The 226,863-nt window shown below is 63.2% G+C and carries 214 protein-coding genes, 3 tRNA genes, 1 other RNA gene and 3 pseudogenes; 89 read left to right on the top strand and 132 right to left on the bottom strand.

Annotated features, from left to right (window positions below; genetic code table 11):
• Positions 1–73 precede the first annotated feature (73 nt).
• Positions 74–943 (top strand): alpha/beta fold hydrolase, encoded by an 870-nt coding sequence (locus CDQ92_RS12435; protein WP_088442229.1) that lies wholly within the window; start codon positions 74–76, stop codon positions 941–943.
• 18 nt (positions 944–961) lie between these two features.
• Positions 962–1,711 carry an energy transducer TonB gene (locus CDQ92_RS12430; protein WP_229667082.1) on the top strand — a complete coding sequence of 250 codons (750 nt, stop codon included), beginning with the start codon at positions 962–964 and terminating at the stop codon, positions 1,709–1,711.
• A 28-nt stretch (positions 1,712–1,739) separates the two neighbouring features.
• Here CDQ92_RS12430 and CDQ92_RS12425 read toward each other — a convergent pair.
• Positions 1,740–1,831, bottom strand: a tRNA-Ser gene (locus CDQ92_RS12425).
• 242 nt (positions 1,832–2,073) lie between these two features.
• Between CDQ92_RS12425 and CDQ92_RS12420 the strand changes: the two genes are divergently transcribed.
• Positions 2,074–2,847 carry a DUF1134 domain-containing protein gene (locus CDQ92_RS12420; RefSeq protein WP_088441731.1) on the top strand — a complete coding sequence of 258 codons (774 nt, stop codon included), beginning with the start codon at positions 2,074–2,076 and terminating at the stop codon, positions 2,845–2,847.
• 1,269 nt (positions 2,848–4,116) lie between these two features.
• Here the strand turns inward: CDQ92_RS12420 and CDQ92_RS12410 are convergent.
• Genes CDQ92_RS12410 through petA form a run of 4 tightly spaced genes read right to left on the bottom strand, consistent with a single transcriptional unit; the run spans position 4,117 to position 7,398 of the window.
• A complete protein-coding gene (locus CDQ92_RS12410; protein ID WP_088441730.1) occupies positions 4,117–4,671 on the bottom strand; it encodes an adenine phosphoribosyltransferase in 555 nt (184 codons plus the stop codon).
• A gap of 28 nt (positions 4,672–4,699) precedes the next feature.
• Positions 4,700–5,509, bottom strand: a complete 810-nt coding sequence (locus CDQ92_RS12405; protein WP_088441729.1) for a cytochrome c1 — start codon at positions 5,507–5,509, stop codon at positions 4,700–4,702.
• 31 nt (positions 5,510–5,540) lie between these two features.
• A complete protein-coding gene (locus tag CDQ92_RS12400) occupies positions 5,541–6,827 on the bottom strand; it encodes a cytochrome b (protein ID WP_088441728.1) in 1,287 nt (428 codons plus the stop codon).
• 13 nt (positions 6,828–6,840) lie between these two features.
• Positions 6,841–7,398: a ubiquinol-cytochrome c reductase iron-sulfur subunit gene (gene petA / locus CDQ92_RS12395; RefSeq protein WP_088441727.1), complete on the bottom strand. Its 558-nt coding sequence runs from the start codon at positions 7,396–7,398 to the stop codon at positions 6,841–6,843.
• Between the two features lie 222 nt (positions 7,399–7,620).
• Between petA and CDQ92_RS12390 the strand changes: the two genes are divergently transcribed.
• Positions 7,621–8,079 (top strand): tRNA (cytidine(34)-2'-O)-methyltransferase, encoded by a 459-nt coding sequence (locus CDQ92_RS12390; RefSeq protein ID WP_088441726.1) that lies wholly within the window; start codon positions 7,621–7,623, stop codon positions 8,077–8,079.
• Positions 8,076–8,936 carry an oxygen-dependent coproporphyrinogen oxidase gene (gene hemF, locus CDQ92_RS12385; RefSeq protein ID WP_088441725.1) on the top strand — a complete coding sequence of 287 codons (861 nt, stop codon included), beginning with the start codon at positions 8,076–8,078 and terminating at the stop codon, positions 8,934–8,936. Before CDQ92_RS12390 ends, hemF begins: the two co-directional genes overlap by 4 nt.
• A gap of 60 nt (positions 8,937–8,996) precedes the next feature.
• On the opposite strand, the gene CDQ92_RS12380 is transcribed toward hemF, so the two are convergent.
• Both CDQ92_RS12380 and CDQ92_RS12375 read right to left on the bottom strand, forming a co-directional pair.
• Positions 8,997–9,869 carry a hypothetical protein gene (locus CDQ92_RS12380; protein ID WP_088441724.1) on the bottom strand — a complete coding sequence of 291 codons (873 nt, stop codon included), beginning with the start codon at positions 9,867–9,869 and terminating at the stop codon, positions 8,997–8,999.
• A 56-nt stretch (positions 9,870–9,925) separates the two neighbouring features.
• Positions 9,926–10,672 (bottom strand): glycerophosphoryl diester phosphodiesterase membrane domain-containing protein, encoded by a 747-nt coding sequence (locus CDQ92_RS12375; RefSeq protein WP_088441723.1) that lies wholly within the window; start codon positions 10,670–10,672, stop codon positions 9,926–9,928.
• 173 nt (positions 10,673–10,845) lie between these two features.
• Between CDQ92_RS12375 and CDQ92_RS12370 the strand changes: the two genes are divergently transcribed.
• The 3 genes from CDQ92_RS12370 (at position 10,846) to CDQ92_RS12360 (ending at position 13,074) form a co-directional block, all read left to right on the top strand.
• Positions 10,846–11,991, top strand: a complete 1,146-nt coding sequence (locus tag CDQ92_RS12370) for an ISAs1 family transposase (protein ID WP_088441722.1) — start codon at positions 10,846–10,848, stop codon at positions 11,989–11,991.
• 78 nt (positions 11,992–12,069) lie between these two features.
• The gene (lipB, locus tag CDQ92_RS12365) at positions 12,070–12,723 is read left to right on the top strand and encodes a lipoyl(octanoyl) transferase LipB (RefSeq protein ID WP_088441721.1); all 654 of its coding nucleotides are present in this window, start codon (positions 12,070–12,072) and stop codon (positions 12,721–12,723) included.
• A gap of 9 nt (positions 12,724–12,732) precedes the next feature.
• Positions 12,733–13,074 carry a hypothetical protein gene (locus tag CDQ92_RS12360; RefSeq protein ID WP_088441720.1) on the top strand — a complete coding sequence of 114 codons (342 nt, stop codon included), beginning with the start codon at positions 12,733–12,735 and terminating at the stop codon, positions 13,072–13,074.
• 3 nt (positions 13,075–13,077) lie between these two features.
• On the opposite strand, the gene queE is transcribed toward CDQ92_RS12360, so the two are convergent.
• The 8 genes from queE to CDQ92_RS12320 form a co-directional block, all read right to left on the bottom strand.
• Positions 13,078–13,710, bottom strand: a complete 633-nt coding sequence (queE, locus tag CDQ92_RS12355; protein ID WP_088441719.1) for a 7-carboxy-7-deazaguanine synthase — start codon at positions 13,708–13,710, stop codon at positions 13,078–13,080.
• A gap of 3 nt (positions 13,711–13,713) precedes the next feature.
• Positions 13,714–14,406 carry a 7-cyano-7-deazaguanine synthase QueC gene (gene queC / locus CDQ92_RS12350; RefSeq protein ID WP_088441718.1) on the bottom strand — a complete coding sequence of 231 codons (693 nt, stop codon included), beginning with the start codon at positions 14,404–14,406 and terminating at the stop codon, positions 13,714–13,716.
• A gap of 184 nt (positions 14,407–14,590) precedes the next feature.
• On the bottom strand, positions 14,591–14,995 hold the full coding sequence (locus CDQ92_RS12345; RefSeq protein WP_088441717.1) for a DUF3617 domain-containing protein: 405 nt from the start codon (positions 14,993–14,995) through the stop codon (positions 14,591–14,593).
• 116 nt (positions 14,996–15,111) lie between these two features.
• Positions 15,112–16,029 carry an Hsp33 family molecular chaperone HslO gene (gene hslO, locus CDQ92_RS12340; protein ID WP_229667080.1) on the bottom strand — a complete coding sequence of 306 codons (918 nt, stop codon included), beginning with the start codon at positions 16,027–16,029 and terminating at the stop codon, positions 15,112–15,114.
• Between the two features lie 10 nt (positions 16,030–16,039).
• The gene (gene argF, locus CDQ92_RS12335; RefSeq protein ID WP_088441715.1) at positions 16,040–16,966 is read right to left on the bottom strand and encodes an ornithine carbamoyltransferase; all 927 of its coding nucleotides are present in this window, start codon (positions 16,964–16,966) and stop codon (positions 16,040–16,042) included.
• Positions 16,967–16,994: 28 nt separating this feature from the next.
• Positions 16,995–18,182, bottom strand: coding sequence for an aspartate aminotransferase family protein (locus tag CDQ92_RS12330; RefSeq protein ID WP_088441714.1), 1,188 nt, complete (start codon positions 18,180–18,182; stop codon positions 16,995–16,997).
• A 105-nt stretch (positions 18,183–18,287) separates the two neighbouring features.
• On the bottom strand, positions 18,288–19,274 hold the full coding sequence (locus tag CDQ92_RS12325; protein WP_088441713.1) for an LLM class flavin-dependent oxidoreductase: 987 nt from the start codon (positions 19,272–19,274) through the stop codon (positions 18,288–18,290).
• A gap of 127 nt (positions 19,275–19,401) precedes the next feature.
• Positions 19,402–19,854, bottom strand: a complete 453-nt coding sequence (locus tag CDQ92_RS12320) for an Lrp/AsnC family transcriptional regulator (protein WP_169714564.1) — start codon at positions 19,852–19,854, stop codon at positions 19,402–19,404.
• Between the two features lie 73 nt (positions 19,855–19,927).
• Here CDQ92_RS12320 and CDQ92_RS12315 point away from each other — a divergent pair, with 73 nt between their 5' ends.
• The 3 genes from CDQ92_RS12315 (at position 19,928) to CDQ92_RS12305 (ending at position 22,127) form a co-directional block, all read left to right on the top strand.
• The gene (locus CDQ92_RS12315) at positions 19,928–20,518 is read left to right on the top strand and encodes a LysE family translocator (RefSeq protein WP_088441712.1); all 591 of its coding nucleotides are present in this window, start codon (positions 19,928–19,930) and stop codon (positions 20,516–20,518) included.
• Positions 20,519–20,581: 63 nt separating this feature from the next.
• Positions 20,582–21,598, top strand: a complete 1,017-nt coding sequence (locus tag CDQ92_RS12310) for an aldo/keto reductase (RefSeq protein ID WP_088441711.1) — start codon at positions 20,582–20,584, stop codon at positions 21,596–21,598.
• Between the two features lie 61 nt (positions 21,599–21,659).
• Positions 21,660–22,127 carry a DUF411 domain-containing protein gene (locus tag CDQ92_RS12305; RefSeq protein WP_088441710.1) on the top strand — a complete coding sequence of 156 codons (468 nt, stop codon included), beginning with the start codon at positions 21,660–21,662 and terminating at the stop codon, positions 22,125–22,127.
• Positions 22,128–22,172: 45 nt separating this feature from the next.
• Here the strand turns inward: CDQ92_RS12305 and CDQ92_RS12300 are convergent, their stop codons facing one another.
• Positions 22,173–23,042: a dienelactone hydrolase family protein gene (locus CDQ92_RS12300; protein ID WP_088441709.1), complete on the bottom strand. Its 870-nt coding sequence runs from the start codon at positions 23,040–23,042 to the stop codon at positions 22,173–22,175.
• Positions 23,043–23,218: 176 nt separating this feature from the next.
• Positions 23,219–23,890, bottom strand: coding sequence for an HAD family hydrolase (locus CDQ92_RS12295; protein WP_088441708.1), 672 nt, complete (start codon positions 23,888–23,890; stop codon positions 23,219–23,221).
• Between the two features lie 59 nt (positions 23,891–23,949).
• On the opposite strand from CDQ92_RS12295, the gene CDQ92_RS12290 reads away from it, so the two are divergent.
• Positions 23,950–24,138, top strand: coding sequence for a hypothetical protein (locus tag CDQ92_RS12290; RefSeq protein WP_088441707.1), 189 nt, complete (start codon positions 23,950–23,952; stop codon positions 24,136–24,138).
• Positions 24,139–24,146: 8 nt separating this feature from the next.
• Here CDQ92_RS12290 and CDQ92_RS12285 read toward each other — a convergent pair whose 3' ends face one another.
• Genes CDQ92_RS12285 through glmU form a run of 7 tightly spaced genes read right to left on the bottom strand, consistent with a single transcriptional unit; the run spans position 24,147 to position 29,384 of the window.
• Positions 24,147–24,560 carry a GFA family protein gene (locus CDQ92_RS12285; protein ID WP_088441706.1) on the bottom strand — a complete coding sequence of 138 codons (414 nt, stop codon included), beginning with the start codon at positions 24,558–24,560 and terminating at the stop codon, positions 24,147–24,149.
• Positions 24,557–26,380 (bottom strand): glutamine--fructose-6-phosphate transaminase (isomerizing), encoded by a 1,824-nt coding sequence (gene glmS, locus CDQ92_RS12280; protein ID WP_088441705.1) that lies wholly within the window; start codon positions 26,378–26,380, stop codon positions 24,557–24,559. The genes CDQ92_RS12285 and glmS overlap by 4 nt, the downstream gene beginning before the upstream one ends.
• 18 nt (positions 26,381–26,398) lie before the next feature.
• Entirely contained in the window at positions 26,399–26,779 is a 381-nt protein-coding gene (locus tag CDQ92_RS12275; RefSeq protein ID WP_088441704.1) for a PIN domain-containing protein, read from the bottom strand.
• Positions 26,776–27,150 carry a ribbon-helix-helix domain-containing protein gene (locus tag CDQ92_RS12270; protein WP_088441703.1) on the bottom strand — a complete coding sequence of 125 codons (375 nt, stop codon included), beginning with the start codon at positions 27,148–27,150 and terminating at the stop codon, positions 26,776–26,778. The genes CDQ92_RS12275 and CDQ92_RS12270 overlap by 4 nt, the downstream gene beginning before the upstream one ends.
• 31 nt (positions 27,151–27,181) lie before the next feature.
• On the bottom strand, positions 27,182–27,496 hold the full coding sequence (locus CDQ92_RS12265) for a hypothetical protein (protein ID WP_088441702.1): 315 nt from the start codon (positions 27,494–27,496) through the stop codon (positions 27,182–27,184).
• Positions 27,493–28,032: a GNAT family N-acetyltransferase gene (locus CDQ92_RS12260; RefSeq protein ID WP_188682251.1), complete on the bottom strand. Its 540-nt coding sequence runs from the start codon at positions 28,030–28,032 to the stop codon at positions 27,493–27,495. Before CDQ92_RS12260 ends, CDQ92_RS12265 begins: the two co-directional genes overlap by 4 nt.
• A 5-nt stretch (positions 28,033–28,037) precedes the next feature.
• Positions 28,038–29,384: a bifunctional UDP-N-acetylglucosamine diphosphorylase/glucosamine-1-phosphate N-acetyltransferase GlmU gene (glmU, locus tag CDQ92_RS12255; RefSeq protein WP_229667078.1), complete on the bottom strand. Its 1,347-nt coding sequence runs from the start codon at positions 29,382–29,384 to the stop codon at positions 28,038–28,040.
• Between the two features lie 162 nt (positions 29,385–29,546).
• Here glmU and CDQ92_RS12250 point away from each other — a divergent pair, with 162 nt between their 5' ends.
• Positions 29,547–30,212, top strand: coding sequence for an HAD-IA family hydrolase (locus tag CDQ92_RS12250; protein WP_088441699.1), 666 nt, complete (start codon positions 29,547–29,549; stop codon positions 30,210–30,212).
• Here the strand turns inward: CDQ92_RS12250 and CDQ92_RS12245 are convergent.
• From CDQ92_RS12245 to CDQ92_RS12210, 8 genes are all read right to left on the bottom strand, one after another.
• The gene (locus CDQ92_RS12245) at positions 30,209–31,237 is read right to left on the bottom strand and encodes a nucleotidyltransferase domain-containing protein (RefSeq protein WP_088441698.1); all 1,029 of its coding nucleotides are present in this window, start codon (positions 31,235–31,237) and stop codon (positions 30,209–30,211) included. The two genes, CDQ92_RS12250 and CDQ92_RS12245, sit on opposite strands and share 4 nt — an antisense overlap.
• Positions 31,219–32,082 carry an HprK-related kinase A gene (locus CDQ92_RS12240; RefSeq protein WP_088441697.1) on the bottom strand — a complete coding sequence of 288 codons (864 nt, stop codon included), beginning with the start codon at positions 32,080–32,082 and terminating at the stop codon, positions 31,219–31,221. The genes CDQ92_RS12245 and CDQ92_RS12240 overlap by 19 nt, the downstream gene beginning before the upstream one ends.
• On the bottom strand, positions 32,079–32,360 hold the full coding sequence (locus tag CDQ92_RS12235; protein WP_088441696.1) for an HPr-rel-A system PqqD family peptide chaperone: 282 nt from the start codon (positions 32,358–32,360) through the stop codon (positions 32,079–32,081). Before CDQ92_RS12235 ends, CDQ92_RS12240 begins: the two co-directional genes overlap by 4 nt.
• Entirely contained in the window at positions 32,353–32,799 is a 447-nt protein-coding gene (locus CDQ92_RS12230) for a MarR family winged helix-turn-helix transcriptional regulator (protein WP_088441695.1), read from the bottom strand. Before CDQ92_RS12230 ends, CDQ92_RS12235 begins: the two co-directional genes overlap by 8 nt.
• A 163-nt stretch (positions 32,800–32,962) precedes the next feature.
• Positions 32,963–35,008 carry a TonB-dependent receptor gene (locus CDQ92_RS12225; RefSeq protein ID WP_088441694.1) on the bottom strand — a complete coding sequence of 682 codons (2,046 nt, stop codon included), beginning with the start codon at positions 35,006–35,008 and terminating at the stop codon, positions 32,963–32,965.
• Entirely contained in the window at positions 35,005–35,637 is a 633-nt protein-coding gene (gene maiA / locus CDQ92_RS12220; protein ID WP_088441693.1) for a maleylacetoacetate isomerase, read from the bottom strand. Before maiA ends, CDQ92_RS12225 begins: the two co-directional genes overlap by 4 nt.
• 141 nt (positions 35,638–35,778) lie before the next feature.
• Entirely contained in the window at positions 35,779–36,747 is a 969-nt protein-coding gene (locus CDQ92_RS12215) for an SO2930 family diheme c-type cytochrome (RefSeq protein ID WP_229667072.1), read from the bottom strand.
• 56 nt (positions 36,748–36,803) lie between these two features.
• A complete protein-coding gene (locus CDQ92_RS12210) occupies positions 36,804–38,015 on the bottom strand; it encodes a parallel beta-helix domain-containing protein (RefSeq protein ID WP_088441691.1) in 1,212 nt (403 codons plus the stop codon).
• Between the two features lie 149 nt (positions 38,016–38,164).
• Here CDQ92_RS12210 and CDQ92_RS12205 point away from each other — a divergent pair, with 149 nt between their 5' ends.
• Positions 38,165–38,527 carry a DUF2147 domain-containing protein gene (locus tag CDQ92_RS12205; protein ID WP_144035766.1) on the top strand — a complete coding sequence of 121 codons (363 nt, stop codon included), beginning with the start codon at positions 38,165–38,167 and terminating at the stop codon, positions 38,525–38,527.
• 108 nt (positions 38,528–38,635) lie between these two features.
• Here CDQ92_RS12205 and CDQ92_RS12200 read toward each other — a convergent pair whose 3' ends face one another.
• The 6 genes from CDQ92_RS12200 to CDQ92_RS12175 form a co-directional block, all read right to left on the bottom strand.
• On the bottom strand, positions 38,636–39,334 hold the full coding sequence (locus CDQ92_RS12200; protein ID WP_088441689.1) for an aspartate/glutamate racemase family protein: 699 nt from the start codon (positions 39,332–39,334) through the stop codon (positions 38,636–38,638).
• Between the two features lie 122 nt (positions 39,335–39,456).
• The gene (locus CDQ92_RS12195; protein ID WP_088441688.1) at positions 39,457–40,959 is read right to left on the bottom strand and encodes an NAD(P)(+) transhydrogenase (Re/Si-specific) subunit beta; all 1,503 of its coding nucleotides are present in this window, start codon (positions 40,957–40,959) and stop codon (positions 39,457–39,459) included.
• A gap of 1 nt (position 40,960) precedes the next feature.
• Entirely contained in the window at positions 40,961–41,242 is a 282-nt protein-coding gene (locus CDQ92_RS12190) for a proton-translocating transhydrogenase family protein (RefSeq protein WP_088441687.1), read from the bottom strand.
• A gap of 165 nt (positions 41,243–41,407) precedes the next feature.
• The gene (locus tag CDQ92_RS12185) at positions 41,408–42,031 is read right to left on the bottom strand and encodes a fasciclin domain-containing protein (protein ID WP_088441686.1); all 624 of its coding nucleotides are present in this window, start codon (positions 42,029–42,031) and stop codon (positions 41,408–41,410) included.
• A 245-nt stretch (positions 42,032–42,276) separates the two neighbouring features.
• Entirely contained in the window at positions 42,277–43,395 is a 1,119-nt protein-coding gene (locus CDQ92_RS12180) for an NAD(P) transhydrogenase subunit alpha (RefSeq protein WP_088441685.1), read from the bottom strand.
• Between the two features lie 10 nt (positions 43,396–43,405).
• Positions 43,406–43,528, bottom strand: coding sequence for an aa3-type cytochrome c oxidase subunit IV (locus CDQ92_RS12175; protein ID WP_088441684.1), 123 nt, complete (start codon positions 43,526–43,528; stop codon positions 43,406–43,408).
• A 269-nt stretch (positions 43,529–43,797) separates the two neighbouring features.
• Between CDQ92_RS12175 and CDQ92_RS12170 the strand changes: the two genes are divergently transcribed.
• Positions 43,798–45,201, top strand: a complete 1,404-nt coding sequence (locus CDQ92_RS12170; protein ID WP_229667070.1) for a sigma-54-dependent transcriptional regulator — start codon at positions 43,798–43,800, stop codon at positions 45,199–45,201.
• A gap of 18 nt (positions 45,202–45,219) precedes the next feature.
• On the top strand, positions 45,220–45,936 hold the full coding sequence (locus CDQ92_RS12165) for an SDR family NAD(P)-dependent oxidoreductase (protein WP_088441682.1): 717 nt from the start codon (positions 45,220–45,222) through the stop codon (positions 45,934–45,936).
• Between the two features lie 5 nt (positions 45,937–45,941).
• On the opposite strand, the gene CDQ92_RS12160 is transcribed toward CDQ92_RS12165, so the two are convergent.
• The 8 genes from CDQ92_RS12160 to glmM form a co-directional block, all read right to left on the bottom strand.
• Positions 45,942–46,325: a host attachment family protein gene (locus CDQ92_RS12160; RefSeq protein ID WP_088441681.1), complete on the bottom strand. Its 384-nt coding sequence runs from the start codon at positions 46,323–46,325 to the stop codon at positions 45,942–45,944.
• Between the two features lie 87 nt (positions 46,326–46,412).
• A complete protein-coding gene (folP, locus tag CDQ92_RS12155; protein WP_088441680.1) occupies positions 46,413–47,543 on the bottom strand; it encodes a dihydropteroate synthase in 1,131 nt (376 codons plus the stop codon).
• 115 nt (positions 47,544–47,658) lie between these two features.
• The gene (locus CDQ92_RS12150; RefSeq protein ID WP_088441679.1) at positions 47,659–48,798 is read right to left on the bottom strand and encodes a site-specific DNA-methyltransferase; all 1,140 of its coding nucleotides are present in this window, start codon (positions 48,796–48,798) and stop codon (positions 47,659–47,661) included.
• 390 nt (positions 48,799–49,188) lie between these two features.
• On the bottom strand, positions 49,189–50,085 hold the full coding sequence (locus CDQ92_RS12145; RefSeq protein WP_088441678.1) for an oxidoreductase: 897 nt from the start codon (positions 50,083–50,085) through the stop codon (positions 49,189–49,191).
• A gap of 16 nt (positions 50,086–50,101) precedes the next feature.
• The gene (locus CDQ92_RS12140) at positions 50,102–50,656 is read right to left on the bottom strand and encodes a ribonuclease HII (RefSeq protein WP_088441677.1); all 555 of its coding nucleotides are present in this window, start codon (positions 50,654–50,656) and stop codon (positions 50,102–50,104) included.
• Between the two features lie 133 nt (positions 50,657–50,789).
• Positions 50,790–51,932 (bottom strand): bifunctional hydroxymethylpyrimidine kinase/phosphomethylpyrimidine kinase, encoded by a 1,143-nt coding sequence (thiD, locus tag CDQ92_RS12135; RefSeq protein WP_169714563.1) that lies wholly within the window; start codon positions 51,930–51,932, stop codon positions 50,790–50,792.
• A gap of 106 nt (positions 51,933–52,038) precedes the next feature.
• On the bottom strand, positions 52,039–52,263 hold the full coding sequence (locus CDQ92_RS12130) for a DUF1272 domain-containing protein (protein WP_088441675.1): 225 nt from the start codon (positions 52,261–52,263) through the stop codon (positions 52,039–52,041).
• Positions 52,264–52,297: 34 nt separating this feature from the next.
• Positions 52,298–53,635 (bottom strand): phosphoglucosamine mutase, encoded by a 1,338-nt coding sequence (gene glmM / locus CDQ92_RS12125; protein WP_088441674.1) that lies wholly within the window; start codon positions 53,633–53,635, stop codon positions 52,298–52,300.
• Between the two features lie 175 nt (positions 53,636–53,810).
• Here glmM and CDQ92_RS12120 point away from each other — a divergent pair, with 175 nt between their 5' ends.
• Together CDQ92_RS12120 and CDQ92_RS12115 are read left to right on the top strand one after the other, a co-directional pair.
• On the top strand, positions 53,811–55,061 hold the full coding sequence (locus CDQ92_RS12120; protein ID WP_088441673.1) for a dicarboxylate/amino acid:cation symporter: 1,251 nt from the start codon (positions 53,811–53,813) through the stop codon (positions 55,059–55,061).
• The gene (locus CDQ92_RS12115) at positions 55,058–56,053 is read left to right on the top strand and encodes an aldo/keto reductase (protein ID WP_088441672.1); all 996 of its coding nucleotides are present in this window, start codon (positions 55,058–55,060) and stop codon (positions 56,051–56,053) included. The genes CDQ92_RS12120 and CDQ92_RS12115 overlap by 4 nt, the downstream gene beginning before the upstream one ends.
• A gap of 144 nt (positions 56,054–56,197) precedes the next feature.
• Here CDQ92_RS12115 and CDQ92_RS12110 read toward each other — a convergent pair whose 3' ends face one another.
• From CDQ92_RS12110 to CDQ92_RS12090, 5 genes are all read right to left on the bottom strand, one after another.
• Positions 56,198–56,749, bottom strand: coding sequence for a DUF1003 domain-containing protein (locus tag CDQ92_RS12110; protein ID WP_229667068.1), 552 nt, complete (start codon positions 56,747–56,749; stop codon positions 56,198–56,200).
• Positions 56,750–56,754: 5 nt separating this feature from the next.
• Positions 56,755–57,447: an NnrU family protein gene (locus CDQ92_RS12105; RefSeq protein WP_308423584.1), complete on the bottom strand. Its 693-nt coding sequence runs from the start codon at positions 57,445–57,447 to the stop codon at positions 56,755–56,757.
• Positions 57,448–57,597: 150 nt separating this feature from the next.
• The gene (locus CDQ92_RS12100) at positions 57,598–58,932 is read right to left on the bottom strand and encodes an amidohydrolase family protein (protein WP_088442227.1); all 1,335 of its coding nucleotides are present in this window, start codon (positions 58,930–58,932) and stop codon (positions 57,598–57,600) included.
• Between the two features lie 113 nt (positions 58,933–59,045).
• Positions 59,046–60,455 carry an amidohydrolase gene (locus tag CDQ92_RS12095; RefSeq protein WP_088441669.1) on the bottom strand — a complete coding sequence of 470 codons (1,410 nt, stop codon included), beginning with the start codon at positions 60,453–60,455 and terminating at the stop codon, positions 59,046–59,048.
• Positions 60,456–60,458: 3 nt separating this feature from the next.
• The gene (locus CDQ92_RS12090; protein ID WP_088441668.1) at positions 60,459–62,042 is read right to left on the bottom strand and encodes a peptide MFS transporter; all 1,584 of its coding nucleotides are present in this window, start codon (positions 62,040–62,042) and stop codon (positions 60,459–60,461) included.
• Between the two features lie 188 nt (positions 62,043–62,230).
• On the opposite strand from CDQ92_RS12090, the gene CDQ92_RS12085 reads away from it, so the two are divergent.
• Entirely contained in the window at positions 62,231–62,812 is a 582-nt protein-coding gene (locus tag CDQ92_RS12085; RefSeq protein WP_088442226.1) for a nitroreductase family protein, read from the top strand.
• A 71-nt stretch (positions 62,813–62,883) separates the two neighbouring features.
• Positions 62,884–63,231, top strand: a complete 348-nt coding sequence (locus CDQ92_RS12080; protein ID WP_088441667.1) for a GntR family transcriptional regulator — start codon at positions 62,884–62,886, stop codon at positions 63,229–63,231.
• A 181-nt stretch (positions 63,232–63,412) separates the two neighbouring features.
• Here CDQ92_RS12080 and CDQ92_RS12075 read toward each other — a convergent pair whose 3' ends face one another.
• The 4 genes from CDQ92_RS12075 to CDQ92_RS12060 are packed head-to-tail and all read right to left on the bottom strand — an operon-like array spanning position 63,413 to position 70,142.
• Entirely contained in the window at positions 63,413–65,257 is a 1,845-nt protein-coding gene (locus tag CDQ92_RS12075; RefSeq protein ID WP_088441666.1) for a tetratricopeptide repeat protein, read from the bottom strand.
• Positions 65,258–66,640 (bottom strand): PEP-CTERM-box response regulator transcription factor, encoded by a 1,383-nt coding sequence (prsR, locus tag CDQ92_RS12070; RefSeq protein WP_088441665.1) that lies wholly within the window; start codon positions 66,638–66,640, stop codon positions 65,258–65,260.
• Positions 66,637–68,775 (bottom strand): XrtA/PEP-CTERM system histidine kinase PrsK, encoded by a 2,139-nt coding sequence (gene prsK, locus CDQ92_RS12065; RefSeq protein ID WP_229667066.1) that lies wholly within the window; start codon positions 68,773–68,775, stop codon positions 66,637–66,639. Before prsK ends, prsR begins: the two co-directional genes overlap by 4 nt.
• Entirely contained in the window at positions 68,754–70,142 is a 1,389-nt protein-coding gene (locus tag CDQ92_RS12060) for a TIGR03013 family XrtA/PEP-CTERM system glycosyltransferase (protein WP_088441664.1), read from the bottom strand. Before CDQ92_RS12060 ends, prsK begins: the two co-directional genes overlap by 22 nt.
• A 127-nt stretch (positions 70,143–70,269) precedes the next feature.
• Here CDQ92_RS12060 and CDQ92_RS12055 point away from each other — a divergent pair, with 127 nt between their 5' ends.
• Positions 70,270–71,316 carry a mannose-1-phosphate guanylyltransferase gene (locus CDQ92_RS12055; protein WP_088441663.1) on the top strand — a complete coding sequence of 349 codons (1,047 nt, stop codon included), beginning with the start codon at positions 70,270–70,272 and terminating at the stop codon, positions 71,314–71,316.
• 9 nt (positions 71,317–71,325) lie between these two features.
• On the opposite strand, the gene CDQ92_RS12050 is transcribed toward CDQ92_RS12055, so the two are convergent.
• Positions 71,326–72,615 (bottom strand): HD-GYP domain-containing protein, encoded by a 1,290-nt coding sequence (locus CDQ92_RS12050; RefSeq protein ID WP_088441662.1) that lies wholly within the window; start codon positions 72,613–72,615, stop codon positions 71,326–71,328.
• A 187-nt stretch (positions 72,616–72,802) separates the two neighbouring features.
• Here CDQ92_RS12050 and CDQ92_RS12045 point away from each other — a divergent pair, with 187 nt between their 5' ends.
• Together CDQ92_RS12045 and CDQ92_RS12040 are read left to right on the top strand one after the other, a co-directional pair.
• Positions 72,803–74,947 carry a catalase gene (locus CDQ92_RS12045; RefSeq protein WP_088441661.1) on the top strand — a complete coding sequence of 715 codons (2,145 nt, stop codon included), beginning with the start codon at positions 72,803–72,805 and terminating at the stop codon, positions 74,945–74,947.
• A 105-nt stretch (positions 74,948–75,052) separates the two neighbouring features.
• Positions 75,053–75,421: a RidA family protein gene (locus tag CDQ92_RS12040; protein WP_088441660.1), complete on the top strand. Its 369-nt coding sequence runs from the start codon at positions 75,053–75,055 to the stop codon at positions 75,419–75,421.
• 15 nt (positions 75,422–75,436) lie between these two features.
• On the opposite strand, the gene CDQ92_RS12035 is transcribed toward CDQ92_RS12040, so the two are convergent.
• The gene (locus tag CDQ92_RS12035) at positions 75,437–76,825 is read right to left on the bottom strand and encodes a helix-turn-helix domain-containing protein (protein ID WP_088441659.1); all 1,389 of its coding nucleotides are present in this window, start codon (positions 76,823–76,825) and stop codon (positions 75,437–75,439) included.
• Between the two features lie 139 nt (positions 76,826–76,964).
• Here CDQ92_RS12035 and CDQ92_RS12030 point away from each other — a divergent pair, with 139 nt between their 5' ends.
• Positions 76,965–78,557 carry an isocitrate lyase gene (locus CDQ92_RS12030; protein WP_088441658.1) on the top strand — a complete coding sequence of 531 codons (1,593 nt, stop codon included), beginning with the start codon at positions 76,965–76,967 and terminating at the stop codon, positions 78,555–78,557.
• A gap of 146 nt (positions 78,558–78,703) precedes the next feature.
• Here the strand turns inward: CDQ92_RS12030 and CDQ92_RS12025 are convergent, their stop codons facing one another.
• Together CDQ92_RS12025 and CDQ92_RS12020 are read right to left on the bottom strand one after the other, a co-directional pair.
• Complete coding sequence (locus tag CDQ92_RS12025; RefSeq protein WP_088441657.1) at positions 78,704–79,690, bottom strand: TerC family protein; 987 nt, start codon at positions 79,688–79,690, stop codon at positions 78,704–78,706.
• Between the two features lie 73 nt (positions 79,691–79,763).
• Positions 79,764–79,946 (bottom strand): hypothetical protein, encoded by a 183-nt coding sequence (locus tag CDQ92_RS12020; RefSeq protein ID WP_088441656.1) that lies wholly within the window; start codon positions 79,944–79,946, stop codon positions 79,764–79,766.
• 248 nt (positions 79,947–80,194) lie between these two features.
• Here CDQ92_RS12020 and CDQ92_RS12015 point away from each other — a divergent pair, with 248 nt between their 5' ends.
• Positions 80,195–80,962 carry a crotonase/enoyl-CoA hydratase family protein gene (locus CDQ92_RS12015; protein WP_088442224.1) on the top strand — a complete coding sequence of 256 codons (768 nt, stop codon included), beginning with the start codon at positions 80,195–80,197 and terminating at the stop codon, positions 80,960–80,962.
• Between the two features lie 167 nt (positions 80,963–81,129).
• Here CDQ92_RS12015 and CDQ92_RS12010 read toward each other — a convergent pair whose 3' ends face one another.
• Entirely contained in the window at positions 81,130–81,969 is an 840-nt protein-coding gene (locus tag CDQ92_RS12010; protein ID WP_229667064.1) for a helix-turn-helix domain-containing protein, read from the bottom strand.
• A 331-nt stretch (positions 81,970–82,300) separates the two neighbouring features.
• Here CDQ92_RS12010 and CDQ92_RS12005 point away from each other — a divergent pair, with 331 nt between their 5' ends.
• The gene (locus CDQ92_RS12005) at positions 82,301–83,317 is read left to right on the top strand and encodes an MlaA family lipoprotein (protein WP_088441655.1); all 1,017 of its coding nucleotides are present in this window, start codon (positions 82,301–82,303) and stop codon (positions 83,315–83,317) included.
• Positions 83,318–83,419: 102 nt separating this feature from the next.
• The gene (locus tag CDQ92_RS12000) at positions 83,420–84,496 is read left to right on the top strand and encodes a sensor histidine kinase (RefSeq protein WP_201792060.1); all 1,077 of its coding nucleotides are present in this window, start codon (positions 83,420–83,422) and stop codon (positions 84,494–84,496) included.
• Positions 84,497–84,519: 23 nt separating this feature from the next.
• On the opposite strand, the gene CDQ92_RS11995 is transcribed toward CDQ92_RS12000, so the two are convergent.
• The 5 genes from CDQ92_RS11995 to CDQ92_RS11975 form a co-directional block, all read right to left on the bottom strand.
• A complete protein-coding gene (locus tag CDQ92_RS11995) occupies positions 84,520–85,845 on the bottom strand; it encodes an amidohydrolase (protein WP_088441654.1) in 1,326 nt (441 codons plus the stop codon).
• 147 nt (positions 85,846–85,992) lie between these two features.
• A complete protein-coding gene (locus tag CDQ92_RS11990) occupies positions 85,993–86,646 on the bottom strand; it encodes a DUF4893 domain-containing protein (protein WP_088441653.1) in 654 nt (217 codons plus the stop codon).
• Between the two features lie 63 nt (positions 86,647–86,709).
• The gene (locus tag CDQ92_RS11985; RefSeq protein ID WP_088441652.1) at positions 86,710–87,495 is read right to left on the bottom strand and encodes a 3-hydroxybutyrate dehydrogenase; all 786 of its coding nucleotides are present in this window, start codon (positions 87,493–87,495) and stop codon (positions 86,710–86,712) included.
• Between the two features lie 28 nt (positions 87,496–87,523).
• Positions 87,524–88,681: a patatin-like phospholipase family protein gene (locus CDQ92_RS11980; RefSeq protein WP_088442221.1), complete on the bottom strand. Its 1,158-nt coding sequence runs from the start codon at positions 88,679–88,681 to the stop codon at positions 87,524–87,526.
• 97 nt (positions 88,682–88,778) lie between these two features.
• Positions 88,779–89,924 (bottom strand): ISAs1 family transposase, encoded by a 1,146-nt coding sequence (locus CDQ92_RS11975; RefSeq protein ID WP_088439421.1) that lies wholly within the window; start codon positions 89,922–89,924, stop codon positions 88,779–88,781.
• A 162-nt stretch (positions 89,925–90,086) separates the two neighbouring features.
• Here CDQ92_RS11975 and ypfJ point away from each other — a divergent pair, with 162 nt between their 5' ends.
• The 7 genes from ypfJ to CDQ92_RS11940 all read left to right on the top strand — a co-directional run bounded on the left by ypfJ (position 90,087) and on the right by CDQ92_RS11940 (position 101,091).
• Positions 90,087–90,995 (top strand): KPN_02809 family neutral zinc metallopeptidase, encoded by a 909-nt coding sequence (gene ypfJ, locus CDQ92_RS11970; RefSeq protein WP_088441651.1) that lies wholly within the window; start codon positions 90,087–90,089, stop codon positions 90,993–90,995.
• The gene (locus tag CDQ92_RS11965; RefSeq protein ID WP_088441650.1) at positions 90,968–92,251 is read left to right on the top strand and encodes a metal-dependent hydrolase family protein; all 1,284 of its coding nucleotides are present in this window, start codon (positions 90,968–90,970) and stop codon (positions 92,249–92,251) included. Before ypfJ ends, CDQ92_RS11965 begins: the two co-directional genes overlap by 28 nt.
• A 189-nt stretch (positions 92,252–92,440) precedes the next feature.
• Positions 92,441–94,507 (top strand): S9 family peptidase, encoded by a 2,067-nt coding sequence (locus CDQ92_RS11960; RefSeq protein ID WP_088441649.1) that lies wholly within the window; start codon positions 92,441–92,443, stop codon positions 94,505–94,507.
• Between the two features lie 150 nt (positions 94,508–94,657).
• Positions 94,658–97,474 (top strand): valine--tRNA ligase, encoded by a 2,817-nt coding sequence (locus tag CDQ92_RS11955; RefSeq protein WP_088442220.1) that lies wholly within the window; start codon positions 94,658–94,660, stop codon positions 97,472–97,474.
• A 259-nt stretch (positions 97,475–97,733) separates the two neighbouring features.
• Positions 97,734–99,095, top strand: coding sequence for an MATE family efflux transporter (locus tag CDQ92_RS11950; RefSeq protein ID WP_088442219.1), 1,362 nt, complete (start codon positions 97,734–97,736; stop codon positions 99,093–99,095).
• 98 nt (positions 99,096–99,193) lie between these two features.
• Positions 99,194–100,360, top strand: coding sequence for a sensor histidine kinase (locus CDQ92_RS11945; RefSeq protein ID WP_229667611.1), 1,167 nt, complete (start codon positions 99,194–99,196; stop codon positions 100,358–100,360).
• Positions 100,360–101,091 carry a LytR/AlgR family response regulator transcription factor gene (locus tag CDQ92_RS11940; protein WP_088442217.1) on the top strand — a complete coding sequence of 244 codons (732 nt, stop codon included), beginning with the start codon at positions 100,360–100,362 and terminating at the stop codon, positions 101,089–101,091. The genes CDQ92_RS11945 and CDQ92_RS11940 overlap by 1 nt, the downstream gene beginning before the upstream one ends.
• A gap of 60 nt (positions 101,092–101,151) precedes the next feature.
• On the opposite strand, the gene CDQ92_RS11935 is transcribed toward CDQ92_RS11940, so the two are convergent.
• The gene (locus tag CDQ92_RS11935) at positions 101,152–101,505 is read right to left on the bottom strand and encodes a UrcA family protein (RefSeq protein WP_088441648.1); all 354 of its coding nucleotides are present in this window, start codon (positions 101,503–101,505) and stop codon (positions 101,152–101,154) included.
• 246 nt (positions 101,506–101,751) lie between these two features.
• Between CDQ92_RS11935 and CDQ92_RS11930 the strand changes: the two genes are divergently transcribed.
• The gene (locus CDQ92_RS11930; RefSeq protein WP_144035765.1) at positions 101,752–102,243 is read left to right on the top strand and encodes a hypothetical protein; all 492 of its coding nucleotides are present in this window, start codon (positions 101,752–101,754) and stop codon (positions 102,241–102,243) included.
• A 4-nt stretch (positions 102,244–102,247) separates the two neighbouring features.
• Here CDQ92_RS11930 and CDQ92_RS11925 read toward each other — a convergent pair whose 3' ends face one another.
• Positions 102,248–102,661: a hypothetical protein gene (locus CDQ92_RS11925; RefSeq protein ID WP_144035764.1), complete on the bottom strand. Its 414-nt coding sequence runs from the start codon at positions 102,659–102,661 to the stop codon at positions 102,248–102,250.
• A gap of 133 nt (positions 102,662–102,794) precedes the next feature.
• Between CDQ92_RS11925 and CDQ92_RS11920 the strand changes: the two genes are divergently transcribed.
• Positions 102,795–104,327: a BCCT family transporter gene (locus tag CDQ92_RS11920; protein ID WP_229667612.1), complete on the top strand. Its 1,533-nt coding sequence runs from the start codon at positions 102,795–102,797 to the stop codon at positions 104,325–104,327.
• 17 nt (positions 104,328–104,344) lie between these two features.
• Here the strand turns inward: CDQ92_RS11920 and CDQ92_RS11915 are convergent, their stop codons facing one another.
• A complete protein-coding gene (locus CDQ92_RS11915) occupies positions 104,345–106,420 on the bottom strand; it encodes a M13 family metallopeptidase (protein ID WP_088441644.1) in 2,076 nt (691 codons plus the stop codon).
• A gap of 233 nt (positions 106,421–106,653) precedes the next feature.
• Between CDQ92_RS11915 and uvrA the strand changes: the two genes are divergently transcribed.
• Positions 106,654–109,545, top strand: a complete 2,892-nt coding sequence (gene uvrA, locus CDQ92_RS11910; protein ID WP_088441643.1) for an excinuclease ABC subunit UvrA — start codon at positions 106,654–106,656, stop codon at positions 109,543–109,545.
• A gap of 142 nt (positions 109,546–109,687) precedes the next feature.
• Here the strand turns inward: uvrA and CDQ92_RS11905 are convergent, their stop codons facing one another.
• From CDQ92_RS11905 to CDQ92_RS11895, 3 genes are all read right to left on the bottom strand, one after another.
• Positions 109,688–110,239, bottom strand: coding sequence for a hypothetical protein (locus CDQ92_RS11905; RefSeq protein ID WP_088441642.1), 552 nt, complete (start codon positions 110,237–110,239; stop codon positions 109,688–109,690).
• A 114-nt stretch (positions 110,240–110,353) separates the two neighbouring features.
• Positions 110,354–111,562, bottom strand: coding sequence for a sensor histidine kinase (locus CDQ92_RS11900; RefSeq protein WP_229667613.1), 1,209 nt, complete (start codon positions 111,560–111,562; stop codon positions 110,354–110,356).
• 362 nt (positions 111,563–111,924) lie between these two features.
• Positions 111,925–112,233, bottom strand: a complete 309-nt coding sequence (locus CDQ92_RS11895; protein ID WP_088441641.1) for a putative quinol monooxygenase — start codon at positions 112,231–112,233, stop codon at positions 111,925–111,927.
• Positions 112,234–112,656: 423 nt separating this feature from the next.
• Between CDQ92_RS11895 and CDQ92_RS11890 the strand changes: the two genes are divergently transcribed.
• The 6 genes from CDQ92_RS11890 (at position 112,657) to phoB (ending at position 118,738) form a co-directional block, all read left to right on the top strand.
• On the top strand, positions 112,657–113,718 hold the full coding sequence (locus CDQ92_RS11890) for a substrate-binding domain-containing protein (protein WP_088441640.1): 1,062 nt from the start codon (positions 112,657–112,659) through the stop codon (positions 113,716–113,718).
• A gap of 166 nt (positions 113,719–113,884) precedes the next feature.
• Entirely contained in the window at positions 113,885–115,261 is a 1,377-nt protein-coding gene (pstC, locus tag CDQ92_RS11885; protein ID WP_088441639.1) for a phosphate ABC transporter permease subunit PstC, read from the top strand.
• Positions 115,254–116,510, top strand: a complete 1,257-nt coding sequence (pstA, locus tag CDQ92_RS11880; RefSeq protein WP_088441638.1) for a phosphate ABC transporter permease PstA — start codon at positions 115,254–115,256, stop codon at positions 116,508–116,510. The genes pstC and pstA overlap by 8 nt, the downstream gene beginning before the upstream one ends.
• 2 nt (positions 116,511–116,512) lie before the next feature.
• Positions 116,513–117,295 carry a phosphate ABC transporter ATP-binding protein PstB gene (gene pstB / locus CDQ92_RS11875; RefSeq protein WP_088441637.1) on the top strand — a complete coding sequence of 261 codons (783 nt, stop codon included), beginning with the start codon at positions 116,513–116,515 and terminating at the stop codon, positions 117,293–117,295.
• 25 nt (positions 117,296–117,320) lie between these two features.
• Positions 117,321–118,040: a phosphate signaling complex protein PhoU gene (gene phoU, locus CDQ92_RS11870; RefSeq protein ID WP_088441636.1), complete on the top strand. Its 720-nt coding sequence runs from the start codon at positions 117,321–117,323 to the stop codon at positions 118,038–118,040.
• The gene (gene phoB, locus CDQ92_RS11865) at positions 118,040–118,738 is read left to right on the top strand and encodes a phosphate regulon transcriptional regulator PhoB (RefSeq protein ID WP_088441635.1); all 699 of its coding nucleotides are present in this window, start codon (positions 118,040–118,042) and stop codon (positions 118,736–118,738) included. Before phoU ends, phoB begins: the two co-directional genes overlap by 1 nt.
• Before the next feature lie 167 nt (positions 118,739–118,905).
• On the opposite strand, the gene CDQ92_RS11860 is transcribed toward phoB, so the two are convergent.
• Entirely contained in the window at positions 118,906–120,261 is a 1,356-nt protein-coding gene (locus CDQ92_RS11860) for an OprO/OprP family phosphate-selective porin (RefSeq protein WP_088441634.1), read from the bottom strand.
• Positions 120,262–120,462: 201 nt separating this feature from the next.
• On the opposite strand from CDQ92_RS11860, the gene CDQ92_RS11855 reads away from it, so the two are divergent.
• On the top strand, positions 120,463–121,365 hold the full coding sequence (locus CDQ92_RS11855; protein ID WP_088441633.1) for an SDR family oxidoreductase: 903 nt from the start codon (positions 120,463–120,465) through the stop codon (positions 121,363–121,365).
• Positions 121,366–121,603: 238 nt separating this feature from the next.
• On the top strand, positions 121,604–122,677 hold the full coding sequence (locus CDQ92_RS11850) for a hypothetical protein (protein WP_088441632.1): 1,074 nt from the start codon (positions 121,604–121,606) through the stop codon (positions 122,675–122,677).
• Here CDQ92_RS11850 and CDQ92_RS11845 read toward each other — a convergent pair.
• The 7 genes from CDQ92_RS11845 to eno form a co-directional block, all read right to left on the bottom strand.
• Positions 122,655–123,002: a DUF2794 domain-containing protein gene (locus CDQ92_RS11845; protein ID WP_088441631.1), complete on the bottom strand. Its 348-nt coding sequence runs from the start codon at positions 123,000–123,002 to the stop codon at positions 122,655–122,657. The genes CDQ92_RS11850 and CDQ92_RS11845 overlap by 23 nt on opposite strands.
• Positions 123,002–123,712 carry a serine O-acetyltransferase EpsC gene (gene epsC, locus CDQ92_RS11840; RefSeq protein ID WP_088441630.1) on the bottom strand — a complete coding sequence of 237 codons (711 nt, stop codon included), beginning with the start codon at positions 123,710–123,712 and terminating at the stop codon, positions 123,002–123,004. The genes CDQ92_RS11845 and epsC overlap by 1 nt, the downstream gene beginning before the upstream one ends.
• A gap of 83 nt (positions 123,713–123,795) precedes the next feature.
• Positions 123,796–124,488, bottom strand: a complete 693-nt coding sequence (locus tag CDQ92_RS11835; protein ID WP_088441629.1) for a hypothetical protein — start codon at positions 124,486–124,488, stop codon at positions 123,796–123,798.
• Between the two features lie 47 nt (positions 124,489–124,535).
• Complete coding sequence (locus CDQ92_RS11830; protein WP_088441628.1) at positions 124,536–125,924, bottom strand: pyruvate dehydrogenase complex E1 component subunit beta; 1,389 nt, start codon at positions 125,922–125,924, stop codon at positions 124,536–124,538.
• Position 125,925: 1 nt separating this feature from the next.
• Positions 125,926–126,996: a pyruvate dehydrogenase (acetyl-transferring) E1 component subunit alpha gene (gene pdhA, locus CDQ92_RS11825; protein WP_088441627.1), complete on the bottom strand. Its 1,071-nt coding sequence runs from the start codon at positions 126,994–126,996 to the stop codon at positions 125,926–125,928.
• 256 nt (positions 126,997–127,252) lie between these two features.
• On the bottom strand, positions 127,253–127,579 hold the full coding sequence (locus CDQ92_RS11820) for an FtsB family cell division protein (RefSeq protein ID WP_088441626.1): 327 nt from the start codon (positions 127,577–127,579) through the stop codon (positions 127,253–127,255).
• Between the two features lie 69 nt (positions 127,580–127,648).
• Positions 127,649–128,923: a phosphopyruvate hydratase gene (gene eno / locus CDQ92_RS11815; protein ID WP_088441625.1), complete on the bottom strand. Its 1,275-nt coding sequence runs from the start codon at positions 128,921–128,923 to the stop codon at positions 127,649–127,651.
• A gap of 201 nt (positions 128,924–129,124) precedes the next feature.
• On the opposite strand from eno, the gene CDQ92_RS11810 reads away from it, so the two are divergent.
• From CDQ92_RS11810 to CDQ92_RS11790, 5 genes are all read left to right on the top strand, one after another.
• Complete coding sequence (locus CDQ92_RS11810; RefSeq protein ID WP_088441624.1) at positions 129,125–129,670, top strand: hypothetical protein; 546 nt, start codon at positions 129,125–129,127, stop codon at positions 129,668–129,670.
• A gap of 7 nt (positions 129,671–129,677) precedes the next feature.
• A complete protein-coding gene (locus CDQ92_RS11805; RefSeq protein ID WP_169714562.1) occupies positions 129,678–130,142 on the top strand; it encodes a phage holin family protein in 465 nt (154 codons plus the stop codon).
• A complete protein-coding gene (locus CDQ92_RS11800) occupies positions 130,126–130,533 on the top strand; it encodes a hypothetical protein (RefSeq protein WP_229667614.1) in 408 nt (135 codons plus the stop codon). The genes CDQ92_RS11805 and CDQ92_RS11800 overlap by 17 nt, the downstream gene beginning before the upstream one ends.
• The gene (locus tag CDQ92_RS11795; RefSeq protein WP_088441623.1) at positions 130,517–130,870 is read left to right on the top strand and encodes a hypothetical protein; all 354 of its coding nucleotides are present in this window, start codon (positions 130,517–130,519) and stop codon (positions 130,868–130,870) included. Before CDQ92_RS11800 ends, CDQ92_RS11795 begins: the two co-directional genes overlap by 17 nt.
• Before the next feature lie 69 nt (positions 130,871–130,939).
• The gene (locus CDQ92_RS11790) at positions 130,940–131,155 is read left to right on the top strand and encodes a DUF4170 domain-containing protein (protein ID WP_088441622.1); all 216 of its coding nucleotides are present in this window, start codon (positions 130,940–130,942) and stop codon (positions 131,153–131,155) included.
• Positions 131,156–131,245: 90 nt separating this feature from the next.
• Here the strand turns inward: CDQ92_RS11790 and CDQ92_RS11785 are convergent, their stop codons facing one another.
• The 4 genes from CDQ92_RS11785 to CDQ92_RS11770 form a co-directional block, all read right to left on the bottom strand.
• Positions 131,246–131,524 (bottom strand): ETC complex I subunit, encoded by a 279-nt coding sequence (locus tag CDQ92_RS11785; RefSeq protein ID WP_088441621.1) that lies wholly within the window; start codon positions 131,522–131,524, stop codon positions 131,246–131,248.
• A gap of 69 nt (positions 131,525–131,593) precedes the next feature.
• The gene (hrpB, locus tag CDQ92_RS11780) at positions 131,594–134,056 is read right to left on the bottom strand and encodes an ATP-dependent helicase HrpB (RefSeq protein WP_088441620.1); all 2,463 of its coding nucleotides are present in this window, start codon (positions 134,054–134,056) and stop codon (positions 131,594–131,596) included.
• Entirely contained in the window at positions 134,056–134,436 is a 381-nt protein-coding gene (locus CDQ92_RS11775) for a DUF1801 domain-containing protein (RefSeq protein ID WP_229667615.1), read from the bottom strand. Before CDQ92_RS11775 ends, hrpB begins: the two co-directional genes overlap by 1 nt.
• A 146-nt stretch (positions 134,437–134,582) precedes the next feature.
• Positions 134,583–135,596, bottom strand: coding sequence for a polyprenyl synthetase family protein (locus tag CDQ92_RS11770; protein WP_088442213.1), 1,014 nt, complete (start codon positions 135,594–135,596; stop codon positions 134,583–134,585).
• A gap of 108 nt (positions 135,597–135,704) precedes the next feature.
• Here CDQ92_RS11770 and CDQ92_RS11765 point away from each other — a divergent pair, with 108 nt between their 5' ends.
• Entirely contained in the window at positions 135,705–135,989 is a 285-nt protein-coding gene (locus tag CDQ92_RS11765; protein WP_088441619.1) for a chorismate mutase, read from the top strand.
• Positions 135,986–136,681, top strand: coding sequence for a glutathione S-transferase N-terminal domain-containing protein (locus tag CDQ92_RS11760; protein ID WP_088441618.1), 696 nt, complete (start codon positions 135,986–135,988; stop codon positions 136,679–136,681). Before CDQ92_RS11765 ends, CDQ92_RS11760 begins: the two co-directional genes overlap by 4 nt.
• A 52-nt stretch (positions 136,682–136,733) precedes the next feature.
• Here CDQ92_RS11760 and CDQ92_RS11755 read toward each other — a convergent pair whose 3' ends face one another.
• The 13 genes from CDQ92_RS11755 to CDQ92_RS11695 form a co-directional block, all read right to left on the bottom strand.
• Entirely contained in the window at positions 136,734–137,639 is a 906-nt protein-coding gene (locus CDQ92_RS11755) for an OmpA family protein (protein ID WP_088441617.1), read from the bottom strand.
• 161 nt (positions 137,640–137,800) lie between these two features.
• Positions 137,801–139,105, bottom strand: a complete 1,305-nt coding sequence (locus tag CDQ92_RS11750; RefSeq protein ID WP_088442212.1) for a sensor histidine kinase — start codon at positions 139,103–139,105, stop codon at positions 137,801–137,803.
• A 113-nt stretch (positions 139,106–139,218) separates the two neighbouring features.
• The gene (locus CDQ92_RS11745; protein WP_088441616.1) at positions 139,219–139,884 is read right to left on the bottom strand and encodes a response regulator transcription factor; all 666 of its coding nucleotides are present in this window, start codon (positions 139,882–139,884) and stop codon (positions 139,219–139,221) included.
• Between the two features lie 116 nt (positions 139,885–140,000).
• The gene (locus CDQ92_RS11740; protein ID WP_088441615.1) at positions 140,001–140,309 is read right to left on the bottom strand and encodes a hypothetical protein; all 309 of its coding nucleotides are present in this window, start codon (positions 140,307–140,309) and stop codon (positions 140,001–140,003) included.
• An 87-nt stretch (positions 140,310–140,396) separates the two neighbouring features.
• Positions 140,397–140,471 (bottom strand) — tRNA-Val (locus CDQ92_RS11735).
• 189 nt (positions 140,472–140,660) lie between these two features.
• The gene (locus CDQ92_RS11730) at positions 140,661–140,933 is read right to left on the bottom strand and encodes an HU family DNA-binding protein (RefSeq protein WP_088441614.1); all 273 of its coding nucleotides are present in this window, start codon (positions 140,931–140,933) and stop codon (positions 140,661–140,663) included.
• A 167-nt stretch (positions 140,934–141,100) separates the two neighbouring features.
• Positions 141,101–143,497: an endopeptidase La gene (gene lon / locus CDQ92_RS11725; protein ID WP_088441613.1), complete on the bottom strand. Its 2,397-nt coding sequence runs from the start codon at positions 143,495–143,497 to the stop codon at positions 141,101–141,103.
• A 123-nt stretch (positions 143,498–143,620) separates the two neighbouring features.
• Positions 143,621–143,956: a YbaB/EbfC family nucleoid-associated protein gene (locus CDQ92_RS11720; RefSeq protein ID WP_088441612.1), complete on the bottom strand. Its 336-nt coding sequence runs from the start codon at positions 143,954–143,956 to the stop codon at positions 143,621–143,623.
• Positions 143,953–145,656 carry a DNA polymerase III subunit gamma/tau gene (locus CDQ92_RS11715; protein ID WP_188682452.1) on the bottom strand — a complete coding sequence of 568 codons (1,704 nt, stop codon included), beginning with the start codon at positions 145,654–145,656 and terminating at the stop codon, positions 143,953–143,955. The genes CDQ92_RS11720 and CDQ92_RS11715 overlap by 4 nt, the downstream gene beginning before the upstream one ends.
• Positions 145,657–145,660: 4 nt before the next feature.
• Positions 145,661–146,227 (bottom strand): hypothetical protein, encoded by a 567-nt coding sequence (locus CDQ92_RS11710; RefSeq protein WP_088441611.1) that lies wholly within the window; start codon positions 146,225–146,227, stop codon positions 145,661–145,663.
• Positions 146,228–146,271: 44 nt separating this feature from the next.
• An RNA gene (ffs, locus tag CDQ92_RS11705) (signal recognition particle sRNA small type) lies at positions 146,272–146,369 on the bottom strand.
• Positions 146,370–146,511: 142 nt separating this feature from the next.
• The gene (locus CDQ92_RS11700) at positions 146,512–146,850 is read right to left on the bottom strand and encodes a 2Fe-2S iron-sulfur cluster-binding protein (RefSeq protein WP_088441610.1); all 339 of its coding nucleotides are present in this window, start codon (positions 146,848–146,850) and stop codon (positions 146,512–146,514) included.
• Positions 146,847–147,938 carry a cysteine desulfurase family protein gene (locus CDQ92_RS11695; RefSeq protein WP_088442210.1) on the bottom strand — a complete coding sequence of 364 codons (1,092 nt, stop codon included), beginning with the start codon at positions 147,936–147,938 and terminating at the stop codon, positions 146,847–146,849. The genes CDQ92_RS11700 and CDQ92_RS11695 overlap by 4 nt, the downstream gene beginning before the upstream one ends.
• 207 nt (positions 147,939–148,145) lie before the next feature.
• Here CDQ92_RS11695 and CDQ92_RS11690 point away from each other — a divergent pair, with 207 nt between their 5' ends.
• Complete coding sequence (locus tag CDQ92_RS11690) at positions 148,146–148,802, top strand: alpha/beta hydrolase (RefSeq protein ID WP_088441609.1); 657 nt, start codon at positions 148,146–148,148, stop codon at positions 148,800–148,802.
• 102 nt (positions 148,803–148,904) lie between these two features.
• On the opposite strand, the gene CDQ92_RS21365 is transcribed toward CDQ92_RS11690, so the two are convergent.
• Entirely contained in the window at positions 148,905–149,069 is a 165-nt protein-coding gene (locus CDQ92_RS21365) for a hypothetical protein (protein WP_169714561.1), read from the bottom strand.
• A 113-nt stretch (positions 149,070–149,182) separates the two neighbouring features.
• On the opposite strand from CDQ92_RS21365, the gene rpiB reads away from it, so the two are divergent.
• The 7 genes and pseudogenes from rpiB to CDQ92_RS11655 all read left to right on the top strand — a co-directional run.
• Positions 149,183–149,635, top strand: coding sequence for a ribose 5-phosphate isomerase B (rpiB, locus tag CDQ92_RS11685; RefSeq protein ID WP_088441608.1), 453 nt, complete (start codon positions 149,183–149,185; stop codon positions 149,633–149,635).
• Positions 149,632–150,939, top strand: coding sequence for a serine hydroxymethyltransferase (glyA, locus tag CDQ92_RS11680; RefSeq protein WP_088441607.1), 1,308 nt, complete (start codon positions 149,632–149,634; stop codon positions 150,937–150,939). Before rpiB ends, glyA begins: the two co-directional genes overlap by 4 nt.
• A gap of 4 nt (positions 150,940–150,943) precedes the next feature.
• Positions 150,944–151,162 (top strand): hypothetical protein, encoded by a 219-nt coding sequence (locus CDQ92_RS11675; RefSeq protein ID WP_088441606.1) that lies wholly within the window; start codon positions 150,944–150,946, stop codon positions 151,160–151,162.
• Positions 151,163–151,165: 3 nt separating this feature from the next.
• Entirely contained in the window at positions 151,166–151,630 is a 465-nt protein-coding gene (gene nrdR, locus CDQ92_RS11670) for a transcriptional regulator NrdR (protein ID WP_088441605.1), read from the top strand.
• A gap of 2 nt (positions 151,631–151,632) precedes the next feature.
• A complete protein-coding gene (locus tag CDQ92_RS11665; protein ID WP_088442209.1) occupies positions 151,633–152,382 on the top strand; it encodes an RNA methyltransferase in 750 nt (249 codons plus the stop codon).
• A 33-nt stretch (positions 152,383–152,415) separates the two neighbouring features.
• Positions 152,416–152,640 (top strand): hypothetical protein, encoded by a 225-nt coding sequence (locus CDQ92_RS11660; protein WP_088441604.1) that lies wholly within the window; start codon positions 152,416–152,418, stop codon positions 152,638–152,640.
• A 190-nt stretch (positions 152,641–152,830) separates the two neighbouring features.
• Positions 152,831–153,283 (top strand): annotated as a pseudogene (locus tag CDQ92_RS11655) (IS5 family transposase); the annotation flags it as partial.
• Between the two features lie 14 nt (positions 153,284–153,297).
• On the opposite strand, the gene CDQ92_RS11650 reads toward CDQ92_RS11655, so the two are convergent.
• Positions 153,298–154,521, bottom strand: a complete 1,224-nt coding sequence (locus CDQ92_RS11650; protein WP_088439555.1) for an IS256 family transposase — start codon at positions 154,519–154,521, stop codon at positions 153,298–153,300.
• Positions 154,522–154,580: 59 nt separating this feature from the next.
• On the opposite strand from CDQ92_RS11650, the pseudogene CDQ92_RS11645 reads away from it, so the two are divergent.
• Together CDQ92_RS11645 and CDQ92_RS11640 are read left to right on the top strand one after the other, a co-directional pair.
• A pseudogene (locus CDQ92_RS11645) lies at positions 154,581–154,988 on the top strand (IS5 family transposase); the annotation flags it as partial.
• A gap of 77 nt (positions 154,989–155,065) precedes the next feature.
• Positions 155,066–155,317: a hypothetical protein gene (locus CDQ92_RS11640; RefSeq protein ID WP_088441603.1), complete on the top strand. Its 252-nt coding sequence runs from the start codon at positions 155,066–155,068 to the stop codon at positions 155,315–155,317.
• A 9-nt stretch (positions 155,318–155,326) separates the two neighbouring features.
• Here the strand turns inward: CDQ92_RS11640 and CDQ92_RS11635 are convergent, their stop codons facing one another.
• On the bottom strand, positions 155,327–155,641 hold the full coding sequence (locus tag CDQ92_RS11635; protein ID WP_088442208.1) for a chorismate mutase: 315 nt from the start codon (positions 155,639–155,641) through the stop codon (positions 155,327–155,329).
• Positions 155,642–155,867: 226 nt separating this feature from the next.
• Here CDQ92_RS11635 and rpsD point away from each other — a divergent pair, with 226 nt between their 5' ends.
• Entirely contained in the window at positions 155,868–156,479 is a 612-nt protein-coding gene (rpsD, locus tag CDQ92_RS11630) for a 30S ribosomal protein S4 (RefSeq protein WP_088441602.1), read from the top strand.
• Between the two features lie 131 nt (positions 156,480–156,610).
• Here rpsD and CDQ92_RS20870 read toward each other — a convergent pair whose 3' ends face one another.
• A complete protein-coding gene (locus CDQ92_RS20870; RefSeq protein ID WP_144035763.1) occupies positions 156,611–156,898 on the bottom strand; it encodes a hypothetical protein in 288 nt (95 codons plus the stop codon).
• Here CDQ92_RS20870 and CDQ92_RS20865 point away from each other — a divergent pair.
• From CDQ92_RS20865 to aguB, 4 genes are all read left to right on the top strand, one after another.
• Positions 156,898–157,395, top strand: a complete 498-nt coding sequence (locus CDQ92_RS20865; protein WP_144035762.1) for a hypothetical protein — start codon at positions 156,898–156,900, stop codon at positions 157,393–157,395. The two genes, CDQ92_RS20870 and CDQ92_RS20865, sit on opposite strands and share 1 nt — an antisense overlap.
• Positions 157,350–159,044 (top strand): M28 family metallopeptidase, encoded by a 1,695-nt coding sequence (locus CDQ92_RS11615; RefSeq protein WP_088441599.1) that lies wholly within the window; start codon positions 157,350–157,352, stop codon positions 159,042–159,044. Before CDQ92_RS20865 ends, CDQ92_RS11615 begins: the two co-directional genes overlap by 46 nt.
• A gap of 133 nt (positions 159,045–159,177) precedes the next feature.
• Entirely contained in the window at positions 159,178–160,161 is a 984-nt protein-coding gene (locus CDQ92_RS11610) for an agmatine deiminase family protein (RefSeq protein WP_088441598.1), read from the top strand.
• A gap of 137 nt (positions 160,162–160,298) precedes the next feature.
• Entirely contained in the window at positions 160,299–161,150 is an 852-nt protein-coding gene (aguB, locus tag CDQ92_RS11605) for an N-carbamoylputrescine amidase (RefSeq protein WP_088441597.1), read from the top strand.
• 15 nt (positions 161,151–161,165) lie between these two features.
• On the opposite strand, the gene CDQ92_RS11600 is transcribed toward aguB, so the two are convergent.
• The 3 genes and pseudogenes from CDQ92_RS11600 to CDQ92_RS11590 all read right to left on the bottom strand — a co-directional run bounded on the left by CDQ92_RS11600 (position 161,166) and on the right by CDQ92_RS11590 (position 164,280).
• Complete coding sequence (locus CDQ92_RS11600) at positions 161,166–161,780, bottom strand: PilZ domain-containing protein (RefSeq protein WP_088442207.1); 615 nt, start codon at positions 161,778–161,780, stop codon at positions 161,166–161,168.
• A gap of 520 nt (positions 161,781–162,300) precedes the next feature.
• Positions 162,301–162,489 (bottom strand): annotated as a pseudogene (locus CDQ92_RS11595) (IS3 family transposase); the annotation flags it as partial.
• 135 nt (positions 162,490–162,624) lie between these two features.
• Complete coding sequence (locus tag CDQ92_RS11590; protein ID WP_088441596.1) at positions 162,625–164,280, bottom strand: acyl-CoA synthetase; 1,656 nt, start codon at positions 164,278–164,280, stop codon at positions 162,625–162,627.
• Between the two features lie 232 nt (positions 164,281–164,512).
• Between CDQ92_RS11590 and CDQ92_RS11585 the strand changes: the two genes are divergently transcribed.
• Positions 164,513–165,292: an SDR family NAD(P)-dependent oxidoreductase gene (locus CDQ92_RS11585; RefSeq protein WP_088441595.1), complete on the top strand. Its 780-nt coding sequence runs from the start codon at positions 164,513–164,515 to the stop codon at positions 165,290–165,292.
• Here the strand turns inward: CDQ92_RS11585 and CDQ92_RS11580 are convergent.
• From CDQ92_RS11580 to CDQ92_RS11495, 18 genes are all read right to left on the bottom strand, one after another.
• The gene (locus tag CDQ92_RS11580; protein ID WP_268239161.1) at positions 165,289–166,320 is read right to left on the bottom strand and encodes a LacI family DNA-binding transcriptional regulator; all 1,032 of its coding nucleotides are present in this window, start codon (positions 166,318–166,320) and stop codon (positions 165,289–165,291) included. The genes CDQ92_RS11585 and CDQ92_RS11580 overlap by 4 nt on opposite strands.
• A gap of 37 nt (positions 166,321–166,357) precedes the next feature.
• Entirely contained in the window at positions 166,358–167,419 is a 1,062-nt protein-coding gene (locus tag CDQ92_RS11575) for an MBL fold metallo-hydrolase (protein WP_201792058.1), read from the bottom strand.
• Positions 167,352–168,209 carry a hydroxymethylglutaryl-CoA lyase gene (locus tag CDQ92_RS11570; protein ID WP_229667420.1) on the bottom strand — a complete coding sequence of 286 codons (858 nt, stop codon included), beginning with the start codon at positions 168,207–168,209 and terminating at the stop codon, positions 167,352–167,354. Before CDQ92_RS11570 ends, CDQ92_RS11575 begins: the two co-directional genes overlap by 68 nt.
• 52 nt (positions 168,210–168,261) lie before the next feature.
• Positions 168,262–169,050 (bottom strand): enoyl-CoA hydratase-related protein, encoded by a 789-nt coding sequence (locus CDQ92_RS11565; RefSeq protein WP_088441591.1) that lies wholly within the window; start codon positions 169,048–169,050, stop codon positions 168,262–168,264.
• 4 nt (positions 169,051–169,054) lie between these two features.
• Positions 169,055–170,206, bottom strand: a complete 1,152-nt coding sequence (locus CDQ92_RS11560; RefSeq protein WP_088441590.1) for a CaiB/BaiF CoA transferase family protein — start codon at positions 170,204–170,206, stop codon at positions 169,055–169,057.
• 299 nt (positions 170,207–170,505) lie between these two features.
• Positions 170,506–171,366 carry a fumarylacetoacetate hydrolase family protein gene (locus CDQ92_RS11555; protein ID WP_088441589.1) on the bottom strand — a complete coding sequence of 287 codons (861 nt, stop codon included), beginning with the start codon at positions 171,364–171,366 and terminating at the stop codon, positions 170,506–170,508.
• 60 nt (positions 171,367–171,426) lie between these two features.
• Positions 171,427–171,852, bottom strand: coding sequence for a hypothetical protein (locus tag CDQ92_RS11550; RefSeq protein ID WP_088441588.1), 426 nt, complete (start codon positions 171,850–171,852; stop codon positions 171,427–171,429).
• A 107-nt stretch (positions 171,853–171,959) separates the two neighbouring features.
• Positions 171,960–172,712 (bottom strand): SDR family oxidoreductase, encoded by a 753-nt coding sequence (locus CDQ92_RS11545; protein ID WP_201792057.1) that lies wholly within the window; start codon positions 172,710–172,712, stop codon positions 171,960–171,962.
• Between the two features lie 39 nt (positions 172,713–172,751).
• Positions 172,752–173,381 (bottom strand): VOC family protein, encoded by a 630-nt coding sequence (locus CDQ92_RS11540; protein ID WP_088441586.1) that lies wholly within the window; start codon positions 173,379–173,381, stop codon positions 172,752–172,754.
• The gene (locus tag CDQ92_RS11535) at positions 173,381–175,471 is read right to left on the bottom strand and encodes a PQQ-dependent dehydrogenase, methanol/ethanol family (RefSeq protein WP_158213834.1); all 2,091 of its coding nucleotides are present in this window, start codon (positions 175,469–175,471) and stop codon (positions 173,381–173,383) included. Before CDQ92_RS11535 ends, CDQ92_RS11540 begins: the two co-directional genes overlap by 1 nt.
• Before the next feature lie 126 nt (positions 175,472–175,597).
• The gene (locus CDQ92_RS11530; RefSeq protein WP_088441584.1) at positions 175,598–177,781 is read right to left on the bottom strand and encodes a TonB-dependent receptor; all 2,184 of its coding nucleotides are present in this window, start codon (positions 177,779–177,781) and stop codon (positions 175,598–175,600) included.
• A 161-nt stretch (positions 177,782–177,942) separates the two neighbouring features.
• Positions 177,943–179,472: a class I adenylate-forming enzyme family protein gene (locus tag CDQ92_RS11525; RefSeq protein WP_144035761.1), complete on the bottom strand. Its 1,530-nt coding sequence runs from the start codon at positions 179,470–179,472 to the stop codon at positions 177,943–177,945.
• Between the two features lie 43 nt (positions 179,473–179,515).
• Entirely contained in the window at positions 179,516–181,003 is a 1,488-nt protein-coding gene (locus CDQ92_RS11520) for a spinster family MFS transporter (protein WP_229667418.1), read from the bottom strand.
• 190 nt (positions 181,004–181,193) lie between these two features.
• Positions 181,194–183,569, bottom strand: coding sequence for a TonB-dependent receptor (locus CDQ92_RS11515; RefSeq protein WP_088441581.1), 2,376 nt, complete (start codon positions 183,567–183,569; stop codon positions 181,194–181,196).
• 199 nt (positions 183,570–183,768) lie between these two features.
• On the bottom strand, positions 183,769–184,188 hold the full coding sequence (locus CDQ92_RS11510) for a nuclear transport factor 2 family protein (RefSeq protein WP_088441580.1): 420 nt from the start codon (positions 184,186–184,188) through the stop codon (positions 183,769–183,771).
• 2 nt (positions 184,189–184,190) lie between these two features.
• Positions 184,191–184,685, bottom strand: coding sequence for a nuclear transport factor 2 family protein (locus tag CDQ92_RS11505; protein ID WP_088441579.1), 495 nt, complete (start codon positions 184,683–184,685; stop codon positions 184,191–184,193).
• A gap of 58 nt (positions 184,686–184,743) precedes the next feature.
• The gene (locus CDQ92_RS11500) at positions 184,744–185,328 is read right to left on the bottom strand and encodes a hypothetical protein (protein ID WP_088441578.1); all 585 of its coding nucleotides are present in this window, start codon (positions 185,326–185,328) and stop codon (positions 184,744–184,746) included.
• An 80-nt stretch (positions 185,329–185,408) separates the two neighbouring features.
• Positions 185,409–186,086, bottom strand: a complete 678-nt coding sequence (locus tag CDQ92_RS11495; protein WP_088441577.1) for a nitroreductase — start codon at positions 186,084–186,086, stop codon at positions 185,409–185,411.
• Positions 186,087–186,214: 128 nt separating this feature from the next.
• On the opposite strand from CDQ92_RS11495, the gene CDQ92_RS11490 reads away from it, so the two are divergent.
• Positions 186,215–186,643, top strand: coding sequence for a MarR family winged helix-turn-helix transcriptional regulator (locus tag CDQ92_RS11490; RefSeq protein WP_229667417.1), 429 nt, complete (start codon positions 186,215–186,217; stop codon positions 186,641–186,643).
• Positions 186,644–186,653: 10 nt separating this feature from the next.
• Here CDQ92_RS11490 and CDQ92_RS11485 read toward each other — a convergent pair whose 3' ends face one another.
• From CDQ92_RS11485 to CDQ92_RS11480, 3 genes are all read right to left on the bottom strand, one after another.
• Entirely contained in the window at positions 186,654–187,016 is a 363-nt protein-coding gene (locus tag CDQ92_RS11485) for a DUF1330 domain-containing protein (protein ID WP_088441576.1), read from the bottom strand.
• A 70-nt stretch (positions 187,017–187,086) separates the two neighbouring features.
• A complete protein-coding gene (locus CDQ92_RS21165; RefSeq protein ID WP_158213833.1) occupies positions 187,087–187,245 on the bottom strand; it encodes a hypothetical protein in 159 nt (52 codons plus the stop codon).
• A gap of 465 nt (positions 187,246–187,710) precedes the next feature.
• A tRNA-Leu gene (locus tag CDQ92_RS11480) sits at positions 187,711–187,795 on the bottom strand.
• Positions 187,796–188,565: 770 nt separating this feature from the next.
• On the opposite strand from CDQ92_RS11480, the gene CDQ92_RS11475 reads away from it, so the two are divergent.
• The 4 genes from CDQ92_RS11475 to CDQ92_RS11460 all read left to right on the top strand — a co-directional run bounded on the left by CDQ92_RS11475 (position 188,566) and on the right by CDQ92_RS11460 (position 204,676).
• The gene (locus tag CDQ92_RS11475; RefSeq protein ID WP_088441575.1) at positions 188,566–189,555 is read left to right on the top strand and encodes a hypothetical protein; all 990 of its coding nucleotides are present in this window, start codon (positions 188,566–188,568) and stop codon (positions 189,553–189,555) included.
• A 794-nt stretch (positions 189,556–190,349) separates the two neighbouring features.
• Positions 190,350–190,817, top strand: coding sequence for a T6SS effector amidase Tae4 family protein (locus tag CDQ92_RS11470; protein WP_088441574.1), 468 nt, complete (start codon positions 190,350–190,352; stop codon positions 190,815–190,817).
• A 150-nt stretch (positions 190,818–190,967) separates the two neighbouring features.
• Entirely contained in the window at positions 190,968–198,677 is a 7,710-nt protein-coding gene (locus CDQ92_RS11465) for a hypothetical protein (protein ID WP_088441573.1), read from the top strand.
• Complete coding sequence (locus tag CDQ92_RS11460) at positions 198,674–204,676, top strand: hypothetical protein (protein WP_088441572.1); 6,003 nt, start codon at positions 198,674–198,676, stop codon at positions 204,674–204,676. The genes CDQ92_RS11465 and CDQ92_RS11460 overlap by 4 nt, the downstream gene beginning before the upstream one ends.
• Positions 204,677–205,184: 508 nt before the next feature.
• Here the strand turns inward: CDQ92_RS11460 and CDQ92_RS11455 are convergent.
• Genes CDQ92_RS11455 through CDQ92_RS11445 form a run of 3 tightly spaced genes read right to left on the bottom strand, consistent with a single transcriptional unit; the run spans position 205,185 to position 207,308 of the window.
• Entirely contained in the window at positions 205,185–206,105 is a 921-nt protein-coding gene (locus CDQ92_RS11455; protein WP_088441571.1) for a HEPN domain-containing protein, read from the bottom strand.
• Positions 206,106–206,163: 58 nt separating this feature from the next.
• Positions 206,164–206,418, bottom strand: a complete 255-nt coding sequence (locus CDQ92_RS11450; RefSeq protein WP_229667416.1) for a sigma-70 region 4 domain-containing protein — start codon at positions 206,416–206,418, stop codon at positions 206,164–206,166.
• Positions 206,415–207,308, bottom strand: coding sequence for an ArdC family protein (locus CDQ92_RS11445; protein WP_088441570.1), 894 nt, complete (start codon positions 207,306–207,308; stop codon positions 206,415–206,417). Before CDQ92_RS11445 ends, CDQ92_RS11450 begins: the two co-directional genes overlap by 4 nt.
• A gap of 552 nt (positions 207,309–207,860) precedes the next feature.
• Here CDQ92_RS11445 and CDQ92_RS11440 point away from each other — a divergent pair.
• A complete protein-coding gene (locus CDQ92_RS11440; protein ID WP_088441569.1) occupies positions 207,861–208,322 on the top strand; it encodes an Lrp/AsnC family transcriptional regulator in 462 nt (153 codons plus the stop codon).
• Between the two features lie 255 nt (positions 208,323–208,577).
• Here CDQ92_RS11440 and CDQ92_RS11435 read toward each other — a convergent pair whose 3' ends face one another.
• A complete protein-coding gene (locus CDQ92_RS11435; protein WP_144035760.1) occupies positions 208,578–209,321 on the bottom strand; it encodes a LuxR family transcriptional regulator in 744 nt (247 codons plus the stop codon).
• A 306-nt stretch (positions 209,322–209,627) separates the two neighbouring features.
• Here CDQ92_RS11435 and CDQ92_RS11430 point away from each other — a divergent pair, with 306 nt between their 5' ends.
• The 14 genes from CDQ92_RS11430 to CDQ92_RS11370 are packed head-to-tail and all read left to right on the top strand — an operon-like array spanning position 209,628 to position 222,198.
• Entirely contained in the window at positions 209,628–210,410 is a 783-nt protein-coding gene (locus CDQ92_RS11430) for a lytic transglycosylase domain-containing protein (RefSeq protein ID WP_229667412.1), read from the top strand.
• The gene (locus tag CDQ92_RS11425; protein WP_084758227.1) at positions 210,398–210,763 is read left to right on the top strand and encodes a TrbC/VirB2 family protein; all 366 of its coding nucleotides are present in this window, start codon (positions 210,398–210,400) and stop codon (positions 210,761–210,763) included. Before CDQ92_RS11430 ends, CDQ92_RS11425 begins: the two co-directional genes overlap by 13 nt.
• Positions 210,764–210,768: 5 nt before the next feature.
• A complete protein-coding gene (locus CDQ92_RS11420) occupies positions 210,769–211,113 on the top strand; it encodes a VirB3 family type IV secretion system protein (RefSeq protein ID WP_158213832.1) in 345 nt (114 codons plus the stop codon).
• A 19-nt stretch (positions 211,114–211,132) separates the two neighbouring features.
• The gene (locus tag CDQ92_RS11415; protein WP_088441568.1) at positions 211,133–213,523 is read left to right on the top strand and encodes a VirB4 family type IV secretion/conjugal transfer ATPase; all 2,391 of its coding nucleotides are present in this window, start codon (positions 211,133–211,135) and stop codon (positions 213,521–213,523) included.
• 18 nt (positions 213,524–213,541) lie between these two features.
• Positions 213,542–214,249, top strand: coding sequence for a type IV secretion system protein (locus CDQ92_RS11410; protein ID WP_088441567.1), 708 nt, complete (start codon positions 213,542–213,544; stop codon positions 214,247–214,249).
• The gene (locus CDQ92_RS21160; RefSeq protein WP_158213831.1) at positions 214,246–214,503 is read left to right on the top strand and encodes a hypothetical protein; all 258 of its coding nucleotides are present in this window, start codon (positions 214,246–214,248) and stop codon (positions 214,501–214,503) included. Before CDQ92_RS11410 ends, CDQ92_RS21160 begins: the two co-directional genes overlap by 4 nt.
• A 26-nt stretch (positions 214,504–214,529) precedes the next feature.
• Positions 214,530–215,525, top strand: coding sequence for a TrbL/VirB6 family protein (locus tag CDQ92_RS11405; RefSeq protein ID WP_158213830.1), 996 nt, complete (start codon positions 214,530–214,532; stop codon positions 215,523–215,525).
• 12 nt (positions 215,526–215,537) lie between these two features.
• Positions 215,538–215,858: a hypothetical protein gene (locus CDQ92_RS11400; protein ID WP_144035759.1), complete on the top strand. Its 321-nt coding sequence runs from the start codon at positions 215,538–215,540 to the stop codon at positions 215,856–215,858.
• A gap of 5 nt (positions 215,859–215,863) precedes the next feature.
• Positions 215,864–216,550, top strand: coding sequence for a VirB8 family type IV secretion system protein (locus CDQ92_RS11395; protein WP_088441564.1), 687 nt, complete (start codon positions 215,864–215,866; stop codon positions 216,548–216,550).
• A complete protein-coding gene (gene virB9 / locus CDQ92_RS11390; protein WP_088441563.1) occupies positions 216,547–217,413 on the top strand; it encodes a P-type conjugative transfer protein VirB9 in 867 nt (288 codons plus the stop codon). Before CDQ92_RS11395 ends, virB9 begins: the two co-directional genes overlap by 4 nt.
• Complete coding sequence (virB10, locus tag CDQ92_RS11385) at positions 217,413–218,603, top strand: type IV secretion system protein VirB10 (RefSeq protein WP_088441562.1); 1,191 nt, start codon at positions 217,413–217,415, stop codon at positions 218,601–218,603. Before virB9 ends, virB10 begins: the two co-directional genes overlap by 1 nt.
• A complete protein-coding gene (gene virB11 / locus CDQ92_RS11380) occupies positions 218,603–219,613 on the top strand; it encodes a P-type DNA transfer ATPase VirB11 (protein WP_088441561.1) in 1,011 nt (336 codons plus the stop codon). The genes virB10 and virB11 overlap by 1 nt, the downstream gene beginning before the upstream one ends.
• Positions 219,585–221,423 (top strand): type IV secretory system conjugative DNA transfer family protein, encoded by a 1,839-nt coding sequence (locus CDQ92_RS11375; RefSeq protein WP_088441560.1) that lies wholly within the window; start codon positions 219,585–219,587, stop codon positions 221,421–221,423. Before virB11 ends, CDQ92_RS11375 begins: the two co-directional genes overlap by 29 nt.
• The gene (locus CDQ92_RS11370) at positions 221,413–222,198 is read left to right on the top strand and encodes an LPD7 domain-containing protein (RefSeq protein WP_088441559.1); all 786 of its coding nucleotides are present in this window, start codon (positions 221,413–221,415) and stop codon (positions 222,196–222,198) included. Before CDQ92_RS11375 ends, CDQ92_RS11370 begins: the two co-directional genes overlap by 11 nt.
• A gap of 290 nt (positions 222,199–222,488) precedes the next feature.
• On the opposite strand, the gene CDQ92_RS11365 is transcribed toward CDQ92_RS11370, so the two are convergent.
• Genes CDQ92_RS11365 through CDQ92_RS11350 form a run of 4 tightly spaced genes read right to left on the bottom strand, consistent with a single transcriptional unit; the run spans position 222,489 to position 225,868 of the window.
• Positions 222,489–223,511: a hypothetical protein gene (locus tag CDQ92_RS11365; protein WP_201792056.1), complete on the bottom strand. Its 1,023-nt coding sequence runs from the start codon at positions 223,509–223,511 to the stop codon at positions 222,489–222,491.
• On the bottom strand, positions 223,508–224,299 hold the full coding sequence (locus CDQ92_RS11360) for a hypothetical protein (protein WP_188682376.1): 792 nt from the start codon (positions 224,297–224,299) through the stop codon (positions 223,508–223,510). Before CDQ92_RS11360 ends, CDQ92_RS11365 begins: the two co-directional genes overlap by 4 nt.
• A gap of 28 nt (positions 224,300–224,327) precedes the next feature.
• Entirely contained in the window at positions 224,328–224,954 is a 627-nt protein-coding gene (locus CDQ92_RS11355; protein WP_088441558.1) for a hypothetical protein, read from the bottom strand.
• Entirely contained in the window at positions 224,954–225,868 is a 915-nt protein-coding gene (locus tag CDQ92_RS11350; protein WP_088441557.1) for a hypothetical protein, read from the bottom strand. The genes CDQ92_RS11355 and CDQ92_RS11350 overlap by 1 nt, the downstream gene beginning before the upstream one ends.
• 131 nt (positions 225,869–225,999) lie before the next feature.
• Between CDQ92_RS11350 and CDQ92_RS11345 the strand changes: the two genes are divergently transcribed.
• Positions 226,000–226,509 (top strand): hypothetical protein, encoded by a 510-nt coding sequence (locus CDQ92_RS11345; RefSeq protein WP_088441556.1) that lies wholly within the window; start codon positions 226,000–226,002, stop codon positions 226,507–226,509.
• The last annotated feature ends 354 nt before the right edge of the window (positions 226,510–226,863 follow it).

The raw sequence follows: 226,863 nt of genomic DNA, 5'->3' as shown, positions 1-226,863 counted from the left end.
TGTGCATAATGCGGGGTTGACGGATTGCGATCAGTCGCCTTTTGAAACTGGAACAGACAGCAAGGACGAACCGATGGCAAGTGCCGGCCCCACCTCGAACAGCTTCATCTCGCAGCGGCTGAAGCTGCACTATGTCGATTGGGGAAATCGCGGCGCGCGGCCGCTGCTGCTCGTCCATGGCGGGCGCGATCATTGCCGCAACTGGGACTGGGTCGCCGAAAAGCTGCGCGACCGATATCACATCATTGCTCCCGATCTGCGCGGCCACGGCGACAGCGCTTGGTCGCCCGACGGCAATTACGCGATGGACGGCTTCGTGTACGACCTGGCACAGCTGGTCCACCAGCTCGATCTGGGACCGGTGAGCATCGTCGCGCATTCGATGGGCGGCAATATCGCGTTGCGCTACACCGGCCTCTATCCGGAGAACGTCCGCAAGCTCGTTGCGATCGAAGGACTTGGCCCCTCACCCAAGATCATCGCCGAGCGCGCGGCCAAACCTTATGCCGAACGCGTCCGTAAATGGATCGACGACAAGCGCCAAGCCGCCGGGCGCACGCCGCGGCGCTACGCCACCATTGACGACGCGCTCGCGCGCATGATGGGCGAGAACGGCTATCTGACCGAGGCGCAGGCGCGCCACCTGACGATCCACGGAATCAGCCGCAATGAGGATGGCAGCTGGAGCTGGAAGTTCGACAATTATCTCAACGTCTGGCCCGCCTTTGACATGCCGCAGGAGGACATTGCGGCGCTGTGGGGCGCGATCACCTGCCCCACTCTGCTACTCTATGGCGCGAACAGCTGGGCTTCGAACCCCGAACGCGACGGACGCCTCGCGTCTTTCAAGACCGCCAAGGTGATCGAGTTCGAAAACGCCGGCCACTGGCTGCACCACGACCAGTTCGACCGGTTCATGTCCACGCTAGACGATTTCCTCTAAGCCAGCCGCGGTAGGCGCGTGACGACGCGCATTATGGGGCGAGCGATGGCCTATACCGGGCAGATTTCCAAGCGGCAACGGATCGTGTCGGGCGGCGGCGCTGTGCTCGCAGTCGTTGCGGTCGGATTCGGCTTGGCCAGCGGCCTTGACCTCGACGTCGTTCGCAAGGTCAGCGAAGCCATCTCGTCCGTCGCCATTCCCGCGCCGCCGCCGCCTGAGCCACCACTACCGCAAGCCGTCGCTAGCGACGCCGCGAGCGGCAAGGCTTCAGCGGCGAACCAGCACGCGAAGGCAGCGCCGGTCGCCGCCCCCAAACACCAGCTGCCGCCGATCATTCCGCCGATCACCGCTGCGTCGCTGCCGGGTACGGGCAATGAGGTATCGGCGGGCGCCACGCCCAACCCGGGCGTCGGATCAGGCGCAGGCGGGCGCGGCGACGGTGCTGGCGCCGGTGGCTCGGGCAGCGGCACCGGCGGCGGTAGCAAGGCGGTATGGCAAAGCGGCACCATCCGCGACCGCGACTATCCCGCCGCCGCCAGTCGCGCCCGCGTCGGCGGCGAGGTCGAGGTCCGCTTCACGATCCAGCCGACGGGCCGCGTTACTGGATGCCGCGTGTCACGCTCCAGCGGCGATGCGGCACTTGATGCCACGACGTGCCGCCTGATCGAGGACCGCTTCCGTTTCAAACCCGCGACCAATGCCGCAGGCGATGCCATCACAAGCGCCTATGGCTGGCGGCAAAGCTGGTGGCTGGAACCGCGCCGCTAATTGCGCGAAGCCAGCATAGAGAAAGAAGTGGCGGAGACGGAGGGATTCGAACCCTCGGTGCCGCATTCACAGCACGACGGTTTAGCAAACCGTTGGTTTCAGCCACTCACCCACGTCTCCGCATGGTCTGTCGCGCTAACGACAGTTGGCCTAGGCGGGTCGCTATAGCCATGCACTTCGCGCCCCGCAACGCCTAAGATTTCGCTGGATTCGGCGACAACCCCGCATTTTGTCGTGCAATCGATTCGGTCTGGCGCAAAATCGACTCGGGTCATCGCCGGTTCATTGCCCGCCGCGCAAACCGAGTCATGATTAACGCCGGTTTCGGTGCGCACGCACCGTTCGAATTTTGGGGGTCAGACATGCGAAAAACGTTCACCAGCTTTGCCTTGGCGGCGGCAGCCGCTTTGGGCTTGGCGCTATCGCCGGTTCCTGCCGCAGCCCAGATGCGCGAATTCGATCCGAACACCGCGATCGATTCCGATCTCGACAACCCCACCCCGCCCCCGCCGGTGTCGAGCGATGCCACCGACGAGGTCATCAATTACGACAGCGACCTGGCCACCGGTGACCAGCAGACGAGCGCGGCTCCCGCCGACGGCACCGCGACCCCCAGCGATATGACAACGACCACTGTCATTACCGAGGATACCGCCACTTATAAGCAGGACGACCTGATCGGCGCTGCCGAGGGCGTGTTCGGCAAGGGTGCGCAGGGACTGGCCGGGCTGATCGAGGACATCCTCAAGAAACAGGGCGAGCCCAACGCCTATATCGTCGGCCGCGAAGCCGGCGGCGCGCTGGTACTTGGCGTGCGTTATGGTTCGGGCACACTGCATCACAAGATCGAGGGCGAGTTACCCGCATATTGGACCGGCCCGTCGATCGGTTTCGACGCGGGCGCGAACGCCGGCAACACCTTCGTTCTCGTCTATAATCTGTTCGACAGCGAAGAGCTCTACAAGCGCTATCCGGCAGGCGAAGGCGCCGCCTACCTGCTCGGCGGCTTCAACGCGAGCTACCTGCGCCGCGGCGACGTCGTCCTGATCCCGATCCGCGTCGGCGTCGGCGCGCGACTGGGTGCGAACGTCGGCTATATGAAGTTCCGCAAGAAGCAGAATTGGGTGCCGTTCTGACGGCCCGGCAATTTTGACCGAAACAATGGCCCGCGCTCCGGCGCGGGCCTTTTTTGTTGCGCTATCGACCAAAACCAGTCGTCGCCCCCGCGAAGGCGTTAGGCGATTCACACATTTCCTAGTCTCCATCTGAGCGCGATGGAACGGAAGTGTTGGAGGCCATGGCGGAAAGTGATGGGGCCTGGAGGTTTTGATTTGGGATATCCATCCCATCCGCCGAGTTTTGCGATGATCCATGCGGCCCATGCTAGGGATCGAGGGGGGTGGGGATTTTTCTGGAGGGCGGTTTAGCCTTCGAGTTCTGGCAAAAGCGCTCGTAACCCGCGCGAAACGCGTTTCCAGATCGGCGGTGCGGGCTGGGCGGCCGGGTCGCGCGCGAAGCTCGATCGAAGCTGTGCCCGCCAGCTGCAGCGGCGCTGCCGAAAGCTTGCCGCCACCTTCCTCGATCGGCCGATCGTGCATGGCGCGGGTTAGAATATGGAAGTCAGGCTCCGGAACATACGCCCATTTCTCGTAAAGATCGCTCTCACGATCGCTGACCTCCGTCACCATTGACGCCTGACGCAGGACGGACTTCGCCGCCTGCGCGGTGGTCAGCCACCGCCCCGATTCCTTCTCCGACAGGGGACGGAGCTTGTGAGGGCGCATGGCCGATTCGCTACGCGTCCAGATCCGTCCCCATGCCAGGCCCAGGATCCCGCCCGTTTCGGCATCCAGACCCAACATCGCGTGAAGCAACACACCGCGCCCCGTGCCTTTGCCGATCGCCCCAAGACCGCGATCTCGCCCTTTCGTCGTGGTGAAATTGATCTCGCTGGTGTCCTGGATCGCCAAAACGTGCAGACCCTGGCAAGAAGCCGCAAGCTCTTCTCCCCAGCCATCGATAACGGCTTCCGCCGTCACCCGTCGGTTCGCGAGAAAACACGAAAATCCCACAATGCCACTGCGGCTGCCGCCTGCCAGCCGTCGAAGGCAGATGCTCTCATGCGCGACCATTCGGTCGAGCAGAAGACCCCCCTTTTTGACAGCCGCTCGTCTCCAAAATCGCCCGCAAGCACCGATGATGTCGTCATTCTGTCCGCTCTCTACCAAGGAAAGCTTCATCGAATCAGGCCATCACTTCAATGTCAACAATCACAAACCAAATGTGTGCATCCCTTAGCGCGAAGGCGGGGCCGTTGTCGGTTTGCGCGGCGACGCAGGAGAAGGCCGATGGCGACCCCCGCCTTCGCGGGGGCGACGATTGTCCGCTGCCCAGCCTGAAGCAGCCTAATCCCCGTCGAAGGCGATCAGCGTCTCGCAATGCAGCCCAACCGCCGACAAGCGTTCCGAACCGCCCAAATCGGGTAGGTCGATGACGAACAGCGCCGCCGCCACCTCAGCCCCGACGTTGCGCATTAATTCTGCGGTCGCGAGGATTGTGCCGCCGGTCGCGAGCAAATCGTCGACCAGCACGACGCGATGCCCCGGCAGCACCGCGCCTTCGTGCAGTTCCAGCCGGTCGACGCCATATTCGAGTTGATAATCGACCCCGATCGTCACGCCGGGCAGCTTTCCCGCCTTGCGCACTGGGACAAGCCCCAGCCCCATCGCCGTCGCCATCGCCGCGCCAAACAGGAAGCCGCGCGCTTCGACCGCGACAATGAAGTCGGGGCGGTGGGCCGAGGCCAATGCGCTCAAACGGCGCACGCATTCGGCAAACCCGGCGGCGTCGCCGATCAGCGTCGTGATGTCACGAAACTGGATGCCCCGCTTGGGAAAGTCGGGAATGGTGCGGACCAGCGACGCCAGGTCGAGGTCGGGTTGGGGCGGCAGGGCGATCATGTGGTTACAATCGCCCTGCCCTTATGCCTCAATGCTTCTTGTCGGCCCAGATGTTGCGGTACGACAGATAGGCCAGCACGGTGAAGATCAGCAGGAAGAAGAATACGGCCCAACCGACCTGCACGCGCTTCACCAGCTTCGGCTCCGCTGTCCAGACGAGGAATGCGGTGACGTCCTTCGACATCTGATCAACGCTCGCCTTGGTGCCGTCGGCATAGGTCACCTGATTGTCCGCAAGCGGCTTCGCCATCGCGAGATTCAGGTTCGAGAAATAGGGGTTGTAGTGGAGCCCCGTTCCCGGCTTCAGCTCGGCAGGCAGGTTCGCGGGCGGGTTCTGATAGCCGGTCAGCAGTGAATAGATATAATCCTTGCCGCCTTCGCGTGCCTTGGTGATCAGCGACAGGTCGGGCGGGATCGCATTGTTGTTCGCCGCGCGTGCCGCAACGTCATTGGCGTAGGGCGCCGGGAAATGATCCGACGACAAGCCATCGCGCGTTGCAACTTCGCCCGTATCGGGGTTGATCGACGGCACCTGGAAGCCCTTGGCAAAGGTCTTCACCTGGCCTTCGGTATAGCCCAGATCCTGAATGTTGCGGAACGCGACGAGGTTCAGGCTGTGGCAGGCCGAGCAGACCTCTTTGTACACCTGCATGCCGCGCTGCAACTGCGCCTTGTCCCAGTGCGGCACCAGGCCGTCACTCGCCAGCTTCACATGGCGCGGGTGCTTGACGAAGGAATAGGCGACATTCGGCTCATTGCTGAGCGGCGTCGTAAAGATCGCGAGCACCAGTGCGGCAATGAAACCGAGGCCGACGAGAAATCCGAGCGGGCGAACCATGGCTGTATCAGCTCCTGTTAAAGTCTGGCGCTCAGGCCGCTGCTGGACCCGACACGGTGTCGGGGGCATGTTTGGCAAGGACCGCTTCGGTGATCGAGTTCGGCATCGGCAGCGGACGTTCGATCCGCGAGACGATGGGTAGAATGACCAGGAAGTGGGCGAAGTAATAGATGGAACCCAGCTGGCTGAGGATCACCCACGGCTGTTCGGCAGGCATCATGCCGCACACCCCGAGGAGCAACACGTCGGCGACGAGGACCCAGAAGAACCAGCGGTACAGTGGGCGATAGGTCGACGACTTGACCGGCGAGCTGTCCAGCCACGGCAGGAAGAACAGCAGTGCGATCGACGCGAACATCGCGATAACGCCCCAAAGCTTTGCGTCGATCCAAAGGAAGTTGAAGGTGAAGGCCTTTAAAATCGCATAGAAGGGCAGGAAATACCATTCAGGAACGATATGCGCCGGCGTCGACAGCGAGTTCGCCGGGATATAGTTGTCGGCGTGACCCAGCATATTCGGGCTGAAGAAGGTCAGCGCGACAAACACCAGCAGGAAGATGCCAAGCCCGAAGCCGTCCTTTGCGGTGTAATAGGGGTGGAACGGGACGGTGTCCTGTTCGTCCTTCACCTCGATGCCCGTGGGGTTGTTCGACCCCGGAATGTGCAGCGCCCAGATGTGGAGGATGATCACGCCCAAGATCACGAACGGCAGCAGATAGTGCAGCGAGAAGAAGCGGTTGAGCGTCGCATTGTCGGGGACAAAGCCGCCGAGAAGCCACTGGCGCACCGGCTCGCCGACGATCGGTATCGCCGAGAAGAAGCCGGTGATCACCTGCGCGCCCCAGAAGCTCATCTGGCCCCACGGCAGCACATAACCCATGAACGCGGTCGCCATCATTAGCAGGAAGATCACCACACCGAGCAGCCACACCATTTCGCGCGGCGCCTTGTACGAACCGTAATAGAGGCCACGGAAAATGTGCAGATAAACGACGATGAAGAACATGCTCGCGCCGTTCATATGCGCGTAGCGAATGAACCAGCCGGCGTTGACGTCGCGCATGATATGCTCGACCGAATTGAACGCGACCCCGACATTGGCGGAGTAGTGCATCGCCAGCACGATACCGGTGATGATCTGGATCATCAGCGCGGCGCCGGCAAGGACGCCGAAATTCCAGAAATAGTTGAGGTTGCGCGGGACGGGATAGCCGGGACCGGTGGCGTTATACACCAGACGCGGGATCGGCAGCTTCTCGTCCATCCACTTCATTAGCGGATGCTTCGGCTCATAGGGTTTGGCCCAGGGAAAGCTCATCTTATCTCGCTCCTCAGCCGATCGTCACGACAGTGTCGCCGGTAAATTCATAAGGCGGCACGACCAGGTTGGTCGGCGCCGGGCCTTTGCGGATGCGCGCCGCGGTGTCGTAGTGCGACCCGTGGCACGGGCAGAAATAACCGCCAAAATCGCCCTTGTTCTCGCCTTCGGCAGCGCCAAGCGGCACACAGCCCAAATGTGTGCAGACGCCCAGCGTGATCAGCCAGTTTTCCTTGCCCACTTTGGTGCGGTCGGCCAGCGTCTGCGGTTCGCGCAGGTCGCTCATCGGAACGGCATTGGCTTCAGCGATTTCTGCCGGGGTCAGATTGCGCACGAACACCGGCTGCTTGCGCCAGCTGGTCTTGATCGCCTGTCCGACCTGGATCGCCGAAATGTCGATTTCGGTCGTCGACAGTGCCAGCACGTCGGCCGACGGGTTCATCTGGTTGACCAGCGGCAGCACCACCGCCACCGCGCCAACCCCGGCAAAACTCACGGCCGCAATATTGATGAAGTCACGGCGACGCACGCCATCTTCGATGCCGGCATTGAGTTCGGATTCACTGGCCATTCGACTGCCCTTGCATGGGTGAACTGACAAAGTTCTCGGAAAGTCGGGTCGCCCTGTTGCGCGCGCACGAAAGGACGCGCCCCGGCGGCCCCTCCGGGAATTGCGGGCCTGATAGCCGCACATCCGGGGCTTGCCAACAGGCAATTTCCCCTTCTGGCACCCCATTGTCGCGACGCAGCAAAGCCCCTCGATTCCCACCCCCCGCCTCGCTATGGCAATATGATGGAAATCGCCCTGTTTCAGCCGGATATCGCCGGCAATGTCGGTACGACCTTGCGCACCGCCGCCTGTTTCGGCGTGCCGGCGCATATTATCGAGCCGTGCGGTTTTCCCTTCTCCGACGGCGCACTGAAGCGCGCTGGGATGGACTATGCCGTGCGCGCCAATGTCCGCCGCCACGCCGATTGGAACAGCTTTCGCGATTGGAGCGCGGAGGCTGGTCAGAGACTCGTGCTGCTCACCACCGCGGGCGCGACACCCCTGCCCGACTTCGCCTTCACGCCCGACGACGTCCTGCTGCTCGGCGCCGAATCCTCGGGCGTCCCGCCTTATGTCCATGATGCCGTAGCGGCGCGGGTCGCAATTCCGATGCAGTCGGGCTTTCGCTCCTTGAATGTCGCGGTCGCGGCTGGCATCGCGCTCGCCGAGGCGCTCAGGCAAACGAAAGGCTTTCCGGCATGATCTCGCTCGACCCGCAACAGCAGACCGCGCGCAACTGGTTCGCATCGCTGCGCGACCGCATCTGCGCCGAATTCGAGAGCATCGAGGCGGAAGCAGGCAGCGATGCGCGCTTTGCCTATACGCCGTGGGACCGCGAGGCCGACGGCCTGGCAGTCGGCGAAGGCGGCGGAGGGGTGCGGGGCGTGATGACCGGCAAAGTGTTCGAAAAGGTCGGGGTCAATGTCTCGACCGTCGGCGGCCAGTTCGCCCCCGATTTTGCCGCGTCGATCCACGGCGCCGGCGAAGACCCGAGCTTTTTCGCCACCGGCATCAGCCTAGTCGCGCATATGGCGAATCCGCATGTCCCCGCGGTGCATATGAACACGCGCTTTTTGGTCACGACCAAGCGCTGGTTTGGCGGCGGCGCCGACCTCAATCCACCGATTCCGTATCAGGAGGATACCGACGCCTTCCACGCGCGGCTGCGCGCCGCCTGCACACCCTTTGGTCCCGACGTTTACGAACGCTACGCCAAATGGGCCGAGGATTATTTCTATATCCCGCACCGCGGCGTCCACCGCGGCGTCGGCGGCATCTTCTATGACCATCTCGAATGCGGCGACGATGCCGAGTTCGATCGCAATTTTCAGCTGACGCAGGCGGTCGGCGAGGCTTTCCTCGACGTTTTCCCGCAAATCGTCCGTCGCCGGATGACCCAGAGCTTCACGGATGCCGACCGCGAGGAACAGCTGATCTGGCGCGGTCGTTACGCCGAATTCAACCTGGTTTATGACCGCGGCACTCTGTTCGGACTCAAGACCGGCGGCAATATCGACGCGATCCTGATGAGCCTGCCTCCGCTCGCCAAGTGGAGCTGAGATAGCAAAAGGGCACCCCGTTTCCGGAGCGCCCTCTCATTTTTGCTTCAAATCACGCGCTCAGGCGAAAACATCACCCGATGCGCGCGGCGCAATCGCGCGGTAAATGCCAATCGGCATCGAGAACGAGAACATCATGATCGGGAGATAGACGACTGCCGCCATTACGATCAGAGACAGCACCGCGCCAACCGCTGAACCGCCCAGAATCGCGCCGAGGATGCCGCCAAAGATCAGGCTGGCGACGAACATATAGGCGAGCATCGCCAGCGTGAAGAGCAGGAAAAACCCGACAATCTTCCACTGCGACGCCCCGGTGATCCGCCAGGATTCGGCAAAGCCGGTGACCGGATTGCGCGTCAGACGATCAGCCATCACCGGACCCGCCACCGAAAAGCGCGCCTGCACCCAAAGCATCAACACCAACACGGCGATGTACAGGATGATCATCACAAAAATCGCACCGCCGCCAACCGCGCCCGAGGCCAAGGCTTCAGGTGACATCGACCCCATGCCGCCCAACGCAGCGCCAAAGACCAGCCCAAGGATCAGCATGATCACAATGATCACGATATAGGCTGCGATCATCACGACGAACGTCCCGAAAGCAAAAGCCGGTCCGGCCTGAAACGCCCACGCAAAATTGGGCGCTTCGCCGGGGTGCATCCCGCCGCGCCAGATCAGCATGCAGACGCCGTAGAGAATGACCGAAGCGATCAATGCGAAGAGGAAAATCTTGCCAAGCGCGCCAAACGCTGCGGAGGGATCGCCCGCCGACATCGCCATCGCGGTAAATGTCGATCCGAGGAACAGATAGCCGAGCAGCCCGACGACAACCAAGGCGCCGCCAACCCACAACAGCATTTGCATCCAATTGGCCTTCAGAAACGCAAAGGTTTCCGAAAAGGCCGCCCCTATGCTCATCTTTATCATGTCACTTCCCCCGTTGTTAAACCCCATTCCCCAAAAGGTCGTCCTGCAAGCTGGTGCTACTGGAACACGTCGGTCGGCGTCCGCGTCGCAAGCTGGCGATACGCCGCTGCCGATATGGCAACCGACACCAGGCTGCCGATCGCGCCGAACCCGGCCTCGACCACGCCGCCCAGCATCCGGCCAAATCCATCGCCGGTCCCGGCGATGGCGCCGACGATCAGCCCGACAATCATCGCCGCGATAAAGATCACGATCGTGACCAGAAACAAGAAGAAGAAGATCGCCCAGCCATTGTTGCGCGTCAGTTCCCAGCTGGTTTTCAGCGCTTCGAAGGGATTGTACAGGCTGCGATCGGCGACGCTAGGCGCCGCCAGCGTCAATCGTCCGACCAGATACAGGCCGGGGATGATCAGCAGGATCAACCCCAGACCGATCGCGAGACCCGACAGAAACTGCACCGCGAACAAGGTCGGAAAGAACATTAGTCCGAATGTCAGAGCCTCACCGACGCTGATCCCGCTCCGCGCCAGCCACAGCCGCAGGATTGCCGCCGATCCGACGATGGTCGTTAGTGCCACGATGATCTGACCGGGAATCATTTGCCGAAATGTTTGCTGAAGCGCCGCCATCGACTGTTCGACGCTTGCGCCCGCGGGCGGCTCGATCGGCACCGGGCCGAACCAGGCCACCGCGAGCGCCGGCAGGAAAAAGAAAACGCCCGCGATCGTCCCGATCAAAGCGGTGTGCGATTTCAGCAATTGGACGCTGTCGTCCCACGCCGCGCCCATGTCGAATTTTACCATTGATACCCCGTCATTTTTCGATGTTCCGATTATCGGCGAAGGTGCCGCTGTTCGGCGCTTCTGTCCACCCCTGTCGGCGAGCCGTCCAGGGCAATCGGGTGAAAGAAGGGGCGACAAACGCGTGAATTGCTGAATCTATGCAAATCCTCAGATTTGGACGCGGGGATATTGTGATGGACAGTGGTGATCAGTCGAGCGGAGCGCTTGGCGAAGCGGTAGTTTTTCTGGATCATTTCCGTGACTTGGTCGATGGTCGCCAACTGGCGAAGGTGATGTATCCGCTTGAGGAGATATTGCTTTTGGCGCTGCTGGGCGTTTTGGCGGGTGCGGAGACATTCGTCGACATCGCCCGCTTTGGAGAGAAGAAGCTGGATTTTCTGCAGCGATTTCGTCCCTTTGCTGCCGGCACGCCCTCGCACGATCACCTTGGTGACATCTTCGCGACGCTCGATGCCGAACAGTTCCAGCAGTGCATTGTGAAGTGGGTCGCCTCGCTCACCGGGACCTGTGCCGAGGTCATTGCAATCGACGGCAAGACATCGCGTCGTTCGCACGACAAGGCGGGCGGCAAGGCAGCGATCCATATGGTCTCGGCATTTGCCGCTCGCCAGCGGTTGGTGCTGGGCCAGGTCAAGATCGACGAGAAGTCGAACGAGATCACTGCTATCCCCCGATTACTGGCCATGATGGATATCGAGGGTGCCGTCGTGACAATCGACGCTATGGGCTGCCAACGCGTGATTGCTCAGACGGTCCTCGACAAGAAGGCCGAGTATGTCCTGGCGCTCAAGGGGAACCAGGCGGCTCTGCACGAGGATGTCGCGCTGTTCGTAGCCGAGCAGAAAGAGCGCAACTTCCATGAGTGCAAGATCAGCCAAAACACGACGGTCGATGGCGACCATGGCCGCATCGAGACCAGGGCGACCACCGTCATCCACAATCTCGACTGGCTTCCCAAGGACCATGGATGGCCCGGCCTGAAGGCCGTCATCATCGTCGACAGTATCCGCGAGACAGGCGACAAAGCCACCCACGAAACCCGCCTCTACCTAACCTCGGTGCAGCTGCCCGCCGAGCAGCTTGGTGCCATCGTGCGCCATCACTGGGCGATCGAAAACAGTCTCCATTGGGTTATGGATATGGTCTTTCGCGATGACGAATGCCGGGTGCGCACCGAGCATGCACCTGCAAACTTCACCACCATAAAGCACATGGCGCACAATCTACTGCGATCCGCTCCGGGAAAAGACTCGATGCGGCTCAGAAGAAAAGTCGCAGCTTGGGATGATGACTTCCTCGCCGCAATTATCTCACGATGACTTGTTCACCCGATTCCCCTGGCGAGCCGTCCGCAGAGCCTTGCGCAGCGCGTCGCGGCAAGGCAGGAAGCCCGCCTTATGAGCAACCTGCCGCCCCCCGAATGGATCATCTCCTCTCGCCTGACCGACTATGCCCAAGCGCTGGCGGACATGGAGCAGCGCGCCGCCGCGATCCACGCTGGCGAAGGCAGTGAACGCATCTGGCTGCTCGAACATCCGCCGCTCTACACCGCCGGAACCAGCGCCGATCCTGCCGAACTGCTCGATCCGCGCTTTCCCGTTTACGACGCGGGCCGCGGCGGGCGTTATACCTATCATGGCCCCGGCCAACGGGTTGGTTATGTCCAGCTGGACCTGACGCAGCGCGGGCGTGATGTTCGCGCTTATGTGTCGGCGCTCGAAGGTTGGGTGATCGACGCGCTGGTGCTGCTCGGGGTCGAAGCGCGCCGCGCCGACGGCCGCATCGGCATCTGGACCGACGACCAGAACGGCCGTGAGGCGAAGATTGGCGCGATCGGGGTGCGGGTGAAGCGTTGGGTAACGCTGCACGGCTTTTCGCTCAATGTTGCGCCCGATCTAGCGCATTTTGGCGGAATCGTGCCCTGCGGCATTGCCGAATTTCCGGTCACCAGCCTCGCCGCGCTCGGCAAGACCGCTTCCTTTGCGGATGTCGATTCGGCGCTGGCCGACACGTTGCCCGCTTTTCTCGACAAGCTTCGGCCGAGCGATTAGGACCAGCCGATGACCCGTATCCTTCTCGCATCACTCCCACTCCTCGTCCTCGCCGCCTGCGGCAGCGGTGATCAAGGGGGCAAAACGACCACCAAGCTCGACGCTGTCGAAGTACAGCCCGGGTCGGTCAGCGATTCGATGATCATCCTCGACGACGCCAGCGTCGATGGCACCGCGGTCGACAACAGCGTACCCGACGACGGCACCAAGAAAGAAGCGGCCAAAACCGACGCCGATAGCTCAGACGATGAAACCGCAGACGCCGAGGAAGAAGAAAATCCCGACGCCGTCCCGGCCCCTGCCGCGAAAAAAGCGATCACCACCGAAAGCGCCGCAAAAAAGAGCGACTGATCCCTAGCGCAATCCCAAGCTTTTGTGCGTCTGGAGCGACAGCCGCCAGCGCGGATCAGCCATCACCAGATCGATGCAGTGCTGCACACTATCGGCGGCGTTTGGATCGTCGAGCGGCTGGACCAGCCGGTGCGTGAAGTCGAGCGCCGCGAGCCGTTCGACATCGCTGCCCGGCTGCGGCCACACCAGCTTCAACTCATCGCCGCTCAACTGCACCAGCTCGCTGCCCGCTTTAGGGCTGACGCAGATCCAGTCGATGCTTCGCGGCACCGCGAACGTCCCGTTGGTTTCGATCGCAATCGTAAAGCCCTGTTCGTGCAGCGCGTCGATCAACGCCGCATCGACCTGCAACATCGGCTCGCCGCCGGTCAGCACGACATAGTGCTCGTCGCCGCCCGGTCCCCAGCATTCGGCAATCACCGCCGCGAGCGCCACGGCATCCGCATATTTGCCGCCCAGCGTCCCGTCGGTGCCGACAAAATCGGTGTCGCAAAATTTGCAGATCGCCTTGCCGCGATCCTGCTCGCGCCCCGTCCACAGATTGCAGCCCGCAAAGCGGCAGAACACCGCGCGGCGCCCCGCCTGCGCGCCCTCGCCTTGCAGGGTCAGAAAAATCTCTTTGACGGCGTAAGTCACCGGTCAGGGACCGACCGCATAGCGCGTCGGATCGGCCAGCCCCGCGTCGGCGAAGCCTTTGCTCCGCAAGCGGCAGCTGTCGCAATAGCTACAATGCAACCCCTCGGGCGTCGGGTCATAGCACGACCAGCTCATTCCTGCGTCCATCCCCAGCCGCGCTGCCTCGGCGGCAATGTCGGCCTTGGTCATATGCTGTAGCGGGGCGTGGATGCGGAAATCGACGCCTTGGTCGCCGTCGCGCGTCGCGAGCCGCGCCAGATCTTCGAACCCGGCGATGAAATCGGGACGACAATCGGGATAGCCCGAATAGTCGAGCGCATTGACCCCGATGACAATGTCCTGCGCGCGCCGCGCTTCGGCGAGTCCCAGCGTCAACGACAGAAAGATAAGGTTGCGCGCCGGGACATAGGTCACCGGCACAACGCTGCCGACCCCGTTCTTCGGCACGTCGATGTCGGCGGTCAGCGCCGAGCCGCCAAAACGGCGCAGGTCGAGCGGCAGGACGATATGTTCGGCCGCGCCGACCTCCGCCGCGATCCGCGCTGCGGATTCCAGCTCAACGCGGTGGCGCTGGTTATAGTCGATCGTCAACGCGACGATGCGCGCGCCGGCTTCGCGCGCGAGCCCCGCGCACACCATCGAATCGAGCCCGCCCGACAACAGGACGATCAGGGTTTTTCCGGCAACATCGTGCATCGGCGCCCGATACGCCCGCTCGGATAGCCGCGCAAGAGGCGGCTTGCTGCGCCGCACCAAAAGAAACGGGCCGCGCGACGTTGGTCACACGGCCCAGTGCGGCATGAAAGCCGTTAGGGAGAAGGACACACATCAGCGTGTCACAACTCCCGATTAGCGCAAGATGGTTAACATCTGGTTAGCGTTAGCACGCCCCCGCGCGACGCGCTTCGATCGCCTGCGAGAATGGCTTGCCGTCGGCGATGCCCTGCGTGTCGATCTGAACCAGCCGGTTGGTCTCGCTGCGGATGCTGGTGCGGCCGTGCCCCGCGCCGGGACAGGTGTAATGCACCGTCACCGATTTAGGCGTGTCCTCGATGATATAGCGCGAACAGTTGGCCCGCGGATGCTGGATCTGGATCATCCGTCGCGCGTCGCCGACGCACACCGTCTGCAACACCGCGTCGCTGCCGCGTTCGCGCAGCTGCCAGCTGCCCTTTTCCAGCCCGTCGAGCATCGCCAGCGACGGCGCCTGTGCCGGCACCGCGGTGGCGCCAGCGAGCGAGCACGCGCCAAGCAAACATCGAAACAAGGGAGCAGAGATCGCCATTTTCACCTATCCATCGGGCGCCCATATTTGGGCTGATACGCGACCCCGTTTCGATAGAGATAGCAATCGCGCGCGGCGATTTCAACCGCTTGGCGCTGGACTAGACCGTTTCGTCGTCAATTCGGTGCAGAAATCTCGCCCAGCGGGATCGGGAAAATGCGCGAGCAAAAGGCGCAATCGACGACGATCCGTCCGCTGTCGTCGGCCATATCGACCCGCTCGGTCTCCGGAAACTGCGCAAGCACACCAGCAAAATAGTCGGTGCTGCACCGGCAACCGCGCGATACGATCACACCCGGCTCGACCCGCACCTCATCCTCATGGAACAACCGCCACGCCAGCGTTTCCAGCGAATGCGCCGGGTCGGTCAGCTCTTCGGGTTTCAGCGTGGCCGCGACCGTGCGCGCATGGTCCCATTCGGGCGTATCGTGGCGGACGTGCAGCCGATCGCGACCGACCTCACCCTCGGGTAGATGCTGGAGCAACAGCCCGCCCGCGACACAGCCAGCCTCATGGTCGTGCCGCGCGGCGAGCCGGATCAGGCTCGAAATCTGTTCGGACTGCTCGAAATAATGCTCGGCCGCCTCGCCGATCGATGCGCCTTCGAGCGGGACGATGCCCTGATAGCGCTCGTCTGTCGTCGCCTGATCGAAGGTGATCGCGAGGAAGCCTTCGCCGAACAAAGCGAACAACGTCGGGTCGGGACCGACCGCCGCCAGCCGCTCAGCGTCGAACTTGAGGTACCCGCGCAGCTCGCCGCCGCGATAATCGCAGACCAGCAATTCGATCGGCCCCCCGCCCGTCTGCGCCTGCAACGTCATCTGGCCGCTCTCGTCCTTGAGCGTCGAGCCGAGCAGGACGGTCAGCACCAACGCCTCGCCGAGCAGCTTTTCCGCCACCGGCGGGTAATTATGCGCCGCGATGATCGTGTTCAGCGTCGGCCCCAGCCGTACCAGCCGCCCGCGCACATGGCGCGCGGCAATGGTGAACAGCAAAGGCTGGTCGAACCAGGTTTCGATAATTTCGTCGCTCACACTATCAAACTCACAGCTTGCCGAGTGCCCACAGCAGAATCGATTTCTGCGCATGGACCCGGTTCTCGGCCTCATCCCACACCCGCGATTGCGGCCCGTCGATCACCGCATCGACAACCTCGTCGCCGCGGTGCGCGGGCAGGCAGTGGAGAAAAATCGCGTCGCTCTTGGCTCCCGCCATCAACCGTTCGTCGACCTGGAACGGCGCCATCGCCGCGACCTTGTTGTGGGCATGATCCTGCCCCATCGACACCCAGGTGTCGGTGACGACCAGATCGGCGCCCGCGACCGCTTCGCGCGCGTCGGTCATGATGTCGATGCGAACGCCCTTGGCACGCGCCGCTGCGACGAACGACGCATCGGGTTCATAGCCCTGCGGACAACCGGCGCGGACATGGAAACCAAACAGCCCAGCGGCCTCGATCAGCGACGACAGCACATTATTGCCGTCGCCGAGCCAGGCGAGCTCCAGCCCGGGCAGCGCCTTGCCCTGTTCAACGATCGTCAACAGGTCGGCGACGATCTGGCACGGGTGCGACAGGTCGGTCAGGCCGTTGATCACCGGGACGCTTGCAAATTCGGCGAGCTCCTCGATCTTAGCATGATCGTCGGTGCGGATCATGATCGCATCGGCATAGCGCGACAGGACGCGCGCGGTGTCGGCGATCGTCTCGCCGCGGCCAAGCTGGGTCGTCCCCGCGTCGAGGATCATCGGCACCCCGCCAAGCTGGCGAATGGCGATATCGAACGACGCGCGCGTCCGCGTCGAATTCTTCTCGAACACCATCGCCAGCACATGAGCGGCGAGCGGCGCATCGGCGTCGGCTTTCGCCTTGGCCCAACCCGCGCGCGCCGCCTTGCGGTCGATCGCGTCGGCAATCATCGCCGCAACGGCATCGCCGCCCGCGTCGGACAGATTCAGGAAATTGGGCATCAAGCCCTCCGTTCTGCAGGAACGGAAAACATCAGGATTCAGGCGGCGTATAGCTCGCCGCGCCCGCTGACAATTTCTCGATAAACTCGTCGATATGGCTCTGCTCGATGTTCAGCGGCGGCAGCACGCGGACGACATTTTCGCCCGCCGCGACGGTCAGCAGCCCGTGATTATCGCGCAAATGCGCGACAAAGGCGCGGCTGTCCGAGCGCAGCTTGAGCCCGAGCATAAGCCCCATGCCGCGCACGCTTTCAAACAGCTGGTCATGGTTCGGGATCAGCTGCTCGAGCGCCCCGCGCAGCCGTTCGCCGGTCGCCTTGACACCGTCGAGAAAGCCTTCCTCCAGCACGACGTCGAGCACCGCTTGCCCCGCGGCGCACGCCAGCGGGTTGCCGCCATAGGTCGATCCATGGGTTCCGATGACCATGCCGCGCGCCGCTTTCTCGGTCGCGAGGCACGCGCCCATTGGAAAGCCGCCGCCAATGCCCTTGGCGCTCGCCATGATGTCGGGGGTGACCCCAAATTCCTGATAGGCGTAGAGCGAGCCGGTGCGCGCCACGCCGCACTGGACTTCGTCGAACACCAGCATCAGGTCGCGGTCGTTACAGATGTCGCGCAGCCCCTGCAGGAAGGGCTGCGACGCCGGACGGATGCCGCCCTCGCCCTGGATCGGTTCGATCAGGAAGCCCGCCGTATTGTCATCGACCAGATCAAGCGCGGCGTTGAGATCGTCGAACGGCGCGTAGGCGAAACCGGGAAGCAGCGGGTCGAAACCCTTGCGCAGCTTTTCCTGATTGGTCGCCGAAATCGTCCCCAGCGTGCGGCCGTGAAACGCATTGTTGAAAGTGATCAGATTATGCTTTTCGGGATTGCCCGCGCTCGAATGATAGGCGCGCGCCGTCTTGATCGCGCATTCGACCGCTTCGGCGCCCGAGTTGGTCAGGAAGACCGTGTCGGCAAAAGTGTTTTCGACCAGTCGCGCCGCATAGGCCTCGCCCTGCGGGCTGCCATAGAGGTTCGACACGTGCATCAGCGTCGCCGCCTGCTCCTGAATCGCCTTGGTCAGGTGCGGATGGCCATGGCCCAGCAGGTTCACCGCAATGCCGCTGGCGAAATCCAGATAGCGCTCGCCGCGCTCGCCGATCAGATACGCACCCTCGCCCCGCACCGGACGCACACCGCACCGGGGATAAACGGGCATCAGCGGCGTGATCGACATGGCAGGCACCTTTCAGGCAAAAGTAAAAAGGCGACCCCGATGGGCCGCCCTTGGTCGGGCCGCCCCTATACTGCCGCAGCGCAAGGTGCGTCAACACGGCGGCGTTCAGAGCGCCTTCGCTGCGCTCATCGTCAGCGCCAGCGAGTGCTTGCGTGCGTCATGATCGTACATCGATGACGCGATGACCACCTCATCGACGCGGGTCCGCGCAACAAATGCCCGCAACCCCGCGGCAATATCGTCGGCAGTGCCAACCGCCGAGCATTGCAGCACATGGTCGAGGATCGCGCGCGCGTTCGGCGGCAGGCTGTCCTTATAGCCCGCGAGCGGCGGCTTCATCTTGCCCGGATTGCCGGTGCGCAGCGCTACGAACGCCTGCTGCTGCGACGAAGCAAGAAGCTCGGCTTCCTCGCGCGTATCGGCGCCAAAGCTATTGAACGCCGCGGCGACATAGGGCTCCGCGAGTTGCGCCGAGGGTTTGAACTGGCGCCGGTAAATGTCGAGCGCTTCGTCGAGCGCGTCGGGCGCGAAGTGGCTGGCAAAGGCATAGGGCAGCCCGAGCATCGCCGCGAGCTGAGCGCCGAACGTGCTCGATCCCAAGATCCATAGCGGGATATGGGTGCCTGCGCCCGGCACCGCGGTGATGCCAAGCTGCTCGTCACCCGCCAGAAAAGCTTGCAGCTCCAGCACATCCTGCGGAAATTGCCGCTCATCGCTGGCGAGCGTGCGGCGCAGGGCGTGCGCGACGCGCTGATCGGACCCCGGGGCGCGCCCGAGGCCAAGATCGATGCGCCCCGGAAACAGCGCCTCCAGCGTCCCGAACTGCTCGGCGATCACCATCGGCGCGTGGTTCGGCAGCATGATGCCCGCCGACCCGATCCGGATCGTCGACGTCGCCTGTCCGATATGTGCCAGCACGACCGCGGTCGCCGCGCTCGCGATTCCCGCCATGCCATGATGCTCGGCGACCCAATAGCGCCCATAGCCCAGCGCTTCGGCGTGGCGGGCGAGATCGGCGGCGTTGGCGAGCGACTGGGAAATCGTACCGGTGTCGATGACGGGCACGAGATCGAGGAAGGAAAGTTTCGTCATGAAACGGATATGCGGTGGCGGGGGCTAAGGTTCAACCTCTCTCCGTCATTGAGAGCGAAGCGAAGCAATCCAGGGCGGCTTGCCACACCCTAGATTGCTTCGCTTCGCTCGCAATTACGAAATGTCGTTACGCCCGCTCATCCTTGGTCGAATCCATCACCACATAGGTGCTGATCGAATGCACCTGCGCCAGCACGCCGAGCACCTCGGTATGGAAATGCTTGTACGCCGCCAGATCCGCGGTCTCGATCCGCAGCAGATATTCGATCGCGCCGGTGATATTGTGGCATTCGCGCACTTCGGGCGCCCCCGCTATTGCCGCCTCGAAATCGGACTGCGCCTTCTTGGTGTGGGTCGACAGCCCAACGGTGACATAGGCGAGAAAGCCCATCCCCAGCTTTACGGGATCGATGGTGGCGCGATAGCCGGTGATCACCCCGCTCCGTTCCAGTTCCTGCACCCGCCGCAAACAGGCCGAGGGCGACAGCCCGACGCGCTCGGCGAGTTCGAGGTTCGAGATTCGCCCATCCTGTAATAACTCGCGCAATATCTTGCGGGCAATATCGTCCATCTTACTCATAGATTGCGTATGATAGGCGATCTGCGCCATTCTTTGCAACCCGCCCGCCGACAAAGCGCATTATGTTGCACGCATGAACCAGACCACCCTTCTCGCGCTCTCCGCTTTCGCCCTCGTCTCGTCGATCACGCCCGGGCCGAACAATATGATGCTGATGGCGTCGGGCGCCAATTTCGGCCTCCGCCGCACGGTCCCCCACGCACTCGGCGTTGGCATCGGCTTCACGCTGATGATCATCCTCGTCGGCCTCGGGATGATGGGGTTGTTCGATCTTTTCCCGATCCTCAATACCGTGCTCAAGGTCGTGAGCGTGTTCTATCTGCTGTGGCTCGCGTGGAAGATCGCCAATGCCACGGCCCCCGACACCGAAACCGGCGCGCGCGGCAAGCCGATGACCTTTGTTCAAGCGATGCTGTTCCAATGGGTCAACCCCAAGGCCTGGTCGATGGCGCTCACCGCGATCGCGCTCTACGCGCCCGACCGCAATCTGGGCGCGGTGCTGCTCGTCGCGGTGAACTTTGGCCTGATCAACCTGCCCTTGACCAGCCTGTGGGCGGTGATGGGCCAAGTGCTGCGCGGGTGGCTGTCCAGCCCGGCAAGGCTGCGCGCATTCAACTGGACGATGGCGGCCTTGCTCGTGGGATCGCTCGCGCTGCTGATCTGATTGCAAGGTTGCATCCCGCAACCTAAAGACGGCGCTCCCCTCTTCTGACCGGAGAACAGAGCCATGCAGAGTCGCCGTCTTGGCAAAAGCGCTATCCATGTGTCCGACATCTGCATGGGAACGATGACCTTTGGTAGTCAGACCGACGAGGCCGCGGCGTTCCGCATTCTCGATCGCTGCTTCGATGCCGGGATCAACTTTTACGACACCGCTGAGGGCTATCCGGTGCCGCCCGATGTCAAATGGGTCGGCCGCACCGAAGAGATCGTCGGGCGCTGGCTGATGACCAAGCCGCGCGACGCGATCATCCTTGCGACCAAGGTATCGGGACCGAGCCACGTCTGGTTCAATTCGCCGTGCCGCAACGGCATGACCGCGCTGGACCGCAAGAATATCTTTCAGGCGATCGACGATAGCCTGACGCGGCTCCAAACCGATTATGTCGACCTTTACCAGACGCACTGGCCCGACCATGACGCGCCTTATGAGGAGATTATGGACGCGCTCGACGAACTCGTTCGCATCGGCAAGGTCCGCATTCTTGGCTGCTCGAACGAAACGAGCTGGGGGCTGATGAAATCGCTCGCCGCGTCCGAGAAACTGGGCGTCGCGCGCTATCACACGATCCAGAATAATTTCAGCCTCAACAACCGCCGCTTCGAGGATGAACTGAAACAGGTGTGCCGACAGGAAGGCGTCAGCCTGATCCCCTATTCGCCGCTCGCCGGTGGGGTGTTGTCGGGCAAATATCAGGGCGGTGCAACGCCCGAGGGTGCGAGATTCTCGCGCTACCTCGCGATGGAGGGGCGGCAGGCCGCGATGGGCCAGCGGTTCGTCAACGAAAAAAGCCTCGCCGCGACCGCGCGCTATTTGCAGATCGCCGAGGATGCCGGGCTCCACCCGGTGACGATGGCGACAGCCTGGTCGAAACAGCATGACTTCGTCGCCTCGACGATCGTCGGGGTCAGCGCCGATGACCAGCTCCAGCCGATTCTCGATGCGAGGGATCTGGTACTGAGCGACGAGGTGATGACCGCACTGCATAAAGTGAGCAAAGACATTCTTTATCCGATGGGCTGAACCGCTTGTGCGGCGCGCCGCGGCTGCTAATCTTCGTCCGAATTCAGCAAGGAACACTGCCATGTCCCCCGCCCGCCGCGTCTTCTTCGGCCTCGCCGCCTTCTCGGCCACCATCGGCGTCGCGCACGCCGCGAACCCGACGATGTTTCGCGATGCGGGCTGTGGTTGCTGCCTCAAATGGCTCGAACAGGTGAAGGCATCGTTCGGGCAGAAGGCGGTGATCGTCAATTCGACCGACATGGCCGCGATCAAGGACAAGCAAGGCGTGCCGCAGGCGCTGCGCAGCTGCCACACCGTGCTCGTCGGCGGCTATGTGATCGAGGGGCATGTCCCCGCCAAGGAAATCGCTCGCCTGCTCCGCGAAAAGCCCAAGGGCGTGAAGGGTCTCGCGGTCGCCGGGATGCCGATGGGTTCGCCGGGCATGGAGCATGGCGACCACCGCGAAGCGTATAAGGTCATGACCTTCGGCAGCGGCGGCCAGCGTGTTTATGCGAGCTATGCTGCAAGCGGCGGTACGCACGCGCATTGATCGGCAAAATCTAACTCCTTTTCCGTTCCTGTCGAGCGGTGACCGTTACAAACTCGCCTTGAACAACTCCAGCATCCGGCCCCACGCCTTTTCGGCCGCTGCCTCATTATACGCGCGGCCATCGGGCGGGCACCAGCCGTGCATCGCGCCTTCATACACCTCGACCTCATGCCATTGCTTGCGCGGTTCGAGCACGGCTTTGAGCAAGACCTTTTCGTTCGGCGCTTCCTTGTCGTCATTATCGGCGATCGCGAACAAATAGCCCGCCCGCGTCCCGGGGATCAGCAGATGCGGACTGTCGGGCTTGTCGGTGCCGACCCCGCCGCCGTGAAAGCTTGCTGCCGCACCGACGCGGTCGGGCTTCAACGCCGCGGTGTATATCGTCATCGGGCCGCCCATGCAGTAACCGGTGGTGGCCAGCTTGCGCGTCTTGTCGACCTCCTTTTGCGTGTCGAGGAACGCGAGATGCGCCGCGGCGTCGGTTTCGACCACCGGTTTGGTCAACTGCTTCAGATAACCGAACAGTTTTTCGCGCACCGCGGGATTGCCCCAGTCATTCGCGGCATCGACCACCGGCGATTTCTGCCAGCGGTAAAAAGGATTCACACACAGCACCGCATAACCTTCGCCCGCCAGCCGGTCGGCCATCTGGCGAAAGGCGGGGCGCAGCCCGCGGATGTCGGGCCAGATCAGCACCCCCGGATGCTTGCCGCTGGTGGGCGCCACAAAATAGGCGTCGCAGATGCCCGCCGCGGTCGTAATCTCGACATCGCGGCCCTTTACCGGCTTCCCCGCCATTGCCCGCGCCGGCAGTGCCGCGATCAACGCGCCGACCCCGGCCAGCGCGGCAAAGCTGCGGCGACCCACCGCCATCCCGGCGCGGTCCAGATCGGCTTCGGTGTCTTCGGTACACATGGCGCTCTCCTTGGGGCGGTTTCGGCAAAGCCGCAGAAAACTGCGCAACTTCACTCGCGATTTCATATTTCGTCCCGTGATCGGGATCGAACAGGGGACAACGCTAATCCAGCCGGATTTTGTAGGATAGCGTTTTTTGCTGAAAAATCCTCCCTGTCGCGAAGCCATGGGGAGGATTATCGTGCGACGACTGTCAGTGCCCCGATCTCACCAAAGGTCAGCGCCACATGATGCACCCCGACCGCGCGCAACATGTCGCCATGCGCCGCGCGATCGACGATATGCCCGGCTCCGCAAAAGCCGACCACGGTCATCCCCGCCGCCAAGGCTGCCTGCGCCCCGGTTGGCGAATCCTCGATCGCCAGACATAGCGCCGGATCGACACCTAGCCCTTTGGCGGCGGCCAGGTAGATATCGGGATACGGCTTGCCGCGGTGCCAGCCATCGGCGCTGTACACCTGCTCCGCGAAATGGTGCCCCAACCCGAACAACCCCAGCGCCCAGCCGATATATTCGGCGCGGCTCGACGACGCGATCGCGCGCGGCAGCGGCCCGAGCGTAGCGAGGAAATCCGCGGCACCGGGGACGGCGTCGAATCCCTCCATGAACCGACCCCGCGCCCGTTCGCGGTGTTGCTCACGAAAATCGGCGGGCAACGCCCGCCCGAACCGCGCCTCGATCCGTCGCTGCGTCTCCTGCCAGTTGTGGCCGTAATAGTCGCGCAGGCACTCGTCATAGGTCGACGGCATCCCCGCCGCGATCAGGCTCTCGGCGAGCGACAGGTTCGCGCGCACCTCGCTGTCGGCGATGACGCCGTCGAAATCGAAAATGATCGCGGCGAAACTCATGGCAATCCTACAATCTTCATATTTCGTACCTAGAGCCTGGGCGAACAGGAGACATCGGCATGAAATTCATCGAACTCAAGTCGCGCGGTGGCAATTATCTGGTCGTCGCCGAAAATGTCGCCTGGCTCCGCGACTATGAAAATGGCCAGACGCAAGTCGGCATGGTCGGCGGCGCGCCGCTGCTGGTCGCGGGCAAGATCGAGGACGTTGCGGAGTCGATACTGGCGCAGGCAAATGCGGTCAGTTAGCCGTCCGATCAGGGCATAATAGCCGCATCGCGGACAAATCCCCACGGCCCCTCACCCGACCAGCCGCGCCCGTCGGGAAAGCTGAGCTTCAAACCGCTGAGCTGTAACGGGTCGAACAGCCGCATGTTGACGCCCATCATATCGACCTCGCCGCCCATCCGCTCGATCAGCCCCGCGGTCGCCGACCAGTGTGTGGTGCATCCGCAGGTCGCGCAGAAATGCAGGTCCGAATTGGGGTTTGCACGGTCGGCGCGATTATAGGTCCGCGTCGCACCCTCGATCACCACGTCACGCGGCGAATAATAGGCCCAGAGGATGCCATGGGAAAAGCAGAGCGAGCAATTGCACTCGCCAATTTCCTCGGGCGCTTTGGCGAGCCGCACACAGACGGCGCCGCAGTGACAGGTGGTTTCCCAGCTCACTCAACCGTCACCGACTTCGCCAGATTGCGCGGCTGATCGACGTCCGTCCCCTTCGCCACCGCGACATGATAAGCCAGCAACTGCACCGGCACCGCGTACACCAACGGCGCGATCAGCGGGTGGACTTTGGGCATTTCGATCGTCGCCATGCAGCCGTCGCCCGCTTCGGCGATGCCGTCGGCGTCGGAAATCAGGACGACCTTGCCGCCGCGCGCCATCACTTCGTGCATGTTGCTGACGGTCTTTTCGAACAGCGGCCCGCTGGGCGCGAGGACGATCACCGGGACCGATTCATCGATCAGCGCGATCGGGCCGTGCTTCATTTCACCCGACGCATAGCCTTCGGCGTGGATGTACGAGATTTCCTTGAGCTTGAGCGCGCCTTCCATCGCCAGCGGATAGTCGGGGCCGCGGCCCAGATACAGCACGTCGCGCGCCGGGGCGATCAGGTGCGCCATTGCGGCGATGTCGTCGTCGTGGCTCAGCGCGGCGTTGAGCGCGGCGGGCGCTTCGATCAGATGCCTGACGATCTCATGCTCCTCGTCGGCGCTGAGCTTGCCCTTTTTGAGCGCGAGATGCGCCGCCAGCGCGGCAAGCACCGCGAGCTGGCAGGTGAAAGCCTTGGTCGAGGCGACGCCGATTTCAGGACCGGCATGGGTCGGCAGCAGCAGGTCGGCCTCGCGCGCCATGCTGCTGGTCGGGACGTTGACGACGACCGCAATCGTCTGCCCGTTCGCCTTGCAATGGCGCAGCGCCGCGAGCGTGTCGGCGGTCTCGCCCGACTGCGAAATGAACAGCGCGAGGCCGCCGGGTTGCAGCACCGGGTCGCGGTAGCGAAACTCGCTCGCGACATCGATGTCGACGGGGACGCGCGCGAAGGTTTCGAACCAATATTTGGCGACCATCCCGGCATAGAAACTGGTGCCGCACGCGACGATCGTGATCCGGTCGATCGCGCTCAGATCGAAATCCATCTGCGGCAGCGCAACGGTCTGTTCGAGCGGGCGGATGTAGGAGGAGAGCGTCTGCGCGACCACGGTCGGCTGCTCGAAGATCTCCTTCTGCATGAAGTGACGGTAATTGCCTTTTTCGACCGCGGCCGCGGTGACGCCGCTGGTCGTGATCTCGCGCGTCACCGGGTTGTTCGCGCTGTCGTAAATCTGCGCGCCGTCCCGCGTGATGACGACCCAGTCGCCCTCGTCGAGATAAGCGATCTTCTGCGTCAGCGGGGCGAGCGCGAGCGCATCCGAACCGAGATAGGTTTCACCCTCGCCGTAACCGACGACGAGCGGCGAGCCGAGCCGCGCGCCAATGAGCAGATCGGGATGCTGGCGGAACGCGATGGCAAGTGCGAACGCACCGCGCAACTGCGGCAGCACCGCTTGCACGGCGTCGGTCGGCGACTTGCCCGCTTCCACCTGCTCGCTCACCAGATGCGCGACCACCTCGGTATCGGTCTCGCTTTCGAAGCTGCGCCCGCGCGCCTGCAGCGCCTCGCGCAGCGGCTTGAAATTTTCGATGATCCCGTTGTGGACCAGCGCAACCTCGCCCGTCGCATGCGGGTGCGCGTTGCTAGTCGTCGGCGCGCCATGGGTTGCCCAGCGGGTATGGGCGATACCGACAGTACCCTGCGCGGGGTTGCCCGCGAGCTCTTTGACCAGATTGCCCAGCTTGCCCTCGGCGCGGCGGCGAATCAGCTGGCTATCCTGCACGGTGCAGACGCCCGCACTGTCATAGCCTCGATATTCCATCCGCTTCAGTCCGTCGACGAGGCGATCGGCGACCTGATCCTTGCCGATAATTCCGATAATTCCGCACATGAGGGTCTGGCTTTCGTCTTAGAGAATATAGGGGACACGGATGCCCGGCATATTGGCCGGGAAATCCTTGGTATTGCGGGTGATGAGAACGCGGCCGCGGGTTTGGGCGGTGGCGAGAATGATGGCGTCTGGCGACTTCAAGCGTGGCCGGTTGCGGCGTAGCGCCGCCGCCCGCGCAGCGATTTCATCATCGATTTCGTCAAGACCGAAGTGCGTTAGAAAGGCCATGACTTCGCTCACCATGCGCTCGTCGCCTTTGGACAGCACTTCGATCCACGCCATGCGACTGATCCAAGGTCGGACGCCGTTGCGCGTCGCGCGTAGAATCTCGGCCCTCGCTGGCGGATAACCGGCGAGTGCATCGATGACGATATTCACGTCGAACGTATAACCGCTCACTTGGGGTGCGGGCTTTTGGGTTCGGGATATTTCCCGGCGATTATATCCAGATAAATTTGCCGCTGACGATCATCCTCGGCGTCGAACATGTCCGGCGATTCTGCGCGCACTTCCTCATAATCGTCATCCCAGGACCGCGTCCATTCGGCTCGGCGCTTCCGATCATAGTCATGCGGATCAACTGAAATGCCGTGGCGTGACCACAGCCCGAAACCGCGTTCAATCCAATCGCCGTCGCCCTGAGCGGGCTGCGCCTGATAGGCGGCAACGGCGTCGCGCAGCACCTGCGCCCGGCTTTTGCCCTGTTCATGGGCGATGCGGTCGAGACGTTTAATCTCTTCATCCGGCAGGTCGACAAGAATGCGGGTCATTGATATACTGATATCATATCATGATATCATGTCAATCTTTCTGAAGGTTCTTGTCGACGAACAGATAGGCGAATTGCACCGGATCGGGCGCCGTGCCGTTGCCGTGTTCAAACCGCGCCTTGCCGTCAGTCCAGATCTTGCGAATCTGTGCGGCCAGTTCGGGGCCGAATTTCATCTGTTGTTCGACGATCCGTTCCCAGCTGCCCTTCAAACCGAAACTCTGTTCGAGCTGCGGCACCATTGCCTTGCAATAGGTTTCGGTCGCAGGATCCAGATGCCCGATCGCCTTTAGCACCCAGGCATCGACAAAGCGCAGGAACGGCTTGTCGGTATAGCGGTCGGTCACGGCTTTTTCTCCATTGCCCATTCGTCGCGCAGCAAGACAAAAATCAGCGAATCACGCACGCCGATATGCGTTTCCCACTCTCCGCGCAGACGGCCTTCATATTGAAAGCCAAGACGTTCGAGCAGCGCGATCGATCCGCGATTTTCCGGATCGGTGTCGGCAAAGATGCGCCGAAGCTTCAGTTCGGCAAAGCCATAGTCGATGACGCACGCCACGGCTTCGCGCGCGACCCCGCCGCGCCAATGGTCACGGTGCAGAATATAGCCGATTTCTTTGACGTCGGGCTTGCCGTCGATCAGGATCACCCAGCCGATTGCGACATCGTCGTGCAGGGTGATCGCCCAGCAGGCGAAGCCCTGTCCTTCTTTCGCATTCGATGCGACATAGTCCGCCGTCTCGGCAAGCGACTGATGCGGGCCGCTCGACCACCAATTCATCACGTCGGCATCGGACAGCACCGGAAACAGCGCGGCGGCATCGTCCGCGCGAATCTGGCGCAGCACGAGCCGCGGGGTGGTCAGCGTCGGCACAGGCATGATCCCTACTTGCCCGCCTTTTTCTTGAGCATCGCATCGTGGAAACGGTCGGCCCAGCCGGGTTTGACCATTTGTTCGGCCCGGACCATGCGCAGGTCGCCCGCCGCGACGTCGCGCGACACCGCGCTACCCGCCGCGACAATCGCGTCGCGGCCGATGGTGACGGGGGCGATCAGCGCGCTGTTGCTGCCGATGAAGGCGTTTTCGCCGATCACCGTCTGATATTTGAAATACCCGTCGTAATTGCAGGTGATCGTCCCCGCGCCGATGTTCGCGCCAGCGCCGACGGTCACATCGCCAAGGTAAGTGAGGTGGTTCGCCTTGGCGCCCTTGCCCAGCACTGCTTTTTTCGTTTCGACGAAATTGCCGATCTTGGCCTTTTCGCCCAGTACCGTGCCGGGGCGCAGACGCGCGAAGGGGCCGACCTCGCAGCCGGTGCCGATGGTGGTGCCCTCGAGATGGCAATTGGCGCGGATCTTCACATTGTCGGCGACGGTGACGCCGGGGCCGAAGAACACATTGGGCTCGATCAGGACATCGCGACCGAGCTGCGTATCCCAGGCGAACCACACTGTGTCTGGCGCAATCAGGCTGGCGCCGTCGGTCATCGCAGCCACACGCCGCCGCGCCTGCCACTCGGTTTCCATCGCTGCCAGTTCGCCGCGGCTGTTGATCCCGGCGACGTCATAGGGATCGGTGACGACCACCGCACAATGCCGTCCGTCGGCGTTTGCAATATTGACGATATCGACAAGGTAATATTCCTTCGCCGCATTGTCGTCGGTCACCCGCGCCAGCAGCGGGAAGAGGTCTGTCGACTTCGCCGCCATCAACCCCGAATTGCACAGCCGCACCGCGCGCTCGGCGTCGGTCGCGTCTTTATGCTCGACCATCTTGGTCACGCGGTCGCCTTCAGTGATGACGCGGCCATATTGCTGCGCATCGTTGGGCTCGAACGCAAGCACGACGACCGCGGGCGCATCATCGGCGTTCAGCCGGTCGATCATCGCTTGCATCGTGGCGGCAGGTACAAAGGGAACGTCGCCGTAAAGGATCAGCACATCGCCATCGAAACCCGCGAGCGCAGCTTCGGCCTGCTGCACCGCATGACCGGTGCCCAGCTGCGGATCCTGCACTGCCAGGTCCGCGGTGCCCGCCAATGCGGCCTCGAGCTGGTCGGCCTTGTCGCCGACGATGACGACCTTTTTCGCGGGGTTCAGCGCGTCGACGCTGGCCATCAGGTGCAGCAACATCGGCCGCCCGGCGATCGGGTGCAGTACCTTGTGCAGGTCGGACTTCATGCGGGTTCCCTTGCCTGCGGCAAGGACGATGACGGCGATAGGATTGCTCATGCCCGCTGCCATGCCAGCAAATCATTGCGGTTTCCAGAGCGTCGCGCCAATGCGCTTCCTCAAATTCGTTCGCTTCGAGCGCAGTCGAGATTCCTGTCGTCCATGCCCGCCTTATAGGTGTCTCGACTTCGCTCGACACGAACGGAAATCAGGAGGTGCCGTGTGAGTTTTCCTTTCGCGACCGTCGGCTTCGACCTTGACGGCACGCTGGTCGATACCGCGGGCGACCTGACAGCCGCGGTCAACCTGGCGCTGTGCCTCGCCGCGCGGGCGCCGCTGCCCGAGGCCGAGGTGCGGCCGATGATCGGGTTGGGCGCGCGGCATATGCTCGAACGGGGATTCGCCGCAACCGGCGGCATTCCGGGCGGCGATTTCGAGCGTCTCTATCGCGAATTGCTGCGGTTCTACGAAGCACATATCGCAGTCCAAAGCCGCGTCTTCCCTGGCTTGATAGCCGCGCTCGATCGGCTCGATACGCTCGGGGTGAAGACCGCAGTGGTCACCAACAAGCGCGAAGATATGGCGCGTAAGCTGCTCGGCGAGCTCGGGCTGGTCGACCGGATGGCGACGATCATCGGCGGCGACACGCTCGGGCCGGGCAACGCCAAACCCTCCCCCGCGCCGATCATCGAAATGGTCGCCCGCTGCGGCGGCGGACGCGCGGCGTTTGTCGGGGACAGCATCTATGACGTGATGGCCGCGAACAGCTCCGGGGTGACCAGCATTGCGGTCAGCTTCGGCTTTCTGGATCGGCCTGCCGACGAGCTTGGTGCGGATCATGTCATCGACCATTTTAACGACCTTGTGCCGCTGTTGACGCGCCTCTAACGCTTCCGCCATTTCGTCCACAAATGCTGCGCCAGCATCATCGGCGGCATCCGCAGCCAGTGCGAGCGGATGTAGAAGGCTTGCTCAAGTAGCGGTCGGGTCACCCGTCCCCAATCGTCGCGGGCGAAGAGGCGCTGGCGAAACCAACGGTCGCTCGCCTCCTGCCCGTTCCATCCTGCGGCGACCACCGCGCCGTACAGATCCCGCGACAGCCGCGCCGCACGCTGCACCGCATCCTGCAAGCCATGCAGCCGCGCGCGCCGATCAAGCTGCTCCCAAAACCGCGGATCGGTCGCGGCAAAATCGCGCGTCATCAGGTGAAAATCCCACAGATTGCGCAGGCCACCCTGCAAATCGCCGTCGGCCAGCATATGCGCGGCGCAGTGGCACGCCATGTCAGCGGGGTTCAGCACCGCAAAGCCGTCGGCGCTCGCCACCGCATCGCTGACCAGCGCCAACGCATCAGGGGTAATCCGGTGGGTGCGCGGTAGGATGGCGTGGTGGACGTCGATCATCCGGTCGCGCGACTTGTGGATCAGCGGCGGCAGTTCGTGCATATGCTCGCGGTAATAGAAATCGTCATAGGGGTCGGATTTGACCCATTCCCACCCGGCATTGAGCAACGCATTCTCGGCGCGGCGAATGTCCGACGCGAGCACCAATATATCGAGATCGCCGATCTGACGCCCTGCCGCACAAGCCATCCCCGCCGCGGCATAAGCGGTGCCCTTCAGCAGCACAAACTCGATCCCTTGCGGCGCCAGCGCGCGGCGCGCCATCTCGGCCTCCCACAGCGCCTGCTGCTGTGCAACCGCGGCGGCCGCGCGCTGGTCTGCGAACAGCGCCGCGACGCTGGGTGGCAGGTCGGCGCCCTCCAGCCGGTGCGCGAGGGTCGCCAGCATCGCCTCACTGCGCGCAACGCCGATCACGCCGTCCCAGTCGCGCGGCGCCAAAGCGGAGGCCTCGCGGCGCCCGGCGAGCAGGTCGACGAAGATCCGGACCGCGCTCACTTTGTTTCTGCCCATAATTGCTCGACCAACGCGATACCGGTCGCGCTGTCGGGATAGGAAATGCCGAACGCGGGCGTCTCGCGCACCAGCCGCGTGAGCGCCCCAAACCCCGCCTCGCCCAGCGCGACATAATTGGTCGACGCCTCGGTCAGCCGCACAAACGCCTCGCCTTCGCCCATCGGCTCGATCGCCGCCGCCCCGCCAAAACGCGGGAACAACAACAACGCCGGACGCGCGGGCTCGTGCATCGCCGCGATCGCGGCGGCGCGCGGGATCAGGTGGCGGATGTCGCCCTTGGGCGTCCCCGCCATCAGCGGCCCCAGCCGCGCGGCGTCGACCTGCGCCGCTACCGCAGCAATCGCCTCATTCTTTAGGCTGACCGCACGCGGGAAGGCCAGTGCATCGCCGCTTACCGGATCTATGAGCGTGAATTCATCGCCCATCAGCCGCCATTCGCCTTCGCCAAGCAACGCCGCGAGGGTCGATTTACCTGACCCCGATTCGCCCGACATGATCAGCGCGCGACCATCCCGCGCCACCGCACTCGCATGGAGCAGCATATGCCGCCGCCACCCCAGCGCGACCTGCAAATTCATCCCCATTTCGGCGGCAAGCAGCCCCATCGACAGCGGCAGCGGCAACGCGGCGGGAACGACAAAATCGCCGCCGCTATGCACCGAAGCCCGCACCCAGCGCCGCCACGACCGCGCCGCGAACAGGCAAACCGTAGCGTCGGCGGGGCGCGCTTCGTCCTGCGGATAGCCCGCGTACAATTGCTCCAGCGCGGCAATCGGTTCGGGCCAGTCGCTGCCGATACGAAACTGCACCGGGCCGACCGCAATGCGCTTGCTGTGCCTCACGCGCGCGCCACCAGCCCCATCGCCGCCAGTTCGCTCAGCCGCTCGGCGAGGATCGACTGCACATCGTCCGCGCCGTCGAAGTCGAAGCTCTCGGCAAGCCGCGCCGCGAGGGTCGCAGTGTCGCAATCGGCCGCGCCCATCGCCGCCAATATTTCGGGCATCGGCGATACCACCAGATGCGTCTGCATCGACCGGCGATCGAAAATCGCGGTCAGTTCGCCCAGCGGCTCGACGCGCAGCGCGCCTGGCGGTGCAGCGCGATAGACCAGATCAGGCATAATCTTCGGCGGCGGCGGTCAGCTTGGCTAGGATCGCCATCATCGTCGCGCGTTCGGCGGCGGTGATATTCGATTCGAGCTGCGTCTCGCTCGCCAGCGCCGCAGGGACGATCGCGTCGTAAAGCGACCAGCCCGTCTCGGTGAGCTCGAGATGGTGCGACCGCCCGTCGACTTCATGCGCCTGCCGCGCGATCAACTGCCGCTCGGCAAGCGCCTTGGCGGCGCGATTGACCGTCACCTTGTCCATCCGCGTCGCCTCGACCAGTTCACGCTGCGTTTTCGGCTTCCCCTCCCCCAGCACCGCCATCAACCGCCACTCGGGAATCTTCAACCCGAACCGGTTTTGATATTCCGCCGCGATCCGTTCGGATAACGCGTTCGACGCAATCGACAGGCGATAGGGCAGAAAATTGTCGAGGTTCAGTTTTTTGGCGGCCATGGTCTAACCTTATCGACTGTTTGTCGTCTGTGAAGCCTCGTCATACAAAGTTTCTGGAACGATTCTCGCTTCCGAATCCGTCATTGCGAGCGCAGCGACGCAATCCAGAGCGGTTTACGCCACGCTAGATTGCTTCGCTGCGCTCGCAATGACAAAGGGGGTGTTAGAATTCCACCCGCGCACCGATCCACAAGGTCCGCGGCGTCGCGCGCTCGACGATCCCTGCTGAGGAGAACGACGCAGGCACCAGTTCGTCGAACAGATTTTCGCCGCGCGCCTCGATGCTCACCCGATCAACGACGCGCCACGTCAGCCCGGCGTCGAGCGTCAGCGCGTCGTCCAGAACCAGCAAACCCAGATCATCCTCATTCTGTTTGCCGATATAACGAAGCGTCGCGAAACCCTGCACGGCGTCCATTGTGTTGCTGCGCAGCGAAACACTGCCGCCATGTTTCGCGATCTGCGCCGGACGGCGACCATCGAGCGCCGCCGCCCCGCGCGACGCATCGACCGTGGCGTCGGTCAACGCATAGGTCGCGCGCAGCGTCAGAAATTCGATCTTCTGTTCACCGCTGATCTCGACACCCTTGGTGTCGATCGCGTCGAGATTCTGCCGCTGGCTAAGGTTCGGTGCCAAGGTCACATTGGCGATAGCGTTGGTCAGGTGGTTGACGAACAGGGTCGCCGACAGCTTGGTATCGTCGCGGTTCCAGTCGACCCCGACCTCGCCGCCCCACAACCGTTCGGGCTTCAGCATTTCGTTCGCCGTCGTCACCTCAGCCCCGACGCGGAACGGGCGGTAAAGCTCGTTCAGCGTCGGCAGGCGCCAGCCGCGATAGCCCGCGGCGCGAAGCGATACGAAGTCCGACGACCAGCGCACGGCTGCGCGTCCGCTGCCTTCCCAACCCTGCCGTGCGGCAAAGCCAAGGTTTGTAATCGTCGTGCCGCCGATATTGCGTTCGAGGCGAAAGCCTTCGCCGAGCCACCAGCGATCGACGCGGCCGCTGAGCGTCCAGAGGAAACCGTAACCAGCGTCGCCCGTGGTCCATTCGGCGAAGGCGCCGACGGTGTCGGCGCTGCCGCCCGCGAAGCGGTGGCGGCCGGGAACGGTACCCGCGAAGAAGAAATCCTCCTCGGTGCGGCCGGTCGTGCGGCGCCAGTCGACGCCGGCGCGGAGCGGGTTTGCGCCGCCAATCGCCAGGCGAAGTTCGAAGCGCGCGCCAAGGCCGGTCGCGGGAACGCGCTGAAAAAGCGCGGGAGCAACACTGTTCCGACCCGCCGCAACGCTCGCGAACCCGCTCTCGAAATCGCGCAGCTGGATATAGGCGAGCGCCAGCCATTGCGTCGTCGCCACTGGATCATGAACGACCCGCACGCTGGCATCGACGCCGTCGACCTTGCTGGCCGAGAAGTCGGTCCCCCGGTCGCGCCGGTCCGAAAAACCGCGGAGGCTTGCCTCGATACGACTGTCGTCGCCCGCGTCGAATCGCAGGCGCAGCCCTAGTCCGCCCTGCTCATAAGGTGCCGCTCGATCAACCGCGCCGCGCTGGCCCTTGGCGACGGGGATGAAGCCGTCGCCACGGCTGTAGCGGCCGTCGACCGCGACCTGCCCATGACCCAGCTCGCCCCCTGCACTCGCCGACATGTCCCAGCTACCGCGGCTGCCATAGGCGGCGCTCGCGGCAATCCCGTCGGTCATCGTCGAATGGAGGCCTATGGTGCCCGCCAGCGCGCCGGGGCCGTCGGCGCCGCTGCTACCTCCGCGCGTCAAGACGATACCGCCAAGGCTGATCGCATCATAAGCCGACCACGCCACCCAGCCGCCGAAAGGATCAGCTTGCGGTACTCCGTCGAGGGTGACGAGCGCGCGGCTCGACGCATTGCCGCCGAGGCCGCGCAGCGTGACGCCCTGGCTCGTCGGATGCGCGCTGCGCCCGTCGCTGCGGCGGAACTGGACGATGCCGGATTCGTCGCGCAAACGGTTTTCGATCCGCGCGCCGAGGCCGGGCTTCACATCCAGCAATATATTGGACGATTGGATGAGATCGCTGTCCGTTTCACGTAACAGGCCGCTCCCCGATACGACGATTTCTTCGCGCGAAACGACCCTTGCAGGGATGATGATTTCTTCGGCCGCTTTCTCCGTTTCCTGCGCCATCGCGGCCGTCGGCAAGACCAGTGCTAAAGTTCCCGCAAGGAGCCGGATCACGCGGGCTTCACCGCGTCGGGATGCGCGTTCTGAAACGCCTCCAATTCCAAACACGCGGCGTCGATCGCCACCAAGCGCGGATAATCGTCCAGCGGCACTTCGAACCGCCGCGCGTTGTACATCTGCGGAACCAGGCAGCAGTCGGCGATGCTCGCCGTATTGCCGCCGAGATAAATTCCGTCGCCCGCCATCGCTTCCAGCGCCTCGAACCCCTGCGCGATCCACGTCGCGATCCAGCGGTCCTTTGTCTGCTCGTTGAGCCCCAGATCGCGGGTCAGATACTTGAGCACGCGCAGATTGTTGAGCGGATGGATATCGCTCGCCACCACCTGCGCCTGCGCCAGCGCCACCGCGCGCGGCATCGCGTCCTCGGGGATCAATCGCGGCTCGGGAAAGGCACGGTCGAGCCAGTCGATGATCGCCATGCTCTGGATGATCGGCTCGCCGTCGGCGACGAGCATCGGGACAAAACCCTGCGCGTTGAGTTCCAGATAGGCGTCGCTGCGCTGCTCGCCCGCGATCAGGCTGACCTCGACACGCTCATAGGCCAGTCTTTTGAGGTTCAGCGCGATGCGCACGCGATAGCTGGCAGAGGAGCGGAAATAGTCGTGGAGGACGAGTTGGGTCATGCAACGCTCCTTAAGGCCAAGCGGTCGGCATAGAAACCCACGTCATTGCGAGCGAAGCGACACAATCCAGAGCGGTTTACGCCGCCTCTGGATTGCCGCGTCGCTTCGCTCCTCGCAATGACGAGATGTGGAAAAGTCAGGCTATCCGCCGCCCTTCGGCATCTCCGCAATCCATTGCCGCAGCAGCGCCGCGCCTTCCTTGTGCACCGTCGACCGCCCCACCTCGGGCATCGCAATGCCGGGATCGGTGCTTTCGAGGCGATAGATCATGAAGCTGTGCGCGGGGTCGCCGGGCGCGATCGCGAAATCCATGCCCCCACTGCCGCGCCCCGCCGCGGTCGGGCGCTTGCCGATGCCGTAATTGACGCCGGTGGGATCGTCGGTCCAGCGCAGGAACAGGCCGCTGTTCGACGCGCTGCCCGCCGGGTTGTGGCAATGTGCGCAATTGACGTCGAGATAGGCACGGGCGCGGTCGGCGACACTGCGCGACTTGAGATCGTCCCAATGCGGTATCGTCCGTTTCAGCGCCGCGGGAGTCTCAAAATAGCGGTCGCGCACTTGGCTCGTCGTTGCGGGATCAAGAATGAAATTTTGCGCCTTAGGCCCGATCGGTTCGATCACCCCATTCTTGCTGTGGCATTCCTTGCATTGATTCTTGTTCGGCACAGCATAACGGATGCTGTGCGCCTCGCCATCGGGGCTCTTGAAGCTCACCGGCACGCGGCGCCCGCCGAGCGCCAACGTCGCATCCTTGCCATCGGCGTCCCAGATATAAGGCAGCGCGACCCAGCCCGACGCGCGGTGGATCAGCAGCCGTGTCTCGACCGGTTTGCCGCCATTATGGTCGGCCCAGCCGAAACTTTTGAACAGCACTGTCCCAACCGGAAACTCGATCGTCCCTCCCGCCGCGACGCGCGCTTCGCGGCCTTCCGGGATGTACACGAAGCGCTGCTTGTCGGCATAATCGCTGAACAGCGGCGTGTGCAGCTTATAGCCGAAGGCAGCGATCGGGCGATAGGCGTCCGCGGTCATCCCGAACCCGAAAGCGGACAGCTTTTGCGGCGTCGCCTCGCCCTCGATCACGGCCTGATCAACGGTCGGATCACTCATGGTGGCCGCACCGCTGACGCAGCAAAGCGCCGCCGCTAGCGCTGCGAATATGCGCTTCACCGGACCTTCGCCTCCATCGCATCGGGCAGTTTGATCGCGGGCAGCACCGCGGGCGGTGTGCCCTTCGACAAATCGGCAGGCGACGGTTTCGCCTCGCTCTGCGGCGTTTTGACATCGGGCAGGTTCAGCGACAGCACACCGACTTTGTCGAGCACGATCGCATCGCCGGACCCGTCCCACAGGACGGGCGGGATGCTCCCGCCCATCGCCGCCGCGATCATGTCGCCACCGGCGAATTTGGGCGCATAGCCCGCCTTGCCATGCTGATTGCCGCGCACGACGATCTGCCGCGGCAGCGGTTGATATTTCGGGTCATTTTGCTCGTACCGATAGCCGACAATCATCACGTTCGCAGTGCCGTTGTTGTCAAAGATATTGTCGAAAATCTCGACATGGCGATTGGCCATGACCAGCACTCCGGTGCCGGCCGGAACGCTCGCGACGATATTGCCCTTTGGCGCAAAATTCGGCGTGCTGTTGTCGTTGACGATATTCTCGAACACCCGGACATTATGCCCGCCCTGCATCGGCAGGCTGGGCAGATCGAAAACCAAGATGCCGCCGGTGTTCTTGGTCGCGATATTGTCGTGGACGTCGGCGTTGTAGCTGTTCTCGATCTCGATCCCCGCGACATTCTCGGTCGCGATCGAATCGCGCACGATGATATTTTTCGACTGACCGACATAGATGCCGGCGTCCGACGCGCCGCGCACATACACGCTGTCGATCAGCACGTCGGTGCTTTCGACCGGATAGATCCCATAGGCACCGTTGGTCTCGTTCGGCCCGGCGGTCCATTCGACGCGCAGCTGGTGATAGACGATGCGGTCGGCGCCCTTCGACTTGATCCCGTCGCCCTTGGTGTTGAGCACCGCAAAATTGGTCAGATACACGTCGTCCGACGTGACAAGCAGCCCCTCGCCCGCGCCCTGTTGCCCGGTGAAGTCGAGGACCGATCCGCCCTCGCCCGCCCCGGCGCCGCGCACCGTGACATTGGCGACGTCGAGCGACAGGCCATCGACCAGCTTCCACACCCCGGCGCCCAGCTGTACGACGTCGCCCGGTACGGCCAGGATCAGCGCTTCTTGCAGCTTTTCATTGGCGTCGGGCGTTGTCGCACTGACGCTGATCGTCTTGGCGCTCGCTGGAACGGCAACGAAGGCCGCCAAAATGCCCAGCGTCGCCGCGTGAAAGCCGTTGAATCGCATCGCTCTCTCCCCTGATTTTGAGAGAACATGCGGCAAGACTTGACGGATGCCAAGCGGGTTGCTGACATGCGTGTAGCTAAAACCGGGGAGAGGTCGCTTTGCTTACCAGATTATCATTGGCGCTCGTTGCGCTTATTGCCGTGCCATCGATGGCCGCCGCGCCCGCGCCGATAACCGGACGCTGGAAAACCGACGACGGCAAGGGTGTCGTCGTGATGACCGTTTGCGGCAATAAGATGTGCGGACGCATCGAGCGTGTGCTGGTTAAGCAGCCCGCGGGCGGCCAGCTCGACGAGCGAAATCCCGACAAGGCGAAGCGGGGCCGCCAGATCACCGGGCTGCAAATCTATTGGGATTTGGTTCCGCATGGCGATGGCTGGAAGGGTGAGGGTTACAGCCCCGAGGATGGGCGCTATTACAAAGCGCATCTGCGCGTGAAGGGTGGCAAGTTGACGATGAAAGGCTGCGTCAGCGTGTTTTGCCGCACGGTGACGTGGACGAAGATGAGCTAATCTTTGTGAATGCCCGTTCGTGTCGAGCGAAGTCGAGACACCCCGAAGTCATGCCGGACCGATAGGCATCTCGACTTCGCTCGATGCGAACGGAATCACAATGTTGAGCTAAGCTGCATCCCCCAAAATCCAATCCACGCCCGCCGCGACATGAATCCGCGTCGTGTCGTAAATCGGCAGCACATTGGCGTCGGGATCGACCAGCATCACCAGCTCGGTGCACGCCAGCACGATCGCCTGAATATCCTGTTTGGCGATGTCCGTGATAAAGGTCTTCATCGTGCGCCGCGACGCTTCGTTCGCCTTGCCCAGCATCAGCTCTTCATAGATGATCCGGTCGATCTCGTCGGCGCGGTTGGTGTCATAGGGCGCGAGGGTCAGCCCGTGACGAACCAGCCGCTGGCGGAACCAGGGTTCGGTCATCACGTTGCGCGTGCCGATTACCGCCGCCGCATTGATCCCGTCAGCCTTCATCTTTTCGCCGGTTTCGTCGACGATGTGGAGCAGCGGGATCGAGATCGCCGCGGCGACGTCATCGGCCACCTTGTGCATCGAATTGGCGGCGATCATCAGCGCGGTCGCGCCCGCCGCTTCCAGGCGCTGCGCAGACGCTATCAGAACCTCCTTGGCATGCGTCCATTGTTGGGGCGTGGTCAGCCGCGACAGGTCGCAATAGTTGAGGCTTTCGAGCAGGATGGGTGCCGAGCAGGCGGTGCCCAGCCGCTTTTGCACACCCTTGTTGAGGTGCCGGTAATAAAGCTCGGTCGATGCCCAGCTCATGCCGCCGATCAGGCCGATTTTACGCATAACAAAATTATGTCCCTTTTTTCGTCACCCCGGCGAAGGCCGGGGTCTCGCCGTTGCAATTCAACGCGAGGTCGAGATTCCGGCCTTCGCCGTGATGACGATTCGGGTCAATGGCTGTGGAATCAGTGACCCCCACCATTGAGCGCCTTGACGATGTCGTCGGTCATCTTTTTGGCATCGCCGAGCAGCATCATGGTCTGGTCCATATAGAAAACGTCGTTGTCGACCCCGGCATAACCGACTCCGCCCATCGACCGCTTCACGAACAGCACCGTCTTCGCCTTTTCGACGTCGAGCACCGGCATACCATAAATCGGCGATGTCTTGTCGGTCTTCGCCGACGGGTTGGTCACATCGTTGGCGCCGATAACGAAGGCCACATCGGCCTGCGCGAACTCGCCGTTGATGTCCTCCAGCTCGAACACCTCATCATAAGGGACGTTCGCTTCGGCAAGCAGCACGTTCATATGGCCGGGCATACGCCCCGCGACCGGGTGGATCGCATATTTGACCGTCACGCCCTCTTTCTTCAGCAAGTCGCCCATTTCGCGCAGCGCGTGCTGCGCCTGTGCGACCGCCATGCCGTAACCGGGGACGATGATGACGGTGTCGGCCTGGCTCATCAGGAACGCCGCATCGTCGGCGCTGCCGGGTTTCCAAGGCCTTTGTTCCTTCGATGCGCCATCGCTGGCCGCGGCATCGGCGCCGAAGCCGCCCGCGATCACGCTAATGAAGCTGCGGTTCATTGCGCGGCACATGATGTACGACAGGATGGCGCCCGACGAACCGACGAGCGCGCCGGTGATGATCATCGCGGTGTTACCGAGGGTAAAGCCCATCGCCGCTGCGGCCCAGCCCGAATAGCTGTTCAGCATCGACACGACGACCGGCATGTCGGCGCCGCCGATCGGGATGATCAGCAGGAAACCGATCAGGAAGCTGAGCCCGGTAACGGTCCAGAACACCCATGGCGACTGATCGACGGTGAAATAGGCGACCAGCCCGATGATCGCGGCCAGCGTCCCGAGATTGATGATATGGCGCCCGGGCAGCATGATCGCCGCACCCGACATATTGCCGTTGAGCTTGAGAAAGGCGATCACCGATCCCGAGAAGGTGATCGCACCGATCGCGATGCCCAGCCCCATTTCAATCCGGCTGACCGTGTAAATCTGCCCCGCCGCATCGGCGATGCCGAAGGCTTGCGGGTTGAGATAGGCGGCTGCGGCGACCGCGACCGCGGCCAACCCGACGAGACTGTGGAAGGCCGCAACCAACTGCGGCATCGCGGTCATTGCGATGCGCCGCGCCATGACGATGCCGATGACGGCGCCGATTGCGATTGCGCCGAGGATTTCGGCGATCCCGACCAGATCAGGGCCGACATAGCTGTTGGTCGCATCGCCGGTTTTCCACGGCACATGGGTGACGAGGGTGGTGACCACCGCGATCGTCATGCCCATCATGCCGAAACGGTTGCCGGCTTGCGCCGTCGCCGGGCTCGACAGCCCGCGCAGCGAGAGGATGAAAAGTACGCCCGCGACCAGATAGGCGATGGCGGCCCAAGGATTTACGGCAAGGCCATGCTCGCCGGTCGCGGCGGAAAGGATCGACTGAAAATCCATCTCAGCGCTCCTTCTTCTTGTACATCGCCAGCATGCGCGCGGTGACCGCAAAGCCGCCAAAGATGTTGATGCTCGCCATCACGACCGCAGCCAGCCCTAGCCATTTCGACGAGGCCGATCCCGCGGCGGCGCTGGCGATCAGCGCGCCGACGATGATCACCGACGAAATGGCGTTGGTGACGCTCATCAGCGGCGTGTGCAGCGCCGGGGTCACCGACCACACAACGAAATAGCCTACGAAACACGCCAGGATAAAAATCGAAAATATCGCGATGAAATCCACGGCACGCTCCCCTGCTGATTCCGCTTGGGGCACCTCTTGCCGCGCACATGCCGGCGTGTCGACTCCAAAGCGGCCAAAAAGAAAGGCCCGCATCTCTCAAAAGTGAGAAATGCGGGCCGATCGGGACATTAAATGACGTGGAGGCCGGTTAACCGGCCTGCCGGATTACATCTTCGGCACGAGCACTGCGTCAACGACATGGATTACGCCGTTCGATTGGTCCACGTCCGCCTGCGTCACGGTCGCCTTGTTACCGCTGGCGCTGGTCAGGATGATCGAATCGCCGCTCTGGGTCGCAATCAGATCCTGACCTTCGACCGTTTTGAGCGTGGCTTTCCCGCCGCCCGCAGTGATCTGCGACGCCAGGTCGGCAGCCATCACCTTGCCGGGGACGACATGATATTTCAGCACGCCCGCCAGCACTTCCTTCTGCGCCGGGCGCATCCAGCCGTCACGCGTTACCGGCGCGACTTGCGAGAAGGCGGCGTCGGTCGGCGCGAACACGGTGAACGGACCTGCGCCCGACAGCGTTTCGACCAAACCTGCCTGCGTTACCGCAGCCACCAGCGTCTTGTGGATCGGCGAGGCCGACGCATTTTCGACGATGTTCTCGGTTGCCCGCATTTCGGCGCCGCCGACCGTCGGATTGGCCCCTGCGGATTCGACCGGCGCCATTTCGCCTTCGGCCACAGTCGTGGTTTCGGTGGCCGGCGTTTCGGGGCTGCTGTTGCAACCAGCGAGCCCAAGCCCAGCCGCGGCAACGGCAGTAAACAACATAGCGCGCGTCATAAAATTCTCCTTTTGAACCCGCATCATTGAGCGATCGTTCGGTTCGGCGGCGGGCTAAGCCTCTGCGGACGTAGCTACGTCCGCTCCGCCGAATAGACGCACCGCAAGGTAGAATAGTTTCATTGCGCTAGGAAAACCGCTGTGTTTTCAACCCGGCTGACGATCGTCGTCTAGCATCGCGCGCGGGAGCGCCGTGCCCATCGTTTCATCCCGGCGTCCAGATCATCGAACGCTGGACAAGTCGATCAGAGCAGGCGCTCGTTCACGACCTTGCCGCCCTGCGTCAGCCGGATCGCATTACCGATTTCCTCGTCGAGCACGGGCTTGCCCGCTTCCTTGTCCCAAAAGGCCGACAGGAAGTTGAACAGGTTGCGGCTGAACAGCGCGCTGGTGTCGGCGGGCATTAGCGCCGCGATGTTGCTTGCGCCGATGACGGTGACGCCGTGGATGCGCTTGGCTTCGCCGGGCACCGATCCTTCGACATTGCCGCCGCTTTCGGCCGCCATGTCAACGATCACGCTGCCGGTGCGCATCGTCGCCAGCTGCGCGTCCGAAATCAGCCGCGGCGCGGGGCGCCCCGGGATCAGCGCGGTGGTTATGACGATGTCCTGCTTGGCGATGTGCGACGATACCAGCTCGGCCTGCGCCGCCTTATATTCGTCGGACATTTCGGTCGCATAGCCGCCCGCGCCCTCGCCTTCGATGCCCGCGACGCTCTCGACAAAGATCGGCTTGGCGCCGAGCGACATGATCTGTTCCTTGGTCGCGGCGCGCACGTCGGTGGCGCTGACCTGCGCGCCGAGGCGCCGCGCGGTCGCGATCGCCTGAAGACCGGCAACACCGACGCCCATCACAAACGCCTTCGCGGCGCTGACGGTGCCCGCCGCGGTCATCATCATTGGAAAGGCACGGCCATAGGCGTTCGCCGCCATCAGCACCGCCTTGTAGCCCGCCAAATTCGCCTGACTCGACAAGATATCCATCGACTGCGCGCGCGTGATACGCGGCATAAATTCCATCGCCAGCGCTTCGATCCCGAGCTTGGCATAGTCGTCGACCCGCGCGCGCTCGCCGAACGGGCTGAGTCCTGCCGCCAGCCAAGCGCCGTCGGCAAAGCCGCTCAGCCCCTTGGGATCCGGCCCCTGAATCGCGAGGATGATGTTCGCGCCCTTCAGCACCTCGGCGCGGGTGGCGACGGTGGCGCCCGCGGCGCTATAATCGGCATCAGCGACCGAGGCCGCTACGCCCGCTCCCGATTCGACGGCAACTTCGGCGCCCAAGCCAATGAACTTCTTCACGGTTTCGGGTGTGGCGGCGACGCGGGTCTCGCCAGCGGCGAGCTCCTTCAGGACAGCGATGCGCATGCCGACCCGGTCAGGACGCGATGAGGAGAACGACGAAGACGGTCACGATCGCGGTGATGATCGATCCGACTTTAAACAGGCTGAGGAAACCCGAATAGGTTTCTTCCGCTGCCTTCATTTCCTGCTCTGCCATGGCTCTTTCCCCTTCAGCCGCCGTTTCCCCGGCACAGGCGCGCCGCGCCCGGCCCAGAATCGGCCTTCGCGCCGGTCTTAGCCACGCGACCGCATATGCTCAAGAGGCGCTTTGGCTATGCGCCTGTCGCTGCAAAAGTCGAACGGCCTTAATCGCCCCTTTACCGGTGTGGCGTACATCACAGCACTTGAGCGGAGGAATCGGCACGACGGCGCCGAACAAGGGCAGATTCGAACACGATGGCAACGACGCGCGACACGCGAACAGTGATGATCGTCGACAGTGAGCCGGCGCAGCAACGTTTTTTGGCGGCGCTGGTATCGCGCGGCGGCTGGCGCAGCGTCGTTGCGGGCGACACCGACACCGCGCTCGCCAAGCTCGGCACCCAGGAAGGAATGGCGCTCGACGCGGTGCTGGTCGATCAGGGTACGCCCGGCATGGATATGGCAGAATTTGTCGCCGAACTGCGCCGCTGGCGCCCCGCCCTGCCGCTCATCGTCATCACGATGCGCAACGGGGTCGAGGTTGCGGTTGGCGCGATGCGCGCCGGGGCAAGCGACTTCGTCCAGAAACCGATCGCCCCCGACCGCCTGCTCGAAGCACTCGACCGCATCGTGTCGACCAGCGGCCCGCAAGGCGAACTGCGCCCGCTGACCGAAAAACTGCGCGCGCCGCTCGCCTTCGAGGAAATCATCGGGTCGAGCCCCAATTTCCGCAGCGCGCTCGCAATCGCCGCCAAGGCCGCCCGCGCCCGCGTCCCCGTCATGATCAACGGCCGCCCCGGCACCGGCAAGGAGGTCTTTGCCCGCGCCATCCACAGCGCGTCCCCACGCGCCCGCGGCGCATTGGTGATGGTCGATTGCTCGGCGGTTTCGCCGGGGCTGATCGGATCGGGGCTGTTCGGGCATGAACGCGGCGCTTTTGCCGGCGCCTTCGACCGTCAGGTCGGCCGACTGGTCCAGGCCGATGGCGGCAGCGTCATCATCGACCATGTCGAATGCATCCCGCTCGAAACCCAGGCCAAGCTGGTCGAATTTCTGAGCAGTGGCGAAGTCCAGATGATCGGTGGCTCGATCCGCCAAAGCGTCGACGTTCGCATCATCGCGACCAGCACCAGCCCGCTCGAAAAGCTGATCGAGGCCGGGCATTTCCGCGAAGACCTCTACTATGCGCTGTCAAGCGCGCAATTCACCCTGCCCTCGCTGTCCGAACGCCGCGGCGACGTCGGCCCCCTCACGCGCCACCTGCTGGCGCGCATCGGCGGGCTGCCCGGCATGGGGCCGATCGGGGTCACCGACGACGCGCTGCGCCTGCTCGCTGCCTATGCCTGGCCGGGCAATGTCCGCCAGTTGCAGGACGTGCTGTTCCGCGCCGCGGTGAACAGCGCGACCGACGTGCTGACCAGCGCCGACTTCCGCGCCATCGAGGCGACGCTCGGCGGCGGAAGTCCTAGCGGCGAAGGCGAGATTGCGATCAATGGCGAAGCGATCGGCGTCACCCTCTACCTGCCCGACGGCAATCTGCGCCCGCTCGAAGAAATCGAGGCCGACGTCATCCGGCTCGCCATCGGTCATTATCGCGGCCGGATGAGCGAAGTCGCCCGCCGCCTCGGCATCGGTCGCTCGACGCTGTATCGCAAACTCAGCGATCTCGGGATCGACACCGCGGCCTGACGCCGATATTTTGCGGCAATGGATTCTGATTTTTCTGGAAGAACTGCGCTCGTCACTGGCGACGCCTCAGGGATCGGCCTTGCGGTCGCGAACGCTTTGCGCGCCGCGGGCGCCATGGTGATCGGCATCGATCGTAGTCGCGGCGACGATGTTGCCGACCCCGACATGTGGTTGGAGCGCGCCGACAGCCTCGCCGCGGTCGATCTCGCGGTCGTCAACGCCGGCATCAGCGACGCCGCCCCGATCGTCGATATCGATTTCATGGCCTGGCGGCGCTTGCTGGCGGTCAACCTCGACGGCGCGATGCTGAGCTTGCAGGCTGCGATGCGCGCAATGACCGCGCACGGCCGCGGCGGTGCGATCGTCACCACGGCGTCGATTTCAGGGATCAAGGCCGAACCCGGCACCGGCGCCTATGGCGCGTCAAAAGCGGCGCTGATTCAGCTCACCAAAGTTGCCGCCAAGGAGGGCGCCCCGCACGGCATCCGCGTTAACGCGATCGCGCCGGGCGGGGTCGATACCCCGATCTGGGACGACATGCCCTTTTTCACAGACCTGATCGCCAGCGAAGGGTCGCGCGATGCTGCGATGACGGCGATGGCCAGAATGGCGACGCCGCTCGGCCGCTATGCGACCGCTGAGGAAACTGCGGCGCAGATCCTGTTCCTGCTGTCGGATGCCGCCGCCACCATCACCGGCAGCGTGCTGACCAGCGACGGTGGCTACAGCCTGTAAACCGGTTAAGCGTTCGCGATCGATTTCAGAATATCGTCGGTCGACTGGCTCGTCAGCGTCTTGGCGATCTCGCCCACCAGCGCCGCTTCGAGCGTCTTGTGATAGAGTTTGCGCATCTCGCCGAGTGTGCTCGGATCGGCGACCACCACCAGCTGCTTGATCTTGTTCGAAAGCACCGCGGCATTCAGCGCTTCGGCAACCGACGCCGCATGGCCTGCTTCCTCATTCTGGCGCGGCGAATCGCCCTGCCCGGCATTATGCGCCGCTTCGTCGCTCGTCGGCAGGTCGACCGCCTTCAGGCTGGGTTCCTGTTCGGTGCCGCTGTTGCGGAACAGCTGAAACTGGGTGCCGTCGGCAACGGCGACATGCGAGCCGGTGGGAAGATGCATAAAATCTCCTGTGGGGATCGGCGCCGGGTCGGCGCCTGTGGTCCCCAGAGATACGCGGGAGCGCGATGAGGGTTGCCTCGGCTCGCCTCAGCCGGTGAGCGCCGTGTCGCGCAGCCCGCGCCAGACGCGCAGCGCCTGCCGGTTCTCGGCGATGTCATGGACACGCAGCAATTGCGCGCCTTGCGCCGCGGCCTGATAATGCAGCGCGACTGTACCCCCGAGCCGCTGGTCGGCGGGTGCCTCATTGTCGAGCGCGCCGATCATCCGCTTGCGGCTCGCGCCGAACAGAATCGGACAGCCCAGCGTGTGGAACAACGCCAGCCCGTTGATCAGCGCCAGATTGTCGGCGACCCCCTTGCCAAAGCCCAGCCCCGGATCGACGATGATCTTCGCGGGGTCGATCCCCGCCGCGACACATGCGGCGACGCGCTCGGCAAGCATGTCATAAACGTCGAACAGGACGTGGGCGTAGCCGCCGCCTTCGTGCGGATCGCTCTTGGCCGATGGCGCGTGCATCAGCACCACCGGGCAGCCCGCGGCCAGCACAACCTCCATCGCGCGGTCGTCATAGCGTAGCGCCGACACATCGTTGACGATCCGCGCTCCGGCGGCGAGCGCCGCCTCCATTACCGCGGCCTTGCGCGTATCGATCGACACCGCGATGCCGCCCTTTGCCAGCGCCGCGACGACGCCCTTGACACGCTTTATCTCATCGCCGTCCCAGACCAGCGGCGCGCCGGGACGCGTCGATTCGCCGCCGACATCGATGATCGCCGCGCCCGCGCTCGCCATCGCAAAACCCGCGTCGGCAGCCGCGACGGCATCGACATGCTTGCCGCCGTCGGAAAAACTATCGGGGGTGACGTTGAGGATGCCCATCAACTGCGGTTCGTTCAGCCGCACTATGCGTTCGCCGAGCTGTAAAGCCCCGCGCGGTCGCACTACCCCGGCGCGCTGCGCGGTCGCGGCCTGCGCCAATCCATCGGGCATCGCGGCGATCCAGTCGCCCCATTCGGCGACCGTCACGATCGCCGCTTTTACGCCGGCGTCGTCGCGCAGACTGATGTGCCACGCCGCGAACCAGACCATCGTATCGGCAATCCGCAGGCAGTTGTCGTCCAGCTCGTGCGGCCGATCAACGAAGCACGTCGGGCGGCAATAGATTTTTGCGGTGGTTGATGCGCTGCCGAGGTCGGGTTTGGTTAGTGGTTGGAACATAGACCCACCTCTCTCCGTTCGTGCTGAGCCTGTCGAAGCACCGTTCTTCCTTCAGCACCGTAAAAGAATAGAACAGCCCTTCGACAAGCTCAGGGCGAACGGATTTTAAAGAAGCCTACGCCTCGTTGGCCAGCAACCAATCCTGCCGCACCGCGTCAATCACGCGCAATTGCTTGCCATTGTCGACATGCCAGAAGGTCCAGCCGTTGCAGCTTGGCGCACCCTGCACCCCCGCGCCGACCTTGTGGATCGACCCCGCGGGCTGCCCTTCGCAATCGAGCGAGCCATCGACGCGAACCTTCGCTTTCCAGCGCCGTTTGGCATCGGTCAGCAGCGTTCCCGGCGCGATCAAGCCGTCTGAAACAAGCATACCAAATGCAACGCGCGTCGCCGCCTGCGGCGCCATCATCGTTTTCACCGCGCTTTCGTCCAGCGGCAGCGCCATTTCGATGCGCTCCAGCGCCGCGGCGATATAATCATCCTCGCGCTCGATCCCGATGAAATGCCGCCCCAGCCGCTTCGCCACCGCACCGGTGGTACCGGTGCCGAAAAAGGGATCGAGGATCACGTCGCCGGGGTTCGAGCACGCGAGCAGGATGCGATAGAGCAACGCCTCGGGCTTTTGCGTCGGGTGAACCTTGGTCCCGCCCTTCTTGAGCCGCTCCTGCCCGCCGCAGATCGGAATCAGCCAGTCGCTGCGCATCTGCAATTCGTCGTTCAGCGTCTTCATCGCGCGATAGTTGAAGGTGTAGCGCGCCTTTTCACCCATCGACGCCCAGATCAGCGTTTCATGCGCGTTGGTGAAGCGAGTGCCCTTGAAATTGGGCATCGGGTTCGCCTTGCGCCACACGATGTCGTTCAGGATCCAATAGCCCTGATCCTGCAGCGCCGCGCCGACGCGGAAGATATTGTGATAGCTGCCGATGACCCAGATGCTGCCGCCGGGTTTCAGGATGCGTTTGGCTTCCTTCAGCCACGCATGGGTGAAACGGTCATAAGTGGCCAGGCTGTCGAACTTGTCCCATTCGTCGTTGACCGCGTCGACCTGGCTGCCGTCGGGGCGATGGAGATCGCCGCCAAGCTGGAGGTTGTACGGCGGATCGGCAAAGATCATGTCGATCGACGCCGCGGGAAGCGAGCGCATCATTTCGATGCAATCGCCCTGCAGGATGCTGTCGAGCGGGAGATCGACGGGCGCCGCCTTTGCCGCCCGCTGCTTCACCGCCGGGGTCTTCACCCGTTCCATCACACCCATATTTGCCCCCGCGAAAATCCGAAAGAAGCCCCTGATGAGTCCGGCGGAGTCCGCCGTCAAGCGCAGAACACTAGGGATTCCGCGTCACTAACTGGTTAACGGGGTGAGAACGAAAGGAGTCTGACACAGCATATGGAGTCGGGCGCGGCTCGCGGACTCAACGGGTGGTGGTGTGGCGGCGAGGACTCAGTGGTGGAAAAAAATCGTACTTCCCTCCCCCTCGACAGGGGAGGGTTGCGCAGACTTGGCAGCTTGCTGCCTAGTCGAAGCTGGGAGAGGATGATTGGTCGCGAAGCGACCGCGAGCCTACGGCTCGCAACCCCTCATCCAAGTGCGCCTAGCCAGCAAGCTGGCAAGGCTCCCTATCCTTCTCCCGCAAGGGGAGAAGAATTATATCCCCGGATCAACCCCGGTCAGCTCCACCGACCGCTCCCATAACTCGCGCGCTAACTTCGGATCACGCGCCGTCCGCGTCGCTCGCGCCGGACCCGATCGCCCCGACACCTCACCCAGCCCCTGCGGCCCCAGATAATCGCCACCCTGAACATGCGCGCCCGTCGCCGCCTGCAACGTCGGCCAAGCGCCCTGCGCCGCGCTATTGAAAAAGGGCGTCGCTAGCGGGGTCATCCCGCGCAGCGGGAACGGCAGGTGCCGCGTCAACTCGGTGATCGCGACCCCCGGATGGCACCCGATCGCCTGCGTCGCGCGTCCCGCGGCGCTGAGCCGACGGTCCAGCTCGAACATATGGAGCAGGTTCGCCAATTTGCTCATCTGATAGCGCGGCAATTTATGATAGCTGCGCGTTGCCGCCAGATCGCTGAAATCGATCGTGCCGCCCTTGTGCGCCAGACTGGCGGTGTTGACGATACGGTCCTCGACATGCCCGTGCACCAGCCCGGTGAAGGCAAAGGTGCCGAGATGATTGACTCCGAATTGCAGCTCATACCCCTGCTTGGTCAGGGTCTTCGGCGGGATCATCACCCCCGCATTGTTGATCAGCACATCGACCCGCGGCCCCGCCAGCACCGCCGCGGCGGCCTCACGCACCTGATCGAGATCGGCAAGATCGAGCGGCTGGAACGACAGCTCGGCATTCGGCGTATCGGCGCGAATGCGGTCCATTGCTGCCTCGGCGCGGACCGCGTCGCGGCATGCCATCGCCACATGCGCGCCGCGCGCCGCCAGAACCTTTGCCGTTTCGAACCCGATCCCCGCATTGGCACCGGTGACCAGAAAGGTGCGGCCGGTCTGGGCCGACACATCGTCGGCCGTGAATCCCTTGCTCATCGCGCTCTCCCGCTTTTCAGACCAGCTGCATTTGTGCGACCGGGGCAAAGCTGGTCCGGTGAAGCGGCGTCGGGCCATATTGGCGCAGCGCCGCGAGATGCTGGGCGGTACCATAGCCCATATTGCGTTCCCAGCCAAAGCCCGGGAAATCCTGTGCCATGCTGATCATGAAACGGTCGCGATGCTCCTTGGCGATGATGCTCGCCGCCGAAATGCAGGGGTGCAGCGCGTCGCCGCCAATGATCGCGCGCGCGGTGTAGCGCCACTTGGGGAGCCTGTTGCCATCGACGAGCACCTCGGCGGGCTCGACCCCCAAAGCCTCGACCGCGCGGGTCATTGCGAGCAGGGTCGCTTGCAGGATATTGATGCGGTCGATCTCTTCGACACTCGCCTCGCCGATCGCCCAGCGACAGTGCGTTTTGATCTGGTTTTCCAACTCCGCGCGGCGCTTGGCCGAGAGTTTCTTGCTATCGTCGAGGCCCGGGATACCGTCGGGACACAGGATCACCGCCGCGGCGACAACGGGACCGGCGAGCGGCCCGCGCCCGGCTTCGTCAACGCCGACGATCATCGAGCGCCGCCTAGAATGCCGAACCCCAGTTTCCGTTCGTGTCGAGCGAAGTCGAGACACGTTGAGCTTGTGCTGGCCTTCGCGTGTCTCGACTTCGCTCGACACGAACGGGACAAAATGGTGTCGGCCAATGCTACACCCGCCACGGCGGATACCTGCGATATTCCCCCGCCTGATACAGACACAGCCGGTTCCCCGCCGGATCGCTGAGCCGCGCCTCGCGCCAGCCCCAGGACCCGTCGGTCGGCATCTGCTCGAACCGCACCCCGCGCCGCGCGAGATAGGCAACCCACGCATCGAGCGCGCCGCTTTCCAGATAGGTCGCCGCACCGCCCGCCACACCGTCACCAACATGGATCGACAGCGTCACGCCATTCGCAGCTTCAAACCGCGCATAGCCATTGTCCGGGCTATCGACGATCAACGTCAAACCCATCTGCTTATAAAAGGCCACCGACGCCGCATAATCGGTGGCGGGCAAGGTAAATTGGTTGAGCGCCGGACCGGTGAACAACCCGTCGTTGCGCACAAACTGCTGCCCCATCGGGCCATGTCCCGCCCCCAACCCCGGCGCGCCCATAAGCGCCAACCGGACAAAATCTCGCGCCCGCGCAATCGCTGGTTCCAGCGGCATGCCTTGCGCCAGTCCGGTCGCGATTGCGCTCGCCAGCGTGCAGCCGGTGCCATGGCTGTGCGGGGTGTCGATGCGCGGCGCTTCCCAGCGTGCGACTTCGCCCTCGCCGGTTTCGAGCAAGCGGTCGATCACCGTCTCGCCTTCGGCATGACCGCCCTTGATCAGCAGCGAACATCCGTGCGCCAGCACCGCATCTTCGCCGCCCAGCGTGTCCAGTTCAGGCAGGTTCGGCGTCGCGACCATCGCGCGGTCGAGCAAGGCGCGGAACGCATCGATCGTCGCACTATCGGCCAGCACTGACCCGCTGTTCGCGACCATCACCGGGTCGAACACCACCGCCGCCTGCGCCAGATCGGGCCGCGACAGCCGTTCGGCCGCCGCCGCCGCAGTCTCGGCACTGCCGATCATCCCGATCTTGATCGCATCGACACCGATGTCGGATGCCACACTATCGATCTGCGCCAGCACCATGTCGGTCGGTACCGGGTGGACGCCCTGCACCCCCCGCGTGTTTTGCGCCGTGATCGCGGTGATCGCAGTCATTGCATGACCGCCGAGCATCGTCACCGTCTTGATATCGGCCTGAATCCCCGCGCCGCCGCCGCTATCCGACCCGGCGATGATCAACACACGTGCGGTCACAATATAATCGCCACATTTTCGTCATGCCGGACTTGATCCGGCATCCCTCGCCGCGCAGGCGTTATGGACCCCGGATCAAATCCGGGGTGACGAAGCGGGCGAGGCGTCAAACCTTGTATTTCCGCACCGTCGAGCCGGGATATTTCGCCAGGATCGCCCCTTCGCGCAGCGGCCGGTCGAGCAGATCGCCGCCGCAGTTCGGGCAGCGCTCGTCCATCCGGTCGGCGCAATTCGCGCAAAAGGTGCACTCCATCGAACAGATGAAGGCGCCATGGACATTCGCGGGCAGATCGCGGCCGCATTTTTCGCAATCGGGTCGCATTTCAAGCATAGTCGGTCTCTTTCAGTTCTGATGAATTAATGGGTTATGCCGTTGCCACGCGCACCGCGTCGCAAATCATGTCGACGACGCGCTCGACCTGTCCGGCGTCGTCGCCTTCGGCCATCACACGGATCAGCGGTTCGGTGCCCGACGGACGGATCACCAGCCGCCCGCGCCCAGCCAACGCCGCTTCGCCCTCGGCGATCGCCGCCTGAACCTGCGCATCGTCGAGCGGTGCACCGCCCGCGAAGCGGACGTTCTTCAGCAACTGCGGCACCGGATCGAACTGGTGCAGCAATTCGCTCGCGGGTTTGTCCGCGGCGACCAGCTCGGCCAACACCTGTAAGCCCGCCAAGGTGCCGTCGCCGGTCGTCGCATAATCCGACAGGATCATATGCCCCGACTGTTCGCCGCCGACGTTGAAGCCGCCCTCTTTCATGCGTTCGAGCACATAGCGGTCGCCGACCTTGGTCCGCTCAAGCCGCAGCCCCTCGCCTTCCAGAAAGCGTTCGAGCCCCAGGTTCGACATCACCGTCGCGACGACCCCGCCGCCTTTCAGCCGCCCCTGCCGCGCCCAGCTCGCGCCGATCAGCCCCATGATCTGGTCGCCGTCGACGATCTTGCCCTTTTCATCGACGACGATCAGCCGGTCGGCATCGCCGTCGAGCGCGATGCCAATGTCAGCGCCGCTGGCGACCACGTTTTCTTGGAGCAGCGCGGGTGCGGTCGAGCCGCATTTATCGTTGATGTTGGTGCCATTGGGCGTGATGCCGATCGCGACCACATCGGCGCCCAATTCCCAGAACACCGTCGGCGCGCTGTTGTACGCCGCACCATTGGCGCAATCGAGCACGATGCGCAGCCCGTCGAGCCGCACCGATTCGGGCAGGCTCTGTTTCACCGCATGAATATAGCGCCCGCGCGCATCCTCGATCCGCTTGGCGCGCCCGATATGCGCGGGGTCGGCCAGCGTCGGCTGCTGCGCCAGCAACAATTCGATCTGCGCCTCATCTTCGTCGGACAATTTATATCCGTCGGGGCCGAACAGCTTGATGCCATTGTCATAATAGGGGTTGTGGCTCGCCGACAGCATCACGCCGAGATCGGCGCGCATCGACCGGGTCAGCATCGCAATCGCCGGGGTCGGCATCGGCCCGACCTGCACCACGTCCATGCCGACGCTGGTAAAGCCAGCGACCAGCGCGTTTTCCAGCATATAGCCCGACAGCCGCGTGTCCTTGCCGATCACCACCCGGTGCTTGTGATCGCCGCGCAGGAAATGCGCGCCCGCCGCCATGCCGACGCGCATCGCGACCTCGACCGTCATCGGGATCTGATTGGTCAGCCCGCGAATCCCGTCGGTTCCGAAAAACTTGCGCATGTACCCTCTGTACCTGAACCGCAGGTCGACGAACGCCGACCCGGGCTTGCTGCGGGATGGCCCCCGCGGAGCATCATCCGGCCTAAAAACCGGTTCCCACTTGTTTCGGGAGGTGCTCTAAGTCACCCTCTTTTGCTTGGCAAGCTGGCCAGGAATATCGCCGGGAGAATATCGCTTGAAATCGGCATGGATTGTCCTCTCGGCGCTGGTTGCCGGGATGTTACTGGGAATTGGCGTCGAATTGGCCGCGCCGGGTACCGGCACTGCGTCGCTATTGTATGTGGAACCCATCGGGCTGCTGTGGCTCAACGCGCTGAAAATGACGATCGTCCCGCTTGTCGTCGCGCTGCTGATCACAGGCATCACCGCGACCGCCGACGCAGCGCGCGCGGGCAAGCTGGCCGCACGCGCCGTCATGACCTTCTTGGCCGCGATTTTCCTCTCCGGGCTGATGTCGCTGTTGATGACGCCTTTGTTGCTGCGCCTGTTTCCGTTGTCGAGCAGCGCGGCGACAGCTTTGCGCAGTGGTCTCGGTGGCACCGCCGAGGCAGTGCCATCCCCGACCTTTGCCGACTTCATTCTCAAACTGATACCAACCAATCCCATCGCAACGGCGGCCGAAACGGACATTCTACCGCTCATCGTCTTCACCACCATATTTGCCTTTGCGATCACCCGCCTCCCTTCACCCCAGCGCACCACGTTGTCGGGGTTCTTCAAGGCGCTCGGCGACGCGATGCTGATCGTCATCAGCTGGGTGCTCGCGCTCGCCCCGATCGGGGTTTTTGCGCTCGGCTATGCGCTCGCGGTCAAGGCGGGATTCGCGGCGTTCGGCGGCCTGATCCATTATGCGCTGATCCTGATGGGGATCGGCGTCAGCTGCCTGATCCTCGGCCTGCTGCTCGCATGGCTCGTCGTCGGCATTTCGGTGCCGCGCTTCGTGCGCGCGATGGTGCCGACAATGGCGGTTGCGATCAGCACCCAAAGCTCGCTCGCCAGCCTGCCCGCGATGCTCAAATCGTCCGAGGAACTCGGCGTCGATCCCAAAAAGGCCGACGTCGTGCTGCCGCTCGCGGTCGCGCTGTTCCGTTTCACCAGCCCGGCGATGAACCTGGCGGTCGTCATCTATGTCGCGTGGTTATTCGGGGTCGAGCTGACCCCGTGGGAGATGGCGGTCGGGCTCGCGGTCGCGATGGCCGCGGCGCTCAGCTCGGTCAGCTTACCCGGATCGATCAGCTTCGTGACCTCGATCGCGCCGATCGCGGTGTCAATGGGCGTCCCCGTCGCGCCGCTCGGGCTGCTCGTCGCGGTCGAAACCTTCCCCGATATTTTCCGCACCCTCGGCAATGTCGTCGGCGACGTCGCGGCAACCAAATTTGCCGCCGACGGGGTCGAAGAACCCGAACCTTCAGGAGTGACGCCATGAAATATCGCAAGCTCGGCCACGGCCTCGAAGTGTCCGCGATCGGCATCGGCTGCATGCCGATGATCAAGGGCGGCAATATCCTCTATGGCGAAGCGGCCGATCTCGACGAATCGACCGCGACGATCCACGGCGCGATCGACATGGGCGTCACCTTTTTCGACACCGCGCAAATCTATGGCCCGTTCAGCAACGAGGAATTGCTCGGTCAGGCGATCAAGGGCAAGCGCGACGGCTTGGTCGTCGCAACCAAGTTCGGCTTCAAATTCGACGGCAATCAGATTGTCGGCGTCGACGGCTCGCCCGAAAACGCGCGGCGCAGCTGCGAAGGCTCGCTCCAGCGGCTCGGTATCGACACCATCGACCTGTTCTATCAACACCGCGTCGATCCTTCGATCCCGATCGAGGAAGTCGTCGGCGGGATGATGGAGCTGGTGAACGAAGGCAAGGTGCGCCACATCGCGCTGTCGGAGGCCGGCCCCGAAACGCTGCGCCGAGCCGCCAAGGCCGCACCGATCACCGCGCTGCAAAGCGAATATTCGATCTGGGAGCGAGACATCGAGGACGAAATTCTGGGCGTTTGCCGCGAGAACGGCATAGGCTTCGTTCCCTATTCGCCGCTCGGCCGCGGCTTCCTCGCGGGCGCGGTGCGCAGCCGCAACGAGCTTCCTGAAAATGACTGGCGGCGGAACGATCCGCGCTATTCGGACGAAAACCTGCCCGCCAACCTCGCGATCGTCGACGCGATCGGCGCGGTCGCGGACAAGCACGGGGTGTCGAAAGCGCAGGTCGCGCTGGCGTGGCTGCTCGCGCAGGGCGACGACATCGTCCCGATCCCCGGCACCAAGCGCCGCATCACAATGGAGGATAGCGTTGGCGCTGCGGACGTGACGCTGACCGCCGACGACCTCGCCGCGATCGACTCAGCGGCGCCGAAGGGCGGTACGAGTGGGCCACGCTATGGCGAGATGGGGATGCGGATGGTGCGGCTGTAGCTCTCGGATCCGCCCTGTGGCGAAGCCATGGGGAGGTGGCAGCGCGCGGCGCTGACGGAGAAGCGTTGGCGCCACCGTCGCAAAGCCCCTCCACCATCCGCTTCGCGGACGGTCCCCCTCCCCATCGCTTCGCGACAAGGAGGATTAGCTGGCCGCTCGCGGCCCCAACCCCTCGACCGCCGCCGTCAACGCTTCAATCCGCTCTTCCAGTCGCTGCACCTGCAACGCGTCGACCTTCTCATGCAGCCGCATGATCTCCAGTTCGGCGCGCAGGTTGATCTGATAATCAAGGCTGGCCGCCAGTCGGTCCTTCGCCGCCTGTCGGTTCTGGCTCATCATGATCACCGGCGCCTGAATCGCCGCGATGGTCGAGAGCATCAGGTTCAGGAAAATATAGGGAAAGGGGTCGAAGGCGTCGTGCCAGCGGCCAAGGATTTCGCTGTTGAGTATCATCCAGCCGAACAGCACCAGCGAAAAGACGATGATGAAGCCCCATGAGCCGCCGACCCGCGCCACCCGGTCGGACAGCCGTTCGCCAAAGGTCGCCTGTTCGTCGGCGACATCCATTGCGTCGCGGCTGATCAGGCTGCGTTCGACGATCGACCGCAACACGCGTCGTTCTTCGGCATCGGCATCGGCGATGTCCTTGCCCAGCAGCTTGAGCGAGAGATCGGCCAGTGCCGTGTCGGGGCTCACCCCGTTCACCCGACCCAGCGCCAGATGCCCGCGACCATATAGCCCAGCGCGCCATGCCCCCATGTCGCGACCAGCCACAGTACAATGCCGCCGAACAGCGCGTGCGGACGCGGGATCGTGTCGCCCCACGGGGTCGCGCCGCCGATCTGCCGCGCGAAGGGAAAAAAGCTCGTCCGCGCCGCCCAATGCCGCCACGCATCGCCCATCAACCGCGCCTTTTTACTGTCTTGCCCCGCCGAGCCGAACAACGCCAGAAAGACAATCGTCCCCGACAGGATGATCTGCGCGGGCGTCGGCACGACCATGACATGCGCGACCGCCCACAGCGCAAAGCCCCACATCATCGGATGGCGCGTGATCGCAAACACCCCGCGCGGCGCGCCTTGCGCTGCCGCCGCGGCGCCGGGCGCCGCCAGCGCGGGATTGCCGATCAGCGACCCCATGAACAGCACGCTCGCGAACAGCACGATGATCGACGCAAGGATCCACAATATGTCGCCGACCGCCCATATTGGCGGTTCAGGCGGCATCCCGCGCCACGCCTGCACTAGCATGATGAAAGTCGCGATCGCGATGATCGAATAGACGATCTGGAACCCGCGCTCGCCCAGCCGACTGGCGAGTCCGGGCCGCAACGGATGCGACAGCGCCAGATGCGAGCCGACAAACAGCACGCAGGTCGTGATCAAAAGCGACATCGGTTGCATGGAAAAGCCCCCCTATATCAAGGGACGCCCATACCATGCTGTGTCATCCCGGCGAAGGCCGGGATCTCGCCGCTGCGTTATCAGACGACGGTGAGATCCCGGCCTTCGCCGGGATGACGAGCAAACAGATTGGCGTCCAACCTAACGATCATAAGCCTTCGGCAACGCGCCTTCGCTCGGCGTCGCATAACGATCGCGCAGGCGGTCCTGCCGCGTCGTCAGCGACTGTGCCTTGCCGTCGATCCAGATCGCGGTCGGGCGGCTGCCGAGTTCGAGCGGGTCATTGTCCCACATCACGACGTCGCCGACGCGGCCGGGACGCAACGACCCGATACTGGCCTCCATACCGACCGCCCGCGCCGGAGCACTGCTGATCGACGCGAACGCCTGATCCCACGTCATGCCGCTCGCACCGGGCAGGCGCGCCAGCCCGACCAGATTGCCGGCATATTGCGTCGCATAGCCCATCTTGTGCGCGTCATCGTCGTCGAACACCCCGACCGACACATCGACCCCGGCAGCTTTCAGCCGTCCGGCGTTCGATTGCGTCGCCCCTAGTTGTTCGAAACTCGATGGCAGGTCGGTCAGCGGCGACACCAGCACCGGCACCTTCGCCGCCGCCAGTTCGCGCGACACCAGCCAGCCTTCGGTGACGCCAACCAGCACCAGCTTCAGCGCCGGAAACTCCTGCAGCAGCTTCAGCACATTGACGATGTCGGCGGCGCGATCGACGCGGACGAACAGCGGCGTCGTGCCGTTGATGACCTGCACCAGCGCATCGGCGTCGGCGCGCTGGATCATCGCGTCATTGCCCCATTCGGCAAACGTCGCCGGATTGCGCGCATAGCTGCGCGCCGCGAGCAATTGTTCGCGGAACAGCAGGAAGGTCGCGGCGCGGCTGCCCCCCGCCTTCGCCGACCCAGCCTCGCCGAACGCGACAAATTGCAGCGCGCGCGGCTTGGTTACCATGTCCATATCATCGGCCAGGTCGACGACCGCGCCCTGCCCGGCGAACAAATTGCTGCTCCCTCCGGGCGCGACAATGGCGCGGGTGACGCCCGAGGCGCGGTTGACCGCAACGGGTGACCCCATCGGGTTGAGCGCGGGCGCGATATCGAGCCCCGCCGAGAACCGCGTCCGCGGCGCGTTGCGATCGTTGGTGCCGGTGACGGCATCGACCTCGACCAGCCCGACGCGGCTGAACGCCGCGACGATTCCCGGCGTGACCCAGCGGCCCCCGGCATCGACGCGCTCGACCCCGGCGGGCACGGCCACACCGGCGCCCGCGGAAACAACCTTGCCGCCGCGCACGACGACCGTACCGCCCTCGATCGGCGCGCTGCCGTCGCCGATGACGAGCTTGGCGTTGGTGATCGCGATGTCTTGTGCGGCCGCAGGCGCGGCAAGCGCTAAGGCTGCCACGAGCGCACTCCCCAACCCGTTTAGCACTGTGCCCCTGCGAAGGCAGGGGCCCATCACCCGAGCTCTCGCCTTCTCACCACCGTCTACCGAATGCCGCAATGACCGGAGATGGGCCCCTGCCTTCGCAGGGGCGCGAGACACCAAGGAAATGATGCTTGCGAGCTTGCTCATTTCACATCTCCCTCGCCGGGCTGGCCCAGCTCGAAATCGCTCACCGGACGGCGCTTGGGATCCATCGCATCGAACATCAACGCGCCATCGACCCACACCTTCTCGGGCCGCGTATAGGCGCTGAACGGATTGCCGTTCCACAGCACCACGTCGGCCATCTTGCCCGGCTTCAGACTGCCCGTCTTGTCGCCGATCCCCAGCGCCTTCGCCGGGTTGTACGACAGCCAAGTCCACGCCACTTCGTCGCTGACGTCGATCCCCATGCGGCGCCCCGCAGCGCGCGCTTTCGCCGCTTCCTGATTCAGGCGCTGGATCTGGTTGGCATCGTCTGAATGGACGATCGTGCAGGCACCGGCCTTGTACACCAGCGGGATATTCTCGTTCACGCTGTCATAGGCTTCCATCTTGAAGCCCCACCAGTCGGCCCACATCGCCGAACAAATGCCCTCTTTGGCAAGGATGTCGGCGATCTTGTAGCTTTCGACCGCGTGGTGAAAGGTCGATACCTTGTAGCCGAACTCCTTCGACATATCGATCACCAGCGCCATTTCGTCGGCGCGGTAGCAGTGGTTGTGGAGCAGGATTTCGCCCGCCAGCACCCCGGCGAGCGTTTCCATTCCCAGATCGCGGTCGACGGCTTTCCCGTCGTCCATCTTCTTCTTGTACGCTGCCGCCTTTTGCCATGTGGCGCGGTTGACCGCGAAATTGCCCATGCGGGTCGACGGCATCCGTCCCTTGCCGCCATAGACACGCTTCGGATTCTCGCCGCACGCCATTTTCAGGCCATAAGGTGCGCCGGGGAACTTCATTCCCTGCACCGTGCGCGACGGCACATTCTTCAGCGTGATCGAGCGCCCGCCCATCAAGTTCGCGCTGCCCGGCAACACCTGCAACGCCGTCACGCCGCCATTGACAAGCGCGCGGCTGAACCCCGGATCCTGCGGCCAGACGCTATGTTCGGACCAGACTTCAGGGGTCGTCGGCGACGTCGCTTCGTTGCCGTCCGAATGCGCCTCGACGCTCGGCGAGGGATAATCACCGAGATGGCTGTGAATATCGATCACCCCCGGGGTGACGAACTTGCCGGTCCCGTCGATCACGTCATAATCGGCGGGGATCGCGGTGTCGGCGCTGCCGACCGCCTCGACCTTGCCGCCCGCAAACAGCACGACGCCATTGTCGATCCGCCCGCCTTCGCCGTCAAAGATCGTCACGCCGCGCACCGCCGTTGGCCGCCCGCCATAGGGGCGGTAGGTCGACGGATAGGGATCCTTGTTGAACTTGACCGGCTTTTCGGCGGCAGCGGGCTTGTCGCTCGCCGATTTCGCCTCGCCGCCGCTCGCCGCGCAGCCGACAAGCGCCAGCGACACCGCAGCCAGCAGGCTGCCCTTCACACCGCGGATCATGGATTACGCTCCCTTGGGTTCGGGATGGATGCCCGCCGCCTGCGGTTCGCCGATCTCGCCTTGGCCGGCCAATTCATCGGCATCGCGCAGCGTGTCGAGGTGCATCAGCTTTTTGATCAGCGGCGACACCAGAATGACCAGCACGCCAAATCCGATCGCCCACAAGCCGATGGTTTGATAGACGTCGAGCACCAGCTGCTTGCCCGCGCCCTCACCGCTCGCCTTTTCAGACCCCGTCGCCGACGCGATCAGACCCGCGGCGAAATTGCCGGTGGCCGATGCGAAGAACCAGGTACCCATGATCAGCGACGCCATATGCGCCGGGGCCAGCCGGTTCATCGCGCTGAGGCCCACCGGCGACAGGCAAAGCTCGCCGGTCGTGTGGAGCAAATAGATCAGGAAGATGAACAGTACCGGCGTTGCCGCCCCGATACCAACCGCTTCGGCGCCCCATTTAAGGACGAGGAAGCCAAGGCCGAGCTGGAGCATGGCAAGGCCGAACTTCGCAGGCGCCGAAGGCTCCATGTTGCGGCGGCCCAGCCAGGTCCACAGCGCGGCGAACAGCGGCGCGAGCAGCACGATGTAACCGGCGTTGAGCGACTGGAACACCGATGCCGGTACACCCGCGCGATCGACGTAACGATCGGTGAACAGGTTCAGCGACGAACCCGCCTGTTCGAACAAGGCCCAGAACAGGATCGAACCCAGGATCAGGAACATCGCGGCAAAGATGCGGTCGCGATCTTCGCGCGGCAGCTTCACGACGGCGGTAAAGATCACATATGCGACCAGCGCAGCACCGGCGACGCCCAGCAACGTGCCGACCACGCCCTGATTCTGCACCATCCACCAGCACAGGCCGACAGCGACGAGGCCGACGAGATAGATCAGCCATTCCAGCTTGATCCCCATCACCGGCGATGCCAGCTTGACGGGATCGGGCGCTTCGCCGCGGCCGAGCAGCAGCGGCTTGCCCAGAATGAAGACAATCAGGCCGAGCAACATGCCGACCCCCGCAGCGCCGAAGCCATAGGCCCAGCCATAGGTTTCGCCCAGATATCCGCAGAGTAGCGCGCCGAGGAAGGCGCCGAGGTTAATCCCCATATAGAAGATCGTGTAGGCACCATCGCGGCGCACGTCGGTGCGCGGATACAGCTGGCCGACGATCACCGAGATATTGGCTTTCAGGAAGCCCGACCCGACGATGATGAAGGCCAGCGCCAGCCAGAAGATATTCAGACTGGCCGGATCTTGTCCGCCATTGCCCTCAAATCCCATGATGAAGTGACCGAATGTCAGCAGCACCGCGCCGTACAGCACCGCCTTTCGCTGCCCCAGCCATTTGTCCGCCAGATAGCCGCCGAGCACCGGGGTGATGTAAACGAGCGCGGTATAGGCACCATAAATGACGCCCGATTCGCCGTCCGAAAACAACCAATGCTTGGTCAGGTAAAAGATCAGGAGGGCGCGCATTCCGTAATAGGAAAACCGCTCCCACATTTCGGCAAAAAACAGGACGAACAGGCCCTTGGGATGACCGAGGAAGGTTCCTGCGGCATCTCCCGGCTGGGCATAGGCTTTGGTCATGTGCGACTTTTCCCTGGATATTGTTGGTTTGGGTGCCGTCGGTGCGGCCCGGTTGTGCGGCAACCTAACGCGAAAATTGCGTAAGGGAAGAATCTAATTGCGTGTGAAACTGGTTGAGTTGGGCCAATTTATGTTGCGAACGATTCGCAACACTTGCGTGATGCAAAGGAAAAGACCACATGAACGGGATGTTCAACGACACCACTTCGCTCCGCACCCACCTCGCCACTCGCCGCTCGGGCAAGCCGCGCGATATGATCGCCCCCGGCCCCGATGTCGCCGCATTGCGCGAGATCATCGCGCTGGCGCTGCGCACTCCCGACCATGGCAAGCTCGCCCCCTGGCGCATCGTCACCGTCGCCGCCGATCAGCGCGACGCGCTCGCGGCGCTGCTCAAAAGCGCGTGGGTGCGGGAAAACCCCGGCGCCGCCGGGCTCGACCTGTCGGCGCTCGACCAGTTCGCGCATCAGGCACCGACCTTGCTCGTCCTCGTCTCGACTCCCGTTGCAGGCAGCAAGATCCCGGTGTGGGAGCAACAGATGTCGGCGGGCGCGGTCGGCATGAACCTGCTCCACGCCGCGCATGCCCATGGCTTCGTCGGCAGCTGGCTGACCGGCTGGGCCGCTTATAGCCCCGACGTCGCCGCGGCGTTTGGCGCGCAGGACGGCGATACGATCGTCGGCTATTTCTTCCTCGGCTCCCCCGCACGTGAGCTCGACGAGCGTCCACGCCCTGAATATGACGACGTTGTTCAAGCTTGGGAAATTTAGTTACGCGCCGGGAACCAACGTTGTAATAACCGGCATTTGACTGTGCTGCTGTCTTATGGCATTAAGGCGGCATGCTCGATCAATCCAAACCCGTATATCAGCGTCTGCGCGATGTCATCGCCAACGCCATTCTCGACGGCAGTTTTCGCGACGGCGACATGCTCCCGTCGGTGCGCTCGCTCGCGGCCGAGGAAGGCGCCAATCCGTTGACCGTCGCTAAGGCGTATCAGACCTTTCAAGACGAAGGACTAGTCACCGTAAAACGCGGCGTCGGCATGTTCGTCGCTGAAGGCGCCACCGAACGGCTGCGCACCCTGATGCGCGAAGATTTCCTGACCAACGTCTGGCCCCCCGTCGCCGACCAGATGCGCCGCATCGGGCTCGATGCGCGGACCTTGCTGGATTTGACCGAGGCCTGAACCTTTTCTCCGCATAGGGGTGGTTTCGAATCCGTCCTCTATTTCCGTTCGTGTCGAGCGAAGTCGAGACACGCGAAGGCTGGTGCTTCCCAAGTGTGTCTCGACTTCGCTCGACACGAACGGGGTTATAAGTTCGGCTTGACGACTATCGTCCGCAGTTGGTCCTCACCCACCATCGGTCCTAACGCCCAATCTGCGCCGCCTTGTCGCGCAAATCCGCCGCCGCCTGCCGATTGCCGCGCTTCGCCAGCAGGTTAGCATACATCCGCATGATCCCCGCGTTCAGCGGCTGCAATCGATACGCCCGGTCGATCAACGCCAACGCGCGGACATCGTCGCCCTTCGCGGCCCACGCCTGGGCCAGATCGCGAAGGATCACCACGTCGCGGTCGCCGATGCGCGCGCGCACGCGCTCGAAATGCCCAATCGCCTCGTCCCAATGCGCCAGGTCCATCGCCAGGTGCCCGGCGAGCCGGTCGGCGGCGATGCTTGACGGCTGGCTGTCGCGCAGCGCCAGAATCGCGGCGCCCGACCCCGCCGCATCTCCCGCGCGGAACAGCGCATTGGCCAGCCGCAGCGTCGAACGCTCACTGGCATCCAGGTCGCGCGCGGCGCGATACGCCTGCACCGCCAGATCGAAACGCCCGCCCGCCAGCGCCGCATCACCCAGCAGGATATGCGCGTCGGCCACCCGGCGATTGGCGTCGCGCAGCCGCGCCGCGCGCGCGACGGCGCGGTCGCTGTTGCCGCGCGATATGTCGCCGGCAATCGCCGGAATCGCCACCCCCGGGTTCAGCGGCTCGGCATCGGCCGCCTGAGTGAGCACGCCATAATCATCATTCGCCGCAAACGGCGCTGCCTCACCGCGCGTTAATATCGCCGCGCGCGCTAGATAGTCGGCAGCCTCGCCGCGCCGGTCCAATTCGCTCGCCGCCCGCGCCGCGAGCAACAACGACCAGCTATCGGCGTCGGGGCGGTCGACGATGGGCAGCAAAGCCTCGATAGCGCCATCGGCGTCGCCATCGGCCCAGTTGGCCGCCGCCAATATGCGCCGCGCAGTGAAATTATAGGGCTGTTCAACGAGCAGCCGGTCGGCCCAGGTCGCCGCCACCGCCTCGCCGCCCAGCTCCAGTTCGACCACCGCGCTCAGCAGCATGAAGCCCGGCTCGCCGTCGATCGCGCCGCGCGTGCGCTGAAGCAGGCTGCGCGCCAGCCGGTAATTGTCGGCGCGCGCCGCGAGCATCGCTTGCAGATAATAGATCCGCGGCTCGCCCGGCATCACCGTCGCCGCATGGCGCAGCGCGACCAGCATATCGCGATAACGCCCCAGATCGCCCAGCGTCGCCGCCTGATCGATCAACGCACTCGCATTGTCGGGATCGGCCGCAAGCGCCCGGTCATACCAGGGCAGCGACGCCTTCAACCCTTCCTCGATGCGGATCAGATTGGCCTTGTACGCCAGCGCCGCGCTGTTCGCCTTGTCCAGCTCGATCGCATAATCGACCGCATCGCGCGCGCCCGCAGTGTCGGCGTTGGCATCGCGAAAGCGCGCGACGTCGACCCACAGCGCCGAATTGCGCGGCAGCTCGCGCACCGCCCGGTCATAGGCATCGCGCGCGGCACCCAAATCGCCGTTCGACAGATGGACGTCACCCGCGACCCATGCCGCCTCGCCGATCATTTCTGGGATGATCTCACCCCCATCGATGGTTTCCAGCGCGCGCTGCCCCTCGCCCTGCATCGCAAACGCGCGTGCGAGCAGCGGCCGCAGCGCTGCAACATTACCGCCCGCGCTAATCGCGCCGTTCACCGCAGCTTCGGCACCAACCCCATCGCCCAGCTTAATCGCAACGCGCGCCAGTTCGACCCGCTCGGCCATCGCCTGCGGATTATCGGCAATCGCCTCCTGCAATTCCGCGCGGCGTTCCTCGAACGCCGCCCGCGGCGCATCGGAGCCAGCATCGCCACACCCCGCTAGCGGCACCGCCAGCAGCAGCGCGCCAATCCAGACCCGGCCAAAACCCATTCAGGGCTGCATCCGATATTGCTTGAGCAGATCATAAAGCGTCGGACGGCTGATTCCGAGCAGCTTGGCGGCGGCCGAGATATTGCCCTCGCTCTGCGTCATCGCGCGGCGGATCGCAACGCGGTCGGCGGCCTCGCGCGCGCTGCGCAGATTGAGCCATGCCTCCTCACCGTCATCGCCGCCGCCACCCTTGGCCAGATCAAGGTCGTCTTTCATCACCAGCTTGCCGTCGGCCATGATCACCGCGCGCTTGATCCGGTTTTCCAGCTCGCGGACATTGCCGGGCCAGCGCCCGTCGTCGATAGCCTGCAAGGCGTCGGGCGCAAAGCCGCGCACTGCCGGGTTCATTGCGGGCGCATATTGATGCAGGAAATGGCGCGCCAGCAGCACCGCGTCGCCGGGCCGTTCGGCGAGCGACGGGATCTTCACCACCATCTCCGCCAGCCGGTAATAGAGGTCGTCGCGAAAGCTCTGTTCGGCGATCATTGCGTCGAGGTCGCGGTGCGTCGCGCACACGATGCGAGTGTCGACCGCGATCGGCTTGCGCCCGCCGATTCGTTCGATCGTCCGCTCCTGCAAAAAGCGCAGCAATTTGACTTGCAGCGGCAGCGGAATGTCGCCGACTTCGTCGAGGAAAAGCGTGCCACCATGCGCCAGCTCGATCTTGCCTTCGGTCATTTTGACTGCACCGGTAAACGCGCCCTTTTCATGCCCGAACAATTCGCTTTCGAGCAGATTTTCAGGGATCGCGGCGCAGTTGATCGCGACAAACGCACCGTCGCGCCGTCCGCTCGCCTCGTGCAACCCGCGCGCCAGCAACTCCTTGCCGGTGCCGCTGGCGCCGAGCAGCATGACGCTGACGTCCAGATTGGCGACGCGCTCAATCGTCCGCGCTACCTTTTGCATTTCGGGCGCGCCGGTGATCATCCCGCCCAGGACGCGATTGTCGCTGCTCCCTTGCTGCGCCAGCCGGGCATTTTCGACCTCGAGTTCGCGGACGTGGAACGCCCGCCGCACGATCAGCCCCAGTTCGTCGATGTCGATCGGCTTCTGGTAAAAGTCCCACGCCCCGCTGGCGATCGCCGCCAGCGCGCTGGCGCGTTCGCCATGCCCCGACACGACGATCACCTTGGTATCGGGCTTTGCCTCCAGGATCGCCGACAGCGTGCGGAACCCTTCGCGCGTCCCGTCGGGATCGGGTGGCAGCCCTAGGTCGAGCGTCACCACGTCAGGTTCCTCGGCGCGCAGCAATTCAATCGCGGCGTCATGGTCGCCGGCGATCAGCACCTGATAATCCTCATACGCCCATTTGAGCTGCGTCTGCAGCCCCGGGTCATCCTCGACTACCAGCAATTTGCGGATCTTGGCGCCGCTTTCGCTCATTGCGATGCTACTTTCATCATAGGGGTGTCGGCGTCGGTTTGTGCGTCGGCGAGCGGCAGCCACAGGGTAAAGCTGCTGCCTTTGCCGGGTTCGCTGTCGACATCGATCGCACCGCCGATCGCCTGTGCGATGTTGAGCGCTTCGAAGGCGCCCAAGCCAAAACCACCGTCCTTGGTCGACACAAAGGGTTTGAACAATTCGTCGCGAATGAACGCGCGCGTCATGCCGCTGCCTTGATCGATCACGTCGATGCGCGCGCGGCCATGTTCGGACACCGCCACCACTTGAACCGGCGCATCGGGCGCCGACGCATCGATCGCATTGGCGACCAGATGCTGGACGACCTGCCGCACCGATGCCGCGTCGGCCCACGCCGCCAGTCCTGCCTGACAGCCGACGAAGAGCGCGCGGCGCGGCCGCGCCTCTGTAGCAACGTCGTTCAATATCGGCTCGATCAAAACCTTCTCCGCCCCCGCCGCGACGCCGCGCGCGCGCGGAGCCAGCCGGACCAGCAAGTCACTCAGTCGCCCCGCCGAAATCTTCAGCGTTTCGACCATGTCGGCGCGAAACTCGGGCTTGTCGGCATGGCGTTCGGCATTGCGCGCGAGCAGGCCGATCTGGCTCGCCAGATTTTTGATGTCGTGAATGATGAAGGCAAAGCGGCGATTGAATTCGTCAAACCGCCGCGCTTCGGACAAGGCTTCCTGGCTTTGCGATTCGGCCAGATAGCTTGCCGCCTGCTGCCCCGCGATGCGCAGCACATCGAGATCTTCCCAGTCGAGCGCGCGCGACACCGGTGGGCGGTGCAGCACGACGACGGCGATCATGCGCTGGAAATGCAGGATCGGCACGACCACCCACGCACGAGGATCGGCGAGCAGCCAGTCGGGCAGCGCAAAATCGTCATTGCTTTGCCCTTCCCCCACCTGGCCGCATCGCTGCGCATCCAGATCGACGATATGCCGCGTCTCCTGCAGCATGAAAGCCGACCGCAGCGACAGCGCCTGATCTCCATCGACATCGACTGGCCAACGCCATTGCTCCGCGACGCGGAAACCGCCCGCGGCGCCGGGCAGCATCAGCAGCGCGCCGGGGCTGCCGGTCAGTTCGGCCAGCGCCTTGGCAACGCGGCGATACAGGTTGCGATCATCCTCGTCCCCATCGCCCTGCCCCAGCGTGGCGGTGAATCGCATCCATTCGGTGCGATAATCATAGCGATGCTCGAAAAAATGCTTCGAGATCATCACCGACAGCCACGCACGCAGCCGCGCCGATACGATCAGCAGCCCGCCGGCGCCCAGCGCGACGACCAGCGACGCGCCCTGGGCAAAAACGGCATAATCGCCCCCGACGAGCCGCGCGATGGCGCCGGTCAGACCGATCAGGATCAGATAAGCGGCGCCGCCGAGCAAAATCACCGTCCGCATCGCCGCCGTCCGCGACAACCGCATCCGCTCGCGCCCGATATCCATCGCTGCGACGACATAAGTCGGCAGGGTGAGCAACACGACCGCGGGCAGCAGCTCGATCAGCGTCGATGCCCGCTTGCCGGTCAGCGCACCGATCAGCTGCACATTGAGCTCATACGCCCACAGCATCGCGAATCCGCCTGCGACCGCCATCACCGGCATCCGCAATCCGGCGCTGGCGTGGCGGACCCCGCTATCGACGATCAGCAGTCCGCCGACAGCAACGATCATCGCCGCAAGGATGAGCGTCGGCGCCATCCACGGCTCCGCTTCCGCTCCGGCGTACCAGTGCGCGACGGCGCCCAGCACCAGTGCCAGCGCAGTAATCGTCATCAACATCCGCAGGATCAGGCGCAGCGGCCGCGTCATCGGCGCCGCTGCTGTCCAGAAGGTCGCGTTCAGCCACCCCAGCATCGCGAGGTCGCGCAGCGTTTGCACAACAGAAGCTTGCGACGAGCCCGACCCGAACAGCGCCAGCGACGCGCACCACAGCGCAGTTGCGGCAGCCGCCAGCGTCAACAGTCGCGGGGCGGGCATCAGGACTGCCATCCGCGCTGTGGGCCGCGCGAGCAACCACAACGCGACGACTGAAAAGCCGACCAGCGCCAGCACCGCAAAGGTTTCGGAAAGTCCGGTCAGCATGGTCAGCGCGCGCCGTCGGGCCACAGCACGACGCGGACCGTCTGCAACAAGATCAACAGGTCGAGGAAGGGCGAGTAATTTTTCGCATAATACAGGTCATATTCCAGCTTCACCCGCGCATCCTCGACCGACGCGCCATAGGGGTAATTGATCTGCGCCCAACCGGTCAGCCCTGGCTTCACCATATGCCGCTCTGCATAATAGGGCATTTTTTGCTCAAGTTCTTCGACGAAGCTGGGCCTTTCGGGGCGCGGTCCGACAAAGCTCATCTCGCCCTTCAGCACGCACCACAGCTGCGGCAGTTCGTCGATCCTGAGATTACGGATAATCCGCCCGACGCGAGTGATGCGCGGATCATTCTCGCTCGCCCACACCGCTTTGCCCGCGGCCTCTGCGTCGGTCCGCATCGAGCGGATTTTGTAGATGTCATACGGCTCGCCGAACAGACCAACGCGCGGCTGGCGATAAAAAACCGGACCGCGACTGTCGAGCACCACGGCAATCCCTGCGACGAGGATCAGCGGCAGCCCGATGACCAGTACGATCAAGCTGGCGACGATGTCGAACAACCGCTTACCGACCTTTGAAATACGCTGCCCCGCCGAAAAACCGTCCGAAAAAATCAGCCCGCTCGGGTTCGTCGTCGCCAGGTCGACGCGCCCCGTCTCGCGCTCGATAAAGCTCGCGATATCGTTGACATGCACCCCCGTCGTCTTGACCCGCAGCAGGTCGTTCAGCGGCAGCGCGTTGCGCCGTTCTTCGAGCGCCAGCACCACCTCGCCCGCACGCAGCGTCACGACATGCTCGGACAGATTGGGAATCGCCTCGCGCGGCACCGCGCTGGCAACCTTTTTCTCGGCGCCGCTCATCGCGACAAAGCCGACAATCTCCAGCCCGCTGCCCGGTTCGTCCGCCAGCGCCGCCAGCCGCGCCGCGCGCGCGCCGGCGCCCAGCACCAATATCCGGCGCCGAAACGCCTCGGCACCCGCCGACTGCGTCAGCGCCAGCCGGATCACGAACAACGCCGCAATCGCCAATGCCATCGCATACAGACTGTTCGCACGCCACAAAGTCGCGGTCGGTAACAGGAACCCTAGCACCGACAGGAAAATCACCCCGAGCGAAATCGCCGCGAGCAGCCGCGCGGTGGCGAACCGCATCGAGCGCAGCCCTTCGTTGCCGTACATCCCGGTCGCCATCATCGCGAGCGAGTTGGACACCGCAAAGGTCGTAAGCGGCAGCCAGCGGTCGGCGAGCAGCCCGGCATCGAACCCCGCATAATTGGCATAGAAATGCCACGCCGCCTCGGCCGAGCCGAGCAGCGCCAGAAATTCGATCAGTGCCAGCCAGACGACGGCGTGCGGGACATAATGTTTGAACAGCCGGAACATGGTAAAACGGGCAACCCTTTCGCGTCGCGCAATACTACAACCGAGGCGTCAACTGTCGGTTAATTTTACACTCACGATGCGCGCAATCGGGGATGACCTGCTGCATCCAAGGCGATAGACCGATTCGATGACCAACATCATTCAACCCGTCATCCTGTGCGGCGGCGCCGGAACGCGCCTGTGGCCCGAATCGCGCGGCGACCGCGCGAAGCAGTTCCTGCCGCTGACCGGCGCGCAAAGCCTGTTTCAGCAAACGCTTGCGCGCACGCCAGCCGACGCCGGTTTCGTTCCCCCGGTCATCCTGTGCGGCGACGCGCATGTCGCCGCGGTCCGCGACCAATTGGGGGCGCACAAGGCATCTCTGCTCGTTGAACCGATGCCCCGCAACACCGCCGCCGCCATCGCCCTCGCCGTCGCGCGCGCCGACGCCGACACGCTGCTGCTGGTGATGCCGAGCGACCATGTGATCGCCGATGTCGCCGCCTTCCACGCCGCGATCGCCAAAGGCGCACGGCTGGCGCAGCAGGACTGGATCGTTACCTTCGGCATCAATCCCGATGCCCCCGAAACCGGCTTCGGCTATATCGCCAGCGGCGCGGCGCTAGGCGACGCCGACGGTCATGGGGGCTTCGCGGTCGACCGCTTCATCGAAAAGCCGCCCCTCGCGGATGCACAGGCAATGCTCGCGGCGGGCGGCTACAGCTGGAACGCCGGCATCTTCCTGTTCCGCGCCGGGCGGATGCGCGACGCGATGCTCACCCACTGCCGCGCCATTTTCGAAGCCGCCGACCGCGCCGTCGCCGCAGGCAGGATCGACGGCGACGCGCTCTATGCCGACGCCGTCCATTTCGCGCAGGCGCCGTCGGACTCCATCGACTATGCGGTGATGGAAAAGGACGACCGCGTCGCCGTCGTCCCCGCATCGATGGGCTGGTCCGACCTCGGCAGCTGGCAAGCGGTCCACGCCCTCGCGCCCAAGGACGCCGCGGGCAACGCGGTCACCGGCGACGCTTTCCTCCACGACAGCCATCACAACCTCGTCCGCGCTGGCGGCAAGCGCGTGTCGCTGGTCGGCATGGACCATGTCGCGGTGATCGTCGACGGCGACGACATCCTCGTCATGCCGCTGGATCGCTCGCAGGATGTCCGCGCCGCCGCCAAAGCGCGCGAGTAGCGCTCCGTTTTAGCCGGTCACGGCCACCGGGTCTGCCGCCAGCACCCGCGCAACCGTGGCCGACCAATCATCGAAGCGCCAGAATTTGTGGCTCGCGCGGCCCAGGATCCGCGGCTCACGCGTCGTCGGCCCGATTTCGCAGTCAAACGGCGGGACTTCGGTCAACAGGTCGCCGTCGAAAAACACCCGCACCGCTATCGCCTCGCCGTTTTCGCCCGCGCTGCCCGTGACGATGCCTAGCATCCCGCTCGACAGCATCACCAGCGTGCCGACCGGAAAAATGCCCAAGCTGTCCGCGAACTGGTCGAGCAGCGGCGGGTCGACATGACCCGCCCAGCCTTGCATCGCGGTCAGCGCCTCGCACGGCGACCACGCCGCCTTATACGGCCGGTCGGACGTCACCGCGTCATAGACGTCACAAATCGCGCCCATCCGCGCATAGAGCGACAGCTCGTCGCCCCCCAGCCCGCCGGGGTAGCCGGTACCGTCCATCTTTTCATGGTGGCGCAGGCACACTTCGAACGCCGCCGCCGGAATATCCTGCGATTTCAGCAGGAACGCGTGGCCTGCCTCCGGGTGAACCTCGACCGCGCTGCGTTCGCACGTCGACAGCTTGCCGGGCTTGAACAACACATCGTCGGCGATCGCGACCTTGCCGACGTCGTGCAGCAACCCCGCAACCCCCAGCGCCTGCACTTCGGCTTCGTCCAGCTTCAGATGGCGAGCAAAATTGATCATCAGCGCGCAGACGGCGACCGAATGGAGATAGATATATTCGTCCTTCTGCTTCAGCCGCACCAGGTCGATCATCGCGCGTGACTGGCGGGTGATCGATTTGCCGACAGCCTCGGCCAGCGATGCCATCCGCCGCGCTTCGACCGCGCGGCCCATTCTGGCGGCGCCGAACAGGTCGATCACCGCCTGCTTCGATTTCGCGATGAGGCGCTCGGCGCGGCGGCGCTCCTGGGCGTAACTCGCGGGCCGCACCGGACGCTCGGACGGCGGCGGCGCAAAGATGTTCGCGCGGCGCCGTTCGACACCACGATAAGGCGGCGCCAGCCCGCGCGCCGATTGGCGGCGATCGTCGGGAAGGACGTCGGTGGCGGCGCCGGCTGCCATCCGGCTGCGACTGCGATCGACGATCACTGCGCTGACCCCCGATGCGCGGATCCGCGCCAACTGGTCGGCGGTCTCGATTAAAAACCGGCTGCGCCAGAACGGATGGTCGATCCACCGCCCGTCGAACGCATCGACGAACATGCCGATCTCGACTTGCTCGGGGTTGAGGTGAAGCAACAAGGGTCCGATCCTGTTCGGGTGGCCGCGATAGCTCCCGATTTTCGATTAACGTCCAGAATGGATGATACTTTAGGGGAAGCTTCACCAACCATCGCAAGCAGCACAAACTTTGCCTGCCGCACATGCAACTCCCGTCCGGTACGGCGGGTTGATGGGGTGTCGCCTTCCGCGGCGGAAGGAAAGACCGATGCCCAAAAAACCCGCCCCCTCGCCCGCCACCGACAACCAGCTGCACGATCACCAGCCCGGCGCCGAACAGCCCGCCTTCTCGACCGAACAAGGCAACGGCGGCGAGCTTCATCAAACCGTCGCCTACGGCGCTCACCCCGCCGCCTATCTCACCGACAATTTCGGCCACCGCATTGCTGACAACCAGAATTCGCTGCGCGCCGGCGAACGCGGCCCGACCCTGCTCGAGGACTTCGTCCTCCGCGAAAAAATCTTCCATTTCGACCATGAGCGGATCCCTGAGCGCATCGTCCACGCACGCGGTTCGGGCGCGCACGGCGTGTTCGAATGCACCAAGGCGATCCCGGGGCTGACCAAGGCGTCGATCTTTCAAACCGAAGGCGCAAGCTGTCCGGTGTTCGTCCGCTTCTCGACCGTCGCTGGCGGCGCCGGGTCGGTCGATACCCCGCGCGACGTCCGCGGCTTTGCGGTCAAGCTCTATACCGACAGCGGCAACTGGGATCTGGTTGGCAACAATATTCCGGTGTTCTTCATCCAGGACGCGATGAAATTTCCCGACCTCGTCCACAGCGTCAAGATGGAGGCCGACCGCGGCTATCCGCAGGCCGCCAGCGCGCACGACACCTTCTGGGACTTCATCGGCTTGATGCCAGAGGCGATGCACATGATCATGTGGGCGATGTCCGACCGCACGATCCCGCGCAGCCTGCGCATGATCGAGGGTTTCGGCGTCCACACCTTCCGCTTCGTCAATGAAAAGGGCGACGGCAAATTCGTCAAATTCCACTGGAAGCCGGTGCTCGGCATCCAGTCGACGACGTGGGACGAGGCGGTCAAGATCGCGGGGGCCGATCCCGATTTCCACCGCCGCGACCTGTTCGAGGCGATCGACGCGGGCGACTTCCCGGCGTGGGATCTGGGCGTTCAGGTCTTCGACGAGGCGTTCGCCGCCAAGCAGCCCTATGATGTGCTCGACGCCACCAAGCTGATCCCCGAAGAAGACGTGCCGGTCGAGATCGTCGGCCGCATGACGCTCAACCGCAACGTCGACAATTTCTTCGCCGAAACCGAACAGGTCGCCTTCTTGCCGTCGAACATCATCCCCGGTATCGACTTCAGCAACGATCCGCTGCTCCAGGGCCGCCTCTTCTCCTACCTCGACACGCAAAAGTCGCGGCTGGGAACGACAAACTTCCACCAGATTCCGATCAACGCGCCGAAATGCCCGTTCCACAATTTTCAGCGCGATGGGATGATGCAGACGCTGGTCCCGACCGGGCGCGCCAATTACGAGCCCAACAGCTTGGCCGAAGCGGGCGAAAACGGCGGGCCGCGTCCCAGCCCCGCGACGGGTTTCAACGCCTTCACGACCAATGACGAACGCAACGACCCGACCCAGAAACTCCGCGTCCGAGCCGAACTCTTCGCCGATCATTTCAGCCAGGCACGGATGTTCTACCTGTCGCAGACCGAGAACGAGCAGGCGCATATTGCCTCGGCGCTCGTGTTCGAACTGTCGAAAGTGACGCTCGATCACGTCCGTGTCCGCGTCGTCGGCCAGCTGCGCAACATCGACGACAACCTCGCCAAGCGCGTCGCCGACGGCCTCGCGATCGATCTGCCCGCCAAGGAAAAGGCGGCGCGCGCGCCCGTCGATCTCAAACCCTCCGACGCGCTGTCGATCCAGAAGAACGCCGACGACACGATGGAGGGCCGCAAGGTCGCGATCCTGTTCGCCGAAGGATCGGACAAGGCGGCGATCGACGCGCTGAAAGCCACAATCGAAAAGGCGGGCGGCACCGCTTTCCTCGTTGCGCCCAAGGTCGGCGGCATCAAGGTCAAGGGCGGCACGCTCAAGGCCGACGGTCAGCTCGCCGGTTCCCCCTCGGTATTGTTCGACGCCATCGCGTCGATCCTGACCGACGATCAGGCCAAAACGCTGTCGAAACAGGGCGCCGCGGTGCAGTGGTTCATGGATGCCTTTGGCCATTGCAAGACGATTGCCCACGACGAAGCCACGCAAATCCTGCTCGACAAGGCGGGCGTGGAAAAGGACAGCGGCGTCGTCACGCTCGACGGGTTTGCCAAGGTCGGCACGCGGCGTCACTGGGCGCGCGAAGCCAAGGTGCGCGATCTGGCCTGACGGGAAATCGAGCGAACCGGGACGATTGGGAATATCGCACGCCCCGCGCGTGCGATATTCCCCGCGACCACGGGCATCGCGCCCGATCGAGTCTGGAGCCATCGAATGACGTCGCCAAATGTCCGCGCCCCGCATTATTCGCCGTTCACGCGCGGCGCTGGCCTGATCTTCACATCGGGCCAACTGCCACTGCGACCGGGCCGCGACACGTCGCTGGCCAGCGCGTCGTTCAAAGACCAGGCGCAGCAGGCGCTCGCCAATTTGCGATCGGTCCTCAGCGATGCCGGGGCCGACCTGTCGCGGGTGCTCAAGACGACCGTCTATCTCAGCGACATGGCCGACTGGCCCGAGCTCGACGAAGTGTACGGCCAATTTTTCGGCGCGGCGCGTCCGGCGCGGAGCGTGGTGCCCACGGGGCCGCTCCACTTTGGTTTCCGGATTGAAATAGAGGCGATTGCGCTGGCGTCTGACTAGGGCTCGCCACCGCCGTCAATCGCCCGCAAAATCGAACGCACTCACCCCGCGCTCGCCATCCCTGAACCGCAACGGCCGGCCCAGCGGCGGCATTGACCGTTGCACACATCCTGTGCGCGTGCAGCGGCGGCATCCCAGCCCGATCGGGGTTGCGGGGCTGCGCATTAGGTCGATCCCCCGCGCAGCGATCAAGGGCGCCGCGACCTTCGCATCAACCCCGACGCACACCGCAAAGCGCGCAGGCGTGCCGCTGCCGGTCGCCCCGGGCGCCGCAACGCTGCGCGATTGCGTGAACCACCGCGACCCATCCTCCAGCTCGACCAGGTCGGCGATCACTTCGCCGGGGCGCGCGAAAGCCTCATGCACCCCCCACAACGGACAGCGCGTGTCGCCATCGACCAGCGGCGACTGGCTCGCCCCGGCATAGCGTTTGCTCCCCTGCCCGGCGCGGTCGATGCGCAGCATGAAAAAGGGTAGCCCGCGCGCGCCGACGCGCTGGAGCGTCGTCAGCCGGTGCGCGACCTGCTCATAGCCCGCGCCGAAACGTCGCTGGAGCAGCAGCAGATCATACCCCGTCGCGTCGCACGCGCGCAGGAACCGGCTGTACGGCATCATCAGCGCCGCGGCGAAATAATGGACCAGATGCCGCTCGAACAGGCGCGCCGCTGCGCTCTCAGCAAATTCGGCGCCCGCGACCAGCGCGTTGATCTCGGCCTTCGCCTCGATCTGCGCCAGCGTGGCCGCGGCCTGAAAGGTGCGCGACGCGGGGCGCAGCAATTCGCTGAGCATCAATTGCCGCGCGTGCCAGTCGAGCAAACGGAGGCGATCGGGCATCACATCGCTTGGCAATATCCGGATGCCGAGCTGGTGGCGCGTGCGCAAACGCTCGGAAATCGTGCCGTACAGGTCGCCGCCTGCCAGTCGCAATTCGTCGGCCAATTCCTCGGCCTTGGCATCCAGATCGGCAAAATGGTTGCGCCATTTCTCGATCGCGCGGCGCACCGCGGCAACTTCGGGGGCTTCCTCCTGTAAAGTTGCCGCACCTTCGGGCGCCGCATCGAACAGCCGGGCAAAGGCCGCGGCAGTCGTCGGCGCGGCCTGGAGCCACTCCTCGATCTCCTGCGCACCGATCCCCAAATCGGCAAAACGCGCATCGGACAACCGCCGCCGCAACCCCGCTCCCCCGCCCGGCACGACATCGACCCCTAAAGTCGCAGCATCGAAGCCGAAGCGCTCGGCCAGCTTGACGATCACCGTCGCCGACAGCGGCCGCTGGCCATGCTCGATCAGATTGAGGTAGCTTGGCGAAATATCCAGCGCCTCGGCCATCGCCGCCTGCGTCATCCCCGCCTCGCGCCGCACCTTGCGCACCGCCGGCCCGGCAAACACCCGTCGCTCCGCCATCGACTGTAACTTTCTTTACTACTTTACACGCCAATTTACACCGATACGGCATATTTCACAAATATTATTGACAAAGCTTTTCACTTTGTGCGGCACCTTCGCCAACATCCACCCATCACCTCCTCACAAGGATAAGACGATGGGTTATCAGGAAGACATGGCACAGGCAGGCCGCCTCATCCGCGACTACGACGGCACATGGGACGGTATCAGCGGCGAAAGCATCGCCCGCATGCGCGCCCAGAACAAATTCCGCACCGGCCTCGACGTCGCCCGCTACACCGCGCGCATCATGCGCGCCGACATGGCCGCCTATGACGCCGACCCCGCGAACTACACCCAGTCGCTCGGCTGCTGGCACGGCTTCATCGCGCAGCAGAAGATGATCTCGATCAAGAAGCATTTCGGCACCACCAAGGGCCGCTACATCTATCTGTCGGGCTGGATGATCGCCGCGCTCCGCAGCGAATTCGGTCCGCTGCCCGACCAGTCGATGCACGAAAAGACCAGCGTCCCGGCGCTGATCGAGGAAATCTACACCTTCCTGCGTCAGGCCGACGCCCGCGAACTCGGCGGGCTGTTCCGCGAACTCGACGCCGCGCGCGCCGAGGGTGATGAGCTAAAGGCGAAGCAGATCCAAGCGAGCATCGACAATCATGAAACGCACGTCGTGCCGATCATCGCCGATATCGATGCGGGTTTCGGCAATGCCGAGGCGACATACCTCCTCGCGAAGAAGATGATCGAAGCTGGCGCCTGCGCGCTCCAGATCGAAAATCAGGTCTCGGACGAAAAGCAGTGCGGCCATCAGGACGGCAAGGTCACCGTGCCGCACGAGGATTTCATCGCGAAAATCCGCGCCTGCCGCTACGCCTTCATGGAACTCGGCGTCGAGGATGGCATCATCGTCACCCGCACCGATAGCCTTGGTGCGGGCCTGACCAAGCAGATCGCTTTCTCGAAAGAGCCCGGCGATCTGGCCGACCAGTATAACAGCTTCCTCGATTGCGAAGAGGTCGACGGCGCGGGCAACCTCGGCGACGTGCTGATCAACCGCGACGGCAAGCTGATGCGTCCGAAGCGCCTGCCCTCGAACCTCTATCAGTTCAAGGCCGGTACCGGCGAGGACCGCTGCGTCATGGATTGCATCGCTTCGCTTCAGAACGGCGCCGACCTGCTGTGGATCGAAACCGAAAAGCCGCACATCGAACAGATCGCCGGCATGGTCGACCGCATCCGCGAAGTCGTCCCCAATGCGAAGCTCGCGTACAATAATTCGCCCAGCTTCAACTGGACACTGAATTTCCGCCAGCAGGTCTATGATGCCTGGGAAAAGGACGGTCAGGATGTCAGCGCCTATGACCGCGCCAAGCTGATGAGCGTCGATTATGACGGCACCCCGCTCGGCGACGAAGCCGACAACCGCATCCGCACCTTCCAGCGCGATTCGGCGAAGCGCGCGGGCATCTTCCACCACCTCATCACCCTGCCGACCTATCACACCGCGGCGCTGTCGACCGACAATCTCGCCAAGGAATATTTCGGCGACGAAGCGATGCTGGGGTACGTCAAGGGCGTCCAGCGCGCCGAAATCCGTCAGGGTATCGCCTGCGTCAAGCACCAGAATATGTCGGGCAGCGACATCGGCGACGACCACAAGGAATATTTCGCCGGCGAAGCGGCCCTCAAGGCCGCGGGCAAGGACAACACGATGAACCAGTTCGCCGCCTGATACGAGTTCGGCGCGAGCGGCCCGTTGCACCCGCTCGCGCCACCCTGCTTGGTGCGGGGGCTAGCGACCCAGCCCCCGCGCCTCCACTGCTTTCCTGGGGAGGAAAGCCTGTCCGTCGGAAGCCGCAAGGCCTCCGACGGACATTTTCATTGCGGCAGCGCAGCCTCCTCGTCGCGCGTCTTGACCAGCGACCAGATGATGCCGCCCGCGATCAACCCAACCGTCACACCCAGGCTGATCAACGGCGGGAATTTGTCGCCGCCGAGGATGAAATCGGCGACGAATATCTTCGACCCGATGAACACCAGCACCAGCGCGAGCGCATATTTGAGGTAATGGAAGCGGTGCACCATCGCCGACAGCGCGAAATAGAGCGCGCGCAGGCCCAGGATCGCCATGATGTTCGACGTATAGACGATGAACGTATCGGTGGTGATCGCAAAGATCGCCGGCACGCTGTCGACCGCGAACACTAGGTCGGCGAGGTTGATCACCACCAGCGCCAGGAACAACGGCGTCGCCGCCAGCACCAGCTTGCCGGTCTTGCTATCGGGCACCCGGACAAAGAATTTCTCGCCGTGCAGCTCGCCTGTGATCGGGATGTGCCGCGACAGCCATTTGACCACCGGGTTGCCCGCAACGTCCATCGGCTTTTCGCCCGCGAACAGCATCTTGATGCCGGTGAACACGAGGAATGCGGCGAACACATAGAGCAGCCATTCATATTCGGTGACCAGCGCCGCGCCGCCCGCAATCATGATCCCGCGTAGCACGATCACCGCGACAATGCCCCAGAGCAGCGCCCGATACTGATAGCGCGGCGGGATCGCGAAGGTCGCGAAGATCAGCGAGATGACGAAGATATTGTCGATCGACAAAGCCTTCTCGATGAAGAAGCCGGTATAATATTGCAGCCCCGCCTCGCCGCCCTTCGCGGCCCAGACCCAGGCGCCGAACGCCAGCGCGATACTGATGTAGAAGGCCGAGAGCTTGAGGCTCTCGCCAATCCCCATCTCCTTGTCTTCCTTGTTCAATATGCCAAGGTCAAAGGCCGTGAGCGCGACGACCAGCGCGATGAACGCCAGCCAGAACCAGGCCGGGGTACCCAGCCAGTCGGCAAACAGAAATTCCATGGTGTGTGTCCCTGGTGAACGCCAGAAGACGCCGCCCCGGCGGGACGACGCTTCCGGTCTTGATTAGAAGGATTTAGCGTGCGAGCGCCGGGCGCAGCGACAGCGCCGCCAGGCGCCGCTTTACCGCGAGCTTCAGCGTTTTCAGCCGCAGCAGCCGGAACGGATCGGCCCCGCGCCGCTGCGCCTCGCGCCGCGCCGCCTCGTCCAGCTGGCGATGCAGCAGGGTCAGCCGATAAAGATTGGGATTAAGCGTCATGAACTTGGGCCTCCTGATTGAAAATCAAGCAGGTGACGCCGATGCCGGACCCGGGTTTAAGGGGGGAGGTAGGCCCAGAGCATCGGTGTCACCCGATGCGGTCCGACATCACGTGGCAGGAAATATCCTGCCGACGCCAGAGGGGCCCGGCCCGCATGAATCCGATCTAAGATCGCCCCATCGACGTTTCAAGACCCCACCCGAACATGCTAACCAAAAAATATCGCGCCGCGCGACAGGGAGCTTTTATGTCCGTCATCATCACCCGCGAAGGCCCCGTCACCATCGTCACCATCGACCGCCCCACGCGCCGCAACGCGGTCGATCCCGACACCGCCGCCGCGCTGCGTGACGCATTCGCCGCCTTCGCCGACGACAGCGACGCCCGCGTCGCGATCCTGACCGGTAGCGCCGGGCATTTCTGCGCCGGTTTCGATTTGAAAGGCGTCGGCACCTCGCGCTACGACCCCGACGGCCCCGGACCGATGGGGCCGACGCGGATGCTGCTCGGCAAGCCGGTGATCGCCGCGGTCGAGGGGCATGCGGTCGCGGGCGGGCTCGAACTCGCGCTCTGGTGCGACCTGCGCGTCGCTGCCGCCAGCGCAGTGTTCGGCGTTTATTGCCGCCGCTGGGGCGTGCCGCTGATCGATGGCGGCACCGTCCGCCTGCCGCGCATCGTCGGCCAAGGCCGCGCGCTCGACATGATCCTGACCGGCCGGCCGGTCGAGGCGGCCGAAGCCCACCACATCGGCCTCGCCGACCGCGTCGTCGCCGACGGCGAAGCGCTGTCCGCCGCGATCACGCTCGCCAAACAGATCGCCGCCTTTCCGCAATTGTGCATGACCAGCGACCGCATGAGCGCCTACCGCCAATGGGATTTCGACCTCGCCGATGCCCTGACGCACGAAGCCCACGCCGGAGCCGCCCCCTTGCTCGAGGGCGCCGCTGCGGGGGCCAAGCGCTTTACCGAAGGCGCAGGCCGCGGCGGCAGCTTCGCTGCGTTGAAGCGGGAGTGACGACGATAATGTGGGTGGCCGCCGGGCAGCCGTAGCACGGAATGGGACAAGGGGCGCCCCAGGGGCAAGCCTGGAGCGCCGAAGTCCCGAGGTGCATATATTGGCGCCTTTACGACGTCTGGATTATGCGGGGACGCACGATGCCAGCGATAGAAGTCGGCCGGCGGTCAATCCGTGCGATTGAAACGGGTGGTTTCCAGTTTTTGACGATCGTCGTTCGACCAGACAATAGTCTCCGTCATGGATTTCTGATCCTTGGCGACCGTATAAACGCGCGTCGACACCCGCGCGCCGGCCTTTCCCAATGTCATGACCAATGTGTCCGGCGCCGGCTGACGCAGAGCAACGGTGTCGATGAATTCCATATTGCCCGTGACCGGCACCGGGACGCCGTCAAGCGCTGCCGTGGATTCGGCATGCCTGCGAGAGCCGTCCGGCCCGACGATTTCGACGAGTGTCGTCCATTTCCCGTCCTGCACGGCACGGAACGTCATCGTCACCCTTTGAGGCCGTTCCCTCTCCGGCATGAGCGATGCGTCCAGCGACCAGCTGCCAACGAGCGGCAGTGGCTTGGATGCCGTGCTGTAAACGGCGCTCGGTGTTCCGACCTGATCGGCGGAAGGCGCCGTTGCGAACATTGCTCCGGCGGCAGCCAGGGATAGCGTGATGAGCATGACGATCATTCCTTTCGAACCGCGAACCCCGATGGCCGCGGTATGCGTCACGTCCTTCACGGTGGCGTGCGGTTTCAAAAGATCGATATTTTCGTCACAATTTTTCTGGATGTCCAGAAGACGCGCCAATTCGCGGCTGCTGCCGACACCCGTTTTGCGGCGGGCAGAGCGCAACCGCTCATTAATGGAGGTTTCTGACCGGCCGAGGCGCGCGGCAATGGTCTTTACTGTATGGCCAGCGACCAACAGGCGCAGAATTTCCATTTCCCGATCGGTGAGGCATGCGGACAAGCCGAGAGCGGGTTTATTGGTGGACATGTCTTTGCTCACCATAGCCTCGGACGCAGGTCCATCCCAATTTATTTGGAAAACGAAACCGACGCCTGAGCGAGCATGGCGACCGAGATCGAGTTCGAGGTGACGCGGGTGGTATGATCCTCCCTGTCGCGATGCGATGGGGAGGTTGCAGCGCAGGCGCAATTTCTTCCATCTTTCCCCTTGGTGGGGGAAAGATAAAAGTTTCCAAGCGTCTAAAGCCCGTTAAGCAGCATCTGACGAAAGGGCAGATGCCCTTTGTTCATTGTTCCGGGCTGATACCCCGGTCAGGAGTCAAATATATGCCGTCGATGCTTACGAACCTCGTGCTGGCCGGACCGCGCGCCCGATGAGCATTTCGGCCGTCGCTGCACTCCTTTTGCTGTCCGAAGCACCGCCCGTTCCCACCAACGCGGCGCCTGAAATCCCGGCCGAGACGACGGCCCAGCCCTATGCGGGCGATGTTCTGCCGCCAAAAGTCGTACCGACGATCGGCACCGCCCCGTCGCCCGCGCCGGTCACGCCCGAACCATCCAGCGGCGAGCAGCCGACCCCGGCACCGGGGTCGCCGAACGAAATCGTCGTGACGGCGCGCGGCGATGCGCCGCCGGGAGATCCGCTGCAAGCGGTCAACATCGAATCCTATCGCGCCGTCCAGGCGATCGACCAGGCGCTCGTCGGCCCGATCGCGATGGGCTATCAGAGCATCGTTCCCGAACCGGTCCGCGACGGCGTGGGCAATGCGCTGCGCAACCTGACCGAACCGGTCAATTTCCTGAACTATCTGTTGCAGTTCAAGATCGGCAAGGCCGCCGAAACGCTCGGCCGCTTTGCCATCAACTCGACCTTCGGCGTCGGCGGCCTGTTCGACGTGGCCAAAAAGAAGCCATTTAACCTGCCGTATCGGCGCAACGGTTTCGCCAACACATTGGGCTTTTACGGCGTCGAGCCCGGTCCCTTTTTCTACCTGCCGCTGTTCGGCGCGACGACGTTGCGCGACATGGCCGGCAACGGCCTCGACATGCTGGTCCTGCCGACCGCGATCGGCAAGCCGTTCAACCGCACCGCTTATGCGGCGCCCACCACGGTGATCCGGGCGCTCAACGACCGCATCGAACGCGATGCCGAGATCGAGCGCCTGCAACAAATAAGCCTCGACCCCTATGTCGAGACGCGCACCCTCTATCTCGAAATGCGCCAACGCGAGATTGATGCGCTGAAAGGCAGGATTCCCGATGTCATTGCTGCTCCGCCAGTCGAACCTGCGGTCCGTCAGGCCGATACTCTCCCCGATCAAGAAACGCCTATTGTCGAGGCGCCTGCGGACATCGAAACGCCGCCAGCAGGTGACATGCCCCCGCTTTGAGTGAGCTCCCTCGTGCGATGAAAAGTCCGCCGCGGCGCATGAGTTAAAATTGGCACGAATGTCATCGACCAGCTACGCGTAGCACGTTGCGACCAGGGAAATATGATGAAAACCGAAAATGCCGATCAGGTGGAGACACTGCTGGATACGCCGAATCTGGCGGATGCACTGGAGAATGAGCGTTTCAAACAGTTTCTCGACCATGTGCCCGTGGCCGTCGCAGTGTCCGAACTTCATCCGTCGGAACTGATCACCTACGCAAACCGCGAGTTCGAGCGCCTGACCGGCCATCCCATTGCCGAAATCGAAGGAAAAAGCTGGCGGGCGCTGCCCGGCGTGGCCGCTCCGGTCGACGACGATCGACTGTTGCGCGACGCGGTTCAGGCCGATGTCGATTATATTGGGGAATTCAGGATCGAGCAGGAAGCGGGCGCCATTGTCGTGGATGCCTGGTCGAATACGATTGAAGACGACGATGGCACGCCGCTCTATCGGCTTGTCGCGCTGGCGCCCACCGGCAACGAACGGGCTGGGGACGGTCAAACGGCGGCGCTGGCGGCGAAAGACGCCCAGCTTCGCGAGCTTCAGCATCGGGTCAAAAACAATCTGCAGATGATTACGGCCTTGATCCGGCTCGAAGCGCGCAACATCCCCGACGGCGATACCGGTGAGCGTTTCGATCGGCTTGCGGGCCGGATCGGCGCTTTGGCGGTGCTTTACGATACCTTGTCCCGGGAAAATGCCGACGACAGCATTGATCTGGGAATTTATCTGGGTCAGATCGCGACATCGGTGATGGCGGCACATGCGACCGACGGCGTCCGACTCGATATGAAGCTCGATAGCTGGCCAGCTTCGGTCAATGTTGCGATGCCGGCGGGGCTGGTGGTCAATGAATTGCTGACCAACGCACTCAAACATGCGTTCACCGGTCGCGACGGCGGCACGATCACCCTCCACAGCCTGATCGACGAAGTCGGCTGCCATATCACCATCGCGGACGACGGGGTCGGTCTGGCCGAGGGTGTCGCATGGCCGAAGCCGGGCAAACTTGGCGCCATCATCGTCCAGTCGTTGAAGCAGAATGCATCGGCCAAGGTCGCTGTCCGTTCGGAACCGGGCAACGGTCTGAAAGTCGTCATTTCCTTTTCAAAGGCCGACGCGGCGCCCTCTGCTTAGGCGATGTGGCTGTCGGTCGCCGCCTACTTCTTCGCCATCAACTTCATCGTCATCGCCGTCAGCGCCTCGGTCGCCGTCGCGATCACCTTGTCCGCCTCGGGCGCCCAGAAGGGCGAGTGCAAGCTCGGCAGCGTCCGGCCTTCCTTTTTCGCCGCGTCATATTCGGCCTGCGGCACCCCGCCGACCCAGATGATCAGGCTTTTGATGTCCTTGTCGTCGCGCGCAAAGCGACCGAAATCTTCGCCGCCCATAACCGGCGGCACTTGCACGACGCGCTTTTCGCCGAAACTGGTTTTCAGATACGCCGCCATTTCCTCGGTGAAATCGGGGGTGTTGAATGTGGAGGGAGTGAACTCGTCCCTCTGCACACTGACCACCGGCATCTTGTCCTCGGGAATCCCCGCCGCGATTGCCTCGCCCTTCGCGACGCGCGCGATGCCGTCGAGCAGGTGATTGCGCACCTCATCGGTATAGCTGCGCACCGTCAGCTGCAGCTTCGCCTCGTCCGAAATGATGTTGTGCTTCGCCCCGGCGTGAAAGCTGCCGACGGTCACCACCGCGCTGTCGAGCGGGCTGATCTCGCGCGACACCAGCGTCTGCAACGTCGACACGATGCGGCTGGCCAGCACGATCGGATCCTTGGTCGTCTGCGGATAGGCGCCGTGGCCGCCGACGCCCTTGACCAAAATATCGACGCTGTCGACATTGGCGAGCGCATAGCCCGGCGTATAGCCGATCACCCCGGCGGGAAACTGCGCCGCGTCGTGGAACGCGAGGGCATATTGCGGCTTGGGAAAGCGGGCATAAAGCCCGTCCTCCAGCATCATGCGCGCGCCCGCGCCGCGTTCTTCGGCGGGCTGGCCGATCATCACCAGCGTCCCCGACCAGTTCGCCTTGTTCGCCGCCATCAGCCGCGCGACGCCGACCCATGCGGTCATATGCGTGTCGTGGCCGCACGCGTGCATCACGCCGGTTTCGACGCCTTCAGAGGTCGTGACGCGCACCTTCGACGCGCCGGGCAGCCCGGTTTGCTCGGTCACCGGTAGCCCGTCCATGTCGGCGCGGACCAGCACGACCGGTCCGGGGCCGTTCTTCATCACTGCGACGACGCCGGTGCCTCCGATCTTTTCGGTCACCTCAAACCCCAACTTGCGCGCCTCGGCCGCCAAGATGCCGGCCGAGCGCACCTCCATGAAGCTGAGTTCCGGGTTGGCGTGTAGATCATCGTAAATCTTCATCAGCGACGGCATCTGCTTCTGCACCTCGCCGCCCAACTGCTGCGCTGCCGCGGAGGCGGCTCCCGGAACGATCAGCGCCAGCGCCGCGGCGCCCGTCCACAAATTCCGCATTATCATTCCCCTGTACCAAGCTCTTATGAGCCGAACCTAATCCGTTTGTGTCGAGCGAAGTCGAGACACCCCGCAGCGTAGCGCGTCCCAAGCGTGTCTCGACTTCGCTCGACACGAACGGGAATGTGGAATCCTCTCAAACTTTCGTCAGCCCGCCGGGACCAGTTCGATCACGTCGACCAAGGATTCATACGCGGGCGCAGGCAGCACCAGCCGCCAGCGATTGTCGCCGATCCGTTCGACCAGCCCCGCCATGTCGCGCATCCGGTCGCTGCCGTAGTTCACCGCCATTTTCTCGTCGCCCAGCTCGAGCGTGCCGAGGAAAATCTGGCGTTTCAGATTGTCGGGAAAGATCATGCCGACAGGGCGCTGCGACCCGGTCAGCTTGGTCAGGCTCGACAATCCCTGTTCGGGCGCCACGCGGCAGCGGAACCAGCCATAGGCGATATAGCTGAGCCCCCCGCGCCCCTTCGCGCCGACCTTGATCGTCCGGCAGCGATAGTCGCCCGCGGGCAGATGCGCGTTGGGCAGCGCCGCCATCTGTTGCAGCAGCACGCCTTCGCGGTCGACGTCGGCGCCATGCCCCTTCGCCCGCGCATCGGCGAGCGCGGCTTCCCAGCTGGAATACCAGCCGCGAATCCGTTCCTTGTCCTGATCGGTCGCCGTCGCGCGCCAGCTGCCCGAAGCGGGCGGCTCGTCGGCCGCCGACGGCGGCAGTGTCGGCACCACCGGCACCGACTGGCACGCGCCAGCGGTCAGCCCTAGCGCAATGGCGAAAAGTAACTTGTTGCGACCCCTCATTCTCCGTCTCTCCCCTGATCCGGTTGCGTTAACCTTAGGAGGGGAAAGGAGAATGCTCAAGGCTTAGGCCGCGGTCCACCCGCCATCGACGCTCAGGTTGGCGCCGGTGATGTTCGCCGCCTCGTCGCGGGTCAGGAACGACGCCAGCGCCGCGACCTGTTCGACGGTAACGAACTGCTTGGTCGGCTGCCCCGCCAGCAGCACGTCGTTGATCACCTGCTCGCGCGTCATCCCGCGCGCCTTCATCGTGTCGGGGATCTGCCCCTCGACCAGCGGCGTCCACACGTAACCGGGGCTGATGCAGTTGGCGGTGATCCCCGCGTCGGCCACTTCCAGCGCGACGGTTTTGGTCAGCCCGACCAGCCCGTGCTTCGCTGCGACATAGGCCGATTTGAACGGCGAGGCGACGAGCGAGTGCGCCGACGCGGTGCCGATAATCCGCCCCCACCCCTTCTTGCGCATTCCGGGGACCGCGTGGCGGATCGTGTGGAACGCCGACGTCAGGTTCAGCGCCAGGATCAAATCCCATTTCTCGACCGGGAAATCCTCGATCGGCGACACGAACTGCGTCCCGGCGTTGTTCACCAAAATATCGACGCCGCCCATGTCGGCATCGGCGCGCGCGAACATCTCGGCGATCGCATCGACCTTGGTCAGATCGGCACCGTCATAACTCGCTTTGCCGCCGCTCAGCCCTTCGAGCGCGACGCGCTCGGCCTCGATCGCCGCGGCGTCACCGAAGCCGTTGATGATGACATGCGCGCCCTCGCTCGCCAGCGCCTTGGCGATGCCCAGCCCGATGCCCGACGTCGATCCGGTGACGAGCGCGGTTTTTCCTTGCAGACGCATGTTCGAAGTTCCTTCCGGTGGAAAAGTATCAGTTGATATCGGGTTCGATTTTCGGCTTCAACATATTGGCTTGCAACGCAAAACTTCCCGAACGACCCTCGGCGACACTTTCCGCAAGCAAATGCCCATCCTTCATCGCCGCCTCGACCGCCTCATGGCCCAGCGCCCAATTGACCTCCATCGTCGAGCGCGAAAACTCGAAATCGCGCGCGCCCGTCTGCCATTTAGGCGGCTGATGGATCAGCTGGACGACGTTCAGCGCCTTACTGTCGACCATTTTTCGCACCGCTTTGACTTCGGGCAACGCAGCATATTCGGCGGGCAGTTTTTTGAGCATCCGGTCGATCAGCTGATGCTCCTTGCGCCGCCGCACCAGCCCGTCCGAAATCCGCCGCGTGCGGCTCGAAAAACGAATGTCCTTCTCGCGCGACCAAGCTTCCTCCATGTCATGCGGACGGTCGCCCCGCGCGGGGAACAGATCGACCTGAAACACCAGCATATCTTCATGCGCCGCATCGACAACATGCTCGAGCGGGGTGTTCGACACCAGCCCGCCATCCCAATACCATGTCCCGTCGATCTCGACCGGCGGGAGCCCCGGTGGCAGCGCGCCCGACGCCAAGACGTGTCGCGCGTCGATCGTATCGACCTTGGTGTCGAAATAGCGAAAGTTCCCCGTTTCGACCGCCACCGCGCCGACCGACAGCCGCACCTTGCCGTTGTTCACTCGGTCCCAGTCGACCAGCCGGTCGAGCGTCTCGACCAGCGGCTTGGTGTCGTAAAAGCTCACCGCCTCGGGTGTCTGCCGCTCGGCAAAGCTCGGCGGCGGGAAGCGCGGGGTGAAGAACCCTGGGACGCCGAACGCCATCACCTGCCCCGCCGCCACCATATGCGCCCATTCGCGCGCCCAGTCGTTGTCGGCGACCGGCAGCGACGGCATCGCCGACGACACCCCGTTCCAGAATTCGCGCAGCTTGCCCACTGCGGCGTCGCGCGGATTGCCCGCGATGATCGCGGCATTGACCGCACCGATCGAAATCCCCGCGACCCAGTCGAGCTCGATGCCGAGGTCGATCATCGCCTCATATACCCCCGCCTGAAACGCGCCGAGCGCGCCGCCGCCCTGCAGGACGAGTACAACGAGGTCGGGAAGCGGAAGCGCGGCGGTTGCGGCACGACGTGGCATGAAAACGGGGATCCTTTGGCTCGCGTCAGCGCGATTGGTGCGTCGCAGCATAAACCATTGCAACGGCTTCGTCCAACGCGAAGCCAGGGGAATCGCTTCAGATTAACGGTTGTCGTTGAGTGACGAGTGTTTCGAGGTAATCCGGGTCGAGATTGGCTCGTTTTCTGCGGACTTTGAGGCTGTGTTTGTCGTTTGGATTTCGCACCAGGTTCATGGCGATGTGTTTGACGACCGCCATATTCTGGGGTCCTGATCCGGTTCGCAGTCTTGTGAGGTCGTCGTGGAAGACGACGTCGAGCACCCAGTGGAGCCGGTTTTCGATGCCCCAATGGGCGCGGACTGCGGCGGCGAAGGCTTGGGCATCGAGTTTGACAGAAGAGAGGTAATAGCGCCGTTCCGTGCTTTTGCGGCCCTCCCGTTCGACGTGGTTTTCGACCATGGCGATCATCGCGAGATGCGGGAAATGGGGTTCATCAGGATAGCGACGATCGGAAAACAGCCATTGTGTGTTGTGACAGACGCTGTGGCGGCGTTCTTCGATGCGGCCATGATCGGCGTCGGTTGTCGTGTGCGCCGACAGGGTCATATCGGTGGGCGGATCGGCAAAGAACGCCACGACATCGGCAAACAGCGCCGGACGGTTGCCCTTCAGCGCGAGCAAATAATCTCCGCCGCGCGCCACGATGGTCTCGGCAATCGCGGCCTGTGTTCCGATCGCATCGATGGTGACGAGCGCACCGGTCAGTTCCAGCCGTTCGAGCAGCAACGGGATCGCGGTGATCTCGTTGGATTTTGCGTCTACCGCTTCCTGGCCCAGCACCAGCCGCTGGCGCGACGCCCAGGCTGAAACCATGTGCAGCGGCGCGCGGCCTTTGCTCCTCGCGTGACTACGCCGCGACGTCTTGCCGTCAATCGCGATGATATCGGGTGCCTCGTCGCGCAGCGCCTCGACCCAGGTCGCAAAGCAGGTTTTGAACAGCTCGGGATCAAGCCCGTTAATGACATCATTAAGGGTGTCGTGGGCTGGTATCCCGTGCGCAAACGGCAGAAAACGGCGCAGAAAATCGAGCCGGTGCTGTCCCCACAGCCTGATCTCGACAAAATCTTCCATCCCCGAAAGCGTCGCGCAAAGCACCAAAAGCAAGACCTCGCGAAGCGGATACAAAACCCGCCACTGCTCCCGGTGATCACGAAGCGCAGAAAAATGATCGAGTATCGAACGCGACGATGGCAATCCAGACATCAATGGCTCCCAGCATATGGAGCATCGTCTGAATCATAACACTTCAATCAACACCAGTCCGTTCATCTGAAGCGATTGCCCTGAACGCGAAGCCCCTTTCAATTGACCGGCGCTGCTGTAACTATCAGGATTAGGCAGACACTTTAGCGGCGGAGAACCCCCATGCGCCTCGACGATTATGATCCCGGCGACGATATTCGCGACCTCGGCCGCGGCGGTGGCGGCGGCTTTGGCGGTGGTGGTGGCGGCCTCGGCGGCTTGCTCATCGGTTTCCTCCCGATGCTGCTCGGGCGCAAGATGGGCTGCGGCACGATCCTGCTGATCGGCGCGGTCGCCTTTTTCCTGCTCGGTCCCGGCGCCAACATGCTGAGCAGCGGGGGCGGCATCGCCGATCCGGCGGCGAACAGCCGCGGTGGCGCCAACGTCGCCTGCGATACGGCTTCGGAGCGTTTTGCCTGCAACGTGTTCGGATCAACGCACACGGTTTGGGAGGGGCTGATCTCCGGCTATCGCAAGCCGACGCTCACCTTCTACTCGCACAGCGTCGATCGAACGGCCTGCGGTTCTGCAAGTTCTGCGATGGGTCCGTTCTATTGCCCCGGCGATCAAGGCGTCTATCTCGACACCGACTTCTTCCGTGATCTCGAACTGAAATTCGGCGCCGCGGGCGATGCGGCGCAGGCTTATGTCATCGCGCACGAAGTCGGCCATCATATCCAGACGATCAGCGGAATTTCGAACCAGGTTCGCCAAGCGCAGCAACGCGCCTCGCAGGCCGAGGGCAATGCATTGCAGGTTCGCATGGAATTGCAGGCGGATTGCTACGCCGGTGTCTGGGCCGCACGCGCCAAGACCGCTGCGGGTCAGCCAGTGATGGAGGCGGGCGATATGGAAGAAGCGATGCGCGCCGCCAACGCGATCGGCGATGATACGCTGATGCGCTCGGCGGGCCAGCGTCCGGTTCCCGAAAGCTTTACCCACGGCACCAGCGAGCAACGCATGAGCTGGCTGCGTCGCGGCTTGCAATCGGGGGATCCGCGCCAGTGCGACGCCTTCGCCAGCGCCCTCTGATTGCGGCGCTCGCGGCGACCCTCGCCGCGACGCCCGCGGCGGCGGAGACGCTGTATATTCAGGCCGGACGGCTGATCGACGGCGTGTCCGATGACGTCCGCAAAGGTCAGTGCATCACGATAGAAGGGGAGCGGATCAAGGCTGTCGCTCCTTGCGGCGCACCCCCCGCGGGCGCGACGCGGCTCGACTGGTCCGGATTCACCGTCCTCCCCGGCATGATCGACCTCCACACCCACCTCGCCGACCTTGGCCAGAGCGCTGACCTTGCCGCACCGATCAAGGCGTCGCCCGCTGAAACCGCCCTCGTCGGCGCGCGCAACGCGCGGGTGACGCTCGACGCCGGTTTCACCAGCGTCCGCGACGTCGGCACCTATCGCGGTTTGACCGACGTCACGCTGCGCAATGCGATTGAGCGCGGTGACGTGCCGGGGCCGCGGATGTGGGTCGCTGGCGCTTACATCACGATTCCGAAGGGCGGCGGCGAACTGAACGGCGTCGTTCCCAATGAGGAACTGCCTGCCGACATGCGCCTCGGCGTCGCCGCAACGCCCGAGGAAGCGGCGGCGAAAACGACCTTCCTGCTCGATAGCGGCGCCGATTTCATCAAGACCATCGCCACCGGCGCCGTTCTCGCGATCGGAACCGAACCCGGCGCGGTCGAACTGTCGGAAGATTATCTGCGCGCGGTGGTGAAAGTGGCGCATGCCGGCGGAAAAAGGGTCACCGCCCATGCGCATGGCGCCGAGGGGATCAAGATAGCGATCAACGCCGGGGTCGACAGCATCGAACATGCCAGCCTCGCCGACGAGGAAGCGCTCCAGCTTGCAAAAGCGCGCGGCACCTGGCTGGCGATGGATATCTACAATGGCACTTACATCGACGATGTCGGCACCAAGGAAGGCTGGCCCGAGGAATATCTGCGCAAGAACCGCGAGACCACCGACGCCCAGCGCGCCGCCTTCCGTCGCGCGGTCGAAATCGGGGTCAATATCGGTTACGCCACCGACGCCGGGGTCTACCCGCACGGGCTCAACGCGCGCCAATTCCGCAACATGGTCAAATATGGCATGACCCCGATGCAGGCGATCCAGTCAGCCACCGGCCGCGCCGCGGTCGAAATGGGGCGCGACGACATCGGCGCGATCGTTCCTGGCCGCTTTGCCGACATCGTTGCGGTCAAGGCGGATCCGCTCGCCGACATCACGGTGCTGGAAAAGATCGACCATGTGATGAAGGGCGGCGTGATTGTCCGTTAACGACCAAAACCAGTCGTCGCCCCCGCGAAGGCGGGGGCCGCTGTCGGTTTACGCAGCGGCGCAGGTAAAGGACGCTTGCGGCCCCCGCCTTCGCGGGGGCGACGATTATTGGTGATGTCCGCTACCCACCCCAAATCAAGAATCAACGAACATGCTTGAACCCGCCCCGCACCCCGCTAAACCGCTTTCATGCGAAACCATATCCTGACCAGCGCCGTCGCGCTCGCCGCCGCCCTGTCCACTCCCGCTTTTGCCCGGCCGATGACCGAGGTCGATCTGGCGACGCTGAAGCGTGTCGCCGCGCCGACCGCGTCGCCCGATGGCCGCTGGGTGGTGTTTCAGATGACCGAGACCGAGGCCGCGACGTACAAGCGCGCGACCGGACTGTGGCTGGTCGACCGCAATGCCAAGGACGCGGCGCCGGTGCGCGTCGCTGATACCGCCGAAAAGAATGAAACCGCCCCCGCTTTCCACCCCGACGGCAGCCTCTATTTCCTTTCGAACGCATCGGGCAAAAGCCAGGTCTGGCGGGTCGATCCCAAGGTCGGCGGCGCCGCCGCGCAGGTCACCGACACCGTTGCCGATGTCTCGGGCTTCAAAATCTCTCCCGACGGCCAGCGCCTGCTCGCCTGGGGCGACGTGCCGCGCGAATGCACCGACTTCGGCTGCGATGCCAAGGACAAGGGCGCCCTCCCCGGTCCCGGCACCGGCCGCCTGTACAAGGACGGCGCCGGATTCGTGCGCCATTGGGACAGCTGGGAAACGCCCGGCACCTATAGCCGTCCGTTCGTCTTCAATCTTGACGATGGCAAAGCCAGCGCCGCGCGCGCCGTCGATAGCGGGCTGGTTGGCGATAGCCCGTCGAAACCCTTCGGCGGCGGTGAGGAACTGGCGTGGGGCGCCGACAGCCGCACCGTGTTTTTCACGCTGCGCAAAGCCGACAAGGACGAGCCGACCTCGACCAACCTCGATATTTACAGCTGGCTGGTCGACAGCCGGATGATGCCGCAGAACCTGACCGCGGATAACAAGGCGACCGATACCCTCCCCACCCCCTCGCCCGACGGCAAATGGCTGGGTTATGCCGCCATGGCCCGCCCGGGCTATGAGGCCGACCGGCAGGTGCTGATGCTGCGCGACATGTCGACCGGCGAAACGCGGAAACTGACCGACGCATGGGACCGCTCCGTGGGTTCGATCGCGTGGGCCGCGGACGGCAAGTCGCTCTATGTCACCGCGCAGGACGTGCTCGATCACCCCGTCTTCCGCGTCGATGTGAAGACCGGCAAGGTCACGAAGCTCAAGGCCACCACCGAAGCCTTTGAAGGCAATATCGGTGACGTCACCCCGCTGCCCGGCGGCGCCCTGCTCTATTCGCGCAACAGCGTTGCGGTGCCGACCGACCTGTTTGTCCGCGATGGCAAGGGCAAGATCACCCGCCTGACCGACGTCAACCGCGCCCAGCTTGCCGAAATCGATCCCGTCGATGCCAAACGGTTCAGCTTCAAGGGCGCGAGCGGCGACACCGTGTGGGGCCAGATCGTCAAACCCGCCGATACCAAGGGCAAAATCCCCGTTGCCTTCCTCGTCCACGGCGGGCCGCAGTCGAGCTTTGGCAACAGTTGGTCGACGCGCTGGAACCCGCGCCTGTTTTCGGCGCCCGGCTACGCCGCGGTCAGTGTCGATTTCCACGGCTCGACCGGTTACGGACAGGCATTCACCGACAGCATCAATCAGGATTGGGGCGGCAAGCCGCTCGAAGACCTCAAGCTCGGCCTCGCCGCGGCGGGGGCGCAGGACGCCAATGCCGACACCGCCAACGCCTGCGCGCTCGGCGGCTCTTATGGCGGCTATATGATGAACTGGATCGCGGGCAAGTGGCCCGACGGCTTCAAATGCCTGGTCAACCATGCCGGCGTGTTCGACCTGCGCGCCATGGCGTTCGAGACCGAGGAAACATGGTTCGACGAATTTGACCATGGTGGCCCTTGGTGGCAGCGGACCGAGGGCGAGAAATGGAACCCGGTCAACCATGTCACCAAATGGAAGACCCCGATGCTGGTAATCCACGGCGAAAAGGACTTCCGCATCCCTTACAGCCAGAGCCTCGCTGCGTTCCATGCGTTGCAGCGGCAGGGCGTCGAAGGCGAATTGCTGGTCTTTCCCGACGAGAACCACTGGATCCTGAAAGGCCAGAACAGCGTGCAATGGTATCAGACCGTGTTCGGGTGGATGGGCAAGCATCTGAAGAAGTAAGAACCTCTCAATTCAGTTCGTGTCGAGCGAAGTCGAGACACCCAGAAGGCGCGTGCCCACGATGGGCATCTCGACTTCGCTCGATGCGAACGGAAACTCTATGGTTCCCCCTTGCCGCGCCGCACCATGGCTGGCAAAGCGCGGCGCATTATGCCGATGGAAAAAACATTCGATCCCGCCGCGATTGAGGCGAAATGGGCTCACGCTTGGGAAAGCCGCGGGCTGTTTCGCCCGCATCGCCCCGACGCCACTCCCTTCACGATCGTCAACCCGCCGCCGAACGTCACCGGCGCGCTGCACATCGGCCATGCGCTCGACAACACGTTGCAGGACGTCCTCGTCCGCTATGAACGGCTGCGCGGCAAGGATGCGCTGTGGGTCGTCGGCATGGACCATGCCGGCATCGCGACGCAGATGGTCGTCGAGCGCCAGCTGGAGGCGAGCCAAGACAAGCGCACCAATTACAGCCGCGAAGATTTCATCGACAAGGTGTGGCAATGGAAGGCGGAAAGCGGTGGCCAGATCACCGGCCAGCTCCGCCGCCTCGGCTGCTCGATGGACTGGAGCCGTGAGCAGTTCACGATGGACCCGCATTTCACCGCCGCCGTGGTCAAGGTGTTCGTCGACCTCCACAAAAAGGGGCTGATCTACCGCGACAAGCGGCTGGTGAACTGGGACCCCAAGCTCAAGACCGCGATTTCGGACCTCGAAGTCGAGACGCACGAGATTCAGGGCGGCTTCTGGCACTTCAAATATCCGCTCGCCGACGGCGTGACGCTCGATGACGGGCGCGATTATATCGAGGTCGCAACGACGCGCCCCGAAACGATGCTCGCCGACATGGCGGTCGCGGTGCACCCCGATGATGCGCGCTATCAGAGCGTGATCGGCAAGGATATTCTCCAGCCGCTCACCGGCCGCCGTTTCAAGATCGTCGCCGACGAACATGCCGACCCCGAACTGGGCAGCGGCGCGGTGAAGATCACCCCGGGGCATGATTTCAACGACTTCGACGTCGGCAAGCGCGCGGGGTTCAAGCCCGCCGAGATGCTCAACATGCTCGATGGCGACGCCAACGTCATCCAGACCAGCGACGGGCTGATCCCCACCGAATATCTCGGCCTGCACCGTTTCAAGCGCGACGGCATCGACGGCGCGCGCGAATTAGTCGTGCAGCGGATGAAGGAAGCGGGCTTCCTCATCCCCCATATCGTGACTTCAAAAGAAGGGGACGTCGTCGAGCATGACGCCGAGCCGCGCACGATCCAGACCCCGTTCGGCGACCGCGGCGGCGTGGTGATCGAACCCTGGCTGACCGACCAATGGTATGTCGATGCCGAAACGCTCGCGCAGCCGCCGATGGCGGCGGTGCGCGACGGGCGGATCAACATCGTCCCCAAGACGTGGGAAAAGACCTTCTTCAACTGGATGGAGAATATCCAGCCTTGGTGCGTCTCGCGCCAGCTCTGGTGGGGTCATCGGATTCCAGCGTGGTACGGCCCCCGCCCTGAAGAGCTCAATGGCTTCGGATATAGCGATGGCCCGATTTTTGTCGGTGATACCGAGGAAGATGTGCGAGCTGAAGCGGCGTCGAAGTACGCAGTTTCTCCTCAGCGGATTTTCTTTGCCGACAACGCAAGCCAAGCTAGCGCAAGATGGGTTGAGAACAGCATCAACGGAGACACCGTTGTGCTTTACCGCGACCCCGACGTGCTCGACACTTGGTTCTCTTCCGCCCTCTGGCCCTTCGCTACCCTCGGCTGGCCCGAAGACAGCGACCTCGTCAAACGCCACTACCCCAACGACGTCCTCATCTCGGGCTTCGACATCCTGTTCTTCTGGGATGCGCGCATGGCGATGCAGGGAATGGAGTTCATGGGCGACGTGCCATGGAAGACGCTCTATCTCCACGGCCTCGTCCGCGCGCCCGATGGTGCCAAGATGTCGAAGTCGAAGGGCAATGTCGTCGACCCGCTCGGCCTGATCGACCAATATGGCGCCGACGCGCTGCGTTTCTTCATGGCGGCGATGGAAAGCCAGGGGCGCGACATCAAGATGGATGACGCGCGCCTTGCAGGCTACCGCAATTTCGCGACCAAGCTGTGGAACGCCGCGCGTTTCTGCGAAGCCAATGGCATTTCGGCCTCGACCACCCTCGCAGCCCCTGCCGCCACCCTGCCCGTCAACCGCTGGATCATCGGCGAAGTCGCCGCGACCGTCTCCGCGATGGAAACCGCCTTCGCCGCCTACCGCTTCGATGAAGCCGCGAACGCGATCTACAGCTTTGCGTGGGACCGGTTCTGCGACTGGTATCTGGAACTGATCAAAGGCGCGATCGACGACGAGACGAAGGCCGTCGCCGGATGGGTGCTCGACCAGATCCTTGTCATGCTCCACCCCTTCATGCCCTTCATCACCGAAGAGCTGTGGACCGGGCTGGGCGACCGCGCAGACTATCCGCTGATCACCGCCAAATGGCCTGCGCCGGACGGCGTGCGCGATAGCGATGCCAGCGCCGACATCGACTGGCTGATCAAGCTGGTCAGCGAACTGCGCGGTGCGAAGGCCGAACTCGGCCTGCCGCCGGGTGCGCGCCTGACCGCGCATTTCCCGGCATCGCTCAAAGGACGCACCGACAAGCTCGCCGCGCAGCTCGACCGTCTCGCGCGCCTCGAAGCGATCAGTTTCGACCCTGCCCCCGCAGGCGCCTCGGCACAGCTCGTCGTGGAGGGCGAAACGATCACCGTACCCCTCGAAGGCGTCATCGACATCGCCGCCGAACGCGACCGCCTGAGCAAGGCGCTTGCCGCCGCGGCGAAGGAACGCGACGGGCTCGCGGGGCGCCTGAACAATCCGTCGTTCGTCGAACGCGCCAAGCCCGAAGCGGTTGACAAGGCGCGCGCCGACCACGCCGCTAAAGAAGCCGAAGCCGACCGCCTGACCGCCGCGCTGGCAAGGCTGGGGTGAGTGAACGCGCCAAATCCTCCCCGCTCGCGGGGAGGTGGCAGCCGGAACGGCTGACGGAGGGGGGTGGCGTCCTTGCGCGACGCTGCTTGAGAACGCGAACCCCCTCCACCATCCTGCGGATGGTCCCCCTCCCCGCTCCGGGGAGGATTGTTCGATGACCGACGGCGACCCCGTCACCCCCGTCACCCCCACCCCGGTCGCTGTCGCTAGCGACCCCGCTTCGACGCCAGTCCCCCCGCGCCAGACCGCGCGCGGCGGGATGGACCTGACCAGCGGACCAATCGCCAAAACGCTGATCATCTTCGCCCTCCCAACGCTCGCGTCGAACGTCCTTCAAACCCTCTCCGGTTCGGTCAATTCGATCTGGGTCGGGCAGTTTCTAGGCAACAGCGCGCTCGCCGCGACCGCCAATGCCAACATCATCATGTTCCTGATGTTTGCCACTTTCTTCGGCTTCGGCATGGCGGCGACGGTGCTGATCGGGCAAGCGATCGGGCGCGGCGACATTGATGCCGCACGCCGCGCCGCGGGGGGCGCGATCGGGCTCGCGGCGCTGTTTGCGGTCGTCATCGCGGTCGTCGGCTGGTTCACCTCCGACGCGATATTGCGCCTGCTCGAAACCCCGCCCGAAGCCTTTGCGCTGGCGCATGATTATCTGCGCGTCACCTTTGTCGCGATCCCCGCCAGCATGATTTCGGTCACGCTGATGATGGCATCGCGCGGTGCGGGCGACGCGGTGACGCCGCTGCGCTTCATGGTGCTCACCGTGGTCATCGACATTGTCCTGAACCCGGTGCTGATCCTCGGGCTCGGCCCCGTTCCGCGCCTCGGCATCGCGGGCAGCGCGCTGGCGACGGCGATTGCCGGGACGATCAGCCTGATCGGTATGATCATCTGGTTCTATGCCAAGGATCACCCGCTCCGCCTGCGCGGCCGCGAACTCGCCTATCTGGCGCCCAGTTGGCGCGAACTGCGCTTCATCATCATGCGCGGGCTGCCGATGGGCGCGCAGATGCTGGTGATTTCGGGTGCTGGCCTCGTGATGGTCGGCCTCGTCAACCGTGAAGGCCTTGTCACCGCCGCCGCCTATGGCGCCACGCTGCAATTGTGGAACTATATCCAGATGCCCGCGCTCGCGGTTGGCGCCGCGGTCAGCGCGATGGCGGCGCAGAATATCGGCGCGCAGCGCTGGGACCGCGTTTCGACGATCACCAACAGCGGCATCATAATCAACCTCGCGATGACCGGGGCTCTGATCGCGCTACTGCTGCTGTTCGACCGCGCCGCGCTCGCCCTGTTCCTCGGCAGCGGCAGCGAGGCGATCGAAGTGTCGCGCCATATCCAATATATCGCGACCTGGACCTTCCTGCCGTTTGGCACCACCATCGTCATTATCGGCACGTTGCGCGCCAATGGCGCGGTCGTTCCGCCGCTGATCATCCTGGCGGTGTCGATGTTCCCGATCCGCTTCGGCATCTATTATTTCGCCTATCCGGCACTCGGCGCCGACGCGATCTGGTGGAGCTTTCCGCTCTCGTCGCTCGCCTCGCTGGCGATGGCGTGGGCGGTGTATCAGCGTGGCACCTGGCGCCGCGCGCTGCCGCAACCGGGCGCGCGATAGGCGGCCGGCTTTCGACCAATGCGCGCGCGCCTTCGACTGGCGACCCGGTGCCTGCTATCCTTGCTACCGGTTTTGACGCTAAAGCAGGCGCAATGAACATGACCCTTCGCAAAGACGCGCTGCGCGACCAGCGTGCAAAGATGCTGGCGGCGGCGCCCGACTGGAGCGCCTCCGATGCCCGCGTCAATCCGCGCGTCGCGATCGGATCGATCATCGCGATGTGGCTGCTCTATTTCCTGATCACCACCGGGCTCGGCCTGCTGACCGGCGTGCCCGAGCAATGGGCATCGGCCGGACGGCGCGCGATCGTGGTGGTCGCGGGCATCCTTTGTACGTTCGTGCTCTATCAACTGCTTCAGCGCGCCCAGCCGCAAAGCTTTGGGGCGCGCCTGGCGGCCGCGCTCGGCGCGGCGGTGCCGCTGGTGATCGTCTATGCCTCGGTCAATCTGTTCGTATTCTATTACTGGTTCCCGGTACCCGAAGCCGCAAAGATCATCGAAGAAATGCAGGCAAAATACCCGGGCGCGTGGGAAACCGTGCTGATCCTCGACAGTTCGATCCGCTGGTATTTCTTCTTCGCCGTGTGGGCGGCGCTGTACGTCGCCTTTGGCTATGCCAGCGAGATGCAGGCGGTCGAACGACGCGCCAATCATTTCCGGCTGGAGGCCAAAAACGCGCAGCTGCGCGCGCTGCATTATCAGGTCAATCCGCACTTCCTGTTCAACACGCTCAATTCGCTGTCGGCGCTGGTGATGCGCGGGTCGAAAAGCGAGGCCGAGACGATGATCATGAACCTGTCGTCTTTCCTGCGCTCGAGCCTAGCGATCGATCCCGAACAGCTCGTCAGCCTCGACGAAGAAATCGCGTTGCAACGCCTGTATCTCGACATCGAGCAGACGCGCTTTCCCGACCGCTTGCAGGTCGAGGTGACGATGCCCGACGAGCTGAAGAATGCCTGCGTCCCGGTGCTGATCCTGCAACCGATCATCGAAAATGCGATCAAATATGGCGTTGCGCCGACCAAGGGCAAAATCGCGATCCGCCTGCACGCCAGCGCCGAGTATGGGCTGCTGGTGCTGCGTATCGACAATGACATCGACGCCAAGGCGCCGACCCCGGCGTCGGGGACGGGGCTCGGCCTCGGCAATGTTCGCGAGCGACTGCTCACGCGCTATGGCCCGACCGCTGGGTGCGAATGGGGGCCGTCGGACGATGGCGGCTTTGTCGTGTCGCTATGGCTGCCACTGTCGCGGGAGGCTCGCTGATGATCCAGACGCTGCGCACCCTGATCGTCGATGACGAACCGCTCGCGATCGAGCGGTTACAGATATTGACCGGGCAGCAGGACGGCGTGTCGCTGGTCGGCACCGCCAGCGACGGCGCCTCTGCACTGCGTATGGTCGATGCGCTCGCGCCCGATCTCGTGCTCTGCGACATTGCGATGCCCGACCTCAACGGGCTGGAGGTTGCCGCCGCGATCGATCGGCTCGACAATCCCCCCGCGGTGATCTTTGTGACGGCGTTCGACCAATATGCGGTCGCCGCCTTCGATGTTGCCGCAGTCGACTATCTGCTCAAACCCGTCTCGCCCGACCGCCTCGCCCGCGCCCTCTCCCGAGTGCGCGAATGGCGCGCCACCGAACGAGCACCGAGCCAGAAAAGCAAATGGATCAACGAATTCTGGGTCCAGAACCGCGGCGAAATGCTGCGCATCGATGCCGGCCAGGTCGATCTGATCGAGGCCGAGCGCGACTATATGCGACTCCACGTCGGGGCGCGTAGCTGGCTGATCCACCAGACGATCAAGTCGCTGGAAGCGCGGATGAACCCCGACCAGTTCATGCGCATTCATCGCTCTAAAATGGTGCGCCGCGACGGTATCGTCGGGCTGAAACATCATGGCGACGGCGCATGGAGCGTCGATCTGGGCGAAGGCGGCGTCCACCGCGTTGGCCGCACCTATCTTCACGACGTCAAGGCGATCATGCACGATTGAACCAAAAGGCGGTCATGCTGTCCAAGCATGACCGCCTTTTTTGTCTAACTGGCCGCGCCGTCAGGGCGCTGATACCATGATCGTCTGGCCACGGTCGGCCAGCCGCGTGCCATCACCGCTCAGCAGGCTCGCCAGCTTAACGTCGGCATCGGCCATCGTTACCTTCTCGCAGTTCAGCGCCTGGGCGCGCTCGCCCAGCGTCGGCCGATAGTTCGGGCGACTGTTGCACACGGTGCGCACCGCCGTCTTAACGCGCGAACTGAGCCGATCGCGCCCTTCGACGCTCGCCAGGTTCAAGTCGTTGTAGCGCACGACGACGGTGCGCCGCTCGCCATGGTCTTCGGCCGCGGCCGGGACGCTCAGGCTGATACACGCGATCGGCGCGGTCAGCAGGATCAGGGAAAGTTTCGCCATGGGGGATTCCTCTCTTGGGAGATGATGCGGGACACGAGGGCTCCGGACCGGGGAGACCAGGACCCCCGCATCCCGCAAGTTGGTGATACCCCCTAGACGTCATGAGAATCGCGTTTGGATCGATCGGCGCAAACACCGGCTCGATTACCGGACGAAAGCCGTTCATCTATCGACGAACGGTCAGCGGGCGGGCAATTTCATGGCGCCCGACTTGCACTGGACGTTCGCGTGTGGCCAAATCGGCATATGGCGACGAAATTATCTTTCTCCGCGAGTCGGCATAGCGGCGTGCGGCTGTTCCGCTGGTCGGCGCTGGCGCTCGTCGGGGTGACTGGCGGGATGCTACTCGGCGAGATGACGGTGGGGACCAAATCTGGCAGCGGCATCGCTGAACCGGCAACCTATTCGCACCTCAGCACCAATCCCGACGCGGCGGCACCACCCGTCGGCGGCGCCGCGCCATGCCTCGATTGCCGCGACAGTTACGGTGTCGCCGCCCGCCTACGCGCCGACCGCGAAAGCCGCATGAGCGATGAATTTCGGGAACTGGGCGCGGTTGACCTCGATCCGCCAGCGCCCAGCGAGCCCGATGACGGTTATCGCTATGGCGGCCGCTTTCCCGACCCGCCGCCACGCCACGCGAGCAGCCAAACGCCGGACGCGCAGCTTGTGTCCGTCAACACGGTCGACGACAAGCCGCTGGTCGCCGAAACGTCCGCGCCAGCGACCGATTATTGACCATTTAGCGCGGCTGCGGCGTGTCCGGCTGGGCGCAGCGCGTGGTGTCCCCCGCTTTGCACGCCGCGACGTCGGCCTCCCACTTCATCCGCTCTTCGGCCGACATCGCGGCTACCCGCGCCTTTTCGGCTTCATAGGCCGCGGTTTCCTCGGCAAACTCGGTCTGGTCGTGCGCGACCTGCTGCGCCGCGGCCGATACTTCCTGCTCGTAAGTGACGGTTTCGGCCTTGGCGCGTGCCGCCTGTTCGGCGTTCAGCCGCGCGGTGTTCGACCGTTCTTCCGGCGTCGTACCATCGGGTAGCTTCTTTTGGACTACCGGCGCTTCGGTCGGAGCTGCCGCTGGGGCTTGGAACGCCACTGCCTGCCCGCTGGCGATCAGCGCCAATGCAGTGGCCGCCGAGAAAATCATTCTGTTCATCAAAGTCACTCCTGAAATCCAAAGCTTTGGCCGTCCAACGCATGGTCTTATAGGGCGTTCCCGCTAGCGAATTGACCTCGGCAAGGGCAAAGGTCATGCTCGCCTTTCACACCTTGTCCGATCGGACGTCGATTTGCCAGCATCGTCGAAGCACCCGCTCAATCGCCCGGTCTTTTTTACGCCGCTTGCCGTGCTGCTCGCCGCGGTGGTGCTGAGCCTTTGGCAAGGCGCCGCGGTTCTTGCTACCGAGACCGCGATCAACGACTGGATTCTACGCCACTTCTCATCGCTGTTCGCCTGGTCCGGGCTCGCCTTTCTGGCGCTGCTCGCGGGCATTGCCGTATCGCCGCTCGGTGGGCAGGTCATTGGCGGCGCCGGGGCAAAACCGATCCTCTCCCGCTGGCGCTGGTTCGCCGTCACGCTTTGCACCACGATCGCCACCGGCATCCTTTTCTGGGGCGCCGCGGAGCCGCTGTTCCACCTCAACGATCCGCCCGCGATGCTGGGGCTGCAACCCGGCAGCGATGCCGCCGCGACCTTTGCGATGTCGACGATGTTCCTGCACTGGACGCTGACGCCCTACGCCATTTACACCGTCGCCGGACTCGCCTTTGCGCTCGTCTATTACAACCGCCGCGAGCCGTTCAGCCTGTCATCGCTGTTCGTCCCGATGCTCGGCCAGCGCGCACATGGCCCGGTCGGCGCCGGCGTCGACATCCTCTGCCTCTACGCGCTCGTCGCGGGCATGGCCGCGTCGATGGGCGCGGGCATCCTCGCACTGGCGGGCGGGATTGAAGGGATCGGCGGCTTTGGAGGTGGCACCCCGCTGCGCTGGGCCATCGCTGCGGCGATCGTTGGCAGCTTTCTGATCTCCGCCGCCACTGGCCTGCAAAAGGGCATCGCCGGGCTGTCGGTGCTAAACACCTGGTTGTTTTTCGCGATCATCGCCTTTGTTTTGATCGCGGGTCCGACCGCCGACATTCTCGGTCTGTCGCTGCGCGCCGGGGCCGACTACTTCCAAACCTTCATTTCCCGCAACCTCGGCCTCGACGTCGATACCGACTGGCACCGACAATGGACGATCTTCAACTGGGCCAACTGGTTCGCTTGGGCGCCGGTGACTGCGCTGTTCCTCGGGCGTCTCGCCGTCGGCTACAGCGTTCGCGCCTTCATCCTCTACAACCTGATCCTGCCATCGTTGTTCGGCGCGGTGTGGATGACCGCGATCGCGGGGGCCACCATCGCGCTCGATCAGCAGAGCGGCGCGAGCCTTTACGCGATCCTGACGGCGCAAGGGCCGGACCCGGTACTGTTCCGGCTATTTAGCGCGCTGGGCGGCGGCTCCGGGGTTGCCGCGATCGTTCTGTTCGCGATCTTTCTCTCTTACGTGGCGGGGGCCGATGCCAATGTCTCGGCGATGAGCGCGCTGTCGACGCGCGGCATTACCCCCGACGCCCCCGAAGCTCCACTTGGGGTGCAAGCGGTTTGGGGCATCACCGTTGGGCTGGTCGCGCTGGTGCTGGTCGCGCGCGGCGGCATCGACGGCATCCGCATGATGTCGGTGCTTGGCGGCTTTCCCGCGCTGTTCGTGATCATTGGCGCGGCGCTGTCGCTGACCGTGATGGCAGTACGGGGACGGCACGACGCCGCCCCCGCCCGGTCCTGAGAAAGGGGTCTCAGGACTTACCAGATTTTGGTGCGCTCCTCGGGCTTCAGATAATATTTAGCCCCCGCCTGGACATTGAACGCCTTGTACCAGGCATCGACGTTGCGCACCGGGCCGATGATGCGCCAACGTGCCGGGCTGTGCGGGTCGCTCGCGACCTGCTGCTTGACCGCGTCCTCGCGCGCTTTGTCGCGCCATGCCTGCGCAAAGGCCAAGAAGAAACGCTGATCTCCGGTCAATCCGTCGATCACCGGGGCAGGCTTGCCGCCGAGTGACCGATGATAGGCGTCATAGGCGACCTCCAGCCCGGCGAGATCGGCGATATTCTCGCCCATCGTCAGGTCGGGATTGATGAAAGCGCCGGGAGCCGCTTCATAGGTCGCATATTGCGCACCAAAGGCTTTGGCCGCGGCATCGAACTTTGCCGCGTCCTCGGCCGTCCACCAATCGCGCACCGCGCCCTCGGCGTCGATTTTACGCCCCTGATCGTCGAAACCATGGATGACCTCGTGCCCGATCACCGCCCCGATCGCGCCATAATTGACCGCGTCGTCGACGCTCTCGCTGAAATAAGGCGCCTGCAAGATGCCCGCCGGGAAAACGATCTTGTTCTCCAGCCCGCCATTATAGGCGTTTACTTCCTGCGGGTTCATCGCCCATTTCTTGCGATCGACCGGCTTGTTCAGATCGCCCAGCGCATAGGCATATTCGAACGCCGAACTGCGCTTCACATTGCCGTACAGATCGGTCGGATCGACCTTGAGCGCAGAATAATCGCGCCATTTGTCGGGATAGCCGACCATGACGTCCATCTTCGCCAGCTTCGCCAGCGCCGCGTCTTTGGTCGCGGGCGCCATCCAGCTGTTGGCGCGGATACGGTCGCCCATAGCGAGCTTGAGGTTGGCGACCAGCCCCTCCATCTTCGCTTTCGCGCTCGCCGGGAAATATTGGGTGGAATAGGTTTCGCCGACCAGCTCACCCAGACTGCCGTCGACCAAGGTTAGCCCGCGCTTCCAGCGCGGGCGCAGTTCGGACACGCCGCTCAGCGCCTTTGTATATTCGAACCGGCTATCGACGAATGGTTTGGACAGATAGGGCGCCGCATTGTCGGCAACATGGAACTGCTGCCACAGCTTGATCGTGTCGAGCGGCGTTTTGGCATAAAGCCCGGCGATATCGCGGACGGCCGTCTTTTCGGTGACGATCAGGCGCTTTTGCGATCCGATGCCAGCGCCGGCAAACCACGCGCTCCAATCCAGACCGGGAGCATAAGTCGTCAGCTCATCCGACGACATCGGATTGTTGACCTTGCCCACATCGCGGCGGTCGGCAACCGCCCAGCTGACTTTGGCAATTTCGGTTTCGAACTCCATGATTGCGTCGGCCGCTTTCTCGGGATCGGCATTGCCAACCATCTTAAGCGTCCGTGCAATATAGGCGCGGTAGGCATCGCGCTGCGGCTTGAAACCGTCGGTCAGATAATAATCGCGATCGGGAAGCCCGATCCCGGCCTGACCCAGCCAAAGGACATTGACCGTGGGATCGGCGGTGTCCGCATAGGGACTGCCGCTCACAACCGTCGACCCGAACGTCCCCTGCGTCGCGCCCATGAAGCGCGCCATTTCGGCTTTGTCCTTGATCGCGGCCACGGCAGCGATGTCCGCCATCAACGGCTTGGCCCCCAGCGCATCGACCCGCGCTTCATCCATAAAGCTTTGGTAGAGCCCGCCGACCTGGCTCGTCGCGGGTGCGCTGGCGACCACATTGCGAAGCTGGCGCTGGGTCAGGTTATAGACGTCATATCCGACCCCCGCCGACGCCTGATCCGACGGAATTTCGGTGCGGGCGAACCAGGCCCCATTGGCGTATTTATCGAAATCGTCGCCCGGCTTGACCGACGTGTCGCGCGCGTCGAGGTCGACACCCCATTTGCCGAAGGTAAGCGCTTTCAAAGATGCCTCATCGACATCGCCCGCGGCTTCGCCCGTCGCCGACGTCAGCGACACCGGGCCAACCGTGTCGTGCGCCATCGCTGGCGCTGCCAAGACAGCGGCGATTGCCAGCGAAGCTGCTCCCAAAAATCCCTTTCTCATTCCCCGTCTCCCTAGTGCCCCGGGCCAACCCGAAACGGATCGACGCCCTCGCTCGACTGTCGGCCTGCTCCGACTTGGCGTCAAGCAAGGTGTCGCCCGCTGGTCGAAGCCTTTGGGATGTTGGTGGAAAGTTGTCGCATTGCGGCTTATGTCCCCACACCCTATCTAAAGCGCAAAGTCGGGCCGAAACGTCCCCTTGCGCCACAAGAACAAATCTGGAACATGCATCTCCCATGAGTCTGACCCACATCTCCGTGCGCGGTGCGCGCGAGCACAACCTTAAGGGCGTGAACGTCGACCTGCCGCGCGATGCGCTGGTGGTGATCACCGGCCTGTCGGGCAGCGGCAAATCGTCGCTCGCGTTCGATACCATCTATGCCGAGGGGCAGCGACGCTATGTGGAGTCGCTCTCCGCCTATGCGCGCCAGTTCCTCGAAATGATGCAAAAGCCCGATGTCGAGCATATCGACGGGCTGTCGCCGGCGATCAGCATCGAGCAGAAGACGACGTCGCGCAACCCGCGTTCGACCGTCGCAACGGTGACCGAAATCTACGACTATATGCGCCTGCTGTGGGCGCGCGTCGGTATCCCATATTCGCCCGCCACCGGCGAACCGATTGCGGCGCAGACGGTCAGCCAGATGGTCGATCGCGTCATGGAACTGCCCGAGGGAACCCGCGCTTACCTGCTCGCCCCCGTCGTACGCGGTCGCAAGGGCGAGTATAAGAAGGAACTCGCGCAGTGGCAGAAGGACGGCTTCACCCGCGTCCGCATCGACGGCGAATTTTATGAGATCGGCGAGGCGCCGACGCTCGACAAGAAATACAAGCATGACATCGAAGTCGTCGTCGACCGTATCGCGGTGCGCGAAGGCCTCGGCACAAGGCTCGCCGACAGTTTCGAGACCGCATTGAAGCTCGCCGAAGGGCTCGCTTACGTCGACCTCGCCGACGGCCCGGTGCCGGGGCGTGCGGAAGAGGACAGCGGCGGCGCCATGAAGGGCGCGGGCATTCCCGCCAACCGCCTGATCTTCTCCGAGAAATTTTCCTGCCCCGTTTCGGGCTTTACGATCGCAGAGATCGAACCGCGGCTGTTCAGTTTCAACGCGCCGCAAGGCGCCTGCCCCGCATGCGACGGGCTTGGTGAGCGGCAGGAGTTCGACCCCGACCTCGTCGTCCCCAACCACGCGCTCAGCCTGAAAAAGGGCGCGGTGGTGCCGTGGGCGAAATCGAACCCGCCCTCGCCTTATTACATGCAGGTGCTCGAAAGCCTGGGCAAAGCCTATGGTTTCGAGCTGACGACGCCGTGGCAGGATTTGCCGGGTGAGGTACAACTGGTGATCCTGTACGGCAGCGGCGGCAAGCCGGTCGAGCTGACCTTCAAGGACGGGCGGCGCAGCTATACGACGCACAAGGCTTTCGAGGGCGTCATCGGCAATCTCAACCGCCGCCTACTCCAGACCGAGAGTGCGTGGATGCGCGAGGAGCTTAGCAAATATCAGACGCCGCAGCCGTGCGAGACGTGCCACGGCGCCCGCCTGCGCCCCGAACCGCTCGCGGTGAAGATCGCGGGCGAGGACATCAGCATGTCGGCCCAGCGATCGGTCGCCGATGCGCTCGAATGGTTCTCCACCCTCGACGCGAAGCTGAACGACACGCAGCAGCAGATCGCCAAGGCGATCCTCAAGGAAATCAACGCGCGGCTTGGCTTCCTGAACAATGTCGGGCTCGATTATATCAACCTCAACCGCACCAGCGGGACGCTCAGCGGCGGCGAAAGCCAGCGCATCCGGCTGGCCTCGCAGATTGGCAGCGGTCTCTCGGGCGTCCTGTACGTTCTCGACGAACCGAGCATCGGCCTCCACCAGCGCGACAACGACCGCCTGCTCGCGACGCTCAAGCGCCTCCGCGACCTTGGCAACACGGTGATCGTCGTCGAGCATGACGAGGATGCGATCCGCCACGCCGACTATATTGTCGACATGGGGCCAGGCGCGGGCCTGCACGGCGGCGCGATCGTCGCCGAGGGCACGCTAGAACAGGTTCTCGCGAACGAAAACAGCCTCACCGCCGCCTATCTCAACGGCACCAAGCGCATCGAGATTCCCAACCACCGCCGCAAGGGCAACGGCTTTGACCTCGTGCTCAAGGGCGCGCGCGCCAACAATCTCAACAATGTCACCGCGAAAATCCCGCTCGGCACCTTCACTTGCGTCACCGGCCTGTCGGGCAGTGGCAAGTCGAGCCTGATCATCGACACGCTCTATGCCAGCGCCGCGCGCGTGCTGAACGGCGCGCGGATGATCGCCGGGCCGCACGACAGCCTGAAAGGGCTGGAGCATTGCGACAAGGTGATCGACATCGACCAGTCGCCGATCGGCCGCACCCCGCGCAGCAACCCTGCGACGTACACCGGCGCGTTCACGATCATCCGCGACTGGTTCGCCGGGCTGCCCGAAAGCCAGGCGCGCGGGTACAAGCCGGGGCGCTTCAGCTTCAACGTCAAGGGCGGGCGGTGCGAGACGTGCACCGGCGACGGGCTGATCAAGATCGAGATGCACTTCCTGCCCGACGTCTATGTGACGTGCGAGACGTGCCACGGCAAACGCTACAACCGCGAAACGCTCGAGGTGAAGTTCAAGGGCCACAGCATCGCCGACGTGCTCGACATGACGGTCGAGGATGCGACCGAATTCTTCAAGGCGGTGCCGTCGATCCGCGAGAAGATGGCGATGCTGGTGCGCGTCGGGCTCGGCTATATCAAGGTCGGGCAGCAGGCGACGACCCTGTCGGGCGGCGAGGCGCAGCGGGTGAAGCTGGCCAAGGAATTATCGCGGCGGTCGACCGGGCAGACGCTCTATATCCTCGACGAACCGACCACCGGACTGCATTTCGAGGATGTCCGCAAGCTGCTCGAAGTGCTGCAGGCGCTGGTCGAACAGGGCAACAGCGTGATCGTGATCGAGCATAATCTGGACGTCATCAAGACGGCCGATTACATCCTCGACCTTGGCCCCGAGGGCGGGGTGAAGGGCGGCGAGATCGTCGCGAGCGGCACGCCCGAACAGGTCGCGAAGAACCCGCGGAGCTTTACGGGGCAGTATCTGGCGCCGATGTTGAAGTAGCGGCGTCGGCCTTCTTTTCGTCCTAACGCCGCCCCCTCATTCCCGTTCGTGTCGAGCGAAGTCGAGACACGCCGAGTTCGCGCGCGACTTCACGTGTCTCGACTTCGCTCGACACGAACGGGTTTGGGGTGGTTCCCCCAAGCTAATGCCACACCGCCGACAGCGGGTAGAGCGCGATCAGCCAGACGAGGCATCCCACCACCACACGGCGGTCCTTGGCCGCGATCGCCAGCAGCGCGACGGGGAAGAAGCTCCACGCGATGATGACGGCGCGCAGGCTGGTCGGGGCCGGCAAGCCGCCCAGCCAGATGACGACGCCCATCAAGGCGACATTGCACAGGAACACGCCGCCGATCACCTTGCGCCGGTGCTGGTCGAAATGGGCGCCCAGATCGCTCCACCCTTCCGGATCGTCGGGGAAGATGAGCGACGCGGCGACAAAATAGATCGCGGTGACGATAAAGCCGCAGAACAGCACCGGCCAGTTCAGCGGCAGCGCGTCGCGCACCGCCCAGCCGTACATCCAGAAGGTGACGACGTCGCACGACACGAACAGCCCGAGCAGCGCGGTCGGCCAGCCGATACGGACGCGGTGGCTGGCCTTGAGCGCGCGCGCCAGCCCGCCCAGCCCCTCGGCCAATGCGAGCCCGAGAATCAGCCCGAACAGCGAAAAGATGAATTCAAACCCGCTCATAGGCCCCCCGGCTCAACCCTTCCTCTCAACGAGAGGTTGGGGAGGGCTTGCCGCCTTCCCCGCGTGGAGACCCATGCCCTCCCCCGCGCCATCCCGCAAGCGAGAGACGCCGCCCTAGACCGCCGTTTCCTCCGCCGGGTCGTTTGCTGCGACTTCGCGCGCGATCGCTTTGGTGTGGACCAGCGACACGCGGGTGCCCGGCGCGGTATCCTTCACGGTAATTTCGGCGCCGAGCTGTTTGGCGAGCGCCTGGACGATGCGGGTGCCGAGGCCGGCCTGCGAATCCGCGCCGGTTTCGGGGATGCCGACGCCGTCGTCGCTGACCGACAGCGTCCAGTCGTTGCCCTGCGCCGCATAGCCGACGATGACATGGCCCTGGCGCCCCTCGGGAAAGGCGTGTTTGAGCGCATTAATCACCAGTTCGGTGACGACCAGCCCGATGCTGACCGACATGTCGCCGCCGACCGACACCGGATCGACCGCGGTGGTCAGCGTCAGCTGCTCGCGGTCATAGATCATCGACGCGCCGATGCTGGCGCACAGCTGGGCCAGATAGGGTTCCAGCTCGACCGCGCTGCCATCCGAATGCGCGAGGTGGCGTTGCAGGGTCGCGATCGACATCACGCGTTGATGCGCGTCGCTCAGATGTCCGCGCGCCTCTTTCGACTGCACCTTGCGCGCGCTCTGCATCAGGATGCTGGCGATGATTTGCAGGCTGTTGGCGACGCGGTGCTGCATTTCGTGGAGCAGCGCGGCGTTGTCGATGACCAGGCTTTTCTGCCGCTTTTCACTCGCCCGCGCGTCGGTCACGTCGATGACGGTGACCAGCATCCGCGTCTGCTGGCTGTCGCCATAGTCCAGCCGCTGCGCCTTCACGACGACGCAGCGCGTCGACCCGGCGCTGGTTTCGATCTCCATCTCATACGCCTCGACGTCCGCCTGCCCAGACAGCGTTGCGTCGATCAGCGAGTGGAGCCGCGGCAAATCCCATTGCTGGTTGTCGAGCGCATAGATCGACTGGCCGGTGACGGTGTCGGGATCGATGCCGAACGCGGCACAGAAACTGTCGCTCGCCGCGACGATCTCCAGCCGTTCGTCGAGCAGCAGCAGCGGCGCGTCGGACGCGAGCACCACCGCCAGCCCAAGGGTGCGGCCCAGGTTGATCTGCGGCATATCGGCGGCCTGCGGCCACGCCTTCCCGGTCGGCCCGGACCGCGGAACGCGGCCTTGTCGGCAACCTGCGTAGAGAGTCGCGTCGACCTTATCGCCGACGATCACCCCCGAAAGCCCAAAGATAGCATGGGCGCGCGGCGGGGCGCGCATGAAATCGGGGGACCGATGCGCCGCCGCGTTGGCGCAAGATTATTCCAAACTTGTCAAACTTGTCACTCCCCTCAGCCCGCTCATTTCGTTCTGGCACCATGATACCCGCCGCGCGAACGCCATAGCCGCGCGCCCCATCCGCCCCCGCGGCCGCTGTTTTCCACCCGGTCAAAGAGCCAGCCCCACGCTGGCACAGCGGAAAAATGTAGGAAAGCGCATTTTGTTACGGGCCGACTACCTCCCCTCCCGCTTGCGGGAGGGGTCGGGGGTGGGCCTGCAACGGCGCGTCCATGCCCTCCCCGCTGCGACTAGCGAGCAAGCTCGCAAGTCTCGCTGCCCCTCACGTAAACGGGAGGGGGAATTTACCCCACCACCCGCGCCGTCACATCTTCGCCCGAGAAAATCCGCATCACCGGCGGCTGCGGCGAGAGGGCGCGCATTTCGACGACGAAGGCGCCCGACGCGGGAACCGCGAAGTGGGCGCGCACCGCGGCCATATCCGCCCACTCCTCGACAAAGACGAGGCGGTCGGGCTGCTCGACATCGATATGGCAGTTATGCCCCAGACACCCCGCCTCGCCGCGCGACCGCGCGCTATGCTCGGCGCCGAGCGCGATCATGCGCTCGCGATGCTCGGGGGTCAGGATGACGTGGCCGGTGATGAGGATCATATCTTATCTCGAACAATAAGAGTGTCTAACCGAACTTAGCCAAGAATAATGACGACTTGATATAAGTATGTCGATGCCGATAGGACTAGCCACGAGGGGGAGACGCCTGAATTGGTTGCATATCGCTGGCGGACTATCATTCTACATATTAACGAGATACTTTTCTGTACTGATATCAGGTTTTTTTCTGTATTTTCTATTGAGTCTGTCGATTCGGGAGCGCTGGTCCATCGTCAATTTCTCAAGCCTCCTTTCGATACTGAATGACAAAGAAACGCGCGGCAGATGAGCCGCGATCCAGATGACACATATATGACACTCGCTGTCACAAACACGTCACACAAAACCCCCAAATGGCGCTCAGCGAGTCGCCGCGGGGGTGGTGGCTTGGTTCGGTAACGACCCCCATCAACAGGATTTTCCATGGCTCAGAAATTCGCGCCCCGCACCCTTGGCGTCGTTGGCGCCGCCGTGTGCGCGCTGGCGCTTTCCGCCTGTCAGGATCAGGCTTCGTCGGGTGGCGGCGCGCGCGATTATATCAGCGCCGTCGGTTCGTCGACGGTCTATCCCTTTGCCACCGCGGTCGGTGAGAAGTTCGCCGAAGCGACGGGCAACAAGACGCCGAAGATCGACAGCACCGGCACCGGCGGCGGCTTCGAGCGCTTTTGTTCGGGCGTCGGCGGCGACACCCCCGACATCGCCAACGCATCGCGCCGGATCAAGAAGAAGGAATTCGACAGCTGCGTCGCCAATGGCGTCAAGGACATCGTCGAAGTCCAGATCGGCATCGACGGCATCGCGCTGGGCGAAGCGACGCGCGGCCCAGGCTTCAAGCTGACCGAAGAAGATGTGTACAAGGCGCTGGCCGCGAACCCCTATGGCAAGCCCAACACCGCCAAGACGTGGAAAGACGTCAACCCGGCGCTGCCGGCCGTCGCCATTTCGGTGTTCGGCCCGCCGTCGACCAGCGGCACTTACGACGCGTTCAAGGAGCTGATTCTGGGAGCAGGTTGCGACGCGAACCCCGAAATGAAGGCGCTGAAGGCCAGCGATGCCGACAAGCATGAAGCGACCTGTACCGCGCTGCGCGGTGCGCCCTTCTATGTCGAGCAGGGCGAGAATGATAATTTGATCATCTCGAAGCTCGACAAGAACCCGACCAGCCTCGGCATCTTTGGTTTCAGCTATCTCGATGCGAACGAGGGCAAAATCAAAGCGGTACCGATCCAGAGCGTTGCCCCGACCTATGCCGCGATCGCCGACGGCAGCTATCCCGGATCCCGCCCGCTGTTCATCTATATCAAGAAGGCGCATGTCGGCGTCGTCCCCGGCCTCGCCGAATTTGTCGCCGAGTTCCTGAAGGGTGCGGGCGACGGCGGGTATCTGAACAGCAAGGGCCTGATCGTGTCGCCCAAGCCAATCGCGGACGCCGCGGCGGCGAACGGGACCAGCATGACCGCGCTGAACGGTGCCGAGCTGAAGTAAGTTTCCCCCCGCTGGTGACCGGGGCGGGTTTCGGCCCGCCCCGGTCACCGGTTTTTTGGACCCGCCTACCCCCGTTCGTGTCGAGCGAAGTCGAGACACGCGAGCGCTGCGCCACACGCATCTCGACTTCGCTCGATGCAAACGGAAAACTGGGAATCACTGAAACGTGACCTTCAACGCCGCCGCCCTGTTACTTCTGATCGCCGGCCTCGCGCTGATCGGCTGGATTGCCGGTCGGCAGCGGTCGAACCTGGTGGCGGGGCGCGCGGGGACCAAGCTCCACTCGCGGCCGCAATATCATGGCTGGTACGTCGCGCTTTGGCTGTTCGCGCCCGCGGCGCTGTTTCTGGCCGTCTGGTCGTCGGTGTCGCCGGGGCTGATCACCAACGAGGTTCTGGCCAACGAGGCGGCGCAGTCGCTGCCCTCGTTCGGGTTCGAGCGCGGCGCGATATTGTCCGATGCGCGCAGCGTTGCACTAGGCAAGCAGGACGCGGTGCGGCTGCCCGCAGCGGCGCCGCTGGTCCAGCCCTATGCCGATGCGGCGTATAAATATGCGTGGATCGGCATCGCCGCGATGCTGGCGCTGGCGCTGGCGGGCGGGCTGTACGCCTTCACGCGGATCAAACCCGATTTCCGGGCGCGGACGCGAGTCGAGCGCACGGTGATGGCGTTCCTGCTGCTGGCGTCGCTCGTCGCGATTTTGACGACGTTCGGCATCGTGCTGTCGCTATTGTTCGAATCGATCCGCTTTTTCCAGCTCGTGTCGCCGATGGAGCTGCTGTTCGGGACCAACTGGGCGCCGCAAAGCGGGGCGCCGGTCGACGATACGTTCGGCGGCATTCCCTTGTTCTGGGGCACGGTGCTGATCGGTGCGATCATCGCGATGATCGTCGCGATCCCGATCGGGATGATGACCGCGGTGTATCTGACCCAATATGCCGCGCCGGTGGTGCGCCGCTGGGTCAAGCCGATCCTGGAGATTCTGGCCGGGGTGCCGACCGTCGTGTACGGCTATTTCGCCGCGCTGACCGTGGCGCCTGCTTTGCGCGAATTTGCGGTGATGCTGGGTATTCCCAACGCATCGACCGAAAGCGCGCTGGCGGCGGGCATCGTGATGGGGGTGATGATCATCCCGTTCGTGTCATCGATGGCCGACGACAGCATCAACGCGGTGCCGCAGGCGATGCGCGACGGATCGCTGGCGCTGGGCGCGACTCCGAACGAGACGATCCGCCAGGTGCTGATCCCCGCCGCTTTGCCCGGGGTGATGGGCGGCATCCTGCTGGCGGTCAGCCGCGCGATCGGCGAGACGATGATCGTCGTGATGGCCGCCGGCCTGTCGGCGAACCTGACCGCGAACCCCTTTGCCAGCGTCACCACGGTGACCGCGCAGATCGTCAAGCTACTGACCGGTGACCAGGAATTCGACAGCGCCAAGACGCTCGCCGCCTTTGCGCTGGGGCTGGTCCTGTTCGTCGTCACCCTGCTGCTCAACATCGCCGCGCTGCGGATCGTGAAGAAGTATCGCGAAGCTTATGAATAAGCCCACCAATCCTACCGACTGGAAAGGCGCGGCGATGCAGAAACGCATCGCGGGTCGCTACGCCGCCGAACGCCGCTTCAAGTTCATCGGGCTGGGCGCGGTGCTGTTGTCGGGCGCGTTCCTGGCGTTCCTGCTGTTCGTGATGGTCGGCAATGGCGCGCGCGGCTTTACCTATACCAATGTCGCCGTACCGATCGATTTCAAGGCGATGCCGCTGACGATCGAGAAGGCGCGGCTGAGCGACGCCGACGCCGATCAGGTGATCGCGAGCGCGGGCTTGGCCGACATCGTCGACTTTGCCGCCGACGAGGCGCTGGGCGACGGCGGATCGGCGCTGATTTCGGAGAATGCGTGGAAGGAAGTGCGCAGCGCGATCAAGGATGATCCCGCACTTCTGGACGGCAAGACGGTGTTCGAGCTGCCGACTGCGAGCGCGGTCGACATGGCGGCAAAGGACGGCGCGGCGGGCGCGCTGGGGGCGCAGGTCGATGCGCTGGAGAAGGACGGCAAGCTGTCGACGGGCATCCACTGGCCGTTCTTCAAGAGCGCCGACGCGACCGATCCGGCGGTGGCTGGGATCTGGGGGGCGCTGAAAGGATCGCTGCTGACGATCTTCATCGCCTTCCTGATCGCGTTTCCGACCGGGGTGCTCGCGGCGCTGTATCTGGAAGAATATGCGGCGAAGAACCGCTGGACCGACCTGATCGAAGTGTCGATCAACAATCTGGCCGCGGTGCCGTCGATCATCTTTGGCCTGCTCGCGCTCGCGGTGTTCATCAACTGGTTCGGGATATGCCAGGCGAGCCCGCTCGTCGGTGGTTTGACCTTGGCGTTGATGACGATGCCGGTGATCGTGATCGCCAGCCGCAACGCGATCAAATCGGTGCCGCCGTCGATCCGCGACGCCGCTTTGGGTGTTGGTGCAAGCCCGGTACAGGTGGTGTTCCACCACGTCCTGCCCCTCGCCCTCCCCGGCATCCTGACCGGCACGATCATCGGCATGGCGCGCGCGCTGGGCGAAACCGCGCCGCTGCTGCTGATCGGCATGCGCGCCTTTATCGGCGACGTGCCGAGTGGTATCTGTTCGCCCTCGACCGTGCTGCCGATGCAGATCTTCCTCTGGTCGGACGAAGTCGACCGGGGCTTTGTCGAGAAAACCTCCGCCGCGATCATCGTGCTGCTTGTCGTGCTGCTGTCGATGAACGCCTTTGCGATCTATCTTCGCAACAAATTCGAACAACGCTGGTGATTATGACCCAAGACGATCTTACCATCGCCGATCCCAAGATGAGGGCCGAAGGCGTCAACGTCTTTTACGGCGACAAACAGGCGATCAACGACGTGTCGATCGATGTCGGCACCGACCTGGTCACCGCGTTCATCGGCCCGTCGGGCTGCGGCAAGTCGACTTTCCTGCGCTCGCTGAACCGCATGAACGACACGGTCGCGAGCGCGAAGGTGACGGGCCGGATCGAGCTCGACGGCGAAGATATTTACGCGCCGTCGATGGACGTGGTGCAGCTGCGCGCTCGCGTCGGGATGGTGTTCCAGAAACCGAACCCCTTCCCCAAGTCGATCTATGACAATGTCGGCTACGGCCCGCGCATCCACGGCCTCGCGCCGAGCAAGGCCGACCTCGACGTCATCGTCGAGCGCGCGCTGGTCCGCGCCGGGCTGTGGGACGAGGTCAAGGACCGCCTGCTCGAAAGCGGCACTGCCTTGTCGGGCGGGCAGCAGCAACGCCTGTGCATCGCGCGCGCGATCGCGGTCGATCCCGAAGTCATCCTGATGGACGAGCCCTGCTCGGCGCTCGACCCGATCGCGACGGCGAAGATCGAGGAACTGATTCACGAACTGCGCGGCAAGTTCGCGATCGTGATCGTCACGCACAACATGCAGCAGGCGGCGCGCGTGTCTCAGCGCACCGCCTTTTTCCACCTCGGGACGCTGGTCGAATATGGCAAGACCACCGACATCTTCACCAACCCGAAGCAGGAACGCACCAAAGACTATATCACCGGCCGCTACGGTTAAGTTGCGGCGCTAAAGGACAAGAACGATGGCAGTAGTCAACGATCACACCGTCAAGGCTTTCGACGAAGACCTGAACCGCCTGCGCGGGCTGATCAGCGAAATGGGCGGCCGCGCCGAACAGGCGCTGCTCCAGGCGATGACCGCGCTCCACAAGGGCGATCTCGACCTAGCGGCGCAGGTCGTGCGCGATGACAAGAAGATCGACGCGCTGGAAAGCGAAGTCGAACAGCTTGCGGTCCAGACGATCGCTCTCCGGGCGCCGATGGCGGACGATCTGCGCGAAATGATCGCGGCGCTGAAGATCGTCTCGGTCGTCGAACGGATCGGCGATTATGCCAAGAACATCGCCAAACGCGTCGCGCTGATGGACCAGACGCGCTCGATCGAGGCGATCCCGCTGCTGATGTCGATGTCGTCGATCGTCGCCGAACTGATCCACGACGCACTCGACAGCTTTGCGGCGCGCGACGCCGAACTCGCGGTGCGGGTCACGGTGCGCGACAAGAATGTCGACGATTTCTACAACAGCATCTTTCGCACCCTCGTCACCTTCATGATGGAAAATCCGAAATATATTTCGGAGAGCGCGCACCTGCTGTTCGTCGCCAAGAACCTTGAGCGGATGGGCGACCATGCGACCAACATCGCCGAGATGGTCTATTATGTCGTCACCGGCGAACATATGGAGGAGCGCGAGCGCGGCGAGCAGCCCGAAGATGGCGCCGCGGAGCAGGAGCAAGGCTGATGCCGCAACCCGACCTGCTGCTGATCGAGGATGACGAGGCGATCGCCGAACTCATCGTCTGGCATTTCGCACGCGAGGGTTTTTCGGTCCGGCAAACGCCCGACGGCGAACAGGCGCTGGTGCTGGTCGAGGAGCGCGTCCCCGACATCGTCCTGCTCGACTGGATGATCGAAAGCCTGCCGGGGATCGAAGTGTGCCGCCGCCTGCGCCGCAACCCAAAGTCGGCGAATGTCCCGATCATCATGCTGACTGCGCGCGGCGAGGAAGAAGACCGCATCCGCGGGCTGGAAACCGGCGCCGACGATTATGTCACCAAACCGTTCAGCCCGCGCGAGCTGGTTGCGCGCGTATCGGCGGTGCTCCGCCGCCTGCGCCCCGCGCTGGCGGGCGAGCTGCTGACCTATGCCGACATCGAGCTGGATTCGGTGGCACACAAAGTCATTCGCAATGGCCAGACGGTCGCGATGGGGCCAACCGAATTCCGCCTGCTGCGTCATTTCATGGAGCATCCGGGCCGCGTCTTTTCACGCGGGCAATTGCTCGACAGCGTTTGGGGCCAGGACAGCGACATCGAACTGCGCACGGTCGACGTGCATATCCGGCGGCTGCGCAAGGCGATCAACCTGCCGGGGACGACGGATATTATCCGCACCGTGCGGTCGGCGGGGTATGCGCTGGATTCGGGGAAGAGCGTCTGACCGTTGCGGGTTTCGGCTAACGACCAAAGTAAGCCGTCGCCCCCGCGAAGGCGGGGGGCCGCTGTCGGTTTACGCAGCGACGCCGGAAAGGCCGCTAGCGGCCCCCGCCTTCGCGGGGGCGACGATAGGAGGCAATGTCCGCTCTCCACCCCAAACCGGCCTTTCGATCAGAAATCAATCTGCGTCCGCAGCCCAAACGTATCCGCCGAATAATCCCGATCCCCCGTCGCCGTAGCGACACGCGCGTCGTCGATCCACAGCTTGCCGTAATTCGCGGTGATGCGAATATAATCGATCGGCGCCCACACCAGCCCGATCAGTGCCGCCTGTTGCCGACCGCCGATAATCGCACCGTCGTTTAGATCGAGATGGTCGTAGCGCGCGTTGACTTCGATCGCGCCGATGCCGCCCGCGGTGATCGGTTTCGACGGTTTCAAACGGTCGAACGCGCCATCCTTATACCCGCGCGCATCGCCGGGCGTCAGCACCATGCCAACCTCGGCATAGCCGCCGAAGAAGGTCGGGTCGGCGGCGCCGCTGCGCTTCAGCGTCTGCCAATAGGCTTCGCCTGCGGCGTGGAACGGTCCTGCGATCACGGCGCCCTCCAGCCCTAGCCCGCGCTCGCTCGCGACGTCGAGCAGGCCGGTATCGACCAGCCGCACGTCGGTGGTGTGGACAAACGGTCGCGCGCGGTAGCGGACCGTTGCGGCGGGATCATTGGGGTCGCGCCAATGGCCCGACGCCGCCAGATGAAGCTGCGTATCGCCAAGCTTAGGCATGAACACGGCGCGGCCGTCGATGCTCAGGCTGTGGTTGCTGTCGGTCAGGTCGGCGGCATTGTCGCCGAACACCCCGCCCTGCAGCAGCAGCGCCTTGCCCTTATATTGCGCCGACAACCCGACGCGGCGTTCGAACCCGAACGCCTGCACGAACGCGGCGCGTTCCATGAAGCTGGTGAACAGGTCGCTCGTCATGTCGTCGAGTCCATTGAACGGCTTGACCTGCCCCGCGGTCACCGTCAGCGGGCCGGTACCATAGCTCATATAGACGTCGGTCAGCTCGACCTCGCCGTTCGCAATGTCGGCTTCGACGCGATAGGCAAAGCCGCCGGGAATTTTCCCGTCGACGCCCAGGTAAACGCGGCGAAATTCGGTGGCGGTGCCGCCGCGGACACCCGTCACGCCCACAGGCGTGTCGATGCCTGCTAGGTCAACCTGCACGCGACCGCGCGGCTTGAAGCTCCAGCCGTCGGCAGTCTTGATTTCGGGGGCGCCCTTCCAGCTGATCTCGGTCGCGGGCTTTGCGGTGACCGACGGCGGCGCGGGCGTCGGCGCCGGAGCAGGCGTCGGCTGTGCGGTGGCGGCGTCGAGCCGGGTTTCGAGCGTCTGCACTTGTGCCTTCAGCGCCGCCAGCTCGGCGCGCAGCTGCACCGCTTCCTGTGCCGTCATGGCCTGCGCACGCGCGGCGGTGGGCAGGCAAAACATCGACGTCGCCAGCAGGGCGGCGGTCAGGGCGTGACGCATGGGGGATTTGCTCCGTTGCGAAAGGTGACAATCTGGTGGCGCTGTTATGACGGGTAAATGACAGAAGCACGTCATTATCATGACATTTTTGTTTCATCGGTCGCTTTTCGCTCCCCTCTTGCCTGCCAAGCGTGAACGGCTAAGGACGTCTCAGTTTTTTCGGGCAACCTTCCTTGGGGCGGCCCCATCCGGGAGACCATCATGACGATCAAATTTGACGGGCGCGTTGCTATCGTTACCGGCGCCGGCGGCGGCCTCGGCCGCGCCTATGCGCTCGAACTCGCGCGGCGCGGGGCCAAGGTCGTGGTCAACGATCTGGGCGGATCGCGCGACGGCACGGGCCATTCGGACGCGGCGCTGCAGGTGGTCGAGGAAATCAAGGCGTTAGGCGGCACCGCCATGTCGAACGGCGGCAGCGTCACCGAATATGACCAGATGGTCGAAATGGTCGCCAAGGCGAAGGAAGCCTGGGGCGGCGTCCACGTCCTGATCAACAACGCCGGTATCCTGCGCGACAAAAGCTTTGCCAAGATGGAACCCGAAGATTTCGACCTGGTGCTGAAGGTGCATGTCAGCGGCAGCGCCAATGTCACCAAGGCGTGCTGGGACATGATGCGCGAGCAGGCCTATGGCCGCATCCTGATGACCGCATCGTCGACCGGCCTCTACGGCAATTTCGGCCAAGCCAATTATGGCGCGGCGAAGCTGGGCCTCGCCGGGCTGACCAAGACGCTCCACCTCGAGGGCGCGAAGTACAATATCCGCTGCAACACGATCGCGCCAGTCGCGGGGACGCGGATGACCGAGGATATTTTCCCCGCCGAATTGTTCGAGAAATTCACCCCCGAAAATGTCGTCCCCGCGGCGCTGTATCTGGTCAGCGAGGATGCGCCGACGAACATGATCATCGGTGCAGGCGCGGGTGCGTATCACGCCGCTTACGTCACCATGACCCCGGGTGTTGCACTGGCCGAGGATGACCGCACCCCCGAAGGCGTCGCCGCGGCGTGGGAGAAGATCATTGACCGCACGGGCGAGATCGTGCCGCAGTCGGGCAGCGAACAGTCGATGAATGTCATGAAGGCGTTGATGGCGCTGGGGTGAGGTTCGGTTGATCCTCCCTGTCGCGTAGCGATGGGGAGGTAGCAGCGGCGGAGCCGCTGACGGAGGGGCTTTGGCGCTACCGTCGATGCCCCTCCACCGCTTCCTGCGGCGGCGGTTCCCCTCCCCATCGCTGCGCGACAGGGAGGATTTGGTGGGCGCTACACTGTATTGACACAGCAACACGCCTATGCCATAACATCGGCGGGGCAAGGGGATCGGTCTAACAAGGACGACCCCGATGTATAGTGAAAGCGACCTGCAAGCTGCGGTCGATGCGAAGGTTTTGACGCCGGAGGCCGCGATGGCATTCCGGTCACATATCGCGTCGGCGCGTTCGGCCCCCGCGGCGGATGAAGAATCCTTCCGCCTGATCACCGGTTTCAACGATATTTTCGTCAGCATCGCGGCGATCATCCTGCTCGTCGCGGTCGCGTGGATCGGCCAGTCGATCCACACTGCGCTGGGCGGCGCGTTCGTCGCCCTGTCGGCGTGGTTCCTCGCCGAATATTTCACCCGCAAACGCCGCATGGCGCTACCCAGCATCGTGCTCGTCCTCGCCTTTTCGGGCGGGGTGTTTGCCACGATGGTCGGCTTCCTCGTCGAACATGGCGAGGCGATCTTTGGCAACGACCCAGGTGAGACCGTCGGTGCGATCCTGATCGGTGCGATGGCGCTGATCACCGCGGCAGCGACCTGGGCGCATTGGCGCCGCTTCATGGTGCCAATCACCGTCGCCGCTGGCACCGCCGCGCTCGCCGCAACCGCCGTCGCGCTGGTGCTGTCGATCACCGGTATGCCCGAGCGCCCCGACGCGCTGGTGATGTCGCTGGTGCTGACCGCCGGCATCGGCGTGTTCGCGCTCGCGATGTGGTGGGACCGCAGTGATCGGGTGCGCCAGACGCGGCGCAGCGATGTCGCCTTCTGGCTCCACCTGCTCGCCGCGCCGATGATCGCGCATCCGATTTTTCACCTGCTCGGCGTGACCGAGGGCAATGATATCGGCAGCGGCGCCGCGGTGATGGTCGTCGGCATCTATGTGCTGTTCGGGCTGATCGCTCTGGCGATCGACCGCCGCGCCTTGCTGGTATCCGCCCTCGCCTATGTGCTGTTTGCGCTGACCCAGTTGTTCCGCGAATTCGGCGCGGTCGAGCTCAATGTGGCGCTGACCGCATTCGTGATCGGTTCGGCGTTGCTGCTGCTCTCGGCCTTCTGGCAGAATGCCCGCGCGGTCGTGGTGGGTTTCCTGCCTGACAATCTGGCGAACCAGCTGCCCGCGACGACGCGGCTGGTCAGTCCCCAACCAGCTTCATAAGCTTGCGTTCGACGGGGGCGAGCACGTTCGCGAGCTCGTCCCCGCGCTTCAAAATCGCCCCGGCTTCGGAGACCAAGGCCCACATGCCTTGCCTGCTCCGCAAGGCGGGGCGTTTTTCGATGCGATATTCGGGGCGCTCGGCGGCGCGGCGGAAAGCCGAGAAGATCGCGGCGTCGCGGTGGAAATCCATCGCATAATCGCGCCAATGCCCCGCTGCAACCATGCGGCCGTAGAGGTCGAGGATGCGCATCAATTCGGGGCGTTCGAAACCGGTCTGCTGCGATATGGCCCTGTTCGCGAACGGCAAGGGCGTCACCGTACCCATCAGGCGCTTTTCCGGCTCCCTTTGCGCCGCGGCGCTTCTTCTTCACCCGCGGCATCGCGTTCGGCGATCAGCTGGGCGAGCTGTTTCTGCATCTGCTCGAGCTGGCACTGGAGCAGCTCAACCTTTTGCGTCGCGGGGTCGAACGTCTCGTTGCACGTCCCATAAGGCACGAACTCGCGCGCATATTCGGCGGCGTCGACCAAGGTCGAGCGCGCCGGAATCCCGACCATCACCGCACCCTCGGGCACGTCCTTGGTCACCACGGCATTGGCACCGATGCGCGCGCGCGGATTGACCGTGATCGGACCGAGGATCTGCGCGCCCGATCCGACGATGACATCGTCGGCCAGCGTCGGGTGACGCTTACCCGCGATACCGTTGGCGGGATCGGTGCCGCCCAGCGTGACGCACTGATAGATGGTGACATTGTCGCCGATCTCGGCGGTTTCGCCGATGACGGTAAAGCCATGGTCGATGAACAGGTGGCGCCCGATTTTGGCGCCCGGATGAATGTCGATCGCAGTCATCCAGCGCGCCAGATGATTGACGAAGCGCGCGAGAAAGAACATCCGCGCCTCGAACAGCCAGTGCGCGATGCGGTGCATGCCCACGGCGACAAGGCCGGGGTAGAGGAGAATTTCCCAACGCGACCGCGGCGCGGGGTCGCGCGCCTTGATCGAATCGAGATAGGCGATCAGCCCGTTGAACATATGCTGTCCCCTGCGACCCTATTTTGTACCGGACAAGATAGATGTTCGGGCGGCGCATTTCCACCCCCGGCGTATTTTTATCGTCAGCGGCCGATCAGACCGAGCCGCATCAGCAGCAATCCCTCGCTACGCCAGCGCCGTTCGCCGTCGTTCCGGGCGATGGCGCCCGCCCAGCGGTCGAGCATCAGCAGCGCGCGGTTTACTGCGAAATTGTTGCGCGGCGGCGGCGCACAATTGTGCGCGGCGGCGAGCAACTCGCGTGCTTCCTCCGCTCCCGTCTGAACGCTGGCGCCCCACAGCAGACCCCACCTCCGACCGCCGTCGGCATCGCCGCCCGACAGCGCAAAAAGACGCGCGCCGAAATCTGCGGCGGCGGTGCGGCGGTCGGTCGCGTCCTCGACCAACAGCATCGCCTCCGCCGCGTCGACGAGCGTATCGAGCCCGCCCTGCCCCGCCCATGTCGCGGTTAGTTCGGCGAGCAAGGGTTCGCCCTTGGGCAACGCGCCCGGATCGCGGGCGAGCATCTCCACCATGTCGCGCCACCAAGCGAGCTTGATCTGCCCGATCAACGGTTCGCGCGCATCGGAGAGTAGCTTGGTCAGCCGCTTGGCGAACGCCCACAGCGTCGCGATCGCAGCGCGCCGTTCGCGCGGTACCGCGACCATCACGCGCGGATCGCAGATGTCGGGGCAAGCCGCGAACTCATCCGTCGCCCCCGCGGAGGGCGTCGCGAGTCCCGCGCCTCCTGCCGCGGCCGCTGGCGGTTTACTCGGCATCGAAGCGAAAGGCCGACGACGGCCCCCGCCTACGCGGGGGCGACGCTTTAGAGATTGCGGACCGCCTTCACCGCCGCAACGACACGCGGCACATCGATCAGCGCCGCCTTCTCCAGATTGGCGGCATAGGGCAACGGCACGTCTTCGTTGCACACGCGCATCACCGGCGCGTCGAGATCGTCGAAGCCCTGCTCCATCGCGACCATCGCCAGTTCGCTGGCGATCGAACAGGTCGGCCAGCCTTCCTCGACGACGACGAGATGGTTGGTCTTGTTGAGGCTCGCGAGCACCGTCGCCGTATCCAGCGGGCGCAAGGTGCGCAGGTCGATGACCTCGGCGTCAATGCCCTCACCCGCCAGTTGCTCGGCGGCCTCGAGCGCGAGCCCGACGCCGATCGAATAGCTGACGACGGTAACGTCTTTGCCCGGACGCATGATCCGCGCCTGACCGATCGGCAGGACGTGGCCGGGAAGATCTGGAACGTCGAAGCTGCGACCATAGAGCAGTTCGTTTTCGAGAAAGACGACCGGGTCTTCGGTCCGGATCGCCGCCTTCAGCAACCCCTTGGCATCGGCGGCGTCATAGGGCGCGATCACGATCAGGCCGGGAACGCTGGCATACCAAGGCGCGAAATTCTGGCTGTGCTGCGCGCCGACGCGCGATGCGGCGCCGTTCGGGCCGCGGAACACGATCGGGCAGCGCATCTGGCCGCCCGACATATAGTTGGTCTTCGCCGCCGAGTTGATGATGTGGTCGATCGCCTGCATCGCGAAGTTGAAGGTCATGAATTCGATGACCGGCTTCAGCCCGCCCATCGCCGCACCCGCGCCCAGCCCGGCAAAGCCATATTCGGTGATCGGGGTGTCGATGACGCGGCGCGCGCCGAATTCGTCGAGCAGGCCCTGGGTGACCTTGTATGCGCCCTGATATTCGGCGACTTCCTCGCCCATCACAAACACCCGGTCGTCGGCGCGCATTTCCTCGGCCATCGCGTCGCGCAAAGCTTCGCGGACGGTCAGGCGGACCATCGCGGTGCCTTCGGGGATGGCGGGGTCAGCGACCGCGGCCTTCGCCTTGACGGCGAGTTGTTCGGTGCCGCTTTCGGCTTTCTTGGGCGCGTCCTCTTTGGGTGTATCGGCCTTCGGCGCTTCGGCAGCGGGCGCAGGCGCGGGTGTCGGGGCCGCAGCTTCTTCCCCCTCGCTCGTAATCGTCGCGATCACGGTACCGACCTTCACATTGTCGGTGCCCTCGGCGATCAGGATCTGGCCGATCGTGCCTTCGTCGATCGCTTCAAATTCCATCGTCGCTTTGTCGGTTTCGATCTCGGCGAGGATGTCGCCCGATTTGACCGTATCGCCTTCCTTGACGAGCCATTTGGCGAGCGTGCCTTCTTCCATCGTCGGCGACAGCGCCGGCATCTTCAATTCGATGGCCATCTCAATATTGCTCCACCAGCACGTCGGTATAAAGGTCGGGAAGGTCGGGTTCGGGGGCGCTCTCGGCGAAGTCGGCCGATTCCGCTACGATCGCCCGGATTTCCTTGTCGATATCCTTGAACTTCTCTTCGGTGATGCCCGCGTCGAGCATCACCTTTTTCAGATGTTCCAGCGCGTCCGACTTGTCGCGCACCGCCTGCACTTCCTCGCGGCTGCGATATTTGGCCGGGTCGGACATCGAATGGCCGCGGTAGCGATAGGTTTTGAGCTCCATCAGCACCGGCCCCTTGCCCGCACGCACCCATTCAAGTGCGGCTTCGGCGGCGCCGCGCACCGCGAGCACGTCCATGCCGTCGACCTGCATGCCGGGAATGCGGAAGCTTTCGCCGCGGCGATAGAGCTGGTCCTCGGCCGACGAGCGGTTGACCGACGTGCCCATCGCATATTGGTTGTTCTCGATAACAAATATGATCGGCAGCTTCCACAGCTCGGCCATGTTGAAGCTCTCGTACACCTGCCCCTGGTTCGACGCGCCGTCGCCGAAATAGGACATCGCGACCCCACCATCGTCGCGATATTTGTGCGCAAAGGCGAGGCCCGTGCCGAGCGACACCTGTGCGCCGACGATGCCGTGGCCGCCATAAAATTTATGCTCGACACTGAACATGTGCATCGAGCCGCCCTTGCCGCGCGAGATCCCCGCGGCGCGGCCGGTTAGTTCAGCCATGATGACTTTGGGGTCGATCCCGTAGGCGAGCATGTGACCATGGTCGCGGTAACCGGTGATGACGCTGTCCTTGTCGCCGTCCAGCGCCGACTGCAAACCCACCGCGACGGCTTCCTGGCCGATATACAGATGACAGAAACCACCGATCAGCCCGAGCCCATACAGCTGTCCCGCCTTTTCCTCGAAACGGCGGATCAGCAGCATTTCGCGGTAGAATTGCTCCAGCTCCTCGGGCGTCGCGTCGTAGGAGACGGGATCGCGCGGTTGTTCGCGGTTGGTCGCGGCGGCGGGCGTGGACGCAGTCTTTTTTGGCGCGGCAGGTGCGCGCGCGGGTGCTTTGGCCAAGGCGGGTTCCTTTGCAGTTAGCCGTTACGGCAAGGCTCCCTATAGGAGCCGCAAAGTGGGTTTGGCAACGCCCGCTTGGGGGCGGCAGCAATGCAAACTTACGTATGCAGCATATCTAAGCCCCTCCCCTTCAGGGGAGGGGTTGGGGTGGGGCATGTCGGCGTCGTGCAAGGCCGCTGGACCCCACCCGCTGCGACTAAGCCAGCAAGCTGGCAAGTCTCGCTGCCCTCCCCTGAAGGAGAGGACTTTGAGTGAGTCAGCGTTTCGCCGCAGGTTCCATCGGAATGATCACCTCATCGGGGTGATAGGCGCCCAGCTTTTCGCGCACATATTCCTCGGCCAGATCGGGATCGACGCGCCGCCGGTCGAGCAAGTTGACGCGGTTCTCAAGCTCGCTCTCTTTCTTCGCCAGTTCGGAAAGCACCACGCGCTTCTTTTCGACCGACTGGCTATAATCGCCCCAGGCATAAAGCCCGGTCGGTCCCAGAATGATGTAACCGATCATCGCCAACACCGCGATCACCGCGACCGCGGGGCCAACGGCCCGGTTCATCGATTTGCGGAGTTTATGGCGCTGCGTCATTCCGGCCCTTGAATCAGAGTTGATTCATGGCGTCAAGGCATCAGGTCACAGTTTTCCGCAGCTTTGCGCTCAACCGAAAATCGCCGCCCCCGGATAGCGCGCCATGTCGCCCAGCTCTTCCTCGATGCGGATCAGCTGGTTGTATTTCGCGAGCCGGTCCGATCGCGCGAGGCTACCGGTCTTGATCTGGCCGCAGTTGGTCGCGACCGCGAGGTCGGCGATCGTTGAATCCTCGGTTTCGCCCGAACGGTGCGACATCACCGCCGTGTAACGCGCGCGGTGCGCCATATCGACCGCGTCGAGCGTTTCAGACAGCGTGCCGATCTGGTTGACCTTGACCAACAGCGAGTTGGCGAGGCCGTCCTTGATCCCCTGTTCCAGGCGCAGCGGGTTGGTGACGAACAGATCGTCGCCGACGAGCTGGCACTTGTCGCCGACGAGATCGGTGAGCGCCTTCCAGCCCACAAAATCATCTTCGCTCATGCCGTCTTCGATCGACTTGATCGGATAGTCGTTGACGAGCGCGGCAAGATATTCGGCCATCTGCTCGGGGCTCAAGGACAGGCCTTCGCCGCTGATTTCATATTTGCCGTTCTTGAAGAATTCGGTCGCGGCGCAATCGAGCGCAAGCACGACGTCGGTGCCGAGCTTGAAGCCCGCCTGGTCGACCGAGGCGGCGATGAAGTCGAGCGCGGCGCGCGTCGAGGCGAGGTTCGGGGCGAAGCCGCCCTCGTCGCCGACCGCGGTGGCGAGGCCTTTGGACGACAGGCCTTTCTTCAGCGTGTGAAAAATCTCGCTGCCCCAGCGCACCGCTTCGGCGATGCGGCCAGCGCCGACGGGCATGATCATGAATTCCTGCACGTCGATCGGATTGTCGGCATGTTCCCCGCCGTTGATGATGTTCATCATCGGAACGGGAAGCGTGCGCGCCGACACGCCGCCGACATAACGATAGAGCGGCAGGCCGCGAGCGTCGGCCGCGGCCTTGGCGGCGGCGAGGCTGACGCCGAGGATCGCGTTGGCGCCGAGGCGGCTCTTGTTCGCCGTGCCGTCGAGGTCGATCATCGCCATGTCGAGTTCGCGCTGGTCCTCGGCGTCGAGGCCGATCAACGCGTCGGCGATGTCGCCGTTGACCGCGGCGACCGCCTTGATCACGCCCTTGCCCAGATAGCGGCTCTTGTCGCCATCGCGCAGTTCGACGGCTTCGTGGGCGCCGGTCGAGGCACCCGAGGGCACCGCGGCGCGGCCAAAGCTGCCGTCTTCGAGCAGCACATCGACTTCGACGGTGGGGTTGCCGCGGCTGTCGAGGATTTCGCGGCCGTGGATGTCGATGATGGCGGTCATGATTGGTGTCCTGCTGGCGGCCAGCGATCGGCCGGTTTGGTAAGGCGCCCGCCTGTTATCGGCGCGACGCGGGAATCGCAATAATGGATAGGAATTTTGCTGGCCTATGGAACCAATGGGCCGCTCTTGCTATATATTCAGGCAGGACCAAAGGGATGTTCGCCAATGCGGCGCCCGACACAAGAAGAAGAGGACAACGCCATGGCCAAGCCCGCTACTCCCGCGACGACCAAATCCGCCGCCCCGCGCCCCAAGGCACCCGGAAAGGCTGGCGCCACCAAGGCTGCGCCCGCGCGCAAGCCCGCGACGGTGAAAGCCGCCAAGGATCATCCGATCCGCGACCAGCTGGTTGCGACGCGCGACACCATCAAGTCGGAAGCGACGAAAAAGGCCGCCTCGCTGAAGGGTGAAGCGACGACGCTCGCCAATCAGGCATCGGCCAAGGCGCGCGACGCCGCGACCAAGGGCAAGGGCAAGGCCGCCGACGCGGTCGGTAACCTCGCCAAGATGCTGGAAGACAGCGCCGGCACCGTCGATACCAAATTCGGCAAGCAATATGGCGATTACGCCCGCTCGGCTGCCGCGACCGTCGCCGGCCTTGCCTCGACGCTCGACAAGAAGGACCTCGACGAGCTCGCCGCTTCGACCAAGGATATGGTCAAGAAGAACCCGGCGATCGCGGTCGGCGCCGCAACGGTGATCGGCTTTGTGCTCGCCCGCATGCTCAAGGGCGGCTCGAACGATTGACAAGGTTTTGCCATCCGCAGATCCGACGCTCCCGCCCATTTCCGACGAGCGCAGCTTTGACGGCATAAGTCACGGCTACGCGCCCGACGGGCCGCCGGTCGCGCCGCCGCCGGTGCCGCTCGAACAGATTGTCGGCGATGTCGTCGACAATCTTTCGGCGACCGCACGGGCCGAGTTCGCGCTGATCGAAGCGCGCGGTGAGCTGGCACTGCACGGTGCCAGCCGCGCGGCGATCTGGGGCGGCGTGGCGGCGACCGCAGCGGGTGTCGCGTTACTGGCGCTGGCGTTCGGCGCGATATTGGCGCTCTCGCCGCAGCTTGGGCCGCTGCTGGCGACCCTGGTTGTCGTATCGGCGCTGCTGATGATTGCAGCGATCGCCGGGTGGCGCGCGCACAGCCATTATGGCGATATTCGCACCGCACTGCGGCGCGACCTGACCAATGAGGGGATTGACGATGGCGCGGACGCGTAACCGCCTGATCGCCGCGGCGCGCCGTTCGATGCTCCAGCGCGCCGAGTTGCACCGGCGGCTCGACGTCGCCAAGGCAGCGCTGAAGCCCGGCGCGCTCGTCGATCGCGGCAAATACCGGCTCAATGCCAAAGTTGATGACGCGGCGCATGCTGTGCGCCGCGAGTTTCGCAATAATCGCCTGCCAATCGCGCTCGCCGCTGTGGCCGGGGTGGCGTGGCTGCTGCGCGAACCGATCAAGGAACATGCGCCGCGACTAACGCGCAAGATTCAGGATATGGCGAACGCGATCACCGATCGCCTGCACCCCGCCGACGATGCGGCCGACGAAATATATGCCGACGACGGCGAAACAAGCGAACCAGTGGAGAATGACGATGAAGCCGTTCAGTGAAACCGCCAGCGACGCGCGCGCCAAAGCGAGTGAACTTGCCGAGAAAACCGCCGAGAATGCGCGGCTGACCGCCGAGGCGGCGAAGGCGCGGATTCAGGACGGCTATGGCCGCGCCCGCGCCGTGACCGAAGATTTCGCCCACAAAGCCAGCGAACAGGCAGGCGTCGCGCGCGAGGCCGCGGGCGAAGTGTATGAAAAGGGTAAGGTCCAGGCCAAGCGCGCGAACAGCAAGCTGAAGGAAGCGGCCGAAAAGCAGCCGATGGCGCTGGTCGCCGGGGCGGTTGCGATTGGCGCGCTGCTCGGGTCGTTGCTACCCAAGGGCCGCAAGGACGATTGACCGGCTTGCCGTAGCGGCGCCGCGCTGTTAGGGGCCGCGCCTTCTCCCCGACCCGCAAGGACAGCAGCCATGAGCAAATTGCATCTCGTGTTCGGTGGACGCGTCAGCGATCCGCAGCGCACCGACTTTGTCGACCTCCACAACCTCGACGTCGTCGGGCTGTTCCCCGACTATAAGTCGGCGGAAAAGGCTTGGCGCGCCGCGGCGCAGCGGACGGTCGACGATGCCGAAATGAAATATGTGGTGGTGCATCTGCACAAGCTGTTGCAGCCGGACAGCGAATAATTTCGTCGCCCCCGCGAAGGCGGGGACCGCAGTCGGCTTTGCGCTACATCTCTAGCGACCCCCGCCGTCGCGGGGGAGACGGATAGTCCTTTACCGGAAATTGTCCGCGTATGCCTGAATCTTCAGCGTCCGTACCGGCGGTGCAATCACCTCGACATCGATCCCGTTGCGCTCCGCATAAGCCACCGCTTCGGCCTGACTCGCAAAGCCGAGCCGGATCTGCCGCTGCGTATCGCCGCTGCCCGCCCAGCCCATCAGCGGATCGGGCTTGCGCGCTTCAGCCGGAGCGAATTCCAGCATCCAGCGCTGCGTACCGGCGCGCCCCGACTGCATCGCATTTTTGGGTTTCTGGAAAATGCGCGCTTTCATCGGGACAATCCTGCTTCGGTTGGTTTCCGTCGCCTTAGCGGGTTGGCGGCGCCGCGAAAAGGGCCAACGTTATGCCCCGTCGCGCCGCGCCTGCGCAGCCTTGGTCATCAAGGTCGGGCGCGCATTGGCGGGGTCATCGGGCCAGCTATGCTTGGGGTAACGACCACGCATCTCCCGCGCCACATCGTGCCAGCTGCCACCCCAAAAGCTGACGAGGTCGCGCGTCGTCTGGATCGGGCGGTGCGCGGGTGAGGTCAGCGCGAGCACTAGCGGCACCGGCGGATCACCGATCACCGGATGGCGCGCCAGCCCGAACAACTCCTGTACCCTGACGCTGACCGTCGGACCGCCGTCGGCGCCATAATCGATCGGATGGCGGCTGCCGACCGGAGTGAGATAACCGGCGGGGGCATGTTTTTCGAGCAACTGCCGCGCCGACCAGTCGAGCAGCCCCATCAGCGCGTCGGTCAGCTTGCGATCGCCGATGTCGCGCAGCCCGCGGCATCCCGCGAGCAGCGGCGGCATCCAGATGTCGAGGCTGTCGGCGAGCGCCCCGGTGGACAGCGTATCGATGCCCGCAAAGGTTGCGCGTTGGCGCAGCGCCTGCGCCGCCGGACCCCAGCCGATCAGCCCCAGCCCCTTGTTGCGCACCGCCGCCAGCCGCAGCGCGATGTCCTCCTCGACATTGTCGCTGCGCCCGGCTTGCCCGCTGGTCAGCGCGATCGCGCCGAGCCGCCGTTCGCGGCGGTGATCGACGCGGTCGCTGACGGCGTCATAACTGCTCGCGGCGTGCGCGACGATGCGGTCGGCGAAGATCGCCTCGACCTCGGCCTGCTCGATTGGCGCCGCGGCGAGGATGCGGACCCCGGCAGCATGGCCCTGCGCGTCAGCGATCGCGAGCCATTCGCTACCGCCAAGCGGTTCGACCGGGTCGATGCGGTAGGCGCGGCCGCCGACGCTGAGATATTCGCCGCGCTGCCCCGCCCGCTGGCGCGCGACGCGGTCGGGCCACGCCGTGGCGATCCAGCCGCCGATCGAGCGCGGTGCCACATCATCGGTCCCTGCCGCCAGCTTGTCGCCGATGCTCGCGAGCCGCCGTGCCAGCCGGACCGCGCCTTCGCTGCGTTCGCCGCGCTGCCCGCGCCAGCGCCCGAGCCGCGCGTCGACATCGACGCCGCGCCCACCGAGCCCCGCTTCGGTGAGCAGCACCGCGAGCCGCCCGGCCATCTCCCCTTCCCCCGCGCGCGCCGCGTCGAGCAGCATGTGTGCAAGCGGCACCGGCAACGGGATCGCGGCGAGTGCCTTGCCGTGCGCGGTGATGCGCCCATCCTCGCCAAGTGCACCGATCGCTTGCAAGCGCGTTTTGGCATCTGCAATCGCGGCTGGCGACGGCGGATCGAGCCAGCCCAATTGGCGCGGATCGATAATCCCCCAACTCGCGCAGTCGAGCACCACGGGCATCAAGTCATTCTCGTGGATTTCGGGCGGATCGAAAGGCGGCATCCCCGCGGTCGCGGCGGCTTCCCACAAGCGATAGGCAACCCCCGGCCCCTGTCGCGCCGCGCGCCCGGCGCGCTGCGTTGCCGACGCCTGGCTGGCGCGTTCGGTGACGAGCCGGGCAATCCCCGCCGCCTTGTCGAAGCGCGGCCGCCGCGACAGTCCGGCATCGATGACGATCCGCACGCCGTCGATGGTCAAGCTGGTTTCGGCGATGCTCGTCGCGAGGATCAGTTTGCGCCCGCCATCGGGATCGCGGACGAGCGCCTTGCGCTGCAATGCCGGGTCGATCTGGCCGTGCAGGCGGTGGACGACGAGCGGCAACCCGGCCGCCTCGACCGCCACCGCGGCACGCTCGATGTCGGCGGCGCCCGGCAAGAAACACAGCATATCACCGTCGGCCTCATCGGACATCGCCTGCCGCACCGCGCCCAGCACGCTAGCCTCCAGCCGATCCTCGGCGCGGCGGCCGATATTGCGCAGGTCAAGCGGGAATATCTTGCCCTCGCTGCACAAGACCGGCGCATTGCCAAGCAGCGCCCCGAACCGCGCGCCGTCGAGCGTCGCGGACATGGCGATGAGCCGCAGATCGTCGCGCAAACCCTGCTGCGCATCGATCGCTAAAGCCAGCGCGAAGTCGCCGTCGAGGCTGCGTTCGTGGACCTCGTCAAACAGCACCGCCGACACGCCGGTGAGTTCGGGATCGGCAAGGATGCGGTTGCGGAACAGCCCGGGCGTCATCACCAGCAGCCGCGTCGCTGCCGACTGCTTGCTGTCGAGCCGCGTCGCATAGCCGACCCTACCGCCGACCGGCTCGCCCATCTCGTCGGCAATCCGCTCCGCCGCGGCGCGCGCCGCCAGGCGGCGGGGCGAGAGCAGCCAGACGTCGCCGCTGCACCACGGCTGGGCCAGCAATGCGGGCGCCACGCGCGTCGTCTTGCCCGCCCCCGGCGGTGCCACAACGACGGCATTGGGTTTGAGCACCAGTGCTGCCATGATGTCGGGCAATACCTGATCGATCGGCAGCGGCTGCATCAGGTGCGCGCCGCCGGGTTGCCAAGTTCGATGTTGAGCCGATACGCCTCGGCCGCCAGGCGGGCGACCTGTTCCGCGGTGACTTCGGTTACTTCGGTCAACACCAGATTGCCGAGTTCATATTTGCCGCTCGCCTTGATCCGCGGTTCAACGTCGCGCAGCCGCTTGCCCCGCCAGAAGCCGAGCAGCACGCGCTGCTCCTCGGCGCGGATCAGCATGGACGGGCCGTTCGTCATAAAGACGAGGTTGGTCCATTTGATCGTTTCTTCGAAGGGCGCGGCAGCCATGATGGCGGCCCGCATCATCCGGCAACGCTCCAACTGCCAGCCGGATAAAGCGGCGATATAGGCGTCGGGTGTTTCCGCAACCGGACCCATCATCGACAAATCCGTTCCTCCCAAATAACCCCTCCCCTTCAGGGGAGGGGTTGGGGTGGGGTAGGCCGATGGACCCCACCCGCTGCGACTAAGCCAGCAAGCTGGCAAGTCTCGCTGCCCTCCCCTGAAGGGGAGGATTGATTCCGATACTAATAAGCCCGCGCGATGGCGAAGGCGACCGCTTCGGTCAGCGCCGCTTTGGCCTGGCTGGCGCGAAAGCCGCCGATCGCGTCAACCGCGCGCTGGCCATAATGCCGCGCGCGCGCCAGCGTGTCTTCGATCGTGCCATGCTTGTGGAGCAGGCGGGTGGCGTGCAGCAGGTCTTCGTCCGCGGTCCGGTGACCGGTGATCGCGAGCTTCCAGAAGTCGCGCTCCTCGGTGCTGCCGCGCGCATAAGCGAGAATGACGGGCAGCGTGACCTTGCCATCGCGGAAGTCGTCGCCGACCCCCTTGCCCATGGTTTCGGCGTCCGAGACATAGTCGATCGCATCGTCGACGAGCTGGAAGGCTATCCCTAAATTGCGGCCATAGGCGTCGAGCGCGGCTTCGGTCGCCTCGTCGCGTTCGGCCACGACTGCGGCGATCTTGCACGCCGCGGCGAACAGCTCGGCGGTCTTGGCGTTGATGATCGCCAGATACTGGTCTTCGCTCGTCTCAATGCGGCGCTGCGCCGACAGCTGGTTGACCTCGCCCTCGGCAATCACCGCCGACGCGCGCGACAGGATCTTGAGCACTTTGAGCGACCCGTCCTCGACCATCACCTCGAACGCGCGGCTGAACAGGAAATCGCCGACCAGCACCGACGCGCTGTTGCCCCAGATCAGGTTCGCGGTCTTGCGCCCGCGGCGCAGGTCCGATTTGTCGACGACATCGTCATGAAGCAGGGTCGCGGTGTGGATGAATTCAACCGCCGCGGCGAGTTTGCAATGGCGACGACCCGGATAGTCGAGCAGCTTGCCGCACGCGAGCGTCAGCATCGGCCGCATCCGTTTTCCGCCGCCCGCAATCAGGTGACCGGCGAGTTCGGGGATCAGCGGCACTTCGGATTGCATGCGGTCGAGAATGACCGAATTCACCTCGTTCATGTCGGCGGCGACGAGCGCCATCATCGGGTCGAGCGAGGGGGGCCGGTCGCCGTGGAGCTGGTGGATTTCGGCAGTCATGATGCGGCGAGCCTTGGCCGTGCGGCCGCCATTTTGCAACGACTTTCGGCTTGCATGAGCCCCCTGCCCGGTGCCAAGCGTGCCGCACGCAACAGGAGCCGCGCACCCATGGACGACCAACTGAGCCGCTTTCGCCAGAGCATCGACAATATCGACGCGGCGCTCGTCTATATGCTCGCTGAACGGTTCAAGGTGACCAAGGCGGTGGGCGAACTCAAGGCGCGCGAAGGCCTGCCTCCCGCAGATCCCGGCCGCGAGGAACGGCAGATCGAGCGGCTGCGTTCGCTGGCGCGCGATGCCGATCTCGACCCCGAATTCAGCGAAAAGTTCCTGCGCTTCATCATCGAAGAAGTGATCCGCCATCACCAGCAGGTGCGCGAGGCGGGCGCGTGAGCGCGGCGCACCCCATTTTCGCCCGCTGGCCCGCGCAACACCCCGATCGGCTCCAACTTTTTTCCGCCCCGACCCCGAACGGCGTCAAAGCGGCGATCATGCTCGAGGAAACCGGGCTGCCCTATGAGGCGCACCGGATCGACATCATGGCGAACGAAAGCCACGACCCGGCGTTTCTCGCGCTCAATCCCAACGGCAAGATCCCGGCGATTTATGACCCCTATGGTCCCGGCGGCACGCCGCTCGCGCTGTGGGAGTCGGGGGCGATCCTGATCTATCTCGCCGATAATAGCGGCCAGTTGCTCGCGGCTGATCCGGCCCGACGCTATGAGACGATCCAGTGGGTGATGTGGCAGATGGGCGGCGTCGGACCGATGTTTGGCCAGCTCGGTTTCTTCCACAAATTCGCCGGGCGCGAATACGCCGACAAGCGTCCGCGCGATCGTTATGCGGCGGAATCGGCGCGATTGCTCGGCGTCCTCGACGCGCGGCTCGCCGATCGGTCGTGGGTGATGGGCGATGACTACAGCATCGCCGATATTTCGTTGCTCGGCTGGGTGCGCAATCTGATCGGCTTTTACGAAGCCGCCGAGATAGTCGGCTTTGACCGTTTCGCGCATGTCCAGCGCTGGCTCGACGCCGGGCTGGCGCGGCCCGCGGTGCAGCGCGGGCTGGTGGTCACCGCCGCCTGAGCCTGTCAATGCGCAACCGGGAACGGGTTCGACCCGCTCCCGGCGCGTTTAATTACATGCCGTCGAGACCCTTGCTGACCAGCACATTCACCGCGACGCGGCGATTCATCGCCTTGCCTTCGGGGGTGCTATTGTCCGCCGCCGGATCGGCTTCGGCCATGCCGGTCGGGGTCAGCATGCGATAGGGTTTCCAGCGGCAGGCCTGCTGGAGGTGGTTGACGACGCGGCCTGCGCGCTTTTCGCTCAGTTCCTGATTGATTTCCTCAGTACCCGTGGAATCGGTGTAGCCGACGACCAGTAGCAGGGCGTTGTCCATCGCTTCGGCCTGGGTAGCCGCGGCGCAAAGGTCGGCTTTCGCTTGCGATGACAACACCGCCTTGCCCGTGTCGAAGTTCACGTTGATCGTGCTTTTGACGTTATATTGATCGATATCACCAACGCGGCTGCGCAAGGCTTCGGTCGCCGCGGTCTGTTCGGCAAAGCGCTGGTCAGTGCCGGTGCGGATCATCGATGCGGTCCGCAGATCCTTGCTCTTGAGATCGACTTCGCTAGCCACCAGGCCGCCGTCCCATTGCAGGGTATCGACGGTGACCGGCAGGCCATTAAGCAGCGAATCCGCCGCCAGCTTGTTGCTGTTCAGGCCCAGGAAGCCGCCCTTGGACTTGATCTTGGTATAATCGGCAATCGCGATGATAGTGTCAGTACCATCGGCGGTGCGAACCCGCATCCGGCCGTCGCTGCGCGCCGAGATGATGCCTTCGACCTGCGGCCCCTTGGTCATCTGATCGGGTGTCGGCAGCGTGCCATAGACGGTCGCCATGACGTCGCCGTCGGCGGGAGCCTCCTGCGGCGGCTCCTGCGGCGGCTCCTGCGACTGTGCCGCAAGGCTGACGGGCGCGGTGCCGGCCAGCATGGCGAGCAACAAAAATGTTTTTGGTCTTTTGGAAACGGTAAGCATGACCCTACTCCTTCAATGAGCCGCCCCCGCGAGTTCCCGTCGCCCCTTCTGGCAAGTGTCGGCGCCCCGCAAGACGGGACATTCAGTTGCGTGGACAATATGGGCGGATTGTGCGGTGAACCGATGGGGAGTGCCCGAAACGGCCCGAGTTTTCAGGCACTCTAGCCCGCGGGCAGCCGCAGCCGCACCAACAGCCCGCCCAGATCCTCGCTCTCTTCGAGCGCGATGCTGCCCCCGTAAATTTCGGCGACATCGCGAACGATCGCCAGACCCAACCCGGTCCCCGGCTTACCGCTGTCGAGCCGGACCCCGCGATCAAAGATGCGGGTGCGATCGGCGGGGGATATCCCGGCCCCGTCGTCCTCGACGAGTATCTCGGCCATTGCGCCGTCGCGCTGGATCGTCACAAAGACGCTGCCGCCGCCATATTTGGCAGCGTTTTCGAGCAGATTGCCGACCAGTTCGTCGAGATCCTGGCGCTCGACCCGCGCGACCAACTGCTTGTCGCCCGCCGCGTCGAGCCGCACCTTGGGATAAAGCAGCGCCACCGCGCGAGTCACACTGTCGACGCTTTCGCGGACATTCGCGCGCGCCTGCGCCGCGCCGCGGCGTCCGACGGCGCGCGCGCGCGCCAGATGATGCTCGACCTGCCGCTGCATCGTCGCCGCCTCGCGCCGTACCGTTTCCGCAAGCAGCGATGTCTGGCTGGTAGCGCTGTTGAGCAGCACGGTGAGCGGGGTTTTGAGGGCATGGGCGAGATTCCCGGCGTGCAGCCGCGCTTCCTCGGCCTGCTTTTCGTTATGCGCGAGCAGCGCGTTGAGCTCATCGACCATAGGCTGCACTTCCAGCGGCAGCGGCGCGTCGACCCGCCGATTCTGCCCGCCGCGCATCGCCGCGATCGCGCGCCGGATATGACGCAGCGGCCAGAGGCCATAGAAGGTCTGGAGCGCGGCGAGGATCAGGAGGCCGAGGCCGAGCAACGCCAGGCTGGGGATCAGCGTCGCGCGCACCGCACCGACCTGTGTGTCCAGTGCCTCGCGCGATTGGGCGATCTGGTACCGCCAGCTGACCTTGCTGCCCGGCAAGATGACATTGCGTTCGAGCACGCGCAGCTCTTCGTCGGGGAACTGGTTGCTGTCATAGATATGGATTTCGTCGTCGATATGCGGGGTCGGCGCCTTCAGCGACCGTTCCCACAGCGAGCGCGAACGATAGGGCTCCTGCGTTCCGCCGCTGATCTGCCAGTACAGGCCGCTGTACGGTTCAAGAAACCGCTGGTCGCCAAGCGGTTCGACCAGCCGCACCTCGCCATCCGGGCCGATTTCGGACGAACGGATCATCGCGATCAGCACATATTCGAGGCTGGAATCGAAATTGCGGGTGATCGCGCCGGTCAGCACGCGGTCGAGCGCAAAGCCGCCGCCAATCAGCAGCACCGAAATCCACAGCGCCGCAATCGCGATCATGCGCCGCGCGAGCGATCCGGTGATCCGGCTGGTCAGCGCGACCGGCTTGTCCACCGGTTCGCGGGCTGTCACGCCTGTCGCACTGGGGTCCATATCGGCCATGGCCGAACGGTTCAGCCCTGCGGATCGTCGAGCTGGTAGCCCAGACCGCGGATCGTGGTGATAATGTCGGCGCCCAATTTTTTGCGGATGCGCGTCACGAACACTTCGATCGTGTTCGAATCGCGGTCGAAGTCCTGATCATAAATATGTTCGATCAATTCGGTGCGCGACACGACCTTGCCCTTGTGGTGGAGAAGGTACGAAAGCAGCTTATATTCCTGCGCGGTCAGTTTCACCGCTTCACCGGCGAGCGTGACGCGGCCCGAACGTGTGTCGAGGCGCACCTGACCCGCGGTCAACTCGCTCGACGCATTGCCCGCGGCGCGGCGGATCAGCGCGCGCAGGCGGGCGATCAGCTCTTCGGTCTGGAACGGCTTGGCGAGATAATCGTCGGCGCCGGCATCAAGCCCCGCAACCTTGTCCGACCAGCTGTCGCGCGCGGTGAGCACCAGCACCGGGAAATTGCGCTTCTCGCGGCGCCAACGGTCGAGCACGGTCAGCCCGTCAATCTCGGGCAGCCCGAGGTCGAGGATCGCGGCATCGTAATTTTCGGTCGAGCCAAGGAAATGGCCATCCTCGCCGTCGGTCGCCAGATCGACCGCATAGCCAGTCGATTCAAGCGTCGCCTTCAGCTGCGGGCCGAGGGTGGGTTCGTCTTCGACAATCAAGATCCGCATTCGGACGCCTTTCCTTTGCTGACCGGTCGCACCGGCCGCATGTTTCGACTGTGTATCAAGTCCGAACGATCATCGCAAAATGTCGTTGCGCCCGGAACTTCGCCATTTTCAGATTATCAGGGTTTGCGACCGACGATCCGGCCGGTGCGGGCATCGACAAAAACGACGACCACCTGGCTGCCGTCCATGAACTTCAGCGCATAGATCATGCGGCCCGCATCGAACTGCGGCCCGCCCAGATATTCCATCTCGCTATACGGCGCGCGCGAACGCACGTCGGCGATCAGCCGGTTGAGCGGAATGACCTGCCCCTGCGCTGCCGCTTCGCGCAGATGATCCTGATCGCGATTGCCGCGCGCGGCCGCAGGCATGGCCGCAGTGAGCAGCAAGGCCAAGATGAGCGAGAAGGTCAGGGTGGGGGTCATGGCCGTCTCTCTAATGCAAAGGCATTGAATAGGCGATGAATGGTCCGGTCAGGCGCGGTTTCACTTCCACACTGTCCGATCGAGCCATGGTGGGCGCGGCAGGGATTGAACCTGCGACCCCACCCGTGTGAAGGGTGTGCTCTACCACTGAGCTACGCGCCCGTCCGGGTCCGACCGAATGGCCGACGCCCGAAAGCCGGACGGCCATAGCCGCTGCACCGATGAATGCAACGCCGATTTCGCCGAACCCACCGAGGGAACCAACGCGCTCGTCGAAACTACCGCCCCGATGCAAATCAGGCCGCAGCTTTCGCCGCGGCCTGAAATATTCCTACCCAAAGGGCTGGCCAATCAGTTGACCGCATCCTTGAGCGCCTTGCCGGCCTTGAACTTGGGCTGGTTCGACGCCGCAATGGTCATCGTTTCGCCGGTGCGCGGGTTGCGACCGGTCGATGCCTTGCGCTTGCTGACGGCGAAGGTGCCGAAACCAACGAGACGAACTTCGCCACCCTTTTTGAGCGAACCGGTGATCGCTTCGAACACGGCTTCGACGGCTTTGCTCGCGTCACCCTTGGTCAGGCCGCTCGAGTCAGCGACGGCGGCGATCAGGTCTTGTTTGTTCATGCCTAAGGAACCCCTGCTTTTGGTTGATTGAATGATTCATGGTCGTGCCATGGGGCGCCACTAACGCCGTTTCGCCCTGCCTTGTCAAAGCAAAAAAGGGCGAAAACGGCGGATAAACGACGATTTTGCGACGAAAAGCGGGGTTATGCGCCGCCAATCAACCGGGGTCAGTGGCGAATCGTTGTCTCAGGGTCCGATCCGGGGACATGCGGCGGCGACGCGGCCAGTTCGTCGGCCTCGGTCCACTCGATCGGGACGATCGGGCTGACCAATGCGACCGCGAGCACCTCATCGACATGGCTGACCGGAATGATCTTCAACCCCGTCGTGATGTTCGCCGGGATTTCGACCAGATCCTTTTCATTTTCTTCAGGAATCAGCACGGTCGTGATGCCGCCGCGCAGCGCCGCGAGCAGCTTTTCCTTCAAGCCCCCAATCGCCAGCACACGGCCGCGCAGCGTGACTTCGCCGGTCATCGCGACATCGCGGCGCACCGCAATCCCGGTCAGGGTCGAAATCATCGCGGTCACCATGCCGACACCCGCCGACGGGCCGTCCTTCGGCACGGCGCCTTCGGGCAGATGGATATGGATGTCCTTGCGCGCGAACAGGCTGGGCTTGATGCCATAGCTGGGCGCGCGCGCTTTCACGAACGACAGCGCGGCCTGCACCGACTCGGTCATCACTTCGCCGAGCTTGCCGGTGGTACGCACCTGCCCCTTGCCCGATGCGGTGACCGCCTCGATCGTCAGCAATTCTCCGCCGACTTCGGTCCACGCGAGTCCGGTGACGGCGCCGATCTGATCCTCCAAATCGCCCATGCCGTGGCGATATTTGCGCACGCCTGAAAACTCGTTGAGATTTTCGGACGTGACGGTGACGCTTTCGGCCTTGCCCTCAAGAATACGGCGCAGCGCTTTGCGCGCCAGCCGCGCAATCTCGCGCTCCAGCGTGCGGACGCCGGCCTCGCGGGTATAATAGCGGATCAGGTCGCGCAGACCTTCGTCGGTCAGCGTGAATTCGCCGTCCTTCAACCCATGCGCCTCGATCTGCTTGGCGATCAGGTGCAGCTTGGCAATCTCGACCTTCTCGTCCTCGGTATAGCCTTCGAGCCGGATGATCTCCATGCGGTCGAGCAGCGCCTGCGGCAGGTTCAGCGAGTTCGCAGTGGTGACGAACATGATGTCGCTGAGGTCGATATCGATTTCCAGATAATGGTCCTGGAATTTGCCATTCTGTTCGGGGTCGAGCACTTCGAGCAGCGCCGACGCCGGATCGCCGCGAAAATCCTGGCCCAGCTTGTCGATCTCGTCGAGCAGGAACAGCGGGTTCATCGTCCCCGCCTTTTTGAGGTTGGTGACGATCTTGCCCGGCAGCGAGCCAATATAGGTGCGGCGGTGGCCGCGAATTTCGGCCTCGTCGCGCACGCCGCCCAGCGACTGGCGGATGAACTCGCGCCCGGTCGCCTTGGCGATCGACTTGCCGAGGCTCGTCTTGCCGACGCCCGGCGGACCGACGAGGCACAGGATCGGCCCCTTCAGCTTGTTGGTGCGCGCCTGCACCGCCAGATATTCGACGATGCGGTCCTTGACCTTTTCGAGCGCATAATGGTCATCGTCGAGCACGGCCTGCGCCGCGGCGATGTCCTTTTTCAGTTTCGACTTCTTGCCCCACGGCAGGCCGATCAACGTGTCGAGATAGTTGCGGACAACGGTCGCCTCGGCCGACATCGGCGCCATCGCGCGCAGCTTTTTCAACTCGGCGTTTGCCTTGGTCTTGGCCTCTTTCGACATCTTCAAGCCGTCGATTTTCTGCTGCAATTCGGCAAGGTCGTCGCCGCCCTCACCATTGTCGTTGCCCAGCTCGCGCTGGATCGCCTTGAGCTGCTCGTTCAGATAATATTCGCGCTGGCTCTTTTCCATCTGGCGCTTCACGCGACCGCGGATCTTCTTTTCGACCTGCAATACGCCCAGCTCGCCTTCCATGAAGGCGAACACCATTTCGAGCCGCTTCGACGGCGTATCCTCGACGAGCAGCGCCTGCTTGTCGGACACCTTGATGTTGAGATTGCCCGCCACCGAGTCGGCGAGGCGCGAGGCGTCGTCGATCTGCGACAGCTGCACCGCGGTTTCGGCAGGCATCTTCTTGTTGAGCTTGGCGTAATTTTCGAACTGATCGACGACCGAGCGCATCAACGCGGCGGTATCGACGCTGCCGTCGACGGTGTCGTCGATCGGCTTGACGCTCGCCATCACCGTCTTGTCGTCGTTGGTCAGCGCAACCAGCTTGGCGCGTTCCTTGCCCTCGACCAGCACGCGAACGGTGCCGTCGGGCAGCTTCAAAAGCTGAAGCACGGTGGCGATCACGCCAACGTCATACAGGTCATCGCGCTGCGGATCGTCCTCGCCCGGATCGAGCTGGGCGACGAGGAAGATTTCCTTATCGGATTCCATCGCGGTTTCCAGCGCAGCGACCGAACGGTCACGGCCAACGAACAGCGGCACGATCATGTGCGGGAAAACGACGATGTCGCGCAGCGGCAAAAGCGGAAAAGATTGCGTCATTGCGGCTCCTGGACAGGCGCCACGACCGGACGCTCCGCCCTTCTTATAGGGTGTTGATCGCTAATATGGCGTAACTTGGCGCGCATTCAATGTCGCTGCGGTGAACAGCGAAGGCAAAGCCGCTCAGAACGGCAGCTTGAACCCCGGGGGCAGCGGCAGGCCGCTCGTCATCTTGCCCATTTCTTCGTTGCTGACGCGGTCGGCCTTTTCGCGTGCGTCGTTGAACGCGGCGGCGAGCAAATCCTCGAGCATCTGCTTGTCCGACGGCACGATCAGGCTGTCGTCGATATTGATCGACTTGATCCGGCCCTTGGCGCTGGCAAGAATCCGCACCAGCCCGCCGCCCGACACGCCCTCGACCTCGACACTGTCGAGCTTCGCCTGCGCCTCCTGCATCTGCGCCTGCACCGTGGCCGCAGCTTCCTGCGCCGCCTTCATCATTTCTTCGATCGATTTCATGGATTGGACTTATGGCGATTGTCGGCGGGGTCTTCAAGGCTGGCGTCGGGAAAAGCCGCCAGCGCGGCCTTGACGACCGGCAACTCGCGGATCCGCGCCTCATTGTCCGCAGCGGTCGCGGCGCGCATTTCCCCAAGGCTGGGCCGCGCATCGCCCTCGCCCGCGCGGACATTCCAGCGGCTGCCAGTGGCGGCGAGCAGCGCATCGCCCAGATCGCGCGGGAACGTCGCGGACAGCGCCGGGACGGCGGCAAACACCAGCTGGCCCGGTTCGAGTTCGATGACCCGCAGATGATCATGCACCTGCACTGCGAGGCGGTGATTGCCGCTGCTTTCGAGCAATTGGTGAATCTGCGCGATCGTCAGCGATGTCGCGGGAAGCTCGGTGGCGGGTGCCGCCTCTGCGACGGCTGCGGCGGCAGCGGTTTCCTGTCCTGCAGACGCTGGCGGCGCTGCGAGCGGCATCGTCGGCACGCGCCCCGATTCCAGCAGCTTCGCCAGCTCTCCCGGATCGGGCATCGACGCGGCATAAATCACCCGCAGCAACAGCATTTCCAGATGCTCGAGCGGATTGTTCGCGCGCAGCACTTCGTCATGGCCCTTGAGCAGCAACTGCCAAAGTCGGTTGAGCGGCGCGAAACCGAGCTTCTGTGCCCAATCGCCGATGCGTTCGCGATCCGCCTCGGCCAGCGCGGGGTCGTCGTGGCGCGACACTTTGGCGAGCGTCACCGCATGGGTCAGGTCCATCAGCCCGCGCACCATCGCGACCGGCTCGATGCCCAGCGCATATTGCGCGCGCGCCAGGTCGATTGCGGCGGCGCTATCGCCGTCGAGGATCGTCGTCATCAGCTGCGCAATCGACGTGCGGTCGGACAGGCCGAGCATGACGCGCACCTGATCGGCGCCGATTTTGCCGCCGCCATCAAGGTCGGCATGGGCAATCGCCTGATCGAGAATCGACAGGCCGTCGCGCACCGACCCTTCGGCGGCGTTGGCGATCAGCCAGATCGCGGGCGCCTCGGCCTCGATGCCCTCTTTCTGCAAGATCGAACTGAAATGGCTGAACAGCATGTCGGGGGTGATCCGGCGCAGGTCGAAACGCTGGCAGCGCGACAGCACCGTCACCGGCACCTTGTTGACCTCGGTCGTCGCGAATAGGAATTTGACGTGCGGCGGCGGTTCTTCGAGCGTTTTCAGGAGTGCATTGAAGGCGTTACGCGACAACATATGCACTTCGTCGATGATGTAGATCTTGTAGCGCGCCGACACCGCGGCGTAGCGCACCGCCTCGATAATTTCGCGCACATCATCGACGCCGGTGTTCGACGCGGCGTCCATCTCGATGACGTCGATATGCCGGCCTTCGGTGATCGCGCGGCACGGTTCGCACACGCCGCACGGATCGATCGTCGGCCCGCCCTGCCCGTCGGGGCCGATGCAGTTGAGCGCCTTGGCGATCAGGCGTGCGGTCGACGTCTTGCCGACCCCGCGCACCCCGGTCATCAGAAACGCATGCGCCAGCCGGTCGCGCGCGATCGAATTGCCGAGCGTGCGGACCATCGCATCCTGACCGATCAGTTCGGCAAAGGTTTGCGGGCGATATTTGCGCGCGAGGACGCGGTACGGGCCGGATGACGGGGGCGCCGGCGTGTCCGGCGCCTCCACGCCCGAGGCCGCAAAGATATCGTCTGAATCCGTCACGTCGTTAAAGCACCCTCTTGGTCTTGGTCAATTTGGCGCCGTCTAGAATATGCGGCGCAGCGAGGACACGGTCATCGTCCGAAGCGTCGACGTGCGAATCCTCGACGATCTCGCAAGTCGCTTTACCAAGAGACCTTATGACCGGCGGCTCCGTCGTCAGCACTTCGACGCAATCCCAATCTGTCACGATCATCCACGACCTGTCGTCAGCGAATGCAAAACTGATCGGCGATTCTTGCGTCCACCTGTGACCCTTTACTCGGAACATCGCATGATTGGGTCGCTCGAGCGACCACAGCTCGGTCAGGCTGTGCTCGTCCAGCACGCGATATGCAACGACGCTCGGAAACAGCAGTTCAAAAACTTCTGCCTTGGAATAACTGAGTATCTTCACCGAAAGTGCGATGTCTGACGTCGTATCGGAATTCACGGAAAAACGACGATACCGCCCATCCTCCATCAACTTTGTCGCACTCAATCCGCCGTCGAGATATGATAGGCGCAGGATATGCAGATCGTCGTCGGCACAGTCCGTTGGCCATGCTTCGAAAGAGACATCGGAATCGCTCATGGTCCCGTCTTAGGGGTCATGCGCGATCTTGTCGAAGGAGGAAATTGGGTGGGAGCCGGAACGACCCGCGGCGAATTCGTTGCGGCTGCTTCCTTCCGGACCTGACCGGGTTGGCGAAGACCACGTCCGCCCGACTCCCGCGGCGCATATGGCGGGGGATGGGGTGAAATGCAAGCATGGCCCGAACCATCCCCATCATCATCCCGGCGAAGGCCGGGATCTCGCCGGTGCGGCAGGAAGCGAGGTCGAGATCCCGGCCTTCGCCGGGATGACGAGGGTTGGGTTCAGCGCGGCCCCTGCATATTGCGGCTTTCGCCCGGGATGTGCACGGTCAGCCCATCCATCGCCTCTGTCAGCAAGATCTGGCACGCGAGACGGCTTGTCCGCCGCACCCCGGCGGCAAGGTCGAGCATATCTTCTTCCATCTCGGTCGCGGGCGGCAGACGGTCGAAATCCTCTTTGGCGACAATAACGTGACACGTCGAACAGGCCATCTGGCCTTCGCACGTCCCCTCCAACGGCATCATATTCGCCTGCGCTACGTCCAGCAGGATGCTGCCCGGGTCGACCTCCGCCTCGGTACGCCCCTTGCCGTCGGCATGGATGAAGGTGACGCGCATCAATTGACCCCCTGCAATCGCGCGGCGTCCTTGATCGCGGTCAGCCCGGCGCGGAGTTCCTGTTCGCTGGTGTAGCGCCCCCAGCCGAGGCGGATCGACGCGCGTGCATCGGCTTCGCTCACCCCCATGGCGCGCAGCACATGGCTGACCTTACCCGATCCGCTGCCGCAGGCGCTGCCGAGCGAGAAGGCGATGTTGCGAGCGTCGGACATCAGGCGCAGGCCGTTCACGCCTTCGCGCCGGATGTTGAGGTTGCCGCGGTAACGCGCATCGACGGCGCCGTTGATCGTCCATTCGGGCAGCATGTCGCGCGCCAGCGACCATAGCCGTTCGATATGCGCGGCATCTTCGTCTAGCCGCTCGGCGGCGAGCGCCGCGGCGGCGCCGAACCCGGCGCACAGCGCGGGCGAAACAGTACCCGAGCGCATTCCCTGCTCCTGTGCACCGCCGAACATCAGCGGCGGCAGGTCAATGCCATCGCGAATCCACAGCGCACCGATGCCTTTCGGGCCATGAATCTTGTGCGCAGATATAGCGATCAGGTCGGCGCTTTCGGGAATGAGCACGCGGCCATAGCCTTGCACCGCGTCACAGAGCAGCAGACTGTTCTTCGCATGCGCAGCAGCGGCGAAATCGGCGACTGGCTGGATCGTCCCGACCTCGTTGTTGACCAGCATCGCCGCCACGATCCCATTTTCGGGGATCAGTGCGGGGTCGGGGGGCAGAGCGACGCCGTCACTGTCGACGGGCAGAACGGTTGCGTGCAGTCGCTCCAGACATTGCAGCGATGCCGCATGTTCGATACTCAATCCCGCCACGCCGCCCGGCATGATCTCGGCGCCGCGCAGCAGCGCCCAGTTGAGCGCCTCGGTCGCGCCCGAGGTGAAGAACACGCGGCCGCCCTTCGGCAATAGCGCCGCCACCTGATCACGCGCCACCTCGACCGCAGCTGCCGCGGCGCGGCCGCCTTTGTGCGTGCTCGACGGATTGGCGAAGCCATCGCCCTCGCCCGGCCCTACCAGCCAGCGCAGCATCGCCGCGCGCGCTTCGGAGGCGAGCGGCGTCGTGGCCTGGTAATCGAGGTAAATCATGCGCGGCATCTGCCCCTAAATCCCGTTCTTGTCGAGCGCAGTCGAGACACGAACGGAAACGAAAGAATGATTGGAACGCGCCTTATTGCGAGCGATTCGCAAAAGTTGCATGTTGAGACCTATTTTCTATATAGGCGCCACCTTCGCTCCGCCACCCTGCCACTCCGGCGATTCGGCGGTCAGCCGCAAAAGATAAGAGGTGCTCCCATGCCCGACGTGATTTTCCCCGGCCCCGAGGGCCGTATCGAAGGCCGTTTCTCGCCGCCGCCGCGCCCTCGCGCGCCCGTTGCGATGATCCTGCACCCGCATCCGCAGGGCGGTGGCACGATGAACGACCGCATCACGCAGGCAATGTACAAAAGCTTCGTCGCGCGCGGCTTTGCCGTGCTGCGCTTCAACTTTCGCGGCGTCGGCCGCAGCCAGGGCACGTTCGACAACGGCATCGGCGAACTGAGCGATGCCGCGTCGGCACTCGACTGGGTCCAGTCGATCCATCCCGAAGCGCAGACGACATGGATCGCCGGCTTTAGCTTTGGCGCATGGATCGGCATGCAATTGCTGATGCGCCGCCCCGAAATCCGCGGCTTTCTGTCGGTGGCACCGCCAGCGAACATGTACGACTTCAGCTTCCTCGCCCCCTGCCCCTCGTCAGGCATCATCGTCGCAGGCGGGCAGGACGAGATCGTGCCGCCGTCTGCCGTGCAGAAGCTGGTCGACAAGCTGCGCACCCAGAAGGGCATCACGATCCATCACGACGAAATCCCGCGCGCGAACCACTTCTTCGAGCATGAACTCGACCAGTTGATGAAGTCGCTCGATAATTATCTGGATATGCGGCTGGCGCCGGATTCGCCGATTCGCTGAGCAAGGCCGTTGCCCCCGCGAAGGCGGGGGCCGCTAGCGGTTTATGCAGCGATCCCCGGCAGGGGCCGACGGCGGCCTCCGCCTTCGCGGGGGCGACGAAAGCTATTTCACTGGCACCAGCCACACCGCCACATTGGCAAACATCACCAGCGCCGCGACCAGCATCAGCAGCGCGCGGCGCTTGTCGCCCATGCGAAAGACATAAGCAGCACCCCCGGTCAGGGCGACCCCGGTGAGCATCAGCACGGATATGACGGTATCGGTCATGGCGCAGCTTTATCGGCAGCGTCACAAATTTGCCACCTCGCTTATGGCCAAAACGGACGCCGTCGCCTAAAGGGCCGACATCGATTCCCTTGACCCCAGCGGGAGCCGCGCCGATGCGCATTGCCATAGCCTCTGACCATGCCGCTTATGAACTGAAAGCCCAGCTGGCGGATTGGCTGCGCGCAGAAGGACATGCCGTCGAGGATCTCGGCACCAACGGCCCCGACAGCGTCGATTACCCCGATTTTGGCTATGCGCTTGGCGAAGCAATGGCGGCGGGCCGCGCCGACCGCGGCATCGCGCTTTGCGGATCGGGGATCGGCATCTCGATTTCGGTCAACCGCAACCCCGCGGCGCGCTGTGCGCTCGTGTCCGAACCGCTGTCGGCCAAGCTGTCGCGCGAACATAATGACGCCAATGTCATCGCGATGGGCGCGCGCCTGACCGGCATCGACATGGCCAAGGCCTGCCTTGCCGCTTTCCTGACCACCGATTTCGCCGGCGACCGTCACGCGCGCCGCGTCGATAAACTATCTCACCCGCCGCAACTGGAGACCAGCCGATGACCACCAACACGCTCGACAAGCCTATCAAATCGGCCGGCTATTTCACCGACGGCGTCGGCACCGTCGACCCTGCGGTCGCGGCGGCGATGAAACATGAGCTGGAACGCGAACGCTATCAGATCGAATTGATCGCCAGCGAGAATATCGTCTCGAAAGCGGTGCTCGAAGCGCAGGGCAGCGTCTTCACCAACAAATATGCCGAAGGCTATCCGGGCCGCCGCTATTATCAGGGCTGCGCTCCGTCGGACGAGGTCGAAACGCTCGCGATCGACCGCGCCAAGCAGCTTTTCGATTGCGGCTATGCCAATGTCCAGCCGCATTCGGGCGCACAGGCCAATGGCGCGGTGATGCTCGCGCTGACCAAGCCCGGCGCGACGATCTTGGGCATGAGCCTCGACGCCGGTGGTCACCTGACCCACGGCGCCCCGCCCGCGATGTCGGGCAAATGGTTCAACGCCATTCAATACGGTGTGCGCGCCGACGATCATCTGGTCGATTTCGACCAGGTCGAGGCGCTGGCGAAGGAACATCGCCCTGCCCTCATTATCGCGGGCGGCTCGGCCTATCCGCGCACCCTCGATTTCGCGCGCTTCCGCAAGATCGCCGACGATGTCGGCGCGCTGCTCATGGTCGACATGGCGCATTTCGCCGGTCTCGTCGCGGGTGACGTCCATCCGTCGCCGATGGAACACGCCCATGTCGTCACCACGACGACGCACAAGACGCTGCGCGGCCCGCGGGGCGGCATGATCCTGACCAATGACGAAGCGATCGCTAAGCGCATCAATTCGGCGGTCTTTCCTGGGCTACAGGGCGGCCCGCTGATGCACGTCATCGCCGCCAAAGCGGTGGCATTCGGCGAAGCGCTACGCCCTGATTTCAAGGATTATGCCAAGGCCACCGTCACCAACGCCCAAGCACTCGCCGGTCGCCTCAAGGCACGCGGCGCCGATGTCGTCGCGGGCGGCACCGACACCCACCTTGCGCTCATCGACCTGCGCCCGCTTGGCGTCACCGGCCGCGACGCCGATGAGGCGCTCGAGCGCAGCGCGATCACCTGCAACAAGAACGGCATCCCCTTCGATCCACTGCCGCCCGTCAAGACCAGCGGTATCCGCGTCGGATCGCCCGCGGGTACGACGCGCGGCTTCGGCATCGCGGAATTCGAGCAGATCGGCGATATGGTTGCCGACGTGCTCGAAGCATTGCGCGACAAGGGCGAGCATGGCGACGCTGATGTCGAAGCCGATGTGCGCGGCCGCGTCCGCGCGCTGTGCGAACGCTTCCCGATCTATCAGGGCTGATCCGATGGCACGCCAACATCCCGAAGAACCGACGCTGGCCGAAGTCACGATCGAAGAGGTCAAGGCGATGGGCAAGCAGGGTCTGGCGCATCCCTCGACCAAGCCGGTGCTCACCGGCGGGGCGATTGGCGCCGTCGCTGGGCTTGTCCTGCCGGTGGTCAGCTGGCCCGTCGGGCTGCTCGCAGGCGCCGCGATCGCGCTTTACTCGCGGGTGAAACGCTAACCGATGCGTTGCCCCTATTGCGGCCATGAAGACAGCCAGGTGAAGGACAGCCGTCCCACCGAGGACGGCGCCGCCATTCGCCGCCGCCGCCAGTGCGAGGATTGCGGCGCGCGCTTCACGACGTTCGAGCGCATTCAGCTCCGCGAAGTGTCGGTACTCAAGGCGGGCGGCGGGCGCGAGCCCTTCGACCGCGAGAAACTGATGCGCAGCATCCAAATCGCGTGCCGCAAGCGGCCGATCGACGGCGCCCGTATCGAACGGTTGGTGTCGGGCATCCAGCGCCAGCTGGAAACTTCGGGCGAGAATGAAGTGCAGGCGGCGCAAATCGGCGCGATGGTGATGGAGGCACTCAAGGGCTTCGACAGCGTCGCCTATATCCGCTTCGCCAGCGTCTATCGCGAGTTCACCGAAGCCCGAGATTTTGAGGAATTTGCCTCGTCGGTGACCGAGGCGGCGCACAAGAGTTGACCGTGGCCGTCGCCCCGCCCCCGGTCATCGTCCTCGTCCGTCCGCAGCTTGGCGAAAATATCGGCAAGGCGGCGCGGGCGATGCTCAATTTCGGGCTGACCGAGTTACGGCTGGTGGCCCCGCGCGACGGCTGGCCCAATCCCGATGCGGGTCCGGCGGCGGCGGGCGCCGATATGGTGCTGGCCGAGGCACAGGTGTTCGACAGTCTCGCTGAGGCGGTTGCCGATTGCACCACCATCTATGCCACCACCGTGCGCAAGCGCGGCGTGATGAAGCCAGTGCTGACGCCAGAGGCCGCGGCGCGCGCGGTGCATGCCGAGGCCGGGCGCTCCGCCTATATCTTCGGCGCTGAACGATCGGGGCTCGAAACCGACGACGTCGCGCTGGCGCACGCTATCGTCACGGTCCCGATCAATCCCAAATTTGCATCGCTGAACCTGGCGCAAGCGGTGATCCTGCTTGCCTATGTATGGTCAAAGCATGCCCCGAGCGAAGCTGAGGGGGGTGTCGCGCTCGCCAGCCCGCCCACCGTGCCACTCGACCCCGTCGCACCGCATGCCGAGCTGGAAGTGCTGATCCAGCATCTGGTCCGCGACCTCGACGCCAGCGGCTATTTCGTCCCGCCCGAACGCACCGAGGCGACGCTCCGCACGCTCCGCACCGCGCTCACCAAGACCGGCTGGTCGCACAATGATATCAGGATGATGCACGGGGTCATAACCAGCCTTGGCAGAAAGCCGCGGGCGCGATAACAGGCTCCTCCCCTCCTTGGAGACACATTGTCCATGCTTACCCTGTTGTTCTCGCTGGCCCTTTCCACCGCGACCACCGAAACTCCGACCACGAAGCCGACAACCGAAACCGCCGCGAAGCCTGACAAAAAGCCCAAGCTTGTTTGCCGTCGCCTCGCCAATACCGGGAGCCGCCTGCCCGAACGCGAGTGCCGCACGCAGGAAGATTGGGACCGGCTGGCCGATACGGTCAGCCAACAGCTCAAAAGCGCCAAATAAAGGCTGCGGGTGCTGCACCTGCGCCCGCCACTTCCGCCCCTAGTCAGTGGCAATCCTACTATCGGGCACCGGCACCTTGGCCCCTAAGAGCCTGATCCGAAATTAAGTTGAGTGGTGTCAGCGGGTTAGCTTGACGCCATCCCAAGTCGCTGATTCACGGGGTTTTGCAACAAACTTCCGGAGTTCGACGATGTGGACCGACACCACTCGGGCGCAGTATGCCCGTGCACAGCTGACTTTGCCAAGCGATTTGACTGACGCGGAATGGGCCGTGTTGGAGCCGTTTCTTCCGCAGCCTTCACACGTTGGGCGTCCGCGGAAGTGGCCGCTGCGGCGCATCGTCGAGGCGATCCTGTATCTGCTGCGCGGGGGGCTGCCTTGGCGGATGTTGCCGCCCTGCTTTCCTCCGGTCTCGACGGTACGACGCTGGTTCTACCTGTGGCGCGACAATGGTCTGTGGCTTTCGCTCAATCATGCTCTGCTTCTGATCGGCCGGGAAGCGGTAGGACGCGAAGCTTCGCCCAGTGCAGGAGTGATCGACAGCCAGAGTGTCAAAACCACCGAGAGCGGCGGGCCTCGGGGCTACGATGCGGGCAAGAAAATCAAGGGGCGCAAGGGGACTGTCATGATTTCCGTGTGCGGGCTGGCGGTTGAACATTAGGCCGCCATGGCCCTGATAAAGCGCTCGCCGAAGATTACGGCGAACTGGGCCTTTGCCATGCTCCACTCACGTGGCGGCATTTTCCACTCTTTTTCGGATCGGTTCAAGACCAGATAGAGCAGCTTGGTGGCCGCCTCGTCGCTTGGGAAGTGTCCCCTGGCTCGGACCGCGCGCCTGAGCTTCGAGTTAAGCGCCTCGATGGCATTGGTTGTGTAGACGATCCTGCGCACTTCGTCAGGGAACGCAAAGAACGGGATGACCTCGCTCCAGGCGCGCCGCCAGCTCTGGCCGATAGCGGCATAACGCTGGCCCCAGGGACCGGCCTCGAACGCCGTCAGCGCCTTTTCGGCAGCGTCGGCATCTGTCGCACGGTAAATCTCCTTGAGTGCGGTTGCCAGCCCCTTGCGGTCTTTCCAGGACACGAAGTCCATGGAGTTACGCAGCAGGTGGACAATACAGGTCTGGACTATCGTCTCCGGGAACACCGCGGTGATCGCATCAGGGAAGCCCTTCAAGCCGTCGACGACGGCGAGAAGGATATCTTCGACGCCGCGGTTCCGTAGTTCGTTCATCACCCGCAGCCAGAACTTGGCGCCTTCGTTCTGTTCGAGCCACAGGCCCAGAACCTCTTTGCCGCCATCGGCGCGGACGCCGAGCGCGATATGGAAGGCCTTGTTGCGGACCATGCCTTCATCCCGGATCTTGACCCGGATCGCGTCGAAGAAGACCAGCGGATAAATCGGGTCAAGCGGCCGCTGCTGCCAGGTGGCGACCTCGTCGAGGACCGCATCGGTCACCGTGCTGATCAGATCGGGCGAGACGTCGATACCGTACAGATCGCGCAGGTGCCCGCTGATCTCACGCGTGCTCATGCCCCGAGCGTACATCGACACGATCTTATCATCAAACCCCGGAAAACGGCGCTGATACTTGGCAATCAACTGCGGGTCGAAGCGGCCATGCCGGTCGCGGGGCACGTCGATCTCGAGCTTGCCGGTGTCCGTCGTCACCGTCTTGCGGCCGTAACCGTTGCGGCTATTGCCAGCCTGCTCATCGTCGCCCAGATGATGATCCATCTCGGCATTGAGCGCCCGTTCGGCCAGCGCTTTCTTCAGCGTATCGAGCAATCCGCCTTGATCCAGCGCTGCAGCTGCGTCGCTGCCGGCCAGCAGTTGATCCAGAAGATCTGCCGGGATCACCGGCTCTTTGCGTCGTGACATAGTGAGACTCCTTTTTACCCATTATGCCAGCCCACACACGGAAATCATGACAGTCCCGGCGCAAGCGCCACATCCTGACCGACACAGACGGTAACCTGGTTCATGCTGTGATCCACACCGCCGACATCCAGGATCGCGACGGTGCACCGTTCGTCCTCGCCGAAATAATCCGCCGCTTCCCGTGGCTGCGGCACGTCTTCGCCGATGGTGGGTATGCCGGTGACAAGCTCCGGGATGCACTGAGCAAGATCGGAAAGAGCAAATGGACCATCGAAATCATCAAGCGGTCCGACACCGCGAAAGGCTTCGAGGTGTTGCCGCGCCGTTGGGTGGTGGAACGAACCTTTGCATGGCTCAGCCGCAACCGACGTCTCGCCAAAGACTTCGAACAAACCATCGCCTCAGCAACCGCCTGGCTGTTCATCGCATCAATCCAGCTCTTCACACGCCGTATCGCAAGAGCATGAAATTATGAGAGATAGTTTTGAATCAGACTCTAAGCATACGAATTTAGACCTTAATCTCGTTCAGGAGTTTGTTTCGCATGCTAACGCTTTTCCTCTCCCTCGCCCTGTCGACGGCATCGCTGGATGCCGCAACCCCCGCGCCACCCGCGACCACCGACGTTAGCGAACCTGCAAAGCCCGCCAAACCCAAAAAGGTTTGCGAAAAGATCGAGGTCACCGGCAGCACGGTGCCGAAGCGCGTTTGCCGCATCGTCGCCGAGCCAGCAAAGCCGACCCCCGACGCGGCGCGCGCCGACACCGCTTCGCCTGCGGGCGGCACGACCAACTAATTCACCCGCTCAGCGATCGGCGCGGATGTGGTCCCATTCGGCGGCCTCATGCGCTATCGATTGCTCGACCAGTTCATTCCACACCGCGCGCATCCGCTCGGGCGACAGTCCAGCAGCGGCGGCTTCGCGCGCGACATTGTCGAGCACCTGCAACTTGCGCGCTTCATCGCGCACCGTCCCGCGGTCGGTCTTGATCCGCGCGGCGGCGTTCATATAACCGAAGCGGCGAACTAGCAGCGCGACGAGTTCGCGGTCGACCTGATCGACCCCCGCACGGACATCGGTCATCGTTTGGCAGGCTTCGGGAGATTTGGCAGCGGTCATGCGCGCTGCCTTTAGCGGTTTTTGCGAAGCTGTCGAGGCGCGCATCCGAACGGTGCCGCAACGCTTGACTTTGCGCCCCTCCCCCTCTAATCGCGCGCCTTCGCAATGGACCCCGCACCCCGGTGAAGCGGCGGTCGCATATGGTGTCGAGCCCGGCTTGATACCCATATGGTGCGACCCGGGACACGCCGAAATCTCTCGGCACAAAGCAAGTTGGAGACGACATATGTCGAAGCGGCATAGCGCCAAGTATAAGCTCGACCGCCGGATGGGTGAAAACATCTGGGGTCGCCCGAAGAGCCCGGTTAACCGCCGCGAATATGGCCCCGGCCAGCACGGTCAGCGCCGCAAGGGCAAGGTGTCGGATTTCGGCATCCAGCTGCGCGCGAAGCAGAAACTGAAGGGCTATTACGGCGACATCACCGAAAAGCAATTCAAGAAGAACTATTTCGAAGCGTCGCGCATGAAGGGTGACACCGGCCAGAACCTGATCGGTCTACTCGAACGCCGCCTCGACGCGGTCGTCTATCGCTCGAAATTCACCCCGACGATTTTCTCTGCGCGCCAGCTGGTCAGCCACGGTCACGTCTATGTGAACGGCGTGAAGTGCAACGTCGCCAGCCGCCTCGTGAAGCCGGGTGACGAAATCACCCTCGGCAAAAAGGCACAAGAAATGGCGCTGGTTGCCGAAGCGCAGAGTCTGCCCGAACGCGACCTGCCCGAATATCTGGCGATCGACGGCACCAAGGCCACTTACGTTCGCGTGCCCACGCTCGACGAAGTGCCCTATCCGGTGAAAATGGAACCGAATCTGGTCGTCGAATTCTATTCGCGCTGATCCAGCGGTTCATCGCACGAAATCAAGGGGCGGTCCGGTGACGGGCCGCCCCTTTTCGTTTCACTTTGGCAAGAACGCCGAAATCTTGCGCAGCCTGTCGGCGCGGGCTTCGCCGGTTTCGAGACTGTGACCTAGTTCAGGATATTGGTGCCGGTGTTGTTTTCGGGAACATAGGAGCGCGACATCAACAACGAACCCTTGTCAGACGCCGACCAGTCGATCACATGGCCACCGCGAAAATCGGCATAGAGCGAGCGCGCGCTGTGACGGTTACTCAGCACTTTGAGATTACCGCCCGCCGCGTCGAGCGCGATCATGTTGCTCGCACCGACAATCTCGCCGGCCCGCTTGTCCCGGTGAAACGTCTGGCGGGCCAGTCGCGCATTGGTGACCCAGCCGCACCAGCTCAAAAAAACCATTGTCGACATCGCTCGACAATATCTGCTTTGGTGCCGCCCGCTTGGTCGTATCGACGACGAACAGGCGGCGCATCAGCCCCTGGCCATTTTCGATACAGGCGATCCGCGTGCCGTCAGGCGACAGGCTGGCGTCGCGAATCGATTCGAACGCGCCGAACCACGCCGCATTGTCCGTCACCGCCTGCGCCCTGGCATCAGACAGCGCCGGCAACGTCATTGCGAGCGCAAAAAGCGAGAGCGCGTTGCGCCCGAAAGCGTGGTTTTCATTTTCAGCCCTTCACCGGTTGCTTTGTCAGCCGGCACAAGCTGAAGATCGCGCAGAAATTTTCAAGCAACTTTGTTGCCTTGCCGGCAATGTTTGCGACAAATGCCTCACCGCCGCATTCCTTGCATCGCCGCGCCCCGACTGGCACAAGCCGGGGCATCACGAACGAAACCCCAAGGATATGTCATGCTCCGTTTCCCCCGAACCACCGCAGCCTTCGCGGTGCTTTTGACCGTTGCCGCGTGCAACACGTCGGACAAAGCCACTGCGCCCGCCGCCACCACCACCGCCATCCCCGACGTCGAAATCCCCGAACTGTCGCTCGCGACGCTTCAGGAGATCACGAAGGAGCTGTCGCTCGATGCCTATGAAGGCCGCGCGCCCGGTACCGCGGGCGAGGAAAAGACGGTCGCTTATCTGATCAAGAAATATCAGGAAGCGGGGCTGAAGCCCGGTAACAATGGCAGCTGGACGCAGGATGTGCCGCTGGTCGAAATCACTGCGAAAAATGCAACGCGGTTGACCTTCACCGGCGGCAAGACGCCGGTCACTGCGCAATTTGCCAAGGACTATGTCGCGTTCAGCTATCGCGTCCAGCCGACGACCGCAGTCAAGGACAGCGATGTCGTATTTGTCGGCTACGGCATCAATGCCCCCGAAAAGGGCTGGAACGATTATGCCGGGCTCGATGTGAATGGGAAGACCGTCGTCGTTCTGGTGAACGATCCCGACTGGCAGACCAAGGAAGCCAAGGGCGAATTCAACGGCCGCGCGATGACCTATTATGGCCGCTGGTCGTATAAATATGAAGAAGCGGCGCGGCAGGGCGCCGCAGCGGTGCTGATCGTCCACGACACCGAACCCGCCGCCTATGGCTGGAACGTCGTCGAATCGAGCAACACCGGCACGCAATATCTGGCCGAGAGCAAGGACGGCGGCGCGAGCCAGACCGTCGCCAACGGCTGGATCCAGCTACCCAAGGCGAAGGAATTGTTCGCGAGCGCCGGACAGGATTTCGACGCGCTGCGCGAAGCAGCGAAGAAGAAGGGCTTCAAGCCCGTCGCGCTGACCAGCGTGAAGGCGAACTTCAGCTTTGACAACGAAATCGCCAAGAAGATGTCGCGCAACGTCATCGGCGTGCTGCCGGGCGCCAAGCGCCCCGACGAATATGTGCTTTATACAGGCCATTGGGACCATTTGGGTCGCTGCACCCCGGTCGCTGGCGACGACATCTGCAACGGCGCGGTCGACAATGCGACCGGCATCGCGGGCCTGGTGACGCTGGCGCAAGCGTTCAATAAGGCGGGCGCGCCCGACCGCAGCATCGTGTTCCTGGCCGTGACCGCCGAGGAGTCGGGGCTGCTCGGATCGAAATTTTATGCCGAAAATCCGGTGTTCCCGCTGTCGCAGACCGTCGGCGGGGTCAATATGGACGCGCTCAACTCGGTCGGCCCGGCCAAGGACATCGTGGTCGTCGGTGGCGGCAAGTCCGAACTCGACGACTATGTCGAAAAGCTTGCCAAGATGGAGGGCCGCACGGTCAAGGCCGAGCCCACCCCCGAAAAGGGCTTTTACTATCGTTCGGATCACTTCAGCTTTGCCAAGCTGGGCGTGCCGATGTTCAACTTCGGCAGCGGCGACGAGCTGGTCGAGGGCGGCGTCGAAGCGGGCCAGAAAGCGTCTGAAGATTATGAAAAGAACCGCTATCACGCGCCGGGCGATGAATATGAGGCGATCACCAACTGGGGCGGCATGATGGCCGACCTGCGCCTCTATTATGCCGCGGGCCGGATGCTGGCGATGACCGAGGCGTGGCCGAACTGGGTCGAAGGCGACGAATTCCGCGCCGCCCGTGATAAGTCGCGCAGCGCCGCGAAATAGCGAGCCTTCCCTCGCCGTTCGTGCTGAGCTTGTCGAAGCACCGTTCTTCTGCTTCTGCGTTGGAAGAAAGAACAGCCCTTCGACAGGCTCAGGGCGAACGGACTCGGGAGCTAGTTTAACAACGAGAACACGCATGACCCTAATAATGCCCGCAGAATGGGCGCCGCACCAAGCGGTGTGGATCGGCTTCCCCCATCTGGCCGACGAATGGTCGGGCCAGATCGACGCCGCGCGGCGCGATGTCGCGGCCTTTGCCAACGCCGTGCATGATGGCGGGCGCGGCGAGACGGTGCATCTGCTCGTGCGTGATCATGCCAACGCCGACGTTGCCGAGACGCTCCTCGATGAGGGGGTGCAGCTTTTGGTCGCTCCCTTCGGCGATATCTGGCTGCGCGACACAGGGCCGATCACCGTCGGCACCGGCACTAGGCGCGAGGCGCGCAATTTCGACTTCAACTGGTGGGGCAACAAGTTCGTGATGCCCGGCGACCGGGAAGTCGGGGCGATCCTCGCCGCGCATGCGGACCTGCCGACGCAGCACCTTGATTGGGTGCTTGAGGGTGGCGGGATCGACGTCGATGGCACCGGGCTGTGCGCCACCACCGAGGAATGCCTGCTCAACCCCAACCGCAACCCCACTCTGACGCGCGATGATATTTCGGTGCGGCTGCACCAGTCGCTGGGTACCGACCGGCTGCTGTGGCTCGGCAACGGGCTGGTCGGCGACCACACCGACGGCCATGTCGACAATCTGGCGCGCTTTGTCGGCGAAGGACGACTGGCGCTGCCCGTCGCGGCGGGCGACGACGACCCCAACGCCCACATCTACGCCGACGCCCGCGCCCGCACCGCAGCGTTCGGCGGCATTGAAATCGTCGACCTGCCCTCCCCCGGCCGCATCGAGATCGACGGCGAGATCGCCGCGGCGAGCTATATGAACTTCTACATCGGCAACAGCGTCGTCGTCGTGCCGACCTATGGCGCCCAGAACGATCAGGCCGCGGTCGATGCACTCGCGGCGCTATTCCCCGATCGCCGCGCCGTGGGCGTCCCCGCGCGCGGCATCATCGCCGGCGGCGGCAGCTTCCATTGCTCGAGCCAGCAGCTTCCAGCTTAAAGCCTCTCTTCTCTAATCGTCATCCCGGCGAAGGCCGGGATCTCGCCGGTTGAGATCCCGGCCTTCGCCGGGATGACGAGGATGGGATCGCAGCTTTTGCTCTGGCAAGATGCGTGGGCTCGCTTATATCCACCGCCATGACCCACACCATCACCGTCGCCGCCCTGCAACTGCCCCTTCCCGGCCCCGTCCAGACCAATATCGAGGCCGTGACCGCGATGGTCGAGGAGGCGGCAACCAAGGGTGCGCAGGTTATCCTGCCGCCCGAACTCTTCGAGGGCCCGTACTTTTGTCAGGTCGAGGATGAGGCCTTGTTCGCTTCGGCCCACCCGACCGCCGAGCATCCCAGCGTCATCGCGATGCAGGCGCTCGCCGCCCAGCTGAAGATCGCGATCCCGACCAGTTTCTTCGAGCGCGATGGGCCGCATTATTACAACACGCTCGCAATGATCGGCCCCGACGGCGCCATCATGGGCACCTATCGCAAAAGCCACATCCCCGACGGCCCCGGATATGAAGAGAAATATTATTTCCGCCCCGGCAATAGCGGGTTCAAGGTGTGGGACGTCTTCGGGGCGCGGATCGGTATTGGGGTGTGCTGGGACCAATGGTATCCTGAATGCGCGCGCGCGATGGCGCTGATGGGCGCCCAATTGCTGTTCTATCCGACCGCGATCGGCAGTGAGCCCTATGACGCCGACCTCGACACCAGCCGAATGTGGCGCCGCGCGATGCAGGGGCATGCAGTGTCGAACTGCATGCCCGTGATCGCCGCGAACCGGATCGGGATTGAGGGCGACGCCAATTTCTATGGCCACAGTTTCATCAGCGACGAATGGGGCGATTTGACGCAGGAATTTGGCGCCAGCGAAACCGGCGTTCTGATCGCAACGATCGACCTCGACCGCGCGGCAAAGCACCGCGCGGGGATGGGATTTTTCCGCGACCGCCGCCCGCAGCTTTACGGACGGCTGGTCGAGGATATCTGACGCCGCGAAACAGGTTCAGCCTTCGAAGCGGCGGATGCTTTCCAGATCGGCGCGATCGAGCGGCTGGGTCAGCCACAGCCCGCCGCGCCCGGCGCGCGACCAGCGCACGATCGCGCGGCGCTTGACGCCGCCGGGCAGGATCAGGTCAAGCTCCTTGCCGACCTCGAAATGTCCGGCGTGGAGGAATCCCGCGCCGTGCTGTGACAGATCGACGAGCTCGATACTGCCCGTCCCCTCGTCGGTCACCGCCTGCGCGCGGCTATGCACCGGCAGGCGCGGCTGGCGGTAGCCGGTGGCGCGCTGCTCCGCGGCCAGTTGCTTGAGCACGTCGGCGACGTCAACTTCCTTGTCGAACGCGACGCCGCAGCGCCCGTCCTCGGACCACACGACTTTACCGCGGATCTGCACCGTGTCCGACAGCGCGATTTCCAGCTTTTCGCCGACGCTGATCGGGACATCGGCGGCGAGCATCATCCCCCGGTCGGATATGTTGCGAACGCGCCATAACCCGGCATCGCCGTTGCGCATGATCTTTGCGATACGCCACACGGTGCGATAGCGATCGGCGCCGCGACGATCACTGGCGGCGGCGGCCATTTCCTGCTCGGCGCTGAGGCGGGGTTGATTCATGGCGTCCACCTTATCGGAGCAGAGTCAGAGAGAACGGCAAGTCGCGAAAAAAGCTGTGAAATCTGCAAATTTGGCCCAGCCTAGATATCGTGTTTTCCATTATTTTTCAATGCTCGTGCAGGTTGTCGTTTACAGGCATTCGGCTAACGCCACCGATCCGTCAGCCGAACTTGCTGGCTAACCATGAATAAATTTCGTAATTTTCACGTTTTAACGGTGCCAGCACGGCGACATTAAGCGCCATTATGGCAACACCGACGCATCGACGGCACGCCGCTGCACGAACCAACGGCCAGTGTGCCGCGCCGACCAAGGCCACGGCTGCACACAATGTCGAAAAATCCGATGGTGCCCCTGGCCGGACTCGAACCAGCACTCCTTGCGGAACCGCATTTTGAGTGCGGCGAGACTTCCGTATAGCGTTGATAACACTGCATGTTTTTGACTGCAAACGAAAACTGTGTAAGGATTTGTGTAAGTTTGGATCCTTAGAGTGTCTGATTTGCACCCCAATGGTCGCTGTTGGCCCCGCTCGTCGGCTCGCCTCCTCGCAGCACCAGCGGCGCAGCGTCTCTGCCGTGCAGCCGATCTTGCCTGCAATCGAGGTCATCGCCGCCCATTCCGATCCGTAATCGGCGCGGTGCTCGTCAACCATCCGGACAGCGCGTTCGCGGACCTCAGGTGAAACCTTGTTCGTCGTCTTGCTCATCGTGGCTCCTTCTTCTCACAAGTAGGAGCCTCCGGGAAACCCGGGGCGCTTCAGCGACCAATACTAAGCAGCGCGATTGACCGGCGGGCGGGTCAAGAGCGCTTGACCTCAAGATTAACCCCGAGGCGCAAAATATCATCCTTGGGCTACTGCAGCGTCGCGCAACATGAACTTTTGGACCTTTCCCGTCGCCGTTTTCGGGATCGGCCCGAATACAAAATGTTTGGGCACCTTATATCCCGCAAGATGTTCGCGGCAGAACGACGTCAACGCAGCCGTGTCCGTTTTCATACCCTCGCGCAACTCGATGAATGCGCAAGGCACCTCGCCCCATCGCTTATCCGGCTTTGCCACAACCGCCGCTAAGCTGATGGCGGGGTGGCGATGGAGCACCTCTTCAATCTCGACCGACGAGATATTTTCGCCGCCCGAAATAATCACGTCCTTCGATCGGTCAGTGATGCGAACGTAACCGTCAGTCTCGGTCACGGCGAGGTCGCCGGTATGGAACCAACCGCCCGCGAAGGCCGCGTCGGTCGCGGTCTGATTCTTCAGATAACCACTCATCGTGATGTTGCCGCGGAACATGATCTCGCCCACTGTCTCGCCATCGGCAGGGACGGGCTTAAGCGTTTCAGGATCGAGCACGAGCATAGCGTCCTGCAACATGCTCGCGACGCCCTGTCGCGCATTGAGCCGAGCCCGCGCTTCGAGCGACAACGCTTCCCATTCCGGCTGCTTCACGCAGATCGATGCCGGGCCGTAGACTTCGGTGAGCCCATAGACGTGCGATATGTCGAAGCCGGTACGCTCGGCCCCTTCGATCATCGCCGTCGGCGGCGCGGCGCCTGCCACGAGTCCTTTGACACGTTCAGAGAGGCTCCGTCCGGCTCGATCCGCCGCATCAATCAACATTGAATAGACGATCGGCGCGCCACACATATGCGTCACCCGATGCTCCGCGATCAGGTCAAGCACCTGAGGCGGATCAACCTTGCGCAGGCAGATATTTACGCCCGCGCTGGCCGCGATGGCCCAAGGGAAGCACCACCCGTTGCAATGGAACATAGGCAGTGTCCACAGATAGACTGGGTGCGGTGGCATGCTCCACGTCACGATCTGTGACAGCGAGTTCAGATAGGCACCGCGGTGATTGGTCACCACCCCCTTAGGGTCACCAGTCGTTCCCGATGTATAGCTCAGCGAAATCGGGTCCCACTCGTTTCCCGGAAGCAACCAGTCCGCATCCGGGTCGCCCTCCTGCAGAAAATCTTCATATTCGATTTCGCCCGTGCGCGTTCCCGCGCCTTCGAAGACCGCGTCATCGATATCGATGACGAACGGCTTGTCCTGCACCAGCTCAAGCGCGCGGGCGATCGTCGCGCCAAACTCGCTGTCGACGAGCAGGACGCGCGCCTCGCCATGATCGAGCTGGAAGGCGATCGCTTCCGCGTCGAGCCGGGTGTTGAGCGTATTGAGCACCGCGCCCGCCATCGGAACCCCGAAATGCGCTTCATACATAGCGGGAATATTGGGCGCGATAATGGCCACCGTATCGCCGCGCTCGATCCCCCTCGCCCGCAGCGCAGAGGCGAAGCGCCGACAGCGCCGATAAGTCTCGTCCCAGCTTTGCCGTTTCTCGCCATGTACGAGCGCGGTGCGGTGCGGGTGAACGGTCGCCGCCTTAGGCAGGAAGCTGAGCGGCGACAGCGCCACATAATTGGCCACGCTCGGTCGCAGACCCGAATGGAACGGCGAGCTCGGTTTGAACGATATGGACGCGTCAGGCATTGGTCATCCTCATTTTTCCGGGTCGCGAGCCGGCGCCTCATGCGCCGGTTACCGAGCCCCGGGCCGGTTCATTATTCCGGCCAACCCACTCGCACTTATAAAGATGAAACGTTTCATTGCAATATCACGGAAGCGATGGTAGTCCCGACCGCGTTCACAATGCATAGTGGCGTAGGTCTTCCCGGCATATGCCGGCGGGCCGAATGGCACAGCCAAAGGCGAGAGGTCTTCGATGTATCTTGAAAAATTCAGCCTGCGCGGCCGCAAGGCACTGGTCACCGGCGGCGGCCGAGGTATTGGCGCAGAAATCGCGCGCGCGCTGGCCGAAGCGGGGGCGGAGATCGTCATCGTAGACATTGACGGCACGGCGGCGGAAGAATCGGCCACCGCGCTGCGCAGCTCCGGTTATGCCGCGCATCATCGCCAAGCCGACTTGTCGGACGCCAGCACGGTCGAAGCACTCGCGGAAGACGTCACGAATTCCGTCGGTGTGATCGACGTTCTGGTCAACAATGCCGGTATTGTTATTGTTGCCGATCCACTTGAAACCTCCGCGGCCGACTGGAAGCGGACGATGGAAGTCAACAGCGACGCCGTATTCTACTGCACGAAAGCCTTCGGCAATCGAATGAAAAAAAAGGGATCGGGTTCGATCGTCAACATCGGCTCGCTCGCCGGTATCGTCGCAACGCGGCCGCAGAACCCGGTAGCCTATGCCACGAGCAAGGGTGCGGTACACATGATGACCAAGTCGCTCGCGGTCGCGCTCGCCCCGCATGGCGTCCGCGTCAATGCTGTCGCGCCTAGCTATGTCGCGTCGGCGATGATTGACCCGGAAAAGGCGAGCGGCGAATTCGCCGAATGGTACCGCGTCTGGATGGACATGACCCCGATGGGACGCCTGGGCCAGCCCGAGGAAGTTGCATCCGCGGTGCTGTTTCTCGCCAGCGACGCCGCGAGCTTCTGCACCGGCGCGATCCTGCCAGTCGACGGAGGCTATGGCTCGATCTAGCCTCCTTCTGGCGGCGGCCCGATCGAAGCTCTTTCGATAAAGGTCGTCGGGACGATCACGTGCCGCGCCTCCGTGACGTCATTACCCCGAATACGATCGAGTAACAGGTTCGCTGCGATGCGGCCGACATTGGCATAGTCCCAGTCGATCATCGCAATGGGGGGGGAATAAAGTTCCGCCAGTTCCGAATTGCCCGCCCCGATAACCGAAATGTCGCGTGGAATTTCGAGGTTGCTGGCACGAATGGCGCGCAGAACGCCCGACAGCATGTCCATACCGCCCGCGACGATGGCCGTCGGCGGATCGGACCGCTGCACCAGTTTCGACACCAGATCGAACGCGGCGTCGGATAAGAAGCTTTCCGCGCTGATCAGGTCCTCGTCGGGCGTTAGGCCAAGTTCGTCATAAGCTTCTCGAAAGCCGCGCAGGCGTTCGCGGGCGGGATAGAGCCGCTGGCCACCTGTGATCAGCGCGATTCGCCGGTGCCCCATGTCTAGTAGGCGCTTTACGGCACGGTACATGCCGTCTCGATGGTCGATCATGACCGCGTCGAGCCACGCTGCCTCGTTGCGGTCGAGCAAAACCACGGGCACCTTCAGTTCGGACAGGAACTCCCGGAACTCGCCAGCGATCGGCGAATAGGGACCGATGATGACGCCATCGACCCGGCGGCTCGCCAGATTGACCAGAAGCGCGCGTTCGCGCTCTTCACGGCCTTCGGTATTGGATAATAGCAGCGAGAAGCCGGCGCTGGCGAAGGTGTCGTGCGTCGCGCGAACGAAATCCGTTAGCAGCGGGATCGTCATGTCACGAAGGATACACCCGATCGTGTGCGTGGACCCGAAGCGCATGCTTTGCGCGATGGCGTCGGGTGCATAACCGATCTGTTCGATCGCTTTGCGGACCTTTTCGCGGACGGCGGGCTTGACGGTCGCGTTGTTGTTCAGGACCCGCGATACCGTACCGAGAGAAACATCAGCCAACGTGGCAACGTCCCGGATCGTCGGCCTGGATTCCCTCTTCGGCACTATGCTATCGCCCCCCGTTTTGCTGGAACAAACCGTCTCACATTTTCAGAAGCTCCGGCTGCTGTACCAGCGCATAACCCGGACCATTACGGGCAATATTGCCAAAGCCGGGGAAATGCAAATGCGCTCCGGCAACCGTCAGACCTTCCGCCACGACCTTTTCGATGATGCGCCGCCGCGACGTCGCGGCATCGACCGGATTCCAGTCGAAGATTACCGTGACATCGGGAAAGGGAAGCTGAACTTCCTGTACATGTACCGTGTCACCCCACACGAGGATTGCGCCGGGACCGGTCCCGATTTGATAGGCCGTATGGCCTGGCGTGTGGCCGTGGCACGGCACAGCGAGGATCCCCGGAAGTATTTCCCCTTCATTGAAGGTGCGAACCCTGCCCGCTTCGACATACGGCGTCAGCTGCCGGCGCCCCATCTCAAAATAGCGATGTTGGGCGCGCTCGTCGGCAGCGGCCATTTCGTCATCGTCGAACCAGTGCGCCAGTTCTTTTTCGTGGAGCAGAATCTCGGCATTCGGAAAAAGTCTCGTGTTGGTAGCAAGATCGATGAGGCCGTTGCTGTGGTCGGGGTGCACATGCGTCAGCATGATCGCTTCGACATCGGCGGGAGCGATACCGGCGGCTTCTAGGCTTTCGAACAGGCGACCGCACGTCGGCCCCATAGTGTTGCCCGAGCCGGTGTCGATCAGAAAAATCCGTTCGCCGGCGCGAACCGCATAAGCATTCACCGACGCACGCGGTGGGCCGTCGCGATGCCCGAGTTTCAGCAACAGCTGGACATTTTCGTCCGGAATATCGCGCAGAAATTTGAAGTCTGGGTCGAGATATCCGTCGGTCAGCGGTGTAATGGTCATGTCGCCGACCTTCCGGTCGAAGCTGAACGCCAGCGCGTCCATCGGTACGGCTAGCTTCGCGGGCGATTTATGAAGGGCGTCTATCGTATCCATTACCTTGCTTTCTCTTCCATGCCGCATCCTATCACAGACCGTGACGGATCGCAGCGTTCTCCCCCCTCGCCTATCTTTTGGGCAGGCCCGCCAAGCCAATTCCTCGCGCGAATTGCTCCCCCGGCAGCCATCGTTCAATATCCTGGCGTAGCGCCATCAGCGCCGACATATCGATCCCGGTCCTGAGGCCAAGCCGTTCCAGAAGATACGCGGCTCCTTCGGTATCGACGTTGCCGGATGCCGACGGTGCGAACGGACAGCCGCCGATGCCAGCCAGCGACGCATCAAACGAACGCACTCCGATGTCGACTGCGGCAAGAATATTGGCGAGCCCAAGCCCACGCGTGTCGTGAAAATGGCAAGCCACTGGGAGCGGCGCGACTTCGTCCATCACCGCCTTGACGAGCCGGCGCACTTGGCGAGGGTCGCCATAGCCCACCGTATCGGCGACGTTGATGCCGTCGGCACCCGCCGCGGCGAGCGCTGCAGCAATCTCGATCACGCGCTTCTCGGGCACCTCGCCCTGTATCGTGCAGCCGAAGGCGGTTGCGACGCCTGATCCGATCCACGCCCGCTCGCCCGAGTGCGCATCACGATATTCGATGATGCGCCGGAATTCCTCGAGTGATTCCTCTGTGGTGCGGCGCACATTCGCCCGGTTGTGCGCGTCGCTCGCCGAAATCACGAAATAAATCGACTTGATCCCCGCATCGATTGCGAGTTGCGCGCCTTTCAAATTGGGTACGAGCGCCGCCGGCCGACAGCCCTCGATAGCCAGCGCTTGCCGCGCTACTTCGGCAGCGTCGGCGAATTGCGGCGCGATCTTCGGCGACACGAAAGAGGTGACTTCGATGTCGACGATGCCGGCGGCGACCTCGCGACGGCACCATTCGAGCTTCTGTTCGGTGGACAGAATCGTCTTCGTCATCTGAAGCCCGTCGCGGGGTCCGACCTCTCGCAGCTGGACAGTCTCGATCATTTCACAGGCCTCGAAACACCGGGCGGCGCTTTTCGTTGAAGGCTAGCACGCCTTCACGACGATCCTCGGTCGGAACGCAACGGTTATAGGCCTCGATCTCGAACGCCAGACCGTCCCAGATCGACATCTGAGCGCCGCGCCCGACGGCCTGCTTCGCCTGGCGCACCGCGACCGGCGCATTGCCCGCGATGCGCCGCCCGCTTTCCATCGCCGCGTCGAGAAGCACGGCCGGTTCACAAATGCGGTTCACGAACCCCCAAGCGTGCGCCTCTTCGGCGGAGAATGGCAGGCCGGTGAGGATGACTTCCTTCGCACGGCGCTCGCCAATCGCGCGCGTGAGGTTCTGGGTGCCGCCGGCGCCGGGGATCAGGCCCAGAGTCACTTCGGTCAGCGCGAAGCGTGCATGGCTGGCGGCATAGATGAAATCGGCCGCAGCCGCGATCTCGCAGCCGCCAGCATAGGCCGCGCCGTTCACCGCGGCGATGATCGGCACGGGGCAGCTCAGTATCGCACGGATCAGCCGTTCGAACACGAGGTGCTGCGCCTGCCACTGCGCGTCGCTCATCCCCTTGCGTTCCTTGAGATCACCGCCGGCGCAAAAGGCCTTTTCGCCGCGCCCGGTCAGGACGATGCAGCGCGCGGCGCCCGGCGCGAGCGAGAATTTCTCGAATATTTCCAGAAGCTCGCGGCCCATCACCGTGTTCGTCGCATTTGCTGCCTCGGGACGATTCAGCGTGACCACCGTCAGCCCGTCATCATGCTCCTCGAACGTTATTGTCGCATATCGCATGTCCCTAGATCTCCTGGCCTACTGACAGGATCGCGTCATGCTGGCCCAGTGACGGTGCGGGCGCGGTTCCGCGCGGACGCACCCCGTCGAAGCTGATCGGGATGCCCGCCATGTCGAGGCTGTCGCCATCGCATTTGGCGAGCATGCCGAGCGCAAGCGTCTGGGGATGCGCCGCAACCTGATCGACGGTCAGCAGCGGCGCGTTGGGAACCCCCGCCGCGTCGAGCAAGGCGCCGAGTTCATCCGCCGAATAACGCCTGACCGCCTGGGCAATCACCGGAACGAGGCGGCCACGATTGACCACGCGTCCGGCGTTGGTCGCGTAGTCAGGATTCTCCGCTTCCGACGGCAGGTCGAGCGCCGCCATCAATTTGCGGAACAGATTGTCGTTGCCTGCGGCGATCATGATCCAATTGCCTGAGGTCTCGAACGCCTCATAGGGGACGATCTCGGCCGTACCCGAGCCGAAGGGCTGGCGCACTTCGTCCGAAGCGGCGAAGCCCGCGAGCGGGACAGTCATCCAGGCAAGCCCAGTTTCATAGAGCGAGGTCGAGACCCGCTGACCATTGCCCGACTCTCGCCGCTGGATCAGCGCTGCAAGCATGCCGATGACGGTCCACATGCCCGACCCCATATCGACGAGCGATACGCCGACGCGCACCGGCGGACGGTCACCACCCTCGCCCGTGACGCTCATGATGCCGGTACTAGCCTGCACAAGCGGGTCATAGCCCGGCTTGTTGCTCAGTGGGCCCGTTGCACCGAAGGCGCCGATATCGCACCAGATGAGCGACGGCTTTTCCCCGCGCAGCCGCTCATAGGTCAGGTCGAACCGTTCCAATATTCCCGGGCGAAGGTTCTGGATCACGACGTCAGCCTCAGCGAGAATGAAAGACGTGAGCTGCGCTACGTCGTCCTGATCGGTAAAATCGACCGCAACGCCTTCCTTGCCTCGATTAAGCGAATGGAACGAGCTCGACGTATCGCCCCAGAAAGGGGGTCCCCAGCCGCGGGCGTAATCGCCGCCATTTGGATTTTCGACCTTCACAACACGCGCGCCAAGGTCTGCGAGAATCAGCCCCGCGTAGGGCGCTGCCACGCTGTGGCCTAGTTCGACGACTGTCACGTTCGCCAAAGGCTTGCCACCAGTCGTCATGCTCGCTCCATGACGAATACAGCGAGCCGATCGCGTCGAGATCTCGCGCAGCGGAATCTAGGGGACCCCAGCGCGCTGAAATGCAGAGATTGGTTCATTTGAGGAATTCCTGTTGCCATCCCGTAAGACCGATCGCTCTGGAGGTGGCATGAGCGGCGCGTCCGGCACCCGCCGCGCTTTCGCGGCTCCACCGATTTCGCCCCAAACCTCTCCAAACCGTTGTAACCATTATTGAGCCGATCATTTCGGCTTGTCAATGAAACGTTTCATACAAGTTTTGAACAATTTCATGAACAGATTCATTGGGGTTCGGGTTGGACGACGTTGCGTAGCGTGCCGATACCCTCGATTTCTACCTCACAGACATCTCCTGCCTTCATCCACAGCGGCGGTGTCCGCGCGAGGCCGACGCCGGCCGGAGTTCCGGTGGCGATCACATCCCCGGGGCTGAGCTCGAAGGCCTCGCTCAGCAGCGATACCAGTGTCGCGACGTCGAAGATCAGCTCGCGGGTCGACGACGATTGCACCAGATCGCCGTTGAGACGCGTCCGGATCGCGAGACCCGACGCGCCCATGGGCAACGCGTCGGCAGTCACCAACGCCGGGCCCAACGAACCCGAACGGTCGAAATTCTTGCCGATCATCCATTGCGGTGTACGCAGCTGATAATCACGAATGCTGCCATCGTTGAAACAACTGTAGCCGGCGACGTGATCGAGCGCGCTGCCGACGTCGATATGCCGACCCCGTTTGCCGATGACGACCGCCAGTTCGCCTTCGAAGTCCAGATCACTCGACACCTTCGGCAAGACAATCGGTGCTTCGGCCCCGACAATCGACGATGCGAAGCGGGAAAAGACGGTCGGCGTGTCGGGCACTTGCAGCCCCGCCTCGGCGGCATGGTCAGCGTAGTTGAGCCCGATGCAAATGATCTTGCCCGGATCGACGGGCGGCAGAAGCTCGACCTCCCACGGATCGACCCGCGCGCCATAGCGCCCCAAGATTGCCGCCGCGGTTCGCAGTTCGGCCTCACCTGCGCGCAAAAGGTCGCCGAGCGTGCCAGGGAAATGCGCCCCACCCGCCGTCAAGCCGCGGTACTCCCCCGCCGTTTCGAGGGCGATACCCACCCCAGCGTCGATGCGGTACGATATGAATTTCATGGCGTTGCATTCCGTCAGGGAACCGGACGCGCGCAAGCGCGCGGCGCGATCCGGGAGAGCTCATTCATATTCGGGGCGGCGTGTCATCTCGGTGCCGAAGAGCGCCACTTCGAGCTGAACGGTGTCGAGATATTCGATGATCTCGGCATAGCCGTCGCCCTCGACGCGAAAAAAATAGCCGTAATATGGCTGTTCATAGACGCCGAAAATGCCTTCGCCCTTGCCCGCCGCGCGGAGGAACGCCTGATCGCCGTCCACGAGAACGTTGGAAAACTCAATCGTCGGGCGCGTCTTGTAGTTGGCGAGCAGCGGCGCAAGGCGATTGAACACATCCTCGCGGTTGAAAAAGATACCCGATGCCGGCGTCTTGCCTATCATGATGAAGCGGCCATCCGGATTGAGCCGGCCATAGACATTTTCGTAGGTTTGAGCCCGGACATTTTCGATGAAGAAATCGACCAGTTCGCGCGTTTTTTCCTCGGACATCAAGCATCTCCTCTCATGGCCCCTTACGGCAATCGTCGCGCCGGAGCCTTCGGACATGACGATATAGCGTCCGGACGTAGGTGTCAATGAAACGTTTCATTTTAACATCAGATTTGCGCTCGGCCGCCGTCGACGAACAATTCGGAGCCGTTGACATAGCTGGAATCATCCGACGCCAGGAACAGCGCAGCCTTCGCAACTTCCTCCGGCTCGCCAACCCGCCCAAGCGGAACAAGGCTCGCCATGTTGTCGAGCAACGCCTGTTGATCATCGGGGTCGGTGCCCGCGAGCCCCAGCAGCGCGTCGGTGCGGATGGGGCCCGGGCTCAACGTATTGACGCGGATCCGGCGCTCCTTGAGGTCGAGGATCCAGTTGCGCGCAAAATTGCGCACCGCCGCCTTGCTGGCGCCATAGGTGCTGAATGATTGGGCGCCCATGCTCCCGGCGGTCGAGCCGATGAGGATGACTGACGCGCCATCCACAAGCACAGGCAGCGCGGTCTGCACTGTAAAGAAGACCCCCTTCACATTCCGGTCGAACGTATAATTGAACTGCCCCTCAGTCACATGCGCGAAGGGGACGAGTTCGCCGCCGCCCGCGTTCACGACCAGTATGTCGAGCTTGCCCGCCTTTTCCTTTATCTGCGAAAACAGGATCTTGAGATCAGAGTTTCGAGCAGAATCCGCCTGGACAGCAGTGACCGCCCCGCCGATTTCCGCCACCGCCGCGTCGAGCTGCTCCGAACGCCGTCCGGTGATGAACACAAGCGCGCCTTCGGCCGCAAAGAGCTTGGCGGTCGCCAACCCGATGCCGGCGCTTCCTCCCGTGACGACCGCCGTCTTTCCACTGAGTCTGCCCATGATTTACTGCCTTCTCTGAGCGGTCTGGATTGTCCGACCTTATTCTTCGAGGCCGAGGATTCGGCCCATCTCCGCCATGTCGTGGATTTCGATGACCGCGGGCGTCGTGCCGTCCCAGGCGGCGTTCAGCGCCTCGATGTGGTCGAAGGCAGGCTTCAGGGCCGGGTTAAGCACTTCGCTGATTTCGAACTGCGGGAATCCGCCCCTGGGGGTCGAGAAATACGCGAAGCGGAATGGCGTCCCCTTCATCCGGCCCTCGTGGACCAGAGACAGGCCGTTCCGGATCAGATGCGCGTAGGCATCGTCATATTCCTCTGCCGAAGCGAATTGCGGTGAGAGATGCTGCAATCCCTCCAGCCCCGCTGCAAGGTAATCGCGATATCCGCTCGGGGCATCGTTGAGCTGCTGAATCAGTTCGAACTGCAATCCGCCTGAATAGCCAAGCGCAAGATCGACGACCGGTGGCTCCGCCAGCTGGCCACAGTAACGATAATCGTCCTCGAGCGCGACGTTTCGGAACACGACGAACGGCCCGATTCCGGTCAGCTCGCTCCAGTGACGCATCGCCGCGTCGATATCGCGAACGATCACACCGATCTGCCGGACCGGGCTCGACAGCTTGTTGAGCGCCTCGACCCCTGCGGGCCACGGCTGGGCACTGCTAGTCATTACATTTTCCTTCCTTCGTTGAGCACGGGATCGCCAGCCGTGCGGGCGCCGGCGCGAATATACATGTAGAGCCCCAGGATCTGGCGATCGGTGAGCTCGGTAAAGCGTGGCATGCCGTTGGCCGCAAGTGCCCCGCCTCGCAGCAGCGTGGTCAGCGCCCCGACGTCGAGCGCAATGCCCGATTCGCGCAGGTCTGGACCAGGTGCGCCGGCGGACCGAAGGCCGCCGCCGTGGCAAGTGACGCATTCGTTGCCGTAAAGCGCCGTGCCTTCGGCTGCCAGGATCGGATCGATTTTCAGCTTCGGGTCGTCGAGCGCGCGGACAGTCCGGTCGGGCGGTGGCGTCCGCGGCAACTTCGCCTTACCGTCAAGCGCGAAGGTGAGAAGCCGCCGCGGTTGCAGTCCATATTTCCAGCCGCGATTGACGATGTCAGGCCACAAGGTGGTCGCACCCCCATAGCCAACCAGCACAGAAACATATTGGCGGCCGCTCGCCTCAAACGTCACAGGCGCCGCGACGATGCCCAACCCGGCCCTGAAGTTCCAAAGCCGCCGCCCGTCGCGTGCATCGAAAGCGGCGAAATTGCCGTCGGCGTCGCCCTGAAACACCAGCCCGCCCGCCGTAGCCATCGTGCCGCCATTCCACAGCGACGCATGCTGTACCTTCCAGCGGATCTTTTGCTCTTGGGGGTCCCAAGCGACGAGCGCGCCCCTACCATCTTCGCGATCGCGAATGAGCGGGCTGATGCTGACGCCCCCAAGTGGCAGAATCTTCCCATCGGCACCAACGGCGGGTTGCGCCGAATAGCGTGCGCCAAGCTGCATATAGGGAATATAGACGAGGCCCGTTTGCGGACTGTATGACATCGTCTGCCAATTATGCGCACCATAAGGGCTGGGCCAGATGTCGGCGGGGCCCTTGTCATACCGGATACCGGGCAGTTCTACCGGCCGGCCAGTCTTCAAGTCGATGTGCGACGCCCAGGTAACCTTGCCCAGCTTTTCGGCCGACAGCAGTTTCCCGGTCTGCCGGTCGAGGACGTAGAAAAAGCCGTTGGTCGGTGCCTGCATCAAGACGTCGCGGGATTTGCCGCCGATCGTCAACGTCGCAGCGACCATATTCGTGGTCGCCTTATAATCCCACGCCTCGCGCGGATTGACCTGATAGTGCCAGACATATTTGCCGCTATCAGCGTCGAGTGCGACGATCGAGGCCAGGAAAAGATTGTCGCCGTTCCCCGGACTGCGAGTTGCAGGGTTATAAGGACCGCCATTGCCGACACCTATATAGAGGCGGTTCAGCAGCGGATCGTACGTCATGCTGTCCCAGACGGTCCCGCCCCCACCGCTCGACCTCCAATGACCGGCGCTCCATGTCTTCGCGGCCATTCTCATCGCCGTATCGTCACCGTCCTCCGCCGGATCGCCGGGAACCGTGTGGAATCGCCAAAGCTGTCGGCCGGAATCCGCATCATAAGCGGTCACGTATCCACGTGCGTTTCGGTCGGCGCCGCCATTACCGATGACGATCTTCCCACCGAATGCCCGCGGCGCGCCGGTGATCGTCTGGCGCGAGCCCTGCATCACGGTGTCGACGCTCCAGATGAGCCGTCCCGTCTTTCCATCGAGCGCTATCAGCCGGCCATCGATCGTCCCGGCATAGACTTTGCCGGCCCACCAGGCCGCGCCACGGTTGACTGGAAAGATAAGCCTCTGATGGTCGGGCCTGTGTTTGTGGATTTCGGGATCATATGTCCACAGCAGCTTTCCCGAGGGACCGTTGACTGCATAGACTTTCGAGGTTCCGCCGGTGAAATAGAGAATTCCTTCGACCGCCAGCGGTGTCGCTTCCAGCGTCTGCTCACCATCGAGGTCAAGCGACCAGGCGAGGCCGATCCGCCCGGCGTTGACGGCAGCGATCTCGTCCAACCCGGAATATGCGCTCTCGCCATGGCCGCCATTATGACTTGTCCAGTCGGCATCGGCATAATTGGCCTGCGATGGCCCGCACCCCGCTAGGGAGAGCAAAACGAACATTGGCAGGACGGCCAGTTCCGCGAGGCCAGAGGCGGAGCGTGCAAGGCCCGCCATGGAAATTCCGGCGGTCAAGGTCAAGGTTGAGTGCATCGCTTTTGCCGTCGTTCCTGCCTTAGAGGGCGCCGCCGCGCGATCGCACGGTGGCGCCCTCCCCCCTTTTTCCGAGCCCGACGCCGCCGATCAGTGGTGAAACGACAGCGTGATGCCAAACGTCCGCGGCGGCGCCTGGATTTGGGTATCCCCGATCGGCACGCCGTTTGGCGATTGAAGGATATAATATGTGTCATCGAACAGGTTGCGCGCCCACATCTTCACCCTGAACGTCTCGTCTTTCGACTGCCAGGAGAGGCTCGAATTCACCAGCGTGTAGGAGGGCTGCTGGAGCCGGTTGTCTGGCGCCGCAGCAAAGCCGCTGTTGTGCTGGACACCCACCGACGCGGCAAATTCGCCGACCTCCGTCGGGATCGTGTAGAGCGCCGAAATATTGCCGACGAAGTCCGGCGTCTGAACCGTGTCGTTGCCCTTCAGATTTCGCGCCGGACCGACTGGGTTTCCGTTCGTGTCGTACGACTGGAATCCGGGATAGTTGGTATAATGCCCCTCCATCAGCGACAGGCCGCCGCTGATCTTGAGCCGGTCGCTTGGGACGATATCGATGCTGGCCTCGAACCCCTTGATCCTCGCGCCGGCCGCATTGACGATGATGTCCCCGCCGATGCTGGGGATCGAAACCTGCTGGTCGCGGTAGCGATAGAGGAAGCCGCCGAAATTCAGTCGAACCGTTCGGTCGAACAACTCGGTCTTCAAGCCTGCCTCAAATGCATCAAGTTCTTCGGGCCGGAAAGCATTGCCCGGCGCGAGAAGGTTGAAACCACCGCTCTTGAATCCGGTATTGTAGGACACATAGCCCATGACGTCCGGCGTGAACTTGTAATCGAGCGCAACGCGATAAGTGACCTTGTTCGATTTCTGGCTGGCACTGAGAGCAAAAGTGGGAAAGCCGAAGGTCTGCTTGTCGGTCGTGTAGCGTATCCCGCCCGTCACATTTGCGTTGGGGAAGATTTCGAGCGTTGCCTGACCGAAGGCGGCCAGCGATTCACTCCTTTGCTGGTCGTAATCGATGAGCGTGCCGCCATTCGCTTTCAGATCGACGAATGCGCCGACGGCATTGTAATAATAGCCGCCCAAGATCCAGTTGAACGGCCCGTTCGCGCTGTTCTGCAGGCGCACTTCCTGGGAGAAACTATGGAATTTGGTTTCCCACGTCAGGTCGAGTGCCGCTACCGAGGTCTGATCCTGATCGAGTGAATTGCGATTTCTGAGTTTTCGGTAAGCGGTGATGCTGGTCAGCACCAGCGACCCGATGTCCTGATCCACCTTCATTGATACGCCGCCAGTCTGCAGGCGCGTGAAGTCGGGGGCACCGATGTTCGTATTATACTCGCCCGGATAGCCGATCGGCGGCGCCGCGCCCGGGAGCGGGGAAACCGAACCTTGCGGGCGCTGATAAGCGTTGTTGTTGCCCAGCCGCGCATAGTCGGCCGACAGGCGGATGACGGTATTTGTCGGCAATTCGATCATCCATCTGTTGCGGAGCGAGATGTTGTTCCGCGCCTGCTGGTTGACATCGTCGCCGTTGAATAAGTTCCGCCCATAGCCCTTCCCCTGATCCTCATAGAGAACAGCGAGCGAGGTCGACACATTGTCGCTCAACCCGCCGCTCACATATCCCGAAAGGCCGACGAAGTCGTAGTTGCCGTAGGTGGCCGAAAGATCGACCTTCAGGTCGCGCGTCGGGTCGAGCGTCTGGATCTGGATGACGCCGCCGGTTGCGTTGCGGCCGAAGAGAGTGCCCTGCGGGCCGTTGAGAACGTCGATCTGCTTCGTGCCTGCCAGTGAGAAGACGCTGCCCTGCGGATTGGCGATATAGACGTCATCGACATAGACGGCGACCGGCGATTCCGAGACCGGGCCGAAAAGCTGCGAGCCGACGCCGCGGATATAGGCATTCGCTGCGCTGAGCTGGCTGGTAAACACAAGGCCGGGAACGGCCTGTGACAGGTCGGACGTGCTCGTGACACCCTGTTGGTCGAGCGACGCCGCCGAAAGCGAGGTCACCGCGACCGGGACGTCCTGCAGCCGCTGGCTGCGATGCTGGGCCGTCACGATGATCTCTTCGAGTTGCCCGTCCGAAGTGCCGCTCTGACCGTCGGCGGGCGCCCCATCCTGCGCCAACGCTGTTCCCGGCAAAAACGCAATCGCCAACGCAATGGCCGACGTCCGGTTCGCCATCGAGCAAAGCCCGCGAGCGCGCGGAGACAGCAGGATGGGCCCTTCGCGGCCGACATGGTCCTCAATGTGCATTTATTTTTCCCTCCCACTTTCATGGCGTCACTTTCCGTGGACGGCCATTTGGTTTCTATATCGCCGCTACGAACCATTAATGAAACGTTTCATTTTATTGGCAAGGCGGCTTGAATTTGTAAAGCCCTATTCCTGCTGGCGATGGCAGGTGACTGGACTGCCTAGGTTTTTTCGAATTCGCGAAGGCGAAGGAGTAGGGGCGCGAGTTCGCGCCGTACGACTTTGCCGGATGCGTTATGCGGAAGCTCGCGCACGATACCGATCAGCGCCGGTACTTTGTGGTGCGCCAAGCGAGCCGCGCAATGTGCCCTCAAGGCGTCTTCATCGACCGCAGCGCCGGGCATAAGGACCACCGCGGCGGCCACCGATTGGCCAGCGGAATCATCGGGAAGACCCACGACTGCCGCTTGCGCTACCTCGTCCAGCTCACTCAAAACCTGTTCGATTTCGGCAGGATAAACATTTTCCCCGCCGACGACGATCAGGTCGCCTGTTCGCCCGAGAACATAGACAAAGCCTTGCTCGTCGACGCGCGCGTAATCGCCGGTTCGGTACCAGCCGTCAGGCGTGATCGCGTTGGCGGTCAGTTCGGGTTCTTTCCAATAGCTCAGCATCATGCATGGTGCGACGCCCTGTGCTTCGCCGACTTCGCCCTCGGACACCTCATTGCCGTCGCCATCCAGAAGCCGAATCTTCGCGCCCTCGACCAGTTTTCCGGCTGAGCCAGGCGGCGGAAGGATGGTCATCCCGGGATCGTGGGTGACGAACGGCCAGCATTCGCTCGCACCGTAGGAATCGAGCACCGGGGCGCCTGTAATCTCGCGCCAGTCCTTGAAGACGGCTTCGTTGCGCGCCTCGCCGCCGGAGATACAGCAGCGCAAGCGAAAGCGGCGCGGCGCCGCGCGCTGGCGCCACGCATTGACGATCTTTGCATACATCGATGTCGCCGCGAAAATGAAGGTGACGCCATGATCGATCATCGCATCGAGCGCTTCGTCGGCGGAAAAGCGGCGCAGCAGATGAATTTTGGCGCCGCGCGTCGTGGCGGTGATCGAGAGGATGATCAGGCCCGCCAGCCATGAGAGCGGCATCGAAACAAGTACCGTGTCGTCCGCATCGACGCGCCAGATCGTTGCGCATGCGTTGGTGCCATGCGCGATCGTCCCATGCGAATGCGCCACCGGCTTCGGCACGCCCGTGGTCCCCGATGTGTAGCCGATGATTCCGAGCGCAGCTGGATCTACGACGGGAAGCTCGCCCAGAAAGGGTGCCACACCGCCGAGCGGTTCAACGCCGCCTGCCAGCTCGAAGATCCGGGTCGGAATGTCTGACCGCGCGACGGCTGCAACCGCGTTTGTACGATAGGAATTCTCGACGAACAGGAAGTGTGGCTCAGCGTTCGATAGCGCATAGTCGAGCTCGGCGGGACCAAAGGTCGCGTGCACGACTGCCATCACGCCACCGGCGCGCCATACGCCGAAGCAGATAATCAGATATTCGGGCGAGTTTTCGCCGACGATCATGACGGTCTGACCCTGTGCCAGTCCGGCGGCAAGCAGACGCCGCGCAAGGGTGTCGGCCGCACCGTCGAACTCCTTCCAAGACATTTCGCGGCGCCCCTGCACGATCGCGATCCCGTCGGGGAAATCGCGCGCCGCCATGCGAAGATATTCACTCGCCAATTCGATCAAGGCCAAACCCTTTGCCAAATCCCATCCAGCTGCGTCCGGACTTCTAGTTTACGTCACCAGCTGCCCGGGCTCGGTCCACTTTTGTTGCCTCCGCCGACTGAACGTGCCGGCCGGCTATCCATAGCACCACGCACGCCACCGGAACCGCGAGTAATCCGGCCATAATTCCGGTTGCGAGACTACCCGTTGCCGAAGAGATCTTCCCGACCAGGAACGGTCCGAGCGCCGAGCCCAGTAAGGTGCTGACCAGGAAATAGGTTACCGACGCGGTACCGCGCATGCGCGGCATGACCAATTCCTGGATGGTGGCAGCTCCCGCCGCCATCCACATGATGCCGACAAAAACGACAGGGATATTTAGTAGAAAAAAGATCCAAGGATTCTGTGTCAGGCACATGCCGATTACAAAGGGGACCGGGATCACCGCCGAGGCAAGACCGACATAGATACGGCCCGCCGGATGGCGGCGCAGCATGATGTCCGATAGGCGCCCACCGAGAAACACGCCGCTCATCCCACATACCGCCGCAGTGACGCCTAGCACCGTGCCTACGGTCGCTTTGTCGACGGGGAGCGAACGCAGAGCCAGCGGCGCGGTCCAGAAGCCCATGTTTAGCGTCAGCATCGATGCGAAACCGAAGCCGACCATTGTATAAAGGAAGGCAGGCGTCTTCCAGGTCAGCGCAAAAGTTGCGGGGTCGCGATTCCTTAGCATCTGCGCCGAAGAAAACGCCGCATAGAACCCGATCCCGAGCGCGATCCATTGCAACGTGTCGCCGGTCGCGCCGATCAGCGCCGATGCGCCCATCGCAAAGACTGCCGCCGCCGTGACATTGAGCACTAGGGGACGGCTCCCGCAGCGTGCGGCCTGATACAGCGTGAATGGCGGAATGACGCTCGCAACATCGTCGAAAAAGCGTAGCCAGATTTTGTCCTCTTCCGGAGGATATGTACCGTCTGAGAGCCCGCGCTTCGGCTCGCGGAGCATCGAAACGAGCAGCGCCATGGCGAGGCCCGGCAGGCCGACGATGAGGAAGGCGGCCTGCCATCCTTGCAAGCCGAACGGGCCGACGTCGCCGTAGGTGGAGAACCAGTAATAGATGACCAGTCCCCCGATCGTGAAGGCCAGCCCCTGTCCCAGATAGAAACCAGTACTGTAAAGGCCGAGCGCAGTTCCGCGCTTGCCGCGCGAGAACCAGTCGGATATTAGCGAATAGGCCGACGGGTTGGCCGCCGCTTCCCCCACCCCCACACCGATCCGTGCGGCGATCAACTGGCCCACATTCGCTGCCAGCCCGCAAAACACCGTCATCACCGACCAGAGGCCAATGCAGATCGACAGCAGACGGACGCGGTTCCAGCGGTCTGCAAGCCGCCCAAGCGGATAGCCAAACAGTGCATAAAAAACCCCGAAGGCCGTGCCATGCAGAAACCCGAGTTCAGCATCGCTGAGCGAAAAGTGGGCTTTCAAATCCTCGGCGAGTATCGAGAGGATCGTGCGATCCATCCAGCTGAGGGTATACACGCCCATTAGGACGACAAGCACATACCAGGCATAGGGGCTGTCGACCGCCGTAGGGTCCGCCTCAACACCCGGGCGAGATGATGCGCTCGTTGCAATCTTCGGATTGCCTATAGGCGACCCCACCATCCTGCTTCCTCTCGGCCGTCCAGACGACGGAAAAAGCCGGCTGACGGGAGACCGCCGCCGGCTTATATTATCACATACTGAAGCTGAGTTTTAGACCAACTTGACGACCGCGCGAATAAGAACCGGTGGTCGAGGTCCCGCTACCCGGGACGACCGATCCATATTCAAGCAGCCGCTTGTCAGTGAGGTTACGCCCGAACAACGACAGGTTCCAGCGGCCGTCGGTGGCACCAAAATCTATGTGAGCGCCGAGCTGCGCATAGCCCTTCTGCACCATATACTGATCGTTGTAGAGGCTGGAGTCATATTTGCTGCGCGCGTATAGTGACACGCCGATCCCAATTTGATGATCGCCCGACCCCACTGGGGTAACGTAGTCGACATAGGCCGAACCCGTCCATTTCGAAGCATATTGCGTCGGGATTCCCGAAAAATCCTGCGAGCGAAGCGTTCCACCGGGAACCCCACAGGAACGCATGCCGGGAATGACCGCGCCGACGGGCAGCGAGTTCTGTATCGAGTTACAGGGTCCGCCGGGGAAATCGATATACTTGGCATCCAGATACCCGCCGTTAAAACCGACCGTCCAATTGTCGTCGGGACGAAAGTTCAGATCTATTTCGACACCCCGCGACCGCGCCTTGCCGACGTTAGTCACGAGAAAGGTCAGTCCCGATACCGCTGATTGTTGCAGATCGCTGAATGTCTCACTGAAGATCGCGATCGAATAATCGAGCTTGTTGTCGAGCAGCAGACCCTTGAAGCCCGCCTCGACCATCCAGGCTGATTCCGGCCGGAACCCCGCCAGCGCGGGGTTCGCCCCGGTGAAGGCATAGTCAAAGCCACCGACCTTGGTGCCCTTCACATATTTCACATAAGCCTTGTTGTTTTGTGCCAGCTCGTATTGCGCGATGACCTGGGGCTGCCAATGATCCTCCGACAGGCGGAGTGTGCCGAGTGGAAAATTATGCTGAACGCCGCCGAGCACCGCCGCATAGACCGCATCGAGCGCGGGATTGCGCGTGGCGAGCAAACGCGAACGCTGCGTATCGAAGGTCGTGTTCGGAATAATGTCGGCCGCAAAAGCAGCCTGCCCCGCCGACTTCTTCTGGTTAGAATAGCGAACGCCCGCAGACAGGCTTAACCGATCGGTCACATGATAGGTGAGATCAATGAAGCCCGACCAGACCCGGTTCTTCTGGTCATAGGTGAAGACGCGCGCAAACGGCGTCGCCGCAGCTCCCGAGAAGCCGAGGCCGGCGAGCGTGAATTCCTGAGCGACGTCAATCGCGAGCGTATCGCGCTGATAATAGGCACCAATCGTGGCGTCGAGATTGCCAAAACTGCCGCCAAAGCGAAGTTCCTGGCTGAATTGGCGGAAATGAGTCCATTGCGGGTTAAAATACGTCGTAGTGTGATTGACGCCGTCGAGACCCCATTGGACCAAAGAGTCCGAATTGCGCCACGCGGTCGTGGACGTCAACGTCCCGCCCAGCATGTCGTAGTTGATGTCTGCCTGATAAAGCTCCGCGTCCAACTGCTGGAGCTCATCCGAGAAGAAGGGCGCGCGATTGTAATCGATAGATCGCGTATCGTCGTCGCCGACGACCGGATAAGGTGGCCGCGCTGCGACCAGAGGCTGGCTGACGGGGACCAGTGTGCCGCCGATATCCTTCACCCGATCGACCTCTGCTTTGAGGATGATCTCGAGATCGTCGCTCGGCGTAAAACGCAAAGTTGGACGAAGAGCGTAGTTACGGCTCTGAGGCTCGTGCTTGCCCTTCAGCGGATTAAAATATCGGCCCTTGCCAAGATCCTGGAAAAGACCGGCAAGACGGAAGCTGACGCCGTCCATCAGCGGGACGGTGACGCCCATTTGCGCTTGCAGTTCCTGCCCTTCAAACTCGTAACCGATCGACCCATCGGCCTGGAATTCGTTGCCTGGCTTCTTGGTCGTGATGTTGATCACGCCGGCAGTGGCGCTGTTGCCGAAGGTCAGAACCTGCGGACCCTTCAGAACTTCGACCCGCTCGATATCGAAGATCGGGATACGAGCCTCCTGATCGCGGCCGTAGGAAACGTTGTCGACGAATTTTCCGACCGACTGTTCAAAGCCAGCGCTGCTGCCCGATCCGAAACCGCGGATATAAGCGTAGGTGTTGGCCGCGCCGTAACTGTAGGTGAAGTTCGGCACCGTCTTTGAGAGGTCGATCATCTGCGTGATATTTTGTGCTACGAGCGTATCACCGCTGATCGCTGTGATCGCCACTGGCACATCCCTCAGATTTTCTTCGCGCTTTCGCGCCGTAACGATTATGTCGCTAGCGCTTGGCGCGTCTTCGATGACTTCCGTTGCCGGCAGCGCGGCACCTACCTGAGCATGGGCCTGCACAGCGCACATGGCCGTAGTCGCCAGAACGACAGCCTTGAAATAGGTCTTCGTCATATATCCCCTCCTCCAGAGTATACTTTTTTGGCCACGATCAAGCAGGTTCCGCGAAGGCTTATCCTACGCGAACTCTCGACAGTCGGTGCTCATCTTCAGTGCAATTGAACCTAGCAGCGCCCCGAATAGTTGTCAATGAAACGTTTCATTTTTTTCATATTTTGATGGCAGCAAGCCTATATCGCCGTTCTGCTTTGATTTATGCGCCTACCAACTTCTTGCCGAACAAGGATATTTCCAGCTCGGTCGGATCCAGAAATTCGACCAGTTCCGAAAACCCCTCGTTCGCCGCACGAAAATAGAAGCCGTAATAAGGCTGCTCATAAGGGCCGTGGATACCCGCACCTTTGCCCGATGCCCGCACAAATGCCTGATCACCGTCGACGAGTATGTGCGACACCCGCATTCGCGGACGTTCGGTGAAATTCGACAGGAGCGGCGCCAGACGGGTGAGGATATCGTCAGGACCGTAATAGACGCCGGAGGCCTCGGTCTTTCCGATCAGCGTGTAATTCCCGTCGACGTTGAGCATTCGGTAGCAATCTTCGAAGCGTCCCGCCTCGTTATGCTCGATAAACCGATCAACGAGTGCACGCGTCTTTTCGGTCGTTTCCGACATGACTAGGTCCTTTCCCGGCCTTGGCCCGCCTCGCGTCCGCGCGCAGAGCGACGGCCAGCCCCCTTTAAAATATCCTCGGAGCTCTCCGCTGCGACGAGCGCCTTGCCGTAGAGCGCGACCTCGAGCTGGACTGTATCGAGATATTCGACGATCTCCGAAAACCCGTCGCCCTCGACCCGCAGGAAATAACCGTAATAGGGCTGTTCGTAGCGGCCATAGGCTCCCGCGCCGACTCCGGTGGCGCGCAGAAACGCCTTGTCGCCGTCGATCACGATGTCAGACACCTTGATCTTCGGCAACTCGGTGAAGCCCGACAATTTGGGCGCCAGGCGCGTGAAGATATCGTCCAGCCCGTCATAGGTACCGGACGCCGGCGTCTGCCCTGTCATGACAAAGCGTCCGTCCGGATTGAGCAGCCGATACGCCTCCTCGAAGCGTTGCGCCTCGAGATGGTCGATGAACCGCGCCACCAGCGCGCGGGTCTTGTCCTTGGACATCTATCACTCCCGGTCGGGGCGCCGGCGGCTCGCCAGCCATGCGCATCGTGGCCTCAGATCAGCTTGGCTCAGGAACCTTGTCGAGCAGCGGAAGCAGGATTTCGCGGCAATCCTCGATAGTGATCAGCTCGTCAGGCGGGCATATACGGAAGCTTCCACCGCCAACCCAGATATTCTCGCCAATCAGGCGGCCGTCATCGGTATAGTCCCACACCATGATGCGATCGGTCGTCTGGATGAAGATATCGTCAAGTTCCTTGCTGCCGACGGGCGCACCGAAGTGCAGCGCGACCGCGCCCGGCATGAAGATCTGAAAGGTCGCGCGAGAGGAAAAGCCTCGATCGTCGACGCGCAGCACTTCATCCTCGAACATCATGACACACGCGTTGATCTTGACCATCGAGGAATAGAGCGCCTCAACCCTTTCCCGTCCCTTGAACTGGATCGGCATGCCGCCGGCATACATCAGGTATTCGGGCTCTTCGATCGTCAATTCCGGCGCTAATATGTCTTCATACATGCCGCAAACCTCGAAGATCGCGTGGCGGCGATAGTTGATCAGAATCTTGCGATGCTTCGGATTGGTGACGGTCCTGAGTAGGTCGTCGGCGGCCTTCGTCAGCAGTCGGATGTCGTATTTCATTTTACTCTCTCCCAGTCGCGACCTAGCGAATAATCAATGAATCGTTTCATACACCAAATCCGACGTCTGTCGTCGTCGATTCAGCTGTGGAGCGTCACGTTCTCCTCGATCGGCGCCCGGTCAATCCGGTAACTGGCACCCTGCGACTCCAGATCGGGGTATCCGAAGGAAATACCGAACAGCATCTTGAGTTTCGGATCCACGCCCAGCACCTCGCGGATCGTCCCGGCGAAGAAGCCGAGTAGGGTCTGCGGGCATCCTTGAAGACCGTGCGCAGTCAGCGACAACAGGAAGGTCTGGCCGTACATGCCGACATCGCTCGCGATCCGGACGCTGTCGTAAAAGGGCGGCAGGAATAGGAAGCAAGCGTGCGGCGCGCCGAAAAATTCGAGATTGCGTAGCAGCGCCATCCGCCGGTCGTCCGTCGCCTCCCGCGCCACGCCGATCGACTTGTAATATTGATCAGCCTGGCGGACTTGCCGGTCACTGTACGCTCCGTAGAGCTCGTCATAACCAAACGGATAATCCGGCGTCATCCGGCCCTCGGCCTCGGCAGCGAGGAGCGCTTCGCTCACTCGGTCGCGTGCCGCGCCCGACACGATATGAACGTCCCAAGGCTGGATATTTGCGTTAGAAGGAGATCGCTGAGCATCGTCCAGAACCGCATGGATCACATCTCCCGGGACGGGGTCGGCGCGGTAGGTTCGAGCCGAATAGCGCTCGCGCACGACATCATGGAAAGTTTTTGTCTTAGACACGTAAAGATGCTCCGCTTTTTGCGTTCAGGCAGGAGAATCGACCCTTCCCGCCGAGGATGGACATTGCCTAGTGCACTAGATAAACGGGCGCAAGATCATTTTTGAAACGTTTCATTCGGAGAGTGAGATTGCGTCATGAGCTGAATAAGCAGTTGTCATTCGCGCTTTATGGCGCTGCGAACCGGCTGGCGCGCATGCACAAACCGTTTCTCGATCCGATTGGCCTCACCTTTCCGCAATATCTGGTGATGCTCGAGCTTTTGGGCGGCGGACCGCGATCGGTCGGCGAACTGGGCACGAAGCTGGGCATGGACACGGGCACCATCACCCCCATACTTAAACGCTTGGAAAGGTCGAAGCTGATCGCCAAGCGGCGCGACGCCCTGGACGAACGGCGCGTAGTGGTCGATTTGGCGCCCGACGGAAAGGCGCTGCGCGAGGGAATTTGGGCTGTGCCCGACAAGATAATGACCGCCTGCCGCTTGGCCGAGGAAAAGACCAATGAGCTGCGCGACGCCCTCGATCGCGTCGGCCGACTAAACGGCGATCGACCATAGCGCGTGCCAGCTATTCCGCGGGTGGCAACCTGCTCTTGTGAACAGCTCCGTTGATATCACCATCGGGCCCGACGACATAGTCCCCACCCAATGCGTCGACGAACATGATCTGGGATTCGGAAGTCTCCATTCGGAGCTTTTTGAGCGGCGCATAATCCTCGCCGTCATAAAAGGCTTGGGCGGCGGCCCGCGATTCGAACTCCAGCATGACCATCCGCCGGACACCGAGCTCGCCTTCGAGCGGATATACCGCTCCGCCCCTCACGATGTAGCGGCCGCCATGACGCGCGATGATCGCGGGCACCTTTTCCAGATAGTCTGCAAAGCGCTCCGGATCGGTAACGGCTACATTTCCGAACAAATAGCATTTCATGTCAGGCCTCCTTTTCGGACACGAGCTTTGCAGCGTGAAGCAAAAAGTGATGAAGTAAAATTGAAACGTTTCAAATTAACGCATCGGCGTCTTCTGGGAAAGCGTCTTTATCGTGGTAACCACCGCGTTCGGCAAAGCAACCACTTCGCTCCCGGTCGTCGACGAGATAAGGCTTGGCCCCTTTCACGGCTACGGGATCCCGCGCATCGCACTCCGGTTCGCGGAACATGAAGCCACCGATGCTCCGTGCGGTGCATATTGAGCGGTCTCGGTAACTTCCGGGAATTTGGCGCGGGAGGCTTCGCCGGTGCGGTGCCCTGCCGGCCAGACGTTTTATCCGCTGCGGTCCTCTCGCCCGCCTCGATCCCGCGACCCGCTGCTGACCAAGCCTTGGGGAGATTGGATATCAATCAGGCCGGCCGGTTGCGGACACAGACATATAATCGCGATGACCAGTTTGCGGCGACAGTTCCGAGCCCGGGAACGTCGGCTATCAGGCGCTTTGCCGATAGTCCGCTTCACGCTCCGTGACCGACAGCTTTTGACAGGAGCAGCCGTTCGCGCGCCAGCTGGCAACGACTGGGTTTGGTCGTCCGCCGTAGTTCGTACCGACAATTGCGACCGGCAACTATCTGCACTGGCGATCTTGAAACCTGCCAGTCTCCTTCCGGCCTAAGAGCCATCGTTATTGAGATGGTGCGGGCGGTGGGAATCGAACCCACACTCCTCTCGGAACTGGATTTTGAATCCAGCGCGTCTACCAATTTCACCACGCCCGCAGACCACAATCTCGCCGCGGTAGCCCTGCCCCACTCTGGCTTACACAGAGTTGGGCGTGCCTATCGAAAACGGCCGATCTGAACTTTGTAAGTTACTGATTTTACGCGCTAAAAAGGCGCGATTAGTCTCTATATCTCCCACTCTTTAAACATTCTGAGTGCGGCGAGACTTCCGTATAACATTGATAACACTGCATGTTTTTGACTACAACCGCAAACTGTGTAAGAATTTGTGTAAGTTTGGGTCCTTAGAGTGTCTGCTTTGCACCCCAATTGTCGGCGTAGACCGATCGCGCGGTTGGATACGAAACCCGCCGTTCGTTCGTCTTCGGATGCCTGGATTGCGCCTGACTGACTTTGGGACTTTCCGGCCATTTAGCATTGTGCCGCTCAATGGCAGCTTCTCTCAGGACCAGACATTTTGAACTTGATTGCGCTCGCCGCAGGATATGAGCGAGGCTAGGCGCTTACGGATCGGCAGTCCTTGGCCGCTCAGGTGTGGAACGATATAGCCGCGTTCGTTTAACAGCTCTGACTGGCCGTTTGCCGAACGATTGGATTGCAGCGCTAATTGTGGGAAAGTCGCGTTGCCGGACGTCGCTGAGCATTTGGCGCCGCCGATTGCTTGCGGACGCGAGAATAACCCAACGGTGCGAAGCGAGCCGGGCGAGCGTTTGGCGCGTGACGTTACCGTGTAAATCCTTAGTGTGTTTCGCGGAAGACCGGCGAACCAGACCTTTCGGTGCGCTCAGTGTCGATCGGGGGGAATCATGAACGCACCAGAACCGGAGCGCAAAGAGAGTGTCGGTAGCTTGCTGACACTCGACAGCATCATAGCCGCGGCGCGGAGGGCTGATCCCAACTTCCGTTATGCGATTGTCGCCGCAGGCCTGGTCGCTGTCGTAGCCATCATTGTGAAGTTCGGGGTGAGCTACGCCACCCTAATATTTGGGGTGATCGCGCTAGTCGGCCTCATGGTGCTGTTCGTAGTGTTTGCCCAGATTCCGAAGCTGCGAAGAGCATCGCTCGACCTCCCAGCTCGGGTGCTGGTGTGGACTATCCTACTCGCGGTGATCGCATTCGTGGCCTTGCTGACCACGTCGACCTTCTTCAACTGGCCGTTGCCGTTCAGCGATGGCATTGCGCGAGGCTTGGTTTCTGCCGCCGAACTTCGGGAAGAGCGTCAGATCGGTCCGAGCGGGGCAGGAAATTCCACGGAGACGCCCCGGGCCGAAAATGGGAGTGCACCCGCCGAAGAGGACATCAAACCGATCGACGCCACGACAAAGACGCTTATCGTTCAGGACGTAACCGACGCCTATAAGCAGGTCGGTTGGCAGATCGCCTTCATCAACAACTGGGGGCAACCTCCGACGCGGCAGACGCTGCGCGTGGTGAGTAAGCAACTCGTCGGGACATCACAGGACGGTCGCGTTGTCGGCACACCTGTTGATCCCGATGAATTGCCGGCACCACAATATTATGGCTCCCAGACGATTGCAGGCCTCGGGCAGGAGGCTGGGCCGAGGGTCGCGAGCTTTTATGCCGCTTACGGCCAATACCGCGCCGCGTTGAAACGGCTAAACGAAGGCCCGGTAGACTTCCTTGCAGAGTTCACAAACGTGTCGGTGTCGGGCAACGAGGTAATGAAGCGCGGAAGGGAGGCGCTTTGCGCTCTTGGCAAAACGCCCCCAGTGCTGTTCCCACAAGGCGGCTTTCTCGAACCTGTTCCACCAAATTGCGATGGGCTTCAGAACTAGAATCAGGATGGACTCACGGGCGAATATTCAGGCCGCAAGCATAGCGCCAGATGGCAGGTCTTTGAGCTGCTTGAAGCACGCTGAACTGCTGCAATGGGGCGCATCCCCGTCTGGCGGCCGAATAAAGGGCGATTGACCGATCCCCGCAGGAGCGGACATTGCGTTTGTCGCCACCGCATCTCCGATAAAGCAAGGCTGACCGCTTTGCGGTGGCACCGTTGACCTATCCCACGTGGCCTCGCGAGATCGGCTGGAACCCGCACAAAGCCGTGCTTAACCGAGGGGCCTAGGCTGGTTTTGGGTGGGAAGGACGGGTGCGCATGATAGCACTCGGGTTATCAGGTTGAACCTTAACGAAAGAGCCTGACGAACGGTTGAGTGCTTCCTCAATTTAATGACGAGTTCTCGCTCCTCCGGCGCTGGCGTGCCTCCCGTCTGTAATGTAACGCTATGTCGGAGCATCACCATGGGATAGAAACGGCATACGGGCGCCCGTCGGAGTCGTTACTGCTCGATCATTCTCCGCGCGCAAAGTATTCGGTGGCGATGGGCAACAGCAGGTATGCAGAGTACAGAAGGGAGCGGTGAAACGGAACTTTCCATCCTGACGAAGCGGCAGCGATAATTGCGCCGTTTCAGTGACCACAGACATGGACGCCGCCGGATTGGATCGCGTTCGAAGAGATCAGCGCGAGCATGGCGGCACTGGCAAGAAGCGGCGCCGGTCTGGGACTAGCGGAGCGGCCGGGGATCTCAGCCCGACCTTTTACTGAAATCGTCGAAGGAGGAAAATCATGCCGATCAGTTTTAAGTCTTTGAAAGACGCCTATCCGATCCAGCCCAAGCCGGATCTCTTCACCGCGCTTGGCGGAGAATGGCCAACGCTGGTCGACAACCCTGCATATGCTAACACGTGCGCGATCCGCCTTTCGGTGGCCCTAAAAGGGGCAGGCTCGGCTATTCCAGGCAAATACAAGGAGGCGATCGAGGGCGATGGCTCGCCCATCGTCGTCAAGGTGAAGACGTTCCGCGATCTTGTCATCGAGCTGTTCGGAAAGTCGTACTGGGGCATGAGCAAGAGTCCGGGAACGCCCGTCGGACTTGGCACGATTCCAAAACGAAGCGGCATTCTGGTCTATCACGCGGCATGGAAGGACGCGACCGGGCACTTCGACCTCTGGACTGGAACAGGCTTCGTGGGCGCCGGCAATTTCCAAGATGTCGCCGATGGATATGACCTGGAATTGTGGGCAATCGATTGACGCGTAGCTCCGATCATCGCGACTTAAGGCAAGCCACGTCGGCTGCCGATCTCTCGCTCGAGGTGACGACTGATCAATCGCCTTGATGGTCGCTCGATTTCAAGTCGCACTCACGTAACCGAACTGTAGCAGCGCGGAGAGGCTCGAGACATGCTGTATTTCAAGCTCTTCGGCCGCTTCATCTGGGAGGGCGGCCAGGAATTTGCGGGCTGCTTCGAAATATTCGCGCAGCCCGAGCCAGAATATCCCGCCGCGCTGTGCGTGCGCTGGCTGCCCGTAGAGGGCGAAGCACCACCTGTCCAAACGACTCCGCTCGCCGATCTGACAGCTGCCGCGCTGGAGGCGGTCAAGAACGGCAAGGCATTTGCCCTGTCGCTGGGCAAAGCGTCGCCGCATCGCCTCGTCATCCCCGGCGCCGCGATCATCGAACATTATGGCTACGCGAACAATGGCACCCGGGAGCTTTCCCTACGCTGGATCCTCGCGCGCAGCTTCACCCAAGGCAAGACGGTCTGTCACAGCGCCATCATCCTCGGCGACGCTCCGGCGAAAGGTCTTGGTCACGGCCTAGGTTTCCAGCTCGCCATCCCGACACCGGCGCCCCATGGCGTCATCGACAAGATCTCCAGCAACGCCTTTCCGTTCCGCGTTCACTATCAGGGCGCCCGCCTCGCGGCGGACGAACAGAAGCTGCCCGCCCGTGGCGTGGCGGCGGGGGCCGAAGGTGCTGCGTCGCAGTGCGAGTGGCTCGATCTCACGACGCTCGATTCCGATCTGTTCCCCTCGCATATCCTCGGCGAGTTCGGCTTTTGTCCGTTCAACGGCGGCAAGGAATATCTGCACTTCCCGCGCGGAGCCGACAGCAATCGGGCCAAATTGCGCGCGGCGCTCTGGCCGACCGATGCCAACCGCTACGCCAGGGAGACGCTCGGGCTGTTCGCGGCCGGCTCTACCGACCTCGTCAACAAGCTCCAGCTGTCGGCGGTGTTCGACCTCCCGCAAGCCTATCAGAGCATCGGCTTCGGGCGCCGCGACACGCTCGGCCGGACCTATTTCCGATCAGCTTTCAGGGCCGTCAAAGCCCCGGCCGGGGTCCCCGGCGGGGACCTACGCATCATCGACGGCGTCATCAAGCCGCTCGATCCCTTCGGCGTCGGCGACTGCTTGGAGAATAGTCAGGCGCAAGGCTGGACCTTTCTCGATCTCATCACCGAATATCGGATCGACCAGGACGAGATGGAAGCCGTTGCTTATGGTGAGCGCGAGGCCACCGGCTTCGCCGCCATCCGGCTCGGTGTCGAACACAAGGTCGCTGCCGCAAACGGGCAAGGAGCGTGGCAGCTGCGAAGCGGCGAGTTCCAGCAGGTCGGGGGTCAGGTCGATACCGATGGCAACCCGATCTTCAATAATGTCGCTGTCCATAAGCTGATCGAGCTCGGGCTGCGCGCGACGCGCATGCCGCGCCTGGGTGTCGACATATTGGCTCCGCTCGAGCCCGCCAATGGCCTGCCCGACATGGTCCTGGCGAGCGCCGGCCAGCAACGGTTCGCCCTGGCCGCCGATCTTCCCTTCCGGCTGACCCGGCGCCAGCTACCCCAGACCGACCCGGTCCAGATCGTCGACGAGATAGGCTGCGACATCCGTCCGGTTGCGCGCAAACGCTGGCCGCTCGTCGAACTCGGCCTGCGGCGATGGGATTATGATGCGGACCGGGCGCTTGAACCCGATCCCGGTCCGATCCGGATATCGTTCACACTGCCGGGAATTGATATCGCGGGCCCGGCGGACAGGAGCCTGTTCCGGGCCGCGCTGCTCGCCGACCGCGACATCGGCGATCCCGATCGTGTCGGCGTGATCAGCCTGGACCTCGGCGTCGACCCCAAGGGGACGCCGGGCGCGGCGTTCGTCGGACGCCTCGGCGGTCTGGGTCTGGCCGCGGCGCAGGTCTCCCTGGCCCTGGCGGGGCCCGCCAAAAATGCAGGGCATTGGCGATTTCGACCCGGGCGAATCAGCGAGACCGGCGGCGGGGAAGCAGAGCTGCTCGCCGGCCCCAACGATTTTCTCCTCAATCTGGCGCTCAATGCGATCGAGCCGATCGGGGTCGATATCGCCTGGGGCGATCGCACCGGTCGACCCCGCCCGCTGCTGCTGCGCGACGGGGAGCGTGGCGGCGCGCCTGCCCGCTACATCCTCTCGCTGCGCGACCAGGTGACGCGCGACGACGACCGCCGCCTGACCGCCGAGATCCTCGACGGTACCGCAGTTGCCACGCTGCAAAGCGAAGAGGCCGACGCGTCCCCGACCGGCTCCGCCGCCGCCCGCTACATCCTGCTCTCCGAACAGCCTTTCTCGGTCATGCGGTTCGAGGCGCAGAGCCTCGATGCGCGCGGTGACGCCGGCAATCTCGTCGTCGCCAGCTATGACAGCGACACGCGGCAATGGTCGCTGCGCATGACGAGCCGTCGCTATCGCTACAGCCTGCCGCCGCAGGGTGTCGGCGAGAGCATGGACAAGCCGCGCCGGCTCGCGCTTCTCGACCCCGACGACGGCGCGACCGCCAGCACGCCGCAGGCGGCGGGAGAGCGTGACGGCGATGGCTACCTCCAGCGCCATGCCGTTGATTATCGGCTGACCGCGCCCGCCGATCTGTGGATCGAGCCGAGCGATCTCGACCGCAATTTCTACCTGCCCGAATGGGCGAGCTACGACATCTTCCGCCAGCGCGGCGATCTGGGCACCGGCGCCGCGCTCGCCGGCCTGCGCGCCGAGTTTCTCTATGGCCTCGGGGTCAGCGTCGACCCCGCGCTCGAAAAGGGCGCTGCTGCGACCGCCCGGGTCGCCGAGATCGAGGCGTTGCTCGGCCGGCCGGTCCGGAAAGGCGAGCAGACCGCCGACAATCGGGGGTGGGTCCGGAAGTGGAACCGCCTGGCCGACGCCATCGCCCACCGCCCCGAGCGGCTCGAGCTGTGGATGCGCGACGCGGGCGCTGCCCAGCCTTTCGTTCCGGCCCGGTTCGAGCGCGGCGCACGCTTCGCTCTCCGCGCCCGTGCCGCCTTCCGGTCGCCTTTCCCGACACCGTTCGACGATGCCGAGCTCCATCCCCGCCTTTCGCCGCACGGGCTGCCGGGCGGCGTGCTCTGGCCGATCGAGGCGCGCGCCTTCTGCCGCGAGTTCCTCGACCGCCCCGATTCCACCGGCGGCACCATCGAGCGGATCGCCTTGGCGCCCCATGGCGGCGACGCCGATTTCCGCGCCGAATTCCTGAATGGCCTGCTCGCGGTGATCGCCGAGGTGCGCGCCGGCCGGGTCCAGCGCCAGCGGGTCGAGATCATCGGCCGGATCGGCGCCTTCTGGAATCGCGCCAAACATGTCGTGATCTATGAGCGGACGGTCAGCCCCAGCCCGCAATTCACCCCCGATGACGGTATCGGCGCTACCAGCCGACGGCCGGTGCTGCGCAAGGTCGAGGAATTTGTCGAGCTGCTCGAACCCGAGCGCTTCTATCCCGACGGCCCGGCCGGCTCCGAGGCGATGGCAGGCTTCCTCCATGCGGTGCGCTTCAACAGCCGGCGGATTCATGTCGACAGCGCCTGGAGCGAGGATGTCGGCCGCTCGGGCTGGCAGATCCCGTTGTGGAACCGGCGCAGCGCCCAGCGGCGGCCCTCAGTCTATCCGCAGCCCGACATCGCCTTCGTAACCCATGCCGAGGGCGATGAGGACCGACCGCTGGTCGCCCAGCAATGTCTCGATCCCGAGAATCTCTATTTCTACTCGGACGCCAAGGCGCCCGATGCCGATACCGACCGCTGGGCGCCGGTGCTCAGCGTCGACTGGGTGAACCTGCCAGCCCCGACCGCGCGGCAGCAGCCCGACCTCGATGGCCCGGCCCGCGACGGCGAGACCAAGCTGCCCAGCGCGCCGCGCATCCCGCGCGGCTATCGCCGCTTCACCTGGCGGCTCGCACCGGCGTCGAGGCGCACCCGCCTCAATGCCGGGCGCGCGGGCCAGCCGCTTTATGCCGCGCTCGATACTCTGACCTTCAGCCGCGCCGTCGCGCCCGAGCAGCCCGAGCGCGCGAACGAACTGTCAGGATGGCTCGCCGAAGTCAGCAAGCAGGCGCGCCCCGATCGGGGCATCGGCGCCGAGCTGCAGACGCTCGGCACCGCTGTCCGCACCGGCGACCGCGACCGCATCCTGGCGGCAGCCGACACCTTCAAGGGGAGGATCGACCAGGTCGACCCCCGCCGCTTCAAGCTCGAAAAGCTCGATCCGCTGCGCGATCTCGCGACAACCCAGACGCCGCTATGCCATAAGCTGATCAACGATTTCGCCGCCGGCCTCGAGCGCAAGAAACTGCTGTTGATGGCCGAGCTTCGCGCCTGGCTGGAACAGGCGGAAGCGATCTCGGCGCCGCTGCCCGGCGATACGCGCGACGCGTGGATCAGGAGTGTCGTTGCCGAGATCATGGGCGAGATCGCGCCCGCGCTCGGCGATCTCCAGGCCGATATCGGTCGGGTCGAGACCGACGTCGCCAATGCCGGGGCGATCGTCGCACAATTCGAGGCCGAGCTCTTCACGCTGTTCGACAGCGCGAAGCGCAAGCTCGACGAGACAAGGCAGGCCTATGTCGACGGCAAGCCCTGGTCGCCCGCGCGCATCGAGAGCTACCACAAAAAGCTTGAAGCCGGACGCGATGCCCTGATCGGCGACCTCAGCGCCGCGGTCAGCGAGGTCCGCTCCCGTCTTTCGACCGAGCTCGGCCGTGTGTCCAACGGGATCACCACCGCGATCGGGACCCTGCTCGAGGAGATCGCCGGCGGCGAGGCCGCGATCCACCGCGCGACGGGCGACGCCGAGAGCGCGGCGCTCGACGTCCTCGCCGACATCGGCTCGGCCTATGCCAGGCAGCTCGCCACCGCCAATGACGCGCTCAAGACCGCGATCGAAGCGATCAGGGCCAAGCCGGGCCATGACGACATAGTAGCACAGCTCGAGGCGATGGGCATCGAGTTCGGTACGGCGGCAAGGGTGCTCGACGCGAAGCTCGGCGAGCTTGCCAGCGACGTCCGCGCCGGCCGGCTCGATCTGAGCGGCCTGATCGCGACCGCCTTCAAGGATCTTCAGGCCCTCGTCTTGCCCGTCGCCGACCGGGGCGATGCCATTGCCGCCGAGCTCTTACCCGTCGCCGAAACGCTGAAGGAAGAGCCGGATTTGCGCGCCGCGGTGCTGGCAACCCGCCTTGCAATCAAGACGCTCGCCGCCGAGCTACGCGGCCTGCTCGATCAGGCCGCGAGCGCGCAGGTCGGCGTGCTGCTGATGGTCGGCAAGGCCGAAAGCGCGGCGCTGCAACTGCTCGGCGAACTGCGCCGCGGTTTCGCCGCGCAGGTCAACGCTGCACGAGAGCGATACAGGACGGCGGTCGTAGCCATCGCGAAGGTGGAGGCCTATGAGGCAACAGCGCGCAAGCTCGAGGCGATCGCGGACGCCTTCCAGAAGGCTGCCCGCCCGGTGGAGGACAAGCTCCTCACGCTCGAAACCGAGGTCAGGGCCGGCCGCCTCGCGCTAAACGGGCTGACCACCGCGGCATTCGCCGAGATTGGCGGCCTGACCAGCGTGCTTGCCGGGGAGGCGACCGCCATCGCCACCCAGCTCGACGCGATCGCCGCCGAGCTCGCCACCGAAACCGAACTCAGCGGCCTGGTCGAGCTGAGCCGCACCGCCACCACCGCGCTGGCCGGTGGGATCGACGCGCTGCTCGCGGATATCGGACGATGGGTCGAGGGCCCGGAATGCCTTTACGAGGCGCTGAGCGTCCAGATCGATCGCGCGCTCGCTGCGGCTCGGCGCTGCGCCGGCGGTGCCTTCGCCCGGATCGACGCGGCCAGGACGCAGATAGACAGCCAGTTCAACCAGCTGAAGGAGAAGGTCAAACCCGAGTTCGTCGACAATGTCCTCACCCGCAAGATCGTCGTCCCGGCGTTCGACGCGGTGATCTCAGAAGCCGAGTTCGAACGTCTCCGGGGCGACCTCGTCCGCGCGCGGGCGCGAGTGACCGAAGCGGTGGAAGGGATCGAAGCCCGGATGTCGCAGATCGATGAGCTGGCCGCTGCCGAGCTAAAGGCCTGGCAGGACGAGGCCGGCAAGGTCTGCGATGCACTGGGCGCCGGCGTCACGGCCATTCATGCCGCGCTCGACGCCGCCGCCGAACAAGCGCTTGCGAAATTGCAGCATTATCTGGGCCTCGCCGACGCCATCAAGGGCGCGATCGACGACGCACAAGAGCTTGGCAGGCTGATCGGCGCCGCCGAACGTGACTTCAAGCAGCTGACCGGCGCCATCGACAGCGCCCGCGTCCAAGCCGAAGCCTACGTCGATCGCGTGCTCGACGTGGCCGGCAACATCACCAGCGGCGGCATCGCCGCGGTCCCGAACAATCTGCTGCGCCTCTATGCCGCCGCCGCGTCGGCGCCGGCGCTCCCCAATCTCGACTTCGCGCGGGAGCGGCTCGGCTATTATTATGACAGCGTCCGCTCGGTCATCGACACGACCAAGGCCGAAGCCTGGTTCGGCCGGCTCGGATCGGAGCTCAAGGCGCTCGGCCTCAGCCTGCCGTTCGAGCGGATCGGTGAGGGCCTGATCCCCGACGACCTGTCCAAGCTCGACATCAGCAAGGTCTTCCGCAACTTCGGCGGCATCGACCTGTCGGGCCTCTTCCGCGGCTACCGCCTGCCCGAAGGTGCCGGTGACGCGATCCGGGTCACCCATGCCTTCGATCCCAAACAAGCGCGCGCCTGGGTCCAGATCGATATCAACCTCGCGATCCCGGGGCGCAAGGCACTGTTCTCGATGGGGCCGTTCACCCTCGACTTCGTCAACAGCCGGCTCGCCGCAACTGTGCGTCTCGAGGCCTCGAAGGACAGCGCCAAGGTCGAACAGACTGGCCGGGCGGCGCTCACCACCACGGTGGACTCGGTCGTGTCCGGCCAGTCGATGGTCGCCCTCCAGGACATGGTCGTGCGCTTCGAGCAGGGCGGCGGATTGAAGGTCGACCTCGACCCCAAGAAGATCAAGCTCAACCCTGCGTTCAAGTTCATCCAGGAGACGCTCGGATCGCTGTTCCCCGACGAGGTCGGCGGACTGAAGCTGATCAAGCAGAACGGCGTGCCCATCGGCGTCGAGCATGAATTCTCGATGCCCCCGATCAGCCTGATGGCCGGCACCAGCGGCGTCAGCAACATCGCGATCTCGAACCGCTTCGCGCTGGTCGCCTTCCCCGACTTCATGATCACCAACCGTTTCGCACTGAGCCGGCCGGAGCTGCCCTTCCTGTTCACGATCTTCGTGATCGGGGGCTCGGGCTATATCAGCGTCGATTGCGACTATCGGCCCTTCACTAATGAGCTGACCGTCACGGTCGAGGCGGCGGCCGGGGGCTCGGCGGCGCTCGGCTTCGCGCTCGGCCCGATCTCGGGCAGCGTGTTCGTGTCGCTGAGCGTGGCGCTCGCCTATCGCAAGCAGCTCGGCCGGCCGGGCGGCGGCCTCCGGGTCTCGATCGAGCTGCTTATCGCGGGCCGAGTCGATGTAGCGGGGCTCGCAACGGTCAATCTCGCGCTGCTGCTCCGCATGCAATATCATGAGAATGGCCGGATCGACGGCATCGGCACCGTCTCGGTGTCGATCCGCATCTCGCGCTTCTACACCTATAAATATCGCACCAACGCCAATTACTCGCTTCGCAACGGCGGTGGCGGTGGCAGCAGCACGCGCGCGGCCCCCGCCGCGCTCGGCTTCGCACCATCGGTCGCGCCGAGCAAGAAAGCGATGAACCGAGCGGCCCGTATCCTGCAGGCGAGAGCATGACCATCAAGCCCATCATCACCGTCAGCGCGAACGAAGAACCGCGCCGGGACATTGCGCCTGCGGGCCTCGCCCTGAGCGTCCAGCTCAACATCGAACTGCGCGATCCGGTCCCGCCCGAGGACGACCCCAGGGCGCCGTTCCAGGCATTCCTGGCGGCGCTGCCGGGCCTTCCCTTCGCCGCCTATGCGCGCGCGGAAGGCGCTACCCAGATCACCCTTCTCGATCCTACGTGGCTCGGCGGCATCGGTCTTGCTCCCGGCGGCGCCGCGGCGTCGGTCATGGATTGGCTCGCCCAGCCGACCATCAAGAAAAAGCAGGGACCTTTATGGCACGCCGAACGTCCCGCCGATGGCGAGCTGGGAGGCGATCCCACATTGCTCTCGGCCGGCCAGCGGCTTTCGGGCTCGCAGACCTGGCCGGCGCCCTTGCCGCACGAGGCCGGACTGACCCGCCTTGTAGAGTTCGTCTCCGCATGGCCGGCGGCCCCGGCCCAGCTCTATATTGTACCGTTCCTGCCCGATGCTCCCGCGGCACCGCCGCCGGCTCTCGACGTCATCGCGCTCGATGGCGATGTCGTCCAGGTTCTGCAGACCACCGCCGCCTGGGGCGAGGTCACCTTCGAGATCGCGGCGGCCGATAATCTGCCCGCCGGCCTTCCGCTGATCGACCCCGCCAGTGGCTTCCTCAAGCTCGACAAGGACAGCCTCAAGCTGGTCGCCCTCATCCGCGCGATCCGCCAGCGATCGGGCTCGCTGTTCTGGCTGGCGCCGCACCTCGCCGGCGCGCCCTCGGGCCGCGACGACGAACGGGGCCAGCGCATCATCTGGCGCGCGATGAATAGCCTGTGCACCCTGCTCGATCCGCTGTTCCTCACCCTCGCAATGCCCGGGACGCCAAGGCGCGAGGGCCCGCTCCTAGGCGCGATCCTCGCGGAAGTCCCCAAGCACGCAAGCGCTGCGGCGCCCCCCACCGCGGCGCAGGCGCAAGCCTTTATCGACACGGTCAGGCAATGGGTACGAGGCCATTCGGCGATCGGCGATGAGGCCGCGCGGGGCGTCTTTGTCGATCTCCTCGAAGGCCTGCTCGATCATCCCGGCTTAACCGGCCTGCTCAAGGTGAGCGCCGCCGATGTGGCCAAATGGAACGCCCAATATCTGTCCGATCAGGCCGAGATCCTGCCGGCCTTGCTGCGGCTCTTCATCACCGGCGCCGACTGGCCGAAGGATGTCGATCTCGATGCCCTCGAAGCGCGGGTCAACCAGGAATTGGCCAAGCTGATCGGACAGATGGGCAGCGAGGACGGCTTCGAAGCCGCTATCCTGCGCGCCTTTCGCACCTTCGATGTGCTGGCCGATGCGGCGAAGGCGCTGGTCGATGACAGCGCCGAGCGACGCGATGCGCTTCTCGACGCGCTCGCCGCGCACTTTGCCGAGGGCTATAACGCGCTTGAGGCCGCCCGTCAGGCGCAAGGCAGCCTGTTCGCCCATTTGCTGCTCGTCGCCCATCCTGCCGCCACGTCCGTCGACCTCGGCCAGCATTTGCGCGAAAGCCGCTGGTTCGCCAACCGGCTGCGCATCGACACCAATCCTGGCATTCTCGCACCGCTGCTCGATTATGTGCCATGCCTGACGGATGGACCGATGCCCGATGTCGCCAGCCTGGCGACACGGTTGAGCGAGGTTTATGCCGAGGCCTGTATCGAGATTGGTGCCGACCATGGCGCGCGCCGGCGGTTCATCCCCGATACTCATCCCGTCGACCTTGCGATCCGGCTGCCGATCGGGGAGGAGGAGGAGGCGCGCCGCTTCGGCGAGGCCTATGACGGGGTCGGCCTACTCGTGAAGCGGGCTGACCAGGCCCAATGGGCCCATGTCAACCTGACCCGGTTCAAGGTCGGCACCGCGCTCAGCCCGGTCGCGATCCTGCCGGTGCAGCCCGCAGCGGTCGATGGCGAATATCAGCTGGCCCATGACTATAAGGGCAAGGCGGCCGCGTTCGCGCCGGCGACGCCGGCGGGCGAGGATGACAGCTACCCCCCCTATTTCACCGCATCGGCGTTCGATGACGAGGACGAGACCGCCGATAATGACTGGCCAGCGGGCTATGCCCTGCCCTGCGCTTATGCTTATGGCCAACCACTCGATGCCGCCGCCTTCGCGATCAGCCGCGGCGGCGTCCTGCCGGCCGGTGTGTCGCAAGGCGATATTACCAAGGACGGCCATTTGTTCCCACGGGCCGATCCCGACCCCGGCCCTTACGCGGTACATTATCCCGTCAGCCGGACCACCGGGATCGGCCGAACGGTCATCGAACGTCTCAAGGCTAAACCCGACGCCGTTGATGCGTTCGCGCCGCCGCGCGGGCTGATCCAGCCGCTGACCGCCGACTATCCGCGCCAGGCGCTGACCGCTTCCGACGGCGCGCCGCGCTGGCTCGACATCCTGCGCGCGTCCGATGGTACCGGCACGATCCTTCTGCCCGAACGGGACGGGGAAAGGGTCGACGTCAAGCTGCGTGATGTTCGCGCCCAAGGCGGCGCCATCACGCTCGCCCTCGCACAGGATCCGCAAGTCCAGGGGCTGCCCGGTCAATCGATCAAGCTCCCGTCCGGAATGCCGGCGATGGGCGACACGCTCGATATTGCGATCAGGCGCGACGGAAAAGACTATGTCCTCGAGGCGGGCGGAGAAACGGAAATCTTTTCGTGCGACCCGACCACCCCGTCATGGCTGCGCGTCGCACTGACGGCAGCAGCCGAGGAAACGGCGTCGCTGGTGCTTGCCGATCCGCAGGGCGCTGCCGCCGGAAAGCCGGGCGGCGGCATCAGCGCATCGCGCGAGGCGGTCGAGGACCTTCTAATATTGCGGCCCGATGCCAATGTCTGGAACAAAGGTTTCGCGACCGAGACGCAGGTCGCGATCCTGCCGCCGTCGATGGGGCCTGAGGACTTCGACCGGTGGCTCGCCAATGTCGATCTCAAGAAGAGCGCCGCTGCGGGCACCGACGGCAAACGCGTCGATGCCTTTATCGAGGAGCTTCTGGCGACCCGCGAGGCACTAGCCGCCGGCCCCGATGAGGAACCCAGCTACGATGCGCTGGTCAAGCTGTTCGAAACCTATACCGGCGTCCTGCCCGATCTCGCCGTCGACAGGCTGATCGTCGAGCTGAGTCTGGTCGACGCGCTCGATGAGGCAGCCTGGGTCAAGCCTCTCATCGTCGAGCCGCTATCTATCCCCAGCCTCGGCGCGCTGCTCGAGGCGATAAAATACAGACAGGGCCGGCTCGACGAGAGCTTTGCCGCGCTCGCCAAAGCGCGCCGGATCGGCATCAGGATCGAAAGCTCGAGCGCCGAGACCGCCGAACTTGTCGTGAGCGGGTCGCAGCTGGTCGCGCGCATTCCCGAAGGCTGCGTGGCGCGCCTCTCGATCCGTCCCGCGGTCAGCGGTGCGCATTTCGAGGGCACAACGCCGGTCATCGTCGAGGGGCTGCAGCAACATGCCGTCGGCCGGCTTGCCGATGGCAGCTGGCTGTTCGACGGCGCGGCGCTGACCGTCGAAGTAATGGATAGTCATCAAGCGGTGACCGACGCCGACCTCGTCGACCTCACCAACAAGGGTCTCGCGGTCGAGGCGGCCCCGCGCTCGCGGCGCTACGAGCTCACCCTGGATCCCGAGGCCAACCAACTGTGGCGACATCTCAGCAGAGCCGAGATCGCCACTCAGCGCTGGCGGCCGCTCGGCCGGCCGATCTACAGCTGGTTCAATCCCCATGACAGCCAGCAGGGCATCATAAAGACGGGCCATGACATCCTGCGCCTTCGCCGCTCCGACCCTGTCATCCGCTTCGAGGCCGAGGCCTTCGAAGGCGACGACACCCAAAGCGAAGGGGTACGCCTCGATCCGCTCGGCGCCAGGACGTCGCTCCACAGCGGCGCCTGGGACGCGCCTTCCGCGACCATCTTCCGCCACCGCCTCACCCTGTTCGGTCGCTATGCCGGCGCGCTCAACGATCACAAGGTCAACCAGGGATGGCCGGTGGTCGCCGCCTTACCCCGACGCGATGACTGGATCCGTGTCGCGGTGCTTGGTGACCGGTCGCGCATCCAGGTGGCCCGACCGCAGCTGCGCCTCCTGATGCCGCTCAACCGCGCGTCCGAGGACGGCGGGACCCCGCCGATCTTGGCGATGCTGGCCGAGCCTCCTTTTGCACATGGCGGCCTCGCCGACCGGATCGGCACCGGCGTTTCGACCAGCACCGGTTACGCGATGAAGAAACCACCGTCGGCTGACGGGACTGTCCCCTCCGACACAGGCGAAGAGCCGCGCCAGCTCTCGGTATATGACCTGCGCGCGGAGATCGGCGGCGACCCCCAGCTGACCTATCATGCGCTCGAGCAGCATCTCGCGCAGCGCGTCTATCTCGAGGCCGATGGCCCGATCGGGCTCACCTTCGACCGCGACAATGGCACCGCCTCGGCTTTTCCCAACTCAGCCTGGGCGCTGTCGCCCCGATTGCTGGGCGGTCCGCACGATCATGACTGGCAGGAGCATTTCCTCGGCGTCAGCATGCGCCGCTATCTCGATCCACATTGGCTCGCGGGCGATCTTCCGGCTGTCGTGCCCAGCGCCAGCGCGAGCTTCGCATTCTCGGAGACGCGCTGGATCGAGGTTCGGGAATCGGCGCAGCTGAGCTGCGGCGGGAACGTGGCGCGCTTCACCCGCTCGCCGACGGACTGGCTCGTCGAGATCTTCCCCCAGGCGATCCTGCCGGAAGACGCGCATGAGAAACCGATCCCGATGAATCGCTTCGGTCGCGACGTCGAGGGGATCGGGCTGCTCCATCAACCGCTCGACAAGGAGAGCGCGGTGCTGTCTGTCTTCGCGCTGCAGGCCGAGGGCGCCATGCCGCGTCTGCTCGGCAGCATCCAGTGGCGCGCCGATGCGACGGCCAAGGGCACGATCGACCTCGTCTACACGGGGAGCGATGCCGCCCCGGAGGGTGTCTTCCACAGCGCCCCGACGACCGCCAGCCTTCCGACCAGCTGCGAATGGACCCGGACGGGACGCGACAGCGCCGTCGTGCTCGGCAGTGTCGAGAAGAGCGCGGCCGCCGCCGGCTATTTAGCCGAACGCCTGACGATCGAGCCGCGCCCGAAGCAGGAGGGCGGCTCGCGGGTAACCGCCGTCGCGCCGGACAAGGCCGAGCTTTGGCTGCGTCCATCGCAGCATGACGCGGCCAATCCGATCTACCTACAGCGCTGCCTGGCCCTGCTGCAGACCGAGCTGATGGCGGGCAAAGGCCGGGCGCTTGAGCTGTTCAGCGGTCCGACCGCCGCGACCCTGCTGTTCGGCAAGGACATAAGCCTTCCGGCGCCGACCGGTGAGGCCCGGGTCCGCGTCGTCGAGCTCGAGATGCCGGCCCGGCCGGTCACCTCGGGCGATGACGTCCAGATCGACCTCAGGGCGCCCGCGTTCAATCTCGGGGAAAGCGGCCGGAGCGACGCTAAGACTGTGCTCCTGCTGATCAGGCCTTCAGCGGAAAACAGGGAAGCTGGCGGCTACAGCCTGCCGCTGACCATCGCGGCGAAAAAGGCCAGCTTCAGCTACACCCTCGACTTTCCCGCCAACAAGGCGCCGCAGCAAATCCTTGTGTTGCAAGGCGAGAGTGCCGGCCGGGCCTGGTATGTCGATCAGTTGGGCGCATTGAGCAAGCCGCTGGCCGGCGCCGCGGGCGCCGCGCCGTCGACCGACGCGGTCAGCATCGTCATCGGCCACACGCCGACGCCCTGGTGGGGCGACGTATCGGTCCTGACCCTGCCCAAGGACGAGGCCGACTATGCCGGACCGCACGCGGTGCCGCTCGACTTCGACTGGCTGTTCGGCAATGCCGACGTCCAGTTCGAGACCGCGCTCACCCATGCGGCGCTGCGCGACCTAGCCGGCGCCCAGGCACGGATTATCACCGTCTCGCCGCCCATCCGACGCCTGAGAGAGGTCTGATCATGGCGCGTAGGAGAACGCATCCGATACCCCCCGTCCGTTTCGGATCGGCGCGGTTAACGATTAACCCCATAATTGGCTTTCCGCTTGGCATGTTGCCTTCGGGAAGGGCACGATCGTCGCTTTTCTTCAAGACGCCTCCCTCTGGCTGAAGCGCCAGTATCTCTGAGGAAGACCGCGCGCTTCTCTGCAGCTTGAAGTCAAACAGGTGGTACCAGCGCTACGAGCCCTTACAGTCCTCGACATCTTTGAGGTACGTGACGAGCGCCTGCGCACTTTCATCGCTGTCGACTGAGCGCAGTGCCAACCCAAAAGATTTTCGTCATGAATGCCGTACCCTTATCCGTTGCCAATGACGGGTTTTAGCGGGAGCGGACCTTTAATCGCCTACTGCCAAACGACGTATTCTGGGTCGTCAGCCGTAGTTCGTACCGGCAATTGCGACCGGCAACAATATCGGCGGTCAGCGTACCCAGGGTTTCCATATCATCCAACTTGCATTCCTTCTCTATTCGGCGGCGCGGTCCGCACTGCCGAGCGCCGCGGTATGATCGCGGCAAATCTTATCTACGAGGCCTTCGAGCACCGCGACGCGGTCGCCGATCCAGCCCAGCTCCTCGGCAGTTATTTTGTAGTGAGGCGAGTAGCGCGAATCCACATACGCCAGCCGCAAAAGTTCAAAACAGCGGCGGCCGAACTTTGCGTCACGCGGCCACGCCTCAACCAGCGGAGGGGCGATCTGCTCGCACTGCGAGCGCAAGAAGTTGAGCCGGTGCGACTTGGGGCTGTAGAGCGACAGCACGAGCAATGTGCAATGATACAACCGCTCGGTCGCCTGGTGGTAGTTAAACGCGGCTTCGTTGAAATTGCCGCGTTCAACCAAAAACTTTGCCGAGGCAGCAAATGCCGCTGCACTTTCGAACCACGTATCGAAATGCTTCTGCGCCTCGATCCGCGCCTCGTCGGGCGGGAGATTACGCGGCTGCGCAAACTCATACCCTTCGGCTTCATATAGCGCGATGCCCTGCTCGACGATATCGATAAAGAAAGGGCGCCCGCGCTCAAGTTGCGCGTTCATATCCTTGAGCGAGTGCACGATGAAGCTGACCGGCGCGGTGAGAGTCCGATTTATCGTGACCTCGCGCATGAGCCGATCTTCGGCGGCCGACCAATGCTCAAACTCGGCTAGCCGCTCATAGTTGACGACGACCAAAATATCGTAGTCAGACTGGTAGCCGCCGATCGGATCATCGACCCAGTCGCCGCGCGCATAGCTGCCGTAGAGCACGATCTTGAAGATGCGGCCCTTGCGATTCCAATCCGCGTTGCCCCGAGCATGTGTGATTTCAAATTCCTCGAACAGGATGCGTACCACATCCGCGAGCTCGCGCTGCTTGGATGGCGGAACATGATCGAGGCCGGTTCGCATGGTCACATCCTTAGAAAGGCGGTGGACCGGATGGCAAGCGCCATCCGGTCCACGACCGCTAGAGCCATGGCCAGACAAGATGCGGAAAGCGTGCATGAAGGCAGCGCGACCACATTGTCAGAGCACGCGCGAAGTCAGTCGTGACCTGTTCGACGCTGATGCCATGGCGTGCAGCGAGGTCGTCATATGATGCATCATCGAACCGCACCGAGAGGAATACATCGCCTTGCCGCGCGGTCATCTTGGCGAGCGCGATGACCATGCGCCGCTCGGCGTCCTCGACGCTGACGGTGGAAAGATCACGCCGCCTCATTGCTCATCTCCCGCGAAGACCTGCAGATAGTCCGACGCCTTGCTCGCTTGACTGGCGGCGCGGAAGATTGCCTTGTCGTCCTCGCGAAGCACTGAAAGCCACAACGCAATATAATCGGAATGCCGCACGGTGGGTGCAATCCCGAGCGAGGCGCAAGTGAATGCCGCTGCCATCTCGGCGACCAACTCTTCTTTAGCGTAGGCGGGCGATCCAAAGGCGCCCGTCTGGTCTCGGCTGAGCCTGCTACTGTGGCCGACCCAATGGCCTAGCTCATGCAAAGCCGTCCGATACCAGTCGATCGGCTCGTAAAATGCCGATTGCGGCGGCACCTGCACGAAATCATGGCTTGGGCTGTAGAAGGCTTCGCCGCCGCCGATATTGAATTTAGCGCCGCTTGCCGCAATCAGCGCATCGGCATCGGCAATCGCCAGCACCGGATCGACCGCCACCGGCGCTGCGGTGAAATCCTCGGGCAACCCCTCGCACTGATCGACGTGAAAGACGGTGAAGCGCTTCAAGAACGCAACGGTGCGCGGGTCGCGATCCTCGCCGCGCGCCTTCTCGGCTTCAGCTTTTGGCGTGAAGCGGTCGGCATAGCAGATCATCGTACCTTTCTCACCGCACCGGACATTGCCGCCAGCCGCTTCGGCCTGCCGGTAGGTGAGCCAGCGCTGCGAGGCGTAGCCCATCGCAATGGCCTCGGCCCACAAGATCAGCACATTGATCCCCGAGTATTGGCGTCCAGTAGCGCCATTCTGCGGCATCGTGCATCTGCACGCAGCGCTGTCCCAAGGCTGCACCCAAGGCAGCCGCCCTTCTTCCAGTTCCGCGATGATCCGGCTCGTGACCTCGGAATAGAGGCTCGCTCTTTCGATCCTTTCTCGACGCATGTCCCTTCTCCTTCAAACCACCGCAGCCCGGCCCGGAAGGGGGCGGGGTGGGCGGCAGGAAGGAGCCGGCAGACCCGCATGATCGGGCGGGCTGCATCCGCAGGACCGGAACGAAGAGGAGGACCCGCGGCACGCGGGTTGCGGACCGAACGGGCGGGGCTAGAGGCGAGTGACGCCCACCCTGCCCCCGACCTGCCGGGAGACAATCGCGCCGCCGCGCAGCGGCGTCGATTTGCGCGCTAGCCGCGCCCGAACGCCAACCAATCAGGCAATGATCGCGCCGCCCGCGGCGCGACTGTTTGGACGCGACCGTCTCAAACGGTCTCGATGGCAGGAGCAGCCAGAAAAATGTGTAGGATGCGGTTGATAGCGCAAAGCCAGAACATGGATGCGGTCAATTCCCTTTTTCCGGAATGTCCAAGGCCATGGGCCCATGCTCAGTGTCGATAACTCACGGGACATTGAGATGCGTATCTTGGCTAGGATCAAAATCAACCGAGGCGATCAAAGGCAGACGAATCTCGCCCAATCGGAAGAAGCGCGCGTTTTGTCATGAACCGGAGTCGGTACATCGCGCGCGCCCTTGACCCTATCGATCGAGCGATTTGCCTGGCGCTAGGAAAAAATGCGCGTCTCACAATACGCGAACTTGCTGGAATAATCGGATTATCGTCGCCCAGCGCAACGGAACGAATGCGCCGATTAGAAGATTCCGGGGTGATTTCTGGTTATACGATCACAGTCGACAACCAAGTCGCCGGACAGCCTATCGGTGCCTATTTTCGATTTCAACCTAATGTTGGGGAGGTTCCTCGCATCGTCGCGATGCTCGCTGAAACACCTGAAATGGTGGAAGCTGACCGCGTGACAGGCGATCATTGCTTGGTCGCCAAAGCGTATGTTAAAGATATGACAGAGCTTGAACGATTGATCGATCGTTTTCTTCCATATGCAGCGACGACAGCAGACGTTATTCAATCCACTCCAGTCATACGCCGTTTACTGAAGTTTTAACTTCACCGGCAGCATCAATATTCTATAAATGAGGTCAACCGTCGAGCATCCATTCGAAAAACCGCTTGCGCTCGAACGCCGGCGCACCGATGGCCGGGTTGCCGATGCTATGTCCAGGTCGCTCTGCGACTAAAGGCAACGGCGCATGTTCTCGCACATGTTCTCATTGCCCGGCTTCGCGTGGGTGTTGGAAGATCACAGAAGCGGCTTCGTGCGATCCCCGACCCTTCATCGGTTGCGAGAGCGAATGTCTCTCTAAGACAGAATATCCGAGAAACTAAGCGTGCCGTCGAACAGGGCACGAACGAGCAACATTGTCCGTTTCGGTACCCCGTATCGCTCTCGCGCATTGGTGAGATGACGATCGACGGTGTCCTCCGTGATGCCCAGTATCCGGCCGGTCTCCCAGTCGGTCTTGCCGCGACCGACCCAAAGCAAGCAATCTCGTTGGCGGTCCGTTAGTCGTGGCTGACTTTTCTCAAACGCCCGGATTCCCGAGTAACTGCGCGCGCGCTCAAACGCGAAGATGCCGACGAGTTGCGCCAACGGCAGCGTCGCCTCATCGACCGGGATGTCCGCTACGTTTGCGAAGGAACATGATCCGCTTGGTTCTCCGGGAACATTCGCCGGCACAGTAAAGCCATCGCCGACTCCGTATTCGCGGCTAAGTGCGAGGACACGCCGATCGTCCGAATTTAGTGGGATCATCGTCTTCATTTCCGACCACAAAAACCCAGCGCATGACATATGACTTGCTCGGTGAACGGGGTCAGATGTGCCGAGAGCGTTGCGGTCATGGTAGGCGACCCATTGCGACGGATAATTGTGAATCCGGACGACGTTGGCGGCGCGTCGCGTCACTTCCACATGGTGTGTGAGAGCAAAGTACTTGAATCCCATCTGCGTGCAGATATTCGCAAGTGCTAATGCCAACTGCCCGGCCTCAGGCGCAGACTTAATTTCGCGCAGCATCTCTTGGGTCGTCATCTTGATCGTCATCAGCTGGCCTTCAGATCGCTGACGGACCTTCCTCGCGGTCCCGTTGCCGTTGATCGTCCTTCACTGATTGAATGCTTTGCGATGCTTCTCATGGCGTCGGTCGGCAATAATTGCGGGGGGAAAATGAATAACTTTATGAATCTCCTACATTCAACTAACTGATTATAGCTCAGATTCAGCTTCAAATCTACCGTTGTTGAAAAGCCCCAGCTCTGCAGAAAGCTGAAAGGTACATACCCCTTTTCCGGGATGTTCACTGAGTGCGCATTTTCAGATGAGTGCGCATATGGCTTCCTACCATCATATTTGGGTTTCAGATCTCGGACATCCGGCATCAACTTTCATTGTTGCGCGGTTGACCGATCACGAAGCCGAAATTTACGCACCGTCCCTCACCTCCTTTGTAGGTATTCAGCGGTGACCATGTCCGGCGCCATGATTGCCGCCTTAGCGTCGCAATGTGCGCCCAATGTCGCACCGCAGACCGTCGCTGCAATCGTGCAAACCGAAAGCCACGGACGGCCCTTCGCGCTAAACGTCAATGGCGGGAAACAACCTCCGCCGCAGCCCGACGCCGGCAGCGCCGCTGCGACTGCACAGCGCTACATCGCTGCCGGCTATTCGGTCGATCTCGGTCTCGGCCAAATCAACTCGCGCAACATGCGCTGGCTTGGCCTGACCTGGGAGACAGTGTTTGACCCCTGCAAAAATATCGAGGCGCTCGGCAGAGTACTCACCCAAAATTATAATGGGGCAATTGTCGGACGCGATCCGCAAACCGCGCTTCGCATCGCACTCTCACTTTACAACACCGGAAGCTCGTCGAGGGGATTTCGCAACGGCTATGTCGCAAAGGTTGTCAGAAATGCGGGCTTTGTCGACCTAGTAACGATGGAAGCGCCGACGGCGCCGACGATGCCTTTCGACCCGCGCGTCCAACTAATCTCGGAGAATTTTGGTTCTACGTTGCTGCCTGTCGCGCGCCGCAGCCCGCCGCCTGCGTGGAACCTATTCGAGCGCGCCGCTCATGACCGGCAAAGGTCCAACCGATCTGAAACGATAGAAAGCAGGAGCGTATGGCGGGATTGAAGTACTTTGTGCGAAGAACCGCAGGTGTTCGGTCCCGACTGACGCTTTGGTTCGAGGGCATACCGCAGTCGCGGCAGAACGTGCTGCTTTGGAGCGTCGCGCTCGCGCTGGTGTTAGGGGTTTCCGCGCTCAACCCTGATCCCGCCTCCGCACAGAATCTGGAGAGCTTCGCCACCAAAGTTCGCGGCCTGCTGTCGTCGACGCTGCTGCGGACGCTTGCGGTCATCGCGGTGATCGTCACCGGCCTGCTCTGGTTCACGGGTCGGGCCTCCACAACGATCCTCGTGACCGTTATCATCGGCATCGCCATTGTCTTTTCGGCTGATTCCATTGTCGGCATCATTGCGGGCTGACGCGCGTGAACGCCGACACCGAAATCCTGACCAAGGACCCGCTGTTCCTCGCCGTGACCCGCCCTGCACTCTGGGCTGGAATCCCGATTGAGGCGGCGGTGCTGCTGCTCATTTGCAGCGCGTCGGTCCTGATCGGAACTAACAGTCCGGTTTACGCCGCATTGGTCGCCATATTCGGCTTTTCGATTTCGCGGCTGATTGTGCGCCACGACGTCAATGCATTCCGGCTTCTGTTCCTCTGGGGCCGGACCAAAGCGGGCAACCGCAACCGGGCGTTCTGGGGCGGAAGCAGCTACTCGCCGCTCACGCTGACGGGCATGCGCCGCAAGGGTTTTGGCCGTTATGCCTAAGCGGCTTGCATCCGATGCCATGCGACCCACCGCCGTGCCGCTCAAAGTCGCGCAGCGCGAGACGACGCCCGGGAAGTTCCTGCCCTATTCGCGTCATGTGAATGAAGAGATGGTGGCGCTCGATTCCGGCGACATCATGCTGACCTTCGAGCTGCAAGGCCGTGCGTTCGAGACGGCCGACGTGCGCGACCTGAACGATTGGCACACCAAGCTGAACGGGATGCTCCGCAACCTCCATGATGAAAGGCTGTCGATCTGGACGCATCTGATCAGGATGCGGGTCGATCAATATCCTGGTGGGGCGTTCAAATCGGGCTTCGCTGCCGATCTCAACCGTGCCTATTTTGGGCGGATCAACCAGGAACGGATGTTCGTCAACCGCTTCTTTGCGACGCTTGTCATCCGTCCAGCCGCCACCGGCGGCGACAAACTCATCCAGCTTCTCAAGCGCAAGGTCTCGGGCAATGCCAAGCGCAGCGCGTCGCTGGGGCTGGAGATCGACGAGTCCCTGATCGAGCTTCTCGACGACAAGGCCCGTGATTTTGAAAAGCTCATGGTGCGCTGCGAACCGCGCCGCTGCGCGATCTATGAGCATCGCGGTTTGATGTTTTCCGAAACGATGGAAGTCGCCGATATGGTGATGACCGGACGCCCTGCCCGCGTCCCCGTTGTGCGCGGTCATCTGGGCGGTGCGTTATATCGCGCCCGCACGATCTTCGGCGCCGAAACCATAGAAATACGCGGCGCCGACACGTCGGTCTTTGGCGGTATATTTGGTATCCGCGAATATCCAGCACAGACAACCCCGCGCCAGTTAGAGGCTTTGCTGTCGGTGGATTTTGGCTTCGTTCTGACACAATCCTTCACCTTCCTTGGAAGGGCTGCGGCCACTGAGAAATTCCGGCTGCGCATGACCCAGATGGAAAATGCCGGCGACCGCGCCGTCAGCCAGGCCGATGCGCTGATCGATGCCAGCGATGACCTGATGTCGAACCGCTTTGTGCTGGGCGACCATCATTTCACCCTCGCGGTCTATGCCAGTTCGATGAAGGCGCTCCGCGACCAAATGGCGGTCGCCCGGGCCGCGCTTGCCGATACGGGGATGGTCGCGGCGCGCGAAGGGGCTGCGCTCGAAGCGGCTTACTGGTCGCAGCTCGTCGGAAATTTCGCATGGCGCGCCCGTCCCGCGCCGATCTCTTCGCTCAATTTCGCGGCCTTCTCACCCTTCCATACCTTCCCCGTCGGCCTCGCCAGCGGGAACCATTGGGGCGATGCGGTGGCGCTGCTCAAGACCAATGCGCGCAGCCCGTATTTCTTCAATTTCCACAAAGGCGATCTGGGACACACGCTTATTATCGGCCCATCGGGCGGCGGCAAGACGGCGCTGCTCAACTTCCTGATGGCACAGGCCGAAAAGACCGGCGCACGTCAGATCTTTATCGACAAGGATCGCGGCGCGCAGATCTTCGTTCAAGCCAGCGGCGGGACATATCTGGCTTTGCGCAACGGCGTCGCCACCGGTTTCTCACCGCTGAAAGCTCTTTCCGACACTCCAGGCGACAAGAGCTTTCTATCAATTTTCATTCGCCAGCTCGTTCGCGCGGACGGCCTGCTTGTCTCGGTTCAGGAAGAACGGCGGATCGAAGACGGCATTAACGCTGTGATGAAGCTCCCGGTAGCAGATCGCTCGCTCAGTGCGCTGCGCTCGATGCTCGGCATGAAGGATATCAGCGGCGTCGGCGCGCGCCTTGAAAAATGGACGTCGGAAGGTTCGCTTGGCTGGGCGTTCGATAATCCTGCCGACAGGATGACGCTCGGCGCCCGGTTCATCGGGTTCGACATGACCGATTTCCTCGACAACGCCGACATCCGCACGCCGGTCATGTTGTATCTTTTCCACCGAATCGACCAACTCCTTAGCGGCGAGCGGATGATTATCTGCATCGACGAATTCTGGAAGGCGCTCGGCGATGAAGCCTTCCGGCGCTTCGCTCAGGACGGCCTCAAAACCTACCGCAAACGAAACGCCCTGCTGGTCTTCGCCACGCAATCGCCTGCCGATGCGCTCAAGAGCGATATCAGCCATTCAATTCTGGAACAGGTCGCCACCAAGATCATGCTGCCGAATCCGTTCGGCGCGCGGCGCGATTATGTCGAAGGCTTCGCACTGTCCGAAGCCGAGTTCAAACTAGTGCGCGAAGACCTTGCGCCTGAAAGCCACAAGTTTCTGGTGAAGCAGGGCCATGACAGCGTTGTGGTCGAGCTCAATCTGAGTGGTCTGGAAGACGCGCTGGCGGTGCTGTCGGGGCGTGCCGAGACCACCGCTGTTGCCGACGAAATCATTGCAGAGGTGGGAACAGACCCCGCGCTCTGGCTGCCTCTCTTCCATCGACGAAGACGTCCAAGCTGAGCTGCAAGGAAAGGTAATATGATGAAGACGATGACCAGGTTATTGGGTGCAGCCCTTTTGATTACGGCCCCTTTTCCGGCAATTGCGCAGGGAATGCCCGTCCATGACAGCGCCAGTCTGGTGCAGCAAATCAGCGCGGTGCGGCAAGCCCTCCAGATTGTAGCGCAAGGCAAACAGCAGATTGCCGAAGCGCAGAAACTCTATCAGGATCTGAACAAACTTACCGATATTCCGCGGTTGGCCTCAGAGCTAAAAAGCGATGCACTGCGTGAACTCGATACAAGCCAGGGATCGCTGCAAGGATATGGCGGCGGCAATCTCGATGTTGTCGGCGCCGGCCGCGCCAAAGCAGATGCGGTCTATCGCGGCCTTCTCGAAAAGCGCGGGGTGTCGGGATCGGAAGAATGGCGCGCAGGCTTCGATCTCAACGCGCGCAACATCGGCATCACCGCCGGGCTTGCCGATAATATGGGGACAGCCGTCACCTCAAGGGCGCAAGGGCTTGACCAGCTCCGCGCTCGGCTGGCGACGGCCGCCACGGCCAAAGAAGTCGGCGATCTGACCGCACGGCTGCAACTTGAATCCGCGGCGATGCAGAACGACCAGCTGCGCCTTCAGGCCATAGCCATGGAGCAACAGGCGCAGGAGCGCGAACGCGCGGCAGCGGGAAAGGCGGCACTCGCCCACAAGCTCGAAGCGGCGAGCCGCTATTACAAAGGACAATGAGTTTGCGTCTCGCGCCCGTCTCGATCGCGCTGCTGGTGGCCGGGTGCGGCCCGTCCCCCGCCCCGCCCCCAGCCGACATGCCAGCGCGGACCTGGCAATATTATGTTGCCCACAGCGAGGAGATCGAAGCGATGCAAGCCATCTGCCGCAAATGGTCGGTCAGCGATGCGCCGGCTGGATCACAACCCGCGGTGGTTACGGGCAATTGCCGCGCGGCGGCGTTCGCCAAGTCGCAACTCCAGATCGCTCGATAAGCGCCAACCAGGACCCGCGACGAGATATGGATTTCACCGATCATGTATTCACCGCGATGTTCGAGGCGCTGGACAATGCGCTGGCGGCCATCGTGGGCAAATATGCGGCCGTGATCGGGGTCGTTAGCCCTGCCCTGCGCATCGGGATCGTGATCTACATTTCTCTGCTGGGCTACGCGATCATGCGCGGGGCGGTGCAATATCCGTTCCGCGAATATGCCTATCGCGGTTGCCAGCTCGCCGTTCTCTATTTTGCCGTGACATCGCTCTACGGCACCCAGATTGGCATGTTTGCGCTGGGTGGCCTGCCCGGCCAGTTCGCAAACGCGCTGGGCGGTGCGGACGTTGGTGGTCTTGGCGGCTTTTATGACAAGCTGGCAGGCACCGGCTTTGAATCCGCCAACACAATGCGCAAGATCGCCGCCAATTATCAGGATACCCAAGGTGCGCTCCCCGATATCGGCTATGCCGTCTTTGCGGGCTTTCTGGTAGTCATTGTCATCATCGCCACGCTGCTGTGCGCGGCCATCGGCTTCGTCATCAGTGCGTTCGGCCTGTTTGCGCTCGCGCTTCTCTCGGTGGTCGGTCCGCTTTTTGTGGCTGCCCTGCTGTTCGAGTCCACGCGCGGCTATTTCTTTGCCTGGCTCGGGGCGTGCATCAACTATTTGATGCTGATCGTTTTCGCGCTCGTGCTGACACTGTTTCTGACCCAAACCGGCGAGACGATCATCGCCACCATCTCGGAAAATGACGACATCGGCATGGCCGCGATCAAGGCACTGGCTTTTTACGCGCTCGGCTTCTTCTTTTTCCTGCAGATTCCATCGCTCGCCGCTTCGCTCGGCGGTGGCGGCCCTGCCCTTGCCAACCAGTTTGCGTCCGCAATCGCAGCGGCAGGCGGGTTCGTCGTCGGGCGCGGCGCAACCGGCGCTCAGGCGACCAGCCGCGCCATCGAGCGGGGCTTCGCCCGCGGCATCGCGCGGATGCGGACATCCGGATCAATCAGTCGCGGTGCAGTATAAAGGAATAGAGCCATGCGTAAGCATATGATAAGTATTTTGGTTGCCCTGGCACTCATGGCGCCAGCGGACGCCATCGCCGCTGCTTCGACGTCGCCAAAACTTGCCAAATGCAGCGGCAAGCAGCGCCGCCCGGCCAACCCCAATGGCTCGATCCTGCCGAGGGTCGATCCCGTCGCAGGAACATCGACCCCAGCCGACCCGACGCCCGGCCAAGACCGGGGACGCAAAGGCGTTGATGTATTTCCCGAGCCCGTACCGCCCGGCGCCAAGCCCGATCAGCAAGTGCCGCCCATCAGCAGCGCAACCCCGCCAACCTTCTATGGGAGTTGCTGAGCGTCATGGCTGGCGGCGTTACCGAAGGGCAAGATCTAAAAGCCTATTTTTCAGAGGCCGCGAGCTGGGACCACGACCGGCTGACTGCCGCCAACCGCTCGAAACGGCTGGCGTGGATCATCGCGGGCGTGGCCGGCGGCCTTGCAATCACAGCGGTCGCGGCTGTGGCCATGCTGACACCGCTCAAGACCGTCGCGCCCTATGTGATCACCGTCGACAAGGCCACCGGCGCGAGCGCGATTACTTCGCCACTGACCGGCGACCGGCAGATCACCTATAATGAGGCGGTCGCCAAATATTTCCTCGCCGATTATGTCCGCAACCGCGAAGGATGGATTCCGCAAGCGCGTCAGGAGTTTTTCGAAGGCGTGCTGGCGATGTCGTCGCGTGACGAACAGGCGCGCTGGACGGCCTTTTATGCCAAAGGCAATCCCCAATCGCCGCAAAGCGTTTTCACCGATCTGGATACGGTGTTTATCGCCATAAAGTCCGTGACCTTCGTGTCAAAGAACGTCGCGCAAATCCGTTTCACCAAAACACTCCAGCGCGGCGCATCGACGATCGACACCCCGGCGATCGCGACCGTGACTTACGACACCACCGACACCCCAACTACCGAACAGCAACGGTTCAAAAACCCGCTAGGGCTGGAAGTCCAAAGCTACCGCGCCGATCTGGAGGTGACGCAATGAAATCAGCACACGGCATCATTGCCATCGCCCTGATGGTCTCCGCCAGCGCCGCACGCGCCAGCGAGACGCCGCATCCTACCGCGCAGGACAGCAGAATCCGCGAAGCGATCTATAGCGACGCCGAAGTTTACCGCATTGTCGGCGCGTTCCGCTCGGCAACACAGATCGTCTTTTCATCGGGCGAACGGGTCGAGCATGTCGCGCTCGGCGACAGCGTGTCGTGGGAAGTGGCGCCGGCTGAAAATTCGCTGTTCATCAAACCACGCGAACTGGCCGGAGCGACCAATCTGATCGTGATCACGCGTTCCGACGCCGGGAGCCGCAGCTACACGTTCGAACTGTCGGCGCGGCGCGGGAGCATCGGCGCACAGTCCGCCGACACATTCTTCAAGGTCGTGTTTCGCTATCCGCGCGAGGAAGCCGCCGCAGCACAAGTGGCGGCGGCGCAAGCCGCATACGCGCGAGCCACCGCCCTTCAATCGGGCGCGATCCGTTCGGCCCTCGACCTCGCGGTCCTCGAAGGCAAGCGCAACCTCCAATATAATGTGCAGGGATCATCCGCGATACAACCGTCCGAAATTACCGACAACGGCCAGTTCACTGCGCTGCGCTTTCCGAACCAGCGCGAGCTTCCTGCGTTCTTCGCCGTCAATCCCGATGGCGGCGAGAGCATCATCCCGTTCGATGTCCGCGGAGAATTTGTCGTGATCCACGGCGTGTTTGCCCAGCTCCGTTTGCGGCGCGGCAAAGAGGTGCTGTGCGTCTTCAACGAGGCCCCGGATTTCTACGGGCGCGATCCCAAGACCGGCACCGCGTCCAGCATCGTCGAGCGCACATCTGGTCCTGATGGGGAGACGAAATAATGGCCGACACAGTTGACCCGGAACGCGCCTCAGACCGAGGCGCCAATCGCCCCGCCGTCGATCAAACGCCCGATCCCGACGAGATTGATCGCACCCCTGCCTCTGAACGCGGCAGCAAAATGCCGTCGATCCCCGGCACCACGATGGACCCAAAAAAGATGATCGGCCTTGCCGCCGCCGCAGGCGCCGTCATGTTCACGGTTCTGGCGCTGGGAACCGGACTGACGGGCCATACGACGCTGCCACCCGTCAAACCCAAACCCGCGCTCGAACCGGCGCGATATGACCCGGCAACGGTTATCGCACCGACACTGGCTGGGGCAGCGACCGACCCCGACGCCCCCATTCCTCTTGGAGAACCGACCGTGCCCGCCATCGGCCCGCAGCAAGGTTCTTCAGCAGCGCTGCAACAGCCGCGCCAGCAATCCCCGGACGAATCCCTGCGCGAAGCCACGCGGCGGTCATCGCTGATCGCCTTTGGCGGGGAACGCGAGAGTGCGGGTGGAAGCGTTCGTTATGGCGACCATGGGACTGTTGCCAATCCCGATCTCGCAGCATCCCCCGAACTCACCAATCTCGACAGGCTTCGGCGTGGCTCGGTCATCGGACAGGCGCAGGCTCGCACGCTTCCCGACCGCAATTTCCTGATTACGGCGGGAAGCTTCATTCCGTGTGTGCTGCAGACCGCAATGGATTCAAGCCAACCGGGCTATGTGAGCTGTATTCTTCCGCGCAATGTCTATTCGGACAATGGCAGGGTCGTGCTGATGGAAAAAGGCACGAAGATCTTTGGCGAATATCAGGGTGGCCTCAACCGCGGGCAATACCGGCTGTTCGTCCTGTGGACGCGTGCCGTCACGCCGCGCGGGATTGCGATCGATGTCGGATCGCCCGCAACTGATGAGCTCGGGCGCGGCGGCGTGGATGGCCGGGTCAATAATTTCTTCTGGCAGCGTTTTGGCACAGCCCTGCTGTTCAGCCTTGTCGAAGATGCGGCGACCGTCGGGTCGGAAGCCGTTGGCAATAACGGCTCGAACACCCCGCGCGTCCCCTCCGATGCGGCATCGACTGTCTTGCAGCAAAATGCCGAGATCAAGCCGGTGCTGCGCAAGAATCAGGGCGAGGATGTCGGAATCACGGTGGCGCAGGATTTCGACTTCTCGACCGTTTACGGCCTCGCGCTGAAATAATGGCCGCACCGGGCAAAAACACCGCTGTCCTCGACAGCGTGACGGCACCCTTACGCAGACATCTCGATGACGCGAGCGTCACCGAACTGGTCATCAATTTGCCCGGCGAGGTCGGGATTGAACGACGCGGGCGCTGGACATGGGAAAGCGAACCCTCACTCGATTTCAAGACACTCATGGCGCTCGCGACTGCCGCCGCCGCCTTTACCTCGCAGGATGTTTCCCGCGAAAACCCCATCGTCTCGACGATCTTCCCGACTGGCGAGCGCGTGCAAATCGTCGTGCCACCCGTCGTGCCGGACGAAACGGTCTCGATCACTGTGCGCAAGCCATCGACCGTGACAATGACACTCGCCAATTTCGAGGCGGCTGGCCTTTTCAGGGACACGCGAATCTCGGAAAAGAAAGTAACTCCGCAGGAATTGGAGTTGCTCGCACTTCTGCAATCAGGCCGTCATGTCGAATTCTTCGACCGCGCGGTGAAGGCCAGGCTCAATATCCTCATTTCGGGGGCAACGGGATCAGGCAAGACTACGCTGTCGAAGGGCCTGATCCAGTTGATCCCGCCCGATGAGCGGTTGCTGACGATCGAGGACACGCGCGAACTGATCGTCGGTCAAAAGAACGTCGTCCATATGCTATATGCCAAGGACGGCCAGGGCACTGCCAATGTCACTGCCAAACATCTGCTCGAAAGCGCGCTCAGGATGCGGCCCGATCGTATCCTGCTCCAGGAACTGCGCGACGGGACTGCCTTTTTCTATTTGCGCAACGTCAATTCCGGCCATCCCGGCTCGATCACCACCATCCATGCCGATTCCGCCGAATTAGCGTTCGAGCAACTGACGCTTTTGGTGAAGGAAAGCGAAGGCGGTTCCGACCTGGCCCGCGGCGATATTCGCGCGCTGCTCAAGATGCTGGTCGATGTCGTGGTGCAAACCAAAAAGACCGATGGCGAATTTCGGGTGACGGAGATCTATTATGACCCGGAAGGCAGGTACGCCGCCTAATGGCGGGACGGCTAGATTGCTAGTCGGCATTCCGCTCGGTGTGCTGATCGCGCTCGCCATCGCCACCATGATCGGCTGGCTGGTCCTCGGCCTGCCCGTCGCCGCCTATGATCCCCTCAAAATGCCGCAGTTCGTCTGGTATTATCGCGGCGACCCGCGCGTTGTCCGCGCGATGGCAGGCGGGCTGCTCGGCGGCGGCCTGCTCCTGGGCGGCCTGATCTATGCGCTTTGGGCGCGCGGCGCACCGCTGCATGGAGCGGCGCGCTTCGCCCGCGAAAGCGAGATCAAGCGCCACGGATTTCGCGCAGGCTCTGGAATCGTCCTTGGCCGCAAGCGCGGACGGTTCCTGACCTTTGGTGGCAGCGAGCATGTCATTGTCGAAGCCCCGACCCGCTCGGGCAAAGGCGTCGGCATCGTCATTCCGAACCTGCTGACCTGGGCTGGCTCGGTTGTCGTCCTCGATGTGAAACGCGAGAATTACGACGCGAGCGCGGGCTTTCGCGCCCATTACGGGCAGGCCGTTTATCTGTTCAATCCGACCGCCCGCGAAGGCCGCACCGCCCGTTACAATCCGCTGGCCTATATCGACCGCCACGACCCGGATGATGTCATCATCGAATTGCAGAAGATCGCAACGATGCTGTTCGTTGCGCCCGAACAGGGCGAAGCCTTTTGGGCCAATGGTGCCCGCACCGGATTTGCAGGCGTTGGTGCCTGGCTCGCGGAAACCAGCAACGAACCGCTGACGATGGGTGCGATCTATCGCCATCTGACGACAAGCGATCCGCGCGTCTTTTTCAAAAGGGAACTCGCCAATCCCGGACTGAACCTCTCGGTAGGCTGTCGGACGGCGCTCGCTGATTTCGCCGGCGGCTCGGACAACAGCTTTGCCGACATCAAGAAGACGATCACCAACGTCCTCGGCCTTTGGCTCAACCCGCTAGTCGATGCCGCGACAGCGGCAAGCGACTTTGATCTTCGCCAGCTCCGCAAGCGCCCCATGTCGATCTATCTCGGCGTGTCGCCTGATGAACTCGACAGGATCGCGCCGCTCTACAATCTCCTGTTCCAGCAGCTCATCGACCTCAACGTGCGCGAATTGCGCGACGAAAACACTTCCGTGCCGGTGCTGGTCATTCTCGATGAATTTGCCCGGCTCGGTCGGGCCTCGGTCATTGCGAGCGCCTTCTCCTATGTCGCGGGCTACGGAATCAGGCTTCTGCCCGTCATCCAGTCGCGGTCGCAATTGCGCGGCGTTTACGGCGAGCATGTCGCCGATGAAATCGTCGCCAATTGCGGTGTCGAAGTCGCATTCACGCCCAAGGAGCTTCGCGTCGCCAGCCACCTGTCCGAGAGGATGGGCTATGTCGGACAGGATAGCGTCACCAGGTCGCTCACGATCAATGGTCTCCTCGCCAATCGGTCGAAATCCATCGCGGAACAGCGCCGCGCTCTGTTGTTGCCGCAGGAACTCATGCAGTTTCCAACCGATAAGCTGATCCTCCTGCGCGGCGGCATTCCGCCGATCGTCGGCACAAAGATTGCCTATTTCAGCAACCGCTTTTTCAAAAAGCGCGCGTTTCCAGCGCCGGAAGTGCCAGCCGCGGCTAAGCGAACTCTTGGCACCGCGCTGCCCGCGCTGTTCCGCGACATGATCGCCGAAGAGGCTGCCGGGCACGAGACCCGGCCTATGTCGCAGGATGATGTTTTCACCGAAGATTGCCCGAGCTTCTTCGCCGACATGCTGACGCTGGATCACGACGGCAATGTATCTGGGCTTATCGAGGAAGGTGACGAAAATGGCGGATAAACAGGATGGCGATGCCTCTTCAGGACGCAGCCGCAAGGCAATGCCGAAGCCGGACAAAGCCAAATTGGAGACGGCGAAGCTGAAGCGCAAAGCCGAAACACCCACCCTCACCGACGACCTGACCGGAAAATTCCTGCGTGTCGGCAATGCACTCTATCGCACTACGGATGATAAAAAGCCGATTGCCCGCCTTGAACCCGACCGGCTCAAGACCAGCAAGATCGACGCCCTTCCCGACATCGTGCGGATCGCTAAGGCTAATGGCTGGACGTCGATCAGGATCAATGGCGGCGATACGTTCAAGAAGGCCGCATTTCTTGCTGCGGCCGCACATGGGCTGACGGTCGAGAATTACACGCCTTCGAAAGTGGTCCAGGCCGAAGCTGACCGCCTACAAGCCCGGCTTGCCGAACGCGACAAGCGCCGCGAAGCGAAAACCATCACAAACAAATTCCGTCGACCGCCCGATGAGACAATCAGCCTTAAAGCTCTGTCGGAACGGTTCTTGGGCCAGACCCATGAGCAAAATGCACGCGATCCGGAACTGCGCCGCGCGCAAAGCCTTGTCGCCCAAACCCTATCGATCACGCGCGTGAAATACCCCGATGATCCGGCCAAGGCATCAAAGGACGTCGAAGCCAAGCGTCACGAGGTGGCTCGCCGCATCGCCAATGGCGACACGATCGCGGCAATTCAGGTCCGCAACCAACAGGCGCAGCGCGTCCGAGAAGTCACGCAGGATCAGGCATTGGGACGCAAGGGTCGGACTCGCTGACTCGGTGCCACGGGGTCATATCCCCAGTAAACCGACAGAAACATCGATGTCGGGAGTGACACGCAAGTCGCGGCGGTAGTTAAAAATAGTGCCTCCGCCAGAATGGCGGTCGTTGCTGGGTCAAATGACTTGTCGGAACTTTTTACGTCTCAAATATGCCGAATATATTCCGGCTGACGTGCGTCAAAACGGCGGAATGCGAACCAATCAGTTTCCTGCCCCGCGAAAAGCCGGAAACCTCGGCTCAATCGGGAAGACCTGCGTCCTTGGCCGACCGATCGTGCGGCGGCTCAACATGTCCTAGCCAAAGCGAAAGCTTGCTGTTCTTGAAGTCCCAATCCGCCAGCGGGGCGAACCATTCGGGCGCCGCCTCCGCCGTTGAGCTGAATGACCTGATCGCCGTCGATCGTTTGCGCCGCATAGAATCGGGTGAAGATGCGGCTCGCCCAACCAACGCCGTCGAAACCCTGGTCCGACGGCTCCTCGGGCTCGGCAACGAACTCGACGCCGGCGAACCCGCCCTTATCCATAATCGCAAAAGGCCCACTTGCCGGCCAGTCGCCGTAAAGCAGAAGGATTTCCGCAAGCTTGCGATCCCTCGGGTCGATGAGCTCGATATCGCCGCTGTAGATTTTCGCCGATCCGATGATGAAGTTTGCGAGGCCCTCGGCACTCAGCGTGTGCGGCATGTCGGTCGCCGCGCCAAGCAGGAGTCGCAACGGCGGCTTCGTCATGATGATCACTTCGCCGAGTCGGCCATACTCGTTCGCCTCTATAGCTTCTCCCATCGTCACCCGGAGGCTCCCGTTCGCGCGGCGAAAACGGCCGGGCGAAATGACCGCCCAGATGTTCCAGAGCGACCAGAATATGGCGAGCTTCAGCGGCGTGCCGACGGCATCTGCATAGGCTTGGAGCGAAGCCAGATAGGGCGCCGACATCCGCGTTTCCTGCTTCAGCGGCTTTTCGCACCGGACATTCTTGACCTCGATCAGCCATTGATCGCCATCGTCCAGCACCACGCGAAAATCGGGTGCACGATAGGTCGTGGCGGCATGAACACGCCCTATGTCCTCGGTTTTCAGAAGGCGGAAGCGGCCAAGACTCAAGACCGTCGCTTCGAACAGGCGCTCGGTTCTCGATCCATGGATCAGCGCCGGATCGGCCAAGGCTTCCTCCAGCCGCGGCACGGCATCGGCCATGAACCGTTCGACCAGAGTCGGGTCGTTCAGCGCAATGCGATGCTCGCGGGCGAAGGACGCCACCGACGCCAAAAGGTCGAAAGCCTTGGTCTTGGATTGGGGCTCTTTGCTCATAGGCCGGTTTCAGCTGGCGGCGGTTCGACGTCGGGGGGATTCATATAGGTGCGAAAGTCGGCCAGATCCTCGTCGCTCGGGTTTTCAGCTTCCGGGAAATATCGGATTGTCTCGGCAAGTTCGCGGCGGGTGACATAGCTGATGATCGAACCACCTTTGCTCAGTTCATATTCCATCGAGCCGCATTCGCGGTTCGGCCGGGCGAAGCCCGGCGCAAAGGCGATGGGCTTTTTGTTCCCCTTCTTGCTCACTTCATGCTTGGCGAGCGCGACGCGGATAAACTCCAGCGTGGTAAACCCCATTTCGGTTCGCCGAAGATCGACGCGCATCTGTTCGACAAGCTCGGGACGCTCCTGCGCGTCACGCAGCTGCTGGGCGCGCAATTCCCGATCATAATGGCGGTAGCCCAGATCACGTTCGAGATTTGTCGCCTTGAGATCGAACCCTGCATTTTCAGCGAGCATGATCACTTCCTCGCAGCGCTGGCGCCAGGTCCGCAGCAGCTCATAGGCGGCATAAATCCACATCGGCGAAAGCGCCGACGCCATCGCGATTTGCTGCCGGGGCGGATCGTCGTCGAACTGTTGGCGCATCACCTTCTGTTCGATGTCGTTCAGGAGATTGTCGACAAGGCAGAGTTGGCTTGCCTGCATGGCCAGAAATGGATTCTCGCCGAACCCGGCGAGACCCATCAGCGCTTCATACAAATCGCTCCGGCCGATCTCACTCAGCGCGCGGTAGCGCGGCGTATCCTCCGGTTCATCGTCAGATAACTCGTCACCGTCCATAATTCTTCCCCTGTCGCGCCACCCGGTTTCAAACCAGCCGATAGGGCGGGTCGATGACCGCCATCGGCAGGGGGTCGGCCAGCCCCCAGAATCGGGTGGTCGCACGAATGTAGCGAACGAGATCGGTTTTCCCGACGCGCAGATGTTCGCTCGGGATTGGCGAGCCCGCCAAAAGATGGCGGTAGTCGGATGCGTCGTCATCCCAAAGCTCGGGCGCCAAATTGCGCAGCTTCTCGCACGACGCTCCCTCGCCATGGCGCACGACGTTGGCGACAATGAACATCTGCATCAAATCCGCCTCGAGTCCGTCCTGTCCAAGGTCGATGCCCGCATGTGCGGCACAGATCGACAGCAAATCCTGATATTTGCCCGTCTTAGTCGCGCGCGCAGGATGGACGGCGCGCGCGCCGATGCTCAGCTGGCGCTCGAACACGGCAGCCAACATCAGCGTGTAAGCCTTGGACGCTTCATTGGCCGTATAATTGTCGACCACAGCGGCGGCGCGATCGAGCGCCTCGTTCAAGGTTGCAGCGTTGCTTTGGTCGAAAGCAGTATGAATCGGAAGCGCGTCCATGCCCGGCAGAATGACACGGTCGAACAGACGCGCGAGATTGGCTTGGAAGATGCGCGGCAATTGGTCTTGGATCGACGACATTAGGAGACCTTCTCGCGCAGCCACGACGACAGGCCGGCATCGACAACCATCCGGGAAAGCCTGTCTGGTCCTAGCAAGATAACGCCCTCCGGGCCTGCATCTTCAGGAATCGCGCCCGTGTGCCAGACGAAGAACATGCGATCATAGGCATCGCTTTCGGCAAAGCGGGCCGCATAGTCGCCCAGCGCACCCAATGAGGCTTGCGACTTGACCTGGACGAACGCGCGCTCGGCGGTGCTCGGCAAGACCAGCTCAAGGTCGACGGTCTTCTGCGTGCGGCCGACCTGGCTAACCCTGCGCCATCCGCTTGCGGAAAAGATCAGATCGACGAGAAGCTCGAAATCCTGCCAGGTGAGGAGTCGCATAAGTCCGACAACTGCCGTCATCAGGGCGCGTTCGGCCTCTTCGGCGGCGGCAACTTCGGGCAACAGTTCATCGTTGAGCTTGCGCAGCAGATAATCGGTGGCACCAACGTCGCAAATCGTCCCGCGGAACATCTGCACCTTCAAGAGATGGCCCGAAAGTCGGTCTGCGGTCAGCAGAACCCCGGCCTTGCTCTTGTCGTACCAGCCGTCGAGCGTCTGGCGGCGGTGGCTTCCATCATCGAGCAATTGCACCGGCCCGGTCGGGCGGCACCAGTGCATCAACCCGCCGACGAAGGTGATGAAGATCGTGGATTCATCGCTCTCATAGAAGTCGCGGATTTGATTGACGTCACGCGTCGCGGCGCCGGCGTCACCGCGGATTTGCTTCATGACCTCCCATACCGCCGCCCAGTCGCCGCGAATGCAAAGATCATGGGGCGCTTCGCGATAGCCGAACCTGAGGACGCCTTCCTGCAAACTTTCGGCTTCCCAGCCGCCGCCACGCCCCAACTTGATGTAGCGAATATTCGAAGCGGCGATGTCGGTCATTTCATATCCTCAGGTGCACGTTTCAAGGTCAATCCCTCATTCGATTCTTTGCTTGGCAGGCTATAGGTTCGCCATAGTAAAATGATCCATATCGCCGTGTCGGCGACAATGGTGAAGACAGGAGCGAGCCTATGTCCAAATCAACAGACGATGCGCACCGGAGAAAATCCAAGAAGCCGTATAATGAACGGACTGATTTGGAGAAACTCGAGGCGCAATGGACAAAGCTCTCGGGACTCCATCTCCGCGAGGAGCCGTCCGCGGCAATTGTGCGCTGCGCGACGGCGGCAGAGATCGCGGCCAACTATGCCATCCGAACGGAGTGGGCGGTAAAAACCGGGTTCGACGCGACGGTGATCGATCATTTCCTGAAATGGGCCAACGGGCTCCAACTGAAGATGGCCAAGCTTTTCGTTCCGGTCTATTTTGCCGATCCCAAAAGCAAAGTGGCCAAGGCGCTGGTCAGTTCCGCCGAGAAAATTAATGCGGTCCGAAACTCGGTCGTCCACCAGGGGGCGTTCAGCAATCCCGAGGAGGCCGAAGACGCAATCGCCGAAGCGAGCCTATTCATCAACATGATCGTCGGTCTCTCGATCCCCGGATTCGATATCCGCAAGAGGCCAGATGCCGCGAAATCTTAGGAATTCGGCGGCACCCCACGTTCGACCTGCCGGCTCATTGTTCGGAAACTAAACTTTTCCGATGATCAGCCAATTGTCTAAGTCGGTGCTGTATTCGCTAGCTGGCTTGCCTAGCCGAAGTTGGGATTGCTCAAACTAGCATGTGGATCGGCGTGCAAAAAGGACCCCGTTAGCGGGGTGATCGGCGTCTAAAAGGGACCCCTCATTTCGATGGTTTAAGCAGCGGCCTGGATAATCAGGCGGCGAGATCGGGATGTTGGTTTTGGAGACGGTGGTTCGGATTCGGCGCGAGTATGCCGGTGGCAAGGCGATCAAGGCGATCGCGCGGGATTTGCGTGTGTCGCGGAAGGTGAT

The sequence above is a fragment of the Sphingopyxis bauzanensis genome (assembly GCF_002205675.1).
Classification (GTDB): domain Bacteria; phylum Pseudomonadota; class Alphaproteobacteria; order Sphingomonadales; family Sphingomonadaceae; genus Sphingopyxis; species Sphingopyxis bauzanensis.
Note: the sequence above shows the minus strand (reverse complement) of the source record. Positions and strands in the feature narration are given on the sequence as shown.

Excerpts from the sequence above, each read along its gene's own strand:
- CDQ92_RS12435 (WP_088442229.1), top strand. The coding sequence starts at position 74 with ATGGCAAGTGCCGGCCCCACCTCGAACAGCTTCATCTCGCAGCGGCTG.
- CDQ92_RS12420 (WP_088441731.1), top strand. The coding sequence starts at position 2,074 with ATGCGAAAAACGTTCACCAGCTTTGCCTTGGCGGCGGCAGCCGCTTTG.
- CDQ92_RS12410 (WP_088441730.1), bottom strand. The coding sequence starts at position 4,671 with ATGATCGCCCTGCCGCCCCAACCCGACCTCGACCTGGCGTCGCTGGTC.
- CDQ92_RS12405 (WP_088441729.1), bottom strand. The coding sequence starts at position 5,509 with ATGGTTCGCCCGCTCGGATTTCTCGTCGGCCTCGGTTTCATTGCCGCA.
- CDQ92_RS12400 (WP_088441728.1), bottom strand. The coding sequence starts at position 6,827 with ATGAGCTTTCCCTGGGCCAAACCCTATGAGCCGAAGCATCCGCTAATG.
- petA (WP_088441727.1), bottom strand. The coding sequence starts at position 7,398 with ATGGCCAGTGAATCCGAACTCAATGCCGGCATCGAAGATGGCGTGCGT.
- CDQ92_RS12390 (WP_088441726.1), top strand. The coding sequence starts at position 7,621 with ATGGAAATCGCCCTGTTTCAGCCGGATATCGCCGGCAATGTCGGTACG.
- hemF (WP_088441725.1), top strand. The coding sequence starts at position 8,076 with ATGATCTCGCTCGACCCGCAACAGCAGACCGCGCGCAACTGGTTCGCA.
- CDQ92_RS12380 (WP_088441724.1), bottom strand. The coding sequence starts at position 9,869 with ATGATAAAGATGAGCATAGGGGCGGCCTTTTCGGAAACCTTTGCGTTT.
- CDQ92_RS12375 (WP_088441723.1), bottom strand. The coding sequence starts at position 10,672 with ATGGTAAAATTCGACATGGGCGCGGCGTGGGACGACAGCGTCCAATTG.
- CDQ92_RS12370 (WP_088441722.1), top strand. The coding sequence starts at position 10,846 with ATGGACAGTGGTGATCAGTCGAGCGGAGCGCTTGGCGAAGCGGTAGTT.
- lipB (WP_088441721.1), top strand. The coding sequence starts at position 12,070 with ATGAGCAACCTGCCGCCCCCCGAATGGATCATCTCCTCTCGCCTGACC.
- CDQ92_RS12360 (WP_088441720.1), top strand. The coding sequence starts at position 12,733 with ATGACCCGTATCCTTCTCGCATCACTCCCACTCCTCGTCCTCGCCGCC.
- queC (WP_088441718.1), bottom strand. The coding sequence starts at position 14,406 with ATGCACGATGTTGCCGGAAAAACCCTGATCGTCCTGTTGTCGGGCGGG.
- CDQ92_RS12345 (WP_088441717.1), bottom strand. The coding sequence starts at position 14,995 with ATGGCGATCTCTGCTCCCTTGTTTCGATGTTTGCTTGGCGCGTGCTCG.
- CDQ92_RS12330 (WP_088441714.1), bottom strand. The coding sequence starts at position 18,182 with ATGTCGATCACGCCGCTGATGCCCGTTTATCCCCGGTGCGGTGTGCGT.
- CDQ92_RS12325 (WP_088441713.1), bottom strand. The coding sequence starts at position 19,274 with ATGACGAAACTTTCCTTCCTCGATCTCGTGCCCGTCATCGACACCGGT.
- CDQ92_RS12320 (WP_169714564.1), bottom strand. The coding sequence starts at position 19,854 with ATGAGTAAGATGGACGATATTGCCCGCAAGATATTGCGCGAGTTATTA.
- CDQ92_RS12315 (WP_088441712.1), top strand. The coding sequence starts at position 19,928 with ATGAACCAGACCACCCTTCTCGCGCTCTCCGCTTTCGCCCTCGTCTCG.
- CDQ92_RS12310 (WP_088441711.1), top strand. The coding sequence starts at position 20,582 with ATGCAGAGTCGCCGTCTTGGCAAAAGCGCTATCCATGTGTCCGACATC.
- CDQ92_RS12305 (WP_088441710.1), top strand. The coding sequence starts at position 21,660 with ATGTCCCCCGCCCGCCGCGTCTTCTTCGGCCTCGCCGCCTTCTCGGCC.
- CDQ92_RS12300 (WP_088441709.1), bottom strand. The coding sequence starts at position 23,042 with ATGTGTACCGAAGACACCGAAGCCGATCTGGACCGCGCCGGGATGGCG.
- CDQ92_RS12295 (WP_088441708.1), bottom strand. The coding sequence starts at position 23,890 with ATGAGTTTCGCCGCGATCATTTTCGATTTCGACGGCGTCATCGCCGAC.
- CDQ92_RS12290 (WP_088441707.1), top strand. The coding sequence starts at position 23,950 with ATGAAATTCATCGAACTCAAGTCGCGCGGTGGCAATTATCTGGTCGTC.
- glmS (WP_088441705.1), bottom strand. The coding sequence starts at position 26,380 with ATGTGCGGAATTATCGGAATTATCGGCAAGGATCAGGTCGCCGATCGC.
- CDQ92_RS12270 (WP_088441703.1), bottom strand. The coding sequence starts at position 27,150 with ATGACCCGCATTCTTGTCGACCTGCCGGATGAAGAGATTAAACGTCTC.
- CDQ92_RS12260 (WP_188682251.1), bottom strand. The coding sequence starts at position 28,032 with ATGCCTGTGCCGACGCTGACCACCCCGCGGCTCGTGCTGCGCCAGATT.
- glmU (WP_229667078.1), bottom strand. The coding sequence starts at position 29,384 with ATGAGCAATCCTATCGCCGTCATCGTCCTTGCCGCAGGCAAGGGAACC.
- CDQ92_RS12245 (WP_088441698.1), bottom strand. The coding sequence starts at position 31,237 with ATGGGCAGAAACAAAGTGAGCGCGGTCCGGATCTTCGTCGACCTGCTC.
- CDQ92_RS12235 (WP_088441696.1), bottom strand. The coding sequence starts at position 32,360 with ATGCCTGATCTGGTCTATCGCGCTGCACCGCCAGGCGCGCTGCGCGTC.
- CDQ92_RS12230 (WP_088441695.1), bottom strand. The coding sequence starts at position 32,799 with ATGGCCGCCAAAAAACTGAACCTCGACAATTTTCTGCCCTATCGCCTG.
- maiA (WP_088441693.1), bottom strand. The coding sequence starts at position 35,637 with ATGACCCAACTCGTCCTCCACGACTATTTCCGCTCCTCTGCCAGCTAT.
- CDQ92_RS12215 (WP_229667072.1), bottom strand. The coding sequence starts at position 36,747 with ATGAGTGATCCGACCGTTGATCAGGCCGTGATCGAGGGCGAGGCGACG.
- CDQ92_RS12210 (WP_088441691.1), bottom strand. The coding sequence starts at position 38,015 with ATGCGATTCAACGGCTTTCACGCGGCGACGCTGGGCATTTTGGCGGCC.
- CDQ92_RS12205 (WP_144035766.1), top strand. The coding sequence starts at position 38,165 with ATGGCCGCCGCGCCCGCGCCGATAACCGGACGCTGGAAAACCGACGAC.
- CDQ92_RS12200 (WP_088441689.1), bottom strand. The coding sequence starts at position 39,334 with ATGCGTAAAATCGGCCTGATCGGCGGCATGAGCTGGGCATCGACCGAG.
- CDQ92_RS12195 (WP_088441688.1), bottom strand. The coding sequence starts at position 40,959 with ATGGATTTTCAGTCGATCCTTTCCGCCGCGACCGGCGAGCATGGCCTT.
- CDQ92_RS12185 (WP_088441686.1), bottom strand. The coding sequence starts at position 42,031 with ATGACGCGCGCTATGTTGTTTACTGCCGTTGCCGCGGCTGGGCTTGGG.
- CDQ92_RS12180 (WP_088441685.1), bottom strand. The coding sequence starts at position 43,395 with ATGCGCATCGCTGTCCTGAAGGAGCTCGCCGCTGGCGAGACCCGCGTC.
- CDQ92_RS12175 (WP_088441684.1), bottom strand. The coding sequence starts at position 43,528 with ATGGCAGAGCAGGAAATGAAGGCAGCGGAAGAAACCTATTCGGGTTTC.
- CDQ92_RS12170 (WP_229667070.1), top strand. The coding sequence starts at position 43,798 with ATGATCGTCGACAGTGAGCCGGCGCAGCAACGTTTTTTGGCGGCGCTG.
- CDQ92_RS12165 (WP_088441682.1), top strand. The coding sequence starts at position 45,220 with ATGGATTCTGATTTTTCTGGAAGAACTGCGCTCGTCACTGGCGACGCC.
- CDQ92_RS12160 (WP_088441681.1), bottom strand. The coding sequence starts at position 46,325 with ATGCATCTTCCCACCGGCTCGCATGTCGCCGTTGCCGACGGCACCCAG.
- folP (WP_088441680.1), bottom strand. The coding sequence starts at position 47,543 with ATGTTCCAACCACTAACCAAACCCGACCTCGGCAGCGCATCAACCACC.
- CDQ92_RS12150 (WP_088441679.1), bottom strand. The coding sequence starts at position 48,798 with ATGGGTGTGATGGAACGGGTGAAGACCCCGGCGGTGAAGCAGCGGGCG.
- CDQ92_RS12145 (WP_088441678.1), bottom strand. The coding sequence starts at position 50,085 with ATGAGCAAGGGATTCACGGCCGACGATGTGTCGGCCCAGACCGGCCGC.
- CDQ92_RS12140 (WP_088441677.1), bottom strand. The coding sequence starts at position 50,656 with ATGATCGTCGGCGTTGACGAAGCCGGGCGCGGGCCGCTCGCCGGTCCC.
- CDQ92_RS12130 (WP_088441675.1), bottom strand. The coding sequence starts at position 52,263 with ATGCTTGAAATGCGACCCGATTGCGAAAAATGCGGCCGCGATCTGCCC.
- glmM (WP_088441674.1), bottom strand. The coding sequence starts at position 53,635 with ATGCGCAAGTTTTTCGGAACCGACGGGATTCGCGGGCTGACCAATCAG.
- CDQ92_RS12115 (WP_088441672.1), top strand. The coding sequence starts at position 55,058 with ATGAAATATCGCAAGCTCGGCCACGGCCTCGAAGTGTCCGCGATCGGC.
- CDQ92_RS12105 (WP_308423584.1), bottom strand. The coding sequence starts at position 57,447 with ATGTCGCTTTTGATCACGACCTGCGTGCTGTTTGTCGGCTCGCATCTG.
- CDQ92_RS12100 (WP_088442227.1), bottom strand. The coding sequence starts at position 58,932 with ATGGGCCCCTGCCTTCGCAGGGGCACAGTGCTAAACGGGTTGGGGAGT.
- CDQ92_RS12095 (WP_088441669.1), bottom strand. The coding sequence starts at position 60,455 with ATGATCCGCGGTGTGAAGGGCAGCCTGCTGGCTGCGGTGTCGCTGGCG.
- CDQ92_RS12090 (WP_088441668.1), bottom strand. The coding sequence starts at position 62,042 with ATGACCAAAGCCTATGCCCAGCCGGGAGATGCCGCAGGAACCTTCCTC.
- CDQ92_RS12085 (WP_088442226.1), top strand. The coding sequence starts at position 62,231 with ATGTTCAACGACACCACTTCGCTCCGCACCCACCTCGCCACTCGCCGC.
- CDQ92_RS12080 (WP_088441667.1), top strand. The coding sequence starts at position 62,884 with ATGCTCGATCAATCCAAACCCGTATATCAGCGTCTGCGCGATGTCATC.
- CDQ92_RS12075 (WP_088441666.1), bottom strand. The coding sequence starts at position 65,257 with ATGGGTTTTGGCCGGGTCTGGATTGGCGCGCTGCTGCTGGCGGTGCCG.
- prsR (WP_088441665.1), bottom strand. The coding sequence starts at position 66,640 with ATGAGCGAAAGCGGCGCCAAGATCCGCAAATTGCTGGTAGTCGAGGAT.
- CDQ92_RS12060 (WP_088441664.1), bottom strand. The coding sequence starts at position 70,142 with ATGTTCCGGCTGTTCAAACATTATGTCCCGCACGCCGTCGTCTGGCTG.
- CDQ92_RS12055 (WP_088441663.1), top strand. The coding sequence starts at position 70,270 with ATGACCAACATCATTCAACCCGTCATCCTGTGCGGCGGCGCCGGAACG.
- CDQ92_RS12045 (WP_088441661.1), top strand. The coding sequence starts at position 72,803 with ATGCCCAAAAAACCCGCCCCCTCGCCCGCCACCGACAACCAGCTGCAC.
- CDQ92_RS12040 (WP_088441660.1), top strand. The coding sequence starts at position 75,053 with ATGACGTCGCCAAATGTCCGCGCCCCGCATTATTCGCCGTTCACGCGC.
- CDQ92_RS12035 (WP_088441659.1), bottom strand. The coding sequence starts at position 76,825 with ATGGCGGAGCGACGGGTGTTTGCCGGGCCGGCGGTGCGCAAGGTGCGG.
- CDQ92_RS12030 (WP_088441658.1), top strand. The coding sequence starts at position 76,965 with ATGGGTTATCAGGAAGACATGGCACAGGCAGGCCGCCTCATCCGCGAC.
- CDQ92_RS12025 (WP_088441657.1), bottom strand. The coding sequence starts at position 79,690 with ATGGAATTTCTGTTTGCCGACTGGCTGGGTACCCCGGCCTGGTTCTGG.
- CDQ92_RS12020 (WP_088441656.1), bottom strand. The coding sequence starts at position 79,946 with ATGACGCTTAATCCCAATCTTTATCGGCTGACCCTGCTGCATCGCCAG.
- CDQ92_RS12015 (WP_088442224.1), top strand. The coding sequence starts at position 80,195 with ATGTCCGTCATCATCACCCGCGAAGGCCCCGTCACCATCGTCACCATC.
- CDQ92_RS12010 (WP_229667064.1), bottom strand. The coding sequence starts at position 81,969 with ATGGTGAGCAAAGACATGTCCACCAATAAACCCGCTCTCGGCTTGTCC.
- CDQ92_RS12005 (WP_088441655.1), top strand. The coding sequence starts at position 82,301 with ATGAGCATTTCGGCCGTCGCTGCACTCCTTTTGCTGTCCGAAGCACCG.
- CDQ92_RS12000 (WP_201792060.1), top strand. The coding sequence starts at position 83,420 with ATGATGAAAACCGAAAATGCCGATCAGGTGGAGACACTGCTGGATACG.
- CDQ92_RS11995 (WP_088441654.1), bottom strand. The coding sequence starts at position 85,845 with ATGCGGAATTTGTGGACGGGCGCCGCGGCGCTGGCGCTGATCGTTCCG.
- CDQ92_RS11990 (WP_088441653.1), bottom strand. The coding sequence starts at position 86,646 with ATGAGGGGTCGCAACAAGTTACTTTTCGCCATTGCGCTAGGGCTGACC.
- CDQ92_RS11985 (WP_088441652.1), bottom strand. The coding sequence starts at position 87,495 with ATGCGTCTGCAAGGAAAAACCGCGCTCGTCACCGGATCGACGTCGGGC.
- CDQ92_RS11980 (WP_088442221.1), bottom strand. The coding sequence starts at position 88,681 with ATGCCACGTCGTGCCGCAACCGCCGCGCTTCCGCTTCCCGACCTCGTT.
- CDQ92_RS11975 (WP_088439421.1), bottom strand. The coding sequence starts at position 89,924 with ATGTCTGGATTGCCATCGTCGCGTTCGATACTCGATCATTTTTCTGCG.
- ypfJ (WP_088441651.1), top strand. The coding sequence starts at position 90,087 with ATGCGCCTCGACGATTATGATCCCGGCGACGATATTCGCGACCTCGGC.
- CDQ92_RS11960 (WP_088441649.1), top strand. The coding sequence starts at position 92,441 with ATGCGAAACCATATCCTGACCAGCGCCGTCGCGCTCGCCGCCGCCCTG.
- CDQ92_RS11955 (WP_088442220.1), top strand. The coding sequence starts at position 94,658 with ATGCCGATGGAAAAAACATTCGATCCCGCCGCGATTGAGGCGAAATGG.
- CDQ92_RS11950 (WP_088442219.1), top strand. The coding sequence starts at position 97,734 with ATGGACCTGACCAGCGGACCAATCGCCAAAACGCTGATCATCTTCGCC.
- CDQ92_RS11945 (WP_229667611.1), top strand. The coding sequence starts at position 99,194 with ATGACCCTTCGCAAAGACGCGCTGCGCGACCAGCGTGCAAAGATGCTG.
- CDQ92_RS11940 (WP_088442217.1), top strand. The coding sequence starts at position 100,360 with ATGATCCAGACGCTGCGCACCCTGATCGTCGATGACGAACCGCTCGCG.
- CDQ92_RS11935 (WP_088441648.1), bottom strand. The coding sequence starts at position 101,505 with ATGGCGAAACTTTCCCTGATCCTGCTGACCGCGCCGATCGCGTGTATC.
- CDQ92_RS11930 (WP_144035765.1), top strand. The coding sequence starts at position 101,752 with ATGGCGACGAAATTATCTTTCTCCGCGAGTCGGCATAGCGGCGTGCGG.
- CDQ92_RS11925 (WP_144035764.1), bottom strand. The coding sequence starts at position 102,661 with ATGAACAGAATGATTTTCTCGGCGGCCACTGCATTGGCGCTGATCGCC.
- CDQ92_RS11915 (WP_088441644.1), bottom strand. The coding sequence starts at position 106,420 with ATGAGAAAGGGATTTTTGGGAGCAGCTTCGCTGGCAATCGCCGCTGTC.
- uvrA (WP_088441643.1), top strand. The coding sequence starts at position 106,654 with ATGAGTCTGACCCACATCTCCGTGCGCGGTGCGCGCGAGCACAACCTT.
- CDQ92_RS11905 (WP_088441642.1), bottom strand. The coding sequence starts at position 110,239 with ATGAGCGGGTTTGAATTCATCTTTTCGCTGTTCGGGCTGATTCTCGGG.
- CDQ92_RS11900 (WP_229667613.1), bottom strand. The coding sequence starts at position 111,562 with ATGCGCGCCCCGCCGCGCGCCCATGCTATCTTTGGGCTTTCGGGGGTG.
- CDQ92_RS11895 (WP_088441641.1), bottom strand. The coding sequence starts at position 112,233 with ATGATCCTCATCACCGGCCACGTCATCCTGACCCCCGAGCATCGCGAG.
- CDQ92_RS11890 (WP_088441640.1), top strand. The coding sequence starts at position 112,657 with ATGGCTCAGAAATTCGCGCCCCGCACCCTTGGCGTCGTTGGCGCCGCC.
- pstA (WP_088441638.1), top strand. The coding sequence starts at position 115,254 with ATGAATAAGCCCACCAATCCTACCGACTGGAAAGGCGCGGCGATGCAG.
- pstB (WP_088441637.1), top strand. The coding sequence starts at position 116,513 with ATGACCCAAGACGATCTTACCATCGCCGATCCCAAGATGAGGGCCGAA.
- phoU (WP_088441636.1), top strand. The coding sequence starts at position 117,321 with ATGGCAGTAGTCAACGATCACACCGTCAAGGCTTTCGACGAAGACCTG.
- phoB (WP_088441635.1), top strand. The coding sequence starts at position 118,040 with ATGCCGCAACCCGACCTGCTGCTGATCGAGGATGACGAGGCGATCGCC.
- CDQ92_RS11860 (WP_088441634.1), bottom strand. The coding sequence starts at position 120,261 with ATGCGTCACGCCCTGACCGCCGCCCTGCTGGCGACGTCGATGTTTTGC.
- CDQ92_RS11855 (WP_088441633.1), top strand. The coding sequence starts at position 120,463 with ATGACGATCAAATTTGACGGGCGCGTTGCTATCGTTACCGGCGCCGGC.
- CDQ92_RS11850 (WP_088441632.1), top strand. The coding sequence starts at position 121,604 with ATGTATAGTGAAAGCGACCTGCAAGCTGCGGTCGATGCGAAGGTTTTG.
- CDQ92_RS11845 (WP_088441631.1), bottom strand. The coding sequence starts at position 123,002 with ATGGGTACGGTGACGCCCTTGCCGTTCGCGAACAGGGCCATATCGCAG.
- epsC (WP_088441630.1), bottom strand. The coding sequence starts at position 123,712 with ATGTTCAACGGGCTGATCGCCTATCTCGATTCGATCAAGGCGCGCGAC.
- CDQ92_RS11835 (WP_088441629.1), bottom strand. The coding sequence starts at position 124,488 with ATGCCGAGTAAACCGCCAGCGGCCGCGGCAGGAGGCGCGGGACTCGCG.
- CDQ92_RS11830 (WP_088441628.1), bottom strand. The coding sequence starts at position 125,924 with ATGGCCATCGAATTGAAGATGCCGGCGCTGTCGCCGACGATGGAAGAA.
- CDQ92_RS11820 (WP_088441626.1), bottom strand. The coding sequence starts at position 127,579 with ATGACGCAGCGCCATAAACTCCGCAAATCGATGAACCGGGCCGTTGGC.
- eno (WP_088441625.1), bottom strand. The coding sequence starts at position 128,923 with ATGACCGCCATCATCGACATCCACGGCCGCGAAATCCTCGACAGCCGC.
- CDQ92_RS11810 (WP_088441624.1), top strand. The coding sequence starts at position 129,125 with ATGGCCAAGCCCGCTACTCCCGCGACGACCAAATCCGCCGCCCCGCGC.
- CDQ92_RS11800 (WP_229667614.1), top strand. The coding sequence starts at position 130,126 with ATGGCGCGGACGCGTAACCGCCTGATCGCCGCGGCGCGCCGTTCGATG.
- CDQ92_RS11795 (WP_088441623.1), top strand. The coding sequence starts at position 130,517 with ATGAAGCCGTTCAGTGAAACCGCCAGCGACGCGCGCGCCAAAGCGAGT.
- CDQ92_RS11790 (WP_088441622.1), top strand. The coding sequence starts at position 130,940 with ATGAGCAAATTGCATCTCGTGTTCGGTGGACGCGTCAGCGATCCGCAG.
- CDQ92_RS11785 (WP_088441621.1), bottom strand. The coding sequence starts at position 131,524 with ATGAAAGCGCGCATTTTCCAGAAACCCAAAAATGCGATGCAGTCGGGG.
- hrpB (WP_088441620.1), bottom strand. The coding sequence starts at position 134,056 with ATGCAGCCGCTGCCGATCGATCAGGTATTGCCCGACATCATGGCAGCA.
- CDQ92_RS11775 (WP_229667615.1), bottom strand. The coding sequence starts at position 134,436 with ATGATGGGTCCGGTTGCGGAAACACCCGACGCCTATATCGCCGCTTTA.
- CDQ92_RS11770 (WP_088442213.1), bottom strand. The coding sequence starts at position 135,596 with ATGACTGCCGAAATCCACCAGCTCCACGGCGACCGGCCCCCCTCGCTC.
- CDQ92_RS11765 (WP_088441619.1), top strand. The coding sequence starts at position 135,705 with ATGGACGACCAACTGAGCCGCTTTCGCCAGAGCATCGACAATATCGAC.
- CDQ92_RS11755 (WP_088441617.1), bottom strand. The coding sequence starts at position 137,639 with ATGCTTACCGTTTCCAAAAGACCAAAAACATTTTTGTTGCTCGCCATG.
- CDQ92_RS11750 (WP_088442212.1), bottom strand. The coding sequence starts at position 139,105 with ATGATCGCGATTGCGGCGCTGTGGATTTCGGTGCTGCTGATTGGCGGC.
- CDQ92_RS11745 (WP_088441616.1), bottom strand. The coding sequence starts at position 139,884 with ATGCGGATCTTGATTGTCGAAGACGAACCCACCCTCGGCCCGCAGCTG.
- CDQ92_RS11740 (WP_088441615.1), bottom strand. The coding sequence starts at position 140,309 with ATGACCCCCACCCTGACCTTCTCGCTCATCTTGGCCTTGCTGCTCACT.
- CDQ92_RS11730 (WP_088441614.1), bottom strand. The coding sequence starts at position 140,933 with ATGAACAAACAAGACCTGATCGCCGCCGTCGCTGACTCGAGCGGCCTG.
- lon (WP_088441613.1), bottom strand. The coding sequence starts at position 143,497 with ATGACGCAATCTTTTCCGCTTTTGCCGCTGCGCGACATCGTCGTTTTC.
- CDQ92_RS11720 (WP_088441612.1), bottom strand. The coding sequence starts at position 143,956 with ATGAAATCGATCGAAGAAATGATGAAGGCGGCGCAGGAAGCTGCGGCC.
- CDQ92_RS11710 (WP_088441611.1), bottom strand. The coding sequence starts at position 146,227 with ATGAGCGATTCCGATGTCTCTTTCGAAGCATGGCCAACGGACTGTGCC.
- CDQ92_RS11695 (WP_088442210.1), bottom strand. The coding sequence starts at position 147,938 with ATGATTTACCTCGATTACCAGGCCACGACGCCGCTCGCCTCCGAAGCG.
- CDQ92_RS11690 (WP_088441609.1), top strand. The coding sequence starts at position 148,146 with ATGCCCGACGTGATTTTCCCCGGCCCCGAGGGCCGTATCGAAGGCCGT.
- CDQ92_RS21365 (WP_169714561.1), bottom strand. The coding sequence starts at position 149,069 with ATGACCGATACCGTCATATCCGTGCTGATGCTCACCGGGGTCGCCCTG.
- rpiB (WP_088441608.1), top strand. The coding sequence starts at position 149,183 with ATGCGCATTGCCATAGCCTCTGACCATGCCGCTTATGAACTGAAAGCC.
- glyA (WP_088441607.1), top strand. The coding sequence starts at position 149,632 with ATGACCACCAACACGCTCGACAAGCCTATCAAATCGGCCGGCTATTTC.
- CDQ92_RS11675 (WP_088441606.1), top strand. The coding sequence starts at position 150,944 with ATGGCACGCCAACATCCCGAAGAACCGACGCTGGCCGAAGTCACGATC.
- nrdR (WP_088441605.1), top strand. The coding sequence starts at position 151,166 with ATGCGTTGCCCCTATTGCGGCCATGAAGACAGCCAGGTGAAGGACAGC.
- CDQ92_RS11660 (WP_088441604.1), top strand. The coding sequence starts at position 152,416 with ATGCTTACCCTGTTGTTCTCGCTGGCCCTTTCCACCGCGACCACCGAA.
- CDQ92_RS11650 (WP_088439555.1), bottom strand. The coding sequence starts at position 154,521 with ATGTCACGACGCAAAGAGCCGGTGATCCCGGCAGATCTTCTGGATCAA.
- CDQ92_RS11640 (WP_088441603.1), top strand. The coding sequence starts at position 155,066 with ATGCTAACGCTTTTCCTCTCCCTCGCCCTGTCGACGGCATCGCTGGAT.
- CDQ92_RS11635 (WP_088442208.1), bottom strand. The coding sequence starts at position 155,641 with ATGACCGCTGCCAAATCTCCCGAAGCCTGCCAAACGATGACCGATGTC.
- rpsD (WP_088441602.1), top strand. The coding sequence starts at position 155,868 with ATGTCGAAGCGGCATAGCGCCAAGTATAAGCTCGACCGCCGGATGGGT.
- CDQ92_RS20870 (WP_144035763.1), bottom strand. The coding sequence starts at position 156,898 with ATGGTTTTTTTGAGCTGGTGCGGCTGGGTCACCAATGCGCGACTGGCC.
- CDQ92_RS11615 (WP_088441599.1), top strand. The coding sequence starts at position 157,350 with ATGCTCCGTTTCCCCCGAACCACCGCAGCCTTCGCGGTGCTTTTGACC.
- CDQ92_RS11610 (WP_088441598.1), top strand. The coding sequence starts at position 159,178 with ATGACCCTAATAATGCCCGCAGAATGGGCGCCGCACCAAGCGGTGTGG.
- aguB (WP_088441597.1), top strand. The coding sequence starts at position 160,299 with ATGACCCACACCATCACCGTCGCCGCCCTGCAACTGCCCCTTCCCGGC.
- CDQ92_RS11600 (WP_088442207.1), bottom strand. The coding sequence starts at position 161,780 with ATGAATCAACCCCGCCTCAGCGCCGAGCAGGAAATGGCCGCCGCCGCC.
- CDQ92_RS11590 (WP_088441596.1), bottom strand. The coding sequence starts at position 164,280 with ATGCCTGACGCGTCCATATCGTTCAAACCGAGCTCGCCGTTCCATTCG.
- CDQ92_RS11585 (WP_088441595.1), top strand. The coding sequence starts at position 164,513 with ATGTATCTTGAAAAATTCAGCCTGCGCGGCCGCAAGGCACTGGTCACC.
- CDQ92_RS11570 (WP_229667420.1), bottom strand. The coding sequence starts at position 168,209 with ATGACGAAGACGATTCTGTCCACCGAACAGAAGCTCGAATGGTGCCGT.
- CDQ92_RS11565 (WP_088441591.1), bottom strand. The coding sequence starts at position 169,050 with ATGCGATATGCGACAATAACGTTCGAGGAGCATGATGACGGGCTGACG.
- CDQ92_RS11560 (WP_088441590.1), bottom strand. The coding sequence starts at position 170,206 with ATGACGACTGGTGGCAAGCCTTTGGCGAACGTGACAGTCGTCGAACTA.
- CDQ92_RS11555 (WP_088441589.1), bottom strand. The coding sequence starts at position 171,366 with ATGAAATTCATATCGTACCGCATCGACGCTGGGGTGGGTATCGCCCTC.
- CDQ92_RS11550 (WP_088441588.1), bottom strand. The coding sequence starts at position 171,852 with ATGTCCGAGGAAAAAACGCGCGAACTGGTCGATTTCTTCATCGAAAAT.
- CDQ92_RS11545 (WP_201792057.1), bottom strand. The coding sequence starts at position 172,712 with ATGGGCAGACTCAGTGGAAAGACGGCGGTCGTCACGGGAGGAAGCGCC.
- CDQ92_RS11540 (WP_088441586.1), bottom strand. The coding sequence starts at position 173,381 with ATGACTAGCAGTGCCCAGCCGTGGCCCGCAGGGGTCGAGGCGCTCAAC.
- CDQ92_RS11535 (WP_158213834.1), bottom strand. The coding sequence starts at position 175,471 with ATGGCGGGCCTTGCACGCTCCGCCTCTGGCCTCGCGGAACTGGCCGTC.
- CDQ92_RS11530 (WP_088441584.1), bottom strand. The coding sequence starts at position 177,781 with ATGCACATTGAGGACCATGTCGGCCGCGAAGGGCCCATCCTGCTGTCT.
- CDQ92_RS11520 (WP_229667418.1), bottom strand. The coding sequence starts at position 181,003 with ATGGGCGTGTATACCCTCAGCTGGATGGATCGCACGATCCTCTCGATA.
- CDQ92_RS11515 (WP_088441581.1), bottom strand. The coding sequence starts at position 183,569 with ATGACGAAGACCTATTTCAAGGCTGTCGTTCTGGCGACTACGGCCATG.
- CDQ92_RS11510 (WP_088441580.1), bottom strand. The coding sequence starts at position 184,188 with ATGTCGGAAACGACCGAAAAGACGCGTGCACTCGTTGATCGGTTTATC.
- CDQ92_RS11505 (WP_088441579.1), bottom strand. The coding sequence starts at position 184,685 with ATGTCCAAGGACAAGACCCGCGCGCTGGTGGCGCGGTTCATCGACCAT.
- CDQ92_RS11500 (WP_088441578.1), bottom strand. The coding sequence starts at position 185,328 with ATGAAATACGACATCCGACTGCTGACGAAGGCCGCCGACGACCTACTC.
- CDQ92_RS11485 (WP_088441576.1), bottom strand. The coding sequence starts at position 187,016 with ATGAAATGCTATTTGTTCGGAAATGTAGCCGTTACCGATCCGGAGCGC.
- CDQ92_RS21165 (WP_158213833.1), bottom strand. The coding sequence starts at position 187,245 with ATGTTCCGCGAACCGGAGTGCGATGCGCGGGATCCCGTAGCCGTGAAA.
- CDQ92_RS11475 (WP_088441575.1), top strand. The coding sequence starts at position 188,566 with ATGAACGCACCAGAACCGGAGCGCAAAGAGAGTGTCGGTAGCTTGCTG.
- CDQ92_RS11470 (WP_088441574.1), top strand. The coding sequence starts at position 190,350 with ATGCCGATCAGTTTTAAGTCTTTGAAAGACGCCTATCCGATCCAGCCC.
- CDQ92_RS11465 (WP_088441573.1), top strand. The coding sequence starts at position 190,968 with ATGCTGTATTTCAAGCTCTTCGGCCGCTTCATCTGGGAGGGCGGCCAG.
- CDQ92_RS11460 (WP_088441572.1), top strand. The coding sequence starts at position 198,674 with ATGACCATCAAGCCCATCATCACCGTCAGCGCGAACGAAGAACCGCGC.
- CDQ92_RS11455 (WP_088441571.1), bottom strand. The coding sequence starts at position 206,105 with ATGCGAACCGGCCTCGATCATGTTCCGCCATCCAAGCAGCGCGAGCTC.
- CDQ92_RS11450 (WP_229667416.1), bottom strand. The coding sequence starts at position 206,418 with ATGAGGCGGCGTGATCTTTCCACCGTCAGCGTCGAGGACGCCGAGCGG.
- CDQ92_RS11445 (WP_088441570.1), bottom strand. The coding sequence starts at position 207,308 with ATGCGTCGAGAAAGGATCGAAAGAGCGAGCCTCTATTCCGAGGTCACG.
- CDQ92_RS11440 (WP_088441569.1), top strand. The coding sequence starts at position 207,861 with ATGAACCGGAGTCGGTACATCGCGCGCGCCCTTGACCCTATCGATCGA.
- CDQ92_RS11435 (WP_144035760.1), bottom strand. The coding sequence starts at position 209,321 with ATGACGATCAAGATGACGACCCAAGAGATGCTGCGCGAAATTAAGTCT.
- CDQ92_RS11425 (WP_084758227.1), top strand. The coding sequence starts at position 210,398 with ATGGCGGGATTGAAGTACTTTGTGCGAAGAACCGCAGGTGTTCGGTCC.
- CDQ92_RS11415 (WP_088441568.1), top strand. The coding sequence starts at position 211,133 with ATGCGACCCACCGCCGTGCCGCTCAAAGTCGCGCAGCGCGAGACGACG.
- CDQ92_RS11410 (WP_088441567.1), top strand. The coding sequence starts at position 213,542 with ATGATGAAGACGATGACCAGGTTATTGGGTGCAGCCCTTTTGATTACG.
- CDQ92_RS21160 (WP_158213831.1), top strand. The coding sequence starts at position 214,246 with ATGAGTTTGCGTCTCGCGCCCGTCTCGATCGCGCTGCTGGTGGCCGGG.
- CDQ92_RS11405 (WP_158213830.1), top strand. The coding sequence starts at position 214,530 with ATGGATTTCACCGATCATGTATTCACCGCGATGTTCGAGGCGCTGGAC.
- CDQ92_RS11400 (WP_144035759.1), top strand. The coding sequence starts at position 215,538 with ATGCGTAAGCATATGATAAGTATTTTGGTTGCCCTGGCACTCATGGCG.
- CDQ92_RS11395 (WP_088441564.1), top strand. The coding sequence starts at position 215,864 with ATGGCTGGCGGCGTTACCGAAGGGCAAGATCTAAAAGCCTATTTTTCA.
- virB9 (WP_088441563.1), top strand. The coding sequence starts at position 216,547 with ATGAAATCAGCACACGGCATCATTGCCATCGCCCTGATGGTCTCCGCC.
- virB10 (WP_088441562.1), top strand. The coding sequence starts at position 217,413 with ATGGCCGACACAGTTGACCCGGAACGCGCCTCAGACCGAGGCGCCAAT.
- virB11 (WP_088441561.1), top strand. The coding sequence starts at position 218,603 with ATGGCCGCACCGGGCAAAAACACCGCTGTCCTCGACAGCGTGACGGCA.
- CDQ92_RS11375 (WP_088441560.1), top strand. The coding sequence starts at position 219,585 with ATGACCCGGAAGGCAGGTACGCCGCCTAATGGCGGGACGGCTAGATTG.
- CDQ92_RS11370 (WP_088441559.1), top strand. The coding sequence starts at position 221,413 with ATGGCGGATAAACAGGATGGCGATGCCTCTTCAGGACGCAGCCGCAAG.
- CDQ92_RS11365 (WP_201792056.1), bottom strand. The coding sequence starts at position 223,511 with ATGAGCAAAGAGCCCCAATCCAAGACCAAGGCTTTCGACCTTTTGGCG.
- CDQ92_RS11360 (WP_188682376.1), bottom strand. The coding sequence starts at position 224,299 with ATGGACGGTGACGAGTTATCTGACGATGAACCGGAGGATACGCCGCGC.
- CDQ92_RS11355 (WP_088441558.1), bottom strand. The coding sequence starts at position 224,954 with ATGTCGTCGATCCAAGACCAATTGCCGCGCATCTTCCAAGCCAATCTC.
- CDQ92_RS11350 (WP_088441557.1), bottom strand. The coding sequence starts at position 225,868 with ATGACCGACATCGCCGCTTCGAATATTCGCTACATCAAGTTGGGGCGT.
- CDQ92_RS11345 (WP_088441556.1), top strand. The coding sequence starts at position 226,000 with ATGTCCAAATCAACAGACGATGCGCACCGGAGAAAATCCAAGAAGCCG.